Source organism: Flavobacterium sp., from assembly GCF_052437795.1.
Classification (GTDB): domain Bacteria; phylum Bacteroidota; class Bacteroidia; order Flavobacteriales; family Flavobacteriaceae; genus Flavobacterium.
In genome coordinates, this window is record NZ_JBQVPA010000001.1 from 447,501 (window position 1) to 678,186 (window position 230,686).

Below are 230,686 nucleotides of genomic sequence, written 5' to 3' on the forward strand. Positions count from 1 at the left end.
CCGAATTTCTTCTCGAACATCCGTATCATCAGTTCTCCTGTTGCAACATTCATGCCTAATTTTTGCGAAAAATCATCCATAATGTCTTTGATAATATCACCGCTTCCTATGATCACCGCTTTCTTTACTCTCAGCCCTTGTTTTATAGAATTAAGCACTGACATTGCGCCAAGAGAATGCCCGATCGCATACTCAAACGGCCCGGATCGCTGTTCCAATTCCAAAATACATTTTATGAACTCCGTCATGTCGCTTGTCTTGCCTTCCGATTTTCCGTGTCCCGGCGCATCAAAGCTAATGGTTGAATAACCGCACTTTAATAGTTTGTCGGCGATGGAATGCAACTGTGTGCCGCGCCCGCTCCAGCCGTGTACCAAAAGTACTTTACGTTCGCTATCCCCATAATGGTACACATTGATGCTTTTCTTCAATGCTGGGACCTCTACCTTTTGCTGGCGGCTGTTCCTGTCCATTTCTTCTTCTCTCTTGGGAAGGCTGAATTTCATTGGGGTTGTGAACAGCTTTATGGCAAATTTAGCAGCCAGCTTAGGCGACGTGACCTCCAAAATTTTAGCAGTTACCAGTATTGGCTTAGGAATTCTCAACGACGACTGGTGTTTCTTATTTATTTCTGACATTTCGCTAAAACTTTAAGGCAAGTTATTAATTAAATATTTTTTGGCTATTTTTAGAAGTCTTAAAATTACAATAAAATGCAGGATCAACGCAGGGTACACATTGAAAACATACAACCACAGCTCAACAATGGGCAAAATTTCATAAAACGCATTACCGGCCAAAAAGTTAATGTCACTGCCGATATCCTTTCGGATGGGCATGACGTGATGGCTGCCGTGGTGAAATTCCGTCATGAAAAAGAGAAGAACTGGAAGGAGGACCGGATGCACGAAACGGGCAACGATGCCTGGGCAGGAGAGTTTGTCGTAGAGAAACAGGGCTTTTACAGCTACTGCGTGGAGAGTTGGGTAGATTACGCCCTCAACTGGCAGTATGGTACGCTGCGGAAAATAAAAGACAACCAAAGTGTAACTTCCGAATTGCTGGAAGGTGCCGAATATGTGAAGGCACTTTACGGCAAAGCTACCAAGCCCGAGAAGGACTATCTGCAAAAATTGGAGAAGCTATTTTCGAATGATGCTTCTTATGATACGGCCATTGCCGAAGCGATGTCGGACAAATTAAAAGACATCTTTAAAAAATACCCGGCAAAGATCTTATCACACCAGTCGGCGGAATTAAGGGTTTATGTGGACAGGCAGAAGGCATTATTCAGTACCTGGTATGAGTTTTTCCCGAGGTCGGCATCGTCCGAACCCGGAAAGCACGGTACTTTCAAAGACTGTGAAGCCTTGCTGCCGCGTGTTGCCGCGATGGGGTTTGATACATTATATTTCCCTCCGGTACACCCGATAGGCGAAGTGAACCGTAAGGGTAAGAACAATGCGACTACCGCCATGCCTGGGGACGTGGGTTCGCCGTGGGGCATAGGTTCGCAATATGGCGGTCATAAGAGTACGCATCCCGAACTTGGAACGATAGAAGAATTCAAATCGCTTGTGAATGCCGCTAAAGCGCAGGGGATAGAGGTGGCTATGGATTTCGCGTTGCAGGCCGCGCCGGATCATCCGTATGTAAAGGAATTCCCGCAGTGGTTCAAATGGAGGCCGGACGGTACCGTGCAATATGCCGAGAACCCACCGAAAAAATATCAGGACATACTGCCGATATATTATGAATCGGCCGACTGGAAAAACCTTTGGAAGGAATTGCTAAGCGCTGCGCTATTTTGGGTCGAAGAGTGTGGTGTTCGCGTATTCCGGGTGGATAACCCGCATACCAAGCCTTTTTATTTCTGGGAGTGGCTGATAGCCGAAGTAAAGAAGAAATACCCTGACGTCCTGTTTTTGGCGGAAGCCTTCACGCGCCCGAAAATAATGGATGAGCTGGCCAAAGTGGGCTTTACACAATCCTACACCTATTTTACCTGGCGTAACAGCAAGGCAGAATTGACCGAATATGTTACTGAGCTGACAAGGTCCCGGCAAAAGGAATTCTTCCGACCGAACTTTTGGCCCAATACACCAGACATCAACCCGTTCCCATTGCAGGGCGCTAATGAAGCTACGCATTTACAGAAGTATTTCCTTGCCGCGACCCTGAGTTCGAGCGTGGGCATATATGGCCCGGTATTCGAATACATGGTAAGTGATGCCATTCCGGGACGCGAGGAGTATATGGATTCTGAAAAATATGAAGTGCGTCACTGGGACTGGAAAAAGGAGAACAAGATCACAACGCTCATTGGTAAGATCAACAAGATACGCAGGGAGAACCCATCACTTCAGCAAACAAATAATATTGAGTTTTGCGATACGGATAATGACCAACTGATAGCCTATTACAAATATGACGACGATCGTGAAAACGAAACCCTCATGATCGTGAGCCTTGATGCCTATTATTCCAAACAGGGGCATGTAAAGATCCCGTTGCACTCACTGGGGATCAACCAGGGTCATAACATTGTAGTGACCGATCTCATTACCGGCAACAGTTATCATTGGGACAAAGAGTGGTGCTACATCGAGTTGCACCCGGCGCTTCCGTTCCACTTATTTAAAATCCAGAAGTAGCCATGGGAACTTTACAGGACACGTTCAACGCGCCTTTCATCTTCTGGGCCGACTGGAAAGCGGCGTTTGAGGATGAGGAATTCGTTAAGGTATTCTCATCGGACATCCTTGAGAATTACATCCTCAAGAAACGATGGTATGGCGGTAAGGCCAGTACGCTTAAGTACATCGAGGTTGTCGACTATTTCAAAATCGCTTCCGAAAAGAACACGTATTACGGTGTACTGATAGAGGTTAATTATAAAGAGGCGTTCCTGCAGCATTACTTTATGCCGGTAGCTTTCATGGCGGAAGATGAACTTGACACCAAGACATTAATTGCCCCGGTAACACTCAATGGGCAGGAGGGCTATCTGGTAGATGCCCTTCATCAGGAGGACTTCCGCAAGCTGGTGTTCGAGAGCATTGTGAACGGTTCCAAAAACGAAGCGTTCAATGTAAAATACCACAGGGGCAGATCGCTGCCGAAAGACACAAAATATATTTCATCCCGTTTCATGGGAATTGAGCAAAGCAACACGTCCATCATTTATAATGACAACCTGGTGCTGAAGTTCTTCAGGAGGATCTATGTAAGCACCAATCCCGATTATGAGATAAGCCGCTTCCTTACCGAGCGTATGAAATTTAAGCATACGCCATCATATAAGGGCAGCGTGAATGTTGCTATGGCCGATGATAACATAACTCTTGCGCTAATGCAGGAACTGGTACCTAATCAGGGCGATGCATGGAAATACATGCTCGAAGCGGTAGATGGCGTTTTTGACAACCTGAATGCCAAGAAAATAAAGATCGATAAGCTGCCCGACCTGGAGCTTTTCAAAACCATAAAAATAAACAGCATTCCGCCCGAGATCATTGACTGGGCGGGGCTGACCTTATTCCTGAGGATAAGGACCCTGGCACAGCGAACAGCAGAAATGCACATTGCCCTTGGCGGCGACACCACCGATACATCGTTCACGCCTACGACCTACAACGGCGATTATACCGTATGGCTTAAGAACCGCCTGATATACCAGTTCCAGAACAGGCTGAATACCATTGAGAATAACCTCCACAAGCTGGATGGATTTGCATTGGAACTCGCACACCAATTCCTCGATAAAAAGAAAGAGATACGAAAGCACTTCCTAAATTTCGACTGGACGCAGCTGAAGAGTGAACGCATTCGCATACATGGTGATTACCACTTAGGGCAGGTACTGGTAAACGGCGATGATTTTTACCTTCTCGATTTTGAAGGCGAACCCGAAAGCACCATCCGCGACCGCAAGGTAAAGCAGCCGCCGCTAAAGGATGTGGCGGGGTTGTTCCGCTCGTTCCATTATGCGATATATGCGACCATTTTTAATAATAAGGACAAATACCCGTTTGAACAGGAAGACCTGTTTAAGGCAGGGGAGCTGCTGTTCAATTACATGGTAGGCGTGTACCTTGATACCTACGTCGAAAAGGCGCAGGAAGGCAATCTGAACATTGGCTACAACAAAGAGATAGCGTTCCTTTTAAAATACTGCATCCTCGAGAAAGCAGTGTACGAACTGGGCTATGAGCTTAATTCACGTCCACGTTGGGCAGTGATACCGTTGAGAGGGATAGCGAGTATAATGGGGTATTGAGTTCAGACGTAAATTGGTATGTATAGTTGTCACATCGAGCGCAGTCAAGAACAGTATAGTTACGATAAACTCAATTGGAATTATAAGGCATCTCGACTGCGCTCGATGTGACACCGGGTTGCAACTATTTAAACGTAAATAATGTTATATACGTTGTCAGTTCGAGCGCAGTCGAGAACACTTAAGAAACAAAATTATCATGAAATTTTACTATGTATATATGCTTCGATGCAGGGATGGAACTTTCTATACAGGAATTACAAATAATGTTGATATAAGAGTTGATCAGCATAATGCAGGGATTAAACCTGATTCGTATACCTATTCCAGAAGGCCTGTTACGCTTGCTTTTGTACAAGAATTTATGGATCCGGTTCAGGCGATCGCTTTTGAAAAGAGGCTTAAAAAATGGAGTAAGGCAAAAAAAGAAGCATTGATAAGAGGAGATTTTGATCTGATACAAATTTTGGCAGAATGCCGGAATGCGACCCATAGCAAGTACAAACCTGATTAACGCATCTCGACTTCGCTCGATGTGACAACGGTAACCGACAATGTAAACGTAAATAAAGTTATATACGTTGTCAGTTCGAGCACAGTCGAGTACAAATAATAATAGAACATAGAAAACAATGAATAAAGTACAAGCCCATTCCTTTTTTACCGATGTTGATATCGACCTCTTTAAAGCCGGCAAACACTACCGCCTGTATGAAAAGCTGGGTGCGCACCTTACAGAAATTGACGGGAAGAAAGGCGTTTACTTTGCCGTATGGGCGCCATCGGCCAAGGTTGTATCAGTAGTTGGTGACTTTAATTACTGGCTCGAGGGTGAGCACGCGCTCAACGTACGTTGGGACGGCTCCGGGATCTGGGAAGGGTTCATTCCGGATATTGACAAGGGTACCAAATACAAGTACAAGATACATTCCAGCCACAACGATATCATGACGGAGAAGGCCGATCCGTTCGCTTTTTACTGCGAAACGCCGCCCCATACCGCATCAGTGGTTTGGGACACGAAACATGCATGGAAAGATACCAAATGGATGGATAACAGGCAGGATAAGAACGGCCTGGACAAACCCTATTCTGTATACGAGGTACATTTGGGCTCATGGCGCAGGGCAGAAGGGGGCAGGTTCCTGAGCTATATCGAGTTGGCCGACCAGCTTGTGGACTACGTTAAGGAAATGAGCTTTACCCACGTGGAGTTCATGCCTATAATGGAGTACCCATATGACCCGTCTTGGGGATACCAACTGGTGGGGTATTTCGCGCCAACCTCGCGTTTCGGAAAGCCGGAAGACTTTATGGTTTTAGTAGACAAACTGCACCAGGCAGGTATAGGAGTGATACTCGACTGGGTGCCGTCGCATTTCCCGAGCGATGCGCACGGGTTGGGTTTTTTTGATGGCACACACCTTTACGAACACCCGGATATCCGCAAGGGCTACCATCCCGACTGGAAAAGCCTTATTTTTAACTATGGCAGGAATGAAGTCCGCTCGTTCCTGATAAGCAATGCTATTTTTTGGCTCGACAAATATCATATCGACGGACTGCGTGTGGATGCTGTTGCCTCCATGCTATACCTCGATTATTCGCGCAATGATGGCGAGTGGGAGCCGAATATATACGGTGGACGGGAAAACCTCGATACCATTAGCTTCCTGAAAGATATGAACGAGGAAGTGTATCGAAGCTTTGAAGGCGTGCAGACTATTGCCGAGGAAAGTACCTCATTCCCCATGGTATCGCGTCCAACGTATATTGGCGGATTAGGTTTCGGTATGAAATGGATGATGGGCTGGATGCACGATACACTCGAATATTTCAAGAAGGAAGCCATATACCGCAGGCACCACCAAAACGACCTGACCTTCAGCATGACGTATGCCTTTACCGAGAATTTTATGCTGCCGCTGTCGCATGACGAAGTAGTCTATGGCAAGCACTCCATCCTCGGGCGTATGCCGGGGGACGAATGGCAGCGTTTTGCCAACCTGCGCCTGCTGTACAGCTTTATGTTCACGCATCCGGGCGCCAAGCTGCTATTTATGGGCAGTGAATTTGGGCAAAGCGCGGAGTGGAATTTTGAGCAGAGCCTGGACTGGCATTTGCTGGAATACGACCACCATAAAGGCATCAAAAATACCATTACGGCGCTAAACAAATTATACAGGAAACAACCGGCACTGTACGAAAAGCAGTTCACTGCGGAGGGATTCGAATGGATCAACTATGGGGATAATGAGAACTCGGTCATATCCTACATCCGCAAAGGCAATGACCCCGAGGAGAACCTAATCGTGGTTTGCAACATGACCCCGGTTATCAGGGAAGACTACCGTATCGGTATCCCGGTTAGCGGCAAGCTGAAGGAGATATTCAACAGCGATGCTACGGAATTTGGCGGAAGCGGTGTTACCAATAAAAAGTTGAAAGTCGAAGCTATCACATGGAATGGCAGGGAGTTTTCTGCCGCGATGACACTGCCCCCTCTTGGGGTAATAGTGTTTTCTGTGAAATAATTTTTTTGGCATCTATTGCGCTCGATGTGACAATGGTATCCAACATATGATCGTAAATAAAGTTATGTACGGTGTCAGTTCGGGCGCAGTCGAGAACATTTTAGGTCAATACTTATCAACAGGCAACGTTTTCGTAGGAACTAACATTCTTAAAATCGCCGACAAACTTATATATTTGATGTTTTGCACTTTATACAGCATTTATGATAATAAATACCGAGCTTGAACGCAAGGGGGACCTTTACCCCTCCAAAATAATAAAATTCAGCAAAGAGGTCGACAGTGCCTTTTTCCATACCGATAATAATGTCATCCTTAAAGTGACCGTATTCCGCGACAGCCTTCTGCGTTTCCGCTTCACGACCAAAGGCTACTTTAGCGATGACTTTTCATATGCCATAGATGAAAATCATTCGAGGGGCTTCAATAAATTTGAGGTGACCGAAGAAGAGGAATATTATAAGATACTGACTAGCAAGCTGGAATGCCACATCCATAAAAGCGACCTTCGTACAGGCATTTATGACATTAACGGCAATGTGCTGATGGAAGATGAACTGGGCTTTCATTGGGAAGAAATATACGAGTACGGCGGCAATGTTGTAAAAATGAGCAAGGTTTCGTCCGATGGCGAGAATTTCTACGGCCTTGGCGACAAAGCTACCCACATGAACCTGAAGGGCAAGCGCCTGGAGAACTGGGCCACTGATCAGTATGCCTATCAAAAAGATCAGGAGCCACTTTATAAGGCCGTGCCTTTTTACATAGGCCTGCGTGGCAAGGATGCTTATGGCGTGTTTTTCGACAATACCTTCAGGAGCTTTTTCGACTTTTGCCATGAACGCCGCAACGTTGCCAGCTTTTGGGCCGATGGCGGCGAAATGAATTATTACTTTTTCTACGGGCCGCAAATGCAGGAGGTGGTTACATCGTACACCGACCTTACCGGCAAGCCTGAGCTTCCGCCTTTATGGGCTTTGGGCTACCACCAGTGTAAATGGAGCTATTACCCGGAAAGCAAGGTGAAAGAAGTTGCCGCTAAATTCAGGGAACTACAAATACCGTGCGATGCTATTTACCTTGATATTGATTATATGGAAGGCTTCCGCTGCTTCACCTGGAATAAGGAATATTTTCCCGACCCGAAGCGCATGGTAGCCGAACTGGCCGGGGATGGTTTCAAGACGATCGTGATCATTGACCCGGGCATTAAGATAGATCCGGAATATTCGGTTTATAAAGAGGGAATAGAAAACGACTATTTTTGCAAACGCGCCGATGGTCCTTACATGAAAGGGAAGGTTTGGCCTGGCGAATGTAATTTCCCCGACTATACTAACCCCGCGGTACGCGAATGGTGGGCAGGGCTCTTCAAGGAACTTATTGCTGACTTCGGCGTAAAAGGCGTGTGGAATGATATGAACGAGCCGGCAGTAATGGAAGTGCCTACCAAGACCTTCCCGCTGGATGTGCGCCACGATTACGACGGACACCCATGCAGCCACCGCAAGGCACACAACATATACGGTACCCAGATGGCACGTGCAACATACGAGGGTGTGAAACGCTTCTCTTACCCTAAGCGGCCGTTCATAATAACGCGCTCGGCATACTCGGGGGCACAGCGTTACACATCTTCCTGGACAGGAGATAATGTTGCTACGTGGGAACATCTCTGGATAGCCAACGTGCAGGTACAGCGCATGAGCCTTAGCGGCATGGGCTTTACAGGAAGTGACATTGGCGGTTTTGCTGAACAGCCTACAGGAGAGCTGTATGCACGATGGATCCAGTTGGGCGTGTTCCATCCGTTTTGCCGTACGCACTCGTCAGGCCATCACGGAGAGCAGGAGCCGTGGGCGTTTGGGGAAGAAGTGATCAACGTGACCCGAAAATTTATCGAACTGCGCTACCAGCTTTTACCATACTTATATACCATGTTCTGGCAGTATATCGACGAAGGCCTGCCAATGCTGAAACCACTGTTCTACTACGACCAGGAAGATACGCAGACGCATTACAGGACCGACGAGTTCATCTTCGGGAACCATATACTCGTTTGCCCGATACTGGAACCTAATGCCCTGGGCCGAAGGATGTACATCCCAAAAGGGCAATGGTATAACTACTGGACCAATGAATTGGTGACCGGCGGTAAGGAAATGTGGGTAGATACGGCCTTTGATCAGATACCCGTATTCGTCAAGGCCGGTGCTATCATCCCTAAATACCCCGTACAGCAATATGTAGGCGAAAAAGAGATAGAAGAGCTTACGCTTGATGTATATTATAAGGAAGGTAAGGAGACATCTGTAGTGTTCGAGGACGCTCAGGATGGTTATGACTATACAAAAGGCAGGTATTCGCTAAGGACGTTCACGCTTACCGGGAAAGAGAATGATCTGGTTATCCGTCAGCATAAGGAAGGTAAGTATGTGACACCATATTCTAATTTTAAGATAAACCTTACAGGGTTGCCATTCAGGGTACAAAGTGTTGAAATTGACAACGAAGCAGTTTCTTTGGAAGAGCTTCAATTAAATATTCACAATAGTTTAACTATAAGCAAGGATTTTTCTGAATTACATATCAAAGGGATTTAGTAAATTTGAATAAAATTAAAGATTTTAAGATATGAAACGAAGCTTGCTAACCGTATCGGGCATCCTCTTCATTTTGGTTTGCGCGTGCACCACGAATCCTTTTACAGGGAAAAAGGACCTGAACTTTGTGTCGAACGACCAGATATTCCCCAGCGCTTTTGCGCAGTACGACCAGTTCCTTAAGGAAAATAAGGTTGTTACGGGCACCAGCCAGGCGGCTATGGTAACATCGGTTGGCCAAAAGATAAGGGCTGCTGCAGAAAAATACCTTAATGCCAACGGCTACCAGGGATACCTTGAGGGTTACCAGTGGGAATACAAGCTTGTACAGGACCCTGCTGTGAACGCATGGTGCATGCCGGGCGGAAAGATCGTGGTATATACGGGGATCCTGCCAATAACAAAAGACGAGGCCGGCCTTGCTACTGTAATGGGTCATGAGGTGGCACACGCATTGGTAAACCACGGCGCGCAGCGCATGAGCGCCGGACAATTGCAACAGCTTGGCGCGGTGGGCGTAGGTGTTGCGGCAGGCGGCAAGAGTGAGACCACACAGCAGATCATCATGCAGGCATACGGCCTTGGTACCGAATTTGGCGCAATGCTGCCATTTAGCAGGAAGCACGAAACAGAGGCTGATGACATAGGGCTTATCCTAATGGCAATAGCAGGCTATAATCCTGATAAGGCGATCGATTTTTGGCAAAGGATGTCGGCAAATTCAGGTGGCGGGGCACCACCGGAATTCATGAGTACGCACCCGTCTGACAATACACGTATATCCAACATAAAAAGCCAGATACCCAAGGCTAAGAAAGAGGCCGCTAAATTTGGTATAAAATATTAATTGGTTTGTAATATCGTAAGGAGCCGCCTGAAAGGGCGGCTTTTGCTTTTTATAAGCTTAATGCGATAGAGTGTAAAAGTTCCAAAAAATATGTTAGCTTTGGTTACCAAACCAAAAACTATGGCACACCCTGAAAAAGGCAGCAAAAAGCTCCTTAACGCCTGGGCTTTTTATGACTGGGCGAACTCTGTTTACAGCCTTGTCATCGCTTCGGCTGTATTTCCAATATTCTATAATAAACTGATACCTGAAGGCGAGATGCTCGATGTATTCGGCACCTCGATGAAGGGTACGGCGCTCATCAGCTTTGTAACAGCATTTGCTTTCCTCATTGTAGCCTTCATTTCCCCATTGCTGTCGGGTATTGCCGATTATGCAGGCAACAAGAAGTCATTCCTTAAAGCGTTCTGTTACATAGGCGCATTGTCGTGCATCGGTCTGTACTGGTTTGACCGCGACAACCTGTACTGGAGCCTGGTGTGTTACCTTTTCGGATTAGTAGGTTTTTGGGGAAGCCTTGTGTTTTACAACTCCTACCTGCCCGATATCGCTTATCCGGAACAACAGGATGCCGTGAGTGCCAAAGGATATTCCCTCGGCTACATAGGCAGTATGATATTGCTCATCTTTAACCTCGGTATGATCATGTACCCTGAAGTTTTTGGGATAGATGAAGGAGACGGTCTTAAGACCGCGGTCATGGCCATGCGATATTCCTTCGTATCGGTGGGGATCTGGTGGATACTGTTCAGCCAGTACAGCTACTACCATTTGCCGAAAGGTGTACGCAGGAATAAAGTGACCCGCGACGTACTGCTCAATGGATTTCGCGAGCTCCGCAAGGTTTGGCTCCAGTTAAAAGAAAATATCGAATTGAAACGATACCTCGGCGCATTTTTCGTGTACAGTATGGCGGTACAAACGGTAATGCTCGCGGCGACCTATTTTGGAGCGGAAGAGATCAACTGGCCCAATGAGGACGCCAAGAGCATGGGGCTCATCATCAGTATCTTACTTATACAGTTGATCGCTGTAGCGGGAGCGTTGCTTACCTCAAAGCTATCGGCCAGGATAGGCAACATAAAGGCACTCATATATATTAACGCTGTATGGGCTGTCATTTGCATAGGTGCCTGGTTCGTTACCGAGCCGGCCCATTTTTACGTTACCGCAGCATTCGTTGGCCTTGTAATGGGGGGCATACAGTCGCTATCCCGAAGCACATACTCTAAATTGCTTCCCGAAACTAAAGATACCGCTTCCTTTTTCAGCTTTTATGATGTTACTGAGAAGATCGGCATTGTGATCGGGATGCTTTTATATGGCGCGATCGATCAGGCACTGAACAGCCAAAGGTATTCTGTCGTATTTCTTACAGTGTTCTTTGTAGTGGGGATCGTATTGCTTTTAAGGGTCCCAAAGCGAAAGACAACTTCATAGATCAGGCGTTAACATTAAATTTACTATTAACAAAATAAGGGTTTTGATATTAATTTAATTCCATTATATTTGAAACCTTAAAAATAAATTGATCCTGCTATGAAAAAATTAAGCTTTTTATCAGCTTTTATAGTATTATTCGCTGCTATCGGCTTCACGTCATGTGACTCTGAGCCTGTAGATCCGCTGCTTATAGGTAATGAACCAACGGAGCCGACCGGCCCGGCTATCTTTAAGGTAGATTTTAGCGGTGAGACATTCACTGCCGATCAGGTACAGGCTGTTATGGCCGACGGTATGATCGTTATTGGCGGTGTTCAGGGCAATGAGCAGGTAAGCATTGCGATCCCGGCCACTACAACAGGTACATATAGCGGTAATGAGGTGCTTATGGCTTACCATCCTACCCTTACTTCGGAATACCAGTACTGGAATGTTGATGATGAGCTAAATTCTACAGGCAGTGTAACGATCACATCCATCAATACAACGAACCACACTATTTCGGGTACATTTAACTTTGTAGGCCATTGGTCAAATTCAGAGGAAAACCACCCATCTATAGCATTTACGAATGGCTCGTTCCAAAACATACCTTACACAGGGAACATTGTTAATCCGACAGATGATGAGTATGTAAAGGCAAAAGTGGATGGCGTGCAGAAAAACTATAGCATCATAGCTTCGCTTGAGGCAGGCAACAATGTGTCCTTCAGTGGTAATATCATTAGCCCTGCAAGCTCTGTACAGGTCCTTGTCCCTACGAACGTTACTCCGGGAACTTATGCCTTTGTTGATGCCCCTATGGCAGTACCATCGGCAACATACAGCGACGACAGCAACGAATGGGGATACGATGCCGTTTCGGGCAGCGTGACCATTATCAGCAACACTGGTGGATGGATGAAAGGTACGTTCCAGTTTACCGGCGATGACGGTGAGGGTAATACGGTTCAGATAACCGAGGGTGAATTTAATATCGAGTTGCCGTAAATACGGCAACTATAAAATATAAGATCCGCTACGGCGGATTTTTTTATGGCATAATGATTGGAATAAAGTGATAGCAATTTTGGCTGAATTTACAGGCCTTTGCTGAAATAGAGGGTGTAAGGTGGAATATCGGTCAATAGGCCATTCCACCGTTAACTGATTTTTAATGACAAAATGACTGACCTAAACTATGTCGAATCGTAAACTAATGAATATTGACAATTTGTCACTCCAGGAAATAGATACAGATGCGGACCTGATCCCGCTAATGACATCCGAAGATGAGGAGGAGATGAATAATGAACAAATACCTGCAGCCCTTCCGATACTTCCGTTGCGCAACATGGTCCTTTTCCCGGGAGTGGTAATACCTATTACCGCCGGGCGTGATAAGTCGATCAGGCTCATCAACGATGCCAATGCCGGCAGTAAGATCATAGGTGTGGTGGCGCAAAAAGATGAAGCGGTAGAGGAACCGGGCGCTGAGGATATCAACACCGTTGGTACCGTAGCAAGGATACTTCGCGTGCTGAAGATGCCCGATGGTAATACCACTGTGATCCTTCAGGGCAAGAAGCGATTTGAAGTGGATACGGTAACTACCGACCAGCCCTACCTGCAAGCCACAACTAAAGAGGTAAGCGAGGAAAGGCCGGGCAAAAAGGATGCTGAATTCAATACCATAATCGAGTCCATCAAGGAACTTGCCATCCAGATCATCAAGGAAAGCCCCAACATCCCTACCGAAGCGACTTTTGCCATAAAGAACATTGAGAGCGATTCATTCCTGGTGAATTTCGTGTCTTCCAATATGAACCTTTCGGTAAAGGAAAAGCAGGACCTTCTTGCCATCAACAACCTTAAGGACCGTGCGCTGGAAACCCTGCGCTACATGAACCTTGAGCTGCAGAAGCTTGAATTGAAGAACGACATACAAAGCAAGGTCCGTTTTGACCTTGACCAGCAACAACGTGAGTATTTCCTGCACCAGCAGATGAAGACCATCCAGGAAGAGCTGGGCGGTGTATCGCATGATCAGGAAATCGACGATATGCGCCAAAAAGGGCGGTCTAAAAAATGGAATGACAAAGTAAGGGCGCAATTTGATAAAGAGGTTGCAAAGCTGCAACGCACTAATCCGCAGGCAGCAGAATATGGTACACAGCGCAATTACCTCGAGCTGATGCTCGACCTGCCGTGGAACGAGTTCTCCAAAGATAACTTCGACCTGAAGCGTGCCGAAAAGATACTTCACCGTGACCACTATGGCCTTGATGATGTTAAGAAACGTATCATAGAATACTTAGCGGTACTTAAGCTGCGTAACGATATGAAGTCGCCTATCCTGTGCCTTTATGGGCCTCCGGGAGTAGGTAAGACCTCAATAGGCAAATCTGTCGCAGAGGCGCTTGGCAGGGAGTATGTGCGCATATCCCTTGGCGGACTTCGTGATGAGGCTGAGATAAGGGGACATAGGAAAACCTACATCGGCGCAATGCCGGGCAGGATCCTCCAGAGCCTTAAAAAAGCAGGAACATCTAACCCTGTATTTGTTCTGGATGAGATCGATAAATTGAGTTCAGGTAACCAGGGCGATCCATCTTCGGCATTGCTGGAGGTACTCGACCCGGAACAGAACAAGGAGTTTTATGATAACTTCCTCGAAATGGGCTTTGACCTTTCAAAAGTGATGTTCATTGCTACGTCAAACAACCTGAGCACTATACAGCCTGCTCTTCGTGACAGGATGGAGATCATCCACATGACAGGTTACACTATTGAAGAGAAGATCGAGATCGCTAAAAAGCACCTGCTACCAAAGCAGATAAAAGAACACGGGCTTACACCAAAGGATATACAGTTGGGTAAAAAACAATTGGAAAAGATCGTAACAGGCTACACACGTGAATCGGGTGTGCGCGGGCTGGAGAAGCAGATCGCCAAAACCGTGCGCCACATTGCCAAATCGGTAGCGATGGAAGAGGAGTACGAACCTAAAGTTAGTGAAGAGGAAGTGGTAAAAATACTTGGTGCGCCAAAAATGGAGCGTGACAAGTATGAAAATAACGATGTAGCCGGTGTAGTTACAGGTCTTGCTTGGACCAGCGTGGGTGGTGATATCCTTTTCATTGAGTCGATACTGTCTAAAGGTAAAGGGAACATGACCATGACGGGTAACCTGGGTACAGTAATGAAAGAGTCGGCAACCATCGCTTTGGAATATATAAAATCGAATGCCGAGAGACTGGGCATTAGCCCTGAAGTGATCACGAATTATAACGTACACATCCACGTACCCGAGGGCGCAACTCCAAAAGACGGCCCAAGTGCCGGGGTGGCAATGCTTACCTCCCTAATATCTACCTATACGCAGAAAAGGGTGAAAAAACACTTGGCAATGACGGGAGAGATCACGCTTCGCGGACGTGTATTACCTGTGGGAGGTATAAAAGAAAAGATACTTGCAGCCAAGCGTGCCAATATTAAAGAGATCATCCTGTGCGAGGAAAACAAACAGGATATAGAGGAGATCAAGCAGGATTATCTTGAAGGGCTTACTTTCCATTATGTAAAGGAAATGGCCGATGTGGTAAAATTTGCCATCACCGATCAAAAGGCGAAGAACGCAAAAGTGCTTTAATACGTACATATATCATGAAAAACGGCTAAAATTCTTAGCCGTTTTTTTATTTAAAAAATAATATCTTCGCACCTGCGTTATAGTATGCACAAAACGTATTGCTAACAATGTTTAAGAACGGGCTCTTATTTCTTCTTTTATGCTGCACCAGTTTGTCTTTTAGCCAGATAGGAGGGAAGCATACCTACCAGTTTTTGAACCTTGTCACCTCGCCGCGCCAGTCGGCCCTTGGCGGAAAGATCATCACGCTTTACGATTACGATGTCAATCAGGGTATTTACAACCCCGCCACCATCAATCCCGAAATGGACAACCACCTGACTGTAAATTACGGCAGTTATTTTGGCGAGGTCACTTACGGTACCGCTGCCTATGCCTATACCTACGACAGGCACCTGCAAACCTTTCATGCCGGGGTGAACTATGTTAACTACGGCACATTTGAAGGCCGTGACGAAATGGGCATGCTTACCGGAGATTTTACCGGCAGCGAGATCGCCCTTTCATTCGGCTACGCCTATAATATCCCTTACACCAGTATTTATGTGGGTGCCAATGGTAAGCTGATATCATCAACGCTCGAAAGCTATAATTCTTTCGGTGGTGCGATAGACCTCGGTGCCATTTACATTGACGAAGATAATGACATCAACATAGCGCTCGCCATCCGCAATGCCGGGATGCAGTTTACCACCTATGCGGGTTTGCGCGAATCGCTGCCCCTGGAAGTGATCGCAGGCATTTCGCAGGAGCTTGAAAATGTGCCGTTGAGGTGGCACATAACCCTTGAGAACCTGCAACAGTGGAACATCGCCTTTTCCAACCCTAACAGGGCAGAGGAAGGCATAGATGGCGGCAGCAGCGAGGAGAAGGTGTCCTTTATGAACAATGCCCTGCGCCACGTGATAATGGGGGCAGAATTGTTCCCTGGCAAAAGCTTCAATATCAGGGTTGGCTATAACTTCAGGAGGGCTGAGGAACTGCGCATTGAGGACAGGCGAAATTTTTCGGGAATTTCGGCGGGCGTAGGCTTAAGATTTAATAAATTGCGGTTCGATTATTCGTACTCACGTTATACCCTTGCGGCCAATACCAGCCTGTTCGGGTTAACCATAAACCTGCAATAGCTTGGACAAAAAAATCACAATTGCCATAGACGGCTTTTCTTCTACCGGGAAAAGTACCCTCGCCAAACAGATCGCTGCCCATATGGGCTATGTGTATGTAGACAGTGGGGCCATGTACCGTGCCGTAACGCTATATGCCATGGAAAATGGGCTTGTATCCCCGGATCACCTCGACAGGGAAGCACTGATACGTAACCTCCCGGATGTAAAACTGGAATTCCGTTTTAACCCTGAGCTTGGTTTTGGCGAAATGTTCCTGAACGGGATCAATGTAGAAAAGAAGATCCGCACACTTGAAGTTTCCAACCTTGTTAGCCGCGTTGCCGAAGTATCCGAAGTGCGGGCTAAACTCGTGGAGCAGCAGCAGCACATGGGCGAAAATAAAGGCGTGGTAATGGATGGCCGTGATATAGGCACCGTGGTATTCCCTAATGCCGAACTGAAGGTATTTATGGTCGCCAGCGCCGAGACCCGTGCACAGCGCCGTTTTGATGAGCTGACACAAAAAGGTGAAGAGGTAACTTACGATGCCGTGCTTGAAAATGTGCAAAAGCGTGACCACATCGATTCCAACCGTGATGACTCTCCGCTCATACAGGCTATAGATGCCATAGCCATTGATAATTCGCATCTTTCCAAAGAGGAGCAGTTCGAATTAGTGCTTGGCCTTGTGAAAGAAGCGGCACAACTTTAACGATGTAGCTGTTTACAAATCCTATTTTTTTCATAGATTTACCGCCGTTAAGAAAATGTTAATATAGCATACATAATTTTATGGGCATAAAGAACCGTCTTGTGGTAATGAGTTTCCTCCAGTTTTTTGTCTGGGGGGCGTGGCTGATAACAATTGCAAATTATTGGTTTGGTACAAAACACTGGGATGGTACCCAGTTCGGCTTAGTGTTCAGTACCATGGGGTTCGCCTCGCTGTTCATGCCAACGCTAACGGGGATCATTGCCGACAGGTGGATCAATGCCGAAAAGCTGTATGCGGCCATGCACATACTGTATGCGGGAACGCTGTTCTGCCTGCCGATGGTAGAAGATCCGACAACATTCATCTACGTGATGTTCGTGGCTATGTGTTTTTACATGCCAACCATATCCCTCAGCAATTCCATTTCCTATACATCCCTGAAAATGAACAATGGCGACGTGGTAAAGGATTTCCCGCCGATACGTGTATTCGGAACGATAGGCTTTATAATTGCCATGTGGATAACCAACCTCACAGGGAGTAAAGCTACCGAATACCAGTTTTACATAGCCGGTATAGCCGCAGTGGCCCTTGCGATCTATGCGCTTACATTGCCAAAGTGTGTGCCTCAGGGTAAGACCAAAGACACTTCTTCCGTGTCGGAAACACTGGGACTAGGCGCCTTTAAACTGTTTGGAGATTACAAGATCATGCTGTTCTTCATCTTCTCCATGTTCCTGGGCGGGGCTTTACAGCTTACCAATGCCTATGGTGATGTTTTCCTTAGTGAATTTGAGAATTTCCCTAAATATGCCGACTCATTCGTGGTGGAATATTCTACGATCATCATGTCGATATCGCAGATCAGCGAAACATTGTTCATCCTTGCCATACCCTTCTTCCTGAAGCGTTTTGGCATCAAGCAGGTAATGCTCATCAGCATGCTGGCATGGGTGCTTCGTTTTGGCCTTTTCGCGTATGGTGACCCTGTGAACGGCCTTTGGATGATCATCCTTTCGTGTATCGTTTACGGTATGGCGTTCGATTTTTTTAATATATCAGGTTCACTATTCGTTGAGACCACTACAAGTGCTAAGATACGCTCATCGGCACAGGGATTGTTCATGATGATGACCAACGGTATAGGGGCTGTATTAGGCTCTGTTACTTCTGGCTGGGTCATTGATAAATATTTTACCAGGTCATTTGCCAATACGACCGAATTGTCCGCTTATCTGGACACTACGTCTGACAATGCCCACATGATGTCATTCGTCAAAAAAAGCGGCGCTGCTGTAGATGCTCAGGGAATGTTTGACAAAGCCGTTACCATGCGGGAATGGCACGACATCTGGCTCTCGTTCGCTGCCTATGCACTGGTTATCGCCATAGCCTTTGCCGTGATGTTCAAGCACAAGCACGACCCTTCTCTAATAAACGAGGTAAAGCACTAAGGATCTTCAGGATTTAAAATATATACAGGCTGTCTTTTATAGGTGGCCTGTTTTGTTTTATTTGGGCGTGGCGGCTCCGTGCCTACGCCGTCGCGCTCTTCGCTGTATCCCTCCGCTGCGCTACAGGGATGCCGCTGCGATCGCTCACGCGGAGAACGTTGTGTACCTTACTTGCGGATCAAATAATATTACCTATAGGATAGGTGAGAGCTAAGGTGTAGCTTGATCTGAGGTCTGAAATATTACCGGATCATCGAGAAATGCCCTTTCATCTCCTGGCCATTCTGCCTTTTCACTACGAACCAATAGTCGGTAGCAGGTAGCGGAACTCCATTAAGCGTGCCATCCCAGCCGATGCTGTCGGTGCCAAAGCCGGTGATCAGCTTGCCGTAGCGGTCGTAAATATAAATGAGCATGTCAGGTTCCATTATGGAGAATTGTATGCGCCAGTTCTCGTTAATGCCATCGCCATTTGGTGTAAAGAATTTTGGGTATGTGAGTACGAAAGCAGGCATTGTAACCCTGCCGCATTCAAATATATCCCTTACATATACCAAATAAGGGCCTGGCGCAAGTCTTGTAAAAACGGGGCTATCCTGGTAATTGACACCGTCCAGGGAGTACTCAAAGCTGGCGGCCGACTGGTTTTGCATGATCACAGTGATCACATTGCTGCTGTCTGTCCAGTCATCCACATCGATGCGGCTTACTACAGGCAGTGGGGATAGTACGACACTTATGGTTTTCTCGGCTTCACAGCCATATTGATTCGTTACTTTTACGGTATGGCTCCCGGCTTCGGATACTGTTATCGACTGCGTGGTCTCACCACCCGACCAATGGTAAAAGTCAAAACCGGCATCGGCAATTACTTCGATATCTTCGCCTTCGCACACAACCCATACGGTCTCCATATCCAGTTCCGGCGCTCCGTCGGCATTAATAGTGAACGATGTCGTGGCAATGCAGGCAGTATTGTTATTGTAAACCAGGCGGGCGTATATCGTTGCTGTGGCAGAATCGTACAGAGTGGGCAACGGGCCTGTGCCTGTATCGGCATCGGCCTGCGAAGTGTGGTAAGTGATCGCGACCATTGCAGGGTCCTGCCCGTTGAGTATGGCGCTGTTTTGCTGCGACAGGTCAAACTGCTCTGTACCGTTGTTGTCGGTATCGCACAGGTGCATATCTGCAGGCTGTGTAGCAGTTACCAGCGACGGGAGGTCGGCCACATTGAATATTTCGGTCTTGAAGTTGCCGCACGGGTCGGCCACCCTTACCTTATAAAATGCGGAGTCGAGAGCATTAAAGATATTGTTCTGCCCATTGTTGAGGTAAAAGGAGTCATCGCCATTTTTACTGATGAGCTCATAGGTCGTAGGAGATACACCCTCTACATCTACCTGTACGTCGCCTATGGCACCGGAACAGGTAAGGCTCGTGATGCCGATTATTTTCAGGTCGTCGAGGAATTCGAACTCCTCTATAACTTCGGTACAGAATTTCTTGGTACTTACGCTCCCGTTGGGAAAGCTCTGGAACACTTTTACGATACGGAACTGGCCGGTATAATTAAGGCTGTAAACGGCGGTGTTATTGGTCAGCGGATACCCGTTATCAGGGTCAACAGGTGTATTCCCTGCGGGTATGGATACACCGGTGTCAGGATGGCCCCAGGTATCGGTCCCTGGGTCATATCGCTGCAGCCAGAAGGAAAGGAACGCTATGGCGTTGCTCGTATGCTGGAAGCTTATGTCGAACGAACCGCAATGCCGCGTTAAGGTGGAACTGTTTGCCGTGACAGTATAACCCGTGAGCGTTGCTGTTTTCGTGACCCCCGTTTCGCAGGTGGTGTCTATCAGGAAGGTATATTGTCCGGGAGGCAGGTTATCCATGTAAAAGGCACCGTCGAGAGCGGCAATGTTAAATGAAGCATCATAGGGCAACTGCTCAGGGAATCCGGGTGGTGCGGCTATTATTTTTACCATGGTCAATACACCTCCGGATGCGTTCATGTAAACCGTCGCCTTTCCGGGGGTACAGTCCGGGCGGCTAAGCGGCGTGCCTACATTGCCGGGTGCCTGCTGTATAATAAAATCTACAGGTGGCCATGTGGTACCACAGGTGTCTATTAGAGTTACGGTATATTCACCGGGTGGGAGGTCGTTGATTTTAAGCGCTCCCTCTTCGTCCACAAACCCCGAAACATCATGCGGCAGTTCATTTTCATCTTCATACGCCTGTGGTGCAACGGTTACTGTGCCAATGCCAATAAAGTATCCCGGTATCCCGATCTCGACTTTACCAGGATTCCCGAGGCAGTCGGCAGCAAAAGGGGATGCAATGGGTTCGATATCCGGCTCTGTAAGCTCGGTTTCATAAGTTGAGGTATGTCCGCAGGCATCGGTAACACTATACGCATAGGTCCCGACAGGAACGGTATCATCCGGATCCCCATAATAAATCGTGTTCTCGCTGAATGGCCCCGGGTGCGTGGCATTCACCGCGGCAGGGTCAAAACCGTCGGGTACCGAGGTGAACGTTACCATATATGGAGGGACGTACTTACTAATGTTTATCATGAACTGGTAATTGCCGCACCCCAAATTATTAAATCCGGGCATGGCGGAAAGCTTTTGGTTTACCGGGCAGTTGGCATTATATACCGTGCCACAGGGGTCTGTGACCTGCAGTGTATAGTGGTAGGGTGTGGCATGGAAAAAAGGTATGACCTGAGAGACCGTTGCCACTTCTTCTCCACCAGTGGCAATGGTTTGTGTATTTGTGAAAACGACATTGCCTGCAGGGTCGTAAACGGTGAACACAGCTGTGAGGGGATAAGCGATAGGCACTCCGTTAGACGAAGCTATTGCATTGCTAACAGTGATCTGGTCGCATGCCGGGAGGATCGAGTCTGGGAATGACGGAAGGTCTATGGCCAGCACCGGGCCGTCAGTAAATAAGGAATAGGTAACAACTTCTGCCGATCCGCAATTATCGGTAACCCTCACCTGGTAGCTGCCGGGCAGGAGGTTGTTGAAAACGTTCGACGCCTGGGCCGGCCTGGTCATTGGGCCGGTAATGATCTCGTAGGATGCTGACGTTCCGCTATTTACATTTACAGTAATGCTGCCGTCCGCGCCGCAATAGGCATTAACGCTTGTTAAAGTATAGGACAGGGGAACCGTCAGGTCATCAATAGTTACCTGTTCCTGATCGGTAACTGTGTTGCCGCCTATGACCTGTGTCGCTACAACTAAATAATCGCCGTCTATCAATCCGGAGACAGAGGTATTGGAATTATTGGATATGGGCGTGGCCGTATTGGGCAGCTTGTACACTTTGTAATTTACAGGCACATTCGGGTCAGCGTTGCTTACTGTAAATGAAAGGGCACCGCCGCCGGGGCATAATTCGTCTGTAACGGTAACGTCTACGGTTAGCTGTGCAGCCGCCGGGGTGAGCCAAAGCAGGAGTAGTATCACTTTAAAATTACTCCATAGCCAAAACTCAGGCGTTTGCCCGTAAGGTATTTTTAGGTTGGTTCTCATAGCAGAAATTAAGGCTTGGCAACTTAATTATTCCGCTAAAGATAACATTAATAAGAATTCGTTAACATTATTTTTTAGTTTTTAACATAAAACATTCATTTTGTTTATTATACAAAATAATGTTGAGTAACAGTATATTGGATAGTTACCTTTTGATAGAAAAGTGCCCTTTGAGTTCCCTGCCGTCGCCGCGTTTTACTATGAACCAATAGTCATCCGCAGGCATTGCCCGTCCGTTAAAGGTGCCATCCCATCCCTCGCTGGTAGCCCCAAAATTCGTAATGGGCTTGCCATAGCGGTCAAATATCTGTACCGTGAGTCCCGGCTCAAGCACGGCGAACTTTATCCGCCAGGTGTCATTACTGCCATCACCGTTAGGAGAGAAGAATTTTGGATAAGTAGCTATCATTATGTCCTCAGAATCGGGTGGGTAGCAGCCAAATTTGTCGCGCACATATACTGTGATCATGCCCGCAGGTACACCGGTAAGTTCGGAGCTGTCATAGTAATTTATCCCATCAAATGAATATTCATACCCCGAGGTATCGCTATCACCTGTAATTACGGTCACACTGTTGTCGTCATCGGTCCAGTCCTCAATTTCAACCTGGGTTATAAGCGGTTGGCTTATTACAAGGGCCGTTACGGTTTTTGAAACCTCGCAGCCGCCTTCATTTGTTACCGTCACCGTATATTCTCCCGGTACAGCTACGTTTATACTTTCGGTAGTTTCGCCGGTTGACCAGCTGTAAGACTCGTATCCGGCATCAGCCGAAATGGTTACGGGCTGCCCGTTGCACATGCCCCATGTTTCGGCCATGGCCAGTTCAAATGTAGGACTGGCTACTATGTTAAAAGAACTTGTGCTGTAACATAGCGGGTTTACGATCCATTCTACCCTCGCATAGATCGTGGCTGTCCCCGAACTGTAATTTGATGGTAGTGGATCGATGTCCTGGTCGGCATCCTGCTGGCTGGCGTGGTACGTGATCACTGCGATATCCGGGTCAACATCGCCTAAAATGGCATCGTCCTGAAGTGAGAGGTCAAAGGTACCGCCATTTCCTGTCTCATCGCAAAAGTACATATCTTCGGCTGCGCTGGCAGTAATCAGGGGAGGGAGTTCGGCAATGTTGAACTGCTCAACGCGCACTTCGCCGCAGGCATCGGTCACCTGCAAAACATACAATCCTGATACGAGTCCTGTAAAAATGCTATTAGTGCCGTTGTCTACATAAAATGAAGTATCGCCATCCCTGCTTATGAGCTCATATTGCGGCGTTATGCCTGTTGCCTGTACTTCTATCTCAAAGTCTTCGCCTACACAGGTGCGGTTATAAATACCGGTAATGCCTAAAAGGTTATAAAACTCGAACTCCTGAACCTCCTCAATGCAGTTCTTTTCTGTTCTGCCCAGTGAGCCCATGCAATACGATGTTTGCTGCCTGAGGATGCGGAACTCCCCAGTGGCGGTAAACCCGGTATTAGACTGTGATAGTGGCAGGGCATTATCTCCTGTAAGGACATCATTTGCTACATAAGCAGTTCCGTTACCAGGATGTTCCCATGAATCGGTGGCATCATTATACCGCTGCAGCCAGAAATTGACCGAATCGCCGGCATTGGACTCATAAGTAGTATAAATACTGAAATCATTGCATGTGGGCTGTACCTCTATCGAGTTGGCCGTAACCGATAGGGGAAGTATTTCTACCGTTTGGGTATAGCCATTCTCACATTCCGTATCTACGCTAAAGGTATAATTGCCGGGAGGCAGTGCATCCATGCTAAAGTCGCCTTCAAAAATGTTAGAAGTAGCGTTGAATGGTAATGCACTTCCAAATGACGATGGCGCGCTCGTGATCGTCACGGCAGTGATCGATGGTGTTATTTTTATCGATCCCATTCCTTCGGTACAGTCCGGTATTGGAAGATATTCAGGTTCCTGCGGTGCGAACTGTGGCACGGTGCCAACAATACCTGTATAGGAGTTGCCACAGGAGTCGGTTAGGTTAAATGTATAATTTCCGGGGTTTAGGCCGCTAATTGTGAACACCCCGCCATTGTTGATCTCAGCAGTTGCGTCATAAGGTGTTGCCTGGCCATATCCCGACGGTGCCGCTGTCATAATGACCGACGTCAGATCCGCGTTAGGTACCCTTAATAGCACCCTGCCAAGCTGTGTCTGGCAGTTATTATTGGTAGCCTGCACTACAGGCTCGGGTGGGGTTAGCGGGATTACCTGGCGTGTAAAATCGTCTGTGCGCCCGCAGGCATCGGTTATGGTACCCGCATAGTTACCCAGCGGAACGGGGTTGCTTTCGCTGCCAAAGACCGTAGGGCCGGTGTATGAGCCGGGATAGTTCCCGTTGAAAGATGCCGGGTCGAACCCTGCCGGTACCGAAGTGAAACTGATGGTATAAGGGGCTACAAGATTGGTGGCATTTACCGTAAGGCTCTGGCCATTGCACGATACCTGAGAAGCTGAAGCGCTTGCATTGAGCACGCGGTTCACTGTGTTCTCTAACTCATAAACGTTGCCGCAGGGGTCGGTTACTGATATGTCCACGGTATAAGCCTCAGGATGATAGTCGATAAGGCGGTTTATGGTAAGCAGCGACGGATTGCCGGAATTTATTGTTTGGTTATATACTTGCGGCGTACCTCCGTTGGGTGGTGTGACGGTCATTTGCACCGTTAGCGGATAAATAATACCTGATGAGCTTGAAGTGCTAATTGTGTAGCTGATATTCATGCTGTTGCAGGAAGGAAAAGTGCTGTCAGGGTACTCTGGGCCTGCCAGTGTAAGCACAGTGGGTTCGGCCACGGTAAAAGTATGGTTGGCAGTAAAGCCATTGCCGCATTCGTCGGTTACGCGTACCTCATACGTTCCTGACGGGACATTGGTAAATACGTTCGATGCCTGGGGGGCAACGGTAACAGGCCCGTTTATAATTTCGTACGTAGAAGGATCGCCGGCAGTTACGGTAACGGTCATGTCAGTACCGCTGCTGCACGTAGCTACCGAATTGCTTATGTAAAATTCAACCGGTACATACAACGACCCTATGGTAGCATTGGCCTGCCCTGTTGAGGTATTGCCATCGCCAAGTTCCTGTGTGGCGACAACAAGGTAATCTCCATCGCCCAGGGCGGGCACATTGGTTTGTGTGCTGTTCCAGATCGGTATGGTATCCTCAGGCAGAAGGTACACCTTATAAACCACAGGTATAGAAGGATTGGCATTGGACACGGAAAGCGAAAGTGCGCCATAGCCGGGACAGGTCTCATTGGTCACGGCAACATTGACCGTAAGCTGCGCGCCTGCCATCCAGCTGAACAGCAAAAAGCATAGTATGGTAAGGTGTTTTTTTTGCGGGAGGGTAAAATTGTTCATTTATAGGTGTTGAATTTCAGCAGGTTATAGTTCTTCTTTAGCAATGCATAAAATAACTCATTATTGAACCGCCACGCTGTTAAGGGCATGGTAAAGAGTGTTAACCAAATCCTATATTTTCCGTTAGGATAACTTTAAGACTAATGTTTTGCAAATCAAAAAAATATCTTACCTTTGCGCACCTTTTGGCAGGACGGGTTTCCTGAAGGTATTAATCATTTTTTTGTAAAACGCTTCTGCTGTTTTGCGCTGCTAGGAACCCACGCACGGCACAGGATACAAATTTTTATATCAGCATGTCTGAACAAACAAAATCAAAAGAGGAATTTCTACAGGAGTTTAACTGGCACAACTTTGAAGAAGGTATCGATCCGGTAGACGAGCAAAACCTTAGGGAATTTGAAAGCCTTGTTGAAAAGACTTTCATTTCAACTGACAGCGACGAAGTAGTAGAAGGTACAGTAGTACGCATCACTGACCGTGATGCTATCGTTGACATCAACGCAAAATCCGAAGGTGTTATCTCCCTTAACGAATTCCGTTACAACCCGAACCTTAAAGTAGGTGACAAAGTTGAAGTACTTATCGACGTTCGCGAAGACAAGTCAGGACAGCTTGTACTTTCTCACAAGAAAGCACGTACCATCAAGGCTTGGGACAGGGTTATCAATGCTAATGAAACAGGCGAGATCGTTAACGGTTTCGTTAAGTGCAGGACTAAAGGCGGTATGATCGTTGACGTATTCGGCATCGAGGCATTCCTTCCTGGTTCGCAGATAGACGTAAAACCTATCAGGGATTACGACCAGTACGTAAACAAGACTATGGAGTTCAAAGTTGTAAAGATCAACCACGAGTTCAAGAACGTAGTAGTTTCGCACAAAGCCCTTATCGAGGCTGATATCGAAGTACAGAAAAAAGAGATCATCGGGCAGCTTGAAAAAGGCCAGGTACTTGAAGGTGTTGTTAAGAACATCACTTCATACGGTGTATTCATCGACCTTGGAGGTGTTGACGGACTTATCCACATCACTGACCTTTCATGGAGCCGTATCAACCACCCAAGCGAAGTGCTTGAGCTTGACCAGAAGCTTAATGTGGTTATCCTTGACTTCGATGATGAGAAAACAAGGATCCAGCTTGGTCTTAAGCAGCTTAACGCCCACCCGTGGGATGCGCTTGACTCTAAGCTTGCTGTAGGTGACAAAGTGAAAGGTAAAGTAGTGGTTATTGCTGACTACGGCGCGTTCATCGAAGTTGCTGAAGGTGTAGAAGGCCTTATCCACGTTTCTGAAATGTCATGGTCTACGCACCTGCGTTCTGCCCAGGACTTCGTAAAAGTTGGTGATGAGGTTGAAGCAGTTATCCTGACCCTTGACAGGGAAGACCGCAAAATGTCTCTTGGCATCAAGCAGCTTTCTCAAGATCCATGGACTGACATCACGTCTAAATACCCTGTAGGTTCACGCCACACAGGTATCGTAAGGAACTTTACTAACTTTGGTGTATTCGTTGAGCTTGAAGAGGGCATCGACGGACTTATCTATATCTCAGACCTTTCATGGACTAAGAAGATCAAACACCCATCTGAGTTCGTGAACGTAGGCGACAAGCTTGACGTTGTAGTTCTTGAGCTTGATGTTGACGGACGCAAACTGTCTCTTGGACACAAGCAGACTCAGGCTAACCCATGGGATAAGTATGAGGATTCTTTCGGTGTAGGTTCAGTTCATAACGGAACTATCGCTGAGATCGTTGACAAAGGCGCTACTGTAGAGTTTGGTGACGATATCGTTGCTTTCATCCCTACACGTCACCTTGAGAAAGAAGATGGCAAGAAACTTAAGAAAGGTGAAGTTGCCGACTTCAAAGTGATCGAGTTCAACAAAGAGTTCAAAAGGGTAGTAGCTTCTCACACTGCTACATTCCGTGATGAGGAAGAGAAAAATGTTAGGTCACAACAAGACAATAACAACAATAACATGTCTTCATCGTCAAACAATGCAGAGAAAACCACCCTTGGTGATATCGACGTATTGTCACAGCTTAAAGAAAGAATGGAAAAAGGAGAGCAGAAGTAATCCTCATCCGCTTTAGATATGAAACCCCTTCCGGAAACGGAGGGGGTTTTTGATTTGGGGATAAAATGTGTATTTTGGATTAGATAAAAGTAGCGCGACGGTCTTTCCGGATTAGGGATTTTTTTTTGATATAATGGAAATACTCGAAAGGTGTGTGTTTAAAACGTATGTTAACTCATGTCCAACACTTCTTCATCTGAAGTTAACGAATTAAAACTTGTCAACAATTCCCTTCCAAAAATATTTTTCCTATCCATAAAATTTGATAGATTTGGCACGGCCAAAATTACAGTGCGGCCAGGGGGAAATGAGCCGAACAGAAACCTGAATACTATAGTAGGCATTAACCAATAAAACAACCTATAAATGAAACTTTCAAAACTTGTGGTACTCGCCGCAGTACTTATGACGATGAGCGTAAGCGCACAGAAAAAAGCCGCTGCAAAACCTGCTGCCAAGCCTGCCGCGGCTAAAGCAGCAAGCTCAAAAGCGACCAAAGCCGAGACCATGGACTGGATCGGAGGCAAAATGCAGGAGAACCTTGCTTCGCCAAGGAAATTCGTTTCCTATTCCAACGGCCTTTTTGTGTATACTAAGGAAATGTACGGTGGCGAAATTTGCACTACTACAATCGACCTTAATAAAGTGACCGGCCTGAGCAATGAGTACTCTGAAGATTTTTTCATGTCTGGAAAAGGCATGGGACTTACAACATGCGTACAGGATACTAAACCGAACGTTTTCGAATACATTTCGATCGCGGGCCCTAACTATAAGGATTACAGTTCGCCATTCAACTTTACCCCGGACCAGACACTGGTAGAGAGGATGAGGAAAGCGCTTAACACCCTTGTAGAATACAACGGAGCATCAAAAAAAGGCGCTGACGAGAAATTCTAATCAGCCAGGATTAATAGACGAAACCACCTCATGCAGGTGGTTTTTGTTTTAGGATCAGGACTCACACAAAAATGTGCATTATCCGTCACCCTTTTATTTGAGCAGGGGTGGGGATAAATAAACCATTGTAGAATTTAACCTACGTTCAAATAAAAGAATTTGCTATCTTAGTGATTTAAACCAACTAGCTATGAAACGTTTACTACTATCCGCGGCATTATTTGTCAGTATTACAGCCTTTGCTCAAACATACCCAAAGTATACTAATGAGGCAGGTACTCCAAAGTCAACCTCAAAGCCTCCTGCTGCCAGGCTCAAGAGCGACGGTACCGAAATGAGATCGGAAACCGTAATGCCTTCCCGTATTACGGGCGACTTCCAGGAGATCATGGAAAGGGCGGTGATACAGAATAAAGAACATAATTACGCCGCCGCCATAAGCCTGTACACCCAGGCGCTGAATGTCGCCAATGAGGAGCAGGCCTGGAGGGCGCTGGTATCGCGCGCGACGACCTACCAAACAATGGATAAGCCTAACCTTGATAAAGCTATACGCGACCTGACCACAATTATCGATGCACAAAATGCACCACAAAAGCAACTCGCTTATATTTATACCTGCCGGGGAAGGATATTACAGGAAATGGGCGATATAGCCGGCGGCTGTGCGGATGCACTGAAAGCAAAAGAACTCGGCCTTCCTGTAGCGCTTATGGCAGGGTTGGAGGGGTGTAAGTAGTTTTTGGTTGTCGGTCGAGTATGGGTTCAAAACAGCCTTTCCCTTCAGCCCCGATCGCAGCGGCATCCCCGACGATAGGAGGGATAAAGCGGAAAGCGGGAACAGTGTTTAGCAATTGCACTACCGCCTACTGCTCCTAAAAAGAAAATTATCAGGATCGTCCTGCGAAATGGAATAGCCGCAAGAGTAAGAACGCTCCGTCACCCTCCCCTTGGGGGAGGGCTGGGGAGGGGAATTTAAAAGGGTCATAAAAAACAAACCCCGACGAAATACTCCGCCGGGGCCACATTTTTATAGCTTACCTTAATGAATGGCAGGCTGCCTAATTCTTCAACAGCGAATTGTCTACAATATTCAGGATGGCATCAAAGTCACCCATTAGCGTAGCCTTTATGGTAGGGTTCTTTGTATTGGAGATATAGCGGTCGCTATTGTAGTTCCACATATACATAGCATCCTCAACGGTATTTCGGTCATTGGAAGACATGGGAAGCTGTATGATCTCCACGTATATGAGGTTCCGCAGGCGCGTAAGGCTCATCATGTCTTTAGCCTCTAAAAACTCTTTTATCATCCCCTTCAGTTGATCCTTCTTTTCAGTTTTTGTCATTATACATGGTTTAAGTCATGTAAGGTACGACAATAAAGTGGTTATCGGTTGCCGATAATTGGTTTCCAGACTTTTACTCATAGATCGATAATCAAGGATCAGCAAGCCAAGCCTAAAAGCAGGAGTAAGCATCTGACGGCCGTTAACCATCAATCGGCAATATTTACGAGTTACCGTATAAATTCGACTCCCCACCATCTATGGCTATGGTTTGCCCGTTCACATACTGGCAGTCGTCGCTTAGCAGAAAGGCTACAAGATTGCCCACTTCCTCAGGCTTGCCTAATCGGCGTGTCGGGTTGCGTTGGGCATATTCTTTCTCAGCCGCGGCAGGGTCGGCGGCATTTACCTGCTTAAAAGCTTCGGCCACCATAGGTGTAAGTATCGCACCCGGCGCTATGGCATTGGTGAAGATGTTGTCCTTTCCGTACTCAATGGCGGCGTTCTTGGTCATTCCCGATACGGCATGCTTACTGGCTACATAAGGCATTTGGTTCACAACACCTCTTATACCGCCTACAGATGCTACGTTAACGATCTTTCCGCCACCGTTCTTCTGCATGGCCGGGATCACATAGCGTAGTCCGTAGTAAACCCCCATCAGGTTGATGTCGATCACCTTCTTAAATACTTCAATATCATATTCGGTGATCGGGGCCTGCTTGCCCTCTATACCCGCATTATTGTAAAAGCCATCGATCTGGCCAAACTCCGAGATCGTTCTATCTACATAGTTTTTCACGGCATCCTCATTCGAAACATCGGCTGAAATGGTCAGTATTTTTGCCTTCGGTGCAATGCCAAGCAGTTCTGTTTTGGCTTTAGTTAAAGCATCCTCATTGTAATCTACAAGTGTCAGGTTAGCGCCGCGTTCGGCAACTACTTTTGCGGTCGCAAGGCCAAGCCCCATGGCAGCCCCTGTTATGATTATCGTTTTTCCCTGAAATGTGCTCATAATTTAATAGTTTTAATTTTACTAAAATTACGAAGACATTAATTCTGCAAAAGTTAACTGCCCGTTAATTAACGGAATAACTGATTTGAGCGTAGGAAAATTATATTTGTTTTGCGATAACTGAAGCATAACAGCTAATACTGTAACGATTTTGTTTTCAGTTATCCCCCTAATCCCCAAAGGGAGAACTGCACACAGGCGTGTAGTCCCCTCCCAGTCCTCCCCCAAGGGGAGGCTACGGGACGTGCTTACTCCTGCCGAATATTTCAGAGTTCACATGCTTATGGCCAGGGAGGAGACTATCAGGTATGAGTAAGCAGCTGTCAACCGTCAACTGTCAACCGACAACTAAGAGATATAATTCCAGATATTCTTCTTTTTACCCATCTCGATGAACGCGTGCCTGAGTGCTGCATGTTCTGGTTTGCTGAGCGGGGCATCGTCCTGTAGCAGGCGAATGGCGTGGTGGCGCGCAAGTTGGAGTATGTCTTTGTCCCTAACGATGTCGGCGATCTGCAGGTTGAGTACACCGCTTTGCTGTGTCCCCATGATATCGCCCGGGCCTCGCAGCTTTAAGTCGACCTCTGCTATCTCGAAGCCGTCGTTTGTGCGGCACATCGTTTCAAGGCGGGTCTTGCTGTCGTTGCTCAGCTTTTGGCCGGTCATCATGATGCAGTAGCTTTGGTCGGCGCCACGGCCTACACGTCCCCGTAACTGGTGTAGCTGCGACAAGCCGAAACGCTCGGCGCTCTCTATCACCATTACGCTGGCATTGGGTACGTTCACGCCGACCTCGATCACGGTAGTAGCTACCATCAGGTTGGTCTTTCCGGCGGCAAAACGGGCCATTTCGCTGTCCTTTTCGGATGGCTTCATCTGGCCGTGTACAATGCTGACCGAATATTGTGGCAGCGGGAAGTCGCGCGAAATGCTTTCATAGCCATCCATCAGGTCTTTGTAATCCATCTTCTCGCTCTCCTGTATTAGTGGGTAGACAATGTAGACCTGGCGACCTTTTGCAATTTCATCCTTAAGGAATTTCCATACTTTCAGTCGGTTGCTGTCATAGCGGTGTACGGTCTGTATGGGCTTGCGGCCCGGCGGCAGCTCATCGATCACCGATATGTCCAGGTCCCCATACAGGCTCATGGCAAGCGTTCGCGGAATAGGGGTGGCGGTCATGACCAGTACGTGTGGCGGGATGTCGTTCTTGCGCCACAGCCTGCTGCGCTGCTCCACCCCGAAACGGTGTTGCTCGTCGATAACGGCAAGGCCGAGGTTTTTGAACCGCACCTTGTCTTCCAGCAGCGCGTGCGTACCTATGATGATATGCAATGTGCCATTCTCCAGTTCCTCATGTATGATCCTGCGCTCGGCCGTTTTGGTAGACCCGGTAAGTATCTTGATATTGATGCCCAAAGGTTGGGCGAGTTCGCTAAGCCCTATAAAATGTTGGTTGGCGAGTATTTCCGTCGGGGCCATTAGGCAGGCCTGGAAACCATTATCCAATGCTAAAAGCATGCTCATCAACGCGACTATGGTTTTCCCCGATCCTACATCGCCCTGCAAAAGGCGGTTCATCTGTGCGGGCTGGCCCATGTCGTGGCGGATCTCTTTTATCACACGCTTTTGCGCGCCTGTCAGTTCAAAGGGAAGATGGTTTTGGTAAAGATCATTAAAGTAAATACCTACCTTATCGAACACGTGACCTTTTATCTTATGCTTGCGGATGAGGTTCTTGGTAATGAGCTGCAGCTGGATGAAGAACAATTCTTCAAACTTGAGCCGGAACTGCGCCCGTGCCAGCAACTCGGGGCTTTTAGGGAAGTGGATGTTGAACAGCGCCGCATTCTTCGGGATCAGCTGCACCTCATTGATGATGGATGGCGGCAGCACGTCGCTATATAGCGCCTGCGTTTCGCGGAACAGCTGCTGCATGATGTTGTTTATCACCTTATTGGTAATGCCGCGTTGCGTAAGCTTTTCTGTACTAGGGTAGATGGGCTGCATGGCGCTGCGAAGGCTTTGCTCATGATCGCTCAGCAGTTCCATCTCGGGGTGTGCCATATTGAACATGCCATTAAACGCACTTGCCTTACCAAATACAACATACGGAATGTTGATCTTGATGTTCTCCCGTATCCATTTCTGGCCCTGGAACCATACGAGCTCCATTTCGCCGGTGCCGTCTGAAAATGTGGCTACAAGCCGTGTCTTCTTTTCGCCAACGGTCTTCAGGTTCATGACCTTGCCCACCACCTGTACTTCGGCATTGTTGTTGATCAGCTCATTGACCTTATAATACCGTGTCCGGTCAATGTACCGATTTGGGAACAGGTGCAGCAGGTCGCCATACTTATGGATGCCGAGTTCTTTGCGTAGCAGTTCGCCACGCGCCGGGCCTACACCCTTGAGGTATTCTATGGGAGTTTCGAGCAGGTTATTCATCCCTGCGAAGATAATAAATTTACAGGGATGAGTGAGTGGCTCTGTCGTCGCAGGGGAAGAATGGCTGAGCGATCTTTCTCCCGGCAGGAGTGTAGCTCATTCCCCCTTCGGGGAGTGGGGGGCTCGTAGCGAAAGGCAAGTCTACTTTTGCCGTCGTCTTTCCCGCTATCGCCTTTATCTGCTCCGTGCCTCCGCAGGATACCGGCTCTATCGGGGCTATCGGGGAAACTATCTTTTTATCCGCGATCTCCATCCCATTGGCAACCCGGAACTATAAACCCTGAACCCCATAAAGGAACAATCCCCAACGCAATGTTAATCCCTTTCGCCATTGGCGCGGCTTAGCGTAATTTAGTATCCACAAAGGATATCATGCAAATGGAGACGAAAACCACGCTATTTCTCATACCGGGCGGCCGCGAGCTTGCGCTTCCCGAACATTCCGATAAATTCAGGTCAGCCATGAGGCAGGCCATTGCCGGACATACTGCAAAGCTGCTCATGCTGGCAGATACACCACTCGTTCCTGAAGCCGAAATGCAGGCTGTTGCCAAATACAAGAATGTGCTCGCTATAGAATCCGACGAAATAGTTACCGAAGAAGATGCCTGGGCCATAGCCTACGAGGAACAGGCAGACAATTACCTGCCCGTGGTAGCCGATTCAGGTTATGACTTCCAGGTGGTGCAAATGCAGCCTGTCGCGGTCAAGTATGAGGATTTTGAGTTTTTGGAGAAATATATAAGCTAATTTCGGAACCTTAAGTGTACTGTAAAAATTAGTGATAGAAGTATGACCGATAGTATCAAGACATATTTTAGTGTCGGGCCCTTAACCACCATCTCCGGATATTGTGTTTCATGTTTAAAGAAAAATTCAGTGATCCTGCGGTGATCTGATAGTATCAGGAATAATAATCCCGTCGTAAGTGTTACCGACTGTATCAATGCGCCGGCATTCATGCTGTAGCAAATATTGATAAGCAAAAGGTTAAGCATGACCCCAAATAGCAGGATGCTTCCAAAAAGGGTGGTACGGCGGAAGAGCAGCAGTATCGCGCCCCCGATTTGCATGCCCGCGATGATAGTGCCGTAAAGAGCGCTGTACCCAAAATAATACCACGTTAGCCACTCTCCGTCCTGCTTGTTCATTGGCAGCGATGCGATCTCTTCCGGAACTATGAATTGAAGCCCGAAGATCTTCTTCCACCCAAAACATGCAATACTAAAGGCAATGCCATAGCGGATAACAGAACAAAGAAACGCATAAGTGCTTTCGGAATTTATCGTGTTATTCTTTTCCTTGTGGTGCCAAACAAATGGATACACCAATGCAGTGACCAGGGACATACCTGTCAATGGGAAAATAACAGTGGGTGGCAGCCATGGTATAGTTCCGCCATTGCCAAGCAGCAGCAGGGTGCCTGCTATTGTGGATCCCGCTATTGAGCAGGTAAGCAGTTTTCTAAGTAACGATGATCTTTCAGGTGTTGTTCGCAGCATGATATTAATTTTTATATGCTGCAAATATGTTGTAATACAATTGATTAAAGTGTGCCTGTGTACATCCGCACCTATTTATGCGGTTATATGGGTATTTTGTTTTACAAATTGTGTCGGTGTCATACCTGTACACTTCTTAAATGTGGCATTAAAGGTGCTTTTCGAAGTGAAGCCTGAACGGTATGCGATGCCAAGTATATTCAGTTTCTTGAATTGGCCGGAAAGCAGCAATAATTTTGCGGCTTCCACACGATGCCTGTTAATGAAGTTGTAGAAGTTCTCATTATAAGCTTCATTAATAAGGTAAGAAGCTTCATTAGTAGTTATTTCCAGCATTTCGGCCAGTGCTGGCAGTGTAAGTTCGTTATCAAGATGAACTTCCTGTTCATCAATAAGCCTTCGTAGTTTTTCGGTCAATATGTTTAAACGCGCCTCCGATAAACGCTTTTGCCTCTGCACGGGGCCAGGCTTTCCCATTATCTCAGTGAGGCCGGATCTTTCCGCATCTGTAAGATCATATATTTCCTTTTGCTGTAGTGAAAAGTAAGCGAGGAAAAATAAGCAGGCCAAGTACAGAAAAGGAGTATAAGGTATCAGTATGTCAATATGGAAATACAGGATGTTGAGCCATGTTGCGGCAATAACGCCCACGATGAGTAAAAAATTCTTTAGCCATGCCAACCCGCTACTTTCTGTCGACGACGAAAATAACCTGAGAGCTTTGTTATGATCCTCCAGCCTTTGTAAAGACAATGACCAATATAGGATACTTTGCAGTGGAAGCGCCGAGGCTAAAATAATAAAGACTATTTTGGCAATGTCAGGGCTAAGCGCTATATTTTCTCCGGTGACGAAAAAAGGAATGCGGAACCCTAAGAAGAACAGGAACGGTGTAAAGTGCAGCAAGTGTTTCCGCTTAAAGGCAGGAGTGAGGGAAGTAAATGAAATAACTGCCAGGTATAATGCAGGCGCAGTGAGAAAACGCAGCAGGCCGATGAGCTCAAACAGTCTTGGATGGCCGTACTGGAAATTTTGCTTAGCAAGGGCCATTTCAAGCATCGCCAGGCCAAAAGTGATAACAAACACAGCCAACCATTTATTGGCAATAGTATTTGCCCTCCGGCTATTGAGCATGCACTCAAATCCCAGCAAAAAGGCTGCTCCACCGGCCATGCAGGTTACAAAGTTAATATCCATATAAATGTAATGCGATCGCTAAGATAGCCAATAAACCATAATGCTGTTGCCTGCCGACAATAAAGCCGTATCATTGCTCATGGAATATAAGGAATACGAACTTTCATCTAATGCCAGTCTTACCGTTTTCGGGTTTATATCCACCGGCAGTAACGGGACTGTTCCCATGGCTATCAAGTATACGGCTACATTAAATGAACACGTATGCAATCTTGGCTATGGCAGTATCATTTCCATTAACGAACGAACGGGAGAAACAGAAATAGACGATATTTCGCCATCCGGAAATAATGACACCTTTGCGGTGCTGGCAACTGTGTTCCGCTCGGTGTATGCCTTCACAGAGCGCCATCCGGATGCGTATGTGCTCTTTGGCAGCAGCGATCCCGTTAAGCTGCGCCTCTACCGAATGGCGCTCACTAAAAATTATAGTTTAGTGACCGAAACTTTCGACCTTTTTGGTGCAGAGCATAATGCATCGGGGCAATTATCTAATGTTGCCTTTGATCCGGGTGCTGTTGTTAAGGGCTATTTTCTTAAAAGAACGAAATTGGGAACATGAAAATACAAATGATCTATATTCAGGATCGTACAATTTACTCCGTCACCTTCACCCAGTCCACATATACCTTGGCATTCCCTTTCCTAATATCATCCACTGTGCTTTGCGGCAGGCCATTATAAGGAGTTTTCACACCATTGATCTTGGCAGGGTAAGCGCCGCCGAGGGCAAAGTTCAGTATCAGGAAGTGCGGTTTGTCGAATACCCACGGGCCGTAGTTATCCACGACCGGGCGGGTAACGCGGTAAAACAGCTTTCCATCCACTTTAAAGAGTAGCGAATCCTTAGTCCAGTCCACCGAGTATACATGCCATTCAGACACATCCGTACCTTCTAAATACACCTTATTCACCAGGTGCGTATCGCCATAATAGCCTGGCCCGTGCAGCGCGCAACCTATCCAGTCGGGTTCGCCTACGTACTCCATGATGTCGATCTCGCCGCATTCGGGCCAGTCGCCCTGCGCGCCCAATGCCCAGAATGCAGGCCAGTATCCGCTACCGGGAGGCATTTTCATGCGTGCGGCCATCGAACCATAGGTAAACTGCTTCTTACCCCGCGAATCCATACGGCCCGATATGAAGTCGTATTTTTTGCCGTTCTCAGCGAGATACCCCGGACTGTAATGCGCCTGTATCACTAATGCGCCGTTCTCTGCGCCTGCAACATTTTTATCAAGATAAAGCGTGGCGGTCGAATCGGCGTAAGCCTGCTGCTCGTTGTTCACGAACACATCAGTGCGTGGTGTCCAGTTGGCGGTGTCGATCGTCGTTACGGAAAAATCATCGAAGAACAATACGTTTTCTTTAGCGTCGGATTTTTCTTCCGCTTTTGCAGGTTCTTCTTTTTTCGCGCAGGAGGCAGAAAGGAGGATGAGCATTGCACCCAACGGCAATGCCTTGAATGATCGGGTCATAACGGTGGTTGTTTGTTATGACCGAAGATAATATAATTTTATCTACTGTGGCTGTTGTGTTACCCGGTTTTTCATGGGTCTTCCTTCACCACACTTCCTTCCGGCGGGTATTTTATCGTTGCCTTCAGCTTCTCCACTTGTGCGTGGTCAAACTTCGGCAGCGGCATTTCGTTGTTGTCGCGCCATTCTTTTACGGTTTCTGCGGCAGCATTGGCACGGTCAAAATCATAAAGGTCATTTGGGGTATAGCCCATTTGCGAAGGCAGGGCAAAATAAGTCCCGCTGCTTATCACCACGTCCATCATGAGTAACAATAGGTCTTCATGGATCTCCTGCGCCGTGTCCCAGTTAGGCGCTTCCACATAGGCAGTGACATCCATTTTCAGTGAGCTCGAAACAATGCCCGTAAACCGTACGATAGGAGGGGAGTCCAGTACCTTAGGATGGGCATAGAGCACTTTGCGCAATTCCACCAGCAGGTAGCGTATCTGGTCGGGCGTGGTCTCCAGCCTGAAATAGAATATGGGATTGAACAGGAAACGGTCACGGAACGCATAATTCTCTATCCGGCTCGAAGAGAATTCCCCATTCGGTATGGTCACTATGGTACGTGCCGATGTGCGCAGGCGTGTGCTCCGCATCCCTATCGACTCCACCGTACCCGATATGTCGCCTATCTTACACCAGTCGCCTACACGTATGGGCTGATCTGCAATAAGGGTCACGCTGCCCACAAAGTTCTCCATGGTCTTTTGCGCCCCCAGCGCCAGTGCGATACCACCTATTCCCAGTGCGGCAAGCCCCGCGGTAACGTCTACGCCCAGCGCACCCAACACCGCAATGATGCCGAATATTACGATGGCTATCTTGGCCGTCCGCCTCAGGAACATAATGATTGATATTGCCGAAACGCGCTTGCGTACCGTCATTCGGTCTTTTGTGTAAATGCTCACCAGATCGGCAATGCGCCACAACAGCATAAGGATCGCCACAATGCCTACGGTAACGCTGATCACGCTGAAACGCTGCCTGACAATGATAGAAATGCCCACCTGCTGCGATACCTCCACAAATATCCATACCGTGAGGTACAGGCGGAACGGCAATTCAAAAGCCCTGATGATCGGCGCTGTGTTCTCTTCCCGTGCTTTTTTCCATACCGCGCGTATCAGCAGGCTTATGATTGAGATGGCTGCCCACGCTGCCAGGTAGGCCAGCATGATGAGTACCACAAGGGCCAGCCAATGCCCAACGGGTACCCCGCCCAACCGCTGCTCCTTAAGTACATCAGGAAGTATTCTATCGACCAAAAGGTCATTATCCACATTGATGCTGAGAACGTCATCGACCGTTTCGGCCGAAAAAAGCCATACCGCCGGCTCTCCTGCTTTTGCCGTATTTTTTACGATGAGGTCTACCGTTTCACCCGCCGCGGTAATGTTGCCCACCAGATCGGTACCCTCGGCAAGTTTTTCCTCGTCAGTGCGCCCGGTCTCTTTGTTGCTTATGAACCCGTAGGCCTGTATATCGCCGCTCTGGTCCAGCAGCCTTTGAAAAATGGTCACTATGCGTATGCGCTCGGCCTCTTTGCGGTAAGCCCTTTTATTGAGCTCAAGGTAGTGGCTGGCAAGCACATAATCTGATTCTCCTATGGCTGTTATAAACCCCTCAACGGTACCGCGCGGTGTGCGGCGGCCCAGTGTATCCTTTGGCGCTTCGGCTACAGCCTCTTCGGTTTTTCCTGTACCGGGTATCAGCTGTGCCTGGGCAGTGACCGCAAAAAACAGGACGATCAGTAAATAATATTTTTTGAAGATGTGCTTCATGGTTGTATTCTTTTGGCGTGCCGCCTTCGCTGCGCTGCGGCGTCGGGCTTTCCGCTCTATCTGCTCCGTTGCACTTCGCAGGATACCGCTGCATTCCCTCACGCGGACCTCACCCCCGGCCCCTCTCCAAAGGAGAGGGGAGTCGTAAGGAACTGAATTTACGTTTTATGCACATGTTTTCGTGTAAAAACGCCGCACTGCAACGCACCTGAATTCGGATTACATAAAAGTAAAAAATCCTACAATCCTACAAGTCCTATTTAACGTTATTTTCTGAAAATAAGATCGCTCCAAATGCTTAGTTTTGTGCAAACAACCCATACATGAAATATTTGTTTTTCCTGTTCCTTTCTACCATCGCCTTTGCCCAGCAAACAAAAAAGGTTGACTTTAAAACGGCGAATGCCCACCTGTCCTTCGATGTGCCGAACAAGAAAGTTATGGGCAGGATAGTGTATACCTTTGAAGTGCTTGACAAAAAAGTCGATACCATCTACATTGATGCCCGGAACATGAAGTTTACCGATGTAAAAGTAAATGGCAAAAAGAAAACGGGATGGATAGCTTCGGCGAATGCCTTAAAGCTGTACAAAGGTTTTAAAAAAGGGAAAAATACGGTGGAGTTCCGGTATGAGGCGCAACCGAAACAGACGCTATACTTTGTAAAAGATGGCAATGACGACCAGGTATGGACACAAGGCCAGGGGAAGTACACCAGCCACTGGCTGCCCAGCTTTGATGATGTGAACGAGAAGGTGATCTTTAATATGTCTGCAACCTTTGACGCCAATTACACCGTCTTGTCCAATGGGGAACTCAGCAAAAAGGGGTTGCTCGGTAAAGATACTTCCTGGTATTACGAAATGGAGAAACCTATGAGCAGCTACCTTGTAATGCTTGCCATCGGAAAATTCGATATGCGATCAGAAACATCCGCATCCGATACGCCTCTGGAATATTACCTTCGCCCGGAGGATAAGGACAAATTCGGACCAACCTACCGTGACAGCAAACGGATGTTCGATTTCCTTGAAAAAGAAATCGGTGTAAAGTACCCATGGGGCATCTACCGCCAGGTGCCTGTGCTCGACTTCCTGTATGCCGGTATGGAGAATACTACGTCCACCATTTTCGCGCAGGATTTCGTGGTCGATGAAACCGGCTTTAACGACCGCACCTACATTAATGTCAATGCCCACGAGTTGGCGCACCAGTGGTTCGGCGACCTTGTTACCGCCGAAAGCAGTACCCACCACTGGCTGCAGGAGGGCTTTGCGACCTACTATGCGCTGCTGTGCGAAAAGGAACTGTATGGCGACGACCATTTCAACTACGAACTCTACCAAATGGCCGAACGACTGCAGCAGGCCGCCAAAACCGATACCATTCCTGTAATGAACGAAAAGGCAAGCACACTCACCTTCTACCAAAAGGGGGCGTGGGCGCTACATGTATTGCGAAATGGTGTGGGCGAGGAGGCTTTCCGAAAGGCTGTTAAGGCCTACCTTGAAAAGTATGCCTGCAAAAATGTTGATACCGATGATTTTTTTGCGGAGATCAATAAAGTCTCCAACTATGATACTAACAGCTTCCGCAAACGCTGGCTTGAAAAAGGCGGGTTCGAGGTTCAGGAGGCATTAGAACTGCTCAACAAGAACGAATTCATGCAGCTTTACCTGAAACTGGGTGACCTGGCCGACAAGCGTTTTACCGAAAAGAAGCCCATCTACATGCAGATCTTGCAGTCGGACCAGTTCTACCCGGTAAAAGAGGAGGTGCTGTTCCAGATCGCTGAGGTACCTTTTGAGGAAAAAGCGGAACTTATTCGTTATGCCATGCAGTCGGGCGACATCATGCTGCGGCAGGCCGTGGCGCGTACGGTGACATCTATACCGCCATCGTTCACCAATGAATATATTACACTTCTCGAAGATAACTCCTATATTACAAAGGAGATCGCACTTAACGTGCTGTGCAGCAAACTTCCTGACAGGCAGCCGGAATTTCTCGATAAAGCCGATGGGTGGATAGGCTTCAACGATAAGAACCTGCGCATACTATGGCTCACGCTGTCCTATAATGCGGTGGGCTACCGCGCTACTGAAAAAGATAAAATGTACGCGGAGCTGTTGGAATACTCTTCTTCCAAATATGAAAGCACTGTACGCCAAAATGCCCTGGCCAACCTGCTCTATATTGGGAAATTTGATATGATAATGCTGCAAAACCTTGTCAATGCCGCCGGCCACCACAAATGGCAGTTCGTAAAGTTCGCAAAGGACAATATCAGAAAAATGCTTAAGAAAGATGTTTTAAGGGCGCAATTCGAAAGCCTGCTGCCGTCATTGCCGGAAAGCGACAGGAAGAGGCTTGAGGGGCTGCTGGGGGAGAGGTAATGTTTAGATTTTAGATATGAGATCATTAGATTTTTAGATGTAAGACTTGGGGCGACAAGCTTATATCTGATCAGGCAGTCTAGGATCCTGTATCGAATAATCCAACATCCAACGATCCTATTTCTTAATTTTAATGCTGTCTATCAAGTCCTCAAAAAGCTTTGAACAATCTTCGGTTACCACACCATCTGTCAGTACGATCTGGAAGTAGAAGTCGCCGTGGGGTATCACATATGTCCGGCTGCGAACCCGATAGATCTCGCCCATTTGGGTCTTCATCGTAAATTTTCCACTAAAGTAAACGCTCTTAATGCGGTTAACCCTGACCTCTTTCGGCTCATCAATAAATTCATAATCGGGGTAAAGGTCCTTGAAGCTATTGGCGCTTTTGACAATATATGACTTAAAGATACTGAAATCCTTGTTGCGCATTTCCCTCACGTTCACCTGCACGGCTGGAATGAGCCCTGCTTTGGTCATGGGGTCATATTTGTAATAGGACATTAGCAGCAGCGATCCCTTGTGGTCCAGTATGATCTTGAGCAGCTTTGCATTGTCCAGATCAAGCTTGCCCAGGTTTTGCTTCAGGTCGTCATTGTTGGCCCACAGCCATCCCTCCGGCTCATCCATCGCAAAGCCATATTCCTTATTCTGGTACCGCTGTTTTTGGGCATGAACGGCAACGCAGAATAATAAAACGCTTAGGGACAGCAGCTTTTTCATAGTCTTGGTTTTTGTTACGCAAACATAGCCAAAAAATAGTATTGTTAAAAGGAACTTAAAACAGGAAGTATGAATTTGCGTTTATATACCGATCGAATAATGGAAAATGATCAGCAGCATTGTTACGTGACGTTAAATATTACTTCATGACACAGATCGGATGCGCCAAATGTGATAAATTTACTTAAGATAGCCTGTATGGCAGGCGCTAAAGCCGGAGATTAATCACTATCGATCATTACATATGAAAATTTTTGGGGCAGGTAAAATAAAGGAAGCTGACGAAACCACGATTTCCCGGCAGGGCATTACCTCGGGTGAATTGATGGAAAGGGCGGGTACCGAAGTGTTTTTGTGGCTAAAAAGGAAGTTTCCCGATAAGGAGACCGTTTTCCATATATTTTGCGGGAGGGGGAACAATGGCGGCGACGGCCTTGTTGTGGCGCGACTGCTCCACCGTGATAATTACAAGGCGGTCGTAGACATCGTAGAAGATACAGGCAACCCCTCGGCCGATTTTACCTCTAACCTGGAAAAGCTGAAAGAATGCAGCCTGCATTGCAATACGAATGAGGTATATGCTTATAAAAAGCATAAGATCGTTTATATCGATGCGATATTCGGCATTGGGCTGAACCGGGAAGTGGGGCAGGAAGTACGCGATGTTATTGAAAAGATCAACAACAGCAAGGCGAAAGTCATTTCCATAGATGTACCATCAGGAATGTTCATGGACCGCAAGACAGTATCGGCCGTACGATCTGACATTGTGCTTACCTTTCAATTCCCCAAACTTGCCTTTTACCTTGCTGGCAATTGTCATTTTATCAATGAGATCAAGATACTCGATATCGGCCTTGATAAAGAATTCATTGATGCCGAAGCTACGCACTACCATCTCACCGACAAGACCGAAGCCCACCGCCGCTACCGCCCTGTGCCGCACCACGCGCACAAAGGGACGCAGGGGCACGCGCTAATTATTGGCGGCAGTTACGGCAAGGTAGGGGCGGCACTCCTGTCTGCAAAGGCGGCGCTCATATCGGGTTGCGGGCTTGTTACAGCCTACATTCCCAAATGCGGTTACAACATCCTGCAAACAGCCTTTCCCGAAGCCATGGCACTTACCGATGGCGAAGAGCACATAACGAGCATCAGCTTTGACCTGCAGCCGAAAGCGATCGGGCTGGGACCGGGCATTGGGCAGCATCCCGAAACGCAGCAGGCTGTATTGGAATTCCTCAAAAGGCAGCAATTACCAATGGTTATCGATGCCGATGCGCTCAACATATTGTCGTATAACAAGGAATGGTTTAAATTCCTTCCTGAAAATACGATACTTACCCCGCACCCAAAAGAGTTGGAGCGCTTAGTGGGGTTCTGGCAGGATGATCTTGAAAAGGTGGAGAAAATAAGGGCATTCGCCAAAGAGCATAGTATTATCCTCGTGGCAAAGGATGCCTTTACCATAATTGCGTTCGACGATGTGGTATACATCAATCCCACTGGCAATTCCGGTCTGGCAACAGGCGGGAGCGGTGATGTGTTAACAGGCATCATTACAGGGCTGCTGGCGCAGTCCTACCCACCTGCAGATGCGGCCGTATTTGGTGTTTATCTGCATGGACTTTCGGCCGACATTGGCGTATGCGATGTGAGCAGGCAGGCATTCACAGCTTCAGACATTATCAGTTATCTTGGTAAGGCCTATTTGAAGATTGAGGCAGAGAAGGCGCAAAAATAGTATAGGAGGAAAAGCTTTGGAAGCATAAGATCTAAAAACCGGCCTGCTTTACTATTGTAAAATTTGCCTGATTGCGCTTGGAAGACCCCGATGTCATGAAAAGCAGCATACTTTATGGCTGTGTTTTTTTGCAGGCCGGCATTTTTTAGATCTGTATCAAAAATAGCCAGAGTAGTTGTTCATTATAAATTTTTGTTGCGAAATGCAGGAGTTTGTATGCGGGATGCACAAGCATTGCAGATCTGACATGGTATATGCCAAAAAAAGCGCTTCGGGAAGAAGCGCTTTGGCAATTAATGAACAATTGGTATAAAATTGGTGGTTTGTCCGATATTTTATGAGCAACGGATCGCTTCATTTTAGTAAAAATGCCCAGCCTGCGGAGGGAGGGTAGGAATATCTGAATTTGCCGGTTATGTGCTTAAGAAGACCCCGATGTCGAAAAAGCTACAACTTTAAAATACAACAAATTATTTACGATACTTGCAGACTGGGTTTTTACTAAAATTCATTTCAAATGTAGCCACTCTTTCCGTTCGATTTAACATTTTGTTGTGAAATGCAGGAATATGTATGCGAAGTGCACTACAGGTCCAGAGAGTAGTTCCTCGAGAGTGGTATTTCTATATCTCCAATGTATATGGCTTTGCTGCTTTTTCCTGTAACAGCCGCACGATTCACAATGTAGGAACGATGTGTTTTGGCAAAAGCGGCCGCGTCAAGCCCAAGCATGAATTTCTCGAGTGTCTGTCTTATGGTAAAATTCTTCTTTATAGTATATATGTCCAGGTATACATTGTCAGCCTTGATGTATAGTATGTCATCCTGCGCTATCTTCACTGTGCCATAACCATCTTTTATGGTAACGAAACGATCCTTTTTATTTTGCAGGACCAACTGGATCGCCGCCATGAGATCGGTCTTCCTGATGGGTTTTGTCAGGTAGGAACTGGGGCCTGTCGCCAGCGCCTTCTGCATGGTAGCCATGTCGCTTTGGGCTGTTACGAAAATAATGTCGGCCTCAGTGTTTTTGGTACCGGCCAGGTCAATGCCCGTGTCGCGGCCGTGGATGTTGATGTCCATCAGGATGATATCCGGGCAATAGGTGCGGAACATCATAACGGCATCATCGCGGTCATGTGCCATTTTTACCGCGGTAAACCCATCATCTGCCAGCATTTCCTTTACATACTCGGCGATCAGCACTTCGTCTTCTACAATTAATATCTTAACCGTTTCGGGAATTATCATAGTATCTTATTTTTCGAAATAGAACAAAAATCCGTCATCATTACCCGTACTGCAATTCACTTTCAACTGTTTGCAAAGGCGTTGTGCCAGTTTTGGGATTATTTCCTTCCCGGCACTTCTCTTTCCGTTATCCCTAAAGCTAAAAATGAGTTTATCTTTCCTGATAGCAAGTTCAAAATCTATCAGTTTATCCTGTTGGTCGGTAAATGCATGCTTTATTGAGTTGATGCACAGTTCAGTAACAAGCAGTCCCATATATATTGCCTCTTCATTTGGGATGTATATATCTTCTTTCCTAAAGCGTGTCTTTATGCCCTGCTCGGCGAACACCTCCGAAAAATTGCTCAACACTTCCCTAAGGTATTTGCCGGCATTAACGATGCGTTTGTCGTCAGCCTTATACAGATGCCTGTGAAGCAGCGCGATAGAGTTCACTTTTGACATAATCTTATTGAGGGCGTCGTGCTTGTCCACATCTGTTTTTCGCATCTCATCGCTGATCATTATGGTTATCAGCTGCAGGTTATTGTTTATGCGATGGTTGGCTTCGCTCAGCAGGAACTCATTCTCTTTGGAAAGCTGCTCCAGGATGTTGTTGTTGTTTTTGGTCTTCCTGTAAAAGTAGACCATTATGAATAGGACTATCACAGCGAGCGCGGCAATGATCACCGTAAGTATCATGGTCTTTTCGGCACTATGCACTTCGGAGTTCTTATGGCGCAGGTCCTCCTGTGCTTTGCTGAGGTTGTATTTACGCTCTATTTCGGCTGTCCTTGCCAGCGCTCTGGAATCGTACATTTTTTCCTCCATATACAAGGCAAGGTAGCAATATTCAAATGCTTTTTTATAATCGCCTTTTTCCTTATACGGCCAAAAAAGCAGGTTCGCTATCTTGAACTGCATGTCAAGGTTGTCAGTTCTTTTGCTTAGGTCAAATGCTTCCTCGAGCAGCTTTATCCTGCCATCGATATCAGGTGTCCTGCTTAAGTTCACAAGCACATTGGCTTTTGGTATGAGCAGGTTATAGGTGTCGGCAAGCCTCAGTGCGGCCATGTAATAGGCATTAGCTTTTTCGGGCTCAACCCTGTATTCATAAATGGCTCCAAGCTCATTGTAACTGTACACGACCGTTTCCTTATCTGCCACACGGTCCTGCATGGCGATCACCTTTTCTGATAATTTTTGGGCATAAACATTATTAGAGAACATGTTCTCGATCCCGGCGCGCCTGTTATAATAGTAGGCCATAATATTGGGCGCGGTCTCTGGTGTAAGCAGTGTTTCGGCTTCTTTTATGTATTCCAGTGCTTTATGCTTGTTATCACGGAACCTGAATACCTCGGCAATGGATGCCTTTACAAACAGTATGCTGTCGCTATTGTTTTGCTTACTATAAGTATCCAGCGCTTTGTTGAAATATACGAATGAGCTGTCGGTCTTTTCTTTTAGCTTTAACAGCTTGCCATATTGAAGGTAGATCAATGCCTTTGCGCCCTCGGAAGACTTACGGCTGAGCTTTACTGCCTTCTGTAAATGATGGTATGCGGTATCTATTTGGTAGCGTGCGGCAAAAGCCCTTCCGGTGCGGTACTCATCCATTGCCGTTTGCGAATAGCCTGCTGATACCCATAATAGTAAAAGAGCGGGTATTGTTGTCCATTTCAGCGGGCGTGTGTAACAGGAGGAAGGCATTGGGCGAAAATTTGTTGGCAATGGCGAAGTTACTAAAATTACCTTTCGTTAAGCTATTTCGTATCTATAAATGGTAAATTGCTGAATATCGGCATACCAATGAATAATTGCCAAAAATCTTGTTTTTTAATTATTGTTTCGTGAATTTTGGGGCTTCAAACACACCTCCAATATGGAAACCATACATTATATCAGCAGTGAAAGCCTGTCCCTTGAGATCGTGAACACTATCCTTTCGCAGGATATGAAGCTGGCTTTGTCCGAAGAGGCAAGGGCGAACATCGAAAGATGCCGTATGTACCTTGATGAGAAAATGAAGTCGCATGACGATGCCATTTACGGTATTAATACAGGTTTTGGGTCGCTGTATAATGTAAAGATCTCCAATGAGAACCTTACAAAGCTTCAGGAGAACCTGGTAATGTCGCACGCCTGCGGCACAGGGGATGAGGTCCCGGCCGAGATCGTAAAGATCATGCTGCTCCTCAAGATACAGTCGCTCAGCTACGGGCATTCTGGCGTACAGCTGGAAACGGTGGAGCGGCTTGTTGACTTTTATAATAATGACATACTTCCTGTAGTATATGAGCAGGGCTCTTTGGGCGCATCGGGCGATCTGGCGCCATTGGCTCACCTGTCATTGCCGCTGCTCGGAATGGGTGAGGTATATGCTGATGGTTTCCGCCAGCCTGCCGACAAAGTCCTTGATAAAATGGGATGGAAGCCTATAGAGCTCAGATCGAAGGAAGGACTTGCATTGCTCAACGGTACACAGTTCATGAGCGCCTATGGAGTTCACATCCTGCTGAGGTCTGTAAAATACAGCTATCTTGCCGATGTTATTGGTGCGATATCGTTAGAAGGCTTTGATGGCCGCATAGAGCCGTTCAATGAGCTTATCCATATCGTTCGCCCGCACAAGGGACAGATCGTTACCGCAAGGCGTTATAATGAACTGCTGGAGGATAGCGAGATCATTGCCCAGCCTAAAAAGCACGTACAGGACCCCTATTCGTTCCGCTGCATACCACAGGTGCATGGCGCTACAAAAGATACCATAGACTATGTAAAAAAGGTTTTCCGTACTGAGATCAACTCGGTTACTGATAACCCAAATATATTTGCTGAAAGCGACCAGATCATTTCCGGCGGCAACTTTCATGGGCAGCCACTGGCGCTCACACTTGATTTTCTCGGGATCGCACTGGCAGAACTGGGCAGCATTTCAGAGAGGCGTACCTACCAGCTTATTTCCGGCCTGCGCGGCCTGCCGCCATTTTTGGTAAGCAACCCTGGGCTTAACTCGGGCTTCATGATACCGCAATATACCGCCGCGAGCATTGTGAGCCAAAATAAACAGCTTGCAACGCCTGCCAGCGTAGACAGCATTGTTTCATCCAACGGACAGGAAGACCACGTGAGCATGGGGGCTAATGCGGCTACCAAAGCGCTTAGGATCATTAAGAACCTCGAGCGGATCCTTGCCATAGAGCTGATGAACGCCTCACAGGCCATCGAGTTCAGGAGGCCGCTCAAGTCGAGCGATTTCATCGAAATGTTCCTTAAGTCATATAGGGAAGAAGTACCGCTTGTTACCGAAGACCGCATACTGCATTATGATATTGAGAGCACTATCGCATTCCTTCATAACATGCAGATAGACGAGACAGTGTTCGAATAATGACCTGTTATATATATTAGAGAGCCCAAAGGTTTTAAAAACCTTTGGGCTCTGTTATTTTGTCTCCGGAATGAGACTCTCAAATAGATAACTGAACTGTAAGATCAATCCGATAATGTTACCTCCGCAAAGAAATTGTAGTACTTTTTATTGTGCATGTTGTACTTGTTCGTCCAGGCGCCTCTTTCATATAGCCATTGTGAGCCCAGCCTGTCAGTATATGCGCATTGGAACGGCGGGTCATAGCAAATGTTGTACTGCTTATCCTTTCGGTCAAGCGCCTTGCCATATTTTAGTGATACCAGATCAAAGCGGTTGCTGTCAATGATAAGCCATTCTATTGCTACAAAAAAACCTTTTTCGGGCATCCTTATGTTGTATGATGAGAGGTCTATGGTGGTAATTCGCTTGTTTTTCTTTACAGTGCAGATCAGGTTTTTACCATAAAGTAATTCTCCGGGACCGCCATCTTCGGCAACCGAATAAAGCCTCAGGTTGAATTTGGGATCGGGTGAGCGGCTAACGGTAATGAAAGTTACATCTTTAATGAAAGGGGTAGGTAAATATTCTTTGCGGTTGGGTATCAGCCTTGCGATCATGCGCGGCCTTACCGTTGATGATGAAGCAAAGTAAGTTTCCTCCTCATCTTCTAATGCATTAATGGTACGAAAGCTTTTATTTTGTCTCTTGCCTAGTATCACTTCTTCGAGCTCTATTGGCCTGGGCGACATTACGATCACATCCTTAATGTCCGAAACCTTTATCCAAACGTCCCCGTAGCCAACCGCGCTGAACAGCACTGTTTTTGAAGGATCGGCTATTGGCAGGCTGAAGTTCCCCTGCTCATCGGCCGTGATGCCTTTATCCTCACCAACTACCCAAATGTTTACAAGCGTATGGGCTGCTTTGTCTCGCTGTCTCTCATCGTGCTTTCTATCTGGGCGAAAGTGTTGAAGCTGATCAGTAAGGCGACAAGGAGTAGTTTTATTGGCATCATTTAGTACTATTATAATTTTTAAATGCCATCTGTGTTTTGTTCAGGTTTACAATATGCAGCTGTTTCGAAATATTGCCACGCCAATTCAGGTATTCAAGGCGTACAACAGAGTCGTTCACGACTTCCCATTTTCCTTCAACGGTATGATAATGGATGGGCGGAGTGCCGCACCAGCCGGAATTTTGCTTAACCAAAAGCACGCCATTTTCCCTGAACTCAAAACTTCCTTTGTCGTGTGGCACATCTTTGACCTTCATATAAATATCTACATCCCTTTCAGAGTTATATTCTTTATAAGTCCACTTGCCTTTTAAAAGTTCCAGGTCTATTTTCTTTGGTGTCAAAAATGACGAGAGCACCATTACAGTAAAGAAACAGGTCACTATCTTACGTATCATTATTTCTCAATTTTATCGAGCCAATCCGTTATTACTGTTCTTAGCGGATCTTTTTTATGGTTAAGATCCTCCATGCTTTTTATCGTAACCATGCGGCGGCCATCGGCATACTTGCCTTCAAGTATCCCCAGATCATTTTTTACTATCGCGCCGGTGGGAAAAACAAGGAGTATCTCTCCGGGTTTCCTCAAATGGAGAACGGCAATATCGCGCTTATATTCTTTTGGGTCAAAATCAGCCATTTCGCCATTGTAGTAAAACGCGGGCGAGTTCCACTTGATGTGCTCGCTGATCTCCGTGCTTATCTCTAATATAAATTCGCGCAGTGCCTGGATCACATCCTTTAGCGGATGGGTAGAGGTAGTAATGAATTCCGTAACCTGCTCTTCAGGGGAAAGTTTTGTTTTAGCCATTTTCTATAAAATTTTTGCAGCACGCAGCCCGCCTGCCGATCTGCTGTAATATATCCTGCCTGTTACCCTTTGGCATGCTTTAGGCATCGTTTTGCGAGGTGTTCTTTTCATGTCCACGTAAATGGCGTGCTGGTGCGCCCAGGAGGGATCGTGGAAGAAAACCACCAGGCTGTCATTACCCTTGCCAAACATATCGTCGTAAACCAATAATGCTTCGGTATATCTCAGTTTGACCCCCAACAGTTTTTTTTCATCGTCACTTAACGCAAGTTCATCAATGGCTTTCGTGGGGAGCCTCCAGCCATAATTTCCCTGTTCGAACAGCTTTTTAGCTATGGCTGTTATTTCATCGGCATGCATTGCGGCACCGTCTATAGTGTGGTATCCGGCAGAGCAGCCCGTAAAAGCAACTATGGAAAGCAGGAAAGGAAACTTTTTCATGTTACGGCTTTTTAAATTCGTGCTTCAACAGCGAGTACATCACCGAATCCTCCATTACCCCGCCTACATTGTAATGCTCCCGCAGTGTCCCTTCAAATTTAAATCCGAACTTATTCAATATCTTAAGGGATGGCTCATTGTATTCCGCTGCCAGCGCTTCCACACGGTGCAGTTCCATCTCGGTAAATCCATAATCCAGCACGGCCGCTACGGCTTCTGCCATAAGGCCTTTGCGCTTGTCCTCTTCATATCTCAGGTCGTAGCCTATCTCGGCACGGTCGTGCTTAGGGAACCAGGTGTGGTAGCCGCATCCGCCAATGATCTTACCTGTAGCATTATCGATCAATTGGAAAAGCATAAACGTACGGTTATGTGTGGCATAGCCCTTACTGTACTTTTCTTTCTCCATAGCGAGGTCTTCGGCTGATGCCAAGCCGAGGAACTCCATCAGCTCTGTGTTGCCGAAGTTGTTGTGAATGTAGTCGTACACTTCGGGCGTAATGGCGCGGAGGATCAGGCGTTCGGTATGGATCTCTTTAAACTGCATCTTCAACTCTTTTATTTATTACAATAATAGCTATTGTGTTGATCATGAATAAATAAAAACCAAACTTTATTTGTGAAAAGTGTTCGGGCAAAATGCTGAGGGCAGTCCCTTCAGTCTATAGGTAGCCTAACAGCCGGTGCCATTGCTAATGTCCGGTTTTGAAGTTGGTTCTTTGCTGCTTTTCAGGCTCCATGTCTTGCCGCCTTCGATGAATCTGACAATGCCTTTCCCTTTTTCAAAAAACACCCTGCCTTCAACACTAAATTCTTTATCAGCAGGGGAAACTTCAGGGTGTTGCATTTCAAGGTAAGAATTTTTAAAGTTGACCTGCACCATTTCCCCAAGGCAGTTTTCAGGGTTGTCAAAATTATCATATGTCACCTCGATACGGTCCTTTCCTGATACCATCACTACATGCACCTTATCTTCGCAGCACCCGCACTTTGTATTATTTTGGTATGAATTGGTATGGTGTACATTAACAGTTTCAACTATATAGGCCTTACTGCTGTACCCGTCACTAAATACAATTTCCTGCTTTTCGCTGTAAGGCAACCACGCAAAATACCCTGCGTTGAACTTCGGGCAGCTGACGGTCGATGGGAAAACGAAGATCAGGTACAATCCAATAGCAAGTACAATTATAGTACCTGCAAGAATGCCCGTATATTTTATAAGCCGTTTTACATTTTTGTTCATCTGCTTATGGAATATCATTAAGTAAAATAATCCCAATCAGTTTCTCCTCCCTGAAGAACAGCGTAACGTAATGTCCAAAACTGTCCCGGGCTACCGGCTTTCCGTCTGCTTTGCTGTATCCTTCAGATATGGAAATATCACCGGCGAACGACCATTCATATTTTTCAACGCCGTAAGTGTTTGTAATATTGTCCGGCTTGCTGTTATAGATAGCGAGCGCTTTCTCTTTAGTATCCCCGAGTCCAAGCCCTTTTAGGGTTTCAAAATAATTTTCAGGAATGCTTACGGCTATTTTAGTGAATTTCTGAAGTGCCGCTGCAACTTGCTTATTTTCCGCAAGCTCTCCGCTCTCTAAATGCATTTCGATAGTTTCTGCCAATGCTGCGGGTATATCATTGTTATAAAAGTGCCAGGTAATAAAGCGATGGCCATCAGTATAAAGTTCAAAAATTAATGTTTGCCCGATTGCCTTATTGCCAAACCACACTTTTTCGAATGAGAAAACATCGCCAACATTTTTGCGGTTACTGTCTTTACCATAATTGTCGCGAATCATTTTGTCTGTAACAGGATATCCGTCAGCCTCAAAAAGGTTTTCCTGGGCATTAGTTGTTAAAGAGAAAAGCACTGCCAGTAGAAAGAAGTGTTTCATAGCTTACTTGCTTTCCACCAAAAACACTTCATCCACCCGCCTGAATTTCGGATTGGTGGCCACCGTTACACGCTGTGTATAGGAGTTATCCTTTGCCTTGATTATCCTGACGGTCATCGTTCCGGCTTTCAGTACTGCCTTGTTGCGTGCTGCCGTTGCAGGGGTAGGGGATACGGTATAGGTACAGTCGTCTATCCATACCAGGTCGAAGTCGTACACCTCCTCACTCTCTTCCATTTTTTCGGTTTGGATGTTGCCTTCGCGGGTAATAATGCAGACCTTTTTCGAAGCCGGATCCGTTACCTTAAACGTACCGTTTTTAAATTTAGAGCAGCCGGATTGCTGGGCAAACGCCGAAAGTGATAGTAGGAGGCTGAAGAGTAAGGGTAAAGTAATTTTTTTTATCATAAGTTATTGTTTTAATAGCGAATTACTGTTCCTTGCCATTACAACTTTGATCAAAAGCAATAGTATTCCCAGTGCTTTCAAACCCATTCCCACGATCAGCATTAAGCTGGCTCCCGGCCAGTGCATTATCTTGAATAATGCCCCAACAATGGTTATCATTAGCCCGATCAGCACTATTACAATAATTACCCAATATTTCATTATTATCTATTATCTATTATCTATTATCTATTATATTTTAAAATAAACAGCCAACAGCCCCAGTAGCGCCGGTACCGCCTGCACATACAATATTGTTTTCTGTACCGTTACAGCGCCATACACGCCTGCTACGAATACGCACCCCAAAAAGAACATCGCCACGTTGGCGCTCCATTCGGCATTACAGCAAATGAGCAGCGACCATATAAGGCCCGCGGCCAAAAAGCCGTTGTACAGCCCCTGGTTGCCCGCCATCGACTTTGTTTTTTCAAACATGTCAGGCGGCAGCTTTCGGAAAACCTTGCGCGCCCTTGTCATCCAGCCGAACATTTCCAGCCACATAATGTAAAGGTGGATCAGGGCCACCAGCCCGATCAATATTTTTGCGATAATGCCCATAACTATTTGCTATAGCTTGTATTTAAAATTCTTCTCGATAGCCTTTATCATCTCCCCGGCAATGTCTTTGTTGGTTGCGCCCTCAATGCCTTCAAGGCCGGGGGAGGAGTTCACCTCCAATAGGAGCGGCCCTTTGTCCGAGCGGATAATGTCGACACCTGCAACTTTAAGGTTCATGGCCTTTGCAGCTTTTACCGCTATCCTTTTCTCGTCCGGGGTTGCCCTTATTACTGAAGCCGTCCCGCCCAAGTGGATATTCGCCCTGAATTCTCCCGGAAGCGCTTCCCGTTGTATCGTAGCCACAACTTTTCCGTCTATTACGAACAGCCTGAGGTCTTTGCCATTCGCTTCTTTTATGAATTCCTGTACAAGTATATTGGCATTCAGGCTTTTGAATGCATTGATAACGCTTTCCGCCGCCTTTTTGGTCTCTGCCAAAACAACGCCTTTGCCCTGCGTGCCTTCCAGCAGTTTCACGATAAGTGGCGACCCGCCTACCATTTTAATAAGCTCGTTAGTGTCAAGCGGTGAATTTGCAAATCCTGTGGTTGGTATATCGACCCCGTTATTTAGCAGTAATTGCAGGGAGTAGAGTTTGTCGCGCGACTGGCTTATCGCCATTGAGGAATTAAGGCAAAATACCTTTAATGCTTCAAAATGGCGTGTCAGGGCACAGCCGTAAAATGTCATACTTGGGCGTATGCGCGGTATCACGGCATCAAAGTCATTCAGTACCCTGCCGCCGCGGTAATGTATCTCGGGCGTATTGGCATCCAGTTTCATGTAGCAGTCCTTAAGGCTCAAAAAGTGCATTTCATGGCCGCGCTGTTCGCCTGCTTCCATGATGCGCTTATTGCTGTACAGTGAAGGGTTGCTTGCCAAAAGGCCGATACGGAGACCACGCTTCGGCTCTTCGCCTTTATCGTAATACTCATGTAATTTTTCCCTTGTAGGCTGCCCTAATACATATTTTTGTTCCGGGTCGACCAGTATACGTCCGCTCATCGCCTCGCGGCCCAGCAGCATCCGGAAACCCATCGAGTCACGGTTGGTCAGTGTGAGTTCTACCTCCCAGCGTGTTTCACCAACCTGCGTTTCGGCACGGATGACATAGCGCTGCTCACGGAAACCGCTCGAGCTTTTCACCACACGCTTGTCCACAAGGGGGGCCTGGCAGTGTATGACCGTCTTTATATTTTTCTGGATGGGGTTGATGTCGAATTTTACCCAGTTCTCGCCTTCCTTTTCAAAGGGAACGATGTTCACGGCATGGAGGGCCGAGGTCTTCGCACCCGAGTCTACGCGTGCCTTAATGGCGTGAATGCCAAGCTGTGGGAACGAGCACCATTCTTCACTGCCCACAATTACTTTTTCAAGCATTATCTGATCTGTTTAATAACCTAAATTACTACTTTTTTTAATAGTGGCGCGGCGTTGGGAGTTATTTATCAAAAAATAATGTTGGCAGGAAGACCCACCCTCCCGATAGCTATCGGGACTCTCCAAAGGAGAGGGGAGCAGCTGCACCCGAACCCGATATAGTTGCCTAAATATTTTAGGCTCTGCCATTCGAGCATGAGTTCCCCACTTCCCTGGATAGCGGCTGGAGTTGAGGTTTTTTTAATAGTTATTGCTGAAAGAACGTTCCGTATACCTCTCGTTTGTAGAGGGTTAACGGTGAGGTTTTATGAAGAGGATAAAAAAATCCCCAAAGCTTATGCGCCTTGGGGATCCCTCATTTAAAACCAATAATTATTCCTTATTCAGGGCTTGAGGTATTCTCAGCCTTTTTTACCGTAACCGTAAGTTCGGTAGCATTTTCCTCAAGGTCCATGAAGATCTCATCGCCGCCGGCTATTTTGGACGTGATGATCTCTTCTGCAAGGGCATCCTCCACATATTTTTGGATGGCCCTGTTCAGCGGCCTTGCGCCATATTGCTTGTCAAAGCCTTTCTCTGCAATGAAAGCCTTTGCTTTGTCTGATAGCGTTACATTGTAGCCAAGGTCTTTTACCCTTGAGTACAGCCTTGCAAGCTCAATTTCGATGATCTGGTCGATGTGCTCTTTTTCAAGCGCGTTGAACACGATGATGTCATCGATCCTGTTGATGAACTCCGGCGCGAAGGTTTTCTTCAATGCCGCTTCTATAACGCCTTTTGTGTGCTCATCTGCCTGAAGTTTTTTAGCCGAAGTGCCAAACCCTACGCCTTGTCCGAAATCTTTCAGCTGGCGTGCGCCAACGTTGGATGTCATGATGATGATCGTATTGCGGAAATCGATCTTGCGCCCAAGGCTGTCTGTCAAATATCCGTCATCCAGCACCTGCAAAAGCATATTGAATACGTCCGGGTGAGCCTTTTCTATCTCATCAAGAAGCACTACGCAGTACGGTTTGCGGCGAACCTTTTCGGTAAGCTGCCCGCCTTCTTCGTAGCCTACATATCCCGGAGGCGCTCCTACAAGCCTAGATATGGCGAATTTCTCCATGTACTCGCTCATGTCTATGCGCACTAGGGCGTCCTCACTATCAAAAAGCTCTTTAGCGATAACCTTGGCCAGCTGTGTTTTACCCACACCCGTCTGTCCCAGGAAGATGAACGAGCCTATTGGCTTATTGGGATCCTTAAGGCCTGCACGGTTGCGCTGTATCGACTTGGCGATCTTTGCCACCGCTTCGTCCTGCCCGATCACCTTGCCCTTGATAAGTTCAGGAAGCTTAGCCAGCTTGTTGCTTTCGGTCTGTGCGATACGGTTCACAGGTATTCCTGTCATCATTGATACTACATCGGCTACATTGTCTTCGGTTACAAGTATGCGGTTGGATTTTGACTCTTCTTCCCACTGCTCCTGTGCAATGGCAAGGTCTTTCTCTATCCGTTTCTCATCATCGCGAAGCTTGGCAGCCTCTTCATATTTTTGTTTTTTAACCACGCTATTTTTAAGCTCGCGTACTTCTTCAAGCTGCCTTTCCAGGTCAAGGATCTGCTTAGGTACATCAATATTGGTAATGTGTACGCGGGAACCTGCCTCATCCAGCGCATCGATAGCCTTGTCCGGAAGGAAACGTTCGCTCATGTAACGGTTGGTCAGCTTTACGCAAGCCTCTATTGCTTCCTGGCTGTAGGTCACGCTGTGGTGGTCTTCGTACTTATTCTTGATATTGTTCAGTATGGTAATGGTTTCCTCTACCGATGTAGGTTCTACGATCACCTTCTGGAAACGACGCTCAAGCGCACCGTCCTTCTCAATGTACTGGCGGTATTCGTCAAGCGTGGTCGCGCCGATGCATTGTATCTCTCCGCGTGCCAGTGCCGGCTTGAACATATTGCTGGCGTCGAGCGAGCCAGTAGCGCCACCTGCACCCACAATGGTGTGTATCTCGTCAATGAAAAGGATGATGTCATCATTCTTCTCCAGTTCGTTCATTACGGCCTTCATACGCTCCTCGAACTGCCCGCGGTATTTTGTACCGGCGACCAGGCTGGCAAGGTCGAGCGTTACCACGCGCTTGTTGAATAGTATGCGCGATACCTTCTTTTGGATGATGCGCAGTGCAAGGCCTTCGGCAATGGCCGATTTACCTACCCCGGGCTCACCTATAAGCAGCGGGTTGTTCTTTTTTCGGCGGCTCAATATCTGTGAAACGCGCTCAATTTCCTTTTCACGGCCTACCACAGGGTCCAGTTTGCCTTCTTCGGCAAGTTCGGTCAGGTCGCGGCCGAAGTTGTCAAGTACTGGCGTTTTGGATTTCTTGTTGGCCTTAGCCCCCGAAGAAGGATTGTTGAAGGTGCTTTCGCGCAGGCTGTCATCTTGTCCTGCATCGTCGTTATACGACTCTGCTTTAGGCAGATTTTCCAGGTATTCTTCTTCGTTTGATGTCATGCTGATAAATTGTTCTTTAACTGTTTCGTAATCGATCTGTAGTTTGTTAAGCAACTTTGTAGTGGGGTCATTCTCATTACGTAAAATGCACAGCAGCAGGTGCGCGGTGCTTATCGATGTGCTCTGGAACACCTTGGCCTCGAGGAAGGTGGTCCTCAGGGCGCGTTCTGCCTGGCGGGTAAGGTGAAGGTTCTTCTTCTCGTTGCTGCGCTCGGCATTCGGGTTCGCAGGGCTTAGTATCTCTACCTTTCTGCGTAAATGATCCAGGTCTACGGATATGCTGTTCAGTATAGATATAGCCTTGCCGTTCCCGTCCCGCAAAATTCCTAACATTAAGTGCTCGGTACCAATGAAGTCATGGCCTAAGCGCAGGGCTTCCTCCTTGCTGTAGGTTATAACGTCCTTGACCCTTGGTGAAAAATTATCATCCATAATGTTATTGCTGATATGTAAATTTAATCAATTAAACAGGATTTTGCAAAAATCATACCTCACTGCGATACTGTCAGTCCCCAAAATCTGCTGTCAGGCTAAATGACGAAAAAAATCCCGAAAATAAAAACGATTTAATATTACTTTATTAACTATTCCGTTGGCGAATGATGTTGATAAAACACGAAAAAAATCTCCCGAAAGGCCTTTAGTTCCTGTTTAAATTGCGTATATTGGCACGTTTTGTATTAACTATAATTAATAACGTAATTACTTATGTCTGAAGGAGAAAAGTTAATTCCCATTAACATAGAGGACGAAATGAAATCAGCCTACATTGACTATTCAATGTCGGTGATCGTATCCAGGGCGCTGCCCGATGTGAGGGATGGATTGAAACCGGTTCACAGGAGGGTGCTCTTCGGAATGTATGAATTAGGTGTCCTTTCCAACAGGGCGCACAAAAAATCCGCAAGGATCGTAGGAGAAGTATTAGGTAAGTATCACCCGCATGGTGACTCTTCAGTATATGATGCCATGGTACGTATGGCCCAGGAATGGAGCCTTCGTTACCTCTTGGTAGACGGGCAGGGTAACTTTGGTTCGGTAGACGGCGACAGCCCCGCGGCAATGCGTTATACCGAGGCAAGGCTAAGGAAGATATCCGAAGAGATAATGGCCGACCTTGACAAGGAAACAGTAGACTTCCAGCTTAACTTTGACGACACCCTTGAGGAGCCAACAGTAATGCCGACAAAGGTGCCTAACCTTTTGGTGAACGGCGCTTCGGGTATCGCGGTAGGTATGGCGACCAATATGGCCCCGCATAACCTTACAGAGGTTGTGAACGGTACGCTGGCCTACATAGACAATACAGAGATCGAGATCGACGAACTGATGACGCACGTTAAAGCGCCCGATTTCCCAACAGGGGGTATCATTTACGGCTACGAAGGCGTGCGCGAGGCATTCAAGACAGGCCGCGGCCGTGTTGTAATGAGGGCCAAAACGAGCTTTGAAGAAGTGGATGGCCGTGAGTGCATCATTGTGACCGAGATACCGTACCAGGTGAACAAGGCCGATATGATCAAGAAGACGGCCGACATGGTTAACGAGAAAAGGATCGAGGGCATAGCCAACATCCGCGATGAGTCTGACCGTAACGGTATGCGCATCGTCTACATCCTTAAAAGGGAAGCGGTGCCCAATGTGGTGCTAAATACGCTTTTCAAATTCACGCAGCTCCAGTCATCGTTCAGTGTAAACAACATTGCGCTTGTTGCCGGAAGGCCGCAAATGCTAAACCTGAAAGACCTTATCCACTATTTTGTCGAGCACAGGCACGATGTGGTGGTACGCAGGACGCAATACGATCTTCGTAAAGCCGAGGAGCGTGCGCACATATTGGAAGGATTGATCATTGCTTCGGACAATATCGACGAAGTGATCCGGATAATACGAAGCTCAAAAGATGGCGACCAGGCGCGTTCACGATTGATAGAACGTTTCAGCCTGAGCGAGATCCAGGCACGCGCCATCGTAGAGATGCGACTAAGGCAGCTTACAGGACTGGAGCAGGACAAATTAAGGGCCGAATATGCCGATATCATGAAATTGATAGCCGAATTGAAAGCGCTATTGGCAAGCAAAGAACTGAGGATGGAACTCATTAAGCAGGAGCTTACCGAAATACGCGATAAATATGGCGATGCGCGCCGTTCGCAGATCGAATATGCAGGTGGCGATGTGAGCATCGAAGACCTTATTGCCGATGAAAGCGTTGTGGTCACCATATCGCACGCAGGCTATATTAAGCGTACTTCACTATCTGAATATAAGACACAAAACAGGGGAGGCGTAGGCCAAAAAGGCGTTGCCACCCGCGACCAGGACTTCCTTGAGCACCTCTATGTGGCCACCAATCACCAGTATATGCTGTTCTTTACCCAAAAAGGGAAATGTTTCTGGATGCGCGTTTACGAAATTCCGGAAGGCAGCAAGACCAGCAAAGGCCGTGCGATACAAAACCTTATCAACATCGAGAATGACGATAAGGTAAAGGCGTTCATCTGTACGCAGGACCTGAAAGACCAGGACTACATCAACAGCCATTATGTGATCATGGCGACCAGGCAGGGTATCGTGAAGAAAACCCTGCTGGAGCAGTATTCACGCCCAAGGCTCAACGGTATCGCTGCGATCACCATCCGCGAAGACGATGAGCTATTGGAAGCAAAGCTGACCACAGGCGAAAGCCAGGTGCTTATCGCGGTGAAGTCGGGGAAGCTGGTGCGCTTTGAAGAAGGCAAGACCCGCCCGATGGGCAGGAGCGCTTCGGGAGTGCGTGGTATCACACTCGCTGATGAGAAGGATGAAGTGATCGGCATGGTTTCTGTAAATGACATGAACAGCGAGATACTTGTGGTGTCCGAGAACGGATATGGCAAGCGCTCGAGCCTTGAGGATTACAGGATCACCAATCGTGGCGGTAAGGGTGTGAAAACATTAAGCATTACGGAAAAGACCGGTAGCTTAGTGTCTATCAACAGTGTTACCGATGCGGATGACCTTATGATCATCAACAAATCGGGGCTTACGATCAGGATGATGGTGTCCGACCTTAGGGTTATGGGACGTGCCACGCAGGGTGTACGCCTTATCAATATCAAGGGCAACGATTCTATCGCGGCGGTTACAAAAGTACTTCGTGAGGAAGATGCCATTGAAGAAGCGATCGAAGAGAACATTGAGGAGCTTGGCGCTGAAAACCTTCCGCAGGACATGAAGGAAATAGCTGAAGAAGGCCTTGAGGATTCCGGAACTGAAGAAGAACAGAACGAAGAATAATATTTAAATATATCAATATGAAAATTAAATATGCCATTGCTGCGTCGCTATTGTTATCCCTAAGTGCGTTCGCACAAAAGGATGAGCTGAAAGGCCTCAAGAAGATAGTGGACAAAGATACTCCTCCAACAAAAGAGGATATGACAAAATTTAAAGAGCTTATCGCTGCCGCCGAACCCAAAATGAGCGCGGCTACACCTGAGCAGCAGTCAGATTTTTATTATTATAGGGCTTCGGGCGGTGTAATGGAATTGATGACCAATCCTATGCTCATGGCTGACATTAAAAAGGCATCGGCTGTGCTTAGTAGTTCGATAGACGATTTCAATAAAGTGCTTGAAGTTGAAAAGAACGCTAAAAAAACACATACCAAAGAGATCCAGGAGGAGATATTCCCTGAAGTGAAAACAATGGTTGGTAATATTGCCAACCAATTGGCAGAAGGGAAAATGTATAAGGAGGCTGCCGCTTTGTACGGGCTGGTATATAAGCTTGACCCAAAAGACCATGCCCAACTTTACAATGCTGCGGCAATGGCTGTAAATGGTCAGGATTATGACAACGCGCTTAACTATTACCTTACGCTTGACAAGTCAGGTTTTACAGGTGAAGGCACTGCCTATGTTGCTAAGAACAAAAAGAGCGGACAGGTAGAGGGCTTTCCAAATAGGGAGACCCGCGACATTGCTATTAAGACGGGCGAATATCTTGAGCCGAAAGATGAAAAACTGCCTTCGCTAAAAGGTGAGATCACTAAGAACATTGCGTTGATCTATGTTCAGAAAGGTGAGAACGATAAGGCAAAAGCTGCCATGACCGCTGCCAGGAAAAACAATCCTGAGGATGTTAACCTTATTGTGGCCGAAGCGAATATCTATTACCAGGCAAAAGATATGGAAGGTTATAAGAGGCTTATCAATGAAGCCGCGGCTAAGAACCCTAACAATCCTGAATTGTTTTACAACCTTGGCGTAGTAGCCTCTGAGACTGATAAAGCTGAGGCTAAGAACCATTACAGCAAAGCGCTTCAGATCGATCCTAACTACGAGCCTGCGCTTGTGGGCATGGCTTCGCTTATCCTTGGTGATGAAGAGAAGATCGTTAATGAAATGAACAGCATTACCGGTACCAGCAAAAAGGAGAACGACCGTTATGATGCCCTCAAAAAGAAAAAGGACGCTATATATACCGAATCGCTTACCTATCTTGAAAAGGCACATAAGATAAAGCCCGACAACCAGTATACCATATCGCTTCTTACAAGCATTTACCAGGCACTTGAAAGGGATGCCGACTACAAAGCGATGAAAGCTAAACTAAAGGGGTAATTTAGGCCTTCCTTATAAAAAAGATCCACCGTGAAAGCGGTGGATCTTTTTTATTCGGTCGTAAGATTACATTTCGTTACTCTGCAAAGTACTCTATTTTCCTTTCTACTATGAAAGCCGGTTTGTTATTAAGGCTTACGTTTTTTTTCGTCCAGTTGCCTTTTGCGTCATATTCATAAGTGTAAGTGCGGCTGTCAATTATCTCCCCTTTTGCGTTCGCTGTTTTGGTCGCGGTAAGGTTGTTGTGGCTATCATAAATATTGATCAGTTCCTGCTCTTTACTGCCATTGCGTGAGATCACATAGCTAAGCATATTGCCATTATTATCATATTTGTATGCCTCATGCGTTACCGACCTGTCATAAGTATCGGTAATATAGCGCTCCAACAGGTTCCCCCTTTTATCATAGTTGCTTTTTTCTGTCATGGTCACGGCGCCGTCGGGGCCTGTAGTTTCCTTTTTTGTGATGTTCTTCCCGTTGTATTCAAAAGTGGTCTTATACAAAGTCTTGACTTTGCTGTACCTTGTTTCAGAGATCTTTCTGTTTTGCGTGTCATACTCATAAAGGTTCTTTACCTGTATGTACTCCGTGTTCAGGTACAGGTTTTCGCCTTTCAGGTTGCCTTTATTGTCGTAAACGTAGGTTGTCCTTCCATTCGGGTTATCCTGGTTGGAAAAAGTCTTCATTTCGGTTAGCGATTTGCCGTTGTAGGTCATTGCAGTACGGTCAAGCTGGGTATTATCGCCATTGCGGCGGATGATCGCCGTAACATTCCCGGCCTTGTCGCGGCTATGCTCGGTCTTGATCCCCGGCTCCCCATTGATATATTGCATTTTGCTTATCTCCTTTTCCCTGCCCCTGAATTTTGATTCCTCAAAAGGCGTTGTTCCGTTAAGCCATTTTTTTTCTGAAATAAGCTGGCCTCCTTCATTAAAGGCAAGGTCGGTATCATGCGCGCTGGCAATTTCCTGCTTTGGGCTTCCTTTTTGCCAGTCGCCAACTGCTTCATGCGATCTCTCAAATACGGACTTCACATGGCCTTCCAGCTTGTAAAAAGACCATTCGGCTTTGCTTAGGTCTGCAGGTTTTTTCTTTTCTTCTTCCTTGCACGATGCCAAGAACAGCAGTAACGCTATCGGGTATAAATATCTCATTTATGTGTTTGGTTTAGTAATTCCCAAAAATCATCCTTTTTTTTGAAACTGGCAAGGTCAGGGAAACACTCATGATGTAGATCTTGAAGTATTTCACACATTCCCTGATCATAGTGAATAAAAGATCCGCCCGAAGGCGGATCAATTATGCAAATGCTTTTATTCGTTGCAGGAAGATCATTTTTTTATCGCAGCATCATACTTTTTGCCTACTGCATCCCAGTTGATCACGTTGTAAAAAGCTGTGATGTAATCCGGCCTTTTGTTTTGGTACTCCAGGTAATAAGCGTGTTCCCATACGTCAAGCCCAAGTATAGGCTTTCCGGCCACAGCAGCGCCCGGCATTAGCGGGTTATCCTGGTTTGCGGTGCCTGTAACAGCCAGTTTTCCGTCTTTTGTCACCACAAGCCATGCCCAGCCCGAACCGAATTGCTTGGTAGCAGCTTCAGTAAATTGGGTTTTGAACGCATCGAATGAACCAAAGTCTTTTGTGATCGCTTCCGCCAAAGCGCCTTTGGGCTCACCGCCGGCTTTTGGTGCCATGATCTCCCAGAAAAGGGTGTGGTTATAATAGCCGCCGCCATTGTTGCGTACAGCTTTATTATCCGGTGCAAGGGTGGCCAATATCTCTTCGATGGTCTTCTTCTCAAGGTCGGTGCCTTTGATGGCCTTATTCAGCTCATCGGTATATTTTTTATAATGCTTCGAGTAGTGCACCTCCATTGTCCTTGCATCAATGTGTGGTGCAAGCGCGTCATAGGCAAAACCCAGCTTCGCTATGGCGAACGGCCCTCCTTCGGCTTTCACGTCGTCAGGGTTGCCCTGCGCGGCAGCCGGTTTGGCTTCCTCTTTGTCCGGTGCCGGAACTTCTACTACTTCTTCAAGCTCATTTTTGTCCTTGCACGATTGCAGCGATGCTATCACCACAAGTGCCGAAAGGAAGATCTTTACTTTTTTCATATTGTAATATTATTTAGTTAAGGAATTTATGGTCTCTATGTAAAGCTGCTTGGCCTCGTTGGGCGAAAGGTGCTGCACCTGGATCCACGCGTTCATTTTAAAGGCATTCCTCAGGTCAAAGTTTTGGTAAAGCCCTTTTGGCTCGCCTGATGTTGCCTGCTTGTAATAGGCATAAATGCGGAGCATAACGTCCTGCGGCAGCGAGTCGGTCATTTGGGAGGCTTTTTCGTAAGCCTCCTGAAAAAGGGTATCGAGGTCCTTTTCGGCCATGTATTATGCTTTTATTGCTATTACCGTTTTTCCGCCAACCGCTTTCTGGTTCAGCTTTACATTCACTTCTGTTCCCAATGGCAGGAACAGGTCGACCCTCGAGCCGAACTTGATGAACCCTGCATCGGTACCCTGCGCTGCCTGCATGCCTTCGCGGGCATAGTTCACGATACGCCTTGCCAGTGCTCCGGCGATCTGCCTGTACAGTATCTCGCCAAAATGGCTGTTCTCGATCACGACCGTTGTACGTTCGTTCTCTTCACTTGCTTTCGGGTGCCAGGCCACAAGGTACTTGCCCGGATGGTATTTGCTGAACTTTACCAGGCCGTTTACCGGATAGCGTGTTACGTGTACATTGATGGGCGACATAAAGATGGAAACCTGCAGGCGCTTGTCCTTAAAATATTCCGGCTCGTAAACCTCTTCGATCACCACTACTTTGCCGTCTACAGGCGCAATGATGCTGTGGTCGGCCGCATCGGTATAACGCTTGGGATTCCTGAAGAACTGCAATATCAGGATCAGGAAAATGAGCGCGAAGACCTGAATGGTCTTCAGTAGCCAGAAATTGTGGATGAACTGTTCGGTGAGGATCACAACCCCAACGGTTATCGCAAGCGCGATAAAAATAATTTTTGCTCCTTCTTTATGAAACATAGTGTATGATTTGGTAATACAAAAATAGGAAAGGTATCGCAAATATGATACTATCGAGCCTGTCTAAAATTCCGCCATGGCCCGGCATTATATTCCCGCTGTCCTTTACGCCCGCGACGCGCTTGAATTTAGATTCTACAAGGTCGCCTAAAGTCCCGAATATCACAAGGATTGCCGCTGATGCCATCCAGTGTAACGGGCTCAGGACTTTGAAATAAATGCTCAGTATATATCCTGCCGCTATGGCGAAGACCATCCCGCCCAGGAAACCCTCAATGGTTTTCTTCGGGGAAATACGCTCGAAAAGCTTATGCCTGCCAATGGCTTTGCCGACAATGTAGGCGAAGGTGTCGTTGGTCCAAATGATGACGAAGCAGCCTATTACAATAATTGGTGCATAGGTGTCTCCAATATTGTAGCCGCTTTTATTTAGTGAGAATACAGATAATTTGATGATCAGTATGAAAGGAAGTATAACATAGCCGATCAACTGTGCATATTTCACAATGTCATTTTTCTGTGCTGATGGCCTTGTGCTAAAAAGGTCTTCGAGCAATAAAATGGAAATTAGCACCGATCCAAGGGAAGGCATCAAATTTCCGGAAAAACTATGATTTGGGATCATAAAGACGAACAGGCCGAAAAAAGCAGTGCCTACAAGTATAGGAACAATGTAATTAAGATCAACCAGCCTGCAGAATTCTGTAATGGCTATCAGCATGAAGATGCTGAATAATGCCATAAAGCTAATTGGGGAGTAGAGCGTTGCGCCCAGCAATAATGCAATGTATACGATGCCCGACAGTGCCCTGACTATGCTTTCATTCATCTTACAGGTCCTCTAAAAGCAGCAGGTACAGGTTTTTCGCGGCACTGCCATAGTGCATGAAATCTTCTTCCTTGGCTTTTTCGAAATATTTTATGGTGGTGATGTTCGTAGGGTAGTCTTTGTCGTACTTGCGCTTTATTTCGCGCAGGCCGTCGCTCTTCGTGCCCAGTATCTGGCTGGTAGTGGCATATACCACGATGTTGGCAGGAAGCTCATGCGGCTTCTTTTGCTTGATCTGGTTGGATGAAAAAAGGATGGAGCCTTCGTCGGCCACAAGGTTCTCGCAGGTCGCCAAAATGAATTTAGGCTGTTGCGGATTGTTATAATTTAGCCTGTTCTCGTCGAGCAGGGGGTATAGGCGCGGCTCAAAACACAGGGCTTCGCACTCAAACCAGTCATTCTCCTCAAGTACATTAAGGAACTGCTCGTGCACTTCACCAAGGTTATCGCAATAGATGAACTTACCTCCATTTTTACGGAAGTTGACCATGAACATCTCATCTATAGGAAGTTGTTGTTCCGGTAGGTAAGGGTGCCCGTCCTGCCCGTGTTCTTCACCGGATACATCATTTGCGGCACCAAAGATTTTTTTAAAAAGACTCATAGAGATTTCCCCCGTTTTTACCTTACATACCCAAAGATAAAAAAATCTTAATTCAATTTAACGATCGAATTAAGATTTTTGGTTTTATTTAGTAAATGTAAGTTTACGCTTCTGTAACTGCTTCATGCCCATGCTTGTCGAAAGGCCTTTTTCCGAAGATCTCCTCAAGGTCGTCCTTAAAGATCACTTCCCTTTCGATAAGGATGTCGGCCAGCTTGTTCAGCTTGTCTTTATTTTCGGCAAGAATGTTTATAGCACGCCTGTATTGTTCTTCGATAAGCGCTGATATCTCCTTGTCGATGATCTGTGCCGTATCTTCAGAATAAGGTTTGGAAAAATTATACTCGCTCTGTCCTGACGAATCGTAGTAAGTTACGTTCCCTACTTTTTCATTAAGGCCATATATCGTTACCATTGCACGTGCCTGTTTGGTCACTTTTTCAAGGTCGCTAAGGGCGCCGGTCGATATTTTGTCAAAGGTCACCTTTTCAGCAGCGCGGCCTCCCATAGTGGCACACATTTCGTCGAGCATCTGTTCCGGTCTCACGATCAGCCTTTCTTCAGGAAGGTACCATGCGGCCCCAAGGCTTTGCCCACGAGGAACGATAGTTACCTTCACCAGGGGCGCGGCATGTTCCAGCATCCAGCTTACAGTGGCGTGACCTGCTTCGTGTATGGCGATCGCGCGTTTTTCTTCCGGCGATATGATCTTGTTCTTCTTTTCCAGTCCGCCTACGATACGGTCTACCGCATCAAGGAAATCCTGCTTGTCCACTGCTTTTTTGTCGTTACGGGCGGCAATAAGCGCTGCTTCGTTACATACGTTGGCAATGTCCGCGCCCGAGAAGCCGGGGGTTTGTTTGGCAAGGAATTCGGTATCCAAGTCTTCCGACTTTTTAAGGGGCTTAAGGTGTACCTCGAATATCTCACGGCGCTCACGGATGTCCGGAAGGTCAACATATATCTGCCTGTCAAAACGTCCGGCTCTCATAAGGGCTTTGTCAAGCACATCGGCGCGGTTGGTCGCTGCAAGGACGATAACGTTGGTATTGGTGCCGAAACCATCCATCTCAGTAAGGAGCTGGTTCAGTGTATTCTCGCGCTCATCGTTAGAGCCTGAGAAGTTATTCTTGCCACGGGCACGCCCTACAGCGTCAATTTCGTCGATGAATATGATAGCCGGGGATTTCTCCTTCGCCTGCTTGAAAAGGTCGCGTACCCTTGAAGCACCCACACCTACGAACATCTCTACGAAATCAGAACCCGAAAGCGAGAAGAACGGTACTTTGGCCTCGCCTGCAACGGCTTTCGCCAAAAGGGTCTTACCCGTTCCCGGAGGGCCTACCAGCAATGCGCCTTTTGGTATCTTACCACCAATGCTGGTATATTTTTCAGGATTTTTAAGGAACTCAACGATTTCCTGTATCTCTTCCTTGGCGCCTTCAAGTCCTGCTACGTCCTTAAATGTCACCTTAATATCGTTCTTTTCGTCGAACAATTTGGCTTTGGACTTGCCGATATTGAATATCTGGCCACCGCCACCGCCAGCACCGCCGCCTGACATCCTGCGCATCATGAAGATCCACAATGCTACCAGGATAAGGATAGGGAGGATGCCGATGAGCAGGTCGCCCCAAATGCTGTCCGGTTCCGAAGCATACTCGGCAAGTTTGCCTTCCTGATAAGCTTTGTCAAGCTTTTCATTGAACAGCTCATTCTTATCGCCAATATTTACCGAATAATGAGGCCCTTTGACCGCGTTGCCGAGCATGTCTTTTTGCTGCAGCTTCGAGTGCTCCTTGTTTTTAAGGAACTCATCTTTAATATAAACTTCGGCATTTGTCTTGTTGTAAACCACCTTGCTTACCTGTCCGGCATCAAGGTATTTATAGAATGTGGAAAGCGACGTAGGCTTGGGGTCGCTCCATGATGAACCGCCAACAACGTAATTGATGGCAAGGAACATCAGCAGTATACCGCCGTATATAAGCCACGGGCTTACTTTTACCTTATTCGGTTTGTTATCTTTTGACATGAAATTTCGTTGGATTAGTAGTTGCTTGGGATCGATGTTATGTTGGCATCACCCCACAGGCTTTCTATGTTGTAATACTCACGGATATGCTTCTGGAAAACGTGAACCACAATGTTCACATAGTCCATAAGTACCCACTCGCCATTTTCCGTGCCTTCCACGTGCCATGGCTTGTCTTTCAATTCCTTTGAAACTATTTTCTGGATAGAGTGAACTATCGCGTTCACCTGAGTATTTGAAGTACCGTTGCAGATCACGAAATAATCGCACACGGTGTTATCTATCGCCCTGAGGTCTAGGATATCAATATCATTTCCTTTTACTTCTTCGATCCCTTTAATGATGTTGGCTAAAAGAGCATCATTACTTACATTTTTTTTCGCCATCTAAAAATTTATATTTTAGCAAAGTTACCATTTTTTGTATTTACTTTTGAACCTTAACACAAGATTAAAAAGATAAATCCGTCTTATTTTGTAATGAATATCATCAAACTCAGTGCCATTAGCTCGACCAACGACTACCTTAAGCAGCTGCTTGCCGAAAGGTATGTAGAAAACTTTACCGTAGTCGTGGCCGAAAACCAAACACAGGGAAAGGGGCAGATGGGGGCGAAGTGGGATGCGGAGCCGGGCAAAAACCTAACCTTTAGTGTGTTAGTGAAAGACCTGCTTTTGGGTATCGCCGAGATCTTTACCCTTAATGCAGCAGTTGCCCTGAGCATTGCACAGGCTTTGGAAGGATTTACAAAAAAGGAAATTTGCATTAAATGGCCTAACGACATTTTGGCAGGCAATTACAAAATTGGCGGGATATTAATAGAGAACAGCATCAGGACTGATGGCGAGATCTATTCCATCATAGGTATTGGTCTGAATGTCAATCAAAAGGATTTTTCGGGACTGCCAAAAGCATCATCACTGTCAGTAATTGATGGCGCCGACTTCGATAACGAAGCAATAATGCTGGTAATAACAGAAAAGCTCAGGCGTAATACATCGCGGATCCTGAATAAGGATATTGATATGATATGGTCAATGTACCACGACAGGCTCTTTAAAAAAGATGTCCCCATGCCGTTTGAAAAAAAAGGCCACAGGTTTATGGGTATTATCAGGGGAGTGAGCCGTAATGGCGATCTTGAAGTGTTGTTGGAAGATGACACGATCGCATCTTTTGGGTTGAAGGAAGTTACTTTATTATATTAGTCGCAGCCGCATATTTCTAAAAATGCAGCTGCGACTGAAGCTTTTAATCTTCAGTATCCTCATCTTCAAAATCACTAATAAGGAAGTCGATAGTAAGCTCTATGGTTTCGCCATTTTCGCCAAGGCCCCAGTAGGCAGGGTAGTACCCGTCACCCCAGCCAGAGGCGAACATGATGGCATTGTTGTCTGATCCGGCATTAGGGTGGTGGTCGTTCCAGTCGCCCAACTGCCTCGAAAAGTTATTCTTGCCCGAATATTGCATGAACTCTTCTGCCAGCACTTCATCATAATAGTTGGATTCCGGTTTGCCATCCTGCACGCTGTCGATCTTTGCGATAAGTTCCGCGTTTGTTTCCTCGTCAAGAAAACATGCCAGCCCCGATTCTACAGGGAAGCCATAGAATTCGTCGTCTCCCAGGTCGTTAAGCTCTTCAGGGGTCAGGTCGTCAGTAAGCGCGAGTATCCATCGTGATGCGGTCTCAGGGCGGAATTTAATCTTCGCATATGCGATCCTGTGGTGCAGCTCATCCATTTTTGCCACGTAAATGTAAACAGGATATTTATCAGGCTCCACGGTTCTTGAAAAAGGCCGTTGCTCTTCGGTAAAAAATGGGTCGGCGGCGATGATCCTTCCGGTAGGCAGGTTTACATCGCCAATATGTATCTCTACAAGTTCCTCCGCCTGCATGGCTTCATCCAGGCCATACGGTAGTTCGAATTCGTTATTATCTTTCATGGTGTGTTTTGTTTTGGGTATTAAAAGTACTCAAAACATCTGTGACAGTGCTTACTTTATAAAATCTTTAACCCGTGAGCGAATTTCTAGATCCCAGAGCTAGCTACAATGTATCCTCGTCTTCAATAAAGCCGTTGCCGCTATTCATAAAAAGTGATGTGCTGATGGTCTCGCCAATATCAATGATCCTATATCCGAAAGAATCTACATTGATATCTATAACCTGTGATGCTTTATTTACCTGGAAGGAAACAGCCGGGGTAATGTACTGCGTGATATTGCCTTCCCGCCGTGCGTCGGGCATGTGGTAATGGCCGCAAAAAACAGTTACAGGTTTTTGGCACTGCTGCAATAAGGCATTGATGCGTTCCCGTCCCTGCAGCGGGTAAATATGGTCCATGCCGGTATCGAGGCCAAGCACCGGGTGGTGGATAAAGATGATGAATTCCTTGTCTGTCCCAACTTCCTTGATAAGCCAGCTGAATTGCGCATCGCTGATGTGGGCTGATGAGGAATCGAGATAAATGAACTTGTACTCCACGTCTTCGTAGGAATAGTACAGTTCCGTATCACTCGCTGACGGATGTGTAAAATGCTTCACGACTTCATCGTGGTCATCATGGTTACCCAATATCGCTTTGTGATCGGGACAAAGATCAGCCAGTTTACTAAAGAATTCAGGGTAATGGCCCGGTTCGGTAATGTCGCCGGCAAAAACAAGCAGGTCGGCATCTTTTTCGGCGATGTCACTCAATACGGTGTCAAGGTTCTTTTGAGGGTCGATTCCCCTGGACATGGGGGTAGTATCACCCAGATGGGTGTCGGTAATAAGGGCTATGCGCATTAAGGCTTTGGATTAGTGTCTTCTTCATATGATGCCTCCATATGCTCCGGCAGTTCGAGGTCGGGGTGGAGGGAAGGAATGATCTTCCGCATCATTTCTATAGGGTGGTCGGTAGAGTCTATAAAGTACCAGTGCGCCCCGTTGTCTTTGGATAATGCTATCACTTTGGCGTAGGCCGTCAGTTTGCCGCCGGGTATGCGCATTTCTATTATTTCGGTAAAAGTGGTTTGCAATTCGCCTTCCGACTCCAGTATTTTCGAGGGTGCTGAAAACGTCACGTTAATAAAGCTGACGCCCTGCTCTTCAAAAGACCTGAAGCTTTCCTGCGTGTCGGAAAGCATTTTATCGCGCCCACCCATCATCGATACCACAACAGGATGGCTGTACTTTATAAAGGCCGCATAGTCCTTACTGACAAACGCCTTGCCCATGGCATTAGCCTGCGTAAGCAATGCAGTATCCAGCGCGCCATTTACCCCCTGGGAGCGGCCCATGACGCCTACGAGGATACAGAGGGCCAGCAAAAACTTTTTCATAACTGTCATATCTCCGATAAAAATATAAAAAAGCCTTTTAGTTTTTGCTAAAAGGCTTAAAATTTAACGCGTCATGCAGTGTTTATCTTATAATTTATGCATATTATTTGCTAATGTCTCGATGAACTTGCTTATCGGCCCTTTTACCATCATCGCCATCATAGCATTGAACTCTCCTTCAAAAAGCAACTGCACCTCGCTCGAACTGTCTGAAATGCTGCTGATGTTCCCTGTAAGCGTGAATGGGAGCTTGTCGCTCGCGGCTCCTAATACAAGTTTGTTTGGAGCCTGCCTGTCCTTCATTTTCAATTTGATCTCAGGCATTCCTTTTAATGCGAATATGAAAGACTCCTCGCCGGTCACTTCGAACTTTGAAATGTTATCCGGCATCAGCTTCTCGAAGTTCTTTACATCGCTCAGCTGGTCGAATATATAGTGTGCCGGTTGGCTTACAGTTACTTTTGGGCTTTCTAAGTTCATTTATTTCAGATTTTAAATCTTTAAATATTTTAATTTTCAATAATTACTGTCCCCACGTCGAAGGGTTTTTCCTCCACTCCTTCAGGGTTTCCTGCTCTTTTTCGGTAATATATTGTTTTGCCGCGGCTTCTTCAAGCAAGGTGTCATAGTTACCTAGCGTATGCAGCGTTATATTTGCTTTTTTGAAATTCTCCACAGAAACATCAAACCCATAAGTGAATATCGCCACCATCCCTTTTACGTTAGCACCGGCGGCTTTTAGCGCATCAACGGCCAAAAGGCTGCTGTTTCCGGTCGATATCAGGTCTTCTACCACAACTACGTTCTGGCCTTTTTGCAAAAAGCCCTCCACCTGGTTCTGGCGGCCGTGTTTTTTAGGCTCAGGACGCACGTATACGAACGGCAGTCCCATGTACTCTGCCACAAGCATCCCTATACCGATAGCGCCTGTAGCTACCCCGGCAATAACGTCGGGCTTGCCAAATTCCTTCTCAATATGCTTGGAAAACTCCTCACGGATGTAATTGCGTATCGGTGGAAATGAAAGAGTTATCCTGTTATCGCAATAAATAGGCGACTTCCAACCCGAAGCCCATGTAAATGGTGTTTGCGGATTTAATTTAATTGCGTTTATTTGTAAAAGCAATTCGGCTGTTTTTTTAGCGGTGTCTGTATTGAAAATCATACTGCAAATGTATAAAGTTTTTGTAAACGATAAGCCACTTTTTTTGACCAACCAAGTTGAAAAAGAAACCGATTTCCAGATGTTCTTACTGGAAACCGTTGATATTGAGCAGCTGATAAAAAAGATGTTCAATAACAAGGTGCAGAAAGCCTTTTTATATTACCCTGACGAGAAGGAGATCCTCAAAAAGCTGAAGGAGAAGATACCTGTAGCAAAAGCTGGCGGAGGACTGGTGTATAATGCCAATGGCGAGGTGCTTTTCATTTTCCGTAACGGTAAGTGGGACCTGCCGAAAGGCGGCATAGAAAAAGGGGAGGAGATCGAGGATACGGCCATGCGCGAGGTAGAGGAGGAGACCGGTGTTAGCGGCCTGAAGATCATCAATAAATTGCAAAAAACGTATCACGTTTTCAAACGTAACGGTGTGTATAAGCTCAAGGTGACGCACTGGTTCGAAATGAAGACCAATTATAACGGCCCGCTTACCGGACAGGCTAATGAAGGCATCGAAAAAGTGGCCTGGCTAAAGCCGGATGAGATCAAAGATGCATTGCAGAATTCTTACGACAATATAAAGCTGTTGTTTGAGAATGCGGAAGTGGAAAGGTAATAATTTCAGATTTTAGATTGTAGATTTCAGATTGAGCTTCACTCTTGCTGTAGATGCTACATTTATGGAGCAGCAGTGGAAAAATCTACAATCTGAATCTGAAATAATTCAAGGCAACAACCTCGGCCCCAGCCAGTACATCCAGATAAACCACCCGAAAGCACTTCCGGCCAACCCTGATAGCAGGAAAGTGAACCTCTGTTGTTTTATGATGGCTTTAAAAACTACCCACCACAGGATAAGTACCGCTGGGATGAATGTTGCCAATCCGAACGACCAGTCCGGCCATCCGAAGTAGCGTGAAATGCGGGGTTCATCGCTGGCTAAACTTTGCGACGAATAAAATTCAGGAAGCGACATTATGAAGTTGAACACTTGCCGCGACCAGAAGAAGGCCAGTAATACTCCAATCCAGTGCTTTACTTTTAAAGGATCGATAAGCACTCCCTTTTTGCGCCAGCGCCATAACAGCCAAAAGCCAAGCATCCCGGTAAGCATGGTTTGTGCCGGCCCGCCCAGCACAATCAGCAGTGAGTGTTGTTTCGGGTGTTCCTTAAACTTGCCGCTTAGCTGCTCGCGGTATTCGAGATAGTATTTCTTTTCAGGCGAATCTTCTTTTGCGTGTATCTTAACTTTGTCTGCTTTATATAAAGAATCAAAAACCGCCATCTCCCGCTCGCTGATGCCGGACCTTGTCCCCGAAGAAGCATAGCTGATGTAGGCATCATAGCCAAGTGCTTTACTTACTGCATAATGGCCGCCTTCATGGCTTACAGTGCCTATGATGGTTGCCAGTACGAACGCGAATGTGAGCAGGGCAAACAGGCGCGGATCAAGGGTGAGGGGGAGGTGTTTCATTTTAAATGTGTTAGCTTATCCACCAAGAGAGCGTCCGGACTGGTTCCCATTTTTTATTTTTCTTTGTAAAGAGCATTATAGAGCCCCCGCCTGACAGAGGGCCGTAAGAGCTTGAAACATAAAATGCTGCTGTCTTACCATCTTTAGAAAATATCGGTTTGGCATACACCAGCATTATCCCTTTTCCAAACTTTTTCCTGTAACCATCCCAAAAGGCAGAAAATTTCTCAGTCTTTATCGCATCATTAAACATTCTTTTAAGCGTATCGTCTGAAATCAGACGCACTTTTTCTGACAATAATAGTTTTTTGCCTTTGAGTGTAAAAGCTGTTGTGTCTCTCAATTGCTTACGCACAAATTCAAGATCTTCCTTTGGGAAAGCGTTTTCAATTTTACTCAAAATGTGGTCATTCTCATGAAATGGCTCAATAAACAACTTGTCAGGCAGATTAGCTTCCTGATATTCTGCTTGCGACAAATTAAGGTTGATAAGTTCATAGGTTTCCTTTTCAAAGGGCACGTTATCAGTCAATTTCAGTGCTTTCTCTTCGCACGAAAAGAGGGTACCTGAGGCGAGTAATAAAAAGAAAAACTTCGATACTGTCCGTATCATAGCGATCTCATCTTCCTGTAAACAGGATATTCCATGTGTGTTTTCTCGTAATATTCCGACTGCGTATAGATCCAGTCCAGCTGGGCATCACCATCATTCGCAAAGGCCCTGTCCTGCTTTTTTTTGGCGTCGAATTCCGTTTTGAGTTTCGGGTTATCCTTCAGTAGCTTAGCAGCAGTATCTTCGAATACATAGGCCGAAAAATACTCTTTCTGTTGTAGTATCGCATCAAAAAAGTTCCAGTTAAAGTACGAGTCGTTGGCCTGTGGCTCAAGTGTTTCCAACAGGTATTTCACGCCCGGCTGGTTTGTCGGGATCACAAAGTCCCCTTTGCGGAAAAGCACTTTGCGGGTAGTAGCTTTTACTTGTGTGCCGTAGTGCGGGTAATGCCCCTCATATGGCGATCTCGAAGTTTTATGGTCAACGATGCGGTAGCTTTCCACCTCGATCTCAGTATCCTGTGCCAAGGGTTCCATTCTGATGTTGTTGATTTGAAGCAGTTCGACGGCATTCCACCACGATCGCGGAATGATATAGGCTTCCGGGATGGTCACTTCCAGGGTTGGGTTATAGCGCTGGTAGTAAGGCACGGTCTTGCTGAACGGCTTTTTGCGGTCGTAATACAGCCTTGGCTTGCCCGATACCTCGCTGGTTTTGAAACCGCCTTCGTAACCCAGGAAAGGCAGTAGTGTCACTTCCGTAGAATCGATCTCCCACAGCAGCGGGTACTGCATACCGGCCTTGTAATGCCTGTCATTTTCTGAGCGAAGCTCTTTTATGCGCTTATGGTTTTGCTCGATGTAGGCAAGGGTTTCGGCCATGTATTCATAGGTAACCTTTACACGGTCGGCATAGTTTTTCAGCATGTGTGTTTCGGGCATCGACCCAGGTACGTTGAACATCGAGGCATACCCCGTGGAGTACCTCGGGTAGTCCATGAACTGCGCAAATCCGCCGTCAGGTTTTTCGTCGTGTATATTCACGTAAGGAGTCGCCTCAATGCCTTTGGCTTTCATTGCTGCCAGTATCTTCGGCAGCATTTCGGCCTTATAGAAAGTGCCCAAATTGCCGCCCAGCTTTTGGTGGTGAGTGGCGATATAGGTGAATACATATTGGTAGTCGGCGCCGTTGCTCACGTGATTGTCTATAAAGATGTCCGGCTGTACCTTGTGGAATATCTCCGCAAAGCTGCGGGCATTTTTGGTATCGCTTTTCAGGAAATCGCGGTTAAGATCGTAGTTGCGCTCATTGCCGCGGAAGCCATAACTTTCCGGCCCGTTCTGGTTGGCCCGGCTGTGCGAATTGCGGTTGAGCGCCCCGCCGATGTTGTAAATAGGGATCATTACGATAACCGTATTCTTCGGTGCCGGTACCTTGCCTGTAGCAAGGTCGCGGTACAACATCATTGTTGCGTCGATGCCGTCAGGTTCGCCGGGGTGAATGCCATTGTTAACGAACAGCACTGCCTTGTTATCGTGCATTTTTGCTAGATCGAACACCTTATCGGGATTGTAAATGACGATGTGCAATGGGATGCCACTGTCGGTCGGGCCCATTTCGAGCAGTTGTACGGACTCAAAATCCCTGTCCAGCAGCCTGAAAAAGTCGATGGTCTCCTGGTAGGTAGCGGTTTGGTTGCGGTTGCCTTTTTCGTAAGGTGTTGTGTACATATTTTTTTGTGCCGACAGGGTCGCCGTAAACAGCAACAATGCTAAAAGTTTCTTCATAGTCTTATTTCACGCGTACCGAATTGGGTACTAGTACTGTGTAGTCGCCACCGTGGCGCAGTACGTCCCTCACAATGCTCGAACTGATGTACGATGTGCTGGCCGCGGTAAGCAGGAATACGGTCTCGATCTGCGACAGCTTGCGATTAGTATGCGCGATGGCTTTTTCGAACTCGAAGTCGGCCGGGTTGCGCAGGCCGCGCAGTATGAATCCGGCCCCGACTTTTTTGCACAGGTCGATGGTAAGGCCCTGGTAGGTGATCACTTCGATCTTTGGCTCATCGGCGAATGCCTCTTTTATGAACTTTAGTCGCTCCTCCAGAGGGAACATGTATTTTTTCTCGGCATTCACGCCTATGGCCACCACGATCTTATCAAATAACGGCACGCCACGTTTGATGATGTCGTAATGTCCAAGGGTTATGGGGTCGAAAGACCCGGGGAATACAGCTATTCTCATCTTTTTTTGTTTCAGGTTTAAAGTTTCAGGTTTTGAGTGAAGTTGCTCCCTCTCCTTTGGAGAGGGCTGGGGAGAGGACTACCTCTTCCACAATACTTTTCTTTTCATCGCCTGCTGTATCTCGCTGTCCAGCAGATCGCTCATTGCTACCCCGGCATGTGCGGCCTGCTGCGGAAAGATGCTGGCAGGCGACAGTCCCGGATTGGTATTGATCTCTATGAAATGCGGCTCGCCATCCATCACGATGAAGTCAGTTCGGCTAAACCCGCTCATTCCCAGCGCCTCATAGGCTTTGGCGGCCGTTTCGCGTATCTTCTGTTCGGTTGCGGCATCCACGCGGGCAGGGGTTATCTCCTCCGATTTGCCCAAATATTTCGCTTCATAATCAAAAAAGTCATTGTGCGACACGATTTCGGTCAGACCCAAAACCGTAGTCTTACCGTTGTAATTCAGGACACCTACCGATACTTCCGTACCTTTAAGATACGATTCGATAAGGATGTCGCTGTCTTCCGCGAAAGCGAATCCCAATGCCTTATCAAATTCGGCCAGGTCATTTACTTTCGAAACACCCAGGCTGCTGCCGCTCTGGTTTGGCTTTACCATGAAGGGGAGGCCCAAAGTGGCTTCTACCTCTTCAGCGGTAATACTGTCCCCTTTGGACAGGTATATCGACTTCGCCCTGGGAATGTTGAACTTCGCGAGTACGCTTAACGTATCCCGCTTGTTGAACGTTAGCGCGCTTTGGTAAAAGCCACAGCCGGTATACGGGATCTCCAGCAGTTCCCAGTAGGATTGCATGTGGCCATCCTCGCCCGGTGTACCGTGGATAGTATTGGCAATGACATTAAAAGTGGTTTTCTGCCCGTCCTTCTCAAAAGAAAAATCGCCTTTGTTAATGGGATATTTTTGTCCGTCAATGAGTACGTCCCAGCCTTCTGGGAGGATGTGCACTTCATACGGCGTATATTTAGTACGGTCAAGGTTGTTGAGTATCAGCTGCCCGCTGCGTATCGATATGACGGACTCATCTGAATATCCGCCCATTACCACTGCTATGTTCATTTATTTATAAGTATTGGTTGTAAGCCGGCGTGTGTACCGGTACTTACACAAAATTATCATTATTTGCGTTATATTGATAGTCTGTCGGGAATTTATGCTAACCGTGGGGGAACTTTCTTGCAAGCAGTTGGTTTTTCTGCTTTGCAGAATTGTTTTTACCACACTGGACACAAATTAAGGCCGCACAAAGCACAAGGCGAAGCGTACCTTTGTGATCTTTTAGCAGGCAAAATAGTATTTGTGTCCTTTGTGAAAGATCTTTGTGCTTGGTAAAAAGCACCCCACAGAGGTTACCGTCCTTATCCATCGCAAAAGTTTAGTATTATTCATATCTTTGCCAAAATTGATTTTGTATGAGCCTTAAAAATTTCCTGACGAGTAAAGTATTCTTCAAGCACCTCGCGATAGCCATCGGCATTGTGATCGTAGTGGTTTTCCTTGTACTGCAATGGTTGGGATTTGCCACCAACCACGACCAGAAGATACCGGTGCCGGACCTTCGTAAAATGAAGGTGGAGCAGGCTGCCGAAGCGCTTGAGAACATTGATCTGGAATATGTAGTCCTCGATACGGTGGATTTCCGCCCGGAGTTCCCTCCTTACAGCATTGTAGAGCAGGATCCGTTACCGAACGTGAATGTTAAGGAAGACCGTAAAGTATATATCAAGGTGAACGCGGGAAAATTCAGCACTATTGCGCTTCCCGACCTGATACAGAAAACCTATCGTGCTGCTATTCCGACATTAAAGGCTAACGGGCTTGAGGAAGGCAAGAAGACGTATAAACCGTATTTGGCAAAAGATGTAGTTCTTGAAATGTGGCAGAACGGCAAAAAGCTTAAAGGAGGCGATAAAGTAATGAAAGCCTCGAAGATCGATCTGGTATTGGGCGACGGAAAGACAGGTTATGAAGAGCCGGACAGCACAGGGACACAGGATATTAATATTGATGACGAAGAATAAATGACGACACGACCTATTATTGAAAACGACTCGGAAGACGAACTATACGAACACCACAGGTTTGAGGCAGGAAAAGGACAGGCCCCGCTAAGGGTAGACAAATTCCTGATGAACCTTATAGAGAACATCACCCGGAATAAGATACAGAAGGCTGCCGATTCAGGGAACATTTTTGTGAATGATATCCCTGTTAAGTCGAACCACAAGGTAAAGGCCAGTGACATAGTGAGCATGAAGCTCGAACACCCGCCTTATGAACACCTGCTGGAACCGGAAAACATTCCCCTGGACATTGTGTATGAAGACGACCAACTATTGGTAGTTAACAAACCCGCGGGGCTTGTGGTGCACCCGGGGCATGGCAATTATTCAGGTACACTAGTGAACGCGCTGGCTTACCATTTCGAGAACCTGCCTATGAACAGCAGCGAAAGGCCGGGACTGGTACACCGCATTGATAAGGATACTTCGGGTCTTTTGGTGATCGCCAAGACCGAACTAGCCATGGCCGGACTTACAAAACAATTCTCCGAAAAAACTTCCGAAAGGGAGTATATTGCATTGGTTTGGGGCAACTTAAAAGAAGATGAAGGTACGATCGAGGGCAACATCGGCCGAAATCCCAAAGACCGTATGCAGAATATGGTGTACCCTGATGGCAGCGAAGGCAAGCCCGCAGTAACCCACTATAAGGTCATTGAGCGATTGGGTTATGTTACGCTCGTATCCTGCCGACTTGAAACAGGACGCACCCACCAGATACGCGTACACATGAAGTACATAGGGCATACGCTCTTTAACGACGCACGCTATGGTGGCGACCTAATACTGAAGGGCACTACCTTTACCAAGTACAAACAATTTATAGACAACTGCTTCAAGATATTGCCAAGACAGGCGCTGCACGCACGCACGCTGGGCTTTGAGCACCCTGTGACCAAAGAGTTCCTGCGTTTTGAAGCTCCAATTCCGGCAGATATGACCGAATGCGTTGAAAAATGGAGAGTGTATTCCAAATCGCATACGGCGGAAGAGGAGGAGGATTAAATTCCACCACTATTTTGAGACGCAGGCCTGGACTGCGTCTCGCGTACTGATTTGCCTCTTTTACGTAAGACTAAGGCACTGCGTCTATACAATACAAATTTCGGGAATACAATACAAAACCCTGTAACGCTTAGCAGGGGTTGTCATTGATGGAAAAATACGTAACTCATTTCACAGTCCCTTATCAGTCCAGAAAATGTAGGGTGCATCCATTTTACATTTTTTATGAATTTTGCTACTTCGGCCTCGAAGTAAGCCCTGAATTTCTCATTCTCAGGATTCTGGAATGTGGACTCAATTATAAGGTCTTTAACGGAGCCATTTTTCATAAGTACAAAATCAACATCTGTATATGAAGATTTTTTTCCGCTCTTCTTTAGGTAACCCACAGGATACACGAATGATTTTTTTAATTCTGTATCCGTTCCGTCGATGAAATCCTCATATTCCTTTTTACTCTCTTTTGGAATATGGTCTTTTTCATGCAAATGAAATATGCGGTCAGGATTATCGGTTACGTATTGCTGTTCCGCTTTACTGGTAATTGAATCGATAAAATTCCCCCCATGCCTTTTCCGGATCTCAGTCCGCATCCGACCCTCGTAACAATTTTTTACGAAAAAGTGGTCGTGCGGAAATACCACATCGCTTATCATAACAGCATTCGTATCAAGAGTGATATTATATTGTGCAAGTTGGGGCCTTATGTAATGCTCGATATTAAGCTCAAGGTATTTTGCACGGAATTCAGGAGCCATAAAGGAGGAGTAGGGCCTTATTACCAGTCTGTCTAAAGCAATGTCATTTTCAGCCCTTTTCGTTTCATTTATGCAGGCGGTATCTATGATGACAACTTTTTTGGAAAAGTCATCGCTGCTGTAAATCTCTATAGGTGTTTCCAGAGATGATTGCCTGTATCCCGAACAGGAGCATAAAAATGCTGAAAAGAAGAATAGTAAATATGACTTCATAACTTGTTTTACTGGCAAACGCTTAAAAGATATATTTCGTATAAAAAGAAAACCCCGCAGCACTCACTGCTACGGGGTTTCAAAACAAACCAATTACCAAACTTATGCTCTTACGAACTGGACATCTATTACCAGTTTTACTTCTTCGCTAACCAATACACCGCCGGTTTCAAGTGCCGCATTCCAGGTAAGGCCAAAATCTTTACGGTTTAGCTTGCCTGTAGCGCTAAAGCCTGCCTTGGTGTTGCCCCATGGGTCTTTTGCGATACCGCCGAATTCCACATCAAGGGTGACAGGTTTTGTATTCCCTTTGATGGAAAGGTCGCCGATTAGGGTGTAGTCGTCATCGCTGTTCTTTTTGAAAGATGTTGATCTGAACGTGATCTTAGCATCCTCTTCAACGCCAAAAAAATCAGCTGTCTTAAGGTGGTTGTCACGGTCGGCATTACCTGTATTTACAGATGATGCTTCAGCACTGAAATCAAATTCAGCATTCTCGAAATCATCGCCTTCTGTTATGGCTTCAGCGGTAAAGTCGTCAAACTTGCCCGATACGTTGCTGAACATCATGTGTTTTACTTTAAATCCGATCTCTGAGTGTGTTGGGTCAATTGCCCATTTTGTTGTTGCCATGTTCTTAAAATTTTAAATGTTGTTATATTTAATATAATAGATGTATCTACAAAATTTGTATATACAAATGTATTAAATTATTTTTAGTTACGAAATTTATTTGCAAATATTTAGCGTAATGCCATCGGAACTTCCATGAGCAGGATTTCTGCATCCTGCGAATTGGCGGTGATTAATATCTCATCAGTATCCCATATCCCCAGGCCATCGCGCTGGTTTAGTTCAATAGTGCCAATGGTAAAGTCGCCTTTTATGACAAACGCATAAATGCCGTTGCCTTTTTTCTTAAGTGAATAATTGGCCTGCTTGTCGGTATCAAAAGTGCCGAGGTGGAACCAGGCATCCTGGTGGATCCATACGCCCTCGTCATCCGGGTTAGGGGAAAGTACCTGCTGCAGGTTATTGCGCCTTGCAGTTTCATCAAGCGTGATCTGGCCATAGCGGGGCGTTACGTTCCGTTTGTTGGGGTACACCCATATCTGAAGGAATTTGGTCAGCTTGTCCTTATTCTTATTGTATTCGCTATGGTATATCCCTATACCGGCGCTCATAACCTGTATGTCGCCTTTGCGGATCACCGCAGTATTGTTCATGCTGTCCTTGTGCTCCAGGTCGCCCTCCAGCGGAATGGAAATGATCTCCATGTTATCATGCGGGTGCGTACCGAAACCCATCCCGGGATCAACCCTGTCATCGTTCAGCACTCTCAAAACCCCAAAATGCATCCTGTCGGGGTTGTGATAATTAGCGAAGCTAAAGGTATGGTGCGAGTCGAGCCATCCGTGGTTGGCGTGGCCGCGGGTTCCCGCTTTGTGCAGGACAGTATTTTCCAGTACCAGCGAGCCCGGGTTGGGCAGGTGGTTGAAGCCTATAGGTTCCAAAGGGGTTATTTCGTCAATGTCGTTTTTAAGCGCGTCGCCCACAGCGGCCGAAGTGATGAACATCCCTGTCCCCATTAGGCCTTTTTTTATAAAATCTTTCCGGTTCATAATTGCTGTTGTTTAATTACATGACAAAGTTGAGCCATAAAAAACGGTTGGGCATTGAACTGGGACAAGAAATTATTTCAGATTTCAGATCGTAGATTTCAGATTGAGCTACACTCTTGCCGTTGACCTTTAAAGAGTATGAGTGGAAAATCTGAAATCTACGATCTGAAATCTGAAATTTTCGCTGCTTTCGCTCTCGTCTTGCTTAGGAACTCTGCCGAGATGCCCAGATAGGAAGCGATGTAGTGTTGCGCCACGCGCTGGGGCAGGGTAGGGTATTGCTCCAGGAATTCCAGGTATTTTTCGAGCGCGGTTTTGGATATGGCATTGAACAGCCTGTTCTGGGTGTGGGCCAGGTTGCGCTGTAACAGTATGCGGAAAGCCCGCTCAAATTTTGGGGCTTTTGCGAAAAGTTGTTCCTTGGTGTCGGGAGTGAAAACGAGGAATTCACAATCCTCCATGGTCTCAATGAAAATGCGGCTGGGCTTGTCTTCATAAATGCTGAAGGAAATGTCGCTTACCCAGGCATCCTCAATGGCAAAATGCAATATCACCTCAAAGCCGTTGGGGTCGATATAATACCTGCGTACACAACCCTTTATCACAAAGGCTTCAAAGTCACACATTTCGCCTTCCCGAAGCATGATGGTTTTTTTAGGGACTTTGCGGTGTTCCAGCAGCGAGTTGAAAATATCCAGTTCTTCCTCTGAAAAGTTTACATACCGGCTGATGCTTTTATTTATCTGCGAAATATCCATGATGTGAGGTTTTACACAAATATAATTAAAAGAGAGGTATTTGTCATTTCGAAGATAGGAGAGATCTCATATACTGCGGGATTTCTCCTATCGTCCAAATGACAAAAGGGACTTTTACCCGTTGACCGGTTCCCAAAGCTCGATCTTGTTGTCTTCAGGATCGTATATCCATGCGAAACGTCCATACGATTCGTCCATCCTGTTGTCGTCTATGCGAACACCTTTGGCCGCAAGATCTGCCAGCAACTCATCCAGCCCCTCTACACGGAAGTTGATCATGAATTGCTGCTCCGCGCTGCCAAAATAGTCGGTATCCTGCTTGAAAGGCGAGAACACCGTTGGCCCCGCTTCCTGCATCCAGATGTATCCGCTCGTGGCTGAATTGATGCCCAGGTTTTCCTCATACCATTGTGCTTGTGCCTTGCTGTCTTTGGAACGGAAGAATAATCCGCCCAGTCCTGTTACTTTTCCCATTATTGTAGTTTTGGTTTACGTTTTAAAATGGCCGCGCTTATCAAAGATACGATGATCCCTATTGGAAGTATCTCGGTATATGTCATCCCGATCACGAACCATGGTTTTTTGTAGTTGGTAATAAGTTCGTTCATTTTGGCAGTCTCCGCTTTTATAACATCTGCCGATTTTCCCGCCGCCTTCAGGCCTTCGAGATATTCTGCCGCATACTTGGGCGCAAAGTCCGGGTAGACATTATACAAGTAATACAGCCACACCAATACATATATGGTAGAGGCGATAAGCGATATGTATAGACCAATAAGGAACGCGTTGCCAAAGCTCACGGTGTCCTCATGCTCCTTACGGTATTTTACGGTAGCCACAAAAATAAGCGAGAAGGCCGCCAGCATAGAGGCAAAGCCTATAAGCATGGCAAAGTCATTATGAGGTGCTCCGGTAACCATTGTGATAAGGTAACCGATCACTGAGATCCCACCCCCAAGGAGGCCATAGGTAAGTACAAGTTTTTTCATAAAGTTTTTGTTTTAGATCTATGGGCCAAAATTGGCGGAATGCCCTGTAAATGCGGTCATACTTTCGGGTGATTTTTGGTGTTTATAGGCGTTGCCATACTTTCGGGTAATGAATTACCTATCAATCCCAACCTTTTCCCAACCTCGACCGCTTGGGTTCTCCGTTTTACCTCCAGTTTTTCAAATATTTTAGAGGTATGGCTCTTAACCGTGTTGAGCGATACGAACAGCCGCTCGGCGATCTCGGCATTGCTCAGCCCTTCAGAGAGCAATTGCAGCACTTCCAGTTCGCGTTTGCTCAGTCCTAAGCGCTCTGCTTCCGCTACGTTAAAAATAAATTTTGTTTGCGCAGGAATGTGGACCTCCTTTTCAATAATGATGGTCTCTTTTTTTGGTCTGGCCAATTTCAAAGCCAGCCAGATGCCAAGCCCCATGAACAGCAGTGCTATCAGGCCGATGTAAACCTCCATCGAATGGCTCAGCACCAGGAAACGGAATTCCAGCCACCGCAGCAATAGCAGCAGCAAAGCCAGGCACACGCCATATGCTATGACCTCTTTGTTTTTTATTAATGCCGAACGGAACCCCATAGGGCAAAGATAAATTATTTTATCCTGAAGCACATATCGGACCTTATACTTCCTACTAAAAACCATTTGCACTTCTCCCATACTGTCACTACTTTTGAAATATAAACACGACCCAAATGAAAATCGTCATATCGCCTGCAAAAACACTCGATTACGAAACCAAACTGCCTACACGCAAACATACCCAGCCTGCCTTTTTGGCGAATGCCGAGACCGTGCACGAAACGCTGAAAGAAAAAACACCTGCCCAACTGAGGGAATTGATGGACATTTCCGATAAGCTGGCCGACCTCAACTGGGAGCGCAACCAGGAATGGAGCACGCCGTTTACGACAAAAAATGCCCGCCCGGCAGTATATGCCTTTAATGGCGATGTATACACAGGGCTGGAAGCCTATACCATTCCAACGGCTAAAGTGGGTAAATTGCAGGATACGCTCAGGATACTGTCCGGACTGTACGGTCTTTTAAAACCGCTCGACCTCATTCAGCCCTACAGGCTTGAAATGGGCACGCAGATGCCCGTTGGGGAGAATAAGAATTTGTATGAATTCTGGAAGCCTATCGTTACACAGGCGTTGAATGACGAATTGAAAGAGGGCGAACTATTCGTCAACCTTGCCAGTAAGGAGTATTTTGACGCGGTTGATGCCAAAGCCCTCAAAGTCCCTGTAATTACTCCCGAATTCAGGGATTACAAAGATGGGCAGCTGCGCATGGTGAGCTTTTATGCCAAAAAGGCGAGGGGCATGATGGTGCGCTATATTATCGACAAAAATGTAAAGACACTGAAAGGCCTGAAGGGTTTTAACTATGATGGTTATGCTTTTGATGCAAAGCTTTCGACAAAAGATATACTGGTGTTTACCCGGTAGAAGCCAAGCCCCCTAACCCCCGAAGGGGAATGCCCCCCCGATCGCTAAAAGCCAATTGGATATAATAAAAAATGCTCCGAAAATTATCCGGAGTATTTTTTATGGGTTTGAGTGGAGTTCCCCCTTCGGGGGTTAGGGGGCCTAATGCATCGCCTCGCTCATATCTACTTTTGTTTTGCCTCTTCTTACCAAAAGAATGAATGGTATGCATATTAGGAATAGTATCCCGAGGTACAGGAATACATCCATGTAGGACAGCACAGTAGCCTGTTTGGTAACGCCAAAGTCAATGATCTGGTGCGCTTTCGCCAATGCCTCATTAGCACTAAAGCCTTTCGACATGAAGCCCTGCTGCAATTGCGTTACGCGCTGCTGCACTTCAAAGCTTGCACTATCCAGATGCGCAATGGCATCTACCCTGTGCTGTTGTGCAAAACGTGATATGAATGTCGTGATGATCGCGATCCCGAACGAGCCGCCCAACTGGCGCATCATGCCTGTAAAGGCCGCGCCCTCACCAATGCTTTTCCCTTTAAGGGACGACAGCGACATGGTTGTTATCGGTACGAACAGCAAGCCAAGGCCCACACCGCGTAGGATAAGCGGCCAAAAGAAGTGCTCAGCCCCTGTATCAGGTGTCATGACATTGAACATCCAGAAGGTGAACAGGAAGAATACCAGGAAGCCAACTGCCACCATATAGGTTTGCGGCACGCCCCGCTGTATCATCTGCCCGATGAACGGCATCATAAAAGCTGTCATTATTGAGCTTGGCACCAGCAATAATCCGGCATCCAGCGCCGTCCACCCTAAGATCGACTGCGTATAAAGCGGTATAATGAATGTTGACCCGTATAGGCCGAAACCGAGCATGAAACACATGATAGTACCAATGCGCAGGTTACTGTCTTTCAAAACCCTTAAGTTTACTATGGGGTGCTCATAGGTAAGTTCCCTCCAAATGAAGCCCAGTAACCCAAAAACGGTCACTACACTCAGCGTGACGATCGTACCGTCGGCAAACCAATCGTCCTGCTGCCCGTGCTCCAGCACATATTGCAGGGACCCGATAAACGATGCCAGCAATACGATTCCCCACCAGTCCACCTGGTTGGCCTTCAGTTTCTCGCCATATTTAGGGCTTTTCACATACATCAGGGTTAGCAGTGTTGCAATGATGCCTATCGGAATATTGATATAAAAGATGTACGGCCAGCTCCAGTTGTCCACGATCCAGCCACCCAATGGCGGCCCGAGTGTAGGTCCAACGATAACGCCCATACCGTATATTGCCTGCGCCATCCCGCGTTTTTCGGGAGGATAGCTCTCGGTTATGATGGTCTGTGCCGTTACCAGGAGCGCGCCACCGCCAAGCCCCTGTATGAAGCGGAAAGCGACAAGTTCCCAAATGTTGCCGGCATTTCCGCAAAGGAATGAGGCAACGGTAAATATGACAATAGAGACGGCAAAATAATTCCTGCGGCCAAATTGCTGGGATAGCCAGCTTGTCATTGGGATCACGATCACGTTTGCGATCGCGTAGGCGGTGATCACCCAGGCTACATCGGTAAGGGTGGCGCCAAGTGTACCGCGCATGTCGTTAAGGGCCACGTTCACGATGGTGGTGTCCACAATTTCGAGCAGGGCGCAGAGTACTGCCGTTACCGTGATGATAACCCGCCTGAAGCCGTGTTCGACCAGATCCTCCTGAACGATCGCTGTTGCTGCCATATTATTTTACGTGTACGTCCACCTCCACGTTCATGCCGGGGCGGAGCAGTTTTACTTTTTCCTTGTCGTTCGCTGGGGTCAGGCTTATTTTTACCGGAAGCCTTTGTATCGTTTTCACGAAATTGCCCGTAGCATTATCCGGTGGCAGCAGCGAGAAACGTGAACCTGTAGCAGGGGAGAAAGAGGTGATTTCGCCTTCAAACTCGGTATCAGGGAAGGCATCGGCCTTGATGGTCACTTTCTGGCCTTCCTTCATCTTATTGAGCTGTGTTTCCTTAAAGTTGGCCACCACCCATGTTTCCTGGCTGCCGATGATGTAAAACAGCGACTGTCCCGGCTGTACCAGTTGTCCGGGCTGTATGTCGATAGCAGAGACTTGCCCATCCACCTGTGCGGTAACTACGGTATACCCCAGGTTGAGGTTGGCGGCATCCAGCGTGGCCTTCGCCCTTTTAATATTGGCAGAAGCCACTTCGGTCTGCTTGCCGGAAACATTGGAACGCGATACGCTCACACTTTTCTGGTAGTTGCTGGCGGCCTGTTGCTGCTGTAGTACTTTCAGCTGTGCCTCGGCCTCCTGCTTGGTGGCCTGTGCCTGCTCGAACTGCTGCTTTGTTATCGAATGGTTCTTGTACAGGTTCTCAAAACGCTTAAAGTCATTGTCGGCCCTCCACAGTCGTACTTTAGCGGCTTCAATGTTCCCTTTAGATGACTGCAGGTTCGCTTCGGACACCGATACATTCGCGCTTGACGTACCAATGTCGGCTTTTGCAACTTCATAATTGCCTTCGGCGGCGGCAAGGGCGGCTTTGGCATCTTCCACACGCACCACATAATCTTTATCATCGATCACAAAAAGCGTATCGCCTTTTTTCACGATGTCGTTATCCTTCACATACACTTTGGTCACATATCCCGTAACGCGTGGTATGATGGGGTTCATGTTGCGTTCCACCTGGGCATCGTCAGTTTCTTCGTGCGCCTGGGCATGCATGTACTTGAATGTCCCGTAAACACCACCCAGCACCACAAGGACGATCAGGATGATGAGGAATTTTTTATTCGTTTTTTTCTTTTCGTTTTTTTCCATGGTGATTAGTTTTGATTTGATTGAAGATCGAACGATCCGGTGAGTTTGCCTGAGGCGTTAAGCAGTTCGTAGTAACGCTGTGTTATGTCGGCTTTGGAAAATGTCTGGTTAAGCTGTGCCTGCAGCTGCTCTACATCAGCCTCCAGCAGGTCATTGGTGTCTACAAGGCCATTGTCGTACTTGTCCTTTACGATCCTGTAGTTCTCAGCCGCCTGTGCAAGCGCTTCGTCATACACTTTGCTCTGCTTTAGCGAAAGGTCATAGTTCTCCTGTGCTTCCTTTACCTGTATCTTCACACGGTCAGAGAGCAGGTCTACCTGGTATTGCGTTTCCTTTGCACGGCTCTGGGCAGCCTTCACTTTTTTATCGTTCTTGAAGATGCTCGAAATGTCATACGACACGCCCACCCCAAAGTTCACGGCATTGTATACCTGAACCACATTCTGTATGTCAAGCGCTACATAACCTGCCGATAGTGCTATCGAAGGATAATAATCGCCTCTTGCCACCTTTATTTCCGACTCAGCTGCCTTTTGCTGCCACCTTGCCGCCTCTAGGTCACTGCGCTGTGCCATCGCATCTGTAGCCGACGATGGGGGCGTAATACTGCCTGAATTCCTGAAATAAGCCCCGTCAGGCTGTATTTCGGTGTTCTCGGGTAGCCTAAGCAGGGTCACAAGCTGATAATTGATCACAGCGGCTTTTTTACGGGCATCGTCTAATGTCAATTGGATGTTGCTCACCTGCAGCTGCGCCTTCAACAGGTCGTTGCGGGCAAGCAGGCCGTTCTGCTCCATGGCCGAGAAGTCGGCCACACGCTGGTTGGCGCTCTTCAGGTTCTCCTGTATCAGGGCGATGGACTCCTGTGCCTTGTACAGGTTCACATACAGCACGATCGCCTGCATGGCAAGCTGCTCCTTGGTGCTGGCCGCATTGAACGTTTGTGCCTTGTAAATGTTCTCCGAGGCATCAATGCTGTTCTTCAGCTTAAAGCCCGAGAATAGCGGCATGCTCAGGCTTGCCTGCCCGAACATGATACGGTTCACTTCGGGCGATGCCGAGCTTCCGGTCTCCTCGCCCGGTTCAGCAGGTTCGCTGCTGCCGGTAGGGATCCTGAACTTCACGGTCGGGTTAGTGATCCTCATGTACTGCGCGGATACCTTGAATTCGGGGTAAACATTGTTCTTCACGTTATCCACATCCAGTTTGGATGTAGCCACGCGGGTGTTGGCGAGGCCTGCCTCGGTGCTGTTGTTCACCACGAGCGCGATGGCCTCCTCCAGCGGGAGCGGCTTCTTTTGCTGGGCATGCGCTGCGACACCCAGGAAGAGGAGGCTTCCCATTGCTAAATTTCTAATTTTCATGTAATAAAAGCGCTTTAATGGTTCGTTTTATGTGGGTCGTAAGCTCATTTTCAATATAAGCCTCAAAGGCTTCGTCGGTATCCAGCCCGAGAAGCGGGGCCATGAACGAGCGGTTCATACGGAAGTGCACCAGCGTGCCTAAGATGGTAGGAGGGATAAGTGCGACATTCACATCTTTCACAAATACACCTGTATCCTGGCCTTCACGAATGATTTTCTTAAACGCCTCAAAGTTGGCCCGTTTTATATCGGTAAAGGCATTCATATCCACCCCGCGCTTCCGCGAAGAAAGTTCAAAATGCAGGATCTGGTACATGCATTTGTTCTTGTTTATGCGCGAAATGTAAAGGTCGATAAGGCGGTCTGCTTTCTCAAGCGGGGAGAGGTCTTCGTGGGAGATATGCTCCAACTGCATCCTCATGCCTGATATGCGGTGAACGATAAGGGCTTCGAGGAGTTTTTCCTTTGAGCCGAAATAGTACGAGATCATCGCAATATTCACATTGGCTTCTTTGGCTATGTTACGGATGGAAGCACCGTCAAAACCTTCTTCGGCAAACAGCTTTTCAGCTGCCTGCAAAATGTCGAGTTGCTTGTCGTTAAAATCTGTCATTGCCTGTATGTTTGGATCACGGCGCAAAGTTAAACACTTGTTTAAATTAAACGTTTGTTTAAAATAAATATTAACAATATGTTAACAGAAAACGGTTTCGAAAAGTCTAATAGATAATTTCTATTAAGTTAATTTAATATATTTATAATCAAAATATTAAATTACATTATATGAAGTTATTGTTCCATTACTTGATTTAAGTTAGCCAGTTGGCCAGTATGGTTTTTCCAAAGGGTGTGAGTATGGATTCGGGGTGGAATTGCACTCCTTTTACATCTAAAAACTTATGGCGTATTGACATTACCTGCCCTCTTCCATCTACCGAAGTCACTTCCAGGACATCGGGTAAAGTGTCTGGGTCAACGCTCCAGGAATGGTAGCGCCCTACTTCAATTTCGGGAGGCAGTCCCGCATAAAGCAGCTCGTCATCCGCGGTTATCGTTATGGTTGCGGCCACCCCGTGGTACACTTCTTCCAGATTGATAAGGCTTCCGCCGAAAACCTCGCCAATTGCCTGTTGCCCAAGGCATATACCGAGAATGCTTTTGGTCGGGGCATATTTTTTTATAATGTCCTTCAGCAGTCCGGCCTCATCTGGGACCCCCGGGCCGGGCGAGAGCAGTATCTTGTCGTAGTCCGCAGGTTCGTCTATCAGAACCTCGTCATTGCGCAGTACGGTTACTTTGGCATCTAATGCCTCAAGGTAATGCACCAGGTTATAGGTGAAACTGTCATAATTATCGATAACAAGGATCTTTTTCATAAAAAAAGTGAGATAGTTGCCTGCAAATGTAAGCATTCTGCCCGTTTTTTTGATAAACTTATAAATCTACTAATTTAGTAGACTAATAAAATATTTTTGCTTAAGTTTGTACCGCATCCAATTAAAATAATTATGACATTGCTGCAAAAAACCATGTTCTCCGGTTGTTGTCCTTTTGTAAAGGAAGGGTTTTTTGTGGCATGATGCATCAAATGTAAGTTTAGTTTCCACACAAGCTCCTCCCGCAAGAGGGGCTTTTATTTTATATTATGAAACACCCCGTATATACCGCGAATTACCTCCGCTCCGGCGTGCTCCCCGATAAGGGAAGGACCATTTATTGGGTAGAGGAATTCTTCCAGTGGATGTTTTGCATCGGCCCTAAATATGCTGATCATAACTATTTCCTGACGAAGGAAAAGGAACTGGAAGAACTGCTATCCGAGCTGCTTGATACGTCGGGAATGGACATAATTACTATTGATGCATTTATCTTGTATTTAAAAGATAAGGTATTTTTACTTCATCAAAAACTTGAAGATGATTTAAAAGCTATTTTCGAGTTTGATCCGGCCGCAAGATCCAGAGGCGAGGTACTGGTTTCGTATCCCGGATTTTTTGCCATAACCGTATACCGCATAGCGCACGAATTCTGGCTCAACCGCATACCTATCCTGCCCCGAATGCTCAGTGAATATGTGCATGGTAAGACGGGTATCGACATCCATCCCGGCGCGCAGATAGGCGAGCGCTTCTTCATCGACCACGGCACGGGCATCGTCATTGGCGAAACGGCTATCATTGGTAACGATGTAAAAATGTACCAAGGCGTGACCCTCGGCGCGTTAAGCGTAAGCAAGGCCGAAGCTTCTGTACAACGCCACCCAACCATTGGTGATAACGTAACCATTTATGCTAATGCCACGATACTCGGCGGGAGTACCGTGATAGGAGAGGGGTCGGTCATTGGCGGGAATGTATGGATCACTCACTCCATCCCGCCTAACTCTATGGTGTACCACAAGAGCGAGGTCACCATAAAAACAAAGGAGCTATTCCCTGAACCGTTAAACTTTGTAATATAAATTTTGAAATATATGAAAGCAGATTCAATACTGAAGACGATAGGAGGCACGCCGCACGTGCAGTTAAGCAGGCTCTATAGCGGGCGCAACGTATGGATAAAGCTGGAGCGCAACAACCCGGGCAACAGCATAAAGGACAGGATCGCCCTGGCCATGATCGAGGATGCCGAGGCGAAGGGCCTGCTCAATAAGGATAGCGTTATCATTGAGCCGACCTCGGGCAACACAGGGATAGGTCTTGCGTTGGTGGCGGCGGTTAAAGGCTACAAGCTAATTTTGGTAATGCCCGAATCGATGAGCGTGGAGCGCCGCAAACTGATGTCGATATACGGTGCGGAGTTCGAGCTGACCCCACGCGAAAAGGGCATGAAAGGCGCGATCGAAAAAGCGGCAGAGCTGACGGCCTCAACCCCGAATGCATGGTCACCGCGCCAGTTTGACAATCCGGCTAATGTAGCTGTACACGAGCGTACGACCGCACAGGAGATCCTGGCCGACTTTCCCGATGGGGTCAATTACATCATTACCGGTGTGGGTACGGGAGGGCATATAACAGGTATAGCGTCCGTTTTAAAGAAAGAATGGCCCGACCTGAAGGTATTCGCTGTTGAGCCCGAATTATCACCTGTATTGAGCGGCGGAACTCCGGGACTGCACCCTATACAGGGCATAGGAGCAGGGTTTGTGCCTTCCATCTACCAAAGCAACCTTATTGATGGCGTGATACAGGTAGGTAAGGATGAAGCGTTTGACTTTGCACGCCGTGCCGCAAAAGAGGAGGGACTGCTGGGCGGGATATCCACAGGTGCTTCACTAGCGGCGGTTAATAAAAAGCTGGCCGAAATACCTCAAGATGCCGTGGTGCTGACATTTAATTACGATACGGGCGAAAGGTACTTGTCTATCGAGGGGTTGTTTTAGCCTCACCCCGGCCCTCTCCAAAGAAGAAGGAGAAACTTCACTCAGATGGAATTTCGGAATGGGAATTATCCGAAATATTCATTTGTTAGGGGATTCTTCCTTTGTCAGAATAACAACGTGCTTTTATTCAATACATAAAAAAGCCCCTCTCATTACTGAAAGGGGCTTTTACATTTTCAATTTAAATACTAATTAGAACTTAAGGTTTACGGTAAGCTCGAATTCGTCATAGATGGCTTTATCGCCAATTCCTTCAACGAAGCTTTTTGAACCGTACTTAATGTCATATTTCGTCCTGTCAACTTTAAAGGTAGTTGTTGCAGAGTTCTTGCCTACCGTAAGGTCGAATGTTACCGGCTTTGTAATGTTTTTGATGGTAAGGTCGGCAGTCACAGTGTAAACATCTGCAGATTTAGCTTTGATCGTTTTGAAAAGGATCTTTGCGGTTGGGTGTGTTGCCGTACCGAAGAAGTCATCAGCTTTCAGGTGGCCTTCCAGTTTCTCTTTGCCTTCACCTGCTTTAAGGTCGGTTACCTGTAGTGAGTTCATATCGGCAGTGAACGAACCACCTGTAAGTTTTCCTTTACGGATGATGATAACACCTTCTTTAAAGTCGATGGTCCCTGAGTGAGTGCCGGTAAGTTTTTCACCTACCCATACGATCTTACTTGTTTTTGTATCGATCTTTTTTTCCTGTGCTGTAGCTGCAAATGTTGAAAGGGCTGCTACGAAAGCGATAGCGATTGTCTTTAGGTTTTTCATGTTCAAAAATTATTTATTTAGTTTAAAAGATTAAAGGTACTATTGTTATTGTTCCCCGCGGTATTTCTCAAGCAGGAGGTTAAATGTTGTTAGTTCATCTTCGCTAAGGTTATCGGCGTAAGCCTGTTCATGCCTGTCCACCTCAGGGTCCAGCGCGGCAAGCACTTCGATGCCCTTTTCAGTAATGGCAATATCCATTTTGCGGCGGTTCTCGGGGCAAACTTCGCGGGTAACGAGTTCTTTCAGCAACAGCTTGTCTACCAGGCGGGTAGTGTTGCTTGTTTTGGATATCATACGTTCCTGGATAAGGCCCATGTTGGCAGGCTTCCCTTTTTGTCCGCGTAATATCCTCAAGACGTTGAATTGCTCCGTAGAAAGGTCATGGGGTTTGAGCACCTCATTAAATGTCTCGGACAAAACGATCTGTGTGTACATGATATTAAGTATCGTCCTTTTGCTTGGGGACAATGCTGTTGTCGACTTTATTGCATCTTCTATCTTCATAGTTACAACTACAAAATTTGTATATACAAATTTATAAAAGTTTTTAATTGTATATATAATAGTTATGTTAAATTTTACGAAAATAAGTCAGGAGGGTAATTTTTGCCTAATTTTAGCTTCCTTAAAAATTGAAGATAGTGCGATATACAAGAAATTCTATCATTGCAGCTTTGTCAGCCTTTGCATTATTCTCCTGCGGAAAGAAAGAGGAGAAGGCTGTGATAGCGGAAGATCCAGCCCCGAAACCGCTGAAAGTATACAGTGCCAATGGCGTTTCGGTCAAAGCTTACGACTTTAACGGGTTGGAGCATTTCCTCAAAAAGCAAAACGACACGACCTATGTGGTTAACTTTTGGGCAACGTGGTGCGTACCATGTGTGGAAGAACTTCCGCATTTTGAAAAACTGAATGAAAAGTATAAGGAAGATAAGGTGAAAGTAGTACTGGTAAGCCTTGATATGTCAAAGCATGTAGAAAGCAAACTGCTCCCATTCATAAAGGAAAGGCAATTGAAAAGTGAGGTGCTGTTCCTGCAGGACCCCGACCAGAATACCTGGCTGCCGAAAGTAGATACCACGTGGACCGGCGCTATTCCGGCAACAGTAATATATAGTAAGGACAAGCGCAAGTTCTTCGAAAGATCATTCACATACGAAGAACTCGAAAAAGAAGTAAGCAATTTTAAATAACAAGCATATATGAAGACAATAAAGTTCGTAGGATTATTTTTGGCCGTAGGGCTCATAGCTGCCTTTACAGTGAAACCTGTTGCAGGATATAAAGTGGGCGATGTTGCCACCGACTTCAGCCTGAAGAATGTGAACAACAAAATGGTCTCGTTGAAAGACATTAAGGATGCCAAAGGCTACATTGTGGTGTTTACATGCAACCACTGCCCGTATGCGGTGGCTTATGAAGACAGGATCGTAGCGCTGGATGCCAAATATAAAAAACTGGGCTACCCGGTAGTTGCCATCAATCCGAACAACCCTGAAAAGCAAAAAGACGACAGCTTCGCCAAAATGCAGCAAAGGGCAAAAGAGAAAAAATTCACATTTCCATACCTGCTTGATGACGGCCAGAAGATCTACCCACAGTATGGCGCTACCAAGACCCCGCACGTTTATCTGTTGCAAAAAACTGCCAAGGGCAATGTGGTGAAATATATTGGCGCTATCGATGATAATTATGAAGATGCCAAAGCCGTAAAGACAAAATATGTAGAGAATGCCGTGGATGCACTTCTTAAGAACAAAGAAGTTCCGGTTAAAGAAACAAAAGCTATTGGCTGTTCGATAAAAGCATAATACTTTTGCATAAAATTTATAACCAATGAACATTTCACAAGAAGAATGGTGGAGCAAGCTGCAGGAAGACGGTAATGCCGTTATCCTGGATGTGCGCACTGCCGACGAATGGAGCCGCGGCATCATACCCGGCGCTATTAATATCGATATTTACAAAGGGCAGGGCTTTATTTACAGCCTTGAAGAACTGGACAAGTCAAAGAATTACTATGTATACTGCGCCGCAGGGGCGAGGAGTGGCCAGGCGTGCAACATCATGGGGCAACTGGGCTTTGAGGCTACCTACAACCTTGTGGGCGGCATGAATGGTTGGGGCGGCCCGGTCGTTGCACCGGAGGAGTAGAAAAGTTAGCCTTTAATTACACAAATTCCATCAATTTTTATTTGTGTTAATTCATGGCAAAAATAAAACGGGCTGTTTATCGCAGCCCGTTCTTTATTGTCTTTTTGAAGAAAAACTATTCACATTCACTTTCCAGTAGTCAATGAGGTTCTTTATTTTCTCCTTGTATTTGTTGTAATCGTTCCCTTTGTGGATGTAACCCTGTATCGAAAGCTTATTGGCCTGCTTTAGCGAATGCTCATCCTGCGCGTTCGAAATAAAGATGTAGGGAATGTCCTTGTCAAGTATCAACTCTTCGTTCAATATAATATTACGGAGCTCAAAACCGCCCAATTTGGGCATGTTAATATCGGAAATGATAATGAAAGGCTCAATTTCCGGCTTTCGGATGTAGTCAAGAGCTTCTGTACTATCAGAAAAAAATACGATCTTATTCTTGTAACCAAGGTCACGGAATATCTCCCTCAAAATATCCCTGTCATCTTCATCATCCTCGATCACAAGTATATCCCTGTGCATTTTCATAAATAGGTGCGGGTTTTTTAAATTTAGTTTTGTTCGGGTGTGTTGGCGTGCAAAATAGAAATTATTTTGAAACTCAATTTATGTTTGAAGCAGAATTATTTGTAAAATTTAACAATTAGTAAGTTTTTACAGATACAAAAATTCTAAAGTCATAAAAACTATTTTCATTACCTTGGCACTACTAAAAAAATAGTAGCAATGAAAATTAAAATAGCAGCCATGATCCTGTTCGTGCTGGCAGGATTCGCATCGGCATCAGCACAGGAAAATGCGACCACCATTTTGGATAAAGCATCGGCCCAGGCAAAAAAAGAGAATAAAAAAGTATTCCTGATGTTCCATGCCTCATGGTGCAGCTGGTGCAAGAAAATGGACAACAATATGAATAGTGATGCCTGCAAAAAACTGTTCGATGATAATTATGTCACAGCGCACATCACGGTACAGGAATCGCCTAAGAATAAAGCCCTCGAAACTCCGGGTGGCGCGGAGGTGCTTAAAAAATATAAAGGAGAGAGATCTGGGCTGCCTTATTGGGTGATACTTGACGATAAAGGTACGTTGCTGGCCGACTCCAATAACGACAAGGGCGAGAACCTTGGCTGTCCGGCAAGCCCGGAAGAAGTTGCGGTGTTTATCGAAAAGCTCAAAAAGACTTCAAAGCTATCAAAAAAAGAGCTTGCTGTGATCACAGGAACATTTACCATTAAAAAATAAGTGATGAAGAAGTTACTATTCCTTTTTTTAGCCACATTCTCGTTACTTTCATGCGAAGCCCAGGAGAAGAAAGGGGTTGAACTGGTACCACCCGCACAATTCGAGAAGCAGATGGCAGCTGAGAAAGGCCAACTTATCGATGTGCGCACGCCAAAGGAATTTGGCGCCGGGCATCTGGAAGGCGCGCAGAACATCCATTTGTATGATAAGGACTTCAGCCAGCGCGTGGATAAGCTTGACAAGAAGAAAACAGTGTATGTGTACTGCAAGGCGGGAGGGCGCAGCTCTGAAGCGGTTGACACGCTAAAGGCAAAAGGCTTTACACACATTGTGGAGCTACAGGGCGGCACCGATGCGTGGACCGAAGCAGGCAAACCCGTTAAATAATAATTTCAGATCTCAGATCGTAGATTTCAGATTGCCACTCATACTCAATTGGACTCAGTTAGATTGAAAGGGGATTTAAGGCAAGAGTGAAGCTCAATCTGAAATATGAAATCTACAATCTGAAATAAAATGGCCACCCCACTCAACATCATACTCATCGTCATACTGGGACTGTTCTCGGTAATGATCGGTGTGCTCATATTTCGACTGTACCGTTCCGAAAGGGTCAGGAAAAAGCTGGAGACACGCTTTGTAGAGATGGAGAACAAAGCGAATACCCTACAGCTCCAAACGCTGGAGGCACGGCTCAATCCGCACCTGTTCAAGAACATCCTCAACTCCATACAGTCGCACGCGTATCAAACATATTTTGCTATGGATAAGCTGTCGAACGTGCTCGACTTCATTTTATATGAAAGCCAAAACCGCTTCGTCAGCCCAAAGGAGGAGATCGAGTTCGCGCTTAACCTTATCGAGATCAACAAGATCAAGATAAGTCCGCTTTTTTCCATCAACATTAAAAAGAAGATCGATGAGCAGGACCCGTTGTATACAGAAAAGATCATGGCGCCGCTCATTTCCATCGACCTGATCGAGAACGCCTTTAAGCATGCCGACCTGCAAAGCCCAGATGCGTTCATATCGATAGTTATCGAATTCAGGGACAATTATTTCTCGATGACGGTAACCAATAAAATATCGGGTAGATCGGCATTCCTTAAAGAACACGGCGGCATAGGTGCGGCGACTTTGGAACAGCGCCTAAAGATAATCTATAAATCATGCTACAAGCTGGAACGCCACGTAGAGGAAGACCTGTATGTAGCCCATTTAAAAATAAACCTGCTTGAATACAAAAATAAAATGCTTACTGCTGGATGATGAGTTGCCCGGGCTGGCTTACCTTAAAATGATATGCGAGCAGATGGACGCACTGGAGGTGGTAAAAGCCTTTAACAGCCCTGAGACACTCCTGCGCGAGTGGGAGTCACTGGACTTCGACCTGCTTATTACCGATATCGAAATGCCGGGTATGAACGGCCTTCAGGTGGCTGATGTGGTAAAGGGCAAGGCAATCATATTTACCACTGCTTACAAGGAATTTGCTGTTGATGCGTTCGACAGGGATGCTGCCGATTATGTGGTGAAACCCGTAAAGCCGGAACGCCTGCACCAGGCTGTAGAAAAGGTTATTGCCAGGATGAACAAGCCCCGGCAAGCCCCGAAGCAGATACAGCTGAATACCGACAGGGGCAAGGCGCAGATAAGCACCGCAAAGATATTCTGCGCGCTTACATCAGACATTGACAGCCGCGACAAGATATTGCTGATGGGCGACGGGACAAAGATCACGGCCAAGAACTGTTCGTTCGAGAAGCTGCTTGAGATGCTTCCTGCCGATCAGTTCGCACGCATCAATAAGAAAGCCGTGATAGCGCTCAGGCACGTACAGTACTACTCGCATGACGAGATACGCGCCGATATGCTGCTGCCCGACGGTAGGCATTACACCTTCCCGCTCAGCGAGATCTACAGGAGCGACTTTACTGCCAAACTGAAGAAGTAGTTTCATTACATAATTCTCCCTCTTTACTACAAAACCTTTTTCTGAGATCCTTAATGTGGTGTTAACATAATTTTTCTGTGTAATATTGTGGCACTTTTAGCCAATAACACGTATGAAAAACTTAAGGAATACCGTTTTTTACATTGCGGTCGTAGTCTTTTTTTCTGTATTGATATACCTGACGCTCCAAAATGGCAAAAGCCTTGAGGATGGCCGGGAGATAGTATCTCAGGCATCTGGTGTAGGGCAGTGGGAAGATTTCCTGGCATCATTGCAGCACAACCTTAAGCACCCGCTTGCCATCCTGCTGGTACAGATCGTGACCATTATTTTCGTAGCCCGTTTCTTTGGCTGGATATGCAAAAAGATCGGGCAGCCTACTGTTATTGGCGAAATGATAGCCGGTATAGTTTTGGGCCCATCATTGGTAGGAACATACCTCCCTGAATATTCAGCGCTTCTATTTCCCGATGGGTCTAAAGGCAACCTCCAATTCCTGAGCCAGATAGGGCTTATCCTCTTTATGTACGTAGTGGGCATGGAACTCGATCTGAGCGCCCTTAAAAACAAGGCCAAAGATGCAGTGATCATCAGCCATGCCAGTATCATAATACCTTTTACCCTGGGGCTTGGGCTGGCCTATTTCATTTACACGCAATTCGCCCCTGAAGGTGTGGAGTTCATGGCATTCGGGCTTTTCATGGGTATCGCCATGAGTATAACCGCATTTCCGGTACTGGCAAGGATAGTGCAGGAACGTGGCCTGCACCGCACCCGCATAGGTGCCATGGTAATTACCTGCGCCGCGGCTGACGACGTTACAGCATGGTGCATTCTGGCGGCGGTCATTGCGATAGTAAAGGCGGGCAGTTTTGTAAGTTCCCTATACATTATCGGATTGTCAATAGCTTACGTATTCCTGATGCTTTTGGTCGTAAAGCCGTTCCTCAAAAAAATAGGCGAATTGTTCAGCAACCGCGAAAATATAACCAAGCCTGTTGTTGCGATATTTTTCCTTACGCTGCTCATTTCTGCCTACACTACAGAGATCATTGGTATCCACGCATTGTTCGGTGCGTTCATGGCGGGTGCCATCATGCCCGAGAATATGCGTTTCCGCAGCATATTCATCGAAAAGGTCGAAGATGTTTCGCAGGTAATGCTTTTGCCGCTGTTTTTTGTTTTTACAGGGCTTAACACCAATATCGGCCTGCTGAACGATCCCTATATGTGGAAAGTCTGCGGGCTTATCATTGCCGTCGCGGTAGTGGGTAAGTTCGTAGGCAGCGCGCTCACGGCAAGGTTCGTCGGGCAAAACTGGCGTGACAGCCTTACCATAGGCGCGCTAATGAATACGCGAGGCCTTATGGAGCTTATCGTACTTAACATAGGCCTGGAGCTTGGCGTTCTTTCTACAGAGATATTCTCGATGATGGTGATCATGGCACTGGCGACCACATTTATGACCGGCCCTGCGCTCGACCTCATAGGATATATTTACAACCGTAAGAAAAACTATATTCCGGCAGAGATACGCCAGGTGAGCAAGTTTAAGGTGCTGGTATCCTTTGACAGCCCCGAAGGAGGTAAGACACTGCTAAAGCTCGCAAACGCCTTTGTAAGGAAGATGAATGGCAATGCCATGGTAACGGCCATGCATACATCGCCCAGCAGCGAGATACATACCTTTAACCTTGAGGAGTATGAAAAGGAAAGCTTTAAGCCTGTTTTGGCCGAAGCTGAAGCCCTGAACCAAAAAGTAACCACGCTGTTCAAGGCTACTACCGATATGGACAGCGATATCACCATCGTGGCCAACAAAGGTGAGTTCGACCTGGTATTGATCGACATAGGCCGATCGATATTTGAGGGGACATTATTAGGAAAGATATTAGGCTTTACCACACGTATCATCAACCCGGAGAGCCTGCTGAATACCTTTACCGGTAAGGAAAAGCTATTTGAAAACTCACCTTTCGATGACAAGACACAACATATCCTGAGTAAAACTGAAGCGCCTGTGGGTATTTTGGTCGATAAGGAATTTAAAAGTACCGACAGGGTTTTTGTGACCATTTTCGATCCGGCCGATGCATTCCTAATCAATTTCGTCCAAAGGCTAATCAGCAATGCGGGATCTCAGGTTACCGTACTGGATGCTGATGGAATGGTAAAGAACAATGCCGAAATAAAAGAAAGCATACGTGCGATAGAGCATAATGTACCCAATCATATCAAGCTGCTGAGCCAGAGAAAGATAGAGAAGGAATTCCTTGAAGAGCAGGACCTGATGATCATCAGCGTGGACAGTTGGAAAAAACTGGTAGAATCGCGCAGTACATGGCTCAATAATACCCCTTCACTTTTAATAATAAAGGAATAATGATAAGGGAGGCGTTTTTGTTATCCTGCATGTTATTTCTGGTAAAAGGCTTCGCTCAGGAAGCATCTAAAGCCCCGGAGGAAAAAAAACCGGAGGAAAAGAAATTCGAAGCCGGTTTTGACGGCATGCTGGCTGTATCGTACGGAAGTAAAACTTTAGGGATCAACGTGGGCGGTCCCAGCCTTAAGTACAAGTTCACTAATAGTTTTAAGGTAGGGGTAGGGGCATTCCCATCATTGATATTGGTAGATGAAAGGGCTTATCCAAGGCTTGCGGTATCGCCCATAATAGAATATAAGAACTGGATGGCCATTACTTCATATTATGGTTACGATGCAAAAGACGAACCGATATGGACATTCGGGATAGGATATAAATTCCTGTAAAATAAGGCTAATTCGATCTGAGTCAAAAAAAGGATGGCACTCTATTTACGGGCTATCCTTTTTTTATTGCTTCACTACCTGCAGCCATTCATAAATATAGTCGGCCTCTTCCTGCCATGTGGGCAGTGCCAGCACAAAGTGGTTACGGTCCTTAAATTCTTTATAGTCGGTTACCGAGTGTAAAGGGTCGTACTTTACAAAGTTGTTGTAAATTACAGGTTCAGGGGTCATGTGGTCGCCCGTTCCTGTAATGAACAATAGCGGAGGGTGTACCTTTTTAAAGTCTATTTTCGTATCCCTTGTCAGTGCGTCCCTAAGTACAAGTTTGGATGCGGGTATGGCAAAGTTTTGGTAAGAATCTTTTTGTTCGTGGTGGTCCATCCCGTTAGCAATGGCATAATTCCATTCTTTTTGGTCCATGAGGTAAGCCTTTTTAGACAATGAAAGGAATCCAAGTGGTTTCCAGATCGATCTTACTGATGACCATTCTAAAGAAAGCGAGCCATATGCAGGCGCGGAATGTATGGCAATTCCGGCCGCAACGAGTTCTCTGTTAACCAATAGCTGTACAATTAGCCCTCCCAGCGAATGCCCGATCACAATGGGCTTTACGGGAAGCTTTTCTATGATGGCTATGTAGTGGTTTATCACATCCTTCAGGTGTGTCCCTGCAAGCCCCATATCATTGGGCAGGCGGTCGCGCAGTTCTTCTGCCGTACCTTCCTTATGCGGCCAGGCAGGCGCGATACACTTGTAGCCTCTGGACTCAAACCATTCTGTCCAGGGTTTCCAGATGGTGTGGCTTATAAACGCGCCGGTTATAAAAACAATAGTATTTTTGGTAATAGCATTCATTCGGGGTCTTCTTTTTCATAGCAGTTTTACGTTATGCCAGCACGTCGCGTATCTCTTCTTTCCTGTCGAACATCTTTTTTGCAAAAGGGCACAAAGGGATGATCTTCACGTTTTTTTCGCGGGCAAATGCCACGGCTTTATCCAGCAGCTTTATGCCCACACCCTTAAATTCGGGATTCCCTACCGTGTGCTCTATGATGAATTTGTCTTCGCCGGCCCATACGTAGGTCATGATCCCTGCCTCTGTATCGCCTTCCACAGCCCTGAATTGGCCTTTCTTTCCGTCGTCAGTATGTTGTATTTCCATTTTGATGTATTATTTTTTAATGTTGAAACCGCTTTTTTGCTCGGGCAGCGGTACAAATGTTGTTTCGCCAGGCACTTTAGGGAATCCCTGTTTTACCCAACGCTCTTTGGCTTCTTCGATCAGCTCGGGCGACGAAGCAACAAAGTTCCAGTAAATGTGCCTCGCCTCCGGGAACGGCTCCCCACCGAATATATATACGGTAGAATTTTCATTCAGGATGAACTCGCACAGCGATGCATCTTTGGCGACCAGCAATTGCTTGGGTAAAAATGTGTTTCCTTCGGTCTCAATGCTACCTTCCAGTATATATAGTCCGCTTTCACCAAAAAGGTTGCGTCCGATCGAGAGCTTTTGTTTGTGTGTGCTTTTCAGTTCAAGAAAATAGAGCGGACTGTATACCGGCACGGGTGACTTTTTACCGAATGCTTCGCCTGCGATGAGCTTGGCAGCCACGCCGTCAATATCCCACTCAGGCAGTTCATCTTCAGTAACGTGCGCAAAGGAAGGCTCCATCTGCTCCAGGTGTTTGGGCAGTGCTACCCATATTTGCAGGCCGTGCAGGTTTTTGTCGGAATGGCGCAAGTGGTCGGGCGTACGTTCAGAATGGGTGATGCCCTTACCTGCGGTCATCCAGTTCACCTGTCCGGGGGTTATTTCTATTTCGGTACCCAGGCTATCACGGTGCATGATGCTGCCTTCAAATAGGTAGGTGAGGGTAGACAGCCCTATATGCGGATGCGGCCCTACATCCATGTTCTCATTGTCGTGCAGTGCCACCGGCCCCATGTGGTCGATAAATGCAAAAGGGCCTACAGTACGCTTTTCGCGAAACGGCAGCAGCCTGCCTACGAGGAAATTACCAATATCGCTTGGGCGTTCTTCTATGATCAGGTTTATGTTGGACATCGGGAGATGTTTTTAAAAGGTTAAGGTACTAATTTCCGTGCTAATATTAAGGTTTCTTTAGTGGAAATTCTCTGACAACCACTTTTTCGATAACGTTATATCTGCCTGCGTGAGGTTGTGCCCTGTGGGGAATTCATGAAATTCTACATCCGATCCACTGGATTTAAGGATGTCAATATAGCCCTGTGTTGCTTCTCTATTTACCGTTGGGTCCAGTTGCCCGCTGCTGAAAAAGACCCTGGCTTTGCTGTTGGCACCTTTATTTTCAATGGTCTTGAAGGGCTGCATTGGCCTGTACAGTATCGCGCCCGCAAGGAAACCGGGATATTTAACAAGGGTAGCCCCTGCTATGTTCGCTCCGTTCGAATAGCCCAACGCAATGACCTTGGTTGGGTCGAATCCTTCTGTTCCGGCCAGTTCTTTTATGAATGCCACCATTTCATTGGTACGGAAATGCAGGTCGGCTTCGTCAAATATGCCCATGCCCAAACGTTTGAAGAAGCGTGGCATGCCGTTCTCGGAAACGTTGCCGCGAAGGCTAAGGATATTATAGCTGTCCCCAAAGTTTTGCACCAGAGGGATAAGGTCGGTTTCATCGCCCCCTGTGCCGTGCAGCAGGAGCAGGGTATAGGCATCAGGGTTGCCCGATGGCTTGTAAATGTATTTTAAAGGTTGAAAGTCCATAGTAATAGGTTTTAAAGTTAAAAGCTCATCCTTGCCGTGTAGTCCTCTCCCCAGCCCTCTCCGAAGGAGAGGGAGACGTGGCGTAACACTCTTGCCGGATTGAGAGGAAGATCAATTTATCTGTATCAAATGCGCTTCGATATCCTCGCGCCGTGACTCATATTGTGCGGGCAGTTTCAGGCCTTTGCCCAGATCCTCGAGCGTTTCATCGACCATGAATCCGGGATTGTCGGTAGCGATCTCGAAAAGTACACCACCCGGTTCCCTGAAATACAGGCTATGGAAGTAATTGCGGTCGATCTGTGGGGTAATGCTCAGCCCGGCGGCGGCTACTTTTTCCCTGAAATGCATCAGCACTTCGTCATTAAGTACCCTGAAGGCTACGTGATGCACGGTACCATTTGCCACATGGCCTCGTTTTTCGTCCTTAAGTTCTACAATGTCTACAATAGCGGCATTTTCTACGGCATCGGTTACAAAGCGGTGGCGTGTAACCTCGGTGGCGGCAAGGCGGTAGCCAAATACATCGGTCAATATTCTTGCTGTGCCCTCAAGGCTGTTCAAAGTCAGCGTTATGTGGTGGAACCCACGCAATGCAGCATCGGCTCCCACTTCATCGGTAGTCCAGGGTTTGCGGGTATCGGCTTCCACTTCAGTAAGTTCGAGCTTCAGACCGTCGGGGTCGATGAACGTAAGATAACGTTCCCCAAATTTCTCCGCAGGCTTATTATAAATGACGTTGTACTTCTCAAACCTTTCCATCCAGAACTCCAGGCTGCCTTTTGGTACAGAATATCCTATCTCTGTTGCCATTCCTGCTCCGCGGCGTCCCTGTGGTATGCCATCGCCCCAAGGGAAGAAAGTGAGTATGGTACCGGCGCTGCCCACCTCGTCGCCAAAGTAAAAGTGGTAGGTGCCCGGGTCGTCGAAGTTCACCGTTTTTTTGATGAATCGCAGCCCCAGTATTTTAGAATAGAAGTTGAAATTCTTTTGCGCGTCGCCTGCAATGGCTGTGATGTGGTGCAGGCCTAAGATAGTATTTTCCATGATATTGTTTTTTTTAAATTTGATAGTGTAAAATTAGTTCGATCAGTACTCCAAAACATTGAACTGGGACAAGAACGTAAATAACCCCATTACCATAAATGATCTTATGACCGCGCGTGAGGGATGGCAGTGGAAAGCCTTTATGGAGCCTGCGGAATAAAGCTTGCAACGCACAGCACGACGCGTAACGGAGTGAAGCGGCACGCCCAAAAATTTAAGAAACCTGAAACATAACTTTACTATTTCGTTGGGAGTGTGTCGGTTGGCAATGGTTTAATTTTGAACTTACAAAAGCAACCACCCATGAAAGCAAAGAACACACTGATCATTTTTGCCGCTGCCGCCTCGATGGCGCTTATGTCGTGCAAAGAAAAAACAGAGGAAACCACTACAACTGAAACTGACGTGACCACTAGAACTACGGATACCAATGCTATGGACCGTGATGTAGACACTTCGGATTCTACCACTACGGTAAACCCCGATACAATAATGGGCCCATAAGGCCACCTAAAGATACGACTATGAAAAAGACGATAGTAAGGAGCGCTGTATTCAGCTCACTGCTTGTGGCAGCGCTCTCATTTTCTTCCTGCAAAAAGGAAGCGGATGCCGAAACGACTACTGAGACTACCGACAGCAAGGGAATTGTTCCTGAATCGGAAGCACCTGACGATCCTGTGATGGATACCGTAACGGAAAAGGATGGTGATACCATTGTAAGGACCGGTGGCGGAAAGAACGAGAACCCCGTTGGCACACAAGTGCCATAATTATATACCGCTTATATATGCGCAAAAGCAGCCTCTTACCGGGCTGCTTTTGTATTTTAGATCTATCAGATCGAAAATTGCATCCTGTACCTTTCATACATGGCCGCTGATGGTCGCGGCCAGAAGAAGCTGCCTACAGTATCGGCAACTGTTGCCTCGGCAGGGTCAGATAGTGCTGGATTTATGTTGAATACTGAGTTATCCTTCGTAATTACATTCGAAGCAACCTCACTAGTTTGCCCGGGATCTTCGAATTCATGGCCTTTAAAAGCACGCATTTTTTTTAACCGCCTTATCCAGTCGGGGCCGGATATTCCCAGTATACTTTTCGGGAAGGCAAATTTTATCTTTTTCATTATTTGGGTTAATTATCTCCCCGGCTTTCAGGGAAATTGATGATTGATGATAATTGACGCAGGGATCGCTTCCTGCCGGCTGATCATATGTAGGACGAGTCAGACAAAGAAATGTTACCGCTATGAGATACTATTTTTAACTTTCAGGTAGTCAATATATATTATATTGATTTGATCCCCATGATCTTCTCTTCAAATACCTCTTTGTGATCAGATCTGCTCTTGATACGGGTTTTGTAAGAATAGATGGTAGTCACCGAAAGCTCAAGGAAATCGGCGATCTGGCTGGAATCCTGTATGCCCAGGCGGTACAGGGCAAAAATGCGCATCTCGGTATTGAGGAGCTCGCCTTTTTTGACAACGCTGCGGTGGTCTTCGGAAAAAAGGCTGTTGAAATCGGTAATATAGGTAGGGAATAATTTCAGGAAGATAGCATCAAACTGGTGGAACAGGTCTTCACGCTCTTTCTTTACATCGTAGCGTTTCAGCAATGACAGCAACTCATCCGTTTTTTTAGAGATTACCTTTTGGATGCTGCTCTTTTGCAAATGGTCCAGCTTATTGATAAGGTCGGATGTCGCCTTGATAAAGTAAGTGATATATTCCTCTTTGATCGTATTAGCCTCGCTCAGGCTTTTATTCATTTCCTGTAATTGCGCGTAGGAGGCTGCCATGGCTTTACGCGAGGCATTGCGTTCCTTCAATTGCCTGAAGATGATAATGAGGAACAGTATGATGATGACCGCCAGTACCGTAAGCAGTATCACGATCTTCTCAAGCATGTCGTTTTTCTCATTTACCTTGTTGAGCTGTGCTTTTTCTATTATGGGCAGTATGGTCGATATCTCGATCTTGCGGTGGCGTGCGTCATAAAAGGTAGCATCGTCCATTGCCAGGTTTATGTAGTGGTTGGCCTTGTCAAGCTGCCCCATTTTAAAAAGCTCGTTAGCAAGGTTGCGAAGCGCTACGGTCTCTTTTGTGGCGTTCTTTACATCGGCAATGGCGGCCATGGTCAGGTAGTGTATGGCTTTTTGCGTATCGCCCCGTTCAGAATAAATGTATCCCAGTGACGATGTTGCAATGCCATAGTATTCGGCAGGAAGATCAAATTTATCCAGCCAGTGGGTAAACGACTTCTCAGCATTTTTCCAATCCTGCTGCTTCATCTGCATCAGGCTTCGGGTGGTCCAGTACTGGTTCGTATTGGGCTGTACCAGCGCCAGTGCCTTTTCGAGATAAGCGGTTCCCTGCTGAATGTAGGTAATATTATAGCGCTTATCGTGATTATAATCGGCCAGATCATAATAAGCACGCGCCTTTACGGAAAAATAATCGTACCGGCCTTCCTGATCCAGCGCAGCCTCATTGACCACATTTAGCGTATCGATGGCTTCTTTGAACAGGCCGGATGAGAGCAGTACAAACCCCTCTTTAATACGGGTCCTGTCCAGTACCTGGCGGTCTTTTAATAAGAATGCCGTTGATTTTGCTTCTTCAAGGTAGTAATAGGCCGAATCGTACTTGAATGATTTATATTCATTGAAAAGGAATATGTAATTTTCATATAACCCCTTGTTGTCTTTGCTTAGGGTGAATTTCCTGATGTTCTTTTTAAAGGTATTTATCCGGCTGTATTTCTGCTTTACGTAGGTTTCCTTGTTTGACAATGCTCCGTCCAGTTCTTTAAGCAAAGGGTCGACGGCCTGGGCCGCTAAAAGGGCAGGGGCGAGCAGCAATAATAAGGAAATTATAAAACGCATCGGGTGTATGTGCTTAAAGATCAATGCCGTGAATAATGGTTCGGATAATGATTTTAAAGGCTAAATATAGGATAAAATTTCACTATCGCCTAAATCATGTCTAAAAACTAAATTATTCTGAATTATTTTCTTATAAAAATTACAATTCATCATTTTACACTGTGATAGTAGCGATCTTTTGACCTGTATAGCTACTTGATTTTATCCATTTTAATCATTTTATAATTGCTTGTTATATAAGTGTTTAATTTAAAATATAACGTTATAGTACCTTGATTTTTAATGTATTTCTTTATTTAGTTTTTTTTAACATATAGCTTCGCTTAAAAGTTTCACGAAAACGATTTTACCAAACTTAACTGACAAAATTTATGAGACGCAAAATTACGTATGGGTTAGCGGCCATTTTATGCTCGCTGGCGTTCATCGGATGTGATGAGCAGGACGATGGCAGCAGCGTAGACCCGATCACTGTTTATGAGAAGATGAATGGCGACTGGGGGCTGATGAACCTGAAGATGGTGGACGAGTATGCTAAGGCGAACAACATCCAGCCAAATGAGCAGAGCCTGAGCACGCTGTTCAATTATGAGAATTTCCAGATCAACTTTAGTGTTGATGGCAACATGGACCCTACCACCTATCAGGTGACAGGGGAAGTACCGCCACTATTCGCTCCGAACGGCTATTGGGAACTGAGCACTCCTTTTCAGCCGACGAATAACGGGGGCATCCGCATATTCCTTTACAGCGATGCCGCCAAAACACAAAAAACCGATGAGTTGAGGCTTACCTCGGTACCGGGGAGCAATGACGAAATGGAGATACAACTGGTAAGGACTGCCGATGGCACACCTTTCGTATCGTATGTATTCAGGTTAAATTCTTTAAACTAACAGCAAATGAAAAAAATCCTACCTATACTTTTTTTCGCCCTGATGCTGGCGCCTTCTGCAATGAAGGCCCAAACCGCGGCAGGGTCGATAAACAGGATGTGGTCGTACCCTGTGGTATATAAATACGACGAGCAGGTTACCTGGTACTTTGACCTTTCTACCACCACATTCGCACCCAACCAGGACGTTTACCTTTGGATATGGTCACCATCCGAGCCGGATGCGGGCAATTTCAATAACTCTTCCGATTTTGCCAAATTGACCTATGTAGACAACATGGTATGGAGCTTTACGCTTACTCCAACTACTTATTTTTCTAAAACCCCGGCAGAGATCGCGGCCAGCGCGGGCTTTTGGTTCCGTTTAAAAGATGATGCCGGTACGATGCAGAGCGAAGTAGGCAACATGCCGTATACCGATTTCTCTTCATTCTACACAGCCAACCAGATCATTCGGTCGTACCCTGAAGAGCCAACGCTTGATGGTGGTGTGAGCATATTGTTCAATGCCAACCTGGTTCCCGGATTTGAAGATGCCACCAGCGTTCATTTCCACAGCGGGCTCAACAACTGGGCGCTGCCGCAGGAATACCAGGCATGGCTTACGGAGATCGTTGAAAAAACAAGGCTTAAGAATTTGGGTAACGGCTTCTGGAAAATGGACCTTGTGCCGAAAACCTACTACAACGCCCCTGATGGTTTTGTGATGGAAAATATCACCTTCCTTTTTGTGAAGGGCGATTGGGCAGGAACTTCGCCGGACCAGATCATCTATGCTGCCGAATATGTAGCGCCACCACCGCCGGACTTCCGCTTTTTCCCAATGCAATTGACCAAAAGGGATTTCCTGGGGATCATCCGCAAAAATAATGAAGTAGGTGTGAACAAGCTGTTATATACCGTAACGGGCGGCGCAACTACGATATCGGGCGAGATCGTTGGCAACATGACCGAGATAAAAGGGTTTGTAAACCTTGTGTCGGCATTCCAGAATGAGGCCAACCTGACCGGGATACACGTTCTGGTAAAGGACAATCTTGGCCACACGATATCCGACACTACCATCCCGCTAAAAACGGCAGACTAACAACCACCAATTAAAACCAGATCTGATGAATAATACAGGCACAAATAAGGCCCCCGGAAGGTGGGCAGCATCAATGGTACTCATGGTGTTCATGCTTTTACTGTCGGGCACGGCAATCGCGCAGGGCAAAAAGCTGGTATCGGGTACTATAAATGACACAAGCGGAATGCCGGTACCCGGCGTTTCGGTTAAGGAGACCAATGCTTCCAATTTTACCGCTACAGATGCAGACGGTAAGTTTGCTATCCAGGTGACCCTTGGCAGCAGCATAGAGATATCCGCAATAGGATTTACTACACAAACCATTTTGGTAGACGCTTCTACAAGCGATACGCTAACCATAAGCCTTGAGGAAAGCACTACAGAGCTTGAAGGTGTGGAGATCGTATCAGTAGGTTATGGTACCATGCGCAGATCGGACCTTACGGGTTCCATTTCCACTGTATCTGAAAAGAACCTTGTAAAAGGCAACATCCCGTCTACAGAGCTTGTCCTTCAGGGTAAGGTAGCGGGTTTGACCGTGGTGCGGGGTAGCGGTGATCCTGCCAATGGCGGTTCGGTGCGCCTTCGCGGAGGTACATCGCTTACCGCAAGCAACAACCCGCTTGTGGTGGTAGATGGTATCGCGGGCGTAGACATTAATGTGGTGCAGCCGGCAGACATCAAAACGATAGACATCCTTAAAGATGCTTCGGCAACGGCCATCTACGGTTCGAGGGGTGCCAATGGTGTCATCATCATAACGACCAAGGGCGGTAAGGGCGCGCAGGGATTATCTGTAAACTACAACGGCTTTATGGGTGTAGGCAAGGCGGCCAACAACCTCGACATGCTTTCGGGCAACCAGTGGAGGCAGTACGTACGCGATAATGGCATTGCCGATGCCATAGACTATGGTGGCAATACCAACTGGCAAAAGGAATTGCAGCAGAACAGCTTTATGCAAAACCATACCCTTGGGATTACCTCCAATACAGAGAACGGCGGCCTTCGCGCTTCGCTTTCGTACCTCAATAACGAAGGTATCGTAAAGACATCGGGCCTTGAAAGGACCAACATCAACGTAAGCAACTACCAGTATGCCTGGGACAGGAAACTGAAGTTCGACGTAGGCGTATTTGCCAACATGGACAAGTGGCACCCGCTGGACTATAGGATATTCGAGCGTTCCTTCAACCTGAACCCTACCATACCGGTAAGGGATGCCAATGGCGATTTTACATCGGTAGGCGGTACATTGTACGAGAACCCGGTGGAAATACTCACCAACAGGACTGCCGACAGTAAGCGCCACAGGGTGCTGGGCTACTTTAAGACGGAACTGAACCTGTTTGATGGTTTTCAGGCGGTTGTAAATACTTCGGTAGAGCACAATGCGCTTCAGGGTAATACCTATAAGCCATCGTATGCGGTGCTTGAAGGCAGGACTGAAAATGGCTATGGACAAAAGACGTATGGTGAATACATGACCACGCAGCTTGAGGCATTCCTTAGCTACAATAAGGTGTTCGATAAGCACAGCTTTGGCGCGCTGGCAGGATATTCTTACCTTGAAAATATGTACGAAGGCTTTGGCGCGCAGCGCAGCGGTTTTGAAACCGACCTTTTCGGCTATAACAACCTTGGCGCGGGCTACAGCTACCGCCTTGGCGATGTGTATTCGTATAAAGGCAAGTCGAACCTGGTCTCTTTCTTTGGCCGTGCGAATTATGCTTATGACGGTAAATATATGGTTACCGGTACGATACGCCGCGACGGTTCCAGCCGTTTTGGGGCCAACAATAAGTGGGGTGTATTCCCTTCGGCTGCTGTGGCATGGAACATCAGCAACGAAGGTTTCTTCAGCTATGTAAAAGAGAACTGGAAAGTTAACAACCTGAAACTACGCGTAGGCTACGGTGTTACCGGTAACCAGGACGGCATAGGCGAATACAGATCGCTTTCCATCCTCGGCGTAGGCCAGGACAGCTATTATGATCCTGCTACAGGAACATGGAGCCTTGCCTACTCGCCAACACAAAACCCGAACCCCGACCTGAAGTGGGAACAGACAACACAGCTGAACTTTGGCGTTGACTTTGGCGTGGGCGATTTCCTTACCGGTACTTTTGAAGTATATAACAAGAACACAAAAGACCTGCTATACACGTACCAAGTGCCGCAACCGCCATATCTTGTAGGGACGATGCTGGCCAACGTAGGCGAGCTTTCCAACAAAGGGGTAGAGCTTACGCTGAACGCGAACATTATCAACAACGATAAGTTTACATGGGATGCTAACTTTGTATTTGCCAAGAACAAGCAAAAGATAGAGAAGCTGAGCAACCAGGTGTATGAGACCGACCGTATTTACAGTGGTTCACTGCACGGCCTTGCGGGTATGTCTAACCAATTCTCGCAGATCATTGATGAAGGATATGCGGTTGGAACTTTCTACGGCAAGCAGTACCTGGGACAGGACGAGGATGGCGCGCAGATACTTAGCGAGGATGACAGGGTGCTGGGCGATGTACAGCCTGACTTTACCGTTGGCTTCGGCATGAACTTTACCTATAAGAGCTTCGACTTTGGCTTTACGAGCTATGGTATGTTCGGGCAGGATGTACTGAATGCTACCGAAATGATGCTGAACGACCCTAACAGGATGCCGGCTTACAACATTCCGGATAGTTTTGTGGGCAGTACGCTTACATCGGCACCGGCTTTTTCAAGCTACTGGATAGAAGACGCATCATTCTTCAGGCTGCAAACGGTAACATTGGGGTATACGGTCCCGATGAAGGATTCAAAGCTAAGGCTGTACGTAATGGGTGAGAACCTGTTCGTAATTACCAATTACAGCGGCGTAGACCCTGAGATAGACAATACAGGCCTTGCTAATCCGGGCATTGACAGGTTCAACAACTATCCGCGCCCAAGGACTTTCTCACTGGGACTGAACTTTATGCTGAACCACTAAGAATTGCTAATTTATAAATAAAGAAAAATGAGAACCAAGATAACAGCAGCATTACTTTTCAGCATGCTATTTACCTTTTCCTGTACCGACCTGGAAGAGGACCTCTACGACAGGGTGCCCGATGACAACTTTGGGCAGACACCGAGCGAGATACAGGCGCTTGTGGGCGGGGCTTATTCCTCGCTTAGGGGATTTGCCGATGCGATATCCAACTCGTACCCAACCTGCGAATATGTGTTTTTCCTTAACGAGGTAGCTTCGGATGAGGCTACGATACCTACACGTGGCACTGACTGGTTTGACGGCGGGCGCTACCAGCAGGTACAGCGCCACGAGTGGACTGCCGACAATGGTATGCTGCTTTCGGCGTGGAGGTATTGCTACACCGGCATTGCGAAGGTAAATGCCATCATCTACCAGGTAGAGAGATCGGGCCTTACAGAAGATGCTAAGGTGCCTATTTATGCAGAACTACGGTCGGTAAGGGCATATTACTACTACATGCTTTTGGATATGTTCGGGAATGTGCCGATCGTGACCGACTTTGAAGACCAGTCGCTGCCTACAAACTCTACCCGCCAGGAGGTGTACGATTTTGTCGAGACCGAACTATTGGAGTCACTGCCACACCTTCCGTCGCAGGTGATCTACTCTAAGTTCACACAAAATGTGGCTTATGGCATGCTGGCGAGGCTGTACCTCAACTCTGAGGCTTTTATAGGCGTGGCCCGCTGGCAGGATTGCATTGATATGTGCCAGAACATTTCGGGCTACTCACTGACACCTGATTATTTTGCCAGCTTTAAAACGGAGAACCAGACATCGCCGGAGATCATCTTCGCGATACCTTATGACCAACAGGCCGGTACGGTGGGCAACTACATGTCATCGATGAGCTGCCACTACCTGCACAGGTTCACGGTTTCTGCAACAGGCGATTATCCTTGGAGCGGTAACGGTATGTGCGCGCAGCCGGGTGTATATTCATCATTCGATGATACCGACAGGAGGAAGAGGGCAATGATCCACGGCGACCAGATCAACCTTGCTACAGGCCAGGTGATCATTATGGATAGTGGGCAGCCGCTTAGCTATACCGAAGAGGTGAACCTTACCGATGCCCGCCAGAACGAAGGCGTAAGGCTTGGCAAATATGAAATGAAGGCTGGTGAGCAATGGGAACGCGACCACGACTTTGTAGTATTGCGCTACGCCGAGATACTGATGATGCAGGCTGAATGCTACGTGCGCCTTGGCTCGCCGGGACTGGCGCAGCCATTTGTACAGCAGGTAAGGGAGCGTGCGGGGCTTGAAACGCCGGGTACCATAGACCTTGCTTTCATTGACAAGGAACTGCTGCGCGAATTCATCTTTGAAGGCAGGAGAAGGACAGATAACATCAGGTTCGGGACATTCTTCCAGCCATGGTGGGAAAAAGGGTCTACGGCGCCGCATAAAGCCATTTACCCTATACCGGCAACGGTTTTGGCTACCAATACAAATTTGGTGCAAAATCCGGGATATTAAGCTAGTTTTGGCCGGTCCTCCAATGTTTGGGTTAGTTCATGGGAGGGCCGGTATTTTTTCAGTAAGAACATCCCCATAAAATCTATTCAAAAAATGAACAGTTTAAAAACATTGTTACTTGTCGGGATACTGGGTGTTTCGGCCATGGAGTGCAGCAAGGATGACTCCGGAAAAAGCGGCACGCCTGCCGAAACGTTCGATCCTGTACCGGTAGCAAAGACCAACACGACAAAAATTTACATGCACTACATGCCATGGTTCGAGACGAAAGAAAGCAGTCCCGACGGCCAATGGGGCTTTCACTGGAAAATGGGCAACAAAAACCCCGATAATATGGATGCCAATGGCAGAAGGGAGATCGCGGCGCATTATTATCCCCTGATAGGGCCTTACCATTCAGGCGATAAGGATGTGGTAGAGAACCACCTGCTCATGATGAAGTATGCGGGCGTAGATGGTGTGCTCATCAACTGGTACGGCACATATGACCTGAACGATTACCGCATTAACAGGGACAACTCCGAAGCGCTGATAGCCATGCTGGATGAGGTAGGACTGGAGTATGCCATAGTGTATGAAGACCGTTTTCTTCAGAATATTGTAGATGCTGGCCTGGCACCGGCAACGGTTACTGCCGCAAAGGCCGACATGGCCTACATGCAGAACAACTATTTTAACGACGCGGAATACATAAAGATCGATGGTAAGCCTTTATTGCTCAACTTTGGGCCGATAACACTTACCAACCCGGATAACTGGACCAACGCGTTTGCCAACCTGAACCCGAAGCCGCATTTCCTTACGCTGTGGTATGAGTCGGCAGAGGCAGGTGCCAATGCCGCGGGCGAGTACTCGTGGGTGTACCAGGACAACACGCACCTGTCGAATTTTTATGCCAACAGGGTGCCCACACTCGGATTTTCTATGGGCAGCGCTTACCCGGGATTTAACGATTACTACGTGCAGGGCGGCGGCGGTGCGGCGATAGGCTGGACCATTCCGCATGGCAGCACGCTGGACCAGACTTTGGCCATGGCGACAGCATCGGGCACAGACTACCTGCAACTGATCACGTGGAACGACTTTGGCGAAGGTACCATGATCGAGCCGACCGTTGAATTCGGTTACAGCTATGTTGAGAAGATAAAAACTTTTGCAGGCGTATCGGGAAGCAATGTGTTCGACGAAATAAGCAGGCTCTTTGAGCTGAGAAAACAATACAAAGGCAATGCTTCGGTACAAAGCAAGCTGGACAGGGCCTTTGGATTTTTCGCATCGATGCAGCCGGATAAGGCGATCGAACAGCTGAACGAGATAGAATAAATTAATGCCAATACTACTAATGAAAAAAATACCATTCAGGCAATGTATCGCGGCCATAATGCTGGTAATACTGTCGTGCAGCGCCCAAAAGTCCTATAAAGTTGCCTCTCCGGGGAAAACCAACGAAATTACCTTTAGCCTGACCAAAACCGGGCAACCACAATACACACTTTCGTCAGGGAAAACAAAAGTGCTGCAGCCTTCGCTAATGGGCTTTGAGTTTGACGGCATTCCGAAAATGGCCGACGGCTTTAAAGTGCTTTCGACAGAAAAAAATACGGTGAACACCACATGGGACCAGCCTTGGGGCGAGTTCAAAAAGATAAAAGACCATCATAACGAGCTGACCATCCACCTTGAAGAGACCGGTGGGCAAAAGCGTAAAATGGACATCATCTTCCGTGTGTTTGATGATGGTGTGGGGTTTAGGTACTCATTCCCGAAACAGCCCAACATGGATAAGGTTAAAATTTCCAATGAGCTGACACAGTTCGTGTTCCCCGCAGATGAGAATGTGTGGTGGACACCCGTACACAGGGAGAACAGCTACTACGAGAGCCATTACCGCAAAACGGCTATGAGCCGAACCGATACCATCAACACGCCGGCGACTTTTGAGGCTAAAAGCGGGCTGTTCATGGCATTGCACGAAGCCGCACTTACGGACTATGCCTCGATGACATTACTGAAAGGCAAAGGCAATACCTACACGAGCGAGCTTGTGCCATGGGCAGATGGGACGAAAGTATATGCGCAGGTGCCGTTCGCTACTCCCTGGCGTACGGTAATTGTAGCTAAAAAACCGGGTGACCTGGTTACGTCCACATTGATGCTGAACCTTAATGAACCATCTAAAATTACCGATACCTCGTGGATCGAACCATCCAAGTACATCGGTATCTGGTGGGGTATGCACTTGGAAAAATTCTCGTGGGGCCAAGGGCCAAAGCATGGCGCGACTACGAAAATTACCAAAGAATACATCGACTTTGCCGCTAAGCACGGCCTAAACGGTGTTTTGGTAGAAGGATGGAACGTGGGTTGGGATGGCGACTGGACCGCAGACGGACGTGCCTTCAGCTTTACGCAGGCTTATCCTGATTTTGACATTGAGGAAATTACCCGCTACGGAAGATCTAAAAACGTACGCCTCATTGGGCACCACGAAACAGCAGGGGCTTCGCAGCATTATGAAACCCAGTTAGAAGATGCATTCAAACTATACAATAAGCTGGGTGTGAACTCTGTGAAAACGGGCTATGTGAACAAGTACCTCGATAAAAAGGAATGGCACGACAGCCAGTACGGTGTGCGCCATTACCGCAAGGTGGTGAAAACTGCCGCGAAATACAAGATCATGATCGACAACCACGAGCCTGTAAAAGGTACAGGGCTGCAACGCAGCTACCCGAACCTTATGACCTGGGAAGGCGGCAGGGGGCAGGAGTACAATGCATGGTCTGACGATGGGGGCAATACTACCGAGCATACAGTGCTGCTTCCGTTCACCCGTATGCTTTCGGGGCCTATGGACTACACGCCGGGCAACTTTGGCTTCGATTACAAGCTTCCTCAGGGCGCTAAGGTGAATACTACGCTGGCGCACCAATTGGCGTTGTATGTGGTACTATTCAGCCCGCTGCAAATGGCCTCTGACCTGCCTGAGAACTACGAAGGCAGGCGTGAGTTCGAATTCGTAAAGCAGGTGCCGTGCATTTGGTCGGAAACTACTGTGCCTGATGCCAAGCTGGCCGAATACACTGTGATAGCACGAAAGGATTGGAACAGCAGCGACTGGTACATGGGGGCGATCACTAACAAGGATGCGCGCAAGCTGAGCGTACCGTTAAAATTCCTTGAGGCAGGGAAGTCGTACAAGGCAGAGATCTATGCTGATGGGGCGGGAGCCGACTATAAGACCGATCCGTATCCTGTAACCATCGAAAGCAGAACGGTATCCAACAAAACCGTGCTTGACGTTAACCTTGCTCCGGGTGGAGGTACGGCGATACGCTTTACAGAAGTGAAATAGTTTTGATCACGTTTTCATATAAGTGGGAAGAGGCAGCTGTAATGGCTGCCTTTTTTGGAATGTTATGTGTGTTTATGTAGTTAGGCGCTTTTGCGTGCTTTACTTATCGCGACTAATGCAATGCCAATACCCAGCCCCGCCACTAATGCAAGTCCGATAGTATTTGCGGTCGACGATGGTGTTTTTCCATATACCCGTAAAGGCTCTTTGGAATTTTCCAACACATTCCCCGGATCGCCCGGTTTGGGCCTGTTGCGCTTCATCGTTACCCTTACCGCCGCCGAAGCAGCGTTGATCACCAGCTTTGGGAAAAGCCTGTACATGTTGGTAATTGCCGCGGACGTTAGATCGGGGAACAGGTCCTTCTGCGGATGCCTGGCCAGACGGACCATCTTTGCCGCCGTGTCGCGTGGGTCGGAAGCAATGGGCGGAATGGACATGGTAAAGCCCGAATATTTGGCAGAATGAAGGTTGCCTGTAGAATTTTGCAGCTGAGGATAGAGGTTGCAGACGTGGATATGCCTACGGTTCGAAATTTCGCCCTGAAGGCACACCATCATTCCCCTAATGCCATATTTGGTAGCCGAATATACCGCACTGTACGGTGCGGGCATGAAGCCGCCGATCGATACATTGTTGATGAGTATCCCGTGATCCTGGTCCTTGAAAATCCTTATGGCCTGATAGGCCCCGTGCATGTACCCGAACAGGTTGGTTTTAATTACCTGCTCATGGATCTCCATGGGTATCTCCTCAAATTTACCGCTGGCCATTACCCCGGCATTATTTATCCATACATCGATCTTACCGCTGATCTTCAGCGCTTCATTGGCGACCCTTTCTACATCTTCATTTACAGACATATCGGCGGCTATACCAATAACCCTGGCATTCATGTCCCTGCAGGCTTGCACAACTTCGTCGATTCCTTTTTGGCCTCGGGCCACGATAACCACATTGGCACCCTGTATTGCAAAAGCTTCGGCTGCCGCACGGCCAACGCCGCTGCTTGCTCCGGTAATGACCACCGTTTTTCCGTTAAGGCTTCCTTTTTTTCTTACTGCATCCTTCATGTTCTCAGCTTTACTGTTTTATCTCAGAATTAAATTACTAAGAATATCCTTTGACCGGAACGGGTTTATGATAACTTTAATCCGGAAGGGCGTATGTGCCAATAGGGGCAAAAGATGGTAATTTGCCTATATTTGCAATATCACCTACAGGCTATTTAAGTAAATGAAGAAGTTATTCATGTTGTGCCTCATTGCGCTGGCAGCATCGTTGCAGGCACAGGACCTGCAAAATGTCACCAATGAGCTGGGGCGGGCTATTACGGACAAAAATAGTTTTGTGGTAAAAAAAAATCACCGTATTGCGGCTTACCGTAAAAAGCTGGCAGGCATTTCCGGCCCGGAGCGTGAATATGCCATCAACCAGCAGCTGTATGAAGAGTACAGGAAGTTTAAGATCGATTCGGCTTTGTATTTTGTGAGGCAGAACATCGACCTCTCCGCAAATCTTAAGGAAAGCCATTACCTTGACCGTTCTAAGATCCAGCTGGCCAACCTTTATTCCTCCAACGGCAACTTTTTAGAGTCGGAGACACTGCTGAAGGGCATCCGCGCCAAAAAGCTGGGCAACGACCTTAAGGCGCTGTACTATGAGTTTTACAGCCAGTTCTATGAGCATTATACCACCAACAACCCCGGCAGGCAGTACGAAGCGATGATCGAGACCTACAGGGATTCGCTGCTAGGAGTGCTGAATCCCTCCGGCGAAAAATACCGCATCAACCTTGCCCAGCACTACATGTACCATGGTAAGGATGCCGGGGCGAAGGTTATTTTAAAAGGGGTGGAGCAAAACAGTAAGGGAAGGACGCCTGCTTATGCCATGGCGGTTTACTTGCAGGGTGACATTGCAGCCAAAGAGGGCCGGGAGCAGGAGAGCGTAAGATACTACAGCCTTGCGGCGATAACCGACATTGAAAATTCGATAAAAGACAATGCAGCCCTGCAGCAGCTTGCCATTTACTATTATAACAAGGGTAAGATAGACCTGGCTTATAAATACGCACAGTCGGCACTGGAAGATGCTGTTTTTTGCAATGTAAAGTTCCGTACGCTGATGATGTCGGAATTCAATTCGATCATAAATGCGGCCTATCGTGAGAAGGAGAATAATGCGAAGGTGAAGCTGGAAACCTACCTGCTACTGATAAGCTTACTATCTTTTTTCCTGATCGTTGCTGTGGTGTATGTGTACCGCCAGATGCGTAAGGTCTCTAAGACAAGGGAAGAACTCTTGCTGTCGGGGCAGCAGTTGGAATACCTCAACAGTGAGCTTCAGCAGGCCAATGTACAGCTCCACGAATCGAACCGGGTAAAGGAAGAATACATAGCCCAGTTTTTTGACATTTGTTCGTCGTATATCGGTAAGTTGGATGACTATCGTAAAAAGCTCAATAAAAAGGCGATGACCAAACAGTACGAAGAACTCTCTGCCATACTCAGGTCCGACAGTTTTATTGATGAAGAACTGCATAGCCTTTATGCGAGGTTCGATATGCTGTTCATCAACCTGTACCCGAATTTTGTTTCCGACTTTAATAAATTATTGTTGCCTGAAGAACAGATCGAAGTAAGGGAAGGCGAAATACTAAATAATGAATTAAGGATATTCGCCCTCGAAAGACTTGGTATTACCGATGGTGTAAAGATCGCGGCATTTCTGCGTTATTCAATCAGCACTATCTACAATTACCGCACAAGGGTACGCAATAAAGCAGCCGTGAGCAGAGAAGAATTTGAAAGAAAGCTCAAAACAATAGGATAGCCGCAAAGTGCTGTAGGGTGCCGTCATTACAAGTGGTTTGGCTTGTGTTGAGGGAATGATGTGGTAGATCAATACCCTGTACAAATTAATTCGTGGTCAGTTTTTAAGTAATTTTAAGCTACAAATTTATATATACTAATAGATGTTAATATATTGTAAATCAATATTTTGAATTTTTAATCAATCTACATTTTACTTTTTGCCGCCTAATTATTTCGCTATAACGTTTTAGCTTTGCCTTGAAAGTATCTGCCGGTGCAGGTTCTGTAAAAAGTAAAACCATGAAGCGAATAATTTTGTTACTCCTTTCTGCCAGTGCGGTGCTGCAGGCCAATGCCCAGCAGAGGGACCCTAAAATGGATAGTTTTATCGACGGCCTGATGGCCAAGATGACCCTTGAGGAAAAGATAGGCCAGCTGAACCTGCCTAGCGAAGGCGATATCATAACCGGCCTTGGGAGCAACAGCAACATAGCAGGTAAGATCCGCAAAGGACAGGTAGGCGGAATGTTTAACATCAAGGGAGCCGACAAGATAAAGAACATACAGAAAATAGCCGTTGAGGAGAGCAGGATGAAAATACCGATGCTTTTCGGGATGGACGTGATACACGGATATGAGACCGTTTTCCCGATCCCATTAGGGATCGCGTGCAGCTGGGACATGCAGGCCATCGAGCGGTCGGCAAGGATAGCTGCCATAGAGGCAAGCGCGGATGGCATCAACTGGACCTTTAGCCCCATGGTTGACATTGCACGTGACCCGCGATGGGGTCGCGTATCTGAAGGCAGCGGCGAAGACCCATTCCTTGGCGGTGCAATAGCCAAAGCCATGGTAAGGGGGTACCAGGGTAAGGATAACAGCTTTTCAGAAAAAACGAACATACTGGCGTGTGTGAAGCACTTTGCGCTATACGGCGCAGGGGAGGCAGGACGGGATTACAATACCGCCGATATGAGCCATATACGTATGTACAACGACTATTTCTATCCGTACAAAGCGGCGGTAGAACAGGGAGTGGGAAGCGTAATGGCATCATTCAATGTTGTCGACATGGTGCCTGCCCATGCCAACAAGTGGCTGCTTACCGAAGTATTGCGAAACCAGTGGGGCTTTAATGGCTTTGTTGTGGCCGACTACGGCGGAATAGCCGAAGTTACAAGCCATGGGCTGGGCGACCTGAAACAGGCCTCTATGCTTGCCATGAACGCCGGGCTTGATATGGATATGGTAGCTGAAGGTTACCTGAATACACTTGTTGCTTCTGTAAAGGAAGGAAAAGTTCCTGAAGAAGAGATAAATAAAGCATGCCGCCGTATCCTTGAAGCCAAATACAAGCTGGGGCTATTCAAAGACCCGTATAAATTCTGCGACAGCAAAAGGGCAAAAAAAGAGATATATACTGCAGAGCACCGCGCCATTGCCAAGAAAACAGCGTCGGAAAGTTTTGTATTGCTAAAGAACGAAGGCAATGTACTCCCGCTTGATAAGTCAAAAACCATTGCTGTTATTGGGCCATTGGCGAATACCCGATCGAATATGGTTGGTACCTGGAGCGTGGCCGCCAAGCTCGAAAAACCGCTTAGCCTTATTGAAGGGTTAAAGGATGTTGCTGGCAAAAAGACTAACATATTATATGCGGTTGGCTCCAATCTCATAGAAGATGCGAAAATGCAGCAGGATGCCACGATGTTCGGCAGGGACATACCAAGGGATAACAGGAGCGAGGAAGAACTTACGGCAGAAGCGCTCAAAATTGCCTCACAGGCCGATGTGATCGTTGCTGCCATGGGCGAAGCTTCAGAGATGAGCGGGGAATCCAGCAGCCGTACGGACATTGGCATACCGGCGGTGCAAAAAAGACTTTTGGAAAAGCTGGTAGCTACAGGAAAGCCTGTTGTGCTTGTATTGTTTGCAGGTCGCCCCATGACCTTGGTTTGGGAACAGGAGAACGTGCCCGCGATACTTAATGTATGGTTTGGCGGTACAGAGGCCGCACAGGCCATAGGCGATGTCCTTTTTGGCGACGTGAACCCAAGCGGCAAACTTGTTTCTACCTTCCCAAGGAATGTAGCGCAGATCCCGCTGTACTATAACCATCTTATGACGGGAAGGCCTGCGTCTGACAAAGGTTTTGAAAAGTTCAGGAGCAACTATATGGACGAAAAGAACGCGCCGTTGTATCCGTTTGGCTTCGGACTTAGCTATACAACATTTGAATACAGCGACATTAAACTGAGCGCAAGTGACATGAATGCATCGGGAAGCATCACGGCAACGGTAACGGTTAAAAATACAGGAGCTAGGCAGGGTGCCGAAGTCGTGCAGCTTTACATCAGGGATATGGTAGGGAGCGTGTCAAGGCCTGTAAAAGAACTGAAAGGGTTTGAAAAAATACTCCTGAAACCGGGCGAGTCGAAAACGGTAACGTTCACCATTACCAACGACCTGCTTAAATTTTACAACACCGAATTGGAACATGCCAGCGAACCGGGAGCTTTCGAGGTCATGATCGGCGGCAGCAGCGATGCGGTAAGAACGGCATCATTCAACCTTAAATAATCACCAACTACCATGACACGAAAAATAATTACGGCCTGCTTAATCCTGTTGGCGTTCAACGCCAATGCACAGCAGTCGCTCCCGCTCTACCTTGACGATGCCAAACCGGTAGAGCAGCGCATTGAGGACGCGCTTTCCAGGATGACTACCGAAGAGAAAATAGCGATGATACATGCCCAGTCCAAATTCAGCTCACCGGGTGTAAAAAGGCTGGGCATTCCCGAAAACTGGATGACCGACGGCCCACACGGCATACGCTCGGAAGTCCGTTGGGACGAATGGGAGCAGGCAGGATGGACAAATGATTCCTGCATAGCCTTTCCGGCGCTTACAGCGCTTTCTTCTACATGGAACAGGGATCTGGCTACTTTGTATGGGAAAAGCCTTGGTGAGGAAGCGCGCTACCGTAACAAAAATGTACTGTTAGGTCCCGGCATTAATATGTACCGCAGCCCACTAAACGGCAGGAACTTTGAATACATGGGCGAAGACCCGTTCCTGGCAGGGGAGATGGTGGTCCCTTACATTAAAGCCGTACAGCTGAACGGTGTGGCGGCGTGCGTAAAGCATTTTGCCCTGAACAACCAGGAAACCAACAGGCACGGTGTAAATGTGATCGTGGACGACCGTGCACTCTACGAAATATACCTCCCGGCCTTTAAGGCAGCCGTGCAAAAAGGCGGCGCGTGGGCGATAATGGGCGCTTATAATAAATATAAAGGCCAGCAAGCGTGCCACAACGAATACCTGCTTCAGGACATTTTGCGTAAGGAATGGGGCTTTGACGGCGTTGTGGTGGCCGACTGGGGCGGGGTGCATAATACCAAAGAAGCAATCTTCAACGGGCTGGACATGGAGTTCGGTACCTGGACCGATGGGCTTACCTGGGGCAAGAGCAATGCGTATGACAACTATTACCTCGCAGTGCCGTATTTGAAAATGATAGAGTCGGGTGAGGTAGGGACAAAAGAACTGGATGAAAAAGTACGCAACATACTGCGCCTTACTTTCAGGACAACGATGAACAGGAGCAGGCCTTTCGGTTCTTTCGCGACGGAGGAACACGCATTGGCAGGCCGTAAAATTGCCGAAGAAGGCATTGTACTGCTTAAGAATAAAAACGCACTGCTACCGATAGATGCAAAGAAGCACAAGCGCATAGCTGTAATTGGCGAGAATGCCATAAAAATGATGACAGTGGGCGGAGGAAGCTCTTCGCTGAAGGCACTGTATGAAGTGTCCCCGCTTGACGGTATTAAGAAAAGGGCCGGGAAGGACTTTGAGGTTGTTTATGCAAGGGGCTATGTAGGCGATGCCAGCGGCGACTATAACGGCGTGGTATCGGGGCAGAACCTGAAAGACAGCCGTAGTGCGGCAGAGCTTAAAGCCGAAGCGCTGAAAGTTGCAAAAGATGCGGATATCGTTATCTTCATCGGTGGACTTAACAAGAGCGATCTCCAGGATAGTGAGGGCAACGACCGCAAAGGCCTGGAGCTTCCGTATGGACAGGACGAGTTGATAAGTGCCATAGCGAAAGCGAACACTAATATCATTTTCCTTAATATTTCAGGTAACGCGGTAGCCATGCCATGGGAAAAACAGGTTCCGGCGATCGTTCAGGGATGGTTTTTGGGCACTGAGGCAGGAAATGCCATTGCATCTGTACTGTTTGGGGATGCGAATCCTTCGGGCAAGCTGACGTTCACTTTCCCAATAGCATTGAAAGATAATGCAGCCCATGCCAATAATGCTTTTCCCGGGGGAGATGAAGTGATCTACACAGAAAGTATTTTCACAGGCTACAGGTGGCATGAAAAGCAAAACATCAAGCCGCTGTTCCCTTTTGGCCACGGACTGAGCTATACAACGTTTAAATACAGCGATATTAAGGCAGATAAGGCATCTATAGGACAAAACGAAACCGTTACAGTTTCGGTCAAAGTAAAAAATACAGGCAAACGCAGTGGGGCAGAGGTAGTACAGTTATATGTCGCCGACCTTAAGTCATCATTGCCAAGGCCGGTAAAAGAATTAAAAGGCTTTGATAAGGTGTACCTTAAAGCAGGGGAGGAAAAGACAGTTACGATCACCATTGATAAAGAAGACCTCAGCTATTTTGATGATAAAAAACACGATTGGGTTGCCGAGGCAGGTGATTTTGAGTTGCTTGTTGGCGCGTCGTCGCAGGATATAAAAGGTAAAGTAAAGATCACGCTCAGATAATAAATTGGTTGGTTTGGTTCTGTTTTTTAAACAGAGGATCGATGGCTGCCCCGTGCTCGTGGGGCGGCCTCTTTCTTTTTATGGAGTTACGGTTGGATCTAAAACGCCGATTAATAATGGATTGCACCATGAAGATCTCTGCCGTTACAGCCAAATGAAATAGCTCAATGCATGTGATCTGAAGATAACGATCTTGTCCGGGTAAAAAGGTTATAATGCTTATTTAAGTAGTACTAGGCACGGAAAACGGCACTTATCATATTTCCGATCTCTGCAAAATCCTGATGGTTGCTAACGGCGCGCCTCTCCACCTCCGTATCCTGTACTGTCGAGAAAGGATAGATCAGGATATAGTTGTTTCCGCTAAACGACTTATTGAGCATATCCGGCACATTTTGCATTTTTTCAGAGTAAGTGTCCATTCCCCTGTTCGCCATCATCAGGATCAGGCCGGTATCTTCACCCACTTTTTCCGCAGCCATCTCTGCCTCATCCCAGGATGCGATCTCCATGAATGACGCCTCGATATTAACCTTGCTTTTTATGCTTTTCAAGATCTCGGTGATCTCCCTGCTCGCATAGAAATTCATTTTTGCACCAGAGTTTCTGCTAATGTTCCAAATGCGGAGAAGCGAATGAAAGAAACCTGCTTCTTTTTCGGCATGGGCAGGTATAAGTACCGTATAGTCCTTAACCGTAGCGATCGGCTGGGCTGCATGGTAAACCAATACATTGATGTGCCTGTTCTTAAGGTAGCCCTTATGGAGGTTATAAACGAACGAGGCGGAGAAGCCTTTTTTCCGCTCCAAGCCTATGATCAGGTCGGTAACGTTCTGTTCCTTTACTACATTGCTTATACCACTTACCACATCATTATCATGCCTGGTTATCGGCTTGAGGATAGTATCCGCGGCGGCAGCAAGCCGTACGGCCGAACCAAGCAGCATTTCGGCATTTTTTGCTGACGATTCATTCAGTCCCTCGGCTATTATGTTCAGGCCGTAAAGGCGGTCCTTATTGGAATGGGTCTTTACCAGCAAACCGAGATTGACAATGTTCTCTACAGTGCTTTGGTGGTTGATCGCTAACAGGATATTTTCTTTTTCCTCACTCTTTCCAGATACTGTATTTTCTTTTTCGGCCCTGGCAATGCGTTGGGCACTCGCCATTGATATGAAAGAAGATATGGTACAGGATATAAGTATGAGCAGGATGCTGCCATTAAGTACATGCTCATTGAGCAGCCTTACCGGCTCTCCCAGTTCATTCTCTGAAAGGATTATATTGTAGCCTACCATTACCGATGCAAGTGTGGCCGCCGCCGATGCAGCGCTCATCCCAAATATTAATTTACCCTCATCAGCAGTAAGCCGGAACGTTTTTTGCGTTGCGATCGCTGCGGCATATTTTCCACCAATAGACGCGACGAGCATGATCATTGCTACCCCAAGGGTTTCCCAACTTTTTATAAAGGCCGCAAAGTCGATAAGCATACCTACGCTGATAAGGAAGAAAGGGATGAATATTGCGTTCCCGATAAATTCTACACGGTTCATTAAAGAAGAAGAGTGGGGTATGAGCTTGTTAAGGGCAAGCCCGGCAAAGAATGCCCCGATGATCGCTTCGATGCCTGCAAGTTCTGCCAATAAGGCAGCCATGTAGATCATTACCAGAACAAATATGTATTGTGAGATCTTATCGCTCACATTTTTGAAGAACCACCGGCCTATAATGGGAAATAACAGCAGTACTATCAGCGCGAACACTACCATTGATACCGACAGTCTTGCCCAAAATGATGGCCCAACTTCACCCTGCGACATACCTACGACCACGGCGAGGACCACAAGTGAAAGCACATCGGTGATCATCGTGCCTCCAACAGTAAGGTTCACGGCAAGGTTGCGTGTAATGCCCAGGCTGCTTACCATAGGGTAGACGATCAGCGTATGGGAAGAGAACAGGCTTGCAAAGAGTACCGATGTAAGCAGGCTGAACCCTAAGATATAATATCCGCCCACAAAACCGAGAACGAATGGCGCCGCAAAGGTGTAAAGTGAAAATGTAATGCTTTTCCATTTGTTCTTCTTAAAGTCACCCATGTTGATCTCAAGCCCCGCAAGGAACATTATATATAGTAGCCCTGTCGTGCCGGTGACCACAATACTGGAGTCGCGGGACAAAAGGTGAAAACCGTTAGGGCCAACCACTGCGCCCGCAATGAGCAACCCAAGGATATGGGGCACCTTGATCTTATTGAGGAATAGCGGGATGCATAAAATGATGATAAGCTCCAGGAGGAACTTCAAAAGGGGGTCTTCTATGGGAAGTGTAAGGTGCTGGATGCTTAGGGCCATGATCTTATTTTTTGACGGGGGTTAGTTCCACTGAAAATTTAGCGGTGCAGTCATCTTTTCCTTTTAATGACTGGCTGCCCCTGATCAATTTTGACCTTACATCATCCAGGGTGGCTTCAATGCTTAACCTGTTGATCGTTGTAGTGTCAGCTGCCATTGAGAGGCGGATGGTTTTGCCTGTCATTTCCGCACGCAGCTGTCTTTTAAACTTTTCATTGTCCATTACTTTTACAACAAGTCCTAGTGAATCGTTGCTGAAAAGCCATTTTTCAGTCCGTTGGTCACCTATTACATAATTTTTGCAGGATGATTCCCTGCAAAGCATCTTTCCGCTCCATTCCCCGGCAAGGCTGTCGGGCCAAACTTTTGGTACAATGACTTCGTTGACACTACTTAGTGAGTCGGCATGCCTTATGCTGTCCCGTAATGCGATAAGTTCGGCATAGTCCTGCTCCTTTGCCTTAAAAGCATCCTCACGCGCACGGAGGTTCTCTTCCCTGGCTTTAAGCTGCTCTTCTTTTTTTCCGGCGCAGGAGCATAGTGATATCACTAATAATGCCACTGCCCCGATCCTTTGTAAGACCATAATAAAGTGATTTAACCTTCAAGATATTAAAAAAGCAAAAACTCATTGCGCCCTTTACACGATTTTATGAAGGTTTTTAACTTTTCCTCATTAAAAATTTTGGTTTCACGGCATTACAGTAGTTGTAAGGGACCCTGTTCGTTGCAACACCTGTATCACGATACATTAACATCAAAGAAGTACCCAACTAAGGCAGATGCCGCCATAGCGATCGTTCCCCACACGCATATCCGGACGATCGACCTTAGCTTGTTCGAACCTCCCGCCCCGGCTGCTAGTGTCCCTGATATAGCAAGAAAAATGATAGCGCAGCAATATTGATATAATACCATATGCTGCACGGGTGCGAACAGGGCTACCAAAAGGGGCAGCGCACCCCCACACAAAAATGCCAGGGCAGAGGCTATAGCCGCCTGTAGCGGTTTTGCCTGAGTCATGTCATTGATCCCAAGCTCATCCCGGGCGTGGGCTTCCAGTGCGTTATGTGCTGTGAGTTGTGTGGCAACTTCCCTTGCGAGATCGGGCTTAAGCCCTCTGGAAATATATATTTGGGACAATTCCTCATGTTCCGCCCCTGGCATTTCATCAAGTTCTTTTTTTTCGCGCTCAAGGTCTGACCTTTCAATATCACTTTGGGAACTTACCGAAACATATTCCCCGGCTGCCATGGATAAAGCACCTGCGACCACGCCCGCAACGGCAGCAAGTACGATGGGCGCCCTTGTTTCGCTCGCAGCGGCAATACCTATTGCCAGGCTGGTAGTTGATAAAATACCGTCATTCGCGCCAAGGACCGCAGCCCTGAGCCATCCGCTCCTGTTTATGAAATGTGTCTCGTTCTGCATATTCGTTATTTTAGATCGTGATCATAAAATTAATCATAACTATCATATCCTTCAAGCCGGTTCAAATTTATCCCTGCTTTGATGCCCGTTCAAAGCCTTCCGGTCGGATGTCTTTAACACTAAATTCCGATCTGTTCAGTAAACTGGTCTGATCCGATCAACAAAAGCAAATATACCAGGGCCTGAACACCATCAAATTTCCAATATCAGTTCAACGATCTGTAAATACTTTGCCAATTATCTTTTTTACAACATAATGCCTCGTATTTACAGGATAACTTTATACAAAAAGCCAAATGATATGAAAAAAGAGCATACAAAGATCGCTCTGATAGGGGGAGGGCCGGCAGCAATGTTCATGTATAAAGAAATAATTGCACAAAATTCCGCTGTTCACGTTACCATTTTCGAAAGGTCTGAACGTCTTGGTGCAGGTATGCCTTACAGCAAATGCGGCGCCGAGGCTGAGCATGTGACCAATGTTTCGGCGAATGAGATCCCTGAATTGCCACAAACGCCGATGGAGTGGTGGGAAGCACGAAATGCTGACATAGCCGATAGTACTACAAATTACAGTCCTTACAAGGTCTTTCCCCGCCGTATTTTTGGCGATTACCTGGAATCTCAATTCAATATCCTTATAAGTAACGGCCGGGAAAAAGGCATAAAAACGGATATATGTACGGGTACTATGGTAAATGATATCAACTATTTGGGCAGGAGTGTCATAGTAAGTGTAGAAGGCAGTAAGAGCTATTTATTCGACAAGGTAGTGATATGTACAGGCCATCGGTTCCCAACGGATAAGGATGAGGCAGCTACCGGAGTTTACAAGAGCCCTTATCCACCCCAAAAGCTATCATTGCAGCTTAACCATGCTGTAGCCATAAAAGGAGCATCATTGACCGCGGTAGATGCTATTAAAACGTTGGCACGTGCTAATGGAGCGTTCTCGGCCAGGAAGAACGATGAGCTGGTTTACAAGCCGGACACCGATAGCCCCGATTTTAAGATCGTGCTCCATTGCCGCAGCGGTATGCTCCCAGCTGTACGATTTCACCTTGCCGATCCCCACCTGAAAAACCCCTCGCTGCTGACAGAAGTTAAGATAGAGGAACATAAGAGAAGGAACGATGGCTTCCTGTCATTGGACTATATATTCGAAAAGGACTTCCTGGAGCCCCTCCGGCAATCATCACCCGACCTTTATAACAAGGTCAAGGATATGAACATGGAGAGATTTGTTGATTCTATGCTTGAAGTAAGGCACCGTGTCGATCCTTTTGTGATGATGAGGTCGGAATGTAATGAAGCCGCGAAGTCCATCAGGCGTAAAGAGTCTGTATACTGGAAGGAAATGCTGGGTGTACTGAGCTTTGCCATGAATTACCCGGCCAAATACTTTTCGGCCGAAGACATGCTCCGATTCAAGGCCACGCTCCATCCGCTCATCTCGCTCGTTATCGCCTACATTCCACAGTCTTCATGCCGAGAGCTCCTGGCCCTCCATAAAGCAGGCTCCCTTGATCTGGTAAATGTTGGGAATGACAGTTCTATAGAGCAACGTCCCGGTGGCGGCATCACCTATCACTATACTGATGAAGCCGGTAAAGACCTTGAAATAAATTATAATACTTTTATAGACTGTACAGGGCAGCCGCATATCGATCTAAGTGATTTCCCTTTTAAAGGGCTGGCAAATGCGGGAACTGTGTCGCAGGCCAGGCTGGCCTTTCGCAGTGAGGAAGCCGCGCTGCGCTACAAAGCGGACCACCCTGCAGATGTAGAAATTGTGGCAGGCACCTATTACCTTAACGTCTCAGGTGTCGCTGTGGACGATCGTTTCCGTATCGTGGATGAAGAAGGAAGGGCCAATGACGCGATCTATATGATGGCGGTGCCTTTGATGGGAGGATATAACCCTGACTATTCAGGCTTGGACTTTTGCGAGGAAGCGTCAAAGCGCATTGCAGAAAGCCTGCTTAAAGGTAAGGAGCACGCCGTAATGCAATTATCAGGGCGTCCTGTGCTACGGCCAATGGATAGCGTAGCATAAAATAAAATATATACAGCTTATGAAGATCCTTTTAACCGGTGCAACAGGATATATCGCCCAAAGGCTGCTGCCTGTGTTGCTTGAGCAGAGCCACGAGGTGGTGTGCTGTGTACGGGATGCTTCAAGGTTCAATGCTAAAAAGTACGGCAAGAGAGATAATCTCCGGGTCATTGAAGCTGATCTTCTTGATAAAGGCAGCCTTGAGGCATTTCCTGACGATATTGATGCTGCCTACTACTTAGTGCATTCAATGAGTGCCTCAGGGGAATTCAGCAGTAAGGAGGAAGCCTCGGCCCTGAATTTTGTCGACGCGATCGGCAAGACCGGCGCCAGGCAGGTTATCTACCTCAGCGGGATCGTGAACGACCATGAACTTTCAAAACACCTGGCTTCACGCAAAAAGGTAGAGGAGGTACTAAACTCCGGCAACGTGCCGGTCACCACATTAAGGGCAGGAATAATCGTAGGTTCAGGAAGCGCGTCGTTCGAAATTATCCGTGACCTGGTAGAAAAGTTGCCTGTTATGGTCGCGCCCCGCTGGATAAAGACAAAGTGCCAGCCGATATCCATCCGCAATGTCATCGAATTCCTGTCGGGAGTCCTGGACAGGGAATTTACTTTCGGGCAGCATTATGATATTTACGGGCCAGACATTTTAACGTATAAAGAAATGCTCCTGGAATTCGCTGCCGAACGCGGGTTGAAGAGGCGTATCATCACGGTCCCGGTAATGACGCCAAAGCTTTCCTCGTACTGGTTATATTTCGTGACCACAACTTCGTACGCGCTGGCTAAAAACCTTGTAGACAGCATGAGCGTTGACGTAGTGGCGGAGCCTAATGACCTGAAAGACCGTTTGGGCATCCAGCCCGTCCCGTACAGGGAGGCCATCAGGATCGCCTTCGACAAGATCGAGCAAAACCTTGTGTTGTCAAGCTGGAAGGATGCCATGGGCGGAACGTATTCAAAGCAGATGGTAAAGAAGCAGCTTAGAGTCCCTGAGTTTGGCGTATTTACAGATAAAAAAGTCCGTACAGCCGAAAATACCGAAAAGGCATTGAACCGCATATTCGCTATTGGCGGATCATCGGGATGGTATTATGGCAACTGGCTATGGGAATTTAGGGGTTTTCTCGACAAGCTGTTCGGGGGAGTTGGCCTTAACCGCGGACGTACGAACAAGGCTTCAATAACCACAGGCAACACCGTCGACTTCTGGCGGGTGATCTATGCCAGCCAGGAAGATAAGAGGCTCCTGTTATATGCTGAGATGAAAATGCCCGGCGAAGCATGGCTGGAATTCAGGATAAAAGGAGATAAAGTGTACCAGACCGCCACCTTCAGGCCGCTGGGACTTGCCGGCAGGCTGTACTGGTATGCCGTCCTGCCTTTCCATTACTTCATTTTTAACGGAATGATCAATAAGATAGTGGCTAACGACTGATGAAAGGCATAAAGAAGCAACATCTTCCTGAAAAGACCTGCCCTGTCTGCAAGCGGCCTTTCGCGTGGCGAAAAAAATGGGAACGATGCTGGGATGAGGTGATCTATTGCAGTAAGAAATGCAGCAGCTTAAAACCATGACAGGTAAATATAGAGGAGACGGTTAGTTTTCGATCACGTTCTTCGTTTGGCGCGCTTTTTGTTGTATAATGCTACAACAATAAATAGTATTCCGGCTTATTACGATCTCAGATCAGGTAAAGGAATAGTATAAGATCATGACACCATGGATTTTTATGTATCTGATAATGGTTTGACGCGACTGGTATGCACATTAAGATATCTGCATGATGACGCGTTCTTAAGGAGTTCGAAGGAGTTCGTTCATTAAGCCCTGTCTCAACTCTGGACAGGGACCCCCCCACCTAAATAGCTTTATATAATTATTAACCGGTTTCATTAGTGTCAGGCGGTCATTGTAGCCAAATGAGCTAGTGGCATTCAATGGAGAGTTATGCTTCATGCCTAATGAAACTTGGAGATACAGGAAAGATATGTCACAAAATATAATTTTAACAACAGGATTGTACGACCTGATAAAGGATCATGTAAGAAGAAAAAAAGTAACGGCGCAGGAGGAAATATTACTTTTAGGTGAGCTTAAAAAAGCTTCGCAGGTATTACGGAAGGACCTGCCTGAAGATGTGGTCTCGGTAAACCGGAAAGTAACCTACAGGGACCATTCCAACAACGAAGAAAAAACGGTATTGTTCGTTGGCCCTAAAAGATCTAAGCCGGGCAAGAACAGGATCAGTATCCTTTCTGATAAGGGGATCGCGATGGTAGGCTACAAAGTAGGCGATCTGATAGAATGGCCATCGGCCAAAGGTGACCTAAAACTTGAGATCCTAAATGTAGAAGAGGCAGAGTAGCTGTTGGCCTGCTGAAAATGACACATCCCTGAATTTTTTCAGGGATGTTTTTTTATGTCCTGTCCATAAAGTTTGTTAAACACAAATACACAACAATGCACTAATATTAACGACTATATGCTTTGCTGCGATCAAATATTAGGGTAATTTGTTTAGTATACCCCGGATTCAGGGGGTTGTTATTTTGCTATGCCCGCTTTTATTGTTATATTTAGCTACCTAAAGAAAACATAAATGCTATTTGCTATATTATCCGGTTTTTTTGCTGCATGTATGTTACTCCCTGCAGGGAAGTTTATAAAAGAGCGGCTACGTTACCTGCTTAGCCTGTTACCGCTGTCCCTGTTCATGTATTTTGCATCATACATACCTCAGGTAATGAACGGGAATGTAGTTTTAGAGTCGACCGAATGGATACCGTCGTTAGGTGTAAATGCCAGTTTCAGGCTCGACGGGCTTTCACTATTATTCACGCTGCTTATTACCGGTATCGGGTTCCTTGTTTTTCTATATTCCGCGTCCTATTTAAAAGGGCATAACTACTTAGATCGTTTTTATGCCTACCTGTGCCTTTTCATGTCGGCAATGCTTGGAATGGTGCTGTCGGATAATATCTTATTGCTGTTTGTTTTCTGGGAGTTGACCAGTATAAGTTCTTTTTTCCTTATCGGGTTCAATAATGATAGTAAAGAGTCCAGGAAAAGCGCCCTGACCGCGTTGAGCGTTACAGGGCTGGGAGGTTTTTTCCTAATGGCGGGAATAATTATCATCAGTCACATTACCGGAACCTATTCCATGCAGGAACTGCTTGGATCACCCGAAATTAAAGATCACGCCTTATATCCTCTTGTCCTTGTTCTTATTTTTATTGGGGCTTTTACAAAATCCGCACAGTTCCCATTCCATTTTTGGCTGCCCGGCGCTATGAAAGCCCCAACACCTGTCTCTGCCTACCTGCATTCTGCCACAATGGTTAAAGCGGGCATATTCCTGCTTGCACGCTTTTCGCCGATACTGGGCGGCACTACAGAATGGTCGTATACCTTAATGGGCATTGGAGGGTTCACAATGCTATATGCCGCAGTACATTCATTGTTCAGGACAGATCTGAAAGCTGTTTTGGCCTACTCTACGATATCCGCATTGGGGATCATGGTTTTCCTGATAGGTATTGGTACCAAAGAGGCTTTCATTGCATTGGCTACATTTATAGTAGTACATGCACTCTATAAAGCTGCATTGTTCCTCATTACAGGGATCATTGACCACGAAGCCGGCACAAGGGATATTACAAAGCTTGCCGGCCTGAAAAAGGTACTCCTGCCGGTTTATATTGCGGGCGTACTGGCTGCACTGTCAAGCGCGGGCCTGCCGCTCACTTTTGGGTTTATCGGGAAAGACCTTATATACGAAGCGACTTTAAATACAGCTTCCTTCATTGCTATCTATCTTACAATACTGGCAGTAGCTACGAATTTTTGCCTGGTGGCGGCAGGTTTTATGGCCGGCATCAAACCTTTTACAGGTAAATTACCCCAGGAGTTCAGTGCCATACGTTTACCTCATGCTGCAATGTGGCTTCCTCCCTTATTTTTAGGAATAGTAGGGTTTGTCTTTGGCTGCTTTCCTGCTGTGATCGGTGATGCGGTTATTTCTCCCGCAGTGAATTCGATCGCAGGCAATAGTGTAGAGCTACAACTGAAAATATGGCATGGCTTTAATTTGGTGCTCATTTTAAGCATAGCAACACTGGCCCTGGGAAGTATCATATACTATGTAAACAGGCCATCAGCAGGGAAATTCTCATTTATAGCAAATTATCATAAGGTATCGCCACAATATGCCTATGACTGGCTCGCAAAAAAGTTTTATAGCCTTTCAGAGTGGTACACCGGTATAATGCACAATGGCTTCCTGAGATCGTACATACTGAAAATAATAATTTTTGCGCAATTGCTTTTTATTTATGAACTGTTGCAGGGCGGGCCAATTTACCTGGACTATTCCAGGCTATCGCCCATAAGCGTTTACGAAGGTGCAACGGTACTGTTCCTTATTGCAGGGCTTTATGTCACATTGACCACTTCATCCCGGCTGACTGCGGTAATAGGTACAAGTGTGACAGGCTATGCTTTATGTCTCCTGTTCTTATATTTTAGCGCACCCGACCTTGCCATTACACAATTTACCATTGACACATTGACTGTTGTCCTGTTCGTATTGGTATTATTCAATCTACCGCCGTTCATAAAATTTCCGGGTGTAAATAAGCCTATTATAATTCGGGATACGCTGGTGTCTTTATCCTTCGGCCTCATAATGGCAATTGTGGCCATTAAAGTGCTGCAGGTACCTACAGACATTGAAAGCAGCGATTTTTATGGTACATACGCGTATACCCTGGCTAAGGGGAAAAATGTTGTTAACGTGATATTGGTAGATTTCAGGGGCTTTGACACCATGTTTGAAATAGTGGTTTTAGCCATTGCCGCACTTGGAGTGTACAGCCTTTTAAAATTACGATTAAAATCATCTGAAAAAGAATAGCTATGCGAAGTATATTGTTACAGGCGGCCTCAAGATATTTACTGCCGATCCTGCTTATATTTTCAATATTCCTCCTGCTAAGGGGCCACTACTATCCGGGAGGAGGGTTCGTAGGCGGGCTGGTGGCAGCTATTGCTTTTGTGCTGCACAGCTTTGCTTTTGGAACGACGGCTACAATGCAGATCTTAAAATACAAGCCATTGTCACTCATACCTATCGGTTTGGGTATAGCCGCACTAAGCATGTTCGTACCGCTACTGTTCGGTTTGCCTGTAATGACAGGCCTTTGGTATGAGGAGTCGATACCTGTGATAGGTATGGTGGGTACGGCGCTATTTTTTGACATAGGCGTTTACTTAGTGGTCGTAGGCGTAGTGTTGACTATATTATTCACCATTTCATTAGATACGCATTAAATGGAATTACTGTTAGTTATCTTAATAGGCATATTGTATGCGGCGGGGATCTACTTCATGCTTAGAAGAAGCATGGTCCGTTTGCTATTGGGGATATTGATCTTAGGGAATGCCACGAATTTGCTCATCTTCCTGCTCGGTAACCTTACTCAGGGCAAACCTCCCATAATCGATGCCGGGCTCAAAACATTTGCCGACGCTTATGCCGACCCTATACCGCAGGCTTTGATATTAACAGCTATTGTGATCAGCTTTGGCCTCACATCTTTTGCGATCGTACTTTTAAAAAGGGTATATGCATTAATAGGATCTGATGATCTGGACGATCTGAATACCCCTGAAGAAGAAGACTTATGATAGATAATAATATAATAGCCCCGGTCCTCATTCACCTTTTTACCGCGCTGCTACAGCTGGTGTTTTGGCGACGTACAGTAACGCACCGTATTCTCAGTGTAGCAGGCTCTCTGTTTGGGCTTGCCGTTTCACTAAACCTTTTCATAAAAGTTTTTAATGGAGAGATACTGACAATGAATGCGGGTAACTGGGCAGCGCCTTTTGGTATCGTTTTCGTGGCAGATACCTTTAGTACGGCCTTCGTCCTGCTCACATCGATCGTGGCGCTGGCAGTTTCATTGTTCTCTGCCGTTGGAGTAGGGCGGGCGCGTATGCTTTACGGCTATTTCCCGATATTCCATTTTCTGGTCATGGGTCTGAACGGCGCGTTCCTTACGGGCGACATTTTTAATTTATATGTATGGTTCGAAGTTGTGATCATTTCTTCTTTCGTCCTGCTGACCCTTGGCGGGCGGAAGGCACAGCTGGAAGGGGCGGTAAAATACATGGCGCTTAATATTTTAGCCTCGACTTTTTTTCTTACAGGTATCGGCATCCTGTATGGTATAACCGGCACCTTGAACATGGCCGATCTTTCGGGTAAGATACCATTGGTGGAAAACCAGACGATCGTTAATCTTACGGCTATTTTTTTCCTGGTAGGTTTCGGCATTAAGTCGGCGGTCTTTCCGCTGTATTTCTGGCTGCCTTCGTCTTACCATACGCCACCGTCCGCAGTGGCGGCCATATTTGGCGGGTTGCTTACAAAATTGGGGCTGTATGCGATGTTCAGGATCTTTACACTGGTGTTCGAGCCTACAGATCTTATAAAGGCGATGTTCGTGGTCATGGCGGTTTTAACCATTATTACAGGTGCGTTCGGGGCAATTATAAAGTCAAACATCCGAAGGCTTTTCTCTTACCTCATCGTATGCCATATCGGCTTTGTTGTAGGAGGGTTGGGTTTATACACCAAGGTTGCCATTACCGGGGCGGTATTTTATTTGATACATGACATTATTGTGAAGACGAACCTGTTCCTCATATCAGGCCTTATACGCCAGTTAAGGGGGACAATGGATATGGACAGGCTGGGAGGGATCTATGATGAATACCCGAAACTATCCCTTTTGATCGCGATAGTACTTTTCTCCCTGGTGGGCATACCGCCGCTCTCCGGATCTTGGCCGAAAATATACCTGATAGAAGGAGCTCTCGAAGCAAACAATCATATCTTCATCGGGGCTATCATTCTTGGTAGTTTTGTAACTTTATATGTCATAGCGAAGCTTTGGGCAAAAGTATTTTGGAAAACTGCTTCGCAAGATGCAATAATTGAGGATAGTTTTAAGTCACTTAAGCCGCATAATAAGGCGCTTTTGGTGACCCCTATAGCACTACTTGCGGCGTGCTCACTTTTTATAGGCCTTAATGCTGAAACGGTCATTACTATTTCTTCGAAGATAGCGGGAGAACTATTAGACCCTTCATTGTATATCAAAGCCGTACTGGGTAAATAAGAATATTATGGCAAAGCAATTTTTAATGAACCTTTTGTTATCCTTTATCTGGGTGGCGTTAACAGGTGAAATGTACTATACGAATTTGTTATTCGGCTTCATACTTGGATTTTTCATCCTTTGGATAATGAACCTTAAAGGTGACGACAAGCGGTACTTTACGCATATCCCGAAGGCGGTGCTTTTTGCATTTTACTTTTTGTATAAATTGCTGATGGCGAACATTCAGGTTGCTTATGATGTAGTTACGCCAAAATATTTTTTTAAGCCGGGTATCGTACGATTTCCTATGGAGGCTGCTACCGATACCGAGATTAACCTGCTCTCAACAGTTATATCACTAACACCGGGAACACTGATCCTGGATATTAGCGACGATCGTAAAGTTTTATTTATACATGTAATGTACCTGAAGGACAGGGAGCATTTTATTTCTGAGATAAGGAACGGGCTTGAAAAGAAACTTTTAGAACTACTGCGATGACATTAACAGAATATTTTAATTACATAATTTTCCCAATACTCACACTGTCGGTGTGCCTTGCGCTTATCCGCCTGCTCAAAGGCCCCGACATTGTAGACAGGGTAATGGCCCTCGATCTTGTGATCACTATTGGTATTGCCGCAATAACGGCCTTTAGCATCACTTCGTCACAGGCTGTTTTCCTCGATGTTGCCATAATACTTGCCCTCATCGCTTTTTTGGGCACAATAGCTTTTTCATATTATATAGATAAAAAGAACAAGGATGACTGATATACTGCTGATGATATTAAGTACGATAGGCGCGCTCGCTATTTTGATCGCCTCAATAGGCGTTCTGAGGATGCCTGACTTTTATTTACGCCTGTCGGTAACGGTAAAGGCATCTACGCTGGGTGTAGGTTTATTGCTTATCTGTGCGGCTATTATATTTCCCGATGTGTCGGTCACCACAAAGGCTATAGCAATAATATTTTTTTTGGTATTAACGGCTCCCATTGCCGCCCACATGATCGGAAGGGTGGCCTACCATACCGGGGTTTTGCGTTGGAAGGATACCTATGTCGATAAAGAAGTCGATGAGCCATCACCTGATGGCGATAAAGATGCGCCTAAAACATAAGACGATGTTCCACAAAACTTTTAAGGCTATTATATATGCTGATAGAAGCGAATAGTAACAAAAAAACCTGCAAGTAATTTGCAGGTTTTGTTTGTGGGGAGAGCAGGATTCGAACCTGCGAAGGTTTCCCAACGGATTTACAGTCCGTCCTCGTTGGCCGCTTGAGTATCTCCCCATAAGGCGGTCAGCCTTTCGCTTATTGCGGTTGCAAATATAGGGTTGTTTTTCAAGTAAGCAAACATATTTACCGCTATTTTGACAACTATTTTTTAATGCCCTGTAGATTAATCCAATAAAAAGATCTCCCGAAGGAAATCTTTAGTATTTCTAATGAGATAGAACGTTATTTTGAAAGTAGTTCCTTTACCTTGGCCTTCAGTTCTTCGCCCCTGAGGTTCTTAGCAACGATTTTTCCCGATGCATCCAGAAGGAAAGTTGCCGGTATGCCCTGTACGCCATATTGCTTGGCTATCGGGTCCTGCCACTCTTTCAGGTTAGATACATGCGTCCAGGTAAGTTTGTCGTCAGCGATCGCTTTTTTCCAGTCGGCATCCTTTCCGGGCCTGTCCAGCGATACGCCAATAATGTTTAGCCCTTTGCTGTGCAGTTCATTATACATAGCTACTACATTAGGGTTCTCCTGCCTGCATGGTCCGCACCATGACGCCCAAAAGTCGATCAGGGTCACTTTGCCCATGGCATCCTTAAGAGAAACTGTTTTCCCATCAGGGCCCGGGGCGCTGAATTGCGGTGCAACTTTACCTACTTCGGTATTCGTAGCATTGGCTTTCATGCTTTCACGCTGCTGCTCCATTGCCTTTAGTTTTTCAAGTGCCTGGGCAAGCTCTTTTCCATCGGTGCTGTTCACAAGTTCTGCATCAAGCGCCTCATACATTTTCTTAAGCTCCGCATGGGTGTTTTTTCCCATAGCTACCTGCTGCTTCAATAGCAGTACGCTGATAAATGCCTTCGGGTTCTTCTTTATGAATTCTGTAGATGAGGTCCTCATCTCACCGCTTATTGCGTTGTAAGTCTTGTTCAGCTTATTCATTACAACTGTATCGTTCGCTTTATAAGCAGCCATCATTGCCTGCTCATTATTCTTTTGGAAAGAGATAAGCTTCCTTCTTATTGCATTTATTTCCGTGTAATATTCACTAAGCTTCTCGTTGTTGTACGTGCCCGACTGCGTTGATTTAAAAATAGAGTCTTTATCTACATTAACTTCAATTTCGCCATGCTCAAGTACGATCTCTGCTTTTCCGTTCACGCCCTCTACTTGTATGAAATGAAGCGCCGGCCCTTTAGCGATGCCTTTAAAAACGAATTTTCCATCTTCAACCTTCACGGTATCTTTAGCTGTAAAGCCCATTACGCCACCTTGTATCTCGAGCATTACGTTCTTGCCGTTAAGCGAAGGATCTACCTTACCAGTGATCTCGTACTCATTATCCTTTAGCCTGCTGCACGATGCCAACAGGGCAGCTGCCGAAAGAAATAAAAGAATTTTTTTCATATTTGTTTTTATATTAAAAATAATGGTGCAAAAGTATGAAAACTATTGCACCATTCCGATCTTAATTTATATTTAAAGCTTACGAGCAGGCAGGCTGGATCACACTGGTCCTTACCGATGTATTCTTAATGCCGCCAAAGCCTTTTTCCACATTGATCATGTTGTGGTAGCCCCTTGCTTTCAGTATCGAAGCCATGATCACCGAACGGTACCCGCCCGCGCAATGCAGGTAAAAATCTTCCTCTTTTGGCACTTCGGCAAGCTGCTGGTTCACAAAGTCAAGCGGAATGTTCACCGCATCGGCCACGTGCCCGTTCGCAAACTCGCCCGGCTTCCTCGAATCTACCACGATCTTCTGCTCATTGGCAAGCCCTTCGGCAAATGTTTCCGGCGAAACGGAGCGTATGCTGTCAGTTTCATGACCGGCAGCTTTCCAGGCTTCCAGGCCTCCGTTCAGGTAGCCCAGCGTCTTATCAAAGCCCACGCGTGCCAGCCTGGTAACGGTCTCGGCTTCTTTGCCTTCAGGTGTAACTAATACCAGCGGCTGCTTCACATCCATGATAAGGGCGCCTACCCACGGGGCGAACTGTCCGTTGAGGCCAATGAAGATCGATCCGGGTATGTGCTCTTTTACAAATTCATCCTCGTGCCTTACATCCAGCACCAATGCCTCGTTCTCTTTGGCAGCAGCCAGGAACGCATCGGCAGAAAGTGGCATCGATCCTTTTTCCAGTACGGTATCAAGGCTTTCGTATCCTTTAATGTTCATCAGTACATTTTGTGGGAAATAGGCGGGAGGAGCGCCCAGGCCGTCAAGCAGCTCTTTTGTGAATTCTTCTTTGGTCATGTCGGACCTCAGGGCATAGTTGGTCTTCTTCTGGTTGCCTAGCAGGTCGGTGGTCTCCTTGCTCATGTTCTTTCCGCAAGCACTGCCCGCACCATGGCTTGGGTACACGATAAGGCTGTCCGGCAGGGTCATGATCTTGTTGCGCAGTGAGTCATACAGATGCGAAGCCAAAACCTCCTGTGTAAGTTCAGACGTGAGTGCTTGGGCAAGGTCAGGCCTGCCCACATCGCCTATAAATAGCGTGTCACCGGTAATTATGCCCGTCATCTCCACATTTTCCATAAGCAGGTAGCAGGTGCTTTCCAGCGTGTGTCCGGGAGTGTGTATGGCGCGAATGGTGTAGCTGCCAACGGTAAACTCTTCGCCGTCTGCGGCTATATGTGATTCAAAATCAGGGTTGGCAGTTGGGCCGTATACGATCTGGGCACCCGTCTTTTTTGCCAGGTCAAGGTGGCCCGATACAAAATCGGCATGGAAATGCGTTTCGAAAATGTATTTTATTTTGGCATTGTCTTTTGCCGCACGATCTATGTAGGGCTGTACTTCCCTTAGCGGGTCAAAAATGGCTGCCTCGCCATTGCTTTCAAGGTAGTAGGCTGCCTGTGCTATGCAGCCGGTGTATATCTGTTCGATCTTCATGATAGTATATTTGACTTGTGTTGTTATTCGGGTGGGTCAGGTTAATAACCCATTATCTCTTTCGAAAGTATGAAAATGGCCATGGCAAGTACAAAAAAGCCAAAACCTTTTTTCAGTTGCTTTTCATTTACAAATTTATGCAAATAAGTTCCGGCAAAGATACCAAAAACCGAAATGATAGTTAAAGGCAGCAGGAATGCCCAGTCGACAGTAATGCGCTGCAGATCGCCCGAAAAGCCAGTGAGCGCATTAAGTGTAATGATGAACAGCGAAGTACCTACGGCTTTCTTTATGGGCAGGCCGCCAAAAAACACCAGCATGGGTATGATGAGGAAACCGCCGCCGGCACCTACAAGCCCCATGATAACGCCAATGAAGGCAATATAGGGGAGTACCACGATATACTTCATTTTCTTTTCGGTACAGGGTGCCTCGTCATCGATCTTGCGCAATAGCATCGATGCTGCAGCCAGTGCCATGACAATGGCAAAAAGGAGCATGATGAAGGTATCCCTTTGCAGCGAAAAACCGTCCCACTCAAATACTGCGGGTAATTGCGGTACGATGTATTTGCGGGTAAGGTATACAGAAATAAAGGATGGTACGGCTACGATAAGCCCTGTCCTGAAGGCTACGTTATCGTTAAGGTGATTTTTGAAGGTGCCGAAAGCCGAGGTCGTACCCACAATGAAAAGCGAGTAGGCGGTGGCAATAACAGGGTCTATGCCAAATACATATACCAGCAGGGGTACGGTCAGTATAGAGCCTCCGCTTCCCATGAGCCCTAAGGTAAGTCCTATTATGAATGCACCGCAATATCCTGCAACTAATTCCATTATAAAATTTAAGCGCATAAATGTATGACAAAAACCCTTATTACACCTGACGATCAGGCTTAAAAAAGTTGGAGCGGCATGTATGTCATTGATTACTAAAACGTTATAGTTGTAAAATTACCTTAAAAATTATCAAATGCGTATTTTGGCGGGCTTTTTGATGAGTAATATTATAGCAATCATAAATTTATGATTTATTTTTTGTGTATTTTGTAATTCAGTTACCTTGTTTGCGTTATATTTGTGACGCTTTTTTTAAAAGAAAGTAAATTATTTAGTATAATACAGTTGTAAAAAATATGGCAACAAAAGCAAAGCCCAGATTGGGCATGTATGAGAACGTGCAAAACCAGTTTGAAAAAGCTGCAGCCGTAATGGGGCTGGATGAAAGCGTTAAAAAGATCCTTTCTATAACCAATAATGAGATCGTGGTCCATTTTCCGGTGAAAATGGATAATGGTCAGGTAGAGGTATTTACCGGCTACAGGGTACAGCACAACAATGCGCTTGGCCCGTACAAAGGCGGCCTGAGGTATCACCACACAGTTGATATCGATGCCGCAAGGGCACTGGCTACCTGGATGACATGGAAAACGTCGCTGGCAGGGCTTCCTTACGGAGGCGGCAAAGGCGGTATCCAGATCGACCCGAAACTGTACTCGCAATCGGAGCTTGAGAGGATCACGAGGAGGTTTACTTTTGCTTTGGGCGATAACATCGGCCCGGAGCACGACATCCCAGCGCCGGACGTGAACACCAACGCGCAAATGATGGCGTGGATCGCCGATACGTATATGTCGACAAAATCTCCTGCCGAGCGTTCCAAGAACCAGCACGTGGTTACCGGTAAGCCGGTAGGTTCGGGAGGCCTGGAAGGGCGCGACAGGGCTACAGGATTTGGCGTTGTAGTGACGCTGGAATCGTGGGCAAAAGTTAAGGGCACCACACTTGAAGGTAAAAAATACATCGTTCAGGGCTTTGGTAACGTAGGCTACTGGGCGGCCCATTTCATGAACAAGAATGGCGCTATCCTTGTTGGCGTACAGGATGCGACAGGTACCATATACAATCCTGAGGGCATTGACCCAGAGGCATTGCTGCGCTACCAGGCAGAGAACAACACCATAACTGGCTATAAAGGCACGCAGGACTATACGTCGGCCGATTTCTTTGGCATCGACTGTGATATCGTGATCCCTGCAGCACTTGGCAACCAGATCACCTCAGAAAATGCCGGTACTATCAAGGCGCAGGTTATTGCTGAGGGCGCTAACGGCCCAACTGACACCGATGGTGAAGAGATCCTGCTGGCTAACGGCGTAGACATCATCCCGGACATCCTTTGTAATTCAGGCGGGGTTATCGGCAGCTACTTCGAATGGCTTCAGAACCGTAACGGCGAGATATGGACGATGGACGATGTGATCGTCAAGCTTAGGAAGAAAGTGGAAGAAGCTTTCGGTAAAGTAATTACCTCATCGGTACAATATAAAACCGACTGGAGGACCGCGGCTTATATAGTGGCACTGACCAGGATCGAACTGGCATACAAGCAAAGGGGTATATTCCCTTAATGGCTATACAGAACAATTTCAAAAGCGCCGGTTTTTCCGGCGCTTTTTGTTTTTAAATTTAACGGATCACCACTGGATATATTATGTAAAGACGCAGGCACTGCGTCTCTACATTATTGTCTACAATGAAATTACCGTTTCACCAAAAGTATAATTCCCTATATTTGGGATACTAAACAACCACGCCATGAAAAAATATCTTTTGTTTTTCGTTTTGACAGTTGGTTTTACTGCTCAGGCACAGGTTCCGGACAGGTTGGGCGCCATCAGCATTAATGATCCCCTTGCGTTTGAAAGGCCCAATTTTACTTTCTATTCCAAAAACTACAACAAGGTATTCGACTACTACCAGTATACTTTCGACGCTCAGAAGATCTCGCAGCGCAGTGTGTATGTCAGTTCCGACAATAAATTCTTTTTTGGGCAGAACGCGGGTTTTGTGATGGATATGTCGCAGCCGGCCTACAATTCTTCAAGAATTAATTGCGGCTACGCGTACGACTTGGGCGGATTATACCACGGGCTGAAGAATATTTTTGAGATGGAGAAGGATTATTCGGTAAAGAGGAAGGCGGATGATGCGCCGGCAGGTTACTAAAAATAGATAGAATGCATAAAACAGCCCTGATACTCCTAATTATAGCAAGTGGCTTTTTTGGGTCAACCCAAAATAAAATTAATCTTTACAAGGCTGACAAGCCTGAAGTGTCCAAAAATAAGATCAGGTTCGACGGTGTTTACACACTGTACGATCTTTTTAAAGGAAATTGTGATACGCCGGCTTATGAACGGTATGAATATATAAGCCCCATAATGTTTTTTCAAGACGGTGCCGTCATACAATCGCCACATTGCAACTGGCGCAGGCAGGATTTTATTACCGGGTTAAGAAGTAATAATGAAAGGACTGATAGCGGAATATTCACTTATAATGGCAATGAAATGGTTTTAGAGGGTGATTTCACATTTTTTGCGCCTGGACATGATCGTAAGCACTATAAAGCAAAGTATGAAGGGTATTTAGATCCTTCTGGTGATACACTCTTTTTGAGGTTAGCAAAACCTTATCCGCCTGTTAAATTAAAATTCAATAAAAATCTGGCACGACAGATAGAAAATGGTGTCTATGAGAAATACATTTTTAAGCCCCTGCCAAAACATGACCTTCAAAATATTGACAGAGATTTTTTAGACACAAAAAGGAATAGATACCCTTAAAAAAGAGGCCTGTCTCCAAGCCTCTTACTATCTAAATCTAACAATCTAATAATCCCAAAACATTATCCCCCCATATATTCTTCTCCGCCGCCGTCCTGCTGCCTTTGCTGGTTTTCTTTCTGCCTGTCAGCTTTCGACATGTTGAAGCGGTAGGTGAAAGAAAGGGTGACCTGACGCTGCCTCCACTGCATTTCGTTGTACGACCTCAGCTCGCCCGGAATGTAAGTGTCATTCTTCATTTTCCTTGAGTTAAAGATATCCTGTACGTTCAGGCCTATGGTAGCCTTATCTTTTAGAACGTCCTTGCTTAGTGAAGTATTGGCGCTAGCCACACCCACACGGCGGCCCTGTGCGGTATTTTGCGGAGCTTCATAGTTACCGTTCAGCTGCCAGTCGATCTTGTACGGCAGGTTGATCTTGGAGTTCACCCTTGTCGTCCAGCTATAGGCCGAGCGATTAAAATCCTGGAAGTCGTTGAATACTACATCATCCACTGTATACGTAAAGGTATAATCGCCTTTGGTCTCATTCCTGTAAAAGTTGAAGTTGCTGTTGATCCTCCACCACTTGAACGGATTATAATTTACGTTGAACTCAAAGCCAAAGCGGTATTCTTTTGAAAGGTTGATCGGCGTAGTGATGGTCACCGGAGTACCGTCTGCGCTTACGCCATTATTCCTCCTTACGAACTGGAAGTTGTCATCGGTAATGTTCATGTAGGCCGAAGTGCTTAACGTTACGCGGTTCCATTTGTGCAGGTAGCCGAGGTCGAACGAGTTGGTCATCGCAGGGTTCAGCTCGGGGTTACCCACAAAAATGTTGATGTTACTCTCAAGGCCGGAGAACGGGTTGAGGAACCTTCCGCGCGGGCGGTTGATGCGTCGGCTGTAGCTGATGCTGGCGCTGCTGTTCTCGGAGAATTCATACCCAAAGAAAGCCGACGGGAAAAAGTTGTTGTAGCGCTTGTTGTTGTATTCGCCCCTGTTCGGCAGGTTCACGTCGATGTTGCTGTCTTCCCATCGCAGGCCGAAAAGGTAGGAGAACTTGCCCAGCTTAGAGCCGTATTGTGTGTAAAGCGCGTTCACATATTCGTTGTATTGGAGCAAATTGGTATAGTTGCCGTTGTTTTCCCACACGCCATCGGTAAGGGTTTCGGCACGGGCATCGTTTTCCAGTTTGGTAAAGCTTCCGCGGTAACCGGCCTCAAAACGGCTGTCTTTGCCGAAAGGAAGAACATAATCGGCCTGTACCAGTCCACGGTTCTCATTTTCTAAGTTGAAGGTACGCTCGTTGCTGTTGGTAATGTTGGGGCTGCCCAGGGTAATGTCATTAATGATAGCGTTCTCATCGTCCTTGCTTTTCGATACTGAGGCATCGATCTTCAGTTCGTGCCCTTCTTTATCGAATTTCTTTATAAGGTTGGTCGAGTACCTGAAATTGGTATCCTTCTCATCCTCATAGTTATAACGGAAACGGGTGTTCAGGAAGTTCCTGCCGGCATCGAAGTTGTCAAAATAGGTTTCTGTAGGATTGCTGCCGCTGCTCCTGCGCCCGGAAATGGAGTTGGTCCATGTAAGGGTGCTGTCAATGAACCACTCAAAGCCAAAACTGGCATTGAAAGCCCTTTGCAGGCGGTCGTTCTCCCTGCGCTCGTTCACGTAGCGCGTAGGGTTGTCATCATCGTCAAGGTACTGCGAGTTGTTCAGCGAGTTACCGGGGTTATTCCTGTAGTTGTAGCCAAGGTTCGAAAATACATTGTAGTTCTCGCTCCTGTAGTTCAGGTTGGCCGAAATGCCGTGGTTGTCGGGTATACCCGTATTGGCCGCGATAGAGCCGTTAAAGCCGCCCGCGCTTCCTTTTTTCAGTATGATGTTCACGATACCGCCACCGCCTTCGGCGTCATAGCGCGCCGATGGGTTGGTAATTACTTCCACTTTATCAACGGAGTCGGCAGGGAGGAGGCGCAGCACGTCTGCCACGTTGCTACCCGCCATGGTAGAAGGCCTGCCATCGATAAGGATGGTAACGCTCTGGTTGCCCCTCAGGGCTACGTTGCCCTCGGCATCTACCGATAATGAAGGTACATTGTCGAGCACATCGCTCACGCTGCCGCCTTTTACCATCATGTCGTTGCCAATATTGTATACACGCTTGTCCAGCTTGATGTCGACAGTGGTGCGCTCGGCTGTTATCTCCACGCCCTCCAGCACGGTAGTGTCAGGAGCGAGCAGGGTAACGCCCAGGTTGGTATTTTCGGTAATGGGCTTTGCCGGAATTACCTGCGACTTGAATGAAATGAAATCGAACTTGATATTGTAGGTGCCCGCCGGAACAGAGATGTTGTATTCCCCGTTGGCATCGGTCATGCCGCCATTCACGGTAACGTTGTCGGTAGTCTGTACGGTTACGGTAGCAAATTCAAGCGGCAGCTGTGTATCCTGTTCAATGAGCTTACCGCTTATCTTTACGTTTCCGGGCTTATCCTGGGCAAATGATAAGAACGTAGTAAATAGGAATAATAATAAGACGGATGTCCTGGAATTTTTGAAGTAATGCATTATAGGTTTTTTGAAAAGATGATCTAGGTGATATGACGCTCAATGCGCCAAAAGGTTTAATGTTTAATGCTTAAAGTTTTGTTAAATCGGTTAAAGGACCTCCTTTATCCTTTCGGCAGGGCGGGCTATTACGGCCTTGTCGCCGTTTACCACCACGGGTCGTTCCATAAGGTTTGGATGTTTTGCAAGCGCGGCGATCACCTGAGAGCCCGTAAGTTTCCGGCCGGCATACTTTTCTCTCCAAAGGTCTTCTTTGGTGCGTACCAGTTCAATAGGCTTAATGCCGAGCTTTTTAATGAGTTCCTTCAGTTCTTCTCTGGAAAGCGGGGTGTCGAGGTATTTTACAGTTGCAAAAGGTATGTCAAGTCCCTCCAGCAGTTGCAGCCCTTCGCGCGACTTACTGCATTGGGGCTTATGGTAAATGGTGATCATTAAATTCTTTTTGCAAAGAAAGCCATTATTAACCGAAATTCGGCTAACTTAGTGCAAACCTAATCTTAAAATTTAACCCTTACTGCTTATGTTTATAGCACAGGCTTTTAAGCCGGGAAATGAATTCTGGAAATACATTGTGGGATCATTGATCGTTATTGCGGCTTCCTTTGTCGGGCAGCTTCCTTTCGTGATCGCTATAGCGATGAAAGCCATGTCCAAAGGCGAGATCCCTACCGATGAGGCAGAAATGCTCCGTTACCTCGACCTTAACCTGACATTGTTCCTCATACTTTTATCATTCGCTTTCGCTTTGGCCGGACTGTGGATCGTGGTAAAGAAGATGCATCACCAGGAGTTTAGGGAAATAATAACCTCCCGCCCAAAGATCGACTGGAAACGGGTATTATTTGCTTTTGTCATTTGGGGTATTTTCTCCGTGGCGATGATACTGCTTGTCTATTTTACCGAACCCGGCAAATACATACTGCAGTTCAACCCCAGCAAGTTCATCATTCTCGCGATCATAGCCATACTGCTGGTCCCTGTACAAACCAGCGTAGAAGAGCTCATATTCCGGGGCTACCTCATACAGGGCTTCGGGCTGTTGGCAAAGAACCGTTGGTTCCCGCTCATTATGACATCGGTGATCTTTGGGGTAATGCACATCGCTAATCCCGAGATAAAGCAAATGGGCTACATCGCATTGGTATATTATATAGGTACCGGTTTTGCCCTGGGCATTATGACACTTATGGACGAAGGCACAGAACTTGCCCTCGGGTTCCACGCGGCCAATAACCTTACTGCCGCATTGCTCGTTACTGCCGACTGGACCGCTTTCCAGACGCACTCTATATTTAAGGACGTATCTGATCCTAGCGCCGGCCTTGACATCATACTTCCGGTAGTAGTTATTTATCCTTTGCTGCTGCTGCTCTTTAGCTATAAATACAAATGGAAAGGCTGGAAAGAAAAGCTTACTGGCAATATCTATCCGCAAAAAGAAATCGAAATAAACCAAACAGGACATACCCATGAATGATCCGGACTACCACTATGTGCACCCCCATTTTAAACTGAATGGCTTCCACCTGAGCGAAGACGACCTCTGCCGCATTGCCTACAGCTTCATTAAGGAAGGCGAGGCGTATGAAAGGGCGGTCGGCGATTTCGTCCTGGACTGGTTCGACCAAAACAGCTTTATCGAAATGCAGACCTCGGGTACCACGGGCGCGCCTAAACGCATCAGGGTAGATAAGCAAGCCATGGTCAACTCGGCAATAGCTACAGGGGAGTTCTTCGGCCTGCGCTCAGGCATTAAGGTGCTGCACTGCCTGCCCACGCAATATGTGGCGGGCAAGATGATGCTGGTAAGGGCCTTCATACTCGGTTGGGACATGGACCTGGTGGCGCCGGGCTCGAACCCTTTGGAGCGCAACGAAACTGAATATGATTTTGCCGCGATGGTGCCACTGCAGGCGGAGCATTCGCTGGGCAAATTACACATGGTAAAAAAGCTGATACTCGGCGGGGCCAAGGTGAGCCAGGCGCTGAGCGAAAAGCTATCGGCATTGTCTACCGAAATATACGAGACCTACGGCATGACCGAGACGATAACCCACATTGCCGCAAAAAGGGTAGGCGAGGAGGCATTTACGGTTTTGCCGAATGTGAACATCAGTAAGGATGAGCGCAATTGCCTGGTGATCGATCCATACAAAATATGCGATGAGCCGGTGGTAACCAATGATGTGGTGGATATCGTGGATGAGTCGCACTTTATTTGGCTGGGCAGGCATGATAACGTGATCAACAGCGGAGGCGTGAAATTGTTCCCCGAGCAGATAGAGGAAAAGCTGTCGGGTAAGATCGACAGGCGCTTTTATGTGAAGGGCATTGCCGACGAGGTACTTGGCGAAAAGCTTGTACTCGTTGTAGAGGGCGAGGCATTCGATATTGATAAGGCAGCATTCAAAGGGCTGGGCAAATTTGAGAAGCCTAAAGACATCCTGTTTGTTGAAAAATTTGAGGAAACCGGTTCGGGTAAGATCAAGCGCGATTAAAATTTTAAAATAATTTACAGTTTCGCAAGATCTTTAGTTTTGTATAGGCGTTGGCATTTACCAAAGATTCGAAGGCAATGAATGAAAGCCCGTATATCTAGGGTACACCTGCAGGTCCGGAGCTTGTGTGGCACCGTGTGTAAGTAATAAAAGTAAGAAAAATAATAGTATCTTCGGCCTGTGATCGATCGACCATTCCCTTAATGAAGATGCTATACATTCCTGCCGGCTATCCGGACATTCTTCCTTTTTCTGTAGACAGTCCTTCCGATGAGGGCTTTGGTAGATCGGCACGTAAACACCAGCGGTCATAGCATTCGCCGGGAAACTTTGTATGATAAATAAACTGATGCTTGCCGGGACAAAAGTGATCCGGAAATAATAATAACCAAAACAACCAATAAGACAATTCCTAATGAAGGCATTTTTTACGTTCACCTTATCTTTTTTATTTTCCATAGCATCGATGGCGCAGTGCGCGGACAGCGACAAGATGCTTTTTCCGGTTAAAGAACAGATCAGTGAAAGCATGGTGTTTTTCGCTGTCAATAATGAATACAGCAGTGTTAAACACTATGCTTCAAGTATCAGCGAATATGCCAATAAAGCCATGGCCGTGGCCAAAGATCACATTGTGCAGCGTTCGGGTGCCGCTTTCGCAAAAAAGTGCAGGGTAAAATATCTTTACGTGCGTTATCCTGATGGTATGAGTGAGGATTCCGCACCTTCTGACTTATATAATATATCTGATCACAAGGTCATGTACATTGTTGCTTACGTTATGAAGCAGGGAGGATTTGATTATGATTTTGAGGTAGTTGTGGGTAATGATCTTAACCTGCTATCAGGAGATCTGTTTCCGTCGATAAAAAATAATCCTTCGTTCGATAAATTCATCGATGTCTGCAAGGCATTGAAAACAGTGAAGGCGGATAAGCGTTACAAAGGTGTAGTTTCGGGGATCGGGATTGCCTACCATGCCGATTCAGATTCGTTCTGCTGGCAGGTGCAGGAACATCCCGCATCGGTAAAGGAGGAAGGGGAATATCCTGTCAGGGATTACTACGTTAATGCCAACACCGGCAAACTGGTCAATGTAGTTGAATCTGAGAGTTATTTCTTCCCATAACAGCATTTGCCATGAGAAAAATAATAAGTGGAGCTGCCTTCATGATGCTCATGTTTTCAGGGTTTAACGGCCATGCCCAAAAGTACTGCCAGCAGGTGACCGCCGCATTTTCCGACACCAATGCCCCCGAAGACCTTAAAAAGCTTACGGTAGAAAGGCTCATTCAAAATGTAAAGAATAAAAAGCGGCAGGCTGATATAAAGCTTGAGGATGGTTTAATCATCGCAAAAATACCATGTAATGGCAATGAGGTGTTGTCGCATTACTTCCCCAGTGAAAAATTTGCGATCTGCGAGACCTATGAAGTCGCTGAGATCCGGGACGCGGTCGCGGGAATGGCGGCCATCAGCGAAAGTTGGGGAGTACCTTTTGACAATTTGATCAATAACCGTTTTGCTTACGGCGCATCCATTGGCACCTGCCCAATAAACCGCATTGTGCAATTCAGGACGCTCGCAGATATGCCGGAGTGTAAAAAACTACTGCCTGCCGATTTAGCCTTTGTATTCGGCATGCCTGAAAAAGATGCTAACGCTGTGCCGGTGTTCGCGGTCAAGGTTGTAAAGGATCCGTCGATCACCATTAATATGATGAAAGACGCACGTACATCGCTTTCTTTCAACAAAGTTCACCATGATGTACAATTGGAATTTAAAAAAGAGTACAAAACCACCTGGGAAGCATTCACTAAAAAGAATTCAGGCAGGTGCGTTGCCATTATGTTAGGCGATGCCGTACTCAGCTGCCCAATGCTCATGGCTCCCATAGCCAACGGTAAAGCGGCTATCAGCGCCAATATGGATAAGTGGCAAGCCGAAGAAATGGCGCAACGCATCAACTTCAGCTTACCATTGGAAGTGCTTATTACAGAAGTAAAGATGTTAGATTAGGTTCTTCCATTTCGACGACAGGAGAAATCTCAGATAAACAAAACGCTTTTTGAGATCTCACCTGTCGTCGAAATGACACACTGGAACTGTAAACTGAGCCCTGAAAACTACAGCTTCTGCACCTTCACATAATATTTCTGCTTTTGCAAAATAACATCTTTCAGGTCGGCTGCTTCCGTAGCTACTGACTGCCAGTCGTTCGTTGCGTTCAGGCGCACTTCTTTGCCGTTGGCAGTTATCCCTACAGGCAGCTTGAAATTGGCTTCATCGGTTTGCCAGCGGTAGTTCAGTTTGCCCGCATTCAGCTTTAATTGAAGGATGGGAGGGCTTTTGTAGCGCAGGTACTGGTTAAAGAACGGTGTAAGCTCCATGCCTGTCTCAGTGTTAAAGAAGTCCACGACCGTTTGCGTATCGATCACTTTCTTCTTATAAGTCTCCGAATATTTCAGCAGCATTTTCCACCATTTGTCATCGTCATTTACCACGTGCCTTAACGTATTCAGCATTAGTGCCCCTTTGGAATACATATCGCCCGAACCTTCCCTGTTCACGCCAAAAATACCGATCACCGGCTTGTCGTTCGAAACGTTCATTTGTGAGCCGGTAATATATTTCATTGCCTTTTCATACCCGAACTGGCATTCCACAAAAACACATTCGGTATAGGTGGTAAAGCCTTCGTGTATCCACATGTCGGCAATGTCCTTTGAGGTAATGCTGTTACCGAACCACTCATGTCCCGTTTCGTGTATCGTGATATAGTCAAACAGCATCCCGATGCCCGTACCGCTCATGTCGCCACCCAGGTAGCCTTTTTTATACTTGTTACCGTAGGCAACGGCACTTTGGTGCTCCATACCCAGGTAAGGCGTTTCAACAAGTTTATAGCCGTCCTCCCAAAACGGGTATTTGCCAAATTTCGCCTGGAAGCATTCCATCATGGGCTTTACTTCCTCAAAATGCTTTCGGGCTTTTTCCTCATTTGCCTTTAACACATAATAGTCAAGGTCGAGGCCGTCGAGATTATCGTGTATATGCGCGTAATCGGCAACGTTAAGGGTTATTGTGTAATTGTTAATTGGGTTCTTCACTTCCCAGTCCCAGCGTGTGTAGCCGTTCTTCAGGTCGGTACTGCCCAAAAAACGCCCGTTCGATACGTTCATCAGGCCATTCGGTACTGCGACTTTTACTGAGGCACCTCGTTCGGGTTCGTCGGTTTGGTGGTCCTTTACGGGGAACCAAAGGCTAGCGCCGGTGCCCTGTACGGCAACGCCTACCCAAGGCTTTCCGTTACCATCTTTAGAGAATACAAAGCCGCCGTCCCAGGGTGCGTTTCTTGCCACGGTAGGATTGCCCGAGTAGTTGAAGCGCAGTGTTTCCTCACTGCCTTTTTTCAGCTCTTTGGGGAAAGTGATGAAAACGGCATCATTGTCCCGCTTGTATTCCAGCTTTTTGCCTTTCAGCTCAATGCTCTCCACCTTCATGTTCTCAAACAGGTCGAGCTGTATCTTTTTGGTATTCTCCACCACTTTAAAAGTAATGTCGTTATAGCCTTTAATGTGCTTTTTTTCGGGGTCGAGGGTAATGTTGAGGTCGTAGCGCTGCACGTCGAAGTTGGTGCGTTCAGGCCTCAGTCCGCCCTGCAGGCTGTCGCGTCGGGTAAAATTTTGCGCGGAAGCCGCGATCCCGAAAAGGGCAGTAGCGATCAGAAAGATGTTTTTCATGTCTGGTGTGTTTGGCTAATTGGTCACTAAATATATGAAATTGTTACAATACCAGTAACTGACTGAAAACTTATTTAACCACATAGGGACATAGATTTCATGGCCTTTTATCTGTTGAGTGCAATGCGAATGTAGTTAAACATAGTGAAGCGAAGCTTCAAGATCTGTGTTGCTCAGTACACCTTTATATCCATCATTTTAAAGCTATGTATCTATATGGTTAAAAAAGTTTTACGGCTCATCGCATTCCGAGTCCACTTTTATGAACAGCTTCTCAAATTCACCAAAATAGCTGATATTGTTGTCGGGATCCTTTATCTGGTGGTTCGCGCAATTGTACCATGCGTAGGTAGAAAGGTCGGCAATGGCATAGCGCACCCTGTCGGGCGAATTGTATTTTTCTTCAAAATAAGTACGCGAATCGGGGTGCATTTTACCCGCGGTTATTTTCTCATCGTAAAAATCCTTCCATGCCGCCACGATAGCCTCATGATCTCCGGAAGCTAATGCCTCACCATATTCGCGGCATTGATAGGCAAATCGGTTATCCAATAATATCTGTGGGTTGTCATAGCTTTCCAGCATTATCTTTTTCAGCTCATAGCGCAAATCCAGCGCCGCGAGCAGCTGTTTCCTGAGGTTTTGCCAAAAAGGCTGTGGCACGATGTCGAGGCTCTTATATTTCTCTTTCCACTCCTTGTATCTTTCGTCAAGCTCGGTTGCCAAAGCTTCTTTATCAAAAGTATAAAAACCTTTTGGCGATGAAATATTGGTGGTCACATCGAGGTCGAGCGAGCCGGCACAGCCTGACAGGAAACGCGTGTCCTCCAGTTGGCTTACAGTGTATTTTCGATAGTCGTAGGTACCTTTATTATCACAAAGATCATCCTGCCAGCGGAACACAGCGGTGGTGTCTTTTGGCTTTTGGGTTTCAGCCTCCACAGTTAACGGCTTTTCTTCTTTTTTGCATGAAAAGAGTAGTGGGAGCAGTGCAAAGGCCAGGTATTTTCTCATCAGGATAGTTAGTTTACTATTCATCACATTCTTCCTCAACAGAAAGGAACAGCTTTTCGAATTCCCCACTGTAGGGTATATTAGGAAGATCATGATGGATCTGACTGTTGGCACAGTTGTACCATCCAAAGGTCAGGAGGTCGGTCCTTGCAGCCGCTATCTTCATCTCTTGTGTAAGGCTGTTTTTATAGTTGTTGAAGCCGCTTTCCGTAAAACTGCCAGTATCCTTTTTGGCTTTCAGCCTTTGCCACGCCGCCATCAGGAGTTCCGTGTCTTCCGATGCAAGCGCTTCAATATATTCCGGGCAATGCTGTGCAAACCGGTTTTTTAATAGTACTGATGGATTAGAATGCGCTTTGAGGCTAAGCATGGCCAGTTCATATGTTTCATCGAGATCCTTTATCCTGTTTTGCAGTAAGTCGCTCCATATCCTGCCCGGAGGGACCTTCATTGCCGCATAGCCTGCTTTCTTTCCGGCATATTCTTTTTCCAGCTTCAGTAATTGGCCCTTGCTGTCAAAGCTGTAATATTCTTTGGCATTTAATACCACATGCCTCGTGCTTATCTGGAGCGCATTGTTGGTAAACCAAAGCCTGAAAGCACCCCTCAATTGTTCCTTTTTGTATTTCGATCTGTCAAATGTACCAATGTAGTGGCAGGTCTCGGTATCCCAATGCAGTGTATCGGTCGCGATCGCAGGAGAGTGCATCACAGCATTGTCAGGTCGCTGCGAAAGTAATGGGAGTAAAGGGATGATCAGTAACGAAAGTAGTGTTGGCTTCATGGTTTTTTGGCTGTGAACAATACGAATTCCCTCTCTATCTGCTGGCCGCTATTGCTCATGACCAATTCTTTTTCGGTCACGGCCGATATCACTTCCAGTCCTGCGGTTTCCATTATTGCCGATACTTTTTCAATGCTGTACAGCGTAAAGCCGTATTTGGCAAAAGGAATGTGCTGCATCGTACTTTCAGGAATAAACCCTATCGTTACGGTGCCTTCCCTGGCCAGTACACGGGCAATTTCATTGGCATAGTCCTGTGGATCCGGCCAAAAGTAAATGGTATTGGTGGTGAGTATCTTATCAAACCGGCCTTCACCAAAAGGGATACTGCTGCTGTTCGTAACTTCGAAAGAAACATTCTCAAGTCCGGCATTCAGCTCCCTAGCCTGTTCAACCATCAATGGCGAAATGTCGATGCCGGTGTAGGTAATGCTCTCGTCCTTGCTGATAATATCCCTGGCGTGCCTGCCGTTACCCGGTCCTATCTCGAGCACGCTGTTGGCAAAGGCCAGGTTAAGGCTATCTATGGCTTTGGCGATCATGTTGCCATTGGTAAAATTCATCATTTCGCCTACCTTCACACCATCCTCGCCATCTGGGCAGCGGAGCTGGGCGGCAAATTCCCGTAATTGCGTTTCGGTAAGTTGGGGAGGCTTATTTTCCATATAAGAACTCCAGTATTACATCCATGCGGTTTTGCCAGGACTGTTCGTTATGCTCTGCTCCTTCAAACTTACGGGTTACCCAATTCTTACCTTCATTAAAACCCTTGGCACGCATGATCTCGTCCACCAACTTTTGGTGTGGCTCATAGTATTGGTCCAGCGTGGCGGTACCGTAGTCAAAATACACCCGGTGGTCTTTTGGCGAAGGGAAATGGTCTTTCATGTAGCTGCGCACCGCCTCCGATGGCTTCATGTTGTTATTATCGAAAAGCAGCGGCCAGTGGGTAGAAACGCAGGCCGCCTGCCCAAAAACCTCGGGATATTCGCAAATGGCATACATTGATATCAATCCACCCATCGAGCTGCCGCAAACCGAGGTATTCGCATTGTTGCGCAGTGTCCTGTAATTCTTGTCAATATAAGGCTTCAGCTCCTTTACCAAAAATTGCAGGTACTCGTCGGCCAGCCAGTTCACTTTTACGTTCATTTGTTTTGCAAGGTCTTTAAACACGACCATATCATCTTCCGTAAAATACTGTTTTGCGGCTTGTTCCGGAAAATACTCCATGTAGCGGAGGTTGTTGCCATGGGCTGCCGTTACTATAATAAAGGGTTTTACCTTGCCTTCTTTAATGAGTTTATCGGCCATATCATCGGCTTCCCACGCCACGCCTAAGCCTGCACTGCCCTTATCGAACACATTCTGCCCGTCGTGCATGTACAGCACAGGATACATTTCTTTGCTGTTCTCGTCGTACCCGGGCGGCAGCCAGACCTGTACGTCGCGGGCGTTGACATATTTGGACTGGAAGTTATCTACCTTTATAATGCGGCTTTCGGACTGGGCGGCTATCGTAATGCTGAACCCGAATAGCAGGAGTGTTATAATTTGTTTCATTGGCTCATTTGCTTTGACAGGTATAAGGAAATGCCCATCGTGTTTATATCAATAAATATACGATAATAGTTGTAAGGGCAAAATTTAAAAAACAAAGCGGCACTGATCAAGGTGCCGCTTTCTACTTATTATAAGATGTGATCCATCACACCTGTATCACCCCAAGGTTAAACTGCTTTTCAATAGGCGCGTGGTTTGCAGCCTCGATACCCATCGATATCCATTTTCGGGTATCCAGCGGGTCGATTATGGCATCCGTCCATAGCCTTGATGCCGCATAGTAAGGCGACACCTGCGCATCGTAACGCGCCTTTATCTTGTTGAAGAGTTCTTCTTCTTTTTCCGGAGTAATGGTCTCGCCTTTTGCCTTAAGTGATGACGCTTCTATCTGCATCAGTACCTTGGCAGCCTGTGTTCCGCCCATTACGGCGAGTTCAGCGCTTGGCCAGGCGAATATCAGCCTTGGGTCGTAGGCCTTGCCACACATAGCGTAGTTGCCGGCTCCGTAAGAGTTGCCAACCACTACGGTAAACTTCGGTACGACCGAGTTGCTCACGGCATTGACCATCTTGGCGCCATCTTTAATGATGCCGCCGTGCTCCGACTTTGAACCCACCATGAACCCTGTAACATCCTGCAGGAATACAAGCGGGATCTTCTTTTGGTTGCAGTTGGCTATAAAGCGTGTGGCCTTATCAGCACTATCTGAATAGATCACGCCGCCAAACTGCATTTCGCCTTTTTTAGACTTTACCACCTTGCGCTGGTTGGCAACAATGCCCACTGCCCAGCCGTCTATGCGGGCGTACCCCGTTATTATCGTTTGGCCGTAGCCCGCTTTGTATTCGTCAAATTCGCTGTTGTCGACAAGTCGTTTGATAACTTCCATCATGTCATACTGCTCACTCCTCGACTTCGGGACAATGCCGTAGATGTCTTTTTCAGGAAGGGCAGGTTTTTCGGCTTTAACGCGGTTGTACCCGGCTTTGTCATAATCGCCTATCTTGCTTACTATATTTCGTATTGTATCAAGGGCATCCTTATCGTCTTTTGCCTTATAATCTGTCACACCCGATATTTCGCAGTGCGTGGTAGCGCCTCCAAGGGTTTCATTGTCGATGCTCTCGCCAATGGCCGCCTTAACGAGGTAGCTTCCGGCAAGGAAAATGCTTCCGGTCTTGTCTACGATCAGGGCTTCATCACTCATTATGGGCAAATAAGCCCCGCCCGCCACACAACTTCCCATCACGGCGGCTATTTGGGTAATACCCATGCTGCTCATAATGGCATTATTGCGGAAGATGCGCCCGAAATGCTCCTTATCAGGGAATATCTCATCCTGTAGTGGCAGATATACACCGGCACTGTCAACAAGGTAAATGATCGGCAGTCGGTTCTCCATGGCTATTTCCTGCGCACGGAGGTTCTTCTTACCTGTTATGGGGAACCATGCGCCCGCCTTTACGGTAGCGTCGTTAGCTACCACCATGCACTGCTTGCCGCTCACGTAGCCTATCTTCACTACAACGCCGCCGCTGGGGCACCCGCCATGCTCGGCATACATTCCATCGCCGGTAAAGGCGCCGATCTCAATGCTTTTGCTATCTTTGTCCAAAAGGTATTCAATGCGCTCTCGGGCTGTCATTTTGCCTTCGGCGTGCAGTTTTTCGATTCGTTTCTCGCCGCCGCCCAGTTTTACTTTGGCAAGGCGCTGCTTCATTTCGGAAAGGAGAAGTTTATTATGGTCTTCGTTCTTGTTGAAGTTAATATCCATTATATTTGCAGTCGGTTATAATTTAAGCCGCTAAAATACGAAAACGTTTGAAAGTAAGGGAAAATATTACGGATCTTCTATGATCTTCAATTGTTCATAAATTTCAATTTCGTAACCTCAAATTCATATCAGCTTAACTATTTCTTAACATTACTAAAATACCTTTGTCGCGTAAAAATTAGTATATGTCTATAAACAGTATTTTTCAGTTCCTTGTACCGAAAGACAAGAAATTTTTCCCGCTATTTGAGCAGGCAGCACTAAACCTTGTAATGCTTGCCGAAACGCTCCACGAAGCCGTTAATGCCCCGAAAGAGCAGAGGGAAGCCTATTACAGGAAAATTGAGGAATTGGAGAACATCATAGAAGATATTGCCCACAAGACCAACCTGGAGCTGAGCAGGAACTTCATCACGCCATTTGACAGGGAGGACATCCACGCGCTCATCTCAGCCATCGACGATGTAGCCGACTACCTTTACGGCGCTGCCAGCAGGATGAGGCTGTACCAGGTGGAGAAGATCACCAAGTCGATTAGGAAAATGACCGAGATCACCCTGGAAAGCTGCCAGCTGATACAGGTAGCCGTTTCTGACCTAAAGGATATGAAGAACCTGAAAGGGATCGCAGAAGCCTGTAAAAGGATCAACAAGCTTGAAAATAAGTCGGATAACGTTTTTGATAAGGCAGTAGCCGATATCTTTGAGAACGAGACCGATGTTAAGAACATCATCAAATATAAGGAAGTGCTATCGGCGCTTGAGTCGGCTTCAGACAAGTGCAAAGGCGTTGCCAACGTACTGGAATCAGTGACTGTTAAGTATTCATAACCCCTAGCTTCCTAACGTATGTTCACGCTTCTTATAGTAATTATAGTACTGGCGCTCGTATTTGACTACATAAATGGTTTCCATGATGCGGCAAATGCCATCGCGACAGTTGTGGCTACCAAGGTGCTTACGCCGTTCCAGGCGGTGCTTTGGGCTGCGTTCTTTAACTTTTTGGCCTATTGGGTGTTCGGTTTCGGTGTAGCCGATACGGTTGCCAAGACCGCCCACACCATGGACATCAACCTCGTAGTGATACTCGCCGGGGTCATTGCTGCCATCATCTGGAACCTCCTTACATGGTGGCTGGGCATACCATCAAGTTCGTCGCATACGCTCATCGGTGGTTTTGCGGGCGCTGCCATTGCACACGCGGGCTTTGATGTAGTGTCCTGGTACACTCCGGGTAAAGACGGCGGTTTCCCATCGGGAGTACTTATCATTGTTGCCTTTATCGTACTCGCGCCGCTTATCGGGGCGTTGGTTTCATATTTAATTTCCATCTGGTTCCTTAACTCTTCAAGGAAAGACACACCTTACCCTAAAATTTTTACAGTGCTTTTGATGATCGCTACTATAGCATTCGTCTATTTCAATATGGTAAGTTTTGAGGATATCAAAAAACCGCGCTTTGAGTCGGAATTCTGGTCGGTGGCTTTCGAGCCGCACAACATCAAGTGGTTCCTTGTTGCGTTCATCATATTATCAATAAGCACGTTCTGCCTGTTCTTCAGTACGCTAAGCCTTGGCAGGGCAGAAGCGTGGCTCAAGAAAATGCAGTTGCTTTCATCGGCGGCATTCAGCCTTGGCCATGGTGGTAACGATTCTCAAAAGGTAATGGGTATCATTGCCGCAGCAGTTGCGGTATACATCCATACCAGCGGGGTTACGCACATGGACCCATGGCTCGACGTTGTATTGCCAAAGGATGGGGTCGATGGCAAAATGCCTGAGTGGATCCCGCTCGCATGTTATTCTGCCATTGCGATAGGTACACTTAGCGGCGGCTGGAAGATCGTAAAGACGATGGGTTCCAAGATCACAAAAGTATCAGCATTCGAAGGTGTAACCGCAGAGACCGCCGGTGCACTTACATTATACGTTACAGAGCACTTTAAAGTACCTGTAAGTACCACGCACACCATTACAGGTTCCATCATCGGGGTTGGCCTTACCAAGCGTGTTTCAGCGGTTCGCTGGGGCGTTACGGTAAACCTCATCTGGGCATGGGTGCTTACAATACCTGTATCAGCATTGCTTGCCGCGATCATCTATTGGATATTGAGTATTTTCATATAAAAAATATACTATTGTACTAAAAAAGCCTTTGGCTGTGCGAAAGGCTTTTTTATTGAGAAGTGGCGTTATCAGTTCGAAATGAATTCCGGCGTATGGTCTTTAGCATATTTCAGCGGAAGCGTGACAATGAACGACGTACCTTTGTCCTTGCCTTCGCTCACCGCCTTAATGGAGCCGTTGTGCAGCTCCACGAACGATTTGGTTATCGAAAGCCCCAATCCGTTAGATGTTTCCTTTCCTGTTGGCTTCGAGCTGAGCTTGGCAAATTTGGTGAACAGTCTTTCAGTGTCATCCTCATTAAGACCCTGACCGTTATCTTTTACCTCGATCTCAATGCTTTCCCTATCTGCCATACGCGCCATGATATGGATATTGGCATCGGTATACGAATATTTGATCGCGTTGCTTACCAGGTTGTGCAGTATGTCGAGTACTTTTACCCTGTCGGCAAAAAAGTGTGGCAGACCTTCCTCAATTTCAAAATGGAGCGTCTGCCCTTTGCGGGATGCCAGCAGGTCGAAGCTGTTCTTTAGCCTTATAAAGATGTCGGCCATGTCGATCTCTTCAATTGAGAGTACGATCTGCGCCTCATCTGCCTCCGAATATTTTAGCAGGTCCGACAGTTTTGATTTGATGCGCGCCACCGACGATTTGATCATCTCGGTCATGTTCTCTTTCCTGCTGCTGTCTTTGGCCATCACCTCGTTGGCAAGCTTTATGGAGGCCAGCGGATTTTTTATCTCATGAAGCGCGATGTTCATCAGGTCGATCTGCGACTCGATGGTCTTACGGTAGCGCAGCCTGTTCTCCAGCTTGTCCACTACTATCCTTGCCAGGCTTTTTATCATGTCAATTTGCAGCGGGGTAGCTTCGCCGGGTTCGGGGCTGCTAACGATTATAGCGCCCACTTTATAGCCTTCCGGGGTTTTTAGCGGTGCGGCTACATAAAACCGTGCGCCATTGGGTCCTTTTGTGTACGGATTTTCACGGTATTGAGGGTGGTCATTAAGGTCACTTATTACTACTACCTCATCCTGCTCTATAACATTGGCTACAGCACTTTGTTCCCTTGGTATCTCGTTAAAAGTAGTATTACTGAGATTTGACTTTATGAATACCCTTCTTTCATCAACAAATACGATAAACGCGCTTGGAGCGCTAAATATCTGCGATGCCATGAGCGCGATCTTGTCGAACGTATCTTCCGAATGGGTATCAAGTATCCTGTAGTCCCGAAGCTTTTCGAGGCGGTGCTGCTCATTTTGGGCAAATTTTTCAGGTGTGGATCTTGACATCGGCTATTATTTTGTTCTTAGGTTTGGGTACGCGCTCTGATCTGTGGTTAATGCTATTTAACCTCAAAGTCAGGCTCGCGTTCGGGTATGTACCGTATGGGTAGTGAGACGATGAATGTCGTACCCTTATCTTTACCGGGGCTCATTGCGTAAATGGTGCCTTTGTGCAGTTCTACGAACGATTTGGCTATTGATAGCCCAAGCCCTGTAGAGGTTTCTTTTCCGGTAGGCTTGGAACTGAGATGGGCAAACTTCATGAACAGCTTTTGTACGTCGTTGCGGTCCAGTCCCTGGCCTTCGTCGCGTACTTCTATGTGCAGGTTATAGCCAGCCTCACGGGCCTCGATCTTTATTTTCGAGTCGGGATAGGAGTATTTAATGGCATTGCTCACCAGGTTGTGCAGTACATCGGATATTTTCCCTTTGTCCGCATCGATCCTTGGCAGCGAATCGTTGTATTTCAGTTCAATGAACTGTTTTTTACGGCGTGCCAACAGGTCAAAATTATTGTATAGCCTTGTTAATATCTCATTAATGTCAATTTCCTCTATCTTCAGCAAAAGGTCGGTCTCTTCCAGTTCGGATTGCTTAAGCAGTTCGGAGAGCCTCTTTTCAATGCTTTTTACTGATGTTTTTATGACCTCGTTCATCCTGGCGTTATCATTGGTATCGCCTCTCAGCATGTCATTGGCGAGATTGATGGATGCCAATGGGTTTTTGATATCGTGCAGGGTAATGTTCATCAGGTTCACCTGCGCCTCGATCGATCTGCGGTAGCGCAGCCTGTTCTCCAATTTGTCGATGACCATCTTTGAAAGTGTACGCAGCATTTCCACCTGTTGTTCGGTCACTTCGCCCGGCTTGTCGTCGGTCACACAAATGGTGCCCATATTATAGCCTTCAGGGGTCTTTAAAGTAGCCCCCGCATAAAACCTGATGCCGCCCTTTTGCGCGATGTAGGGATTATCGACCAGTTCAGCATAGTTGTGCGTATCGTTTAGGACGTATACATCATCCTGCAATATGGCGCGGGAACAAAGGCTGTCTTTCCTGGGTATCTCTGTAGCGGCAAGGGCGCTTAAATTGGATTTAAAAAAAACACGGTCCTTGTCTACAAAGTTGATGAAAGCGCCCGATGTGCCGAAAAGTTTCTGTGCCATCGACGCGATAATGTCGAACACATCTTCAGGATGGGTATCAAGTATATTATAATCCCGCAGCTTTTCGAGCCTTAAGGCATCATTCTCAGGGATAAAATGATCAATGGTTTGATTCATACTTGCTTCAGATACAGTGTACTACTTCTTTGGGTTAGGCCGACAAATAAAATCCTAAATTACAATTATTTTGTTAAGAATAACCGCAATTCAGGATGTTAAAGTTAGGTTAAATACAAGTACTGCGCAATAAATGCATGGTCCGTATTAACTAAATAAGATTTATTCGCATATAGCATGCGAAGAAGATATTAACTCTCCTCCGCCTTTTGACCCATCATCATGAGGTAAGCTTTTAAAAATTCGTCGATCTCGCCGTTCATTACGCCTTCGGCATTGCTGGTCTCATGCCCTGTCCGCACATCTTTTACCAGCTTGTACGGGTGCAATACATAGTTGCGTATCTGCGAGCCCCATTCGATCTTCATCTTGTTGGCCTCGATCTCATCGCGCATGGCCTGCTGTTTTTTCAGCTCAATTTCGTAGAGCTGCGATTTCAGCAACTGCATGGCCTTAGTCTTGTTATCCAGCTGTGAGCGTGTCTCGGAGTTCTCAATGATGATACCGGTAGGGTGGTGGCGCAGGCGCACTGCCGTTTCTACCTTGTTCACGTTCTGGCCTCCCGCACCGCTGGAACGCATGGTTTCCCACGATATGTCGGCCGGGTTGATCTCGATCTCGATGGTATCGTCGGCAAGCGGGTATACGTATACCGACGCGAACGATGTATGGCGCTTGGCATTTGAGTCGAAAGGGGAGATGCGCACCAATCGGTGTACACCGTTCTCACCCTTCAGGTAGCCGAAGGAATAATCGCCTTCAAACTCCAGCGTTACGGTCTTGATCCCCGCGACCTCGCCGGCCTGGAAATTGAGCTCCCGTATCTTATAGCCTTCCTTTTCGCCCCACATCATGTACATGCGCATCAGCATCGAAGCCCAGTCGCAGCTTTCGGTACCACCGGCACCTGCTGTGATCTGTACTACGGCGCTCATGCTGTCGCCTTCATCGGATAGCATATTGCGGAATTCCAGGTTCTCGATATGGGCAATGGTCAGTCGGTGCTGTTCGTCTAGTTCTTCTTCAGAGACATCGCCTTCCTTATAGAACTCGTACATCACCTGCAGCTCTTCGGCCATGGCGTTGCCCTTTTCATAATCCTCCACCCATTTCTTTTTCGAGCGAAGGTTCTTTACAATGATTTCTGCCTCTTTTGCGTTGTTCCAAAAGTCGGGTGCGAAGGTTTTCTCCTCCTCGTTGGTTATTTCGATCTGCTTCCTGTCGATGTCAAAGATACCTCCTCAGTGCTCCCAGGCGCTCTATAATACCTTTGATTTGTTCGGTATTTGTCATAAATTAATGTAGTTTTGTAATACAAAAGTAAGGCATCCTTTTCAATATATGGAAATAAATTTAGTAAGCGACACGGTAACCCGTCCCGGCCACGAGATGATGCAGCAGATGTTCAGGGCCAAAGTGGGCGACGATGTTTTTAAGCAGGACCCAACGGTAAACGAGCTCGAGGACACCGTAGCCAGGCTTTTCGGGATGGAAGCCGCCTTATTTTTCCCCTCCGGCACCATGGCCAACCAAACGGCCATAAAGCTGCATACCAACCCCGGCGATGAGCTTATTTGCGACAAGTGGGCGCACATTTTCAATTATGAAGGTGGGGGTGTGGCGGTGAACAGCGGCGTTTCCAGCAGGCTTATCGACGGCAACCGCGGCATGATCACGGCGCAACAGGTAGCCGAAGCCATCAACCCGCCCGACTTTTACCACAGCCCGCTTACCACATTAGTATGCCTTGAAAACACGACCAACAAAGGCGGAGGCGCCTGCTATGACCTGCAAACCCTACTGGAAATACACGAGGTGTGCCGTGCCAACAACCTGAAATACCACCTCGACGGCGCCAGGCTGTGGAATGCCCTGGTGGCCAAGCGCCAGCATCCAAAACAGTTCGGCGAAATGTTCGATACCATATCGGTCTGCCTGTCCAAAGGGTTGGGCGCTCCTGTGGGCTCGCTGCTCATTGGCAGTAAAAAGGATATGAATAAAGCCCTGCGCATCCGCAAGATATTCGGAGGCGGCATGCGCCAGGCAGGCTACCTTGCAGCGGCGGGGCTGTATGCGCTTCAAAACAACGTGGGCCGCCTTGAGGAAGATCACAGGCGCGCCAAACAACTCGGTAACCTACTGCAACAATTGCCGTGGATTGACAGGGTAGAGCCGGTAGAAACCAATATCCTTATTTTCTCGCTAAAGCCGCAATATGACGAAAAGGCTTTCATCGAAAAGCTAAAGCAGAAGAACATTTTCATTTCATCGTTAGGCAAGAACAAGCTCCGAATTGTGACACACCTTGATTACAAAGAGGTGATGCATAATTATGTGGTGGAGACTTTAACGAAGTTATCTCTTTAGTTTAAGGTTTCAGGTTTAAAGTTGCTGACTATGATGCTTAATATAAAATGTTGCTTCCATTTCATTATTTTGAAGCAATTATCATCAACTAATTTATTATGACTGCAAAGCAACGATTAGAATCCATTCTTGGTAATCAATACGAATCTGAAGATGGAGATTTGTATGAGGTAGAATTGATGGGTGGAATGGATGATGATGAAATGGTAAATTTTAAAAGGCAACTTCCTAATAATTTTTTACCTGACGAAATTGAACAATTACTTAGATTTAGCAGGGGATTTGAATTTTATGGTCTTGAGGAAATACGTTTTGATGCTTATGGCACTTTTGGTATTGATGGACTATTTCCCAGATCGATAGAGCTTGCGGGTGATGGATTCGGTAATTTTTGGATTTTGGATATTGATTCTTTAGGTGTTTGGAATTCAGTGTATTATGTGTGCAATGACCCGGCAGTTATTGTTAAGCACTCTGAAAATCTGGGTGACTTCATTAAGCACATTGATGAATTTGGAAAAAAAGGCAATGCTTCGCACCTTGATAAAATTCATGAAAAAGTTGTCTTTGAAATTTGGGATGGCGATTTAGGAATAAGTGAGCCATATAAGAAAGATTATGATTTCACTAGTGTAACCGGATTTCCTGAAATGTATATCGTTGCTGACCTCATTAACAAACCAGTAAACGCCGGATTTCCTTGGGCAAAGCAGAATAAAAATCCTAAGATTGTCAGGCCATCAGATGCGCCATTGTGGATTATAGAGAAAAAAGTAAAACAAAACTTTTGGACTTCCCTCTTTAGTAAAAGTAAATAGAGGTACATGATCAAATTAATTATGAACTCACAAAAACAAAAAATGATAGCCGGCGAGCTGTACCTTGCTTCAGATGAAGAATTAGTAAAGGACCGAATCAACGCACGCCTGCTGCTCAGGAAACTCAATACCGCCATGCCTGATACAGGGAGGCGATGCTTTCGGCACTACGCGAACTGATCCCGAGTGCAGGCGAAAACCTTTGGATAGAGCCGCCGTTCCAGTGCGATTATGGCTATAACATTGAGGCGGGGGATAATGTGTACTTTAACTTCAATTGCGTTTTTCTGGATGTGACCAAAGTGACCATCGGCAGCCGCACGATGTTTGGCCCCAACGTACAGATTTACATCGCCATGCACCCCATGGATACCGTGGAAAGGGCTTCCGGGGCCGAGTATGCCAAACCCATTACCATAGGCGAAGATGTGTGGGTAGGCGGCAGTGCTGTCATTTGTCCGGGCGTGACTATCGGGAACCGAAGCATTATCGGTGCCGGGAACGTGGTAACGAGGGATATCCCGGATGATGTATTTGCGGCAGGGAATCCTTGCAGGGTTATAAAAGGGATAGAGTAATAGCCCAATTTTTCTAAATCTAATAAAAAAGCACGGCTGGTGCCGTGCTTATACTGTCTAAATCTAAGAGTCCAATATCCAACAATCCAAAACTAAAACAACCCCGGAATATCCGGCATTCCATCCTTCGCTACAGCCGCAAGTTCGGCCTCATTGATGGCGGTGGCTTTTTCTATGGCTTTGTTCATTACCAGAACAAGGTAATCCTCAAGCTGTTCCTTGTCTTCCAAAAGCGCATCGTCAACGGTTATGGCGCGTACCTGCCTGTTGGCTGTCAGCGTCACTTTCAGGAGGCCGTCGGTGCTTTGCTCGTCAACCAGCACGGTATCAAGCCTTTTCTTCGTTTCTTCTATCTTTTGCTGGGTTTCTTTCAGCTTACCCATCATTCCCATTAAGTCTCCAAACATTTTTACGGATTTTGTTATTTATATATATTACAAATGTATTAAATTGCATGGTTATATTCCAATTCTTAAATCTATGAAAAAACACGCACTGTTAAGTTGTGTTTGTGTTATTTTTGCAGCGGCGAACGCCCAGACAAATAAAACTAAAATGACCGAAAACCACACGCCGCCACTTGCCGCGGTAAAGCCAAAGAAACTCGAAAAGCACGGCGATGTGCGTATAGATAACTACTACTGGCTTAACGAAAGGGAAAACCCCGAAGTTATTGACTACCTGAACAAAGAGAACGCCTACTACAATGCCATGACGGCGGATACGAAAAACTTCCAGAAAGAGCTTTTCGACGAAATGAAGGCCCGCATAAAGGAAGATGACAGTTCGGTGCCGTATTTTTACAATGGCTATTACTATATAACCCGCTATGAGAAAGGCAAGGATTACCCCATACATACCCGCAGGAAAGGCAGCCTTGACGCGAAGGAGGAGATCATGTTCGACTGTAACGAAATGGCAAAAGGTCATTCATACTTCAGCCTGGGTGGACTTAACGTGAGCGAGGATAACGAGTGGGCAGCCTTTGCTATTGACACCGTTTCACGCAGGCAGTATACCATGCAGGTAAAGAACCTGAAGACAGGCGAGATACTTCCGTTCAAAATAGAGAATACCACCGGCGGCTCAACATGGGCAGGCGATAATAAAACGTTGTTCTATAGTCGCAAAGATCCTGTTACGCTGCGTTCGGAGAAGATCTACAAGCATAAAATGGGTACCGATGTAGCTTCGGACGCGCTCATTTACCATGAAAAAGACGAGACTTTTGATACCTTCATCTATAAGGAGAAATCTAAGAAATACCTTGTGATAGGGTCGACCAGTACGCTGACATCCGAATTCAGGATACTTGACGCGAAAAAACCGGACGGCGAATTTAAGATATTCCAGCCAAGGACACGCGGCCTGGAGTACAGCATTGCCCACTACGGCGACAAGTGGTACATCGTGACCAATAAGGACAAGGCGACCAACTTTAAGCTGATGACAACGTCGGAAACCGCTACGGGCAAAGACAATTGGAAAGACCTTATCCCGCACCGTAAGGACGTCTTGCTCGAGGATATCGAGATATTCAAAAATTATCTTGTTATCGAGGAACGGGCCAACGGACTTAACACCATCAGGATACGTCCGTGGGACGGCAAAGGGGAATATTACCTGCCTTTCGCAATTGAGACCTATACCGCTGGCGTGAGCACCAACCCTGATTTTGACACCGATGTGCTGCGCTACAGCTACCAATCGCTTGCCACGCCATCTTCGGTTATCGACTTCAACATGAAAACGAAGGAGAAGACCGTATTGAAAGAGCAGGAAGTGCTCGGCGGAAAATTCGACAAGAATAATTACGTAGAGGAAAGGGTATGGGCTACTGCCAAAGACGGCACCAAAGTACCTATCTCGATGGTATACCGCAAGGGCATTACCAAGAACGGCAACAATCCGATGCTGCTGTATGCCTATGGTTCGTATGGCGCGTCTATGGACCCGTATTTCTCATCCATACGCCTTAGCCTGCTCGACAGGGGCTTTATATTCGCCATTGCCCATATAAGGGGCGGGGAGGACCTTGGCCGCGAATGGTACGAGAACGGCAAGCTGCTTAAAAAGAAGAATACTTTTACCGACTATATCGACTGTTCGGAATATGTTATCGCGCAGAAATATACCTCAGCCAAACACCTGTATGCCGAAGGCGGCTCTGCCGGTGGATTGCTTATGGGCGCTGTCGTTAATATGGCACCACAGCTGTACAACGGCGTTATCGCGCAGGTGGCGTTCGTGGATGTGATCACCACAATGCTCGATGATACCATTCCGCTAACAACAGGTGAATATGACGAGTGGGGCAATCCGAATGACAAAACATATTACGATTACATGAGATCGTACTCGCCGTATGATAATGTGACCGCTCAGGCGTACCCGAACATGCTGGTGACGACCGGCCTCCACGATTCGCAGGTGCAGTACTGGGAACCCGCCAAGTGGGTAGCAAAATTAAGGGTTACAAAAACCGGCAACAACCTTTTATACCTGGATACCAACATGGAAGCAGGCCACGGCGGCGCTTCGGGACGATTTGAAGCACTCAAGCAGGTAGCTAAGGAATATAGTTTTTTATTAGATTTGGAAGGAATTAAAAAGTAATTAATATTTTTTTGTTAGATTTGCAGGGTTTTGAGGTCATTAAACTCTGTACCGGTTTTACCTTACTAACTTATTTTTTATGAAAGAACGAATAGCAGCCTATAATAATGTATTGGAATTAATCGGGAATACACCCCTAATTAAGCTCAATAAGATTACTGAAGGATTAAAAGGGAATTTCTACGCTAAAGTAGAAGCTTTTAATCCGGGCCATTCAACAAAAGACAGGATCGCACTATATATAATCGAAGAAGCTGAAAAGAAAGGTATCCTCAAACCGGGCGATACCATTATAGAAACGACTTCGGGCAATACTGGCTTTAGCGTGGCAATGGTAAGCATCATTAAAGGTTATGACTGTGTGCTGGCGGTAAGCTCAAAATCATCAAAGGACAAGATCGACATGCTTCGTGCCATGGGCGCGAAGGTATATGTATGCCCTGCCAATGTTTCGGCAGACGACCCGCGCTCATACTACTGCGTTGCCCAAAGGCTTCACGAAGAGATAAAAGGTTCGGTATACATCAACCAGTATTTTAACGACCTTAACGTAGACGCCCATTACAAGACCACCGGCCCCGAAATATGGGAGCAAAGCGCTGGGCAGATCACACACCTTGTGGCCTGCAGCGGCACAGGAGGGACCATATCTGGCGCGGCGCGTTTCCTTAAAGAAAAAAATCCTGCCATCAGGGTGCTTGGGGTCGATGCTTACGGCTCAGTCCTAAAAAAATACCACGAGACAAAAGAGTTCGATAGTGAGGAGATCTATCCCTACCGCATAGAGGGGCTTGGGAAGAACCTTATCCCTACCGCTACCGATTTTGACGTGATCGACCAGTTCATCAAAGTTTCCGATGAGGAGAGTGCCCACGCGGCCAGGAGCATTGCCAAGACCGAAGGCCTTTTTGTAGGCTACACCAGCGGCGCTACGCTGCAGGCGGTAAGGCAGTATGCCGAAGCAGGCGAATTTGACGAGAACAGCAACGTTATCCTTATTTTCCCTGACCACGGTTCACGCTATATGAGCAAGGTATTCAGCGATGAATGGATGAGCGAGCAGGGCTTCTTTGACAGCGTGAACCTGGAAGAGGCACAAAAGATAGAGTTTATCAAATAGTATATAATTTTGGTTCAGATAAAAAAGCTTCCCGCATCACGGGAAGCTTTTTCTTTTATTCCCCAAACGATATCTGTAAGATGATCTGTTGCTAAGGTATTGGGATCAGGAATGTGAAACAATACCTATAAGTGGGGATTTGTAATTTAGGGGGAGAATCCCTCTTTCTCCGCACATACTGATATAATTTTTGACTTTCAGATAGTTGTGATCTTGAATTTTGTAGTTGTTACAAAACGTGTTACAAACGCAAAGGGCCCATCCGTTTCCGGACAGGCCCAACCTAAATAACGAGTATGAAACGTTATTTTAAATTTTTATTGATGGAGTGTGAATTTTCCTGTACCCGAGTGCTTCAGGTCGGTTTCAGAGGGCTGGCCTGCAAAGGCGATGTTACCAGCACCGCTTATCCTGCCCTTAAGGCTTTTGGAGCTGTTGGTCTCTACATTCCCGGAGCCTGATACCACCGCGCTTACGATCGGGGCTTTCAGGTCATATGCCTTGACCGAACCCGAGCCAACCACACGGCAGTCAAAGCTTTGTGCCTGACCGTTGATCTTTATCTCCCCGGAGCCAAGCACGCAGGCCTTTACCCTGTCGGCAACCACGTAGGCTTCAATAGAGCCGCACCCGTCTATCATCAGGTCTACATCGGTGCGTATCCTGTTCCGCACATCGATATTGCCGCTGCCTTTCAGTACGATCTCGCTAAGTTCGCCCACAGGTACTTTAACCGTGATGTTCTTGTTTTTGGATGGTGCAAGGAATTTGTCGCCCGAGCTGATGGCCAGTGCGCCATCTGCCACTTCGGTAGTAATTTGAGAGATAAGGTTTTCTTCGCCTTCCAGCGTGATCGTACCGGTTGTGCCCTTTACGAGCACTACATCAAAGTTGCCTGTTACCCTTACTTTTTCAAATTGGGCAGATAGTTCCCTTTTTTCTTTGGCGATGTCGCCATTACCCTGTACACGTTCTTTTTTCCCCTGGGCCGTTGCCGTAAGGGCAAAGCATAGCCCGGCGAAAAACATTGCTGCTTTTTTCATGATGGTTCGTTTTTTGTTCGCCATGCGGCGAGGTTGATGATTGATTGAATTAACTTCCCTGTGATGAGCAGGTGTTTTTTTTGATGATTGAACTCCTTTGTGGGAGGTGATACTACCTAGACGCATTCACGCCCGCAATGGTTGTATCAGTATATTTTTTATTTTGGCCTCACCCCAACCCTCTCCTTTTGGAGAGGGAGGAGCTTCACTCGGACCGTCTATCTATTTAAGGGTTTGAGCGTCCTCTCCTTTGGAGAGGGGTAGGGAGAGGCTTTACCCTTTAGTAAGGTTGATGTCGCCGTATTCTGTTCTCACGAATATCTTATTCACGCCGCTGCTTTTGTAATAGCCTTTATAATATATCTTGTTGTCCTTTTCCTTTTTGTCTGTGAATTTAAACCCGTTCACGCCCCTTATGCCGCCATATACCGAGCTTAGCTCAAAGTCGAAGGGTGCAGCCTCACAGTAAGTGATGTTCACCGCCGAATAGGTCGCGTTCACCGCTATGTTCTTCACATCGGTATCCATACCGCCGATCTTTACTTCGCCATAGTTGCACGTGGCATTCAGCTGCTTGCCAACATACCCGAAGCGCAGGCTGGAATAGTCGCCGGAACCTGTAATGCTGCCTCCCTTTTTAATACTCAGGTCACCATACTCTGTTCTATAGGTAATGTCGTTCACTTCGCCGATCGTCATGCCGGTATATTGCCCCTTGAGGTTAAGCGACCCCGCTTTGGTACAATTAAATCCGGAATATTGAAGGTTCACCGCGCCCGACCTGATGTAGTTGATCTTCGATGTACCGCTGTATTGCAGGTTAATGGTATTGCTGTCGCTGTTGAGCTCATCAACGTTCAGGTCGCCATACTGGCATTTGATGACGCTTTTGCCGTATATCTTCCCAACAATGGTATTTCCATATTGGTTGTTAAGGTCGATCGTGCCTTTCTTCGGGACCTTTATGGTATAGTTGATCTCCATATTGATGTTCCTGCCCGAAAAGTTCCCTATTTCCGTTACCGCTGATACCAGTGAGGCTGTAGCGCCAAACTTCACGTCGATGCTGTTGAGCCTTTTCACCACAAGGTCCTCTTTGTCGCCGTTCACGCGGATCACCACATCAATTACGGTCTGGTTCTCATCCCACGTTGTTACGTATATGCTGCCGAACTTATTGTTAACATCCAGGCCGGCTGTGCTGTTTACGGAAAATGACCTGTTTATTTTCTTTTCCTTTGTGATCTTTCCCTTCATGCACCCGTTGCCATCGCCGTTCGCAAAAATAAGCGAGGGGCAGGTAAGGAGCAGGAGTATTAAATTAAGTTTGAGTGTTCTCATGATAGTTTTCTTTCAGTTTTTTGATGTTTTCGATCTTGGTGAGCACGTCCTCCAGGAATGATATCCTTGTCTGCAGATTGGTTATCATGGCGTGGATGATCTGTTTGTTCTCGCCTTTGCTAAGGGCTTCTTTGGTAAGCTTTTCGTAATCCTTTTCAAGGGCGTCCATTCTTAAGAGGGCGCTCTTTACAAGCATTTTCGTTTCGGGGCTGTCTTCTTTTTCCACTTTAGCCAGCTCCTTTTGTATGATACCGGTAAAATACGTTTGTGTTTCCTGCACTTTTGGAGAAAGCTTCACGGCTGTCTGGTTGCCGTTGAAAGCACCTCCGTCCGGCCTGAACATCGTCCATAGCCCGAACATGATCAGTATCGCCGCCGCGGTTGGCATTGCCAGCCTGAAGAGCAGTCCTTTCTTTTTCCTTTTGCCCTCAAGCCTGTCTAAAAAGCGGTCCTCATGGCCCATTACGGGTTCTGCGGTATCCCACTGCCCGTCAAAATGGGCGAACAGGTCGTTAAGGTCTTGTTCCTCGTTCTTCATTATGCATTCAGTTTTTTCAGCAGGCTCTCCTTTGCCCGGCTGATGGTTGTACGGCAATTGCCGTGTGTAATTCCCATTATCTCACTGATCTCCTCCTGATCGTAGCCTTCGATGAAGAAGAGCGTGAGCGCCACCCTGTAATTGTCCTTTAGCGACTGTATGGCACTCATTACCTGCTGCACCTGCATGTTCCGGAAGTCGATCGTTGCCTCTTCCTTGTGGCCTTCATCTTCCACCTTATACAGTATGTTGTCCAGCGGGTCTTCAGCATATTTATTAATCTTTTTATAATTGTCAATGCTGTGGTTCACTACGATCCGCTTTAGCCAGGCCCCAAAGGTTACTTCTCCCTTAAAGGAATCCAGTTTGGTAAACGCCTTCAGGAAAGCCTCCTGCATCACGTCTTCTGCCCAGTGGCTGTCCTTAACAATGCGCAGTGCGGTGTTGTACATGGTCTTGTAATACCTGTTGTACACCTCAAACTGTGCGTTGCGGCTGCCCTCCCTGCAGAGTGCGATCAAAGTATCGATATCCTGGTTCGCGTTTGCCAATTTGGTTGCTTGGTTTGATATAATGACGGGGGAGTAAGTTAAAATGTTACAGTAGGGAAGAAATTTTAATTTTTAATTTTTGATCTTTTTATTTAAAAAGTAATTATTGTGCTGTTTGTCAGTTATTTATGTGCTTTTTCTTTTGTGTTTTTTTAATTGAAAATTTATACTTCCTGACTATCTTAGCTGTAAACATACTTATAAATAATGAAAGCTTTACTTACAATGTTGGTTTTACTGATAGCCCAACAGCCCGTATTTGTAAAGGGAAAGGGTTTTAAGGGATATATTTTTAGTGAAGATGTTGAGATGTATGTTCACTTTAAAGAAAAGCCTGGAAGGTTTACACCAACAAGAGCTGAAGTTATTCTTTGCGAAAAATTATTGAAGGAACAACTCAGGAATATCAAACAGAGTAGAGCTGCCCAATGCGCCGGAAGCCTCGTAATACATGAAAATTTGCAAAGGTACATTCGCCAGTATGTGGGTTATATAAATGAAAAGGGAGAAAAAATATTATGGATCAATATGCTTTGGGATGAAAGCAGTTATCTTGAAGATGTCGATAAGCGAATTATTATGGTAGATGATGGAGGGAATTCTTATTGGAATGTAAAAGTGAGTTTAAAATCGGCTAAGATCTATGATCTGCAAATTAACGGACATGGCTGACATAAAAAAAACATCCCGAAGGATGCCTTTATATTGTATAGCAAGTAAACAATAGATTACTCCTGCATGGTGTGGTATACGTTCATCACGTCATCATCTTCTTCGATCTTTTCAAGGAGTTTCTCCACATCGGCGACCTGCGCTTCGGTAAGTTCTTTAGTTACCTGCGGGATGCGCTCAAATCCTGATGAAAGTATCTCGATGCCGCGGTGCTCCAGTTCTTTCTGGATCGCCCCAAAGCTTTCGAATGGCGCGTACATAACGATGCCGTCCTCATCAGCAAAGATCTCCTCTACGCCAAAGTCGATCATCTCAAGTTCCAGTTCCTCCACGTCACGCCCTTCGGCAGGGATGCGGAAGTTGCAGGTATGATCGAACATAAATTCTACCGATCCCTGCGTGCCCATTGTACCATTGCACTTGTTGAAATAGCTGCGGATATTGGCTACTGTTCGGTTGTTGTTATCGGTGGCAGTTTCAATAAGGATCGCGATACCGTGCGGCGCATAGCCTTCGAACAATACCTCCTTAAAGTTGGCCGTATCTTTGTCCGACGCTTTCTTGATGGCGCGCTCCACATTTTCCTTCGGCATGTTGGCTGCCTTGGCATTTTGTATCACGGCCCTCAGGCGCGCGTTGGCCTCCGGGTTGCCTCCGCCTTCCTTTACGGCCATTACAATGTCCTTGCCTATCCTTGTGAACGTTTTGGCCATAGCCGACCAACGTTTCATTTTCCTTGCTTTCCTGAATTCAAACGCTCTTCCCATAATTAATTTGTTTGGAGGGACAAAAATAAACTTATTCCGTGTTTTTGCAAAAAATAGAGGGTTGGATTTTAGCCACGAATTAGAATTCGTTATCGCAGTCGAGTAGTCATTGCGAGGAGGAACGACGAAGCGATCTTTTACATTTCAAAATTGCCAGGAAAGATTGCCACGCTCCGTGCCTCCGCTCGCAATGACAGTCGCATAAACTTTCCGGTCGTTTAATCCTTCGGCACATGCTTCGACACAAAACCATCGCTCGCCGCATTCCAGGCGGTAATGGCATTGTTCCTGTCGTTATGGAATTTCGTCGTAAGTTTGTTATAAGCATCCACCGCCTTGTTCAGGTCGGCTACTGTTTTATTATAAGCGTCAATTTCTGCTTTCGACGGCTTACCCTTTGCATCCATCGCCTTTTTGGTTTCCTCGGCCTTTTGGTTCAGCATCAGGAAGTCGGTTACGGCAGGGGCGAACTCCAATGCTTCTTTTTTATAGAATTCCAATGCTTTTTTAGAGCCGTTCACCAGCATCATGTCGTTCTTGAATGGTTTGGCAGCCTTCAGTTTTTCAAGCCCTTCGGCAACGAAGGATTCCAGCGCCGACGCATTTTGCTGTATGGTATTGATGTTCTTATCCTGCACCGCCTTCATCAGGTTGGCATCGGTAATGTACACCTTAAAGAATATCAGGTACATATCGCTCTGGTGCCTGAATACCTGGTTGGAAATTTCCATTTTCTTGCCCAGTTCGGTCTCGTCGTCCGTAATGGCAATGTTGTATTTGTTGGCAAACTCCTTTTGGTTGGTGTTCAGTTTTTCAATTTCGGCATTGATCTTCTCATTTACCATATCGCGCGTCAGGATGTATGCTTCCATCAGGTCATATGACTGCTCGGCCACTTCCTGCATGTCGATGATCTTGTCGTATTCATCGTTAATGTACTTTTCAGAGATCGAATAGTAGGCGAGGAGTTGGTCGCGGTACACCACATCGCCCTTGTAGCCGTTGGTGGCACCTATTTTCTTAGAGGCAGCCTGTATCGACTTGATGAGGTTCTTACGCGTAGCATCGATCTTACGGGCGCTTTTGCTGTGGGCAACGGCCTTAGTGTACTTCCACGTGTTGGCAGTGATGGACTTACTTTCCTTCCCTATAAAGTTAAGGTAATCAATAGGTGTCTTAAATTCCTGTGCGGCACAGGTAAGCGATACTATCAATAGTATGCCGAGTAAAATTCGTTTCATTTGGTGGTTGGTTATTGGTTAAGGTCTTTCAATATGTTCACCGCTTCGTTTATATACATATCGGTTTTTATGGATCTTATTTTAAAGTCATTGGCGTTTTTAAGGTATTCGTCATACCCGGTCACTTCTTCGGTAAAAGCGGTGTTGCGTACGGTAAAGGCCTGTTCTTTTTCCGAGGCGGTAGTAATGTCCTTCCATATCTGGTCCATGGAGTGCACATCGTCATAAACATTGTCAAATGTCACGTTCAGTGGTTTTTTGGCGTTGTTGTATATGGCGTTTATCCTGTCGTTGACCGAGCTTACCAGCATGAACCCGGCATCGGATGCTATGCGTATCTTGCTCAGCTCAGCGGCCTTTTTTATAGGCTCCTGCGGCATTTTACTAAACCTCAGGTTGAGCCCCGGGATGCTGTCGTTTTTGATGGCAGTCGGCATGCCGCTTTCCCTTGGCAGCATCTTATCAAAAAAAGTAGGCAGCTCCACATCGGGTACAATACCTATGTACTGGCTGCTGTGGCCGGTAATGCGGTAAAATTTATCGATGGTCACCTTTACAAAATCGGTCGGGTTCTCATCTTCCAGCGGAAGTATCGTTTGCATGGTAGCTTTGCCCACGGTAGTATTGCCAACTATGATGCCGCGGTTGTAATCCTGCATCACACCGGCAAAGAATTCGCTGGCAGACGCCGAAAAGCCATTCACCAGCACCACTATCGGGCCATTGAAGACCATGCCACGGTTAAAGTCCTTGATCACGTTGTAGTCCATATCCTTGTCGGTCACCACCGCCACGGGGCCAAAGTTGATGAACATCCCCGCCATACGTATCACCTCGTCCATAGAGCCGCCGCCATTATACTGCAGGTCGATGATAAGGCCCTTGATATTCTCTTTTTTAAGTTTTACGACTTCTTTGGCTACATCGTCCGCGCAGCCCATATTATTATCCGAATCGAATGCGGTGTAAAAGCTTGGTACCTTAATGTAGCCCACGGGGTTCTTATCGCCCAGCACAAAGCTGTACACACTGTGGTCTTCGGCCTTCATCACCTTTTTTTCAAGGCTAACGGAATATACCGAGCCATCTTTTTTGCGAAGCGTAAGCACGACGGTCCTATAGGTGTCCGAATTCACGATGTTGCTGATGGTCTCCATCGAGGCGCACGATACGGTGTATTCGGTATTATTGGCTGCAAGCTTTATGATCTGGTCGCCTTTATCGATCTTATCGGCTTTGTAAGCCGGCCCGCCCGGCACGATCTCCTCCACAATGATCTGCTCCTTGTCATTTTGCGAAACATACAGTCCGAGCGAATAATTCTCTGTCGAAATGGAAGAAACGAACGATGCCTTCTCACTATAATTGAAATAGGTGGAATGCGGGTCGAAATACGAGCAGAAAACCGAGTAGAACTGGTTGTAAATGCTGTTGTCAAACCCTTCCGAGGGGTTTAGCAGCGCATTGACCTTGCACAGGTAGCTGTCCAGTACTTTTGCCCTCGATGCTTTTCCTAAAACCTCAACATACACTTTTAGCGAGTCCTTGTTCTTGCTTTGCTGGGCAATGTCCTCAAGGATGTCGTAGGTGATCTTTTTACGAAGGAAACTCTTGATCTTCTCTGCCTTTGTGTGAAAAGGGAAGGTATTTTTAGAGTAGTATATCGTGTCTTTGGTATTAAAGGGGAGTGGCTCTCGGCCAACTTCCTCTATATAGCCTTTGCTGCGTTCTAGCGCTTTTTTATAGATGGAGATAAAGTCAGAAAAAAAAGCGCAATCCTTGTTCCTGATGTAATCGTCGATAGAATGGCGGTGGCGCGCCAGCTGTTCATATTCGTCCTTCAGGAACAGCACTCGGTTGTCGTCCAGGTTCTCCATCACCTTATCAAAAACATAAACCGATAAACTGTCGTCTACCGGTTTAGGCTTGTAGTGCCTCGATTGAAGCACGGTATTCACTTTCGAAAAAACTTCGCATGCCTTATCATTATTTTGGGCTCCCACAGCAAATGGAAGCAGTAAAGCGATAGCGAAGAGTTTTTTCATGTTAGTCTATTTTTTTATAGAACGGCAATTTCACCACCTTAGCGGGGATGTCGTTCTTCCTTATGCGGATAAAGATCTCGCTGTCCGGCGCCGCAAATGCTGTGGGCACATAACCCAAACCGATGCCTTTGCCAAGCGATGGCGACTGCGTACCCGATGTTACAACACCTATCACGTTGCCCACTTTATCCGTGATCTCATAATCGTGCCTTGGTATGCCTCTGTCGGTAAGCTCAAAGCCAACCAGCTTGCGGGTCACACCGGCTTCCTTCTGCGATTTCAGTGCTTCAGAGTTGGTAAAGTCCTTATTGAACTTCGTGATCCAGCCCAGCCCGGCCTCAAGCGGCGAGGTAAGATCGTTGATGTCGTTCCCGTAAAGGCAAAAACCCATCTCCAGGCGAAGCGTGTCGCGTGCGGCAAGGCCAATAGGCTTGATCCCGTAGGCTTCCCCAGCCTCAAATACCCTGTTCCATATCTGTTCGATCTCGCTGTTCTTGGCATAGATCTCAAAGCCACCGCTTCCGGTATAGCCTGTCGCAGAGATGATCACGTTCTCGACACCTGCAAAATCGGCCACTTCAAAATGGTAATATTTAATAGCGGCAAGGTCGATCGATGTCAGCTCCTGCATGGCTTCCATGGCCATAGGCCCCTGTATCGCCAATAACGAATAATCGTCCGAAACATTGCGCATGTCCACGCCCAAGTCATTTTTAGATGCTATCCATGCCCAGTCCTTTTCAATGTTTGATGCATTTACCACCAACAGGTATTGCTCCTCCTTCATCTTGTATATGATAAGGTCGTCTACGATACCGCCTTCCTCATTTGGCAGGCACGAATATTGAGCACGGCCTACAGTAAGGGCAGAAGCATCGTTGCTGGTCACTTTTTGTATCAGGTCAAGGGCTTTCGGTCCGCTCAGCAGGAATTCCCCCATGTGCGATACATCAAATACCCCAACGCCGTTGCGCACGGTTTCGTGTTCGGCATTCACCCCTTCATATTGAACAGGCATGTTATAGCCCGCGAACGGGACCATTTTGGCACCAAGGCCCTCATGAATATGCGTAAGCGCAGTATTTCTCATTGTAAGCTAAAAATTTGAAATGTGTTTGTTGTTTGATCCTGCTAATATATTGAAAAAAACCGCAGTATCCGTAGGAAAACGGCAACAATTAAGAATTATTTGGCGGATATATCCCATCATTCCGTGAATGCGATATCGAAACGGATCGGTAGAGGCGTAATGCCTTGCGAGTCACGCTAGCTATAAAAAAGTGAGGCGCATTCAATGCGCCTCCTGTATCCTGCGAGATGCAAGCATTGCATCGCTATTGTATCGTTAAAAAAGAAAACCCACGTAAATCCGTTTCATCGGCATGAGTGCAGTTCGATCTGAGATCTGAAATGATCAAGACCACATCTCCCCGACCTCGTTCTTCAAATACGCCACGGCCACACTGCTCGGGCTTTGCTTATCGAACAGGTCGGTCAGGATAGCCTCCCGCATTTTGTCGGCAGAATCAGAACCCATGGAAGCTTTGCGGATCGTTTGTATCGTAGCGTTCTTGGCTGTCATGATCACATCCCACGCCTCGCCCGAAATGTAGATCTGCTGGGTAAGGTTGTGCTCGTATTCCTGCTCTATCTGGGCGATCAGGTATTCTTCGTAGTCTTTTTTGTCGGAAGAGTGAGGTGCCACGCGGATCAGCAGCTTGGCAGGGTTAATGCGCTCCAGGAAAAGCACCAGCCTTTCATAAGCCTGCAGGCGTATGGGCAGGGCGTTCTTTTGTGCTTCCTTGTGGATGAGGTAGCGGCGGCGGCCCTCCTCGTTTTTGGTATGTTGTGCAAAAAAGTAGTAAGCCACCAGTCCGGTAATAATGGCAGGCAGCGTATAGGCAAGAAGCTCGATGATCTTACTGAAGTCCATTTTCGTAAATTGTTTTTGAATGAGCGAAAATAAGGAATTATTCGAATACCATTCAGTTTTTTATTTAACCACATAGTGACATAGGAAGGATAGTCTCTTTATTTAAGTAGGCATACCTTCACATAGATGAAGCAACGCTTCAAACTTTGTGGGGCTAAAACCGGACTCTATCCCGACAATAATGGCTATGTATCTATGTATAAATTTAAACATATAGCATTTCACATCTTTAGCACATACTTTGATAAAATACTATTACCCCACACCGTCCAAAATCGATATTTTTATCCCATCGATCGTTATATTACCCTATGAATGCTATATTACACCGCCTGCTTTTAATCTGCTTTCTAGTGATCACCGGCCTTGCTTCCGCCCAAAACCCGAGTGAGCGGATCCGCATCGATGCCGGATGGCGGTTCTCGTTCGGGCATCCGTCGAATACTGAAAAAGACTTCGACCATGGTACTGAATATTTCTCCTACCTCGCGAAAACGGGCAATGGCGACGGCCCTGCCGCATCTGGTTTTGATGACCGTGCATGGCGGTTGCTCGACCTCCCGCACGACTGGGCGGTGGAACAATCATTTTCCGAAAAAGGCAGCCCAAGCCACGGCTTCAAGGCATCGGGCAAGGGCTTTCCGGAACGCAGCATCGGATGGTACCGCAAAAAGATAACCGTTCCGCAATCGGATCTTGGGAAGATCATTTCCCTGCAATTTGACGGCGTATACCGCAACTGCAAGGTGTGGTTCAACGGGCATTTCCTCGGGACGTGGGAGAGCGGCTACATGGGTTTCCAATATGATGTTTCGGCTTACGTGAATTACGGCATTGAAAATACCATTGCTGTACGTGTAGATGCTTCGATGGAGGAGGGCTGGTACTATGAGGGTGCGGGCATTTACAGGCATGTGCATCTACTCAAGACCGACCCCTTGCACGTGGCGCAAAATGGCACCAGCATAACATCTGATATCAAGAATGACTTTGCCGATATTACCGCACAGGCCACCATAGAGAATAAAGGCCATTACACAGGCAATATCGAAATTATGCAAACGGCTTATGATGCCGCAGGAAAAGTCGTGGCATCAGCAACTGAAAAAGGCAATGCCCCCGGTTTTTACAAAAGCGCGTTGTTCACCTCAGCATTCAGAATAAGCAACCCAAAGCTTTGGCATGTCGATACACCCAACCTCTACCGTATGGTAACGCAGGTAAGGCAGGAAGGCAGGATAGTAGATAGTTATGAAACCACTTTTGGCATCCGCAGCATACGGTTCGATGCCGAAGAGGGCTTTTTGCTTAACGGCAAGCCATTGAAGCTGAAAGGCACCAACAACCACCAGGACCATGCCGGGGTAGGGACAGCCCTGCCCGACGGTCTGCAGTATTTCCGCATACAAAAGCTAAAGGAAATGGGCAGCAACGCCTACCGCTGCTCACACCACCCGCCCACACCCGAACTGCTGGAGGCCTGCGACAGGCTTGGCATGCTCGTGATCGACGAGACCAGGCTGATGGGCATCAACGACTACCATCTCGAGACCGTGAGGCAAATGATAGAGCGCGACCGTAACCACCCCTCAGTGTTCTGCTGGTCTGTGGGCAATGAGGAATGGAAGATAGAGGGCAATATAACAGGGGAACGCATTACCCACATTATGCAGGACTTTCCCAAAAGCATCGACCCTACGAGGCCGGTGACCGTAGGCATCAGCAGTGGGTTCAGGAGCGGTATATCCTCGATGGTCGAAGTGATGGGCTACAACTACATGGGCAACGGCGACATTGACGCGCACAGGAAGCAATTCCCGCAACAGCCGGGAATGGGTACAGAGGAGGGTTCAACATTTGCTACCCGGGGCATTTACTTTGACGACGAGGCCAAACACTATAAAAGTGCCTATGACCGCAAGCCGCGCCCTAGTTTCTACAGCATAGAGGAAGGCTGGAAATTTTATGCGGAGAGGCCGTACCTGGCGGGGATGTTCATCTGGACAGGGTTCGACTATCGCGGGGAACCTACGCCGTATGGGTGGCCTTCGGTCACTTCCTATTTTGGGATGATGGACGTGTGCGGTTTCCCGAAAGACAATGTATATTACCTGAAGTCGTGGTGGGGCGACAAGCCTGTCCTGCACATCCTGCCACACTGGAACTGGCAGGGCATGGAAGGTAAGGAAATTGATGTGTGGGTACATTCCAATTGTGATGAGGTGGAACTGTTCCTCAACAAAAAAAGCCTCGGCAAAAAGAAGATGGAAAAGCTGGGCCATTTGGAATGGAAAGTGAAATACCAGCCGGGTACTTTGGAGGCCGTGGGCTATAAGGATGGCAGGAAGCAACTGTCGGAAGTGCGTAAAACTACCGGCGTTCCTGCAAATATCCGGCTTACACAAAACAAGATCCCCCATGCCAATGATGTGGCTGTATTTACTGTAGAAGTTACCGACAAGAATAGCCTGCACGTGCCTACAGCCAATAATGAAGTTTCATTTTCTGTAAAGGGAGGAAAGATATTGGGCGTAGGGAATGGCGACCCAACATCTTTGGAAAAAGATAGATTTGTTGAGGATATTTCGCTTATCAAAATAACAGGCTTGCAGGAGCAGGCGTTGGCTACAGCCGAATTGCTACAGCAATTGCCATCGTACCCTGAAAATAACTGGAAACCCGCCTTTGAAATCAGGGATTATAAGAACCCGAAGCCGGCTTATGTGTATCGCGGAAGTTTTGAGATCAAGGATTTTCCTGAAAATGCAGTGGTGACATTCTTTTACCAAAAGATAGGCCCGGATGCCGTAGTTTTTATCAATGGTAAAAAAGCAACGCCGACAAAAGAGGATGCACAAAAGTATGTGCTTAGCGCGGATCTCCTCAAAAATGGGAACAACACGCTGCACATCATCGCCACTCCACTGCGCAAAGTGAACGACTGGGACGCGGCCAATACCGATCCGGGGATGATACAGGTACTTACTCCTGCCGGGCAATGGAGAAGAAAGCTGTTTAATGGCTATGCGCAGGTGATAGTCCAGCCTGACGGTAGTGGTAATGATATGCAATTAACAGCCACAACTGTCGGTTTGAAGTCGGCAACATCTGTTATTCCGCCAAAGTAGTAAGAAAACATGATAAAATTCAAGTCGCCCTGATTTGCTGGCGAAAACGTGATAGCTGTAGTGCTGTTGTATAGGCAAATGTGTTTAATGTTGCGTTTCTTTGGGGTGCTGTATGGTTTTAATATGGTATTCAAATTATAGCTATTCTATTCATTCGTGATATTTTAGCCGAAAACCGAATATCAAATGAATTATTACCAGAAATGCATTAAAGCGCTGGCAGCTGTATTTTGCCTTGTGGCAGTACAGCAGGCAAGTGCCCAATTTACCCCTGTAGGCAGCGGGAGTTACCGCACTACCTTTCCCGGCACCGACCAGGCAGGCCGCAACGCCTTCCCGTCCGGCTCGCCACTGGTTAGCGGCAACGCCGTGGGCAAACCTGTACCTACGAACGACTGGTGGTCAAAAAAAATAAAAGAAAACCACGTAAATAATCTTTTCAACTATCCGCTGGCGATGCGTACGGTGAACCAGGGGTTGGTGGTAAGCTATATAGTGGCCGCCTCAACGGGCAACGGCGCCACCCAGCCTATGGATGACATCCTACCGATAACTGTGGGTGTAACGGGACTCAATGCGGGCCAGGCGACCGTATGTGATCATTCCGACTGGACGGTAAGCATGAACTGGGCCAACGGTACGAGATCGTTTACCGCGACAATGGGCATCGGGATGCCGTTCATTTACTTCACCAAAAATACATCGGATGTTGCCGAAGTGAAGATTATCGAGGGCAGTGTGGTCATAAATAATGAAATGCTTGTGGTGACCAACTCTCACCAGGGCGCTGACTTTGCCGTATATGCCCCTGTAGGCAGTACATGGACGCAAACCGGAACTACGTATACCTCAACCCTTAATGGCAAAAATTACTGGTCGATGGCCTACCTGCCGCCATCGGCACCCAACCTTAACACTGTAGCGGAACAATACAAGCAGCACGCCTATGTGTTCCCCACAAATACCACAGCCACATGGAATTACAATGAAGGCAACTCGAAGCTGACAACCACTTTCAATGTAACTACCGAGGTTAAAGAGGGTACGGGGACCACTGTGTTGCTTGGATTGCTCCCACATCAATGGGCGCACCTTGCATCGTCTTCTGTACAGCCAACAGGGGCGACCTACAGCTCCATCAGGGGCGACCTGAAGCTGCTGGCAGGCAATACATTTACCGTAGAGAACACATTTAAAGGCATACTTACTACATTGCCTTATGTGGATAATTACAGCGACGGCTTTAGCCCGGCGGCACTGGCATCGAAAATTAACCTTATCAAGAATGACCAGCTGGATACATGGACGGACTCCTACAACGAGGGCCAGCTGATGAACCGCCTGATACAGACCGCCCGCATTGCTGACGAAATGGGTAATGTGGAAGCCCGCAACACTATAAAAGCCACCATTAAGCAAAGGCTTGAGAATTGGCTCAAGGCCGAATCTGGCGAGGTAGCGTTCCTTTTTTATTACAATAATAACTGGTCGGCGCTATTAGGCTATCCGGCGGGCCACGGACAGGACAGCAACCTCAACGACCATCATTTCCACTGGGGGTATTTCATCCACGCCGCAGCCTTTATGGAGCAGTACGAACCGGGCTGGGCCGCACAATGGGGCCCAATGATCGACCTTTTGGTGCGCGATGCGGCCTCTCCCAACAGGAATGACACACTTTTCCCATACCTAAGGAACTTCAGCCCCTACGCGGGGCACAGCTGGGCCAATGGCTTTGCGACCTTTCCATTCGGCAACGACCAGGAATCGACCTCTGAAAGCATGCAGTTCGCGTCATCGCTTATCCATTGGGGTGCTGTGACCGAGAATGATGCCGTAAGGGACCTGGGTATTTATATTTACACGACAGAGCAAACGGCTACCGAGGAATATTGGTTCGACATGCACAACCGTACCTTCAAGCCCGGCTATGGCTACAGCCTTGCCTCGAGGATATGGGGTAATGGCTACGACAACCAGACCTTCTGGACATCGGATATTGCGGCGGCTTACGGCATCGAGATGTACCCGATACATGGCGGATCACTGTACATGGGCCACAACCTTGGTTACGTGGAAGAGCTGTGGAGTGAAATAGCTGCCAACACCGGCATCATGAACAACCAGGTGAATGCCAACCTTTGGCACGATACCTACTGGCAGTACCTTGCCTTTATTGATGCGCCCGCGGCGATAGAACTGTACGATTCTTATCCGGACAGGGCATTGAAATTCGGTATCTCCGATGCGCAAACCTATCATTGGCTGCATGCCATGAACGCCTTGGGACCTGTAAATGCCGAGGTTACGGCCAACTATCCCATAGCGGCAGTATTTACAAATAATGGCGACAATATTTATGTTGCCCATAATTACGGCGATGCGCCCATTACCGTAACATTCTCTGACGGATCTACGCTGAATGTCCCTGCGAACGATATGGTTACAAGCCTTGACGTGAACGTTGCCGGACAGCTTTCGGCCGATTTTTACCAGGCGTACCCGAACGGCAGCGTGAACCTTGCGGTTGAGGTAACGGGTACAGGAATTACCGGCGTTTCCTTTTACGATGGTAATACACTCATAGGTACTGATAACGAAGCGCCTTACCAAATGCCGGCCCCTAACCTTGCTTTGGGTATACACAACATAGTGGCAAGGGTACACGTGGGCGCCGGCTTCAGTATGACCAATGCCATACAGGTAACGGTAGGGGAGCAGGTGCCGTATTCCGGCACACCTTTCCAGGTACCGGGCACGATACAGGCAGGGAATTATGATGTTTTCCAGGCTGGGATAGGGCAGAATATCGCTTATTATGATTCTTCCGCCAATAACGAGGGTACCTACAGGCCAACCGAATATGTAGATGCCAATGTGGTACCGAACGAAGGCCCAACTGTGGGCTGGATAACTTCGGGTGAATGGCTGGAATACACCATTGACGTTCAGGCTTCGGGACTTTATACCGCGACGGTGCGCTATGCTTCTGGCAATGGCGGTGGGGGCGGGCCGTTCCGTTTTGAGATCGACGGTGTAGCCATAAGCGCCGATGCTGCCGTAGCCGCTACGGGCGACTGGGGTGCGTGGGCTAACAAAGTGGTAAACAACGTCGCCCTGACACAGGGGCAGCACGTGCTTCGCTTTGTAGCTGTGGGCGGCGGGTTTAACCTTGGGAACATGACCTTTGCATTGGCAGGGCCGCTGCCGTATGTTCCGCCTATGGCAAATGCAGGGGACAATGTAACGGTAACACTGCCTGCGACTACAGCAACACTTGATGGCTCGGCGAGCAACGACCCCGAAGGGCAGGCGATAACGTATAGCTGGTTACAGGTCTATGGCCCATCCATAATAACATTCAATTCCGCGACAAGCGCATCGCCAACGGTTTCCAACCTTGTTGCGGGCATTTACAAAGTAGCGCTTACCGTGAGCGACGGAACCTACACTTCGACCGATGAGGTACTTATCATTGTTACGACGGGTGGGAACGCGGCGCCTACGGTAACGATCACATCACCGGCTAATGGGGCTTCGTACCTGTTGGGCCAAACGATAAGCCTTGGTGCGGGAGCTGCCGACATCGACGGGACTGTCGCATTGGTACGATTCTACAGCGGCACTACCCTAATTGGCGAAGATACCACGGCTCCGTATAGCTTTGACTGGGCCAATGCACCGGCGGGCACGCATACCATAACTGCGGTAGCTACCGATAATAGCGATGCGGAAACCACATCGGCTGGAATAACGATTAACGTCACTCAGGTGGCTATTTGTACCGAAACTTCAAGTACCGCACAGCAGGGAGCGTTTACTACCGGATATGAGATCAAATTTGAAACTTCAGGAAATAATGTCATCATCACGGCAACCTTGCTTGATACCGATAAGACAGGCGTTGTGGCCTTCCTGTGGAGGGAGACGCCTTTTGCCGAAACGGAGATGCAAAATACATCAGGGCTTAGTTATACTTCAACTGTTGGCGGGCTTACGGCCGGGCAGACCATAACTTATGCTATTAAATTCGCGTATGCTGGCGGTATGTCGGTAACGGAATACTTTACGTATGAAGTAGGGGAGAACTGTGCTTTGGATATTGACAGGCCAGACTTTGGAAATTCGGTAAAAATGTATCCTAATCCTGCGACGGGCATGGTTTACATCGAATCGGAGCAAATTGACATCACCAAAGTTGAGGTATATTCCGTATTAGGCAGTAAAGTATTGGAGGGTTCAGGAAAGGAGATCAACATTGAGAGCCTTACCGACGGATTATATTTGGTAAAGCTATACTCCGGCACCAATTCTATTACCAAAAAGTTAGTTGTAAAATAGTAGTTAATAGTTTGTTTGTTTACTGAGGCAGGGCTTAACGGTCCTGCCTTTATTTTTTATACCTATTCGATACCGATGACAATTACAGTTCCTGATCTACATCTCGTGTTACTTTTCTCTATCACATACACATGACCTTATGCGATGTGCCTGCAATTTCGCTGAATGATGTAGGCCGATCATATGTAATGATTTTGGCAGTCCCAGTGTTTTGTTAAGGATGTCTAAAAATACTGTTTTGAGGATGTGTTACGAAAACGGTGTAGTTGTAGTGTTGATGTATAGGTGCAATTGCAATGTTGTAGCATCAAATCGTGTGCGTGTATGGTTTGTATATACTTAAAGCCGGGTAACATAATAGTTATTTAGGCATATATTAGCTGAAAATATAAAATTTATGAAGAAAAATTATCAAAAATGTATTAAGGTACTATTACTGATGGTTTGTGTGGCTTTTACACATTACTCGGGTTACAGTACTGGTAAAACGACCGGCACATCGTTCGATACGCCCTGCTCAGGAACAGGCAGTGCTGCATCTGAGGGTACATTCTCTACAGGCTACAGCTATGTATTCTCTACAATAGGCACTACTGTGAATGTTTCTGTAACATTGTTGGACACCGATAAAACAGGTGTTGTTGCTTATGTAAGGACACAAATGCCATTTACTGAAGCACCTATGACCGGTACTGCACCTACATTTACAGGTACGATCCCTGCGCAGACACCCGGTGCTACGATAGGCATAGCGGTTAAGTTCGCCTACGCCGGCGGAATGGCCGTAACACAATACATCAATTATGTGGTAGGTGAGAACTGTACAGGTGGCGGCGGTGATACCCAGGCCCCTACAGGCTTTACAGCGACAGCGGGTACGGTTACGGCCAATTCGGTACAACTGCTGCTCAACGGCACTGACGATTCGGGAAGTGTGGTATATACCATAACTTATGGCTCATCAACAAATACGGTAACAGGCACTTCGGGAACCCAGTTGCCGGTCGTTATCAATAACCTTTCGGCAGGTACCGCTTATTCGTTCAGCATTACTGCGGCCGATGCTGCCGGCAATACAGCGGCCAACAACCCTATCGTGGTACAGGCTACCACATCGGCAGCCCCAGCCAACACGCCTTGTGCGGGAACGGGCAATGCAGCATCTGAGGGCACATTCTCTACGGGGTACAGCTATACTTTTTCTACAACAGGCACTACCGTAAATGTTTCGGTATCGCTTTTAGATACAGACAAAACGGGTGTTGTTGCATATTTAAGGACGCAAATGCCATTTTCAGAAGTACCAATGGGTGGGACCGCACCTACATTTACAGGCACGATACCGGGCCAGACACCCGGCGCTACGATAGGCATAGCTGTTAAGTTCGCCTATGCCGGCGGCCTGGTGGTCACGCAGTACATCAATTATGTTGTGGGCGAGAACTGTACAGGCGGCGGTAGCGATACTCAGGCCCCTACCGGCTTTACAGCTACAGCGGGTACGGTTACGGCCAACTCGGTACAATTGCTGCTTAACGGTACGGATAATTCGGGCACTGTTGTGTACACCATTACTTATGGAGGTATGACTGCTACGGTAACAGGTAACTCTGGCGAGCAGACCGCTTATGTTATAACTGACCTTACGGCAGCGACCGCTTATACATTTACCGTAACTGCTGCCGATGGCGCAGGCAACGCCGCGGCAAATAATCCTGTTACGGTAAATGCGACCACACTTTCGAACATGAGCAGTGTGCCGTGTACGGGTACAGGTACTGCGGCGCAGGATGGTACTTTTAATACGGGGTACAGCTATTCGATACAAACGGTTAACGGCAATGTGAATGTTAGCATGACAATGCTTGATACCGACAAAGAAGGCGTAGTGGCCTACCTATGGATACAAACACCATTTGCCGAGGTACAAATGCAAAGTGCGGGGAACCTTACTTTTACAGGTACCATTGCAGGGCAGGCAGCAGGCAGTACAATAAATATCGCTGTAAAATTTGCTTATGCAGGCGGATTGGCAGTTACCCAATACATTCCGTATATAGTTGGACAGGACTGCGCGCCAACAGCAGATACCCAGGCCCCGACCGGTTTTACGGCTACGCTCGGTACTGTAACGGCGAACACGGTTGAACTGGTGCTTAACGGTACAGACAATTCAGGTTCGGTAACCTATACCATTACTTACGGTATGGAAACAGAGACGGTTACTGTGGCTTCGGGCCAGCAGACAGTAGTGATCGAAGGGCTTTCTCCTGAGACTGCCTACAGCTTTAGCATTACGGCTTCGGACGCTGCGGGCAACATGGCGGCGAATAACCCAATAGTGGTTATGGCTACGACGCCTGAAGAAGGTGGCGGCAACGAGAACACGCCATGTGCGGGTACGAGCAATGCAGCACAGGACGGAACCTTCTCTACAGGATATACCTATGAGTTTGAAACAGTGGGCAACAGCGTAAATGTCACTATTACATTGCTGGATACCGACAAAGAAGGTGTAGTGGCCTACCTATGGCAGCAGGCACCGTTCGCAGAGTCGGGCATGGATGCTGAAGGGAATTTAACCTTTACAGGTACGCTTACAGGGCAAACCATGGGTAATACCATTGGCATTGCGGTTAAGTTCGCCTACGCGGGCGGATTGGTCGTGACACAATACATCAACTATCAAGTTGGCGAGGATTGCGGCACAGGTGAAGAAGATACGGAAGCGCCGGCCGGCCTTGAAGTAAACACAGGAGCGGTTACGGCAACTTCCATTGAGCTACTGCTTACCGCTACAGATAATTCAGGCGATGTGATCTATACCATTACCTACGATGGCGGAACTGCCATTACCGTTACCGGCGAGTCCGGTGAAATGGGATCGGTAGTGATAAACAACCTATTGCCGGAAACACAATATATATTTACCATTACGGTTACCGATGCTGCAGGGAACATGGCAGTGAGCGTTGTAACATTACAGGCAGGAACGGAAGAAGATACCAATACGGAGTGTGAGGGTATGAGCAATGTAGCACAGCAGGGAACTTTCTCTACAGGATATACCTACCATTTTGAAACAGTGGGTAACGATGTAGTGGTAACATTCGAGCTTTTGGATACCGATAAAGAAGGCGTTGTAGCTTATGTATGGCAGGAAACACCTTTTGCCGAAATTGCTATGGCACAAGGCACAGGGCTTTCGTTCTCGGCAACAGTTACGGGACTTACTGCAGGACAGGACTACAACTTCGCAGTTAAGTTCGCCTATGCAGGCGGTCTGTCGGTGACTAAGTATTTTACCTATACAGTAGGCGAGGAATGCGAACTGGGTGTAGGCAGGCCAGATCTTGATCAGGTTGTAAAAATGTATCCTAACCCGTCTAACGGAGTAGTGAATTTTGACCTGGGCACTGAAACATTATCTAAAGTTGAAATGTTCTCTGTCCTTGGGGCAAAAGTTCTGGAAAGCAGTGATAACACTATGAATGTTGAGAGCCTTCCTGCGGGACTGTATATAGTAAAGATACTTTCCGGCAACAAAACAGCTACTAAAAAACTACTGGTGGAATAAGCAAAACATAAATATCCATTCTGAAAGGACTGCCCCGACCGGGCGGTCCTTTTTGTTTAAACATAGTGAGGATGATCTGTGATCAGAATAAGCATATAAATGTTTTAAAGATCACAATGCCGAAGAGGTTGTTTCTATATCGATTTCGTAATCATCAAGAAAACGGTACAGTTACATTGTTAATGTATTGTTAATGTATAGGCGGAACCGGTACGTTGTGGTAAAAAACAATGTGTTGTATGGTTTGTGTATACTAATGTTTTAATTATTATATAAATAATTAGGACTAATTTGGCTGAAAATATAAAGTTTATGAAACAAAATTATCAAATACGCATCGGGAGGTTTTTGCTGGTGCTTATGGCAGTCCTTTCGCAATATGCTTTTGGGAGAGGGGCGTATGATGCCGGTTGTACTGATTCATTGGACAACTCCACTTCTGGTGCTGCAACTTTTACCGGCTGTTCGGGCACAGGTACAGCGGCATCTGAAGGTACATTTACCACAGGCTACAATTATACGTTCTCAACTACGGGATCTACGGTAAATGTAGCGATCACCCTGTTGGATAACAAATCTGGTGTTGTTGCTTATGTAAGGACACAGACCCCTTTCACCGAAACGTCTATGGCCAACGCCGGAGGGTTGAATTTTACGGGCACCATACCTAACCAACAGCCCGGTGCGACGATAGGCATAGCTGTAAAGTTTGCCTATGCTGGGGGGATGGTAGTAACACAATGGATAAATTATGTAGTTGGCAATAACTGCAGCGCAGTGACAGATACCCAGGCGCCTACAGCTTTTACGGCCACAGCGGGTGCGGTAACATTTTCATCGGTAGAGCTTTTGCTCAATGCCACAGATGATTCCGGATCGGTAACATATACTATAACGTATGGATCCAATACAACTACCGTTTCCGGAACATCAGGTGTACAAAAGTCAAAGGTGATCAGTGGCCTCAACCCAAGTACGGCATATACCTTTAACGTGACTGCAAAAGATGCTGCCAACAATACGGCGGCAAATGCTCCTGTCAGCGTGGCTGCAACTACTACGGCCGATACCAGCACAGCTTGCTCCGGTACCAGCGCTCAGGCAGCAGAGGGGACTTTTTCTACCGGATATAATTATAACTTTCAAAGCAATGGTGGCAGTGTTACCGCAACCTTTACTTTACTGGATACCGACAAGACAGGTATAAATGCTTATTTATGGCTACAGTCACCATTTACAGAAGCTGGCATGACCAATACATCCGGCCTTACATATACAAAAACCATGTCCGGGCTTACTCCGGGGCAGACCTACAACTTTTGTGTAAAGTTTGCCTATGCGAACGGTTTGGTAAGGACAAAATATTTTGCTTATACTGTAGGCGATACCTGCGCGCCACCTGTTACCGATACCCAGGCGCCTACAGCCTTTACGGCCACGGCAGGAACGATCACGTCAACATCAATACAGCTGCTGCTTAACGCGACAGATAATTCGGGCACAGTAAATTATACGATCACCTATGGCTCGGCAACGGTAAATGCCACAGGTTCATCGGGTGTACAAAAGTCAGTAGTGATCAACAACCTTACACAAAATACTCCTTATACATTCAGCATTACTGCCAAAGACGCGGCCAACAACGTAGCGGCCAACAACCCGCTAAGTGTACAGGCCACAACTGCTGTAGATACTAACACAGCCTGTTCGGGCACCAGCGCGCAGGCACAGGGTACGCCGGGCTTTACCACCGGCTACAATTATAATTTTGTGACCAATGGCAGCACTGTTACCGCTACCTTTACATTATTAGATACAGATAAAACAGGTGTTGTAGCGTATCTGTGGACCGTTGTAAATGGCGCCTTTGCAGAAAGCCCGCAGATACAGGCAGGTTCAGGGCTTACTTTTAGCCGTACGATCACAGGGCAAACTCCGGGGGCTGTCATCCAGATCGCCATGAAATTCGCCTACGCGGGCAATGCTTCTACAACAAAGTATTTTAGTTATACCGTGGGCGATACCTGCGGCGTAGTCCCTGCTGATACCCAGGCGCCAACGGCTTTTACAGCAACAGAAGGCGCGGTAACGACCTCATCGGTAGAGTTATTGCTTAACGCAACAGATAATTCGGGCACAATAAATTATACGATCACCTATGGCTCGACAACGGTAAATGCCACAGGTTCATCGGGTGTACAAAAGTCAGTAATGATCAACAACCTTACACAAAATACTCCTTATACATTCAGCATTACTGCCAAAGACGCGGCCAACAACGTAGCAGCCAACAACCCGCTAAGTGTACAGGCCACTACGGCTATAGATACCAACACGGCCTGTTCGGGCACCAGTGCGCAGGCACAGGGTACGCCGGGTTTTACGACGGGCTACAATTATAATTTTGTGACCAACGGCAGCACTGTTACCGCTACCTTTACATTATTAGATACAGATAAGACGGGTGTTGTGGCTTACCTTTGGACCGTTGTGAATGGCGCTTTTGCAGAAAGCCCGCAGATTCAGGCAGGTTCCGGCCTTACTTTTAGCCGTACGATCACAGGGCAAACTCCGGGGGCTGTCATCCAGATCGCCATGAAATTCGCCTATGCGGGCAATGCTTCTACAACAAAGTATTTTAGTTACACTGTTGGCGATACATGCGCACCTCCGGTGGTAGATACACAAGCACCAACTGCCTTTACCGCTACAGCTGGTACAATTACGGCAACATCAATACAGCTGCTGCTAAATGCTACTGATAATTCAGGTTCGGTAAATTATGCCATTACCTACGGCGCTACGACCGTAAATGCTACGGGTGTATCAGGCGAGCAAAAGTCAGTTATCATCAGCAACCTTACTCCCGAGACGGCTTACACGTTTAGCATTACTGCCAAAGATGCGGCCAACAACGTAGCAGCCAATAACCCGCTGAGTGTACAGGCCACTACGGCTATAGATACCAACACGGCCTGTTCGGGCACCAGCGCGCAGGCACAGGGGACGCCGGGCTTTACCACCGGCTACAATTATAATTTTGTGACCAACGGCAGCACTGTTACCGCAACATTTACATTATTAGATACAGATAAGACAGGCGTGGTAGCTTACCTTTGGACCGTTGTGAATGGCGCTTTTGCAGAAAGCCCGCAGATACAGGCAGGTTCAGGGCTTACCTTTAGCCGTACGATAACCGGGCAAACGCCGGGATCTGTCATCCAGATCGCAATGAAATTCGCCTACGCGGGGAATGCTTCTACAACTAAGTATTTTACCTATACTGTGGGTGATACATGCGTGCCGCCGGTACTCGATACCGAAGCCCCGGAAAACTTTACAGCTACAACGGGCCAGGTGACTTCAACATCGGTAGAATTATTACTGAATGCTACGGATGATTCCGGCGAAGTTACCTACAACATCACGTATGGCGGAACTACGATCGCCATTTCAGGTATCTCAGGAGAGCAGCTTTCACATGTCATTACTCCGCTATCTCCTGAAACAGCTTATAGCTTTAGCATAGCCGCCAGCGACGATTACGGTAACCAGGCGGCCAACAATGCCATAGTAGTACCTGTAACTACCCCGGCGCACAATAATACGCCTTGTGCCGGTATTGATTCAGAGGCTACGGATGGCGGATTTTCAATAGGTTACAATTATGATTTTGCGACCAATGGCACCGATGTTACCGTTACATTTACGCTTCTTGATAGTGATAAAACGGGCGTGGTCGCGTACCTGAGGCAGCAAAGCCCCCTTTTAGAAACGCCGATGGCGCATGTTTCGGGTCTCACTTATTCAGTTACGCTCCAGGGGCTTACTCAGGGAACGCTGCTTACATACGCGGTGAAGTTCGCCTATGCGGGCGGGCAGTCTGTCACAAAATATTTTGACTATATAGTGGGTGATACCTGCGCCGGTGGTACGGGCGACGTATTTACCACCGTTTGGGAAAATGGCACCTGGAGCAACGGCATCCCGGTCTCTTATCAATATGCTGCTGTCATTAATGATGATTATAATTCAGCTTCGAACGGGGAGATCATTGCGGCATCGCTCTCTGTTGCTGGTGGGGAGGTTGTTGTTGCCGATGGCGATAACTTTACCATACTGGGCGCGATCGATGTGGATAATGAAGCGACTTTTACATTACAGAACAATGCCAACCTGATACAGGAAAATAATGAGCAGAACACAGGTGAAATATCGGTCGTTAAAGACAGTGCACCAATGTACAGGCTCGATTATGCCCTGTGGGGTTCGCCTGTAAGCGGACAGAACCTGCAGCTGTTTTCAGAAAACACGCTTAGCAACAGGTTCTATACCTACAATCCTGTAACCGATACCTACAATTCCATCGCTCCTGACACAAATGATTTCGCAACCGGAAAAGGCTACCTCATACGTGTTGCCAATAACCACCTGGATTTTGTGAGCAATGATATCGCCCCTGTAAGTTGGACAGGTACATTTAAAGGCGTGCCTAACAATGGGGATATCAACGTTCCTGTTACAGCTGCCCTTGATGCGGAAGGAGACGAAAATGACATTAAAGGTTTTAATGCCATAAGCAACCCGTATCCTTCGGCTATTAATATCGCTGCCTTCTTTGAGGAGAATCAAGCCAACCTTGCAAGTAATACCCCTATATTCTTCTGGAGGAAGAAGAATGGTGCGGGTACGTCAAGCTACTGTTCGTTAACCCTTGCCGGCTATAATGCCAACTCGGGCAATGCATTTGGCGACAGCAGCAACGGGTTGTTCACCAACCCTAACAACAGCGACGACTGGGTTATCAATTCAGGCCAGGGGTTTATCGTGCGTGCAACATCGGGAACGGTATCGTTTAAGAATAGTATGCGCAGGGCGGTAAATAACAACCAGATGTTCCGTAATGCCATGGATACCCAGGTTGAAAAGTCGCGACTATGGCTTAATATCACTAATGCGGAAGGAACTTTTGGACAAACCACCATAGCGTATACGCCTACTACTACCACAGGCCTTGATTATGGCTGGGACGGAACCGCTATAACCGATGGCGAGCTGGCTATCTATTCGCTTGCGGGCCAATCGAAGCTGGGCATCCAGGCAAGGGCAGCATTTGATGCGGCTGATGTAGTGCCTGTTGAATATAAAGTGAACGCTGCGGGTGAATATACCATCTCGCTTGACCATTTTGATGGTGTGTTTGACCAGGGGCAGGATATTTTCCTAAGGGATAACCTGCTTGGAATTACGCACGACCTGAAACTGTCGCCATATAGCTTTACATCAAACACAGGCGTTGTAACAGCAAGGTTCGATGTGGTATATGCCGAAGCGCTAAATACCGCTACTCCAGAATTTGACAGCAACAGCCTGATAGTATACAAACAGGGCAACGCCATCAATATCACCACCGGAGCTACCGATATGAAGTCGGTAGCTGTTTATGATGTGCATGGCAGGCTGCTGTACAGCGCGGCGAATGTAAATGCTGCGACAACTTCAATAACAACATTGCAGGCCCAGGGCCAAATGCTTATTGTGCAGGTAGGGACCACACAGGGCATGAAGGCAAGCCGTAAAATAGTTTTCTAAGTTTCATATTTTAGCAACAGAAAAGCCCCGCCAATTTTGGTGGGGCTTTGAATTTTATAGGGGTCAGGGATTATTTTTCCTTGTTATCTTCATTAAAGCTCATCATCCAGTTAATGCCGAACTTATCTGTAAGCATCCCGAAATAATCGCCCCAAAAGGTGTTCTCAAGCGGCATTGTTATTTTTCCGCCTTCGGCAAGTCCGTTGAAAATGATGTCTGCTTCCTCTTTGCTTTCAGCAGTGACAGATACCGAAAAGTTGTTGCCCTGCACAAATGACGGTGCCCAGTCGCCTCCGGTATCACTGCCCATTAATACCGATGTGCCGATCGGGAGCGAAACGTGCATGATCTTATTATTGTCGCTTTCAGGCATGGTGTACTCATCGCTTGGCGGCATGTCGCCAAACCGGCCGATGTAAGCGAACTCGCCGCCGAACACACTTTTGTAAAAGTTGAATGCCTGTTCGCAGTCACCGTTAAAATTCAGGTAGGTGTTTGTTGTTGCCATAGTTTTTGTTTGTTTGGATTTGGTAACTATTTATGGTAGATCGTCTACTACATATTTTTCCCGAAGATAGGCAATGCTCGCATCCATCACCTTTTTGAACTGGTCGATGTTGATCTCGGAGAGCTTCTTTACATAAATGCACGCCTTGCCCATTTTGAATTTGCCAAGGCCTTCCAGCAGGTGCTCATGCTCTTTATCTCCTGTGTAGATATATAACGAAATAGCCGATCGGCGTGGTGAAAATCCAACCAGCGGCATTATGCCTCCGTGCCCGCTATCGTATTTATACTCATAGCTCCCAAAGCCAATGATGCTCGGACCCCACATTTTTGGCGGATGCCCGGTATGCTCCTGTATTATCTTTACAAGTTCAAAACTGTCCTGCTTCTTTTGTTCGGTATCGGCGAACGAGTTGATGAAATCTTCCACACTTGCCTCGCTCACTTTGGTTTTTATCTCTGCCATTAAACTGGATCTTAGGACAGCTAAGTTAATTAAAAAGGCAATAAGTTAGTTTTCCAAAATGTCAATACTATCAGGTTCACGCCTTCGTCTGAATATCCGGCAACATAATGCTGAGGTATTGCTGCAATGATACCGAAGGAAGTTCCTGTGTCGACTTTTGTGTCAATATATGGTTGGCCGTCAAAATGTTTTTGAATTTCCTAAAACCCTGCTGCCTTATCATCACCACGATGATCGGCCCCGCCTTCCATTTTGCCATCCGGTAAGATCAATATAGCATCTACCTTACCGATCACAGGCGTAGTTTTTTCGTTGATCTTATAGCCCTTTTTCCTCAGCTCGTCCAGCAATTCCGGACTAAAGCCGTTAGGGTCAAAAACCACCTCATCGGGAAGCCATTGGTGGTGGAAACGTGCCGCATTTACCGCATCCTGCATCGACATGCCGAATTCATATACATTCAGTATCGTTTGCAGTACCGATGTTATGATCGTCGATCCGCCGGGTGTACCCACTACCATGAACAGTTCGCCGTTTTTCTCAACTATCGTAGGTGTCATCGAGCTTAGCATACGTTTGCCGGGTGCTATGCTGTTGGCTTTCGCGCCAATAAGCCCGAACATGTTAGGCGTTCCCGGCTTGGCACTAAAGTCGTCCATCTCGTTGTTCAGGAAAAAGCCCAGCTCATCGCAATACAGCTTCGATCCGAAAGCATCGTTGATCGTTGTTGTCGCAGAGACAGCATTCCCGAATTGGTCCACGATAGAGTAGTGGGTCGTCTCCATACTCTCAGGGAACTGCAGGCTGCCATGCGATACGGTAGCGGAAGGCGTGGCTTTTTCAAATGAGAAAGTACCCATCCTTTTCTTCAGGTACTTGCTGTCGAGTAATTTCTTAACCGGGATGTCCACAAAGTCCGGGTCGCCCAAAAAGTGGTTTCGGTCGGCGTATGCCCTGCGCTCGGCTTCAGTAATTAGCCGAATGGCCTTCGCCGAATTATGCCCCATCCCCGAAATATCGTACGGCTCGATCATCTTTATGATCTGTGCCAGGCAAATACCCCCGCTGCTGGGCGGCGCCATCGATATCACTTTCAGGCCTTTATAGTCAAAAACGATCGGGTCACGCCATTTTGCTTCATAACCCGCAAGGTCGTCAAGCGTAATGATGCCTCCATTCTTGCTGAGGAATTCCACCAGCTTTTGCGCCGTTTCGCCTTTGTAAAATTCAGGCCGCCCGTTCTTTTGTATGCGCCTCAGCGTTTTTGCGAAAGCCAGATATCGTATGGTGTCACCCGCTTTATAAGGATGCGCAAGCAAAGTGTTCGGGCCGCTTACCTCAACAATGGCATTGCGGTATTTATCCATCTGTGCCTGTTGTTTTTCGGTCACTACGACACCGTGCTCGGCCAGGCGTATCGCGGGTTCCATGATATCGCCGATCGGCAGGGAACCGAATTTTTCATGCACCGCGAATATTCCCGCTATAGTACCGGGGATACCGCTTGCCGTTGCGCCTTTGATGCTCCTGCCTTGTATCACGTTGCCATTGGCATCCTGGTACATTTTTTCATGGGCTGCCATTGGGGCTTTCTCCCGGTAGTCCAGCGAGCCGGTTTTGCCATCGGCTGTCCGGTAAACCATGAACCCGCCGCCGCCAATATTCCCGGCATAAGGGTAGGCCACAGCCAAGGCCAGCTCGGTAGCCGCCATGGCATCAAAGGCATTGCCGCCTTTACGCATAATCTCTACCCCGATCTCAGAGGCTTCGATACGCGCCGATACTACCATGGTCTTATTAGCTACAAGCCCTGTTGGTTTTACCGAAGGATGTTGCGTTGGTTTGCAGGCTGCCGCCAAAGTGAGGATCAACAGCAATTTCCTGGTCATAGCTCTGCCATTTTTTCCTTTACATGCTGCTGGATGTCGGCAAAGAATTCGCGGAACTCCCTGTCGTATTCGTCATAGAATTCTTCCAGTTCCTTTACCGATCTCCCCATGCCCGACCGGTATTTGGTACGATGGTCCATTTGTGCGAGAATGCGCCCGATGCCTTCCACCGTGGCATAGCTGCCCAGCCAGTCGTGCTGTATCATGTAGGGCATCATACCTTTGGCGCGGTCGGTCAGCAGATCGTGATTATCGTTAAGGTTCCGGTAAAAGTCGGACACATAATCGGCCAGCGGGATCTCGCTGTATTCCTTAAAATTTTTCGCCAGAAAATGGTCGTAAAAAATATCCATGATCACCCCGGCGTAGTGGTGGTAGGCCGCGTGCAGGCGTTTTGTCCCCTGCCGGAAAATGGGGTGTGCATCGGTATAGGTATCAATATGGCGGTGCAGGATAATGCCTTTCTGCACATCGGGCGGAAAATTTTCGGGTTTGCCGTGAATGCCGTCGGCTATGAAGTTACCGATCTTTATAAGGTCATTATCGCCGGAAAGGTATATGTGTGCCAGGAAATTCATATCCCGAATTTAGGCATTTGTTTTTGGGCTGCAAAATTTGATTTACATAAACTTGAATCCGTCAAGAGTGTTACGTCACGTCACCCTCTCTTTGGAGAAGGCCGGGGTGAGGACTTTGCGGCAAAAGTGAAGCTTCTCCCTTCTCCTTTGCAGAGGGGCCGGGGGTGAGGTCTGAAAAAAATAACCCTATCCCAACACATAAACCTATACGGATGAATTGGTAAAAGTTTATCTTTGTTCCACCAAAAATACAACCAATGACATTGATCAAATCTATTTCGGGCATCCGCGGCACGATCGGCGGAAAAACAGGCGACAACCTTACGCCCGTTGATGCAGTAAAATTCGCATCGGCTTACGGTATATGGCTAAAGGGCCATGCCGGCAAGGAAAAACTAACCGTAGTAATAGGCCGTGACGCACGCATTTCGGGCCCTATGATACATAACCTTGTGGTAAATACATTGATCGGGCTGGGCATCGATGTGATCGACCTGGGCCTTTCGACCACGCCAACAGTAGAGGTGGCCGTACCGCTTGAAAAAGCCGATGGCGGTATCATCCTTACCGCGAGCCATAACCCAAAACAATGGAACGCCCTGAAGCTGCTTAACGAAAAAGGCGAATTCCTTAGCGGTGCCGATGGTGCTAAGATACTGGAGATCGCCGAAAACGAGGCATTCGATTTCTCGGATGTGGACAGCCTGGGCGAAATTACCGTGAACGATGCCTATATGGACATACATATCGATGAAGTGCTCGAACTGCCTCTTGTTGATGCTGAGGCCGTTAAAAAGGCAGGCTTTAAGGTAGTGGTAGATGGCGTGAACTCATCGGGCGGCATCATCATCCCCAAACTGCTGGAGCAGATGGGGGTAGAGGTAGTGAAATTATACTGCGAGCCGAACGGGCATTTCCCGCACAACCCGGAACCGCTGAAGGAACACCTTGGCGATATTTGCGAACTTGTTATTAAGGAAAAAGCGCACTTCGGGATCGTGGTCGATCCGGATGTGGACCGCCTTGCGTTCATATCTGAAGATGGTGAAATGTTCGGTGAAGAATATACGCTGGTAGCCTGTGCCGATTATGTACTAAGCAAAACGCCCGGCAATGCCGTAAGCAATATGTCGTCATCGCGTGCATTGCGCGATATCACCCAAAAACATGGCGGTACGTATGAGGCCAGCGCTGTGGGCGAAGTGAACGTGGTTGAACTGATGAAGAAAAACAATGCCATCATTGGCGGCGAAGGCAATGGCGGCATCATTTACCCTGAGCTGCACTATGGCCGCGACTCACTCGTGGGTGTGGCGCTGTTCCTTACGTATTTGGCAGAGAACAACATTACTTCGGTAGCCGCGTTGAGGGCTTCGTACCCCCAATACTACATGAGCAAAAACAAGATCGAGCTTACACCGCAGATCAATGTGGATGCCATTCTTGAAGGCATGGCCGCAAAATATAAGGATGAAGAAATTTCGACGATCGACGGCGTGAAGATCGACTTTGCCGAAGAGTGGGTACACCTCAGGAAATCGAACACCGAACCCATCATCCGCATCTATACTGAAGCGCAGACGCAGGACAAAGCTGATGCCCTTGCCATACGCATCATTGATGAGATAAAGGCAGTAGCGGGAATATAACTACTTGTGAATATATAATTTATGAAAATTCCTCCGTTGTATGACGGGGGAATTTTTATTTTAGCCGATATGAAAAACTACATTCTCATTCTTATTTGTTTCCTAAGTTTAGCAGGATTTGCGCAGGAGGCGAAGTGCGGCTACTATGGAAAAAAAACAGTGGCAGAACGTAATAAAATATTCCCGTTCAATAAAACGAAAAGAGTGGTATTGATCGCATACTGTAATAAGCAGTTAGTTCTTCCTGAGGACGAATTAGCTGATAGCCTTACTGTGGACGAAGCGAAAGCCATTAATCCTGAGGTAATAAAAAAATATGTCGTCCAGCCTGAAGGTTCAGCTCGTCCAACGGTCTATTTTGTTACGGAAGAAAAAGAATTTGGTGTTTCCGCTAAAAATGAGTTGAGCAATATTCTGTGCAATTATACGGTAGATAGACCGGGGGATAAGATCTCGTTTTCGGGGACTCTTTGTAGATCCCCACGAAATTCCGTATTATTTTTTGATGAAGAAAATAATGTGATATGCTGTTTTCAGATAGATTTCGAATGCGACCGAACTGCTTTATGGCCCGACCCTGATTGGTTGGATCAATATCGGAGGCTACGATATGCTATGGCCGCTTTGAAGAATTAAAAAAGCTTTTCAGGGAAAATGGGATTGTTTATGGTATCCCCAGATAACTTCAACCCAGAACTCCGAACCCGAAACACCGAAGTTACTTAAACCACTTATAATACCACATCCCCACATATTCGTGCATTGCCATTTCGGTATAGATCAGCTTATTGCCCGATGGCTTCCAGCCGTAAACGCTTTTCCCGGCTTCGGGCTTTATTTGCTGGAATGCCGGTGCCGGAATGGGGTCCAGCCCAGCATTCCTGAAAGCTTCCATGGCCCTGGGCATGTGCGAGGCGCTCGTCACCAAAATGAATTTGCCCTTTGTCCCAAACCGTTTTTTATATTCCTGTGCTTCTTCCAACGTGGTACCGGGCTTTGTCATCATCAGAGTATCTTTTGGGCTTATGCCTAACGATACTGCAGTTAATGCCATTGTTTCGGCTACTGAGGTATTGCCCGATGCTGAATATCCTGATAATACCAGCTTTCCGCCATGACTTAGGCGGTGCTGCCTGATGCCCTCGCAGAGCCTTGCCAGTGCCGGGGCTGAGAGCCGCTGGACAGGTTCGAGGCTTTTATCGTTGGTATGCCCTCCTCCCAGTACTAATACAGGAAGGTCGGTATCATTTGCTGCCGCATTGTATACGGGATATTGCCGCTCCAGCCGTTCCAGCATCCAAATAGGCAATGGGGTTACGGAAAAGAGGAATAACTCGGTAAACGCGATCACTGCCAGCACCCTGCAGGTACGCCTGTATTTTATTTTATATGCTGCCAGTGCAAGTATTAGCAATATCCAGAATAATGGCAGCGGACTACAAAAAGCACCCATTGTTTTTTTGCTTAAATATAGGGATTATCATAAAAAAATCCTGCCTCCGAAGGGAGGCAGGATAAAAAATTAAAATCGCAACAACAACTACTATTTAACCAGTAATTTTTTTGTAATGCCTTCAGAAGTCTTCACCAGGTAAAGGCCCGTAGCCAGGCTGGAGGTATCTATCGTAAGGGCTTGTTTTTCCGTTAGTATCAGCTTGCCGCTGTAGTCGTACACCTCAATGTCGGCAGCGCGGTTAAAGTAGGCAATGCCATCTTCCACCGGGTTAGGGAACACAACGAATGTCTTAGGGCTGTTGCCGTGTTCGCCTGTGCCAAGGTTCTCCATGTTTATCTCGAAGATGGAAAGCGTACCGCTTATCTCGTTGGCTATAATGATGTACGGCTTGGTGTCAGGGCTGTCGGCCGCGCTGATGAAAGTGATGCCTTCAGGGCCGTGGTCGCCTGTCCATGCAGATGTGCTCCTGCTGTTCTTGTAGTCAACAAATTTCACATCTTCCGGGTTGGTCACATCATAAACCATTACACCGCCTATGCGCTCAAGGCCGATGAATGCGAATGTCTTATCCATGATCGTAGCAACGGTCACACCTTCCGGCTCAGGGCCTTTGGCGCGGCTCCTTGATTTTGGTGTGTTGCTTTCGCTGTCAGCATTAAAGATCGATGGCAGGGCAGAGGATGTATACATTTCAAAGTCATCGCCGCTGTCGTAAGCAATGGCTTTCGTATCAGTATTAAAGATAGAGAACGAACGCGTACCTACCGAGTAGATCTGCTCAAATTCAGCATCACCATCCGTGTTGCCGTTCAGGTTGGTTACCCTCATCCTTCCGGCATTGTGGCTCTTTTTAAGCATTGCCGCCTGCGGGTAGTTCGCCGCGTCAAGCAGGTAGGATGAAGCACCTATGGTCGTCCTTTCTTCAAAGCCTGTATATTCTTTTTCGTCACCTTCGTTGGCCGTGATGATAAAGTTGGTGCCGTTCACGCTGTACGAAGCAACCGCGTCAGGGATATAGTACGACCGTATCGGCCAGTTGGCGATAAGCACCTCGTTATTATTGTCAGAGACGTCGAAACCGTTGCCCGGCTCGTTCATGTCTTTCGTGCCAAGCGCCCATACATCGGCAATTGTGTTGTTGGCAAGGTCGATCTCCGCTATCGCGTTATTCTCCTGAAGCGTAACCCAAGCCTTTTCTGAATTGGCAGCGGTAGTGATGTATTCCGGCTCAAAGTCCTGCGACAATGTGCTCGTCAGCTTCAGCTTCCTGACACCCGAAGCGATAAGCGCCGTCTCCTGTGCATTGTAAGCGGTAAACAATAATGTAGTCACATCATCCTGGGTAAGTTCGGCAACGCCGCCCGATATGTCGATGATGCTTACCGATCCTTCCGGGTCAACACTGTAATCGCTGTTCGGCTGGCCTTCATTGGCTGTAAGCACTTTATTCCCATCAGGAGTGAAGGAAATATTATCCGGCAGTGCGCCAACGGTCACCTGTTTAAGGAAAACGCCGTTCATGTCAAAGAATACCACTTTACCGTTCTCTTCAGCAACAGCGCTAGGAGCGGCAACGGCAACGATACCATTCTTTACCGCCACGCTGGTCACGCCGCCATAAATGTTCATGTCGATGGAGCTGATCGTTACAGGCGACTGTGGGTTTTGGAAATTTACGATGTCAAGCCTTCCTTCTACGGCGCTTGTCGCGAAGAGCTTTTTGCTTGCAGGGTCGTAAGCTACTATTTCGCAGGTGCTGTTATTAGCGCCCGATGGGTCAAAGCTGGTAATGAAATCCAGTTGGATGTCCTGGTTTGGCACCGGGGCAACACGGTCATTATCTTTAATGTAAATCGTAGCCAGTGTTTGTCCTGAAACAGTAAGGCCTACAGCATTCTCAAGGCTTAGTACAAAGTATTCTGCCTGCTGCTCTCCTTCGATATCATCAATGATGGGGATGTTGATGGTTTGCGTAAGCTGGCTCGATCCTGTAAAAGTAAGCGTCTGTGTGGCAAGGGTAAAGTCTTCACCAGCCGTGGCTGTGCTAAAAGGCGCCGGTTTTACCACAAGGTCAACCGACCCTGCTGATGGGCTGGTAAGGTTAAGCACAAAGCTCAGCGAACCTGCATCTTCGTTCACTACCACAAAGTCGGTAGCAAAAGCGATGGTCGTGTTATAGTCAAAACTGAAGGTATAGGCACAAGCCATGGTAAGGCCATTCTCGTCCTCGACGTTGTTCACAGTAAGTACATAGTCAGTACCTGCTGCGAACGGGGTAGTATAGGTAAGGGTTACGGTGCTGCCGTTAAGCACAGCGGCAGCAAGGCCGGCAATGCCGGTATAGTTGGCTGTTGCGGCAGCCGATGCAGCATCAAGTTCATTGTTGAATACCAGCTGTATCGTAGTGTTGTTAACGACAGTAGCCGATTGTACCGTTGGCGAGCTTGGGAAAGCCCACGTTGGCCATGTTTGTGGGGCAGTGCCACCGGCTATACCTGTCCAGTTGGCAGGGTTAAGTATAAGGGTCCTTAGTTCGGCAGGAGTACCCACCATTATTCCGTTATAAAAACCGTTCACAGTATTGCCTGCAACGTTTCCGGCTATCGTGCTCCCGTTGAAAGCGCTGATACCGTCGGCAAGGCCTGCAGGGATCATTGAGTCGTTGCCCGAGCAGTTGGTATTGGCAGCCACCCATCCTTTAGAAGTAAGGGCTGTGATGAATGTTGGTGCCGCGGCAGTACCGGCATACACAACAACCTGGTCGCCATCTGAACTAAGGCCAAAGCCACTGCCTGTTACTACGCCTGTGCTGGCGGTAAGGGCGCTCGTCTGTATCGTAATTACCGAACCGGCAGGCACGCAGGTCGTAGCGGTCCATACCATGCCGCCGGCACACATGGGCTGGGCATTGGTAGTATATTTGTTATCGGCAAGATTGATGAATGTTCCCGGCGCGATGTCTACAAAGGTAACCAGTGCAACCTCATCCTCAGTACCGGTAGCATTCATCCTGTAAGCGGTGAAAACCATATCGCCCGCACCGATCACGGTCTGTACGGCTATCGTGGTAAACGTAGACGCATGGGCTGCGGTAACGGCATTTCCGCTCATATCTTCCACAACGTTAGGCAATAACGCCACATAATATTGCTGGTTGTTAAGCAAGGCGATCGCAGGAACTATAGTAATAGTATTTCCTGATATTGTAGCATCGAACAGAACGACCATGCCTGTAGCATTGTTAAGCCGGAGCTCAACGAGCGCATCAACATTGGTGTTATTTATGGCTGAATCATTGATAAGCCTTACCGCTTCGTTGAAAGTGATCGTCGGCTGTACCAAGATCGCAGTATTTACCGTATTGTTAGCCGGAGCCATGGTCACGGTCGGGGCCGTAGTATCCTGGGTACCTTCCATGGCAACACCGTTTACCGTAATATTGTCAAAGCGGTTGTTCCCGCTTGTGCCCGATGCCGTTGTTCCGCCAAAGTTTACCTTTACGATAAAGTTCGGGTTGTTGTTAGCACCGGCGATAGCTGAAAAGTCAAGTGTTACCAGTCCGTAGGTATCTACCGTAGGGGAAAATGTGGCAACAGGAAGCCCTGTAGTAATAAATGTCGTACCACCATCTATACTGTAAGAATATAGCTGCTCCGATGCGCCCTGGTTGGTCCTCGTCGTAGCAAATCTCACAACAATATCCTCATAGCCTGTCGTAGGGAATGCGATCAGCAGGTCGCGTGTATTGCTCGGGTTGCGCGGACGAAGGCCTTTTCCGGCTGCTTCAGATGCCTGCGCGTTAAGGGCATCACCGGCCACATCGTCAAGATAGCCCGCACCTGTACCCGGATATGTGATGGACTTTGTGCCTTCTACAATTGAAAAGTCTGTAGAAAGCGCGGCAGTGATCGTGCCTGTAGTGAGTGTGTTGAAGTGCCAGTAGTGCAGCAATTGCGGCGTGGCGATCTCGTTGCCTTCAACAGTAATATTGTCAAAACGGTTATTCCCGCTGTCGCCGGAAGCTGTTGTTCCGCCAAAGTTGATCTTCACAACAAAGTTAGGGTTGTTGGCAGCCCCGGCGATCAATGAAAAGTCCAGAGTTACCAGTCCGTACGTGTCAACCGTCGGGGTAAAGGTAGTTACGGGAAGCCCGGCAGTAATAAATGTGGTTCCGCCGTCTATACTGTACAAGTATAATTGCTCGGAAGCGCCCTGGTTGGTCCTTGTTGTGGCGAATTTCACCATGATGTCTTCATGACCTGTGGTAGGGAATGCGATAAGCAGGTCGCGGGTGTTGCTCGGATTGCGCGGGCGAAGTCCTTTGCCTGCAAGTACACCCTCTTCGGCGTTCAGGATGTTCCCGGCAACATCATCAAGGTAGCCTGCACCTGTTCCCGGATAGGTAATGGAGGTGGTGCCTGCGATCTCAGATTGGTCGGCTGCAAGAGGCGCTGTAATGGTAGCCGTGGGCAGCGTGTTGAAATGCCAGTAATGAAGGAGCTCCTGTGCTCCGACGAGCTGTGATACCAGGCCAAGGCCCAATAGCAACAACCCCTTTTTAGCATAGTTGTGTAACATAGTTGTGTAGTTTTTATAATAGCTACAAAAGTCTATGTTGTGTTTTATGCAGAAATTACCTTAACAATAAAGAACCATTACTATGAAGGCGCCGGATGTATTTTAAATGTAAAATGCATCCGGCGCGCTTAATGATAAATTAATCCGGTGAACTTAGTAAGCCCTTTTGATCACCTTCCATACCTGCCTTACCTCGTTAAGGTTTATGGTAAAATCGGGGTGCTGTGGCAGTCCGCTGCGGGAATGGCACACGATATCGCCCGTCTCGGAATTAAGCTCGGTTATATCCTTATATATTACGGTATCCTTGTGTACTATAACCCAGCCGTACACGCTGTTGCGGAAACCGTCCTTCCAGTGCTGTCGGCCCAGTTCACGGCAAAGCAGTTCGGCACCTTCGGGGGCATCATTGATATTGCCTCCGTCCATCGAATCGCCCTGCACCTCAAAGCAGATGTAGCGGCCCTTGGCAAAATGGTCTACCGTAAAGGATACGTCCTCCAGTTCTTCAAAAAAATCAGGGTCCTGGTAGTCGCTCAGGTAGGACCCGAAGGCTTTCACGGGGACTTTCTTCACGTAGATCCTGAATTTCCCACCCTTCAGTTCAAATACATTGCCATTCGTATTGGCGAACTGCTCTGAAGGATCTGAAACAGAAAGTGAATTAATTTCACTTCCTATCGCCTGGACAGGCTTTACATTTCTCGCCAGGATAATATCGATAAGCTTGGCTTTCGACTCCGGTATGCTTTCGCCTTTTTCATAATTAATGATCGTACGGCGGTCTACACCTAACTCTATCGCAAGCTGTTGCTGCGTTAGGCCGGCTTCCTTCCTGCGTGTCTTTAAATCTAAATTACTCATATTGAGTCAACTATAAATTTTAACGAATAAAAGTGAATATTTTTCACTTAATTTATTTGTATGTGAAATTATTTCACATGATCTTTTGTACCATCAAATTGAAAGATGTACACAAAGATATGGAAAGTTTCACATTAAAAACAAGTGCCTTGCGAAAATTCTCCCAAATGACAGTGATAGAGTTGAATCAGGCAATTAAAAACCTGTCTGATCTTAATGTAAATGGCTGTTATAATGAACGTATTGCTCTGTATTATGAGCAACTTTCACATATAGAGAAAAAAGAGATGAAGAAAAGTGAAAATTTTTCAGCACCCCCTTTGGAAGTTGCCGCTATTATGAAATTCAATGCCGACAAGCGCTTTACCATAACAGAGTGATGGGAGCAGGATTTACAGTACAGCATAAAAACACAGGTGCCGCCAACTGGCCCGGGATCATACTGGTCTCCAATTACGATTCGGACAATGAGGTGGTCAACTGGCTCTCGGACGAAAGGGAAGGCAGGACAAAGAGCGACATCGGGCTTTGGAAAATAAGATATAAAAAGTTGACAGCAGATAGACCAACCAACAACCAAATAAAGAATAATAACAAATAAATTTTAGATCATGACAACAATTAAAGGAACTATCGAACACATTGAGTACAGGGACATGGCAGGCCACAAAAAGAAAGTGGTAACGCTGGTGCCCGACCACAGGCAACGCGCCTTTGTGGAATTCCGCGGCTTTATGATGGATGAGCTCGCGCCGTACAAGGAGAACGACGAGATACAGGTAAGCGTGGTGCTGGAGGGTAAGATCTCTAAAAATTCCGGCATACAGTACAACAATCTGGTAGCGAAAGAGGTAAAAGCTTGCTAATCCGGTTATAAGTGGATCTGGTTATTTGTACGAAACCATACCGGCACATGACAAATAACCGATCCCCGAATCAACAAATCAACTTAAAGGTTATGAACTTCAAAATTAAAGGCATCATAGTAGCCATAGGCGAACTGAAGACCACAAGATCGGGCATAGGTGTCCGGCAGCTGCACTTTGAGCAGGAAATGAACGGCAGGATATTTTACCCCTCAGCCCTTGGTAATAAGACCGAACTGCTCAATGACTTTTACCCCGGCGACGTGGCCGAGGTGGAATTCCATATCAACGGATCGAAAGGGACATATAACAACGTGATCATCGACAGCGTGATGAGGATATGAGGGAGGAGATAATAGACGAGAGACGAGAGATGAGGATAATAGATGGGAGATAGGTAGGGTGGTTCAATTAAGGAATGCTTTTTGCTGTTACCTATTAAAACCTTACACCATGAAAATACTTTTACCCTGCTTACTGTTCCTTTCGGCTTTTGCAAATGCACAGAACATCAATGGCAGACCCCTTGAAAGCCTTGATTCCAAATACATCGAGATCATGATCGAAGGCAAGCTTTTTTCAAGCAGGCTAAGGGCTATGGTCGACTACGGGCAGCCTGTTAAAGGCTTCACCGCAGCCTCTGAAAGATATGTGAAGAACGACGAAGGAAAGCCCATGGAGTTCAACTCTGTTGCCCATATCCTTAACTTTTTTAGTCCTTACGGCTATAAGCTGCAGGAAGTATATACTGTACGTGAGGATGAAGCAACGGATAAGGTGGTGTATGTAATGGGGAGGGAGTAGCTCAAAACCCGTAAGCTATTCGAGATCCCGCAAAGAAAGAATTGCGTGAACAGGCTCATTTGTATTTCCCTAAGAAAAAATAGTTTGTAAGGTAATCGAATTAAAGATTAGCTTCACCCCAATATTTCCCAAAACCATTCCCAATGAAAGAGACCGGAGCACAGGCTTCCGTTTCCCAAACCCGAAGGGGCCAGTACAGCGATGGATATGCCACCCAGGCGTACAAGCTGTGCCTGCTGGGCGCTACCGACCGTGAACTGGGGTCGTTCTTCAAGGTGTCGGCGACGACCATTGGCCGATGGCGGAAGGCTCATCCCGATTTTGGCGATGCCATAGCCCGTGGCAAGCACGCCGCCGACATGGAGGTGGCTGAGTCGCTGTACCGTGCCACGCTCGACAGGGTCGTGACCACTAAGCAGGCCATTAAATGCAAAGAGGTATATTATGACGATAACGGCAAGCGTGTAGAAAAGGAGCGCATTGAGGTGGTGGAGGTGGAAAAGCACCTGCCCGCATGCTTCCGCTCGCAGCAATTCTGGCTGCGTAGCCGCAACCCCCGGCTTTGGAATGCCAAATATGACGAAGCCGACGATAACCCAACGCGCGCAGTGACCATAAATTTGGGCCCCGGCCACGATCCCGATGGCGATGAAGCTCCTTGCTAAGCAGCAGCACGCCGTATTTTTCCTGAAAGACAAACGTACTGAGGAGGTGCTTTATGGCGGCGCGGCTGGCGGCGGCAAGAGCGCTCTTGGATGCCTGTGGCTTATGGAAATGTGCGGTCGCTATCCCGGCACACGCTGGCTGATGGGCCGCAGCAAGCTCAAGACCCTCAAGGAGACCACGCTCAACACGTTTTTTGAGGTGGCAAAGGAGGTAAAGCTCTCAGGTCAATTCAGGTACAAGCCTGCCGAGAATGTCATCCTTTGGAAAAATGGTAGCCAGATATTGCTTAAGGACCTGTTCCATTACCCGGCCGACCCCAACTACGATAGCCTCGGATCGCTTGAGATCACAGGTGCTTTCATTGACGAATGCAACCAGGTGGGCTACCTCGCATGGCAAATGGTTAAGTCGCGCATACGCTACCGCCTTACGGAACATGGGCTGACACCAAAGCTGCTGGGAACCTGCAATCCCGCCAAGAACTGGGTGTACAAGGAGTTTTACAAACCCTCCCGCGACGGGCAGCTGCAACAGCACCGGCGTTTTGTACGGTCGCTGCCAACCGATAACCCGCACCTGCACGCAGGCTATTTGCAGTCGCTGCTGCGGCTCGACAGCAACCGCCGGGAGAGGCTGTACTATGGTAACTGGGAATATGACGACGACCCTGCCGCGCTCATTGACAGGGACAGCATTGCCGACTATTTCGATCCGGTGCACCTGCAACGGTCGGGACAAAAGTATATGACCATCGACGTGGCACGCAAAGGCAGGGACCGCACCGTGATACGGATATGGCAAGGGTGGCTTTGCATAGCCCGGGAGGCCATGGAGATTTCGCTCATTACCCAAATAATAAAGCGGGCAAAAGAATTACAATTGAAGCACAGCATCCCCGCAAGCCAAGTAATAGCTGATGAAGACGGTGTAGGCGGCGGCGTGGTAGACGGGCTGGGCTGCAAACAAAGCACTGGCCGCCTACCCACCGCCGTTCAGTTATATTGCCGCGGGAGCTGCTGTAGCTTCGGGTTGGCGAACGTAAAGAAGATCGTTTCTACTAAAACGCCCAAGGCAGAGAAAGGCGCACTATTCTCCATTGGCGGGAACAGGCACAGCGTGGGCGGTACGCTTTTTACCGGGCCGACGGCACGCGGTTCGAAGCCGAACAGGGTGAGCTGATAGGAGTTATGAACCGTAATGCGGCACGGCATTTCATGGCTTTCAACAATGCCTTCCCGGCGGCAGGGTCATCGGCACCGAATTACTTTGCGGGTGGCGGTATCGTATCACGGGAAATAACGCAACCCGGCATGAACCTCGATGAGCTGGCTTTCAGGATCGCAGAAGCCAACAGATCAATGCCTGCCCCCGTTGTGGCTGTGCAGGATATTGTAGATGCTGGAAGGAAAGTGGCCGTGGTTAGGGATAGCGCACAGTTTTAAAACAAAAAAGGCTGTCTTTGGACAGCCCTGATCAAATTATTTTTTTGTTATTAGGCATTTGAGGATACCTTTCAGTTCTTCAGAGTAAGGCGCAAGGTCGGCCATCCATTTATCAAAGTAAACTTCTTTAATATTACTTTCTGTAAGGGCTTTAATGTCGGCTTTGCTAAGGTCAACGATTGAACTGTATGCTATACCGACATGATATGAAAATTTAATTTTTGGGTACGATAGTTTCTTACCATTATCCAATACGAACGTCACAGTGCCTGATTCAGGGGCCATGCCTTGTATCTGTACATACGTTCTGAGTTGGTAATTATCACTTTCACCTTTATCAATATATTTGTAAAGGACAAAGCGATTTGTAGATTTACTTGTATTATAAAGAATATTAGGTTCATCTCCCCACTTTTCAATAAAGTTGCAATAGTAGTCATCGGGGAGAGTGAAATTAACAGGCTCAAGGTAACTTATGCTATATACACCATATTTATAGTAAATGATCTCATCGTTTTTCTGCAAAGTGATCTTATAGTAGGAAGGACTACCGTCTCGATCAGCCTCTACACCGATCACTTTAAAAGTATGGCCTTGAAGAGCATCAATTCTTGTCCTTGCTCCATTTCCACCCGGCATATATACATAGCTCGCGAGCATTTTGCTACTGGTGTAAAAATTAGAATATTCATTTGTTATTTGTATCTCATAGTCAAATAACGGCCTCACTTTGACCTCATGCCCAATGAGCAGTTCGGGGTTTTTACTTGGGAATTGCGCTAAAGCGGCGACGGAAATAAGTAAGGCAAAAAATAAAATGGTGTTTTTCATGGCGTATAAATTAAATTGTTAATGAAGCAAATATAATAAAAACCTGATACGATAGTAATATACTATAAGAATATTTGCTACTATTTTTTTATGCTGAAAGAAATACTCACCGGTTGGAAAAACTACATCAGCAAAAGCGAAGTGCCAGATAGCATTGCAAAGCAGCGCGCCGCCATCTGCGCTGCCTGTCCCGAGGCCAAATATGGAAAACTGCTGGCCTTTATAAAAGACTCGCTCAAAGAGATACAGGGGCATTACTGCGGCCAATGCGGCTGCCCGCTGAGCGCCAAGATACGCTCGAACGATATTTGCTCAAAACACAAATGGCTATGACACGCTATGAAACTATTAGAGGAATGGGGGACAGGCTTACCGCGCTGGTAAGCCTGGGCGTGATCCCCATCCACATTGCATATTGGAAAATTTACTATGAAGAATATGTAAAAGAGTTGGATGCCGGCATAAAGAGCGGCAGGGCGGAAAAAAGCATGATCGCCGATGTGGTCGCCGATAAATACGGAATAACCAGGCGCACCGTCTACAACATAATTGCTTTCATGGAAGGAAAATAACGATGTGAATGCCCGTAATAAAGGAAATTTTTGTGAAAAAGCGGTTTCCTTCAGGTCCCAAAATACCGCCGTACCTTTGTACTGTAAAAATGAAGCATCAAAATACAATATTCTTCAATACAACACATTTCATTTTATGGCAGCTGCCCAATAAATATTCAACCACATAGATACATTGGTTTTATAAGTAATTACTTCTCAGAGCGAAGATAGCCAGTTTCAGACAGTTATTCAAACTATAGTTGCTATAACCACAAGTACTTCCTTTGCTATAACGAATTATAATTATGTATACTCTTTCACCGGCTCCACTACAAGCACAGGTACATTACCAGCTTTGAACACGACCAACAAAGGAAGGTCATATACTATTATAAACAGCGGGACTGTACCCTTTACCGTTAACTCAAATACTGGAGGTAATGATATTCGTTTCAGAGGGGCAGATTATGCATCATTCATAATTCAACCCGGTGGTCAGGCTACTTTTATTTTGGATGCCACTAAGGCCATAGTTTATGAACCAGTTGGCATATCAAACATAATTACCAACGGAGATACCTACAGTGCCGTAACAAGTGGAGCAGTTCATGCAGCACTAAATTCAAAGGCTGATAAAACCGGAACGGCAGATATTGAGATTACTGATCCGGCAAAAGGTATTATACTCAGGTCTCCTAATGGCAGCCGATGGAGGACTACCATTAGTAATTCAGGGGTATTAACTACTGTATTGATTCCTTAGTAACATTTTTGGATTGATCAATTTATATTATGCTATGCAGATTTCAAAATTATACTTACAATGCCAAAAGTAACCCATCGTGCTTTTTCAAAAAAAGCTTTTGCAAATACAACACCTCTTTGGGCTAAAAACATGTTCAGGGTGACATTTGTCCTCACTTCAGCGATCACCATTTTTATTGCAGGGACCAACCTTTTTGCTGAAGAAATAAAGTATGAGCTAATGCTCGGGATAAAATCACTCGATGCCATAATTTATGGCCTTTCAAAAATGTTTGGCGTCGAAATACAGGAAGAATAACATGCCACCAATAGCTGAAATTATAAATTACCTCGTAAGTGCAGGAGGTGCTTACGCGTGGTTTGCCGCGGGTAGGTTACGCAAAGCTGGCATCAGGAAGGCCGAAGTCGATGCGGATAATGCCTGGCGGCAGTTTTATAAAGACTTGGTTTCCGACATGAAAACAGAGATCGGGCAACTGAAGCATGAAGTATTCATGCTGAGGGCTACAGTTGAAAAATACAGGCAAACTTGTGATAATTGCCCAACGAGAAACGGGTCATGAATCACATAACTGAATTCCAGAAAAAAAATGGGCTTAAAGAAGATGGCGTTATTGGAATTAAAACCCTCCAGAAGATGATGGAAGTTTTTGGGTTGCTAACTAATTTGCAGTTGGTGCACCTGTTAGCGAACGTACATCATGAGTCTGGCGGCTTTATTGCCGACACCGAAAACCTTAACTATAGCGCCGCAACCCTTGCTAATACCTGGCCCAAACGCTATAAAAACCCGGTTACAGGCAAACCTAATGCACTTGCATTATCTCTTGCGGGAAATCCTGAAAAGATAGCCAATAACGTCTATGCGAACCGTATGGGTAATGGAAGTGGATCTTCAGGAGATGGCTGGAAATACCGGGGGCGGGGGGCGCTTCAACTTACAGGGAAGGACAATTATCGCCTTTTCGCTAGCTTTATTGATGATGCAGAAATTTTAAGCAATCCCGATTTAGTTGCTATAAAATACTTTTGGGAAAGTGCCCTGTTCTATTTCACGGCAAATAAGCTATGGAATAAAATGAAGGGTAAAACTTCGGCAGACATAAAAGCCATTCGAAAGGCTGTCAATGGAGGATACATCGGATTGAAGGATGTAGAAAATAAATTTAAATATTATTATAACCTGATGACAAGATGAAAAAGCTAATTTACCCGTCGATCATCATAGTGCTCTTAGCATTGCTGTTCGTTGCTGTGACGCAGTGTAGGCGGAATGCAACTGTGGCAGTACAAAATTATGGTGCGCTTACAGATACTATCGATTATTACTTCAATAGCTTGGGTCAGCGAACAGCAAGCATTCGTACGTTACAATTTGATAAGTCGCAACTGAAGGATATCATTCTCGAAAAAGATAAGGAACTCCAGGCACTTTCTAAAGAGTTCTCAAGAATAAGTTCGGCTGTGAAATTCAGGACAGTCACAGAATTCGACACCATCAGGATAGCCTATGCCGATAACGTGCCGTGCATTTTTGATCGTAACGGAAGTATTGCGAATGATTGGTATAAATTCAACTATAGATCAGATCAAACAGGCATTCAGATCGATTCGTTCAAAACATGGACTTCTGCCAATATAATTACCGGGGCAAAGCGAAAGTGGTTTTTGGGGAAGGAGACGCTCAAAACGGACATTACGCTCTCAAATCCGCATATGGCCGTTACAAATGCCGCGGCTATCGAAGTCACTATCCCTTCCCCCTGGTACCGCAAATGGTATGTATGGGTAGCGATAGGGGCTGTGGGGGGATTCGTCATTGCCAAGTAGCAGTTGCTGGGAACAAAAAAGCACTGATAATATCAGTGCTTTTCATTTAGCGGAGAAAGAGGGATTCGAACCCCCGGACCTGTTACAGTCAACAGTTTTCAAGACTGCCGCAATCGACCACTCTGCCATTTCTCCAATAAGTCGCAAATCATTTCCTCATTGCGGTTGCAAATATAGCAACCTTTTCCGATTTTCCAAAAACAAATTTAACTTAATTGCTAAATTATTTAGTAATGATCTCTAAATATTTAATTACCTTTAATTTAGGTGCCGAAATATTTTTAAAATTCTACGTATTCGGTTATTTCAAGGCCATATCCTATCATTCCAACGCGCCTTGTTTGGCCCGAATTGGTCAGAAGGCGTATGTTGCAAATATCAATATCATGCAGTATCTGGGCACCGATCCCAAAATCCCTTTCGTCCATTTTTATCTGCGGGGCCTTGCATAGACCGTTCTCAGCCTGCTGCTCCTTCAGTTCCTTAATGCGGGTGAGAAGTTCAGAAGGGGAAACTTCCTGGTTGATGAAGAGTATCGCACCCTTACCTTCTTCATTGATACGCCTGAACATATTGTCCAGCTTCCTGTCGGCATTACTGGTAAGCGTGCCTAAAATATCGTTGTTTACCTGTGTGGAGTTGATCCTGGTAAGCACAGGGTCACCAATGTTCCAGCTGCCTTTCGTCAACGCAATGTGGACCTGCTTGTTAGTCGTTTGTACATACGCCCTCAGCCTGAACGTACCAAAACGCGTTTCCATCTCAAAGTCTTCTTTTTTCTGGATAAGGCTGTCGTGCTGCATCCTGTAGGCCACAAGATCTTCTATCGAAACAAGCTTAAGGTCAAATTTCTTAGCCACCTCATAGAGTTCCGGTAATCTTGCCATGCTGCCGTCTTCATTCATTATTTCACAGATCACTCCGGCAGGCTTAGATCCGGCAAGTCTTGCAAAGTCGATAGCTGCCTCCGTATGGCCTGTACGTCTCAATACGCCTCCTTCTTTTGCTATAAGTGGGAAAATATGTCCCGGCCTTGCAAGGTCATCCGGCTTGAGGTTCGGATCCATCAGCGCTTCTACGGTCTTTGACCTGTCATGGGCTGAAATTCCTGTGGTAACCCCGTTGCCGAGAAGATCGACCGATACGGTAAATGCGGTTTGCATCGAGTCGGTATTACGAACGACCATTACATTAAGTTCGAGTTCCTTGCAGCGTTTTTCGGTCAGTGGTGTACATATAAGCCCCCTGCCATGGGTAGCCATGAAGTTGATCATTTCAGGTGTGACTTTATCGGCAGCGGCAAGAAAATCACCTTCATTCTCGCGGTCTTCATCATCTACCACAATGATGATCTTACCCTGGCGGATGTCTTCGATCGCTTCTTCTATGGTGTTGAGCTGTATACGGTCTTCAGCGATTATATTAAGCATTTTTAGGTTTAATTTTAAATACTTTATTGAATACCTTTTGTATAGGTACCACCAAAGGATCCCAATTGATGGTCACGTTCATGTCGTTCGTCGCCCTATAGGTAAGGAATATAGCAAGTGGTGTGAGTACGAACGATGACATCCACGAGCCCAGGAATGGCGTAATGCCGTTCTCCTGTGCCAGCTTTTTGCCAAAGGTATTTATAAAGTGGAATGTTATGAATATAAGTACGGCAAACACGATAGGAAGCCCTAATCCGCCCTTGCGGATGATAGCCCCCAGTGGTGCGCCAATGAAAAACATGAGAAGGCAGGCATAGGCAATTACGAACTTGTCATAAAATGCGAGCCAGTGGCTGTTAATAGCCTTTATCCTTTCGAACAGGCTGCCTTTACCCGATTCGAGCACACTTTCTGTGCTTTTAACACTTGAAGCTGCAATATCCAGTATACGGGCCTTATCATCTTTAGATGCAACAAGGTCGATAAGTTTTGCGGGTAGACTGTCTTTTTTAACGGCAGGAACAGAGTCCTTTCCGGGCAGGTTGATCAACGGCTTTGTTGCCGTCAAAATATTATTTGGCCTCTGCGTGATATTTTGCGCGATGTTCTTTGCCTCGCGGGTGTAATTATTTTCAAGCGAATCAAGTGTGTAAGTCAGTTCGCTAAGATTAAGCATATTGTTGGTCTGCGCGATCTGTTCCTCATCCGTACTGGCATTGTTCAGCATACTCAGGTCAATGTTCATGATCTGTTTGGTAAAGCTGCTCTTTGCGAAAGGCATCTTTTTCCGGTCAGCAGGGTTTTTCGCTGCAACATCTTCATAATAATAGCCGTCAAATAGTTCCAGTTGCAAAACGTTAGAGGTTTCGCTGCTTTTCAGTAGGCCTTTTTTAGAGCGAATGATCGTTGCATTGAGATTGCCGGGTATTCTTTTGTGTATGGTCACCCCGGTAAGCTTCTCGCCATTCTCGCCCGATTTTTTATCTACCTTTATGTTGTAGCTGCCAATCGAGTTGAACTGGCCTTCTACAATGGCCATCGCAGGCTTGCGCTTTACAATGTTGGCCCTCAGGTTGATGAATTTGTATTCGGCTTTTGGAATGATGTCGTTGGCAAAGAAAAAAGCTACGATGCTCAGCCCGAAAATAAATATCATAAGGCTGCGCATGGCACGGCTCAGCGATATGCCCGACGATTTCATGGCGGCAAATTCATAATTTTCGGCGAAGTTGCCAAAAGTCATGATGGAAGCCAGCAATATCGAAAGCGGCAATACAAGCGGTACCACCTTAGGTGCGTAAAAAACAAGGAATTTGGCAATGATCCCCGCGTCCAGGTCCTTGCCGGCAAGTTCGGCAATGAACAGCCATATCGCCTGTAAAATAAAGATAAAGAACAGGATGACGAATACCGACGCGAAGGTCTTAATGAATGAGGTAAGGATGTAGCGGTCTAGTATCTTCACCGGAAATTAATCTAATCTATTAATATAGTAATTGGGATATTTACTTTCGGTAAAGGTAAAGTGATTTTTTGACAAAGGCTGGTTTGTTTTGAAAGAATTTATAGTAATGATGGTTTTCGTACCATCCTTGTCGGTCCTGATATAATTGTAAATGTGCTTAGTTTGGGTATCAACACCTATTAATACTTCTTTAGTAGCATCTTTCGTGTCAAGCGGGTTCAGCTTTACATACTGTATTTTCCTGCCTTTAACATTCTGGAGTATGTCCCACGAGTATTTGTAACCTGAACTAAAAAATGTAAGCATTTTAGACGGCGTTAGTTCATCCGACTTCTCATCATCATATTTTGAGATAGAGATCTCTTCGTCCTCAGGAACAATATTATAAACTTTCTTGCCATCGAATATGCGGGTCATTCCCATAAAGTTCAACACGTACTGGTTGCCTTTTTGTACAACAGTGCCTTTACTTTCCTGGTTGAGGTTTTTCTTAGGGTTGCTTACGGAGAATTTAAAATCAATAGTGATGTTCTGGTAGCTTTTCACTTTCGCACTTACCTGGTCGAGCAGCACTTTAGCCTTGGCAGCATCCTGCGCCTGGGCCGGCATGGAGACGATTAGTAAAAAAAGCGCAATTACCCTGATGATCCTTTGCATGTCTAAAGATTGTTTTCTTCGTTTTTAAAAAATTGCTCAAGGGACACAAGGTCGGGGATAAGAACGCTGCGGGCTTTACTGCCTTCGAACGGGCCAACGATACCAGCCGCCTCCATCTGATCGATGAGCCTTCCGGCGCGGTTGTAACCCAGTTTTAACTTTCGCTGCAGTAATGATGCCGATCCCTGCTGGGCCGTAACGATCACTTCTGCCGCATCCCTGAACATTGAGTCTCTTTCAGATATGTCTATATCAAGATTGATGCCACTTTCCTCACCATAGTATTCAGGCAGCAAATAAGCCTCAGGATAAGCCTTTTGCGAGCCTATGAATTCTGTTATCCTTTCCACTTCAGGTGTATCCACAAAGGCACACTGCACCCTTACAAGGTCATTGCCCTGCGTGTACAATAAATCACCGCGTCCTATCAGCTGGTCGGCTCCCTGACTGTCCAAAATAGTTCTGGAGTCAATTTTCGATGTAACCCTAAAAGCTATCCTTGCCGGGAAGTTAGCCTTGATAATACCAGTTATTACGTTAACCGATGGCCTTTGTGTGGCAATGATCAGGTGAATGCCTATAGCCCTTGCCAATTGCGCCAAACGCGCGATAGGGGTCTCTACTTCCTTACCGGCGGTCATGATGAGGTCGGCAAATTCATCCACGACCAAAACGATGTATGGGAGGAAACGGTGGCCATTTTCCGGGTTCAGTTTCCTGTGGCGGAATTTCTCATTATATTCCTTAATATTCCTTACCGATGCATCCTTCAGCAGGTTGTAACGGTTGTCCATCTCCACGCAAAGTGAATTAAGCGTATTAATTACTTTAGTATTATCTGTAATGATGGCATCGCCGCCGTCAGGCAGTTTTGCAAGATAATGCCTTTCGATTTTATTGAACAGTGTAAGTTCCACCTTTTTTGGGTCAACAAGTACGAATTTTACTTCCGCGGGGTGCTTTTTGTACAGGAGCGAGGTTAGTACTGCATTGAGGCCTACCGATTTACCCTGTCCCGTAGCTCCCGCCATTAAAAGGTGCGGCATTTTGGCAAGGTCTACCACAAAGGTTTCATTCGAAATAGTCTTGCCCAAGGCTATAGGCAGTTCCATTTCGGCCGTCTGGAATTTCGGTGAGCCTATGACCGACTTCATCGAAACGGTCGTAGGATTTTGGTTGGGAACTTCTATACCGATCGTTCCCTTACCCGGTATGGGCGCAATGATACGGATGCCCAGTGCTGCCAGCGACAGTGCAATGTCATCTTCAAGGCTTTTGATCTTGGAAATGCGTATACCGGCTTCCGGCACGATCTCGTATAATGTAACGCTCGGGCCTACGGTCGCCTTTATCTGCGCGATGTCGATCTTGTAGTTGCGAAGCGTTTCAACAATGCGGTTCTTGTTATCTTCCAGTTCTTCCTGGTTAATGGTGATCCCACCCGATGCATAATCCTTTAGCAATTCTATCGATGGGAACTGGTAATTGGAAAGCTCCAGCGTAGGGTCAAATTCGCCAAAATCTTTGACAAGGCGTGCGGCAAGGTTCTCCTCAACAACATCTTCCTCGGCAAACTTCTCGATAACAAAGCTTTCATCATCCGTTTCAATGACTTCGTGGAATGAGGTTGTAGGCTCCACGATCTTTGGCTTAACGGCCGGATCCAGGTTAAGTTCGGATGAATGCTCAATGGTTGGCTTCAGCGCCTCGCGGTTGACCTCGAACTGCGATGGAGCAGGAGGGGTTGGCGGAACGGTCCTTAAGACCATTTCAGGTTCTTCCTCATCTTCCTCGTTGGCTGGTGCACTTTTATCCTGATGTGCCGGGCTGTCGGTTATTGAGTAGGGAGCGGCTTCAGGTGTAGGGATGTTAGCGGTATCTGCCACAGGCTGTGGTTCGTCTTCCAATTCTTCCTCGATCTCTTTACGCCTTTTCTCAAAGAATAATTTGATGGCATCGGGCGACATTTTCACACGGAAGATAAGGAACAGGAACAACCCGAAGATCAGCACCAGTAAAGTCCCGGTACTGGCAAGGTAATCCTGCATGAAAAGGTTCATTTCATACCCGATCACACCGCCAAGTTCAGGAAGGTAGTTGTTGAAAAACCCGAACATGACGCAAACGATCACCACAAGGTAAAGGTCCCAGAATAAGGTCTTTTTTAATTTCCCTATGGGAAGGTCCAATACAAGGTAGGCACCCATCAGGAAAAAGAAGCGTATCAGGATGAACGAAGCTACGCCAAAACCATCGTATAAAAAGAGGTTGGCAAGCCATGCGCCAAATTTGCCCAGCCAGTTGTTTACTGATTCCTGCCTGTTGCCAAATGACGAGAGCCCGCTTTGGTCGGCATCCCAATAGAGGAAATAAGAAATGAACGATAGCAGCAATGCTATGGAGAAGAGGAAAAAAAGCACACCCAGCAATACCTTATGCTGGCGGGAAAATCCCCATTTCTTTTTTTCGGTCGAAGGTTTTGCTGCTGTGCCGGTCTCTTTTTTGCTTTTTGCCATTTATGTATTTTTCCTGACCGTAAAAATATCAATAAATTTACTAACTGGCTAAAAAAATAACCACACACGTACATAGTTTTTTTACCCATTCATTGGTGCCTGCAAACATATTAAAGCGAAGCTTCAGGCTTTGCGCCGCATGGAGCGGCTGTGTAGCAGGATATTTAAAAATAAGTACTTGTGTGGTTAAATTACCTTATTCGCGAACTAAAAAAGCAAAGCTACTTTTGGGTAATAAATTATCGTGCCTACCGCTATCGCTGCCAGCGCCGCAAAACATACGGCGCCCGAAGCAATGTCTTTTATGAACCCGATCCTCTCGTGGTAATCGGGGTGGATGAAATCGCATATCTTCTCTACGGCGGTGTTGGCGCCCTCAATTGCCAGCACCAGCCCTATGGCAAATATCTGCAGCATCCATTCGGTAGCGGATATAGTAAAGAAAAATCCGGCAATGGTCATGGCAATACCCAAAAAAAACTGCACCATGATGCTGTGTTCGCTCGTTATGAGCTTGTAGGCACCTTTAACCGAATAACCGAGGCTTTTCAGCCTTCCTTTTACAAACCTGTTGTCTTTCATTAGTTGAGTGCGGCAAGCGCTTTGTCATAGTCCGGCTCGTCCTTAAGTTCGGCCACCTGCTCCGTATATTTTACAATGCCATTTTCATCAATGACCACGATAGCCCTCGAGTGCAGCCCGGAAAGCTTGCTGCCATTGATCATTACGCCATAGTTCTCACCAAAGTTATCGTTCCTGTAGTCTGAAAGGGTAACTACGTTCTCAAGGCCTTCAGCAGCACAAAAACGGCCCTGTGCGAATGGAAGGTCGCGCGATACGCAAAGGATCTTCGTGTTTTCCAGGCCGGTGCCTTTTTCATTGAAACGCCTTACCGACAATGCGCAGGTGCTGGTATCTATGCTCGGGAAGATGTTAATGATAAGGTTAACTCCTTTAAAATCCGAAAGGGATACGGTTTCAAGATCGTTGGTAACAAGGGTAAAACCAGGTGCTGTAGTACCTATTTCCGGTAGTTCGCCCCACGTTCGTATCGGGTCTCCAAATAGAGTGATGTCTGCCATTTTAACAAAATTTTAGTAGTTTTTTGCAAATGTACGATTACTTATCAAATTTGCAAGTTAATTGTTCTCTAAGCTGTTAAGTGCTGCTTCATAATCAGGTTCGTCCTTAATATCAGGGACTTGCTCTGTATACGTTATATTGCCTTCAGCATCAAGCACGATCACAGAACGCGAAAGGAAACCTTCAAGCGGTCCCGAAGTGATGATAAGCCCGTACGATCTTCCAAAGCTTCCATCTTTATGGTCTGACAGGGTCATGACATCGGCAAGGCCTTCAGCGCCGCAAAAACGGTTCAGGGCAAATGGTGTATCGCGCGATATACATAATACTTTTGTATTTTCAAGAGAAGCAGCTTTTTCGTTGAATTTGCGAACCGATGTTGCGCATGTTCCCGTGTCAATGCTCGGGAAGATGTTCAGTACCAGCTTGCTGCCTTTAAACTCGGCCAAAGATGCTTTTGAAAGGTCGCCTTTTACAAGGGTAAAGTCAGGGGCTTTTGTGCCGATCGCAGGCAGCTCGCCAATAGTTGTTATAGGGTTTCCGCCTAATGTGATGTTAGCCATTATGTGTTTTTTTACAGAAACACAAAAGTAGGGATTTATCAAAGCAAAAACCAATTTCCTGCATTATCATTAATCAAAGAGCGCTTTCTATATAGGGTGCGGTTCTCTTTGTTGCGAATTATTCATTTACCTGCGCTCATTATCAAATGCTAAATATACATCGCCAGCATCCCCAGGCTCATCGCGATCATCAGCCCATCCTCGATGATGGTCACGGTGCTCATAGGCAGGTTGAACACTGCGCCCAGGCAGGCGCATTGTATCGTCTTTTTGTTTAACACGCTCTGCAACACTCCGATAAGGCTTACCGACATTACCACAGCTGTAAAGGAATTGGTGTATACCGGCTCAAATTCGAGCGCAAAGGCGATGCCGAGTGCCAATTCGATAAAAGCATACACATAGCCCCATGCAGGGAATTTCATCGCTACCACATCATACATGGCATAGCTTTCGGCAAAGGCTTTCAGATTGAGCATCTTGAAGAAGGAGAACGCCAGGAAGAATCCCGCCATGAATACCCTCATAAACAGCATCAGGCTGAAACTTTCCGTAGAATATCCGGCGATCAGGGATACTACGGTAATGTAGCCAAACAGCAGTAATATTGGCTTATAAGTTTCTGCCCAGCTTCTTTTTTCCTCTTCAGGCGGGTTGCCAAAAACATCTAATACGGGTTCATGCCCGTGCTCGTGGCCTGTGAGCTGGTATTTGGGATAGTCCTTCAATGCATCCTGAAGTGTTGGGGTAGGGATGTGGCTATGCATAGTCACATCGGCGGTGCCCTTTTCGAGGTCGATCGCCACATCAGCCACGTCTGGCACTTTTTTAAGGAGGAAGCTAACTTTAGCGGAACAGCCGTCGCAGGTCATCCCGGAAATTTTATAGGTATGTCGCATTTTTGTCGTATTTAAATTATACTACAAAGTTCGCTATAAACGATCAATATGGGGTTATGCAATTTTTGGAAATAGCTATGACTTTTACAGAACGGGTAAGCGATGAAGCTATTCGCGCTGATCTCATACAGATGTATATCACCTTATAACTCATCGATCTTCCTGCGCTTGTTCTCCTTTATCGATCTGTAAAAAGTAGGGGTAAGGCCTGTCACCTTTTTAAATTGCGAGGAGAGGTACGCCGCGCTGCTGTAACCAAGCTTATCGGCAATCTCGGCTAAAGATAGCTCGTCATATACCAGCAGTTCCTTTACTTTTTCGATGCGCTGGGCAATATGGTATTTCTCAATGGTCGTACCTTCCACTTCAGAGAAGAGGTTGCTCAGGTAGGTGTACTCGTAATGCAGCTTATCGGCCAGCCAGACCGAAAGGTTGGTGCTGAGTATTTCTCCTGAATGGTGGATGAGGTATACTATTTCTGTCTTTATCTGCTCTATAATGCGGCTTTTGCGGTCGCCGATAAGTTCAAAACCCAGTGCCTGCAGGGATCGTTCGGTATGGCCGACTTCTTCAGGTGTAAGCTCGTTCTTTATTTCCGCTTCGCCCAATTCAACAGACAGCACTGTAATGCCGGAGTTCTCCAGTTCGTTGCATACCGCTGTAATACAGCGTGGGCAAACCATATTTTTGATATATAGTTTCATCAATTGTGTGTTTTTACCCACTCGGTTATAGCATTCAGTGCCTGTTGTTCCGTAATAGGGTCATTCATTCCGGCATCATGGTCTTTGCCCTTCATGGTCAGTAACTTTGATCGAACATTCCTTTCCTGAAGGAACATATAGAGTGATAGTGACTGTTGATACGGTACCAAATGATCATTGTCCCCATGAATTAACAAAGTCGGTATCCGTGTAATGCGGTGGCAAGGACTAACCAGTGTGAATTTTTCGTCCTGCATGCCTTCCGGCTTATATTTCGCATCTGCCAATAGCTCTACTACCGGATCAAGTTTTACTTTTTTTAAATGATTGATCATTTCGACTTCATCTAGTTCTGTCGGAGGGCATATCGCGTTTATCGATTTCACAATTCTTTTTGTAGTATATCCATATAGCAAAGACAAATGCCCGCCGGCGCTTATGCCGGCCATGTGTACCTCTATTGTATTGTAGCCGTACTTATTGCCTTCTTTTTGCACATACGCTACAGCATTATCCACATCTTCCAGCAGGTCTTTGCAGTGTACTGTTTCGCTCACGTACCGGTAGTCGATGTTGGCCACAATAAAACCTCGATCCCTCAGGTCTTTGGAAGTCTTATCTGTATATTCCTTACCACCCATCATCCATGCACCGCCGTGTATCATTATAATCACAGGTGTTTTCTCATCGAAATTTTTTGGAAGGAAAAGGTCGAGTGTCTGTTGCGCGTGGTCACCATACGCCAGGTTGATGAGGTCTTTCTGGGCAAGGCAGTTTGCCGTAAAAGTGATGAAG

The 230,686-nt window shown here is 46.8% G+C and carries 208 protein-coding genes and 2 tRNA genes (2 of these 210 only partly in view); 97 read left to right on the forward strand and 113 right to left on the reverse strand.

From position 1 onward, the window contains the following. Positions 1-638 carry the 5' portion of an alpha/beta hydrolase gene (locus tag ACT6R0_RS02125; protein ID WP_444650855.1) on the reverse strand. The gene continues 232 nt to the left of window position 1, outside the view, so the window shows 638 of its 870 coding nt (coding positions 1-638); its start codon is at positions 636-638; the stop codon falls past the left edge of the window. 75 nt (positions 639-713) lie between these two features. Here ACT6R0_RS02125 and ACT6R0_RS02130 point away from each other — a divergent pair, with 75 nt between their 5' ends. The 12 genes from ACT6R0_RS02130 (at position 714) to ACT6R0_RS02185 (ending at position 18,615) form a co-directional block, all read left to right on the forward strand. Further along, a complete protein-coding gene (locus ACT6R0_RS02130; RefSeq protein ID WP_444650857.1) occupies positions 714-2,654 on the forward strand; it encodes an alpha-1,4-glucan--maltose-1-phosphate maltosyltransferase in 1,941 nt (646 codons plus the stop codon). A 2-nt stretch (positions 2,655-2,656) separates the two neighbouring features. Further along, positions 2,657-4,279, forward strand: a complete 1,623-nt coding sequence (locus ACT6R0_RS02135) for a maltokinase N-terminal cap-like domain-containing protein (protein ID WP_444650859.1) — start codon at positions 2,657-2,659, stop codon at positions 4,277-4,279. Between the two features lie 199 nt (positions 4,280-4,478). Further along, complete coding sequence (locus ACT6R0_RS02140; RefSeq protein WP_444650861.1) at positions 4,479-4,793, forward strand: GIY-YIG nuclease family protein; 315 nt, start codon at positions 4,479-4,481, stop codon at positions 4,791-4,793. Between the two features lie 118 nt (positions 4,794-4,911). Continuing rightward, positions 4,912-6,813, forward strand: a complete 1,902-nt coding sequence (glgB, locus tag ACT6R0_RS02145; protein WP_444650863.1) for a 1,4-alpha-glucan branching protein GlgB — start codon at positions 4,912-4,914, stop codon at positions 6,811-6,813. A gap of 203 nt (positions 6,814-7,016) precedes the next feature. Further along, on the forward strand, positions 7,017-9,416 hold the full coding sequence (locus ACT6R0_RS02150) for a glycoside hydrolase family 31 protein (RefSeq protein WP_444650864.1): 2,400 nt from the start codon (positions 7,017-7,019) through the stop codon (positions 9,414-9,416). Between the two features lie 31 nt (positions 9,417-9,447). Further along, positions 9,448-10,263, forward strand: a complete 816-nt coding sequence (locus ACT6R0_RS02155) for a M48 family metallopeptidase (RefSeq protein ID WP_444650866.1) — start codon at positions 9,448-9,450, stop codon at positions 10,261-10,263. A 120-nt stretch (positions 10,264-10,383) separates the two neighbouring features. Next, positions 10,384-11,703: an MFS transporter gene (locus tag ACT6R0_RS02160; RefSeq protein ID WP_444650867.1), complete on the forward strand. Its 1,320-nt coding sequence runs from the start codon at positions 10,384-10,386 to the stop codon at positions 11,701-11,703. Positions 11,704-11,802: 99 nt separating this feature from the next. Next, positions 11,803-12,696: a DUF6252 family protein gene (locus ACT6R0_RS02165; RefSeq protein WP_444650869.1), complete on the forward strand. Its 894-nt coding sequence runs from the start codon at positions 11,803-11,805 to the stop codon at positions 12,694-12,696. A gap of 190 nt (positions 12,697-12,886) precedes the next feature. Further along, positions 12,887-15,337 carry an endopeptidase La gene (lon, locus tag ACT6R0_RS02170; RefSeq protein ID WP_444650871.1) on the forward strand — a complete coding sequence of 817 codons (2,451 nt, stop codon included), beginning with the start codon at positions 12,887-12,889 and terminating at the stop codon, positions 15,335-15,337. 107 nt (positions 15,338-15,444) lie between these two features. Continuing rightward, positions 15,445-16,464 carry a type IX secretion system protein PorQ gene (gene porQ / locus ACT6R0_RS02175; protein ID WP_444650872.1) on the forward strand — a complete coding sequence of 340 codons (1,020 nt, stop codon included), beginning with the start codon at positions 15,445-15,447 and terminating at the stop codon, positions 16,462-16,464. A 1-nt stretch (position 16,465) separates the two neighbouring features. Continuing rightward, positions 16,466-17,158, forward strand: a complete 693-nt coding sequence (cmk, locus tag ACT6R0_RS02180; RefSeq protein WP_444650874.1) for a (d)CMP kinase — start codon at positions 16,466-16,468, stop codon at positions 17,156-17,158. Positions 17,159-17,238: 80 nt separating this feature from the next. Continuing rightward, positions 17,239-18,615 carry a nucleoside permease gene (locus tag ACT6R0_RS02185; protein ID WP_444650875.1) on the forward strand — a complete coding sequence of 459 codons (1,377 nt, stop codon included), beginning with the start codon at positions 17,239-17,241 and terminating at the stop codon, positions 18,613-18,615. A 242-nt stretch (positions 18,616-18,857) separates the two neighbouring features. Here ACT6R0_RS02185 and ACT6R0_RS02190 read toward each other — a convergent pair whose 3' ends face one another. Both ACT6R0_RS02190 and ACT6R0_RS02195 read right to left on the reverse strand, forming a co-directional pair. Beyond that, entirely contained in the window at positions 18,858-22,163 is a 3,306-nt protein-coding gene (locus ACT6R0_RS02190; protein WP_444650876.1) for a T9SS type B sorting domain-containing protein, read from the reverse strand. 145 nt (positions 22,164-22,308) lie between these two features. Then, positions 22,309-25,560 (reverse strand): T9SS type B sorting domain-containing protein, encoded by a 3,252-nt coding sequence (locus ACT6R0_RS02195; RefSeq protein WP_444650878.1) that lies wholly within the window; start codon positions 25,558-25,560, stop codon positions 22,309-22,311. Positions 25,561-25,856: 296 nt separating this feature from the next. On the opposite strand from ACT6R0_RS02195, the gene rpsA reads away from it, so the two are divergent. The 3 genes from rpsA to ACT6R0_RS02210 all read left to right on the forward strand — a co-directional run bounded on the left by rpsA (position 25,857) and on the right by ACT6R0_RS02210 (position 29,280). Next, positions 25,857-27,641 (forward strand): 30S ribosomal protein S1, encoded by a 1,785-nt coding sequence (gene rpsA, locus ACT6R0_RS02200; RefSeq protein ID WP_444650880.1) that lies wholly within the window; start codon positions 25,857-25,859, stop codon positions 27,639-27,641. 366 nt (positions 27,642-28,007) lie between these two features. Next, positions 28,008-28,541 (forward strand): hypothetical protein, encoded by a 534-nt coding sequence (locus tag ACT6R0_RS02205; protein ID WP_444650881.1) that lies wholly within the window; start codon positions 28,008-28,010, stop codon positions 28,539-28,541. A 190-nt stretch (positions 28,542-28,731) separates the two neighbouring features. Continuing rightward, entirely contained in the window at positions 28,732-29,280 is a 549-nt protein-coding gene (locus tag ACT6R0_RS02210) for a hypothetical protein (protein ID WP_444650883.1), read from the forward strand. A 322-nt stretch (positions 29,281-29,602) separates the two neighbouring features. On the opposite strand, the gene ACT6R0_RS02215 is transcribed toward ACT6R0_RS02210, so the two are convergent. The 3 genes from ACT6R0_RS02215 to recG form a co-directional block, all read right to left on the reverse strand. Continuing rightward, a complete protein-coding gene (locus ACT6R0_RS02215) occupies positions 29,603-29,890 on the reverse strand; it encodes a hypothetical protein (RefSeq protein ID WP_444650884.1) in 288 nt (95 codons plus the stop codon). Between the two features lie 163 nt (positions 29,891-30,053). Continuing rightward, positions 30,054-30,845, reverse strand: coding sequence for a glucose 1-dehydrogenase (locus tag ACT6R0_RS02220; protein WP_444650886.1), 792 nt, complete (start codon positions 30,843-30,845; stop codon positions 30,054-30,056). A 348-nt stretch (positions 30,846-31,193) separates the two neighbouring features. Further along, a complete protein-coding gene (recG, locus tag ACT6R0_RS02225; protein WP_444650888.1) occupies positions 31,194-33,293 on the reverse strand; it encodes an ATP-dependent DNA helicase RecG in 2,100 nt (699 codons plus the stop codon). 378 nt (positions 33,294-33,671) lie between these two features. Between recG and ACT6R0_RS02230 the strand changes: the two genes are divergently transcribed. Further along, positions 33,672-34,043 (forward strand): hypothetical protein, encoded by a 372-nt coding sequence (locus tag ACT6R0_RS02230; protein WP_444650890.1) that lies wholly within the window; start codon positions 33,672-33,674, stop codon positions 34,041-34,043. On the opposite strand, the gene ACT6R0_RS02235 is transcribed toward ACT6R0_RS02230, so the two are convergent. Together ACT6R0_RS02235 and ACT6R0_RS02240 are read right to left on the reverse strand one after the other, a co-directional pair. Further along, positions 34,040-34,795 (reverse strand): hypothetical protein, encoded by a 756-nt coding sequence (locus ACT6R0_RS02235; RefSeq protein WP_444650892.1) that lies wholly within the window; start codon positions 34,793-34,795, stop codon positions 34,040-34,042. The genes ACT6R0_RS02230 and ACT6R0_RS02235 overlap by 4 nt on opposite strands. 75 nt (positions 34,796-34,870) lie before the next feature. Next, entirely contained in the window at positions 34,871-35,992 is a 1,122-nt protein-coding gene (locus ACT6R0_RS02240; RefSeq protein WP_444650893.1) for a helix-turn-helix domain-containing protein, read from the reverse strand. A gap of 40 nt (positions 35,993-36,032) precedes the next feature. Between ACT6R0_RS02240 and ACT6R0_RS02245 the strand changes: the two genes are divergently transcribed. Next, a complete protein-coding gene (locus tag ACT6R0_RS02245) occupies positions 36,033-36,554 on the forward strand; it encodes a DUF6934 family protein (protein ID WP_444650894.1) in 522 nt (173 codons plus the stop codon). A 34-nt stretch (positions 36,555-36,588) separates the two neighbouring features. Here ACT6R0_RS02245 and ACT6R0_RS02250 read toward each other — a convergent pair whose 3' ends face one another. Together ACT6R0_RS02250 and ACT6R0_RS02255 are read right to left on the reverse strand one after the other, a co-directional pair. Then, the gene (locus ACT6R0_RS02250) at positions 36,589-37,470 is read right to left on the reverse strand and encodes a glycoside hydrolase family 16 protein (RefSeq protein ID WP_444650896.1); all 882 of its coding nucleotides are present in this window, start codon (positions 37,468-37,470) and stop codon (positions 36,589-36,591) included. A gap of 71 nt (positions 37,471-37,541) precedes the next feature. Next, the gene (locus ACT6R0_RS02255; protein WP_444650898.1) at positions 37,542-39,296 is read right to left on the reverse strand and encodes a mechanosensitive ion channel family protein; all 1,755 of its coding nucleotides are present in this window, start codon (positions 39,294-39,296) and stop codon (positions 37,542-37,544) included. Between the two features lie 323 nt (positions 39,297-39,619). On the opposite strand from ACT6R0_RS02255, the gene ACT6R0_RS02260 reads away from it, so the two are divergent. After that, positions 39,620-41,692, forward strand: coding sequence for a M1 family metallopeptidase (locus ACT6R0_RS02260; protein WP_444650900.1), 2,073 nt, complete (start codon positions 39,620-39,622; stop codon positions 41,690-41,692). Between the two features lie 117 nt (positions 41,693-41,809). On the opposite strand, the gene ACT6R0_RS02265 is transcribed toward ACT6R0_RS02260, so the two are convergent. Next, positions 41,810-42,415: a hypothetical protein gene (locus ACT6R0_RS02265; RefSeq protein WP_444650902.1), complete on the reverse strand. Its 606-nt coding sequence runs from the start codon at positions 42,413-42,415 to the stop codon at positions 41,810-41,812. 244 nt (positions 42,416-42,659) lie between these two features. Between ACT6R0_RS02265 and ACT6R0_RS02270 the strand changes: the two genes are divergently transcribed. Next, a complete protein-coding gene (locus tag ACT6R0_RS02270) occupies positions 42,660-44,159 on the forward strand; it encodes an NAD(P)H-hydrate dehydratase (RefSeq protein WP_444650903.1) in 1,500 nt (499 codons plus the stop codon). Between the two features lie 585 nt (positions 44,160-44,744). Here ACT6R0_RS02270 and ACT6R0_RS02275 read toward each other — a convergent pair. Together ACT6R0_RS02275 and ACT6R0_RS02280 are read right to left on the reverse strand one after the other, a co-directional pair. Then, on the reverse strand, positions 44,745-45,410 hold the full coding sequence (locus ACT6R0_RS02275) for a LytR/AlgR family response regulator transcription factor (protein ID WP_444650905.1): 666 nt from the start codon (positions 45,408-45,410) through the stop codon (positions 44,745-44,747). A 6-nt stretch (positions 45,411-45,416) separates the two neighbouring features. After that, positions 45,417-47,102, reverse strand: coding sequence for a sensor histidine kinase (locus ACT6R0_RS02280; RefSeq protein WP_444650907.1), 1,686 nt, complete (start codon positions 47,100-47,102; stop codon positions 45,417-45,419). A 172-nt stretch (positions 47,103-47,274) separates the two neighbouring features. Between ACT6R0_RS02280 and hutH the strand changes: the two genes are divergently transcribed. Next, positions 47,275-48,783, forward strand: a complete 1,509-nt coding sequence (gene hutH, locus ACT6R0_RS02285) for a histidine ammonia-lyase (RefSeq protein WP_444650909.1) — start codon at positions 47,275-47,277, stop codon at positions 48,781-48,783. A 104-nt stretch (positions 48,784-48,887) separates the two neighbouring features. Here the strand turns inward: hutH and ACT6R0_RS02290 are convergent, their stop codons facing one another. The 12 genes from ACT6R0_RS02290 to ACT6R0_RS02345 all read right to left on the reverse strand — a co-directional run bounded on the left by ACT6R0_RS02290 (position 48,888) and on the right by ACT6R0_RS02345 (position 58,253). Next, complete coding sequence (locus ACT6R0_RS02290; RefSeq protein ID WP_444650911.1) at positions 48,888-49,583, reverse strand: hypothetical protein; 696 nt, start codon at positions 49,581-49,583, stop codon at positions 48,888-48,890. 193 nt (positions 49,584-49,776) lie between these two features. Beyond that, the gene (locus tag ACT6R0_RS02295; protein ID WP_444650913.1) at positions 49,777-50,178 is read right to left on the reverse strand and encodes a hypothetical protein; all 402 of its coding nucleotides are present in this window, start codon (positions 50,176-50,178) and stop codon (positions 49,777-49,779) included. Then, positions 50,178-50,591, reverse strand: a complete 414-nt coding sequence (locus tag ACT6R0_RS02300) for a DUF1801 domain-containing protein (RefSeq protein WP_444650914.1) — start codon at positions 50,589-50,591, stop codon at positions 50,178-50,180. Before ACT6R0_RS02300 ends, ACT6R0_RS02295 begins: the two co-directional genes overlap by 1 nt. 3 nt (positions 50,592-50,594) lie before the next feature. Further along, positions 50,595-51,032 (reverse strand): hypothetical protein, encoded by a 438-nt coding sequence (locus ACT6R0_RS02305; RefSeq protein WP_444650916.1) that lies wholly within the window; start codon positions 51,030-51,032, stop codon positions 50,595-50,597. A 1-nt stretch (position 51,033) separates the two neighbouring features. After that, positions 51,034-51,579, reverse strand: coding sequence for a GNAT family N-acetyltransferase (locus tag ACT6R0_RS02310; RefSeq protein WP_444650918.1), 546 nt, complete (start codon positions 51,577-51,579; stop codon positions 51,034-51,036). A gap of 126 nt (positions 51,580-51,705) precedes the next feature. Beyond that, the gene (locus ACT6R0_RS02315) at positions 51,706-52,278 is read right to left on the reverse strand and encodes a hypothetical protein (RefSeq protein WP_444650920.1); all 573 of its coding nucleotides are present in this window, start codon (positions 52,276-52,278) and stop codon (positions 51,706-51,708) included. Positions 52,279-52,282: 4 nt separating this feature from the next. Then, positions 52,283-52,930: a hypothetical protein gene (locus tag ACT6R0_RS02320; RefSeq protein ID WP_444650922.1), complete on the reverse strand. Its 648-nt coding sequence runs from the start codon at positions 52,928-52,930 to the stop codon at positions 52,283-52,285. Between the two features lie 3 nt (positions 52,931-52,933). After that, positions 52,934-53,338, reverse strand: a complete 405-nt coding sequence (locus ACT6R0_RS02325) for a hypothetical protein (RefSeq protein ID WP_444650924.1) — start codon at positions 53,336-53,338, stop codon at positions 52,934-52,936. A gap of 3 nt (positions 53,339-53,341) precedes the next feature. Beyond that, positions 53,342-53,539, reverse strand: coding sequence for a GldL-related protein (locus ACT6R0_RS02330; RefSeq protein ID WP_444650926.1), 198 nt, complete (start codon positions 53,537-53,539; stop codon positions 53,342-53,344). 30 nt (positions 53,540-53,569) lie between these two features. Further along, positions 53,570-53,938, reverse strand: coding sequence for a DUF1304 domain-containing protein (locus tag ACT6R0_RS02335; RefSeq protein ID WP_444650928.1), 369 nt, complete (start codon positions 53,936-53,938; stop codon positions 53,570-53,572). Between the two features lie 9 nt (positions 53,939-53,947). Beyond that, positions 53,948-55,318, reverse strand: a complete 1,371-nt coding sequence (gene rimK, locus ACT6R0_RS02340; protein ID WP_444650930.1) for a 30S ribosomal protein S6--L-glutamate ligase — start codon at positions 55,316-55,318, stop codon at positions 53,948-53,950. A 379-nt stretch (positions 55,319-55,697) separates the two neighbouring features. Further along, positions 55,698-58,253, reverse strand: a complete 2,556-nt coding sequence (locus tag ACT6R0_RS02345) for an ATP-dependent Clp protease ATP-binding subunit (protein ID WP_444650932.1) — start codon at positions 58,251-58,253, stop codon at positions 55,698-55,700. A gap of 276 nt (positions 58,254-58,529) precedes the next feature. On the opposite strand from ACT6R0_RS02345, the gene gyrA reads away from it, so the two are divergent. Both gyrA and ACT6R0_RS02355 read left to right on the forward strand, forming a co-directional pair. Beyond that, positions 58,530-61,100: a DNA gyrase subunit A gene (gene gyrA, locus ACT6R0_RS02350; RefSeq protein WP_444650934.1), complete on the forward strand. Its 2,571-nt coding sequence runs from the start codon at positions 58,530-58,532 to the stop codon at positions 61,098-61,100. A 17-nt stretch (positions 61,101-61,117) separates the two neighbouring features. After that, positions 61,118-62,428, forward strand: a complete 1,311-nt coding sequence (locus ACT6R0_RS02355) for a tetratricopeptide repeat protein (protein WP_444650935.1) — start codon at positions 61,118-61,120, stop codon at positions 62,426-62,428. A 76-nt stretch (positions 62,429-62,504) separates the two neighbouring features. On the opposite strand, the gene ACT6R0_RS02360 is transcribed toward ACT6R0_RS02355, so the two are convergent. The 8 genes from ACT6R0_RS02360 to rsfS all read right to left on the reverse strand — a co-directional run bounded on the left by ACT6R0_RS02360 (position 62,505) and on the right by rsfS (position 69,325). Then, positions 62,505-63,584, reverse strand: coding sequence for an RHS repeat domain-containing protein (locus ACT6R0_RS02360; RefSeq protein ID WP_444650937.1), 1,080 nt, complete (start codon positions 63,582-63,584; stop codon positions 62,505-62,507). 177 nt (positions 63,585-63,761) lie between these two features. Further along, positions 63,762-64,544 carry a superoxide dismutase gene (locus ACT6R0_RS02365; RefSeq protein WP_444650939.1) on the reverse strand — a complete coding sequence of 261 codons (783 nt, stop codon included), beginning with the start codon at positions 64,542-64,544 and terminating at the stop codon, positions 63,762-63,764. Positions 64,545-64,553: 9 nt separating this feature from the next. Next, the gene (locus ACT6R0_RS02370; protein WP_444650941.1) at positions 64,554-64,814 is read right to left on the reverse strand and encodes an acyl-CoA-binding protein; all 261 of its coding nucleotides are present in this window, start codon (positions 64,812-64,814) and stop codon (positions 64,554-64,556) included. Between the two features lie 3 nt (positions 64,815-64,817). Continuing rightward, positions 64,818-65,471 carry a phosphatidylserine decarboxylase family protein gene (locus ACT6R0_RS02375; protein WP_444650943.1) on the reverse strand — a complete coding sequence of 218 codons (654 nt, stop codon included), beginning with the start codon at positions 65,469-65,471 and terminating at the stop codon, positions 64,818-64,820. Further along, entirely contained in the window at positions 65,461-66,300 is an 840-nt protein-coding gene (locus ACT6R0_RS02380) for a phosphatidate cytidylyltransferase (RefSeq protein ID WP_444650945.1), read from the reverse strand. Before ACT6R0_RS02380 ends, ACT6R0_RS02375 begins: the two co-directional genes overlap by 11 nt. Position 66,301: 1 nt before the next feature. Then, positions 66,302-66,904 carry a lactate utilization protein B/C gene (locus ACT6R0_RS02385; RefSeq protein WP_444650947.1) on the reverse strand — a complete coding sequence of 201 codons (603 nt, stop codon included), beginning with the start codon at positions 66,902-66,904 and terminating at the stop codon, positions 66,302-66,304. A 103-nt stretch (positions 66,905-67,007) separates the two neighbouring features. After that, positions 67,008-68,939, reverse strand: coding sequence for an ATP-dependent zinc metalloprotease FtsH (gene ftsH, locus ACT6R0_RS02390; RefSeq protein WP_444650949.1), 1,932 nt, complete (start codon positions 68,937-68,939; stop codon positions 67,008-67,010). 14 nt (positions 68,940-68,953) lie between these two features. Next, a complete protein-coding gene (gene rsfS, locus ACT6R0_RS02395) occupies positions 68,954-69,325 on the reverse strand; it encodes a ribosome silencing factor (RefSeq protein ID WP_444650951.1) in 372 nt (123 codons plus the stop codon). Between the two features lie 93 nt (positions 69,326-69,418). On the opposite strand from rsfS, the gene ACT6R0_RS02400 reads away from it, so the two are divergent. Further along, positions 69,419-70,147, forward strand: a complete 729-nt coding sequence (locus ACT6R0_RS02400) for a biotin--[acetyl-CoA-carboxylase] ligase (protein ID WP_444650953.1) — start codon at positions 69,419-69,421, stop codon at positions 70,145-70,147. 43 nt (positions 70,148-70,190) lie between these two features. Here the strand turns inward: ACT6R0_RS02400 and ACT6R0_RS02405 are convergent, their stop codons facing one another. The 5 genes from ACT6R0_RS02405 to pyrE all read right to left on the reverse strand — a co-directional run bounded on the left by ACT6R0_RS02405 (position 70,191) and on the right by pyrE (position 73,428). Further along, positions 70,191-70,883, reverse strand: coding sequence for a DUF4241 domain-containing protein (locus ACT6R0_RS02405; protein ID WP_444650955.1), 693 nt, complete (start codon positions 70,881-70,883; stop codon positions 70,191-70,193). Positions 70,884-70,986: 103 nt separating this feature from the next. Then, positions 70,987-71,727: a metallophosphoesterase family protein gene (locus ACT6R0_RS02410; RefSeq protein ID WP_444650956.1), complete on the reverse strand. Its 741-nt coding sequence runs from the start codon at positions 71,725-71,727 to the stop codon at positions 70,987-70,989. After that, positions 71,727-72,263: a hypothetical protein gene (locus ACT6R0_RS02415; RefSeq protein WP_444650958.1), complete on the reverse strand. Its 537-nt coding sequence runs from the start codon at positions 72,261-72,263 to the stop codon at positions 71,727-71,729. Before ACT6R0_RS02415 ends, ACT6R0_RS02410 begins: the two co-directional genes overlap by 1 nt. An 87-nt stretch (positions 72,264-72,350) precedes the next feature. Further along, on the reverse strand, positions 72,351-72,743 hold the full coding sequence (locus ACT6R0_RS02420) for an SRPBCC family protein (RefSeq protein ID WP_444650960.1): 393 nt from the start codon (positions 72,741-72,743) through the stop codon (positions 72,351-72,353). A gap of 43 nt (positions 72,744-72,786) precedes the next feature. Further along, entirely contained in the window at positions 72,787-73,428 is a 642-nt protein-coding gene (pyrE, locus tag ACT6R0_RS02425; protein ID WP_444650961.1) for an orotate phosphoribosyltransferase, read from the reverse strand. A 7-nt stretch (positions 73,429-73,435) separates the two neighbouring features. Here pyrE and ACT6R0_RS02430 point away from each other — a divergent pair, with 7 nt between their 5' ends. Beyond that, the gene (locus ACT6R0_RS02430; RefSeq protein WP_444650963.1) at positions 73,436-74,038 is read left to right on the forward strand and encodes an NUDIX hydrolase; all 603 of its coding nucleotides are present in this window, start codon (positions 73,436-73,438) and stop codon (positions 74,036-74,038) included. A gap of 108 nt (positions 74,039-74,146) precedes the next feature. Here ACT6R0_RS02430 and ACT6R0_RS02435 read toward each other — a convergent pair whose 3' ends face one another. From ACT6R0_RS02435 to ACT6R0_RS02455, 5 genes are all read right to left on the reverse strand, one after another. Beyond that, positions 74,147-74,896 (reverse strand): hypothetical protein, encoded by a 750-nt coding sequence (locus ACT6R0_RS02435; RefSeq protein WP_444650965.1) that lies wholly within the window; start codon positions 74,894-74,896, stop codon positions 74,147-74,149. 10 nt (positions 74,897-74,906) lie between these two features. Further along, on the reverse strand, positions 74,907-75,509 hold the full coding sequence (locus ACT6R0_RS02440; RefSeq protein WP_444650967.1) for a hypothetical protein: 603 nt from the start codon (positions 75,507-75,509) through the stop codon (positions 74,907-74,909). After that, on the reverse strand, positions 75,506-77,236 hold the full coding sequence (locus ACT6R0_RS02445) for a hypothetical protein (protein WP_444650969.1): 1,731 nt from the start codon (positions 77,234-77,236) through the stop codon (positions 75,506-75,508). The genes ACT6R0_RS02440 and ACT6R0_RS02445 overlap by 4 nt, the downstream gene beginning before the upstream one ends. Before the next feature lie 4 nt (positions 77,237-77,240). Further along, positions 77,241-77,696 carry a pantetheine-phosphate adenylyltransferase gene (gene coaD / locus ACT6R0_RS02450; protein ID WP_444650971.1) on the reverse strand — a complete coding sequence of 152 codons (456 nt, stop codon included), beginning with the start codon at positions 77,694-77,696 and terminating at the stop codon, positions 77,241-77,243. A gap of 78 nt (positions 77,697-77,774) precedes the next feature. Further along, positions 77,775-78,761 carry a D-alanine--D-alanine ligase gene (locus ACT6R0_RS02455; RefSeq protein WP_444650973.1) on the reverse strand — a complete coding sequence of 329 codons (987 nt, stop codon included), beginning with the start codon at positions 78,759-78,761 and terminating at the stop codon, positions 77,775-77,777. A gap of 353 nt (positions 78,762-79,114) precedes the next feature. Between ACT6R0_RS02455 and ACT6R0_RS02460 the strand changes: the two genes are divergently transcribed. Together ACT6R0_RS02460 and ACT6R0_RS02465 are read left to right on the forward strand one after the other, a co-directional pair. Continuing rightward, entirely contained in the window at positions 79,115-79,723 is a 609-nt protein-coding gene (locus ACT6R0_RS02460) for a PASTA domain-containing protein (RefSeq protein WP_444650975.1), read from the forward strand. Continuing rightward, positions 79,724-80,770 carry an RluA family pseudouridine synthase gene (locus ACT6R0_RS02465; RefSeq protein WP_444650977.1) on the forward strand — a complete coding sequence of 349 codons (1,047 nt, stop codon included), beginning with the start codon at positions 79,724-79,726 and terminating at the stop codon, positions 80,768-80,770. It begins immediately after the preceding gene. Between the two features lie 143 nt (positions 80,771-80,913). Here ACT6R0_RS02465 and ACT6R0_RS02470 read toward each other — a convergent pair whose 3' ends face one another. From ACT6R0_RS02470 to ACT6R0_RS02500, 7 genes are all read right to left on the reverse strand, one after another. Further along, entirely contained in the window at positions 80,914-81,741 is an 828-nt protein-coding gene (locus tag ACT6R0_RS02470; RefSeq protein ID WP_444650979.1) for a hypothetical protein, read from the reverse strand. A gap of 102 nt (positions 81,742-81,843) precedes the next feature. Then, entirely contained in the window at positions 81,844-82,374 is a 531-nt protein-coding gene (locus tag ACT6R0_RS02475; protein WP_444650981.1) for a YceI family protein, read from the reverse strand. Positions 82,375-82,484: 110 nt separating this feature from the next. Next, a complete protein-coding gene (locus ACT6R0_RS02480) occupies positions 82,485-83,207 on the reverse strand; it encodes a pirin family protein (protein WP_444652309.1) in 723 nt (240 codons plus the stop codon). Positions 83,208-83,521: 314 nt separating this feature from the next. Further along, positions 83,522-84,121, reverse strand: a complete 600-nt coding sequence (locus tag ACT6R0_RS02485; RefSeq protein WP_444650983.1) for a Crp/Fnr family transcriptional regulator — start codon at positions 84,119-84,121, stop codon at positions 83,522-83,524. Positions 84,122-84,235: 114 nt separating this feature from the next. Continuing rightward, a complete protein-coding gene (locus ACT6R0_RS02490) occupies positions 84,236-84,595 on the reverse strand; it encodes a VOC family protein (protein WP_444650985.1) in 360 nt (119 codons plus the stop codon). Next, positions 84,595-85,110 carry a DUF4199 domain-containing protein gene (locus ACT6R0_RS02495; protein WP_444650986.1) on the reverse strand — a complete coding sequence of 172 codons (516 nt, stop codon included), beginning with the start codon at positions 85,108-85,110 and terminating at the stop codon, positions 84,595-84,597. The genes ACT6R0_RS02490 and ACT6R0_RS02495 overlap by 1 nt, the downstream gene beginning before the upstream one ends. A 56-nt stretch (positions 85,111-85,166) precedes the next feature. Continuing rightward, positions 85,167-85,700: a response regulator transcription factor gene (locus ACT6R0_RS02500; RefSeq protein WP_444667356.1), complete on the reverse strand. Its 534-nt coding sequence runs from the start codon at positions 85,698-85,700 to the stop codon at positions 85,167-85,169. Between the two features lie 116 nt (positions 85,701-85,816). Here ACT6R0_RS02500 and yaaA point away from each other — a divergent pair, with 116 nt between their 5' ends. Continuing rightward, positions 85,817-86,575 (forward strand): peroxide stress protein YaaA, encoded by a 759-nt coding sequence (yaaA, locus tag ACT6R0_RS02505; protein ID WP_444650990.1) that lies wholly within the window; start codon positions 85,817-85,819, stop codon positions 86,573-86,575. A 141-nt stretch (positions 86,576-86,716) separates the two neighbouring features. Here the strand turns inward: yaaA and ACT6R0_RS02510 are convergent, their stop codons facing one another. From ACT6R0_RS02510 to ACT6R0_RS02530, 5 genes are all read right to left on the reverse strand, one after another. Further along, the gene (locus tag ACT6R0_RS02510) at positions 86,717-88,306 is read right to left on the reverse strand and encodes an MDR family MFS transporter (protein WP_444650992.1); all 1,590 of its coding nucleotides are present in this window, start codon (positions 88,304-88,306) and stop codon (positions 86,717-86,719) included. A gap of 1 nt (position 88,307) precedes the next feature. Further along, positions 88,308-89,396: an HlyD family secretion protein gene (locus tag ACT6R0_RS02515; protein WP_444650994.1), complete on the reverse strand. Its 1,089-nt coding sequence runs from the start codon at positions 89,394-89,396 to the stop codon at positions 88,308-88,310. A 5-nt stretch (positions 89,397-89,401) separates the two neighbouring features. Then, entirely contained in the window at positions 89,402-90,739 is a 1,338-nt protein-coding gene (locus tag ACT6R0_RS02520; RefSeq protein ID WP_444656258.1) for a TolC family protein, read from the reverse strand. A 10-nt stretch (positions 90,740-90,749) separates the two neighbouring features. Next, a complete protein-coding gene (locus tag ACT6R0_RS02525; protein WP_444650998.1) occupies positions 90,750-91,373 on the reverse strand; it encodes a TetR family transcriptional regulator in 624 nt (207 codons plus the stop codon). Positions 91,374-91,569: 196 nt separating this feature from the next. Further along, positions 91,570-92,136, reverse strand: coding sequence for an anthranilate synthase component II (locus tag ACT6R0_RS02530; RefSeq protein ID WP_444652310.1), 567 nt, complete (start codon positions 92,134-92,136; stop codon positions 91,570-91,572). A 269-nt stretch (positions 92,137-92,405) separates the two neighbouring features. Between ACT6R0_RS02530 and epsC the strand changes: the two genes are divergently transcribed. Then, positions 92,406-93,221, forward strand: a complete 816-nt coding sequence (epsC, locus tag ACT6R0_RS02535; protein WP_444650999.1) for a serine O-acetyltransferase EpsC — start codon at positions 92,406-92,408, stop codon at positions 93,219-93,221. A 12-nt stretch (positions 93,222-93,233) separates the two neighbouring features. Next, complete coding sequence (cysK, locus tag ACT6R0_RS02540) at positions 93,234-94,142, forward strand: cysteine synthase A (protein ID WP_444651001.1); 909 nt, start codon at positions 93,234-93,236, stop codon at positions 94,140-94,142. Positions 94,143-94,334: 192 nt separating this feature from the next. On the opposite strand, the gene ACT6R0_RS02545 is transcribed toward cysK, so the two are convergent. Continuing rightward, on the reverse strand, positions 94,335-94,904 hold the full coding sequence (locus ACT6R0_RS02545) for a YceI family protein (protein ID WP_444651003.1): 570 nt from the start codon (positions 94,902-94,904) through the stop codon (positions 94,335-94,337). A gap of 45 nt (positions 94,905-94,949) precedes the next feature. After that, positions 94,950-95,408, reverse strand: a complete 459-nt coding sequence (locus tag ACT6R0_RS02550) for a MarR family winged helix-turn-helix transcriptional regulator (protein WP_444651005.1) — start codon at positions 95,406-95,408, stop codon at positions 94,950-94,952. 137 nt (positions 95,409-95,545) lie between these two features. Here ACT6R0_RS02550 and ACT6R0_RS02555 point away from each other — a divergent pair, with 137 nt between their 5' ends. The 3 genes from ACT6R0_RS02555 to ACT6R0_RS02565 are packed head-to-tail and all read left to right on the forward strand — an operon-like array spanning position 95,546 to position 97,058. Beyond that, entirely contained in the window at positions 95,546-96,097 is a 552-nt protein-coding gene (locus tag ACT6R0_RS02555) for a TlpA disulfide reductase family protein (RefSeq protein ID WP_444651007.1), read from the forward strand. 9 nt (positions 96,098-96,106) lie between these two features. After that, complete coding sequence (locus ACT6R0_RS02560; protein ID WP_444651008.1) at positions 96,107-96,715, forward strand: thioredoxin family protein; 609 nt, start codon at positions 96,107-96,109, stop codon at positions 96,713-96,715. Positions 96,716-96,740: 25 nt separating this feature from the next. After that, positions 96,741-97,058: a rhodanese-like domain-containing protein gene (locus ACT6R0_RS02565; protein WP_444651010.1), complete on the forward strand. Its 318-nt coding sequence runs from the start codon at positions 96,741-96,743 to the stop codon at positions 97,056-97,058. A gap of 93 nt (positions 97,059-97,151) precedes the next feature. Here the strand turns inward: ACT6R0_RS02565 and ACT6R0_RS02570 are convergent, their stop codons facing one another. Next, a complete protein-coding gene (locus tag ACT6R0_RS02570) occupies positions 97,152-97,583 on the reverse strand; it encodes a response regulator (protein ID WP_444651012.1) in 432 nt (143 codons plus the stop codon). 198 nt (positions 97,584-97,781) lie between these two features. Here ACT6R0_RS02570 and ACT6R0_RS02575 point away from each other — a divergent pair, with 198 nt between their 5' ends. The 6 genes from ACT6R0_RS02575 to ACT6R0_RS02600 all read left to right on the forward strand — a co-directional run bounded on the left by ACT6R0_RS02575 (position 97,782) and on the right by ACT6R0_RS02600 (position 103,023). Further along, positions 97,782-98,300 carry a thioredoxin family protein gene (locus ACT6R0_RS02575; RefSeq protein ID WP_444651014.1) on the forward strand — a complete coding sequence of 173 codons (519 nt, stop codon included), beginning with the start codon at positions 97,782-97,784 and terminating at the stop codon, positions 98,298-98,300. Between the two features lie 3 nt (positions 98,301-98,303). Then, on the forward strand, positions 98,304-98,687 hold the full coding sequence (locus ACT6R0_RS02580) for a rhodanese-like domain-containing protein (RefSeq protein WP_444651015.1): 384 nt from the start codon (positions 98,304-98,306) through the stop codon (positions 98,685-98,687). A gap of 129 nt (positions 98,688-98,816) precedes the next feature. Then, entirely contained in the window at positions 98,817-99,569 is a 753-nt protein-coding gene (locus ACT6R0_RS02585) for a sensor histidine kinase (protein WP_444651016.1), read from the forward strand. Continuing rightward, a complete protein-coding gene (locus ACT6R0_RS02590) occupies positions 99,535-100,254 on the forward strand; it encodes a LytR/AlgR family response regulator transcription factor (RefSeq protein ID WP_444651018.1) in 720 nt (239 codons plus the stop codon). The genes ACT6R0_RS02585 and ACT6R0_RS02590 overlap by 35 nt, the downstream gene beginning before the upstream one ends. A 112-nt stretch (positions 100,255-100,366) precedes the next feature. Then, positions 100,367-102,637, forward strand: a complete 2,271-nt coding sequence (locus ACT6R0_RS02595; RefSeq protein ID WP_444651020.1) for a cation:proton antiporter — start codon at positions 100,367-100,369, stop codon at positions 102,635-102,637. A 29-nt stretch (positions 102,638-102,666) separates the two neighbouring features. Continuing rightward, positions 102,667-103,023 (forward strand): hypothetical protein, encoded by a 357-nt coding sequence (locus ACT6R0_RS02600; RefSeq protein ID WP_444651022.1) that lies wholly within the window; start codon positions 102,667-102,669, stop codon positions 103,021-103,023. 63 nt (positions 103,024-103,086) lie between these two features. On the opposite strand, the gene ACT6R0_RS02605 is transcribed toward ACT6R0_RS02600, so the two are convergent. The 5 genes from ACT6R0_RS02605 to ACT6R0_RS02625 form a co-directional block, all read right to left on the reverse strand. Then, positions 103,087-103,878 carry an alpha/beta hydrolase gene (locus ACT6R0_RS02605; protein WP_444651024.1) on the reverse strand — a complete coding sequence of 264 codons (792 nt, stop codon included), beginning with the start codon at positions 103,876-103,878 and terminating at the stop codon, positions 103,087-103,089. 31 nt (positions 103,879-103,909) lie between these two features. Beyond that, entirely contained in the window at positions 103,910-104,185 is a 276-nt protein-coding gene (locus ACT6R0_RS02610; protein WP_444651026.1) for a GNAT family N-acetyltransferase, read from the reverse strand. Positions 104,186-104,194: 9 nt separating this feature from the next. Next, a complete protein-coding gene (locus ACT6R0_RS02615; protein ID WP_444651028.1) occupies positions 104,195-105,091 on the reverse strand; it encodes a pirin family protein in 897 nt (298 codons plus the stop codon). A 57-nt stretch (positions 105,092-105,148) separates the two neighbouring features. Then, positions 105,149-105,775, reverse strand: a complete 627-nt coding sequence (locus ACT6R0_RS02620; protein WP_444651030.1) for an alpha/beta hydrolase — start codon at positions 105,773-105,775, stop codon at positions 105,149-105,151. 111 nt (positions 105,776-105,886) lie between these two features. Continuing rightward, positions 105,887-106,822, reverse strand: a complete 936-nt coding sequence (locus ACT6R0_RS02625; protein WP_444651032.1) for a ring-cleaving dioxygenase — start codon at positions 106,820-106,822, stop codon at positions 105,887-105,889. 303 nt (positions 106,823-107,125) lie between these two features. Here ACT6R0_RS02625 and ACT6R0_RS02630 point away from each other — a divergent pair, with 303 nt between their 5' ends. Both ACT6R0_RS02630 and ACT6R0_RS02635 read left to right on the forward strand, forming a co-directional pair. Beyond that, complete coding sequence (locus ACT6R0_RS02630; protein ID WP_444651034.1) at positions 107,126-107,326, forward strand: hypothetical protein; 201 nt, start codon at positions 107,126-107,128, stop codon at positions 107,324-107,326. Positions 107,327-107,346: 20 nt separating this feature from the next. Further along, positions 107,347-107,595 carry a hypothetical protein gene (locus ACT6R0_RS02635; RefSeq protein ID WP_444651036.1) on the forward strand — a complete coding sequence of 83 codons (249 nt, stop codon included), beginning with the start codon at positions 107,347-107,349 and terminating at the stop codon, positions 107,593-107,595. 65 nt (positions 107,596-107,660) lie between these two features. On the opposite strand, the gene ACT6R0_RS02640 is transcribed toward ACT6R0_RS02635, so the two are convergent. Further along, complete coding sequence (locus tag ACT6R0_RS02640; RefSeq protein WP_444651037.1) at positions 107,661-107,951, reverse strand: hypothetical protein; 291 nt, start codon at positions 107,949-107,951, stop codon at positions 107,661-107,663. Between the two features lie 161 nt (positions 107,952-108,112). Beyond that, positions 108,113-109,711, reverse strand: coding sequence for a DUF6377 domain-containing protein (locus tag ACT6R0_RS02645; RefSeq protein ID WP_444651039.1), 1,599 nt, complete (start codon positions 109,709-109,711; stop codon positions 108,113-108,115). 371 nt (positions 109,712-110,082) lie between these two features. On the opposite strand from ACT6R0_RS02645, the gene ACT6R0_RS02650 reads away from it, so the two are divergent. From ACT6R0_RS02650 to ACT6R0_RS02675, 6 genes are all read left to right on the forward strand, one after another. Then, positions 110,083-110,607 carry a DUF5004 domain-containing protein gene (locus ACT6R0_RS02650; protein WP_444651040.1) on the forward strand — a complete coding sequence of 175 codons (525 nt, stop codon included), beginning with the start codon at positions 110,083-110,085 and terminating at the stop codon, positions 110,605-110,607. Between the two features lie 6 nt (positions 110,608-110,613). After that, entirely contained in the window at positions 110,614-111,693 is a 1,080-nt protein-coding gene (locus ACT6R0_RS02655) for a hypothetical protein (protein WP_444651042.1), read from the forward strand. Positions 111,694-111,718: 25 nt separating this feature from the next. Next, positions 111,719-114,652 carry a SusC/RagA family TonB-linked outer membrane protein gene (locus tag ACT6R0_RS02660; protein WP_444651044.1) on the forward strand — a complete coding sequence of 978 codons (2,934 nt, stop codon included), beginning with the start codon at positions 111,719-111,721 and terminating at the stop codon, positions 114,650-114,652. Positions 114,653-114,679: 27 nt separating this feature from the next. Beyond that, positions 114,680-116,179: a RagB/SusD family nutrient uptake outer membrane protein gene (locus ACT6R0_RS02665; RefSeq protein ID WP_444651046.1), complete on the forward strand. Its 1,500-nt coding sequence runs from the start codon at positions 114,680-114,682 to the stop codon at positions 116,177-116,179. Between the two features lie 93 nt (positions 116,180-116,272). Continuing rightward, on the forward strand, positions 116,273-117,502 hold the full coding sequence (locus ACT6R0_RS02670) for a glycoside hydrolase family 71/99-like protein (protein ID WP_444651048.1): 1,230 nt from the start codon (positions 116,273-116,275) through the stop codon (positions 117,500-117,502). Between the two features lie 19 nt (positions 117,503-117,521). Further along, complete coding sequence (locus ACT6R0_RS02675; RefSeq protein ID WP_444651050.1) at positions 117,522-119,534, forward strand: glycoside hydrolase family 97 protein; 2,013 nt, start codon at positions 117,522-117,524, stop codon at positions 119,532-119,534. Positions 119,535-119,614: 80 nt separating this feature from the next. Here the strand turns inward: ACT6R0_RS02675 and ACT6R0_RS02680 are convergent, their stop codons facing one another. After that, positions 119,615-120,607, reverse strand: coding sequence for an SDR family NAD(P)-dependent oxidoreductase (locus ACT6R0_RS02680; RefSeq protein ID WP_444651052.1), 993 nt, complete (start codon positions 120,605-120,607; stop codon positions 119,615-119,617). Between the two features lie 163 nt (positions 120,608-120,770). Here ACT6R0_RS02680 and ACT6R0_RS02685 point away from each other — a divergent pair, with 163 nt between their 5' ends. The 3 genes from ACT6R0_RS02685 to ACT6R0_RS02695 all read left to right on the forward strand — a co-directional run bounded on the left by ACT6R0_RS02685 (position 120,771) and on the right by ACT6R0_RS02695 (position 127,153). Then, the gene (locus tag ACT6R0_RS02685; RefSeq protein ID WP_444651054.1) at positions 120,771-122,369 is read left to right on the forward strand and encodes a DUF6377 domain-containing protein; all 1,599 of its coding nucleotides are present in this window, start codon (positions 120,771-120,773) and stop codon (positions 122,367-122,369) included. Positions 122,370-122,650: 281 nt separating this feature from the next. Continuing rightward, positions 122,651-124,930 (forward strand): beta-glucosidase BglX, encoded by a 2,280-nt coding sequence (gene bglX, locus ACT6R0_RS02690; RefSeq protein WP_444651056.1) that lies wholly within the window; start codon positions 122,651-122,653, stop codon positions 124,928-124,930. Between the two features lie 12 nt (positions 124,931-124,942). Further along, on the forward strand, positions 124,943-127,153 hold the full coding sequence (locus ACT6R0_RS02695; RefSeq protein ID WP_444651058.1) for a glycoside hydrolase family 3 C-terminal domain-containing protein: 2,211 nt from the start codon (positions 124,943-124,945) through the stop codon (positions 127,151-127,153). 233 nt (positions 127,154-127,386) lie between these two features. Here the strand turns inward: ACT6R0_RS02695 and ACT6R0_RS02700 are convergent, their stop codons facing one another. The 3 genes from ACT6R0_RS02700 to ACT6R0_RS02710 all read right to left on the reverse strand — a co-directional run bounded on the left by ACT6R0_RS02700 (position 127,387) and on the right by ACT6R0_RS02710 (position 130,941). Next, positions 127,387-129,510, reverse strand: a complete 2,124-nt coding sequence (locus ACT6R0_RS02700; protein WP_444651060.1) for a cation:proton antiporter — start codon at positions 129,508-129,510, stop codon at positions 127,387-127,389. A gap of 4 nt (positions 129,511-129,514) precedes the next feature. Further along, on the reverse strand, positions 129,515-130,096 hold the full coding sequence (locus ACT6R0_RS02705) for a hypothetical protein (RefSeq protein WP_444651062.1): 582 nt from the start codon (positions 130,094-130,096) through the stop codon (positions 129,515-129,517). A 155-nt stretch (positions 130,097-130,251) separates the two neighbouring features. Continuing rightward, positions 130,252-130,941, reverse strand: a complete 690-nt coding sequence (locus ACT6R0_RS02710) for a VIT1/CCC1 transporter family protein (protein WP_444651064.1) — start codon at positions 130,939-130,941, stop codon at positions 130,252-130,254. Between the two features lie 301 nt (positions 130,942-131,242). On the opposite strand from ACT6R0_RS02710, the gene ACT6R0_RS02715 reads away from it, so the two are divergent. The 11 genes from ACT6R0_RS02715 to mnhG all read left to right on the forward strand — a co-directional run bounded on the left by ACT6R0_RS02715 (position 131,243) and on the right by mnhG (position 141,296). Then, a complete protein-coding gene (locus ACT6R0_RS02715; protein ID WP_444651066.1) occupies positions 131,243-132,997 on the forward strand; it encodes an FAD/NAD(P)-binding protein in 1,755 nt (584 codons plus the stop codon). A 19-nt stretch (positions 132,998-133,016) separates the two neighbouring features. After that, positions 133,017-134,441 (forward strand): SDR family oxidoreductase, encoded by a 1,425-nt coding sequence (locus ACT6R0_RS02720; RefSeq protein ID WP_444651068.1) that lies wholly within the window; start codon positions 133,017-133,019, stop codon positions 134,439-134,441. Further along, on the forward strand, positions 134,441-134,581 hold the full coding sequence (locus ACT6R0_RS02725; RefSeq protein ID WP_444651070.1) for a DUF2256 domain-containing protein: 141 nt from the start codon (positions 134,441-134,443) through the stop codon (positions 134,579-134,581). The genes ACT6R0_RS02720 and ACT6R0_RS02725 overlap by 1 nt, the downstream gene beginning before the upstream one ends. 413 nt (positions 134,582-134,994) lie before the next feature. Then, entirely contained in the window at positions 134,995-135,372 is a 378-nt protein-coding gene (locus ACT6R0_RS02730; RefSeq protein ID WP_444651072.1) for a GreA/GreB family elongation factor, read from the forward strand. A 234-nt stretch (positions 135,373-135,606) separates the two neighbouring features. Further along, positions 135,607-137,919 (forward strand): putative monovalent cation/H+ antiporter subunit A, encoded by a 2,313-nt coding sequence (locus ACT6R0_RS02735; protein WP_444651074.1) that lies wholly within the window; start codon positions 135,607-135,609, stop codon positions 137,917-137,919. Between the two features lie 2 nt (positions 137,920-137,921). After that, positions 137,922-138,335, forward strand: a complete 414-nt coding sequence (locus ACT6R0_RS02740; RefSeq protein WP_444651076.1) for a Na+/H+ antiporter subunit B — start codon at positions 137,922-137,924, stop codon at positions 138,333-138,335. Then, positions 138,336-138,692 carry a Na+/H+ antiporter subunit C gene (locus tag ACT6R0_RS02745; protein ID WP_444651078.1) on the forward strand — a complete coding sequence of 119 codons (357 nt, stop codon included), beginning with the start codon at positions 138,336-138,338 and terminating at the stop codon, positions 138,690-138,692. It begins immediately after the preceding gene. Continuing rightward, the gene (locus ACT6R0_RS02750; RefSeq protein WP_444651079.1) at positions 138,689-140,191 is read left to right on the forward strand and encodes a proton-conducting transporter transmembrane domain-containing protein; all 1,503 of its coding nucleotides are present in this window, start codon (positions 138,689-138,691) and stop codon (positions 140,189-140,191) included. Before ACT6R0_RS02745 ends, ACT6R0_RS02750 begins: the two co-directional genes overlap by 4 nt. Positions 140,192-140,198: 7 nt before the next feature. After that, positions 140,199-140,675 carry a Na+/H+ antiporter subunit E gene (locus tag ACT6R0_RS02755; RefSeq protein WP_444651081.1) on the forward strand — a complete coding sequence of 159 codons (477 nt, stop codon included), beginning with the start codon at positions 140,199-140,201 and terminating at the stop codon, positions 140,673-140,675. Then, positions 140,672-140,947, forward strand: coding sequence for a monovalent cation/H+ antiporter complex subunit F (locus tag ACT6R0_RS02760; protein WP_444651083.1), 276 nt, complete (start codon positions 140,672-140,674; stop codon positions 140,945-140,947). Before ACT6R0_RS02755 ends, ACT6R0_RS02760 begins: the two co-directional genes overlap by 4 nt. Beyond that, the gene (gene mnhG / locus ACT6R0_RS02765; RefSeq protein WP_444651085.1) at positions 140,940-141,296 is read left to right on the forward strand and encodes a monovalent cation/H(+) antiporter subunit G; all 357 of its coding nucleotides are present in this window, start codon (positions 140,940-140,942) and stop codon (positions 141,294-141,296) included. The genes ACT6R0_RS02760 and mnhG overlap by 8 nt, the downstream gene beginning before the upstream one ends. Positions 141,297-141,390: 94 nt before the next feature. Here mnhG and ACT6R0_RS02770 read toward each other — a convergent pair. The 4 genes from ACT6R0_RS02770 to ACT6R0_RS02785 form a co-directional block, all read right to left on the reverse strand. Beyond that, positions 141,391-141,471: transfer RNA gene (locus ACT6R0_RS02770), tRNA-Tyr, on the reverse strand. A 168-nt stretch (positions 141,472-141,639) separates the two neighbouring features. Then, complete coding sequence (locus ACT6R0_RS02775; protein ID WP_444651087.1) at positions 141,640-142,812, reverse strand: redoxin domain-containing protein; 1,173 nt, start codon at positions 142,810-142,812, stop codon at positions 141,640-141,642. Positions 142,813-142,891: 79 nt separating this feature from the next. Further along, on the reverse strand, positions 142,892-144,298 hold the full coding sequence (locus ACT6R0_RS02780) for an MBL fold metallo-hydrolase (RefSeq protein ID WP_444651089.1): 1,407 nt from the start codon (positions 144,296-144,298) through the stop codon (positions 142,892-142,894). A 41-nt stretch (positions 144,299-144,339) separates the two neighbouring features. Beyond that, a complete protein-coding gene (locus ACT6R0_RS02785) occupies positions 144,340-145,134 on the reverse strand; it encodes a sulfite exporter TauE/SafE family protein (RefSeq protein WP_444651091.1) in 795 nt (264 codons plus the stop codon). A 299-nt stretch (positions 145,135-145,433) separates the two neighbouring features. Here ACT6R0_RS02785 and ACT6R0_RS02790 point away from each other — a divergent pair, with 299 nt between their 5' ends. The 3 genes from ACT6R0_RS02790 (at position 145,434) to ACT6R0_RS02800 (ending at position 147,926) form a co-directional block, all read left to right on the forward strand. Further along, the gene (locus tag ACT6R0_RS02790) at positions 145,434-146,708 is read left to right on the forward strand and encodes a Glu/Leu/Phe/Val family dehydrogenase (RefSeq protein WP_444651093.1); all 1,275 of its coding nucleotides are present in this window, start codon (positions 145,434-145,436) and stop codon (positions 146,706-146,708) included. A 187-nt stretch (positions 146,709-146,895) separates the two neighbouring features. Then, positions 146,896-147,306 carry a hypothetical protein gene (locus tag ACT6R0_RS02795; RefSeq protein WP_444651095.1) on the forward strand — a complete coding sequence of 137 codons (411 nt, stop codon included), beginning with the start codon at positions 146,896-146,898 and terminating at the stop codon, positions 147,304-147,306. 11 nt (positions 147,307-147,317) lie between these two features. Further along, entirely contained in the window at positions 147,318-147,926 is a 609-nt protein-coding gene (locus ACT6R0_RS02800; protein WP_444651097.1) for a hypothetical protein, read from the forward strand. A 62-nt stretch (positions 147,927-147,988) separates the two neighbouring features. Here the strand turns inward: ACT6R0_RS02800 and ACT6R0_RS02805 are convergent, their stop codons facing one another. Then, entirely contained in the window at positions 147,989-150,484 is a 2,496-nt protein-coding gene (locus tag ACT6R0_RS02805) for a TonB-dependent receptor domain-containing protein (RefSeq protein WP_444651099.1), read from the reverse strand. Between the two features lie 90 nt (positions 150,485-150,574). Beyond that, positions 150,575-150,916, reverse strand: coding sequence for an arsenate reductase (glutaredoxin) (gene arsC, locus ACT6R0_RS02810; RefSeq protein ID WP_444651101.1), 342 nt, complete (start codon positions 150,914-150,916; stop codon positions 150,575-150,577). An 88-nt stretch (positions 150,917-151,004) separates the two neighbouring features. Here arsC and ACT6R0_RS02815 point away from each other — a divergent pair, with 88 nt between their 5' ends. From ACT6R0_RS02815 to ACT6R0_RS02830, 4 genes are all read left to right on the forward strand, one after another. Beyond that, on the forward strand, positions 151,005-151,961 hold the full coding sequence (locus tag ACT6R0_RS02815) for a lysostaphin resistance A-like protein (RefSeq protein ID WP_444651103.1): 957 nt from the start codon (positions 151,005-151,007) through the stop codon (positions 151,959-151,961). Then, positions 151,954-152,982: an AMP-binding protein gene (locus ACT6R0_RS02820; RefSeq protein ID WP_444651104.1), complete on the forward strand. Its 1,029-nt coding sequence runs from the start codon at positions 151,954-151,956 to the stop codon at positions 152,980-152,982. The genes ACT6R0_RS02815 and ACT6R0_RS02820 overlap by 8 nt, the downstream gene beginning before the upstream one ends. Before the next feature lie 415 nt (positions 152,983-153,397). Beyond that, complete coding sequence (locus tag ACT6R0_RS02825) at positions 153,398-154,111, forward strand: hypothetical protein (protein WP_444651106.1); 714 nt, start codon at positions 153,398-153,400, stop codon at positions 154,109-154,111. An 11-nt stretch (positions 154,112-154,122) separates the two neighbouring features. Next, entirely contained in the window at positions 154,123-155,001 is an 879-nt protein-coding gene (locus ACT6R0_RS02830; protein WP_444651108.1) for a SecDF P1 head subdomain-containing protein, read from the forward strand. 107 nt (positions 155,002-155,108) lie between these two features. On the opposite strand, the gene ACT6R0_RS02835 is transcribed toward ACT6R0_RS02830, so the two are convergent. The 6 genes from ACT6R0_RS02835 to ACT6R0_RS02860 all read right to left on the reverse strand — a co-directional run bounded on the left by ACT6R0_RS02835 (position 155,109) and on the right by ACT6R0_RS02860 (position 161,860). Beyond that, positions 155,109-156,725 carry a M1 family metallopeptidase gene (locus tag ACT6R0_RS02835; RefSeq protein ID WP_444651110.1) on the reverse strand — a complete coding sequence of 539 codons (1,617 nt, stop codon included), beginning with the start codon at positions 156,723-156,725 and terminating at the stop codon, positions 155,109-155,111. 231 nt (positions 156,726-156,956) lie between these two features. Next, positions 156,957-157,739 (reverse strand): hypothetical protein, encoded by a 783-nt coding sequence (locus ACT6R0_RS02840; RefSeq protein WP_444651112.1) that lies wholly within the window; start codon positions 157,737-157,739, stop codon positions 156,957-156,959. 16 nt (positions 157,740-157,755) lie between these two features. Then, the gene (locus tag ACT6R0_RS02845; RefSeq protein WP_444651114.1) at positions 157,756-158,523 is read right to left on the reverse strand and encodes a hypothetical protein; all 768 of its coding nucleotides are present in this window, start codon (positions 158,521-158,523) and stop codon (positions 157,756-157,758) included. Next, entirely contained in the window at positions 158,520-159,188 is a 669-nt protein-coding gene (locus ACT6R0_RS02850; RefSeq protein WP_444651115.1) for a class I SAM-dependent methyltransferase, read from the reverse strand. Before ACT6R0_RS02850 ends, ACT6R0_RS02845 begins: the two co-directional genes overlap by 4 nt. Continuing rightward, on the reverse strand, positions 159,178-160,086 hold the full coding sequence (locus ACT6R0_RS02855; protein ID WP_444651117.1) for an alpha/beta hydrolase: 909 nt from the start codon (positions 160,084-160,086) through the stop codon (positions 159,178-159,180). Before ACT6R0_RS02855 ends, ACT6R0_RS02850 begins: the two co-directional genes overlap by 11 nt. A gap of 145 nt (positions 160,087-160,231) precedes the next feature. Continuing rightward, positions 160,232-161,860 carry an acyl-CoA carboxylase subunit beta gene (locus ACT6R0_RS02860; protein WP_444651119.1) on the reverse strand — a complete coding sequence of 543 codons (1,629 nt, stop codon included), beginning with the start codon at positions 161,858-161,860 and terminating at the stop codon, positions 160,232-160,234. 185 nt (positions 161,861-162,045) lie between these two features. Here ACT6R0_RS02860 and ACT6R0_RS02865 point away from each other — a divergent pair, with 185 nt between their 5' ends. After that, positions 162,046-162,690, forward strand: coding sequence for a DUF47 domain-containing protein (locus ACT6R0_RS02865; RefSeq protein ID WP_444651121.1), 645 nt, complete (start codon positions 162,046-162,048; stop codon positions 162,688-162,690). Between the two features lie 18 nt (positions 162,691-162,708). Continuing rightward, the gene (locus tag ACT6R0_RS02870; protein ID WP_444651123.1) at positions 162,709-163,986 is read left to right on the forward strand and encodes an anion permease; all 1,278 of its coding nucleotides are present in this window, start codon (positions 162,709-162,711) and stop codon (positions 163,984-163,986) included. Positions 163,987-164,054: 68 nt separating this feature from the next. Here the strand turns inward: ACT6R0_RS02870 and ACT6R0_RS02875 are convergent, their stop codons facing one another. From ACT6R0_RS02875 to prfB, 3 genes are all read right to left on the reverse strand, one after another. Continuing rightward, on the reverse strand, positions 164,055-165,281 hold the full coding sequence (locus tag ACT6R0_RS02875; protein WP_444651125.1) for a GAF domain-containing sensor histidine kinase: 1,227 nt from the start codon (positions 165,279-165,281) through the stop codon (positions 164,055-164,057). A 53-nt stretch (positions 165,282-165,334) separates the two neighbouring features. Then, on the reverse strand, positions 165,335-166,558 hold the full coding sequence (locus tag ACT6R0_RS02880) for a GAF domain-containing sensor histidine kinase (protein WP_444651127.1): 1,224 nt from the start codon (positions 166,556-166,558) through the stop codon (positions 165,335-165,337). 191 nt (positions 166,559-166,749) lie between these two features. Then, positions 166,750-167,851, reverse strand: a protein-coding gene (gene prfB, locus ACT6R0_RS02885) for a peptide chain release factor 2 (RefSeq protein WP_444651129.1) whose coding sequence is annotated in 2 segments (ribosomal slippage) — positions 166,750-167,787 and positions 167,789-167,851 — 1,101 coding nt in all. Because the reading frame shifts where the segments join, the coding sequence is not laid out codon by codon here. A gap of 48 nt (positions 167,852-167,899) precedes the next feature. Here prfB and ACT6R0_RS02890 point away from each other — a divergent pair. The 4 genes from ACT6R0_RS02890 to ACT6R0_RS02905 all read left to right on the forward strand — a co-directional run bounded on the left by ACT6R0_RS02890 (position 167,900) and on the right by ACT6R0_RS02905 (position 170,321). Continuing rightward, complete coding sequence (locus tag ACT6R0_RS02890) at positions 167,900-168,925, forward strand: threonine aldolase family protein (RefSeq protein WP_444651131.1); 1,026 nt, start codon at positions 167,900-167,902, stop codon at positions 168,923-168,925. Positions 168,926-169,023: 98 nt separating this feature from the next. Continuing rightward, entirely contained in the window at positions 169,024-169,743 is a 720-nt protein-coding gene (locus ACT6R0_RS02895; protein ID WP_444651133.1) for an SMI1/KNR4 family protein, read from the forward strand. Between the two features lie 6 nt (positions 169,744-169,749). Next, positions 169,750-169,923: a maltose acetyltransferase domain-containing protein gene (locus ACT6R0_RS02900; RefSeq protein ID WP_444651135.1), complete on the forward strand. Its 174-nt coding sequence runs from the start codon at positions 169,750-169,752 to the stop codon at positions 169,921-169,923. Further along, positions 169,899-170,321, forward strand: coding sequence for a sugar O-acetyltransferase (locus ACT6R0_RS02905; RefSeq protein ID WP_444651137.1), 423 nt, complete (start codon positions 169,899-169,901; stop codon positions 170,319-170,321). Before ACT6R0_RS02900 ends, ACT6R0_RS02905 begins: the two co-directional genes overlap by 25 nt. A gap of 92 nt (positions 170,322-170,413) precedes the next feature. Here the strand turns inward: ACT6R0_RS02905 and ACT6R0_RS02910 are convergent, their stop codons facing one another. Next, entirely contained in the window at positions 170,414-170,728 is a 315-nt protein-coding gene (locus ACT6R0_RS02910) for a YbaB/EbfC family nucleoid-associated protein (RefSeq protein ID WP_444651139.1), read from the reverse strand. Between the two features lie 73 nt (positions 170,729-170,801). Between ACT6R0_RS02910 and ACT6R0_RS02915 the strand changes: the two genes are divergently transcribed. Both ACT6R0_RS02915 and ACT6R0_RS02920 read left to right on the forward strand, forming a co-directional pair. Then, positions 170,802-172,937: a S9 family peptidase gene (locus ACT6R0_RS02915; RefSeq protein WP_444651141.1), complete on the forward strand. Its 2,136-nt coding sequence runs from the start codon at positions 170,802-170,804 to the stop codon at positions 172,935-172,937. 79 nt (positions 172,938-173,016) lie between these two features. Then, a complete protein-coding gene (locus ACT6R0_RS02920) occupies positions 173,017-174,057 on the forward strand; it encodes a PLP-dependent cysteine synthase family protein (protein WP_444651142.1) in 1,041 nt (346 codons plus the stop codon). A 317-nt stretch (positions 174,058-174,374) separates the two neighbouring features. On the opposite strand, the gene ACT6R0_RS02925 is transcribed toward ACT6R0_RS02920, so the two are convergent. The 4 genes from ACT6R0_RS02925 to ACT6R0_RS02940 all read right to left on the reverse strand — a co-directional run bounded on the left by ACT6R0_RS02925 (position 174,375) and on the right by ACT6R0_RS02940 (position 177,530). Beyond that, on the reverse strand, positions 174,375-175,100 hold the full coding sequence (locus ACT6R0_RS02925) for a head GIN domain-containing protein (RefSeq protein ID WP_444651144.1): 726 nt from the start codon (positions 175,098-175,100) through the stop codon (positions 174,375-174,377). A gap of 273 nt (positions 175,101-175,373) precedes the next feature. Further along, a complete protein-coding gene (locus tag ACT6R0_RS02930; RefSeq protein WP_444651146.1) occupies positions 175,374-176,441 on the reverse strand; it encodes a hypothetical protein in 1,068 nt (355 codons plus the stop codon). After that, positions 176,422-176,979 carry a hypothetical protein gene (locus tag ACT6R0_RS02935; RefSeq protein ID WP_444651148.1) on the reverse strand — a complete coding sequence of 186 codons (558 nt, stop codon included), beginning with the start codon at positions 176,977-176,979 and terminating at the stop codon, positions 176,422-176,424. Before ACT6R0_RS02935 ends, ACT6R0_RS02930 begins: the two co-directional genes overlap by 20 nt. Continuing rightward, positions 176,979-177,530, reverse strand: coding sequence for an RNA polymerase sigma factor (locus tag ACT6R0_RS02940; protein WP_444651150.1), 552 nt, complete (start codon positions 177,528-177,530; stop codon positions 176,979-176,981). Before ACT6R0_RS02940 ends, ACT6R0_RS02935 begins: the two co-directional genes overlap by 1 nt. A gap of 207 nt (positions 177,531-177,737) precedes the next feature. Here ACT6R0_RS02940 and ACT6R0_RS02945 point away from each other — a divergent pair, with 207 nt between their 5' ends. Next, positions 177,738-178,202: a hypothetical protein gene (locus ACT6R0_RS02945; RefSeq protein WP_444651152.1), complete on the forward strand. Its 465-nt coding sequence runs from the start codon at positions 177,738-177,740 to the stop codon at positions 178,200-178,202. 56 nt (positions 178,203-178,258) lie between these two features. Here ACT6R0_RS02945 and ACT6R0_RS02950 read toward each other — a convergent pair whose 3' ends face one another. The 5 genes from ACT6R0_RS02950 to ACT6R0_RS02970 form a co-directional block, all read right to left on the reverse strand. Beyond that, a complete protein-coding gene (locus tag ACT6R0_RS02950; protein WP_444651153.1) occupies positions 178,259-178,969 on the reverse strand; it encodes a YebC/PmpR family DNA-binding transcriptional regulator in 711 nt (236 codons plus the stop codon). A gap of 218 nt (positions 178,970-179,187) precedes the next feature. After that, positions 179,188-180,210 (reverse strand): LIC11966 family surface protein, encoded by a 1,023-nt coding sequence (locus ACT6R0_RS02955; protein ID WP_444651155.1) that lies wholly within the window; start codon positions 180,208-180,210, stop codon positions 179,188-179,190. Between the two features lie 11 nt (positions 180,211-180,221). After that, entirely contained in the window at positions 180,222-182,255 is a 2,034-nt protein-coding gene (locus tag ACT6R0_RS02960; protein WP_444651157.1) for a carboxy terminal-processing peptidase, read from the reverse strand. A gap of 1 nt (position 182,256) precedes the next feature. After that, positions 182,257-183,345 (reverse strand): glycine cleavage system aminomethyltransferase GcvT, encoded by a 1,089-nt coding sequence (gene gcvT / locus ACT6R0_RS02965; RefSeq protein ID WP_444651159.1) that lies wholly within the window; start codon positions 183,343-183,345, stop codon positions 182,257-182,259. 324 nt (positions 183,346-183,669) lie between these two features. Further along, on the reverse strand, positions 183,670-184,188 hold the full coding sequence (locus ACT6R0_RS02970; RefSeq protein ID WP_444651161.1) for a DUF7935 family protein: 519 nt from the start codon (positions 184,186-184,188) through the stop codon (positions 183,670-183,672). A 311-nt stretch (positions 184,189-184,499) separates the two neighbouring features. On the opposite strand from ACT6R0_RS02970, the gene galA reads away from it, so the two are divergent. The 4 genes from galA to ACT6R0_RS02990 all read left to right on the forward strand — a co-directional run bounded on the left by galA (position 184,500) and on the right by ACT6R0_RS02990 (position 200,826). Continuing rightward, positions 184,500-187,316, forward strand: a complete 2,817-nt coding sequence (gene galA / locus ACT6R0_RS02975; protein ID WP_444651163.1) for a beta-galactosidase GalA — start codon at positions 184,500-184,502, stop codon at positions 187,314-187,316. A 186-nt stretch (positions 187,317-187,502) separates the two neighbouring features. Continuing rightward, the gene (locus ACT6R0_RS02980) at positions 187,503-191,657 is read left to right on the forward strand and encodes a glycosyl hydrolase (RefSeq protein ID WP_444651165.1); all 4,155 of its coding nucleotides are present in this window, start codon (positions 187,503-187,505) and stop codon (positions 191,655-191,657) included. Positions 191,658-192,054: 397 nt separating this feature from the next. Then, positions 192,055-195,234 (forward strand): fibronectin type III domain-containing protein, encoded by a 3,180-nt coding sequence (locus ACT6R0_RS02985; protein ID WP_444651167.1) that lies wholly within the window; start codon positions 192,055-192,057, stop codon positions 195,232-195,234. Between the two features lie 312 nt (positions 195,235-195,546). Then, positions 195,547-200,826, forward strand: a complete 5,280-nt coding sequence (locus ACT6R0_RS02990) for a fibronectin type III domain-containing protein (protein WP_444651169.1) — start codon at positions 195,547-195,549, stop codon at positions 200,824-200,826. 70 nt (positions 200,827-200,896) lie between these two features. On the opposite strand, the gene ACT6R0_RS02995 is transcribed toward ACT6R0_RS02990, so the two are convergent. The 4 genes from ACT6R0_RS02995 to ACT6R0_RS03010 form a co-directional block, all read right to left on the reverse strand. After that, on the reverse strand, positions 200,897-201,334 hold the full coding sequence (locus tag ACT6R0_RS02995; RefSeq protein ID WP_444651170.1) for a VOC family protein: 438 nt from the start codon (positions 201,332-201,334) through the stop codon (positions 200,897-200,899). Positions 201,335-201,364: 30 nt separating this feature from the next. After that, positions 201,365-201,799, reverse strand: a complete 435-nt coding sequence (locus ACT6R0_RS03000; RefSeq protein ID WP_444651171.1) for a DUF1801 domain-containing protein — start codon at positions 201,797-201,799, stop codon at positions 201,365-201,367. A 200-nt stretch (positions 201,800-201,999) separates the two neighbouring features. Then, complete coding sequence (gene ggt / locus ACT6R0_RS03005) at positions 202,000-203,688, reverse strand: gamma-glutamyltransferase (protein WP_444651173.1); 1,689 nt, start codon at positions 203,686-203,688, stop codon at positions 202,000-202,002. Next, a complete protein-coding gene (locus ACT6R0_RS03010; RefSeq protein ID WP_444651174.1) occupies positions 203,685-204,266 on the reverse strand; it encodes an acyl carrier protein phosphodiesterase in 582 nt (193 codons plus the stop codon). Before ACT6R0_RS03010 ends, ggt begins: the two co-directional genes overlap by 4 nt. A gap of 257 nt (positions 204,267-204,523) precedes the next feature. Between ACT6R0_RS03010 and glmM the strand changes: the two genes are divergently transcribed. Next, positions 204,524-205,915, forward strand: coding sequence for a phosphoglucosamine mutase (glmM, locus tag ACT6R0_RS03015; RefSeq protein ID WP_444651175.1), 1,392 nt, complete (start codon positions 204,524-204,526; stop codon positions 205,913-205,915). A gap of 21 nt (positions 205,916-205,936) precedes the next feature. Next, positions 205,937-206,551, forward strand: a complete 615-nt coding sequence (locus tag ACT6R0_RS03020; protein WP_444651176.1) for a hypothetical protein — start codon at positions 205,937-205,939, stop codon at positions 206,549-206,551. 82 nt (positions 206,552-206,633) lie between these two features. Here the strand turns inward: ACT6R0_RS03020 and ACT6R0_RS03025 are convergent, their stop codons facing one another. The 3 genes from ACT6R0_RS03025 to ACT6R0_RS03035 all read right to left on the reverse strand — a co-directional run bounded on the left by ACT6R0_RS03025 (position 206,634) and on the right by ACT6R0_RS03035 (position 212,813). After that, positions 206,634-207,368, reverse strand: a complete 735-nt coding sequence (locus ACT6R0_RS03025; RefSeq protein ID WP_444651178.1) for an ElyC/SanA/YdcF family protein — start codon at positions 207,366-207,368, stop codon at positions 206,634-206,636. 90 nt (positions 207,369-207,458) lie between these two features. Beyond that, a complete protein-coding gene (locus tag ACT6R0_RS03030; protein ID WP_444651179.1) occupies positions 207,459-211,949 on the reverse strand; it encodes a choice-of-anchor I family protein in 4,491 nt (1,496 codons plus the stop codon). Positions 211,950-212,102: 153 nt separating this feature from the next. Beyond that, positions 212,103-212,813, reverse strand: coding sequence for a helix-turn-helix domain-containing protein (locus ACT6R0_RS03035; protein WP_444651181.1), 711 nt, complete (start codon positions 212,811-212,813; stop codon positions 212,103-212,105). Positions 212,814-212,980: 167 nt separating this feature from the next. Here ACT6R0_RS03035 and ACT6R0_RS03040 point away from each other — a divergent pair, with 167 nt between their 5' ends. The 8 genes from ACT6R0_RS03040 (at position 212,981) to ACT6R0_RS03075 (ending at position 216,591) form a co-directional block, all read left to right on the forward strand. After that, positions 212,981-213,193 carry a hypothetical protein gene (locus ACT6R0_RS03040; protein ID WP_444651183.1) on the forward strand — a complete coding sequence of 71 codons (213 nt, stop codon included), beginning with the start codon at positions 212,981-212,983 and terminating at the stop codon, positions 213,191-213,193. Further along, a complete protein-coding gene (locus tag ACT6R0_RS03045; protein WP_444651184.1) occupies positions 213,193-213,414 on the forward strand; it encodes a hypothetical protein in 222 nt (73 codons plus the stop codon). The genes ACT6R0_RS03040 and ACT6R0_RS03045 overlap by 1 nt, the downstream gene beginning before the upstream one ends. Positions 213,415-213,424: 10 nt before the next feature. Continuing rightward, positions 213,425-213,679 carry a hypothetical protein gene (locus ACT6R0_RS03050; protein ID WP_444651186.1) on the forward strand — a complete coding sequence of 85 codons (255 nt, stop codon included), beginning with the start codon at positions 213,425-213,427 and terminating at the stop codon, positions 213,677-213,679. Positions 213,680-213,771: 92 nt separating this feature from the next. Further along, on the forward strand, positions 213,772-214,023 hold the full coding sequence (locus ACT6R0_RS03055; protein ID WP_444651188.1) for a hypothetical protein: 252 nt from the start codon (positions 213,772-213,774) through the stop codon (positions 214,021-214,023). Positions 214,024-214,132: 109 nt separating this feature from the next. Further along, on the forward strand, positions 214,133-214,483 hold the full coding sequence (locus ACT6R0_RS03060; RefSeq protein ID WP_444651190.1) for a hypothetical protein: 351 nt from the start codon (positions 214,133-214,135) through the stop codon (positions 214,481-214,483). A gap of 143 nt (positions 214,484-214,626) precedes the next feature. Continuing rightward, on the forward strand, positions 214,627-215,148 hold the full coding sequence (locus ACT6R0_RS03065; protein WP_444651192.1) for a hypothetical protein: 522 nt from the start codon (positions 214,627-214,629) through the stop codon (positions 215,146-215,148). Continuing rightward, a complete protein-coding gene (locus tag ACT6R0_RS03070; RefSeq protein WP_444651193.1) occupies positions 215,132-216,328 on the forward strand; it encodes a phage terminase large subunit in 1,197 nt (398 codons plus the stop codon). The genes ACT6R0_RS03065 and ACT6R0_RS03070 overlap by 17 nt, the downstream gene beginning before the upstream one ends. An 8-nt stretch (positions 216,329-216,336) precedes the next feature. Next, on the forward strand, positions 216,337-216,591 hold the full coding sequence (locus ACT6R0_RS03075) for a hypothetical protein (protein ID WP_444651195.1): 255 nt from the start codon (positions 216,337-216,339) through the stop codon (positions 216,589-216,591). Positions 216,592-216,627: 36 nt separating this feature from the next. Here ACT6R0_RS03075 and ACT6R0_RS03080 read toward each other — a convergent pair whose 3' ends face one another. Continuing rightward, positions 216,628-217,422: a hypothetical protein gene (locus ACT6R0_RS03080; RefSeq protein WP_444651197.1), complete on the reverse strand. Its 795-nt coding sequence runs from the start codon at positions 217,420-217,422 to the stop codon at positions 216,628-216,630. Positions 217,423-217,512: 90 nt separating this feature from the next. On the opposite strand from ACT6R0_RS03080, the gene ACT6R0_RS03085 reads away from it, so the two are divergent. From ACT6R0_RS03085 to ACT6R0_RS03115, 7 genes are all read left to right on the forward strand, one after another. Further along, a complete protein-coding gene (locus tag ACT6R0_RS03085; RefSeq protein WP_444651199.1) occupies positions 217,513-217,755 on the forward strand; it encodes a hypothetical protein in 243 nt (80 codons plus the stop codon). Beyond that, positions 217,752-217,994, forward strand: coding sequence for a hypothetical protein (locus tag ACT6R0_RS03090; protein ID WP_444651200.1), 243 nt, complete (start codon positions 217,752-217,754; stop codon positions 217,992-217,994). The genes ACT6R0_RS03085 and ACT6R0_RS03090 overlap by 4 nt, the downstream gene beginning before the upstream one ends. Before the next feature lie 337 nt (positions 217,995-218,331). After that, positions 218,332-218,739 (forward strand): hypothetical protein, encoded by a 408-nt coding sequence (locus ACT6R0_RS03095; protein WP_444651202.1) that lies wholly within the window; start codon positions 218,332-218,334, stop codon positions 218,737-218,739. A 60-nt stretch (positions 218,740-218,799) separates the two neighbouring features. Next, positions 218,800-219,039: a hypothetical protein gene (locus tag ACT6R0_RS03100; RefSeq protein WP_444651204.1), complete on the forward strand. Its 240-nt coding sequence runs from the start codon at positions 218,800-218,802 to the stop codon at positions 219,037-219,039. Position 219,040: 1 nt separating this feature from the next. Continuing rightward, positions 219,041-219,304 carry a hypothetical protein gene (locus ACT6R0_RS03105; protein WP_444651206.1) on the forward strand — a complete coding sequence of 88 codons (264 nt, stop codon included), beginning with the start codon at positions 219,041-219,043 and terminating at the stop codon, positions 219,302-219,304. Then, a complete protein-coding gene (locus ACT6R0_RS03110) occupies positions 219,280-219,939 on the forward strand; it encodes a peptidoglycan-binding protein (RefSeq protein ID WP_444651208.1) in 660 nt (219 codons plus the stop codon). Before ACT6R0_RS03105 ends, ACT6R0_RS03110 begins: the two co-directional genes overlap by 25 nt. Further along, positions 219,936-220,571: a DUF6549 family protein gene (locus ACT6R0_RS03115; RefSeq protein ID WP_444651210.1), complete on the forward strand. Its 636-nt coding sequence runs from the start codon at positions 219,936-219,938 to the stop codon at positions 220,569-220,571. Before ACT6R0_RS03110 ends, ACT6R0_RS03115 begins: the two co-directional genes overlap by 4 nt. Before the next feature lie 50 nt (positions 220,572-220,621). On the opposite strand, the gene ACT6R0_RS03120 is transcribed toward ACT6R0_RS03115, so the two are convergent. The 11 genes from ACT6R0_RS03120 to ACT6R0_RS03170 form a co-directional block, all read right to left on the reverse strand. After that, positions 220,622-220,706: transfer RNA gene (locus ACT6R0_RS03120), tRNA-Ser, on the reverse strand. 146 nt (positions 220,707-220,852) lie between these two features. Further along, positions 220,853-222,001, reverse strand: a complete 1,149-nt coding sequence (gene ribB / locus ACT6R0_RS03125; RefSeq protein WP_444651212.1) for a 3,4-dihydroxy-2-butanone-4-phosphate synthase — start codon at positions 221,999-222,001, stop codon at positions 220,853-220,855. Continuing rightward, entirely contained in the window at positions 221,994-223,469 is a 1,476-nt protein-coding gene (locus ACT6R0_RS03130) for an LptF/LptG family permease (RefSeq protein WP_444651214.1), read from the reverse strand. The genes ribB and ACT6R0_RS03130 overlap by 8 nt, the downstream gene beginning before the upstream one ends. 6 nt (positions 223,470-223,475) lie before the next feature. Further along, a complete protein-coding gene (locus tag ACT6R0_RS03135) occupies positions 223,476-224,126 on the reverse strand; it encodes a LolA family protein (protein ID WP_444651215.1) in 651 nt (216 codons plus the stop codon). 2 nt (positions 224,127-224,128) lie between these two features. Beyond that, on the reverse strand, positions 224,129-226,642 hold the full coding sequence (locus tag ACT6R0_RS03140; RefSeq protein WP_444651216.1) for a DNA translocase FtsK: 2,514 nt from the start codon (positions 226,640-226,642) through the stop codon (positions 224,129-224,131). A 207-nt stretch (positions 226,643-226,849) separates the two neighbouring features. After that, positions 226,850-227,224, reverse strand: coding sequence for a diacylglycerol kinase (locus ACT6R0_RS03145; protein ID WP_444651218.1), 375 nt, complete (start codon positions 227,222-227,224; stop codon positions 226,850-226,852). Beyond that, positions 227,224-227,724, reverse strand: a complete 501-nt coding sequence (tpx, locus tag ACT6R0_RS03150; protein WP_444651219.1) for a thiol peroxidase — start codon at positions 227,722-227,724, stop codon at positions 227,224-227,226. Before tpx (ACT6R0_RS03150) ends, ACT6R0_RS03145 begins: the two co-directional genes overlap by 1 nt. 57 nt (positions 227,725-227,781) lie before the next feature. After that, on the reverse strand, positions 227,782-228,288 hold the full coding sequence (gene tpx, locus ACT6R0_RS03155; protein WP_444651220.1) for a thiol peroxidase: 507 nt from the start codon (positions 228,286-228,288) through the stop codon (positions 227,782-227,784). A gap of 149 nt (positions 228,289-228,437) precedes the next feature. Continuing rightward, positions 228,438-229,187: a heavy-metal-associated domain-containing protein gene (locus ACT6R0_RS03160; protein ID WP_444651222.1), complete on the reverse strand. Its 750-nt coding sequence runs from the start codon at positions 229,185-229,187 to the stop codon at positions 228,438-228,440. Between the two features lie 143 nt (positions 229,188-229,330). Continuing rightward, positions 229,331-229,891, reverse strand: a complete 561-nt coding sequence (locus tag ACT6R0_RS03165; RefSeq protein WP_444651224.1) for a helix-turn-helix domain-containing protein — start codon at positions 229,889-229,891, stop codon at positions 229,331-229,333. Continuing rightward, positions 229,891-230,686, reverse strand: partial view of a prolyl oligopeptidase family serine peptidase gene (locus tag ACT6R0_RS03170; RefSeq protein ID WP_444651226.1) — the 3' portion only. The gene runs 29 nt beyond the window's last position; 796 of the gene's 825 nt are visible here — the last part of the coding sequence; its start codon lies beyond the right edge, outside the window; the stop codon is at positions 229,891-229,893. Before ACT6R0_RS03170 ends, ACT6R0_RS03165 begins: the two co-directional genes overlap by 1 nt.

Bases quoted from the DNA above. Each gene is read 5' to 3' on its own strand.
- ACT6R0_RS02130 (WP_444650857.1), top strand. From the start codon at position 714: ATGCAGGATCAACGCAGGGTACACATTGAAAACATACAACCACAGCTC.
- ACT6R0_RS02135 (WP_444650859.1), top strand. From the start codon at position 2,657: ATGGGAACTTTACAGGACACGTTCAACGCGCCTTTCATCTTCTGGGCC.
- ACT6R0_RS02140 (WP_444650861.1), top strand. From the start codon at position 4,479: ATGAAATTTTACTATGTATATATGCTTCGATGCAGGGATGGAACTTTC.
- glgB (WP_444650863.1), top strand. From the start codon at position 4,912: ATGAATAAAGTACAAGCCCATTCCTTTTTTACCGATGTTGATATCGAC.
- ACT6R0_RS02150 (WP_444650864.1), top strand. From the start codon at position 7,017: ATGATAATAAATACCGAGCTTGAACGCAAGGGGGACCTTTACCCCTCC.
- ACT6R0_RS02155 (WP_444650866.1), top strand. From the start codon at position 9,448: ATGAAACGAAGCTTGCTAACCGTATCGGGCATCCTCTTCATTTTGGTT.
- ACT6R0_RS02160 (WP_444650867.1), top strand. From the start codon at position 10,384: ATGGCACACCCTGAAAAAGGCAGCAAAAAGCTCCTTAACGCCTGGGCT.
- ACT6R0_RS02165 (WP_444650869.1), top strand. From the start codon at position 11,803: ATGAAAAAATTAAGCTTTTTATCAGCTTTTATAGTATTATTCGCTGCT.
- lon (WP_444650871.1), top strand. From the start codon at position 12,887: ATGTCGAATCGTAAACTAATGAATATTGACAATTTGTCACTCCAGGAA.
- porQ (WP_444650872.1), top strand. From the start codon at position 15,445: ATGTTTAAGAACGGGCTCTTATTTCTTCTTTTATGCTGCACCAGTTTG.
- ACT6R0_RS02185 (WP_444650875.1), top strand. From the start codon at position 17,239: ATGGGCATAAAGAACCGTCTTGTGGTAATGAGTTTCCTCCAGTTTTTT.
- ACT6R0_RS02190 (WP_444650876.1), bottom strand. From the start codon at position 22,163: ATGAGAACCAACCTAAAAATACCTTACGGGCAAACGCCTGAGTTTTGG.
- ACT6R0_RS02195 (WP_444650878.1), bottom strand. From the start codon at position 25,560: ATGAACAATTTTACCCTCCCGCAAAAAAAACACCTTACCATACTATGC.
- rpsA (WP_444650880.1), top strand. From the start codon at position 25,857: ATGTCTGAACAAACAAAATCAAAAGAGGAATTTCTACAGGAGTTTAAC.
- ACT6R0_RS02205 (WP_444650881.1), top strand. From the start codon at position 28,008: ATGAAACTTTCAAAACTTGTGGTACTCGCCGCAGTACTTATGACGATG.
- ACT6R0_RS02210 (WP_444650883.1), top strand. From the start codon at position 28,732: ATGAAACGTTTACTACTATCCGCGGCATTATTTGTCAGTATTACAGCC.
- ACT6R0_RS02215 (WP_444650884.1), bottom strand. From the start codon at position 29,890: ATGACAAAAACTGAAAAGAAGGATCAACTGAAGGGGATGATAAAAGAG.
- ACT6R0_RS02220 (WP_444650886.1), bottom strand. From the start codon at position 30,845: ATGAGCACATTTCAGGGAAAAACGATAATCATAACAGGGGCTGCCATG.
- recG (WP_444650888.1), bottom strand. From the start codon at position 33,293: ATGAATAACCTGCTCGAAACTCCCATAGAATACCTCAAGGGTGTAGGC.
- ACT6R0_RS02230 (WP_444650890.1), top strand. From the start codon at position 33,672: ATGGAGACGAAAACCACGCTATTTCTCATACCGGGCGGCCGCGAGCTT.
- ACT6R0_RS02235 (WP_444650892.1), bottom strand. From the start codon at position 34,795: ATGCTGCGAACAACACCTGAAAGATCATCGTTACTTAGAAAACTGCTT.
- ACT6R0_RS02240 (WP_444650893.1), bottom strand. From the start codon at position 35,992: ATGGATATTAACTTTGTAACCTGCATGGCCGGTGGAGCAGCCTTTTTG.
- ACT6R0_RS02245 (WP_444650894.1), top strand. From the start codon at position 36,033: ATGCTGTTGCCTGCCGACAATAAAGCCGTATCATTGCTCATGGAATAT.
- ACT6R0_RS02250 (WP_444650896.1), bottom strand. From the start codon at position 37,470: ATGACCCGATCATTCAAGGCATTGCCGTTGGGTGCAATGCTCATCCTC.
- ACT6R0_RS02255 (WP_444650898.1), bottom strand. From the start codon at position 39,296: ATGAAGCACATCTTCAAAAAATATTATTTACTGATCGTCCTGTTTTTT.
- ACT6R0_RS02260 (WP_444650900.1), top strand. From the start codon at position 39,620: ATGAAATATTTGTTTTTCCTGTTCCTTTCTACCATCGCCTTTGCCCAG.
- ACT6R0_RS02265 (WP_444650902.1), bottom strand. From the start codon at position 42,415: ATGAAAAAGCTGCTGTCCCTAAGCGTTTTATTATTCTGCGTTGCCGTT.
- ACT6R0_RS02270 (WP_444650903.1), top strand. From the start codon at position 42,660: ATGAAAATTTTTGGGGCAGGTAAAATAAAGGAAGCTGACGAAACCACG.
- ACT6R0_RS02275 (WP_444650905.1), bottom strand. From the start codon at position 45,410: ATGATAATTCCCGAAACGGTTAAGATATTAATTGTAGAAGACGAAGTG.
- ACT6R0_RS02280 (WP_444650907.1), bottom strand. From the start codon at position 47,102: ATGCCTTCCTCCTGTTACACACGCCCGCTGAAATGGACAACAATACCC.
- hutH (WP_444650909.1), top strand. From the start codon at position 47,275: ATGGAAACCATACATTATATCAGCAGTGAAAGCCTGTCCCTTGAGATC.
- ACT6R0_RS02295 (WP_444650913.1), bottom strand. From the start codon at position 50,178: ATGATACGTAAGATAGTGACCTGTTTCTTTACTGTAATGGTGCTCTCG.
- ACT6R0_RS02300 (WP_444650914.1), bottom strand. From the start codon at position 50,591: ATGGCTAAAACAAAACTTTCCCCTGAAGAGCAGGTTACGGAATTCATT.
- ACT6R0_RS02305 (WP_444650916.1), bottom strand. From the start codon at position 51,032: ATGAAAAAGTTTCCTTTCCTGCTTTCCATAGTTGCTTTTACGGGCTGC.
- ACT6R0_RS02310 (WP_444650918.1), bottom strand. From the start codon at position 51,579: ATGCAGTTTAAAGAGATCCATACCGAACGCCTGATCCTCCGCGCCATT.
- ACT6R0_RS02315 (WP_444650920.1), bottom strand. From the start codon at position 52,278: ATGAACAAAAATGTAAAACGGCTTATAAAATATACGGGCATTCTTGCA.
- ACT6R0_RS02320 (WP_444650922.1), bottom strand. From the start codon at position 52,930: ATGAAACACTTCTTTCTACTGGCAGTGCTTTTCTCTTTAACAACTAAT.
- ACT6R0_RS02325 (WP_444650924.1), bottom strand. From the start codon at position 53,338: ATGATAAAAAAAATTACTTTACCCTTACTCTTCAGCCTCCTACTATCA.
- ACT6R0_RS02330 (WP_444650926.1), bottom strand. From the start codon at position 53,539: ATGAAATATTGGGTAATTATTGTAATAGTGCTGATCGGGCTAATGATA.
- ACT6R0_RS02335 (WP_444650928.1), bottom strand. From the start codon at position 53,938: ATGGGCATTATCGCAAAAATATTGATCGGGCTGGTGGCCCTGATCCAC.
- rimK (WP_444650930.1), bottom strand. From the start codon at position 55,318: ATGCTTGAAAAAGTAATTGTGGGCAGTGAAGAATGGTGCTCGTTCCCA.
- ACT6R0_RS02345 (WP_444650932.1), bottom strand. From the start codon at position 58,253: ATGGATGATAATTTTTCACCAAGGGTCAAGGACGTTATAACCTACAGC.
- gyrA (WP_444650934.1), top strand. From the start codon at position 58,530: ATGTCTGAAGGAGAAAAGTTAATTCCCATTAACATAGAGGACGAAATG.
- ACT6R0_RS02355 (WP_444650935.1), top strand. From the start codon at position 61,118: ATGAAAATTAAATATGCCATTGCTGCGTCGCTATTGTTATCCCTAAGT.
- ACT6R0_RS02360 (WP_444650937.1), bottom strand. From the start codon at position 63,584: ATGAGATATTTATACCCGATAGCGTTACTGCTGTTCTTGGCATCGTGC.
- ACT6R0_RS02365 (WP_444650939.1), bottom strand. From the start codon at position 64,544: ATGAAAAAAGTAAAGATCTTCCTTTCGGCACTTGTGGTGATAGCATCG.
- ACT6R0_RS02370 (WP_444650941.1), bottom strand. From the start codon at position 64,814: ATGGCCGAAAAGGACCTCGATACCCTTTTTCAGGAGGCTTACGAAAAA.
- ACT6R0_RS02375 (WP_444650943.1), bottom strand. From the start codon at position 65,471: ATGTTTCATAAAGAAGGAGCAAAAATTATTTTTATCGCGCTTGCGATA.
- ACT6R0_RS02380 (WP_444650945.1), bottom strand. From the start codon at position 66,300: ATGAATGAAAGCATAGTCAGGGCACTGTCGGGCATCGTATACATTGCA.
- ACT6R0_RS02385 (WP_444650947.1), bottom strand. From the start codon at position 66,904: ATGAGTCTTTTTAAAAAAATCTTTGGTGCCGCAAATGATGTATCCGGT.
- ftsH (WP_444650949.1), bottom strand. From the start codon at position 68,939: ATGTCAAAAGATAACAAACCGAATAAGGTAAAAGTAAGCCCGTGGCTT.
- rsfS (WP_444650951.1), bottom strand. From the start codon at position 69,325: ATGGCGAAAAAAAATGTAAGTAATGATGCTCTTTTAGCCAACATCATT.
- ACT6R0_RS02400 (WP_444650953.1), top strand. From the start codon at position 69,419: ATGAATATCATCAAACTCAGTGCCATTAGCTCGACCAACGACTACCTT.
- ACT6R0_RS02405 (WP_444650955.1), bottom strand. From the start codon at position 70,883: ATGAAAGATAATAACGAATTCGAACTACCGTATGGCCTGGATGAAGCC.
- ACT6R0_RS02410 (WP_444650956.1), bottom strand. From the start codon at position 71,727: ATGCGCATAGCCCTTATTACCGACACCCATCTGGGTGATACTACCCCC.
- ACT6R0_RS02415 (WP_444650958.1), bottom strand. From the start codon at position 72,263: ATGAAAAAGTTTTTGCTGGCCCTCTGTATCCTCGTAGGCGTCATGGGC.
- ACT6R0_RS02420 (WP_444650960.1), bottom strand. From the start codon at position 72,743: ATGAACTTAGAAAGCCCAAAAGTAACTGTAAGCCAACCGGCACACTAT.
- pyrE (WP_444650961.1), bottom strand. From the start codon at position 73,428: ATGATTTTCAATACAGACACCGCTAAAAAAACAGCCGAATTGCTTTTA.
- ACT6R0_RS02430 (WP_444650963.1), top strand. From the start codon at position 73,436: ATGTATAAAGTTTTTGTAAACGATAAGCCACTTTTTTTGACCAACCAA.
- ACT6R0_RS02435 (WP_444650965.1), bottom strand. From the start codon at position 74,896: ATGAAACACCTCCCCCTCACCCTTGATCCGCGCCTGTTTGCCCTGCTC.
- ACT6R0_RS02440 (WP_444650967.1), bottom strand. From the start codon at position 75,509: ATGATACGGACAGTATCGAAGTTTTTCTTTTTATTACTCGCCTCAGGT.
- ACT6R0_RS02445 (WP_444650969.1), bottom strand. From the start codon at position 77,236: ATGAAGAAACTTTTAGCATTGTTGCTGTTTACGGCGACCCTGTCGGCA.
- coaD (WP_444650971.1), bottom strand. From the start codon at position 77,696: ATGAGAATAGCTGTATTCCCCGGGTCTTTCGACCCCATAACCCTTGGA.
- ACT6R0_RS02455 (WP_444650973.1), bottom strand. From the start codon at position 78,761: ATGAACATAGCAGTGGTAATGGGCGGATATTCAGATGAGTCCGTCATA.
- ACT6R0_RS02460 (WP_444650975.1), top strand. From the start codon at position 79,115: ATGAGCCTTAAAAATTTCCTGACGAGTAAAGTATTCTTCAAGCACCTC.
- ACT6R0_RS02465 (WP_444650977.1), top strand. From the start codon at position 79,724: ATGACGACACGACCTATTATTGAAAACGACTCGGAAGACGAACTATAC.
- ACT6R0_RS02470 (WP_444650979.1), bottom strand. From the start codon at position 81,741: ATGAAGTCATATTTACTATTCTTCTTTTCAGCATTTTTATGCTCCTGT.
- ACT6R0_RS02475 (WP_444650981.1), bottom strand. From the start codon at position 82,374: ATGGCAACAACAAAATGGGCAATTGACCCAACACACTCAGAGATCGGA.
- ACT6R0_RS02485 (WP_444650983.1), bottom strand. From the start codon at position 84,121: ATGGATATTTCGCAGATAAATAAAAGCATCAGCCGGTATGTAAACTTT.
- ACT6R0_RS02490 (WP_444650985.1), bottom strand. From the start codon at position 84,595: ATGGGAAAAGTAACAGGACTGGGCGGATTATTCTTCCGTTCCAAAGAC.
- ACT6R0_RS02495 (WP_444650986.1), bottom strand. From the start codon at position 85,110: ATGAAAAAACTTGTACTTACCTATGGCCTCCTTGGGGGTGGGATCTCA.
- ACT6R0_RS02500 (WP_444667356.1), bottom strand. From the start codon at position 85,700: ATGGGGTTCCGTTCGGCATTAATAAAAAACAAAGAGGTCATAGCATAT.
- yaaA (WP_444650990.1), top strand. From the start codon at position 85,817: ATGAAAATCGTCATATCGCCTGCAAAAACACTCGATTACGAAACCAAA.
- ACT6R0_RS02510 (WP_444650992.1), bottom strand. From the start codon at position 88,306: ATGGCAGCAACAGCGATCGTTCAGGAGGATCTGGTCGAACACGGCTTC.
- ACT6R0_RS02515 (WP_444650994.1), bottom strand. From the start codon at position 89,396: ATGGAAAAAAACGAAAAGAAAAAAACGAATAAAAAATTCCTCATCATC.
- ACT6R0_RS02520 (WP_444656258.1), bottom strand. From the start codon at position 90,739: ATGGGAAGCCTCCTCTTCCTGGGTGTCGCAGCGCATGCCCAGCAAAAG.
- ACT6R0_RS02525 (WP_444650998.1), bottom strand. From the start codon at position 91,373: ATGACAGATTTTAACGACAAGCAACTCGACATTTTGCAGGCAGCTGAA.
- ACT6R0_RS02530 (WP_444652310.1), bottom strand. From the start codon at position 92,136: ATGAAAAAGATCCTTGTTATCGATAATTATGACAGTTTCACCTATAAC.
- epsC (WP_444650999.1), top strand. From the start codon at position 92,406: ATGAAACACCCCGTATATACCGCGAATTACCTCCGCTCCGGCGTGCTC.
- cysK (WP_444651001.1), top strand. From the start codon at position 93,234: ATGAAAGCAGATTCAATACTGAAGACGATAGGAGGCACGCCGCACGTG.
- ACT6R0_RS02545 (WP_444651003.1), bottom strand. From the start codon at position 94,904: ATGAAAAACCTAAAGACAATCGCTATCGCTTTCGTAGCAGCCCTTTCA.
- ACT6R0_RS02550 (WP_444651005.1), bottom strand. From the start codon at position 95,408: ATGAAGATAGAAGATGCAATAAAGTCGACAACAGCATTGTCCCCAAGC.
- ACT6R0_RS02560 (WP_444651008.1), top strand. From the start codon at position 96,107: ATGAAGACAATAAAGTTCGTAGGATTATTTTTGGCCGTAGGGCTCATA.
- ACT6R0_RS02565 (WP_444651010.1), top strand. From the start codon at position 96,741: ATGAACATTTCACAAGAAGAATGGTGGAGCAAGCTGCAGGAAGACGGT.
- ACT6R0_RS02570 (WP_444651012.1), bottom strand. From the start codon at position 97,583: ATGAAAATGCACAGGGATATACTTGTGATCGAGGATGATGAAGATGAC.
- ACT6R0_RS02575 (WP_444651014.1), top strand. From the start codon at position 97,782: ATGAAAATTAAAATAGCAGCCATGATCCTGTTCGTGCTGGCAGGATTC.
- ACT6R0_RS02580 (WP_444651015.1), top strand. From the start codon at position 98,304: ATGAAGAAGTTACTATTCCTTTTTTTAGCCACATTCTCGTTACTTTCA.
- ACT6R0_RS02585 (WP_444651016.1), top strand. From the start codon at position 98,817: ATGGCCACCCCACTCAACATCATACTCATCGTCATACTGGGACTGTTC.
- ACT6R0_RS02595 (WP_444651020.1), top strand. From the start codon at position 100,367: ATGAAAAACTTAAGGAATACCGTTTTTTACATTGCGGTCGTAGTCTTT.
- ACT6R0_RS02600 (WP_444651022.1), top strand. From the start codon at position 102,667: ATGTTATTTCTGGTAAAAGGCTTCGCTCAGGAAGCATCTAAAGCCCCG.
- ACT6R0_RS02605 (WP_444651024.1), bottom strand. From the start codon at position 103,878: ATGAATGCTATTACCAAAAATACTATTGTTTTTATAACCGGCGCGTTT.
- ACT6R0_RS02610 (WP_444651026.1), bottom strand. From the start codon at position 104,185: ATGGAAATACAACATACTGACGACGGAAAGAAAGGCCAATTCAGGGCT.
- ACT6R0_RS02615 (WP_444651028.1), bottom strand. From the start codon at position 105,091: ATGTCCAACATAAACCTGATCATAGAAGAACGCCCAAGCGATATTGGT.
- ACT6R0_RS02620 (WP_444651030.1), bottom strand. From the start codon at position 105,775: ATGGACTTTCAACCTTTAAAATACATTTACAAGCCATCGGGCAACCCT.
- ACT6R0_RS02625 (WP_444651032.1), bottom strand. From the start codon at position 106,822: ATGGAAAATACTATCTTAGGCCTGCACCACATCACAGCCATTGCAGGC.
- ACT6R0_RS02630 (WP_444651034.1), top strand. From the start codon at position 107,126: ATGAAAGCAAAGAACACACTGATCATTTTTGCCGCTGCCGCCTCGATG.
- ACT6R0_RS02635 (WP_444651036.1), top strand. From the start codon at position 107,347: ATGAAAAAGACGATAGTAAGGAGCGCTGTATTCAGCTCACTGCTTGTG.
- ACT6R0_RS02640 (WP_444651037.1), bottom strand. From the start codon at position 107,951: ATGAAAAAGATAAAATTTGCCTTCCCGAAAAGTATACTGGGAATATCC.
- ACT6R0_RS02645 (WP_444651039.1), bottom strand. From the start codon at position 109,711: ATGCGTTTTATAATTTCCTTATTATTGCTGCTCGCCCCTGCCCTTTTA.
- ACT6R0_RS02650 (WP_444651040.1), top strand. From the start codon at position 110,083: ATGAGACGCAAAATTACGTATGGGTTAGCGGCCATTTTATGCTCGCTG.
- ACT6R0_RS02655 (WP_444651042.1), top strand. From the start codon at position 110,614: ATGAAAAAAATCCTACCTATACTTTTTTTCGCCCTGATGCTGGCGCCT.
- ACT6R0_RS02660 (WP_444651044.1), top strand. From the start codon at position 111,719: ATGAATAATACAGGCACAAATAAGGCCCCCGGAAGGTGGGCAGCATCA.
- ACT6R0_RS02665 (WP_444651046.1), top strand. From the start codon at position 114,680: ATGAGAACCAAGATAACAGCAGCATTACTTTTCAGCATGCTATTTACC.
- ACT6R0_RS02670 (WP_444651048.1), top strand. From the start codon at position 116,273: ATGAACAGTTTAAAAACATTGTTACTTGTCGGGATACTGGGTGTTTCG.
- ACT6R0_RS02675 (WP_444651050.1), top strand. From the start codon at position 117,522: ATGAAAAAAATACCATTCAGGCAATGTATCGCGGCCATAATGCTGGTA.
- ACT6R0_RS02680 (WP_444651052.1), bottom strand. From the start codon at position 120,607: ATGAAGGATGCAGTAAGAAAAAAAGGAAGCCTTAACGGAAAAACGGTG.
- ACT6R0_RS02685 (WP_444651054.1), top strand. From the start codon at position 120,771: ATGAAGAAGTTATTCATGTTGTGCCTCATTGCGCTGGCAGCATCGTTG.
- bglX (WP_444651056.1), top strand. From the start codon at position 122,651: ATGAAGCGAATAATTTTGTTACTCCTTTCTGCCAGTGCGGTGCTGCAG.
- ACT6R0_RS02695 (WP_444651058.1), top strand. From the start codon at position 124,943: ATGACACGAAAAATAATTACGGCCTGCTTAATCCTGTTGGCGTTCAAC.
- ACT6R0_RS02700 (WP_444651060.1), bottom strand. From the start codon at position 129,510: ATGGCCCTAAGCATCCAGCACCTTACACTTCCCATAGAAGACCCCCTT.
- ACT6R0_RS02705 (WP_444651062.1), bottom strand. From the start codon at position 130,096: ATGGTCTTACAAAGGATCGGGGCAGTGGCATTATTAGTGATATCACTA.
- ACT6R0_RS02710 (WP_444651064.1), bottom strand. From the start codon at position 130,941: ATGCAGAACGAGACACATTTCATAAACAGGAGCGGATGGCTCAGGGCT.
- ACT6R0_RS02715 (WP_444651066.1), top strand. From the start codon at position 131,243: ATGAAAAAAGAGCATACAAAGATCGCTCTGATAGGGGGAGGGCCGGCA.
- ACT6R0_RS02720 (WP_444651068.1), top strand. From the start codon at position 133,017: ATGAAGATCCTTTTAACCGGTGCAACAGGATATATCGCCCAAAGGCTG.
- ACT6R0_RS02725 (WP_444651070.1), top strand. From the start codon at position 134,441: ATGAAAGGCATAAAGAAGCAACATCTTCCTGAAAAGACCTGCCCTGTC.
- ACT6R0_RS02730 (WP_444651072.1), top strand. From the start codon at position 134,995: ATGTCACAAAATATAATTTTAACAACAGGATTGTACGACCTGATAAAG.
- ACT6R0_RS02735 (WP_444651074.1), top strand. From the start codon at position 135,607: ATGCTATTTGCTATATTATCCGGTTTTTTTGCTGCATGTATGTTACTC.
- ACT6R0_RS02740 (WP_444651076.1), top strand. From the start codon at position 137,922: ATGCGAAGTATATTGTTACAGGCGGCCTCAAGATATTTACTGCCGATC.
- ACT6R0_RS02745 (WP_444651078.1), top strand. From the start codon at position 138,336: ATGGAATTACTGTTAGTTATCTTAATAGGCATATTGTATGCGGCGGGG.
- ACT6R0_RS02750 (WP_444651079.1), top strand. From the start codon at position 138,689: ATGATAGATAATAATATAATAGCCCCGGTCCTCATTCACCTTTTTACC.
- ACT6R0_RS02755 (WP_444651081.1), top strand. From the start codon at position 140,199: ATGGCAAAGCAATTTTTAATGAACCTTTTGTTATCCTTTATCTGGGTG.
- ACT6R0_RS02760 (WP_444651083.1), top strand. From the start codon at position 140,672: ATGACATTAACAGAATATTTTAATTACATAATTTTCCCAATACTCACA.
- mnhG (WP_444651085.1), top strand. From the start codon at position 140,940: ATGACTGATATACTGCTGATGATATTAAGTACGATAGGCGCGCTCGCT.
- ACT6R0_RS02775 (WP_444651087.1), bottom strand. From the start codon at position 142,812: ATGAAAAAAATTCTTTTATTTCTTTCGGCAGCTGCCCTGTTGGCATCG.
- ACT6R0_RS02780 (WP_444651089.1), bottom strand. From the start codon at position 144,298: ATGAAGATCGAACAGATATACACCGGCTGCATAGCACAGGCAGCCTAC.
- ACT6R0_RS02785 (WP_444651091.1), bottom strand. From the start codon at position 145,134: ATGGAATTAGTTGCAGGATATTGCGGTGCATTCATAATAGGACTTACC.
- ACT6R0_RS02790 (WP_444651093.1), top strand. From the start codon at position 145,434: ATGGCAACAAAAGCAAAGCCCAGATTGGGCATGTATGAGAACGTGCAA.
- ACT6R0_RS02795 (WP_444651095.1), top strand. From the start codon at position 146,896: ATGAAAAAATATCTTTTGTTTTTCGTTTTGACAGTTGGTTTTACTGCT.
- ACT6R0_RS02800 (WP_444651097.1), top strand. From the start codon at position 147,318: ATGCATAAAACAGCCCTGATACTCCTAATTATAGCAAGTGGCTTTTTT.
- ACT6R0_RS02805 (WP_444651099.1), bottom strand. From the start codon at position 150,484: ATGCATTACTTCAAAAATTCCAGGACATCCGTCTTATTATTATTCCTA.
- arsC (WP_444651101.1), bottom strand. From the start codon at position 150,916: ATGATCACCATTTACCATAAGCCCCAATGCAGTAAGTCGCGCGAAGGG.
- ACT6R0_RS02815 (WP_444651103.1), top strand. From the start codon at position 151,005: ATGTTTATAGCACAGGCTTTTAAGCCGGGAAATGAATTCTGGAAATAC.
- ACT6R0_RS02820 (WP_444651104.1), top strand. From the start codon at position 151,954: ATGAATGATCCGGACTACCACTATGTGCACCCCCATTTTAAACTGAAT.
- ACT6R0_RS02825 (WP_444651106.1), top strand. From the start codon at position 153,398: ATGAAGGCATTTTTTACGTTCACCTTATCTTTTTTATTTTCCATAGCA.
- ACT6R0_RS02830 (WP_444651108.1), top strand. From the start codon at position 154,123: ATGAGAAAAATAATAAGTGGAGCTGCCTTCATGATGCTCATGTTTTCA.
- ACT6R0_RS02835 (WP_444651110.1), bottom strand. From the start codon at position 156,725: ATGAAAAACATCTTTCTGATCGCTACTGCCCTTTTCGGGATCGCGGCT.
- ACT6R0_RS02840 (WP_444651112.1), bottom strand. From the start codon at position 157,739: ATGAGAAAATACCTGGCCTTTGCACTGCTCCCACTACTCTTTTCATGC.
- ACT6R0_RS02845 (WP_444651114.1), bottom strand. From the start codon at position 158,523: ATGAAGCCAACACTACTTTCGTTACTGATCATCCCTTTACTCCCATTA.
- ACT6R0_RS02850 (WP_444651115.1), bottom strand. From the start codon at position 159,188: ATGGAAAATAAGCCTCCCCAACTTACCGAAACGCAATTACGGGAATTT.
- ACT6R0_RS02855 (WP_444651117.1), bottom strand. From the start codon at position 160,086: ATGAAACAAATTATAACACTCCTGCTATTCGGGTTCAGCATTACGATA.
- ACT6R0_RS02860 (WP_444651119.1), bottom strand. From the start codon at position 161,860: ATGGATATTAACTTCAACAAGAACGAAGACCATAATAAACTTCTCCTT.
- ACT6R0_RS02865 (WP_444651121.1), top strand. From the start codon at position 162,046: ATGTCTATAAACAGTATTTTTCAGTTCCTTGTACCGAAAGACAAGAAA.
- ACT6R0_RS02870 (WP_444651123.1), top strand. From the start codon at position 162,709: ATGTTCACGCTTCTTATAGTAATTATAGTACTGGCGCTCGTATTTGAC.
- ACT6R0_RS02875 (WP_444651125.1), bottom strand. From the start codon at position 165,281: ATGTCAAGATCCACACCTGAAAAATTTGCCCAAAATGAGCAGCACCGC.
- ACT6R0_RS02880 (WP_444651127.1), bottom strand. From the start codon at position 166,558: ATGAATCAAACCATTGATCATTTTATCCCTGAGAATGATGCCTTAAGG.
- ACT6R0_RS02890 (WP_444651131.1), top strand. From the start codon at position 167,900: ATGGAAATAAATTTAGTAAGCGACACGGTAACCCGTCCCGGCCACGAG.
- ACT6R0_RS02895 (WP_444651133.1), top strand. From the start codon at position 169,024: ATGACTGCAAAGCAACGATTAGAATCCATTCTTGGTAATCAATACGAA.
- ACT6R0_RS02900 (WP_444651135.1), top strand. From the start codon at position 169,750: ATGATCAAATTAATTATGAACTCACAAAAACAAAAAATGATAGCCGGC.
- ACT6R0_RS02905 (WP_444651137.1), top strand. From the start codon at position 169,899: ATGCTTTCGGCACTACGCGAACTGATCCCGAGTGCAGGCGAAAACCTT.
- ACT6R0_RS02910 (WP_444651139.1), bottom strand. From the start codon at position 170,728: ATGTTTGGAGACTTAATGGGAATGATGGGTAAGCTGAAAGAAACCCAG.
- ACT6R0_RS02915 (WP_444651141.1), top strand. From the start codon at position 170,802: ATGAAAAAACACGCACTGTTAAGTTGTGTTTGTGTTATTTTTGCAGCG.
- ACT6R0_RS02920 (WP_444651142.1), top strand. From the start codon at position 173,017: ATGAAAGAACGAATAGCAGCCTATAATAATGTATTGGAATTAATCGGG.
- ACT6R0_RS02925 (WP_444651144.1), bottom strand. From the start codon at position 175,100: ATGAAAAAAGCAGCAATGTTTTTCGCCGGGCTATGCTTTGCCCTTACG.
- ACT6R0_RS02930 (WP_444651146.1), bottom strand. From the start codon at position 176,441: ATGAGAACACTCAAACTTAATTTAATACTCCTGCTCCTTACCTGCCCC.
- ACT6R0_RS02935 (WP_444651148.1), bottom strand. From the start codon at position 176,979: ATGAAGAACGAGGAACAAGACCTTAACGACCTGTTCGCCCATTTTGAC.
- ACT6R0_RS02945 (WP_444651152.1), top strand. From the start codon at position 177,738: ATGAAAGCTTTACTTACAATGTTGGTTTTACTGATAGCCCAACAGCCC.
- ACT6R0_RS02950 (WP_444651153.1), bottom strand. From the start codon at position 178,969: ATGGGAAGAGCGTTTGAATTCAGGAAAGCAAGGAAAATGAAACGTTGG.
- ACT6R0_RS02955 (WP_444651155.1), bottom strand. From the start codon at position 180,210: ATGAAACGAATTTTACTCGGCATACTATTGATAGTATCGCTTACCTGT.
- ACT6R0_RS02960 (WP_444651157.1), bottom strand. From the start codon at position 182,255: ATGAAAAAACTCTTCGCTATCGCTTTACTGCTTCCATTTGCTGTGGGA.
- gcvT (WP_444651159.1), bottom strand. From the start codon at position 183,345: ATGAGAAATACTGCGCTTACGCATATTCATGAGGGCCTTGGTGCCAAA.
- ACT6R0_RS02970 (WP_444651161.1), bottom strand. From the start codon at position 184,188: ATGGACTTCAGTAAGATCATCGAGCTTCTTGCCTATACGCTGCCTGCC.
- galA (WP_444651163.1), top strand. From the start codon at position 184,500: ATGAATGCTATATTACACCGCCTGCTTTTAATCTGCTTTCTAGTGATC.
- ACT6R0_RS02980 (WP_444651165.1), top strand. From the start codon at position 187,503: ATGAATTATTACCAGAAATGCATTAAAGCGCTGGCAGCTGTATTTTGC.
- ACT6R0_RS02985 (WP_444651167.1), top strand. From the start codon at position 192,055: ATGAAGAAAAATTATCAAAAATGTATTAAGGTACTATTACTGATGGTT.
- ACT6R0_RS02990 (WP_444651169.1), top strand. From the start codon at position 195,547: ATGAAACAAAATTATCAAATACGCATCGGGAGGTTTTTGCTGGTGCTT.
- ACT6R0_RS02995 (WP_444651170.1), bottom strand. From the start codon at position 201,334: ATGGCAACAACAAACACCTACCTGAATTTTAACGGTGACTGCGAACAG.
- ACT6R0_RS03000 (WP_444651171.1), bottom strand. From the start codon at position 201,799: ATGGCAGAGATAAAAACCAAAGTGAGCGAGGCAAGTGTGGAAGATTTC.
- ggt (WP_444651173.1), bottom strand. From the start codon at position 203,688: ATGACCAGGAAATTGCTGTTGATCCTCACTTTGGCGGCAGCCTGCAAA.
- ACT6R0_RS03010 (WP_444651174.1), bottom strand. From the start codon at position 204,266: ATGAATTTCCTGGCACACATATACCTTTCCGGCGATAATGACCTTATA.
- glmM (WP_444651175.1), top strand. From the start codon at position 204,524: ATGACATTGATCAAATCTATTTCGGGCATCCGCGGCACGATCGGCGGA.
- ACT6R0_RS03020 (WP_444651176.1), top strand. From the start codon at position 205,937: ATGAAAATTCCTCCGTTGTATGACGGGGGAATTTTTATTTTAGCCGAT.
- ACT6R0_RS03025 (WP_444651178.1), bottom strand. From the start codon at position 207,368: ATGGGTGCTTTTTGTAGTCCGCTGCCATTATTCTGGATATTGCTAATA.
- ACT6R0_RS03030 (WP_444651179.1), bottom strand. From the start codon at position 211,949: ATGTTACACAACTATGCTAAAAAGGGGTTGTTGCTATTGGGCCTTGGC.
- ACT6R0_RS03035 (WP_444651181.1), bottom strand. From the start codon at position 212,813: ATGAGTAATTTAGATTTAAAGACACGCAGGAAGGAAGCCGGCCTAACG.
- ACT6R0_RS03040 (WP_444651183.1), top strand. From the start codon at position 212,981: ATGACAGTGATAGAGTTGAATCAGGCAATTAAAAACCTGTCTGATCTT.
- ACT6R0_RS03045 (WP_444651184.1), top strand. From the start codon at position 213,193: ATGGGAGCAGGATTTACAGTACAGCATAAAAACACAGGTGCCGCCAAC.
- ACT6R0_RS03050 (WP_444651186.1), top strand. From the start codon at position 213,425: ATGACAACAATTAAAGGAACTATCGAACACATTGAGTACAGGGACATG.
- ACT6R0_RS03055 (WP_444651188.1), top strand. From the start codon at position 213,772: ATGAACTTCAAAATTAAAGGCATCATAGTAGCCATAGGCGAACTGAAG.
- ACT6R0_RS03060 (WP_444651190.1), top strand. From the start codon at position 214,133: ATGAAAATACTTTTACCCTGCTTACTGTTCCTTTCGGCTTTTGCAAAT.
- ACT6R0_RS03065 (WP_444651192.1), top strand. From the start codon at position 214,627: ATGAAAGAGACCGGAGCACAGGCTTCCGTTTCCCAAACCCGAAGGGGC.
- ACT6R0_RS03070 (WP_444651193.1), top strand. From the start codon at position 215,132: ATGAAGCTCCTTGCTAAGCAGCAGCACGCCGTATTTTTCCTGAAAGAC.
- ACT6R0_RS03075 (WP_444651195.1), top strand. From the start codon at position 216,337: ATGAACCGTAATGCGGCACGGCATTTCATGGCTTTCAACAATGCCTTC.
- ACT6R0_RS03080 (WP_444651197.1), bottom strand. From the start codon at position 217,422: ATGAAAAACACCATTTTATTTTTTGCCTTACTTATTTCCGTCGCCGCT.
- ACT6R0_RS03085 (WP_444651199.1), top strand. From the start codon at position 217,513: ATGCTGAAAGAAATACTCACCGGTTGGAAAAACTACATCAGCAAAAGC.
- ACT6R0_RS03090 (WP_444651200.1), top strand. From the start codon at position 217,752: ATGACACGCTATGAAACTATTAGAGGAATGGGGGACAGGCTTACCGCG.
- ACT6R0_RS03100 (WP_444651204.1), top strand. From the start codon at position 218,800: ATGCCAAAAGTAACCCATCGTGCTTTTTCAAAAAAAGCTTTTGCAAAT.
- ACT6R0_RS03105 (WP_444651206.1), top strand. From the start codon at position 219,041: ATGCCACCAATAGCTGAAATTATAAATTACCTCGTAAGTGCAGGAGGT.
- ACT6R0_RS03115 (WP_444651210.1), top strand. From the start codon at position 219,936: ATGAAAAAGCTAATTTACCCGTCGATCATCATAGTGCTCTTAGCATTG.
- ribB (WP_444651212.1), bottom strand. From the start codon at position 222,001: ATGCTTAATATAATCGCTGAAGACCGTATACAGCTCAACACCATAGAA.
- ACT6R0_RS03135 (WP_444651215.1), bottom strand. From the start codon at position 224,126: ATGCAAAGGATCATCAGGGTAATTGCGCTTTTTTTACTAATCGTCTCC.
- ACT6R0_RS03140 (WP_444651216.1), bottom strand. From the start codon at position 226,642: ATGGCAAAAAGCAAAAAAGAGACCGGCACAGCAGCAAAACCTTCGACC.
- ACT6R0_RS03145 (WP_444651218.1), bottom strand. From the start codon at position 227,224: ATGAAAGACAACAGGTTTGTAAAAGGAAGGCTGAAAAGCCTCGGTTAT.
- tpx (WP_444651219.1), bottom strand. From the start codon at position 227,724: ATGGCAGACATCACTCTATTTGGAGACCCGATACGAACGTGGGGCGAA.
- tpx (WP_444651220.1), bottom strand. From the start codon at position 228,288: ATGGCTAACATCACATTAGGCGGAAACCCTATAACAACTATTGGCGAG.
- ACT6R0_RS03160 (WP_444651222.1), bottom strand. From the start codon at position 229,187: ATGCGACATACCTATAAAATTTCCGGGATGACCTGCGACGGCTGTTCC.
- ACT6R0_RS03165 (WP_444651224.1), bottom strand. From the start codon at position 229,891: ATGAAACTATATATCAAAAATATGGTTTGCCCACGCTGTATTACAGCG.